Below are 225,277 nucleotides of genomic sequence, written 5' to 3'. Positions count from 1 at the left end.
GACCTGGCCGCTCTGGCAGTAGCCGCACTGCGCGACGGCAAGCTCCAGCCACGCCTGCTGCACCGGGTGCAGCACGTCGCCCCGCGCCAGGCCCTCGATGGTGGTGAGCTCGCGCCCCTCGGCCGCGCTGCACGGCGTGATGCACGAGCGCACGGCCTGGCCGTCGAGGTGCACGGTGCAGGCACCGCACACACCCTGGCCGCAGCCGTAGCGTGTGCCGGTCAGGCCGCGCGCGTCGCGCAGCCACCAGAGGAGCGGCGTCTGCGCCTGGTCTTCGTCCAGTGGCTGGGTCTGTCGGTTGAGTTTCACTTGCATGGGCTGACCTTAGGACCTGGCCTGGGGTTTGTCGTTATCCATGGTTAAGAGGGCGCTGCGCTACCGTGCGGGGCATGCACACTCTCGCAGCCCAGCCCTTGCTCGAACACCTGGCCGGTGGCCCCTTGCCCGAATGGGCGGCCTTTGCCGGTGAGGTGCAGCCGCGCACGCTCGACCCCGGCGAGGCCCTCTTCGAGAGCGACGTGCCCTGGCCCTGGCTGTGCATCGTGCGAAGCGGCCTTTTCAAACTCGCCTACCTGCGCGAAGACGGCGGCGAGCGCATCAAGTCCTTCATTCCCGAAGGCGGCTTCTTCGCGAGCCTCGCGGCGCTCGCGCCGGGTGGGCGCACGAGCTTCACCGCGGTGGCGCTGGAGACCAGCGTGGTGGAGCCGCTCAGCTACCCGCGCATCCTCGCGCTCGGCGAGCAGCACCTTGCGTGGCAGAAGGCGCTGCGCGCCGGCATCGAGCACTACGGCGTGCGCAAGGAGAAGCGCGAACGCGAGCTGCTGATGCTGAGCCCCGAGCAGCGCTACCGTCTGTTCCTGCAGGAGTCGCCCTCGCTCGTGAAGCGCATCGCGCAGCAGGACATCGCGCTCTATCTCGGCATCACGCCCGTGGCGCTGTCGCGCATCCGCGGCCGCATGTCGCGAGGCGCCTCGCGGCCCAGTGACCCGGGGCTGGGTCAGACCGGCGCGTAGAGCGCGGCGAGGTCGATGCTGGAGCGCTGGCCGACGTCGCCGCCATGCGCGGTGAGCCAGCGCTCGGCACGCGCGCGGCCGAGGTCGCGCAGATTCTCCAGGAAGGGCAGGTGCGCGATCAGGCGCGTTTCGCCAGCCAGTTCTCCCAGCTCCTCATGGGCGTCGATCAGATGCAGGTGCAGCCGGCGCAAGCGCCGCTCCAGTGCGCCGATGAAGGGCCATGTCGACTTGCGCGCTTCGGCGCAGGCCTCGGCCAGCGTGCGGGCCTCGCGCAGGAAGGTGGCGTTGAACGCGAACTCGAGCGCACGCGCCTGGATCTCGTCGGCGCTCACCGGCGTGCGCGTGTAGTGCAGCGGGGTGAGCGACACGATCACGAGCTCGTCGATGCGGCTGCGCACCAGCGGAAACAGGGCCGGGTTGGCGCTGTAGCCGCCGTCCCAGTAGGGCTCGCCGTCGATCACCACCGCGTGGTGCAGGGTGGGCAGGCAGGCCGAGGCGAGGGCGGCGTCGACACTCAACTCGCGCTCGTCGAAGAGCCGCAGCCGGCCGGTGTTGGCATGCGTGGCGGCGATGTGCAGCGCGATCGGGCTGCCGGCGCGCAGGCCCTCGAAATCGATCTGCTCCTGCAGCACCTCGCGCAAGGGGTTGGTGCCCAGCGGGTTGAGCTGATAGGGCGAGAGCAGGCGCGTCCAGTGCATCAGCGCGCGGCCGGCGGCGTTCAGGCCCGGGCGTGTGGCGTCGCCCGAGGTCAGCAGGTCGAAGGGCACCCGGGTGCCGATGGCGGTCCAGAAGCGGCTCAGCGCATCGCGCGCGCCATCGGCGCCGCCGCGCCGCCAGCCGTCGGCCAGGGCAATGGCATTCATCGCGCCGGCGCTGGTGCCGCTGATCGCGGTGATGTGGAACGCGCCGGCTTCGAGCAGGCGGTCGAGCACGCCCCAGGTGAAGGCACCATGCGCGCCGCCGCCTTGCAGGGCGAGGCCGAGGGAGGGGCGTCTGAAACGGGGCATCGAAGGCATGGCTCACCAGGGTGATGGCAGGAAGCATGCCGGGGGTGTTTTCCTAGAATGTGTCGATGACAGCCTCCCTGCCTCTTTTTTCGCCCGACGCCCCTGAAGAAGGCGCGACCGGCGCGCCCTCCGGCCATGAACATCAAGGCCTGCTGCGCGGCCTGAACCCGGAGCAGCTCGCGGCCGTCACCCTGCCGGCGAAGCCGGCGCTCATCCTTGCCGGTGCAGGCTCGGGCAAGACGCGCGTGCTCACCACCCGCATCGCCTGGCTGATCCAGACCGGCCAGCTCACGCCCGGTGGCGTGATGGCGGTGACCTTCACCAACAAGGCCGCGAAGGAAATGCTGACCCGACTGGGCGCGATGCTCCCGGTGCCGGTGCGCGGCATGTGGGTCGGCACCTTCCACGGGCTGTGCAATCGTTTCCTGCGCGCGCACTGGAAACTGGCAAACCTGCCGCAAGGTTTCCAGATCCTCGACTCGAGCGACCAGCTCTCGGCCGTGAAGCGCGTCATCAAGGCGATGAACCTGGATGAAGAGCGCTTCGTGCCCAAGCAGGTGACCTGGTTCATCGCCGGCAGCAAGGAAGAAGGCCTGCGCCCGAAAGACGTGGACGTGCGCGACGAGATGAGCCGCGTGCTGGTGCAGGTCTACGAGGCCTACGAGGCGCAGTGCCAGCGCGAGGGCGTGGTCGACTTCGCCGAGCTGCTCTTGCGCACCTACGAGCTGATGCGCGACAACGCGCCGATGCGCGAGCACTACCGCGCGCGCTTCCGCCACATCCTCGTCGACGAGTTCCAGGACACCAACCGCCTGCAGTACGCCTGGCTCAAGATGTTCGCCGGGCCGCAGACGGCGGTGTTCGCGGTGGGCGACGACGACCAGAGCATCTACGCCTTCCGCGGCGCGCAGGTGGGCAACATGCGCGCCTTCGAGCACGAGTTCGGCGTCGAGCAGGTCATCAAGCTCGAGCGCAACTACCGCTCCTACGGCAACATCCTCGACGCGGCCAACGAGCTGATCTCGCACAACACCGACCGCCTGGGCAAGAACCTGAGCACCGAAGCCGGCCCTGGCGAGCCGGTGCGGGTGTTCGAGGCGACGAGCGATTTCTCCGAGGCGCAGTGGATGGTGGACGAAGCGCGCCAGCTCCACCGCGACGGCACCGACCGCAGCAACATCGCCGTGCTCTACCGCAGCAACGCGCAGAGCCGGGTGATCGAAAGCGCGCTCTTCAACGCGGGCATGCCCTACAAGGTGTATGGCGGCCTGCGCTTCTTCGAGCGCGCCGAGGTGAAGCATGCGTTGAGCTACCTGCGCCTGATCGAGAACGCGAACGACGACACCAGCTTCCTGCGCGTCGTCAACTTCCCCACCCGCGGCATCGGCGCACGCACGCTGGAGCAACTGCAGGACGTGGCCCGGCAGAGCGGCCGCAGCCTTGCGCAGAGCGTGACGGCGGTGCCCGGCAAGGGCGGCCACAACCTGCAGGGCTTCGTCGCGCTGATCGACGCCATGCGCGAGGCCACGCGCGACAAGAACCTGCGCGAGATCATCGAGCACGTGCTGCACAGCTCGGGCCTGATCGATTTCTACAAGACCGACAAGGAAGGCCAGGACCGCATCGAGAACCTGGAGGAACTGGTCAACGCGGCGGAAGCGTTCGTCACGCAGGAAGGCTTCGGCAAGGACGCGGTCGCGCTGCCGGTCGACGAGCAGCGCGAAGCCGCCGCCGTCGACATGGCGCCCGATGCCGAGACGGGCGAGATCATGTCGCCGCTCGCCGCCTTCCTCACCCACGCCTCGCTCGAAGCCGGTGACAACCAGGCGCAGGCGGGTCAGGACGCGATCCAGCTCATGACGGTGCACTCGGCCAAGGGCCTGGAGTTCGACGCCGTCTTCATCACCGGGCTGGAAGAGAGCCTCTTCCCGCACGAGAACAGCCTGTCGGACGTGAAGAGCCTGGAGGAAGAGCGCCGCCTGATGTATGTCGCGATCACGCGGGCCCGCAAGCGCCTGTACCTGAGCTTCAGCCAGACGCGCATGCTGCACGGCCAGACCCGCTACAACATCAAGAGCCGCTTCTTCGACGAGCTGCCCGAGAGCGCCCTGCGCTGGATCACGCCGCGCAACCAGGGCTTCGGCTCGGGCTTCGCGCGCGAGTACCAGTCGGCCTGGTCCAAGGGCTCGGGCCTGGGCTCGATCGTCGGCGCGGGCCACGTGCCGGCCCGCAACGCGCCGAGCGCCGGCCCCGTCACCAGGAGCAGCCACGGCCTGCGCACGGGGCAGAGCGTCTTCCACACCAAGTTCGGCGAGGGCGTGCTGGTCACACTCGAAGGCACCGGCGACGACGCGCGCGCGCAGGTCAACTTCGGCCGCCACGGCATGAAGTGGCTGGCGCTGTCCGTGGCCAAGCTCACGCCGATCGAGTGAACTCCGAGTAAGCACATGCGCCAACATTCGTTGGCGCCATGGCGCGGCCTCCCTATCGTCCACCCTGTTGTGTTTTCAACAGGAGACTGAGATGGTGGTGTGGAAGAAGTGGCTGGCCGCCGTGTCGGCGGCCTTGATCGGCGCGGCGGCGTGGGCGCAGACCCCGGCCGACGGCAGCGGGCCGCTGGTGTCGACCGAGTGGCTGGAGAAGAACCTGCGCAACCCGAAGCTGCGCATCGTCGAGGTGAGCGTGAACCCCGGCGTCTACGAGAAGGGCCACATCCCCGGCGCCCACAATTTCTCGTGGCACACCGACCTCAACGACCGCGTGCGACGCGACATCGTGAGCAAGGCCGACTTCGAGAAGCTGCTCTCCAAGGCCGGCGTGGCCAACGACAGCACCGTGGTGCTCTACGGCGACACCAACAACTGGTTCGCCGCGTGGGGCGCCTGGGTGTTCGACATCTACAACGTGAGCAACGTGAAGCTGCTCGACGGCGGCCGCAAGAAGTGGGAAGCCGAGAACCGCGTGCTCGACACCCGCGCGCCGGAAGTCGCCGCCACCTCCTACAAGGTGAGCAAGGTGAACGACAACCTGCGAGCCCGCCTGGCCGATGCCGTGGCGGCGGCCGAAGGCAAGAGCAAGGCGAAGCTCGTCGACATCCGCTCGGCCGACGAGTACAGCGGCAAGGTCTTCGCGCCGCCGGGCGTGCCCGAGCTGGCCGTGCGCGCCGGCCACATTCCCGGTGCGGCCAACGTGCCCTGGGGCCGTGCGGTCAACGAGGACGGCACCTTCAAGAGCGCCGCCGAGCTGAAGGCGCTGTATGCCGGCGCCGGCCTCGACGGCACCACGCCGATCATCACGTACTGCCGCATCGGCGAGCGTTCCAGCCACACCTGGTTCGCGCTGAAGAAGATCCTCGGCTACGAGGTGCGCAACTACGACGGCTCGTGGACGGAGTACGGCAACGCGGTCGGCGTGCCGGTGAACAACCCGTCGGGCACGGTCTGGGCGGCGAAGTAATTCGACGCCGCACCGACAAGGCCCGCCCTGAGCGGGCCTTGTCGTTTCAGGAGGAGATGGATCTTGACGTCATCGATGTGGTGGACGCTTGCGCTGGGCGTCACCTTGGGCGTGGTGCTGCAGCGCACGCGCTTCTGCTTCTTTTGCCACACGCGCGACTTTCTGGAGCGGGGGGATGCGCGCGGGGTGCTGGCCATCCTGCTCGCCCTCGCGGTGGGCTCGGTGGGCATGCACCTCATGCTGGGCAGCTGGCTGCCCACGCCGGCGCCCGGCCGCCTGCCGCCCGATGCGCACATCGGGCCGGTGAGCTGGGCGCTGGTGCTGGCGGGCCTGGCCTTCGGCGTCGGCATGGTGATCTCGGGCTCGTGCATCAGTGCGCACTGGTACCGGCTGGGCGAGGGCTCGCCCACGGCGCCGTTTGCGCTGCTCGGCAGTGCCGCCGGCTTCGTGCTGGGCTTCATCACCTGGAACCCGCTCTACAGCGCGACGATCGCCGAAGCGCGGCCGTGGTGGTTGCCGCATTGGCTGGGCTATGGCGGCTCGCTCGCGTTGACGCTCGTGGTAATCGGCGTCCTCGCGTGGTGGAGCTGGCGGCGCAACACGGCCACGCGGCCGGCACCGGCGCCCGCGGTGGTCGACGTGAAAGACCTGCTCTCGCGCCTCTTCAGCCCCACGCGCTGGCCCTACTGGGTGGGTGGCGTGGCGGTGGGGTGGTTGTCGACGCTCATCCTCGTGCGCACCCGGCCGCTGGGCGTGACGGCGGCGCTCGGCGCGGCCTCGCGTCAGGCGGGCGATGCGGCGGGCCTGTTGCCCGAGCGGCTGAATGGTCTCGATGAACTGGGTGGCTGCGCGACCGCGGTCGCGGGCCCGTGGTGGCAGGCGCCGAATGCGCTGCTGATCGCAGGCCTGGTCGGCGGCTCGCTGGTGGTGGCGCTGCTGTCGCGTCAGTTCCAGCCGCGTGTGCCGAGCGCTGCGCAGGTGTTGCGGGGGCTGGGGGGCGGCGTGCTGCTCGGCTGGGGCGCGATGACCGGGCTCGGCTGCACGGTGGGCAACCTGCTCTCGGGCACGATGGCCGGCGCGCTGTCGGGCTGGGTGTTCGGCGCGGCGGCCTTCGTGGCGGTGTGGGCCGGGGTGAGGTTGCGCTGGGCGCCGTGAGCGGCGCCCGCGCTGCCGCGTTCAGCGCAGCAGGCGGCCGCCGCTGCCGATGACGGTGACTTCGACGAAGCGCGAGCCCACGCGGTTGTCGCCGCCGAAGTTGACCTTGAAGCCGCCGGCGTCGTAGTCGCGCATGTCGGCGAGCTGCTGCAGCACACGCTCGCGGCTCGGGTCGGCCCGCGCGCGCTTCACCGCTTCGACCAGCACCTTGGCGGCGATGAAGCCTTCCATGCTGGCGTAGGAGATGGTCTTGGTCGGCTGGTGCTGCTTCATCGCGGCGTGGAACTCGCGCACGACGGGCACCGGCGACGCCATGTTGTAGGGGAAGGGCATCACCTGCGAGATGCCCACGCCGCGCGCCAGCTCGTCGCCGGTGTTCTTCAGCAGCTCCTTGAAGTTGACCACCGAGATGCTGAAGAGGCGCGCGCGGCTGCCGCTGTCGCGCAGCTTCTTGATGAGGGCCGACGAGGCACGGTTCACCGCGACCATGATCACCGCGTCGGGCTTGGCATCGCCGATGGCCTTGGCGGCGGCCTCGATGTCGTCGGGCTTGGTGCGGTCGTAGAAGCCGGTGGCCACGGCCTTGAGGTTGAGCTTCTCGAGCGCCCGCTCGGCGCCGATCAGGCCACCCTTGCCGAAGCCGTCGTTCTGGTAGAAGACCGCGAACTTGCGCAGGCCCAGCGTGTGGAGATGCTCCACCATCTTGGCCGTCTCGTCGGGGTAGCTGGCGCGGATGTGGAAGAGGTAGGGGTTCACCGGCACGCGCAGCTCCTCGGCGCCGGTGTAGGGCGCGAGCAGGGCGATCTTGTTGTCGGTGAGGATGTTGTTCTTGTTCAGCGCAGCGATGTTGGCCGTGCCCACGTAGCCGAAGAGCGCGACGGGGTTGTCCTTCTCGAGGATCTCCTTCGTGTGCGCGACGGTCGCCTCGGGCTTGTATGCGTCGTCCTTCTGCACCACGCGGATCTTGCGGCCGTAGATGCCGCCCTTGGCGTTGACGGTGGCGAAGTAGGCGGCGGCGCCGGCGGAATATTCATCGCCGGTGCCGGCGATCACGCCGGTGAGCGGCACCACCTGGCCGATCACCACTTCGGGCGCGGCGTGGGCGGCGAGGCTGCCGAAGGCCAGGGCGGCCGCGGCCAGCAGCGGGGTCAGGGAAGAAGAGACCAGTCGTCGAACGTCAAGCATGTGTCGTACTCCATCTGCGGGCGGGCGAAGTGCCGCCTCTCTGGTGCGCCGCAGTCTAGGCGCGGCGGTGCGGACATCGCACGCGGGACGGCCCTGCCGGGCGTGACGCTGTGCACACGAAGCCGCGTTTTAAAAGTGATTCCGCACTGCAGATCGCAACGTGACTTGGGTGCGCACCTTAGCGCGCACGCGTCTCGTTCGTCTGACACGGCGCTGTCACGGGCCGTTCCTAGCATCCGCGGTTTTCAACCCCGAGGAACCCACTTCATGTCGTACATCACCGACCGTCTGCGTGCCGAGGCCGCTGCAGCCAAGGGCCGCCAGGACCCCCAACCCGTGCCCGGCCAGATGTTCGAGGACGTGCTGCAGCACGCCACCGTCAAGCGCCGCTCGCTGCTCAAGGGCGGCTTCGGCGCCACCATCGCCGCCGCCTTCGGCAGCGCTTCTCTCGTGGCCTGCGGTGGCGGCGACGATGACGAACCGGGCACCAGCTACAGCGTCGGCTTCAAGCGAGTGGGCGCGACCACCGGCGACAACGTCATCGTGCCCGAGGGCTACACGGCCAGCGTGATGTTCAGCGCCGGCGATGCCGTGGTCGCGGGCTCGGTGCCCTTCACCGGCGCCTTCCTCGGCTCGGCCGACACCGAGCGCTTCGCCGGCGGCCAGCACGACGGCATGCACTTCTACGAGCTGCCTGGCGTCGACCCCAACCGCGGCGGCCTGCTCGCCATCAACCATGAAGCGCCGGATGCGCGCATCCTCTTCGCCGGTGGTGCCATCCCCGCGGCGCCGACGGCCGAAGACCGCCGCATCGCGCTGTCGTCGGTGGGCGTGTCGGTGGTCGAGGTCGAGCTCTTCAACGGCAACTGGCGCGTGAAGCCCAACTCCACCTACAACCGCCGCTACACCGGCAACACCGTGTTCAACGTCAACGGCCCGGCCGCCTCGGTCGTGGGCGCGACCGTGGTGGGCACGCTCAACAACTGCGCAAGCGGCACCACGCCGTGGGGCACCTACCTCACCTGCGAAGAGACGACCGACAACTACCTCGACCCCTCGCAGCCCGACGAAGGCTACGGCTGGGTGGTCGAGATCGACCCACGCGGCGAGCTCACCGGCCTGCCGACCAAGCGCACCGCGCTCGGCCGCTTCGACCACGAGAACACCGCCTACATGCTGAGCGCGGCCAACGACCTCGCCATCTACATGGGCGACGACAGCACGCCGGGCTGCATCTACAAGTTCGTCTGCAGTGGCAAGTACAACCCGGCCAACCGCGCCGCCAACGTCAACCTGCTGGACAGCGGCACGCTCTACGCCGCGCGCTTCAACGCCGACGGCACCGGCCAGTGGATCGCCCTGGTGCAAGGCCAGAACGGCCTGGTCGCCGGCGCCACCGACCCGGGCAACGTGACGCAAGGCCCGCAGACCCCGGCCACCATCGACTTCAACACCCAGGCCGACGTGCTCATCAACACCAAGGCCGCCGCGCGTGTGGCCGGTGCCACGCTGATGGACCGCCCGGAGTGGATCACCGTCGGCCCCGACAACAAGATCTATGTCACGCTGACCAACAACGGCGGCCGCCAGGTGACCGACGCCGCCAACCCGCGTGCGACCAACCCGCACGGCCACATCGTCAAGTGGACGGAAGACGGCAACTCGCCGCTGGCCACCACCTTCCGCTGGGAAGTCTTCATGCTCGGCGGCGACCAGCGCCTGACCGCGAACAACCAGAAGGGCAACATCGTCGGCGACACCTTCTCCAGCCCCGATGGCATCTGCGTCGACCCACAGGGCCGCCTGTGGGTGCAGACCGACGCCGGCACCGGGAGCAGCATCACCAACACCTTCGGCAACAACGCGATGTACTACGTGGACCAGACCACGAAGCAGTCGACACGTTTCCTGGTGGGCCCGGATGGCTGCGAGATCACCGGCCTCACCTACACGCCCGACCTGAAGACCTTCTTCATCAACATCCAGCACCCGGGCGGCACCTGGCCGTCGAACGTGCAGGGCAACACGCTGCCGGCGCGTTCGTCCACCATCGTCGTGCGCCGCACGGATGGGCGGCCGGTGGGCGCCTGAGCATCATCGGTCCCTGAAAGCAAAAAGCCCTGGCCGTCCTGCCAGGGCTTTTTTGTCTGGAGCGCCGGCGGCGTCAGACCTCGATCTCGTCGAGCTCGCGGTAGATGTCGCGCATCCACATCTTCAGGCGCTGGCGCTCCATCAGGCCGAGGCCGTTGGGGCCTTCGCTCTCCTGCGGCGTCTTGGCCTTCCAGAAACTGCTGCTGGTGGCATCGATCTTGTTGATGACGGTGTCGTGCAGCTTGCGCATGGTGACCACCTGGGCGCCGAGCGACATCGCGCGCGACTGCTCGCCCGACTGTTCGAGCACGCTGAAGTCGCTGCCGCGCACGTGGTTGCGCACCAGCACGTACTTGAGCGCGGGGCCGAAGCGGTCGAGCAGGCGCTTCAGGAGGTCCACCGAGTCCTTGCCGGTGTCCATCACGTGCCAGTAGTGGATGGAAGAGCCCATCTCGTCGATCAGGTTGAGCACGCCCGAGTCGTCCATCCACTTGACCAAGGGCTCGTGCGTCTGCGCGGCCAGGTCAACGAGGATGCGGCGCTGCGGCTGGTCGACGGTGGCTTCGACGATCGAGTCGAGCGCTTCGTAGCGGTCCACCACGACCGGCGAGGCGTAGCCCGCGTAGAAGCGCATCAGCGCACCGTGCGAGCGGTCGGTGTCAAAGCCGAGGAAGGGCAACTGCTTGTCGATCATGTACTGCGCCAGCGTGCGGGCCAGCAGCGATTTGCCGACACCGCCTTTTTCACCACCGATGAAGTGGATATTGCTCATCGAGTCGATCTCCTGTCCGTGGGGCGTGCACCGGCGCGAGTATCACCGCAATTGCAGAAGGTTCCGTCCGCAGCGCGTCACATGCAGGTCACGTGCCGGGCCTAGTCTGCCGAGCAGGGGAACCGAGCCCAGCTAGACAGAACTAAACGCATGAGAGCGTTCGGCCGCGGGGTTCCGCGGCCTTTTTTTGCCTGGGCCTGGGCCGCGGTAGATTCCCGGGATGGCCGAGCGCACCCCCACTGACGAACGCATCATGACCTCGGAGGTCTTCGCGCGCAGCAGTGCGCGCGAGCCCCGTGCCGACCTGGGCACGGTGGCCGAGCCGGCACGTGCGTTGCCCGTCTACCGCCGTTGCCAGGTGCTGGTGGTGGGCGGGGGACCGTCGGGCACCGCCGCGGCGGCGTGTGCGGCGCGGCAGGGCGCCGACGTGGTGCTTCTGGAGCGCTACAACCACCTGGGCGGGCTGTCGACCGGCGGTCTCGTGATCTGGATCGACCGCATGACCGACTGGGCGGGCGTGCCGGTGATCCGCGGCTTTGCCGAAGAGGTGTTCGCACGTTTGCCGGCCGACGCCGTGGCGGGCCCGGCGCGAGAGGAATGGGGCTCGGCGGATGCAACGCGTGCGGCGCACTGGGCGCCGCGCACGGCGGCGTTTCACGGCATCGTCACCTGGTCACCCACGCTCGACCCGGAGCGGCTCAAGGGCCTGTCGCAGGAGATGCTGATCGAGCGCGGCGTGAAGCTCGTCTACCACGCGTGGGCGGCCGATCCGCTCGTCGAGGCGAACCGCGTGCGCGGTGTCACGTTCGAGAGCAAGGAAGGCCGCATGGCCCTGCTCGCCGACGTGGTGGTCGATGCGACCGGCGACGGCGACCTCTTCGCTCGCGCCGGTGCTGCCTTCGACAACGACATCGATGCCGCCGACATCCACCATTGCATGAACACGGCCTGGCTCTTCGGCGGTGTCGACATGAAGCGCTGGATCGCGTTTCGCACCGGCGAGCCTGAGCGTTATGCCGCCTTCATGCAGAGCGGGCGCGAGGCCTGTGGCTTGTTCGACAAGCCTTTCGTGTCATGGCGCGACGACATCGCCCTCTTCCTGGGGCCGCGGCAGTCGGGCTACTCGGCGCTCGATGTCGACGACCTCACGGCGGTGGAAGTGCGCTCGCGGCGCGCGATGGAGCAGCACCTGCGCCACTACCGCGCGCATGCGCCCGGTTTCGAGAACGCCTATGCGCTGCAGAGCGCGCCGCAGATCGGGGTGCGGCATGCGCGCCGCCTGAAAGGCGTGGGCAGCGTGCTGCGCTCGCAGTGGCCGCAAGGCACGCCGCTGGCCGATGAGATCGGGCTGTCGCCGTCGGTGTCGCCCAAGTTCCCGAGCATCTCGATCCCCTACGGTGCGCTGGTGCCGCAAGCGCTCGAGGGCCTGCTCGCCTGCGGGCGCCATGTGTCGTGCGACCCGGCCTCGCATGGTTTCATGCGCGAGATCCCGCAGTGCTGGGTCACCGGCCAGGCCGCCGGGGTGGCGGCGGCGCTGGCGGTGCAGCAGGGCGTGCCGCCGCGGCAGGTGAAGGTGCCCGCCTTGCAGCGGGCACTTCTGGAGCAGGGCGTGGTGCTGCGGGCTCAGTGAGTCGCGAGAAGCGACTTGAAGCTGTCTTTCGACGCCGGGGTGAGGTCGGAGGTCTGCTCCGGCCCGGGGAACTGGCGTGCGCCCACGTCGGCCACGTAGCGGCGTGCGGCCGCGGCGATGTCTTGCGCCACGTGGAGGTAGCGGCGGGTGTGGCGCGGCTGGAAGTCGGTGTAGAGGCCGAACACGTCGTGGAAGACCTGGATCTCGCCGTCGCAGTGCGGCCCCGAGCCGATGCCGATGGTGGGGATGGTGAGGCGCTTCGACACTTCTTCCGCCACGGTGGCCGGCACCAGCTCCAGCACCACGGCGAAGGCACCGGCCTCCTGCAGCGCGAGGGCGTCGTCGAGCAATGACACGGCGGCCGTCGGCTCCTTGGCCTGCACCCGCGCGCCACCGAGCGAGTGCACCGATTGCGGCGTGAAGCCGAGATGCCCGCACACCGGGATGCCGCTCTTGACCATGCGTCGCACCAGTGGTGCGATCTCGGCACCACCCTCGACCTTGACCGCACCCACGCGACCCTCGGCCATCAGGCGGCCGGCGTTGCGCACGGCGTCGTCGGCCGAGGCCTGGTAGCTCATGAAGGGCATGTCGCCGATCACGAGCGCGCGCTGCGTGCCGCGCACCACCAGCCGCGCGTGGTAGATGATCTGGTCGAGCGTGACCGGCAGCGTGGTGTCTTCGCCTTGCACCACCATGCCGAGCGTGTCGCCCACGAGCAGCAGCGGCACGCCGGCGGCGTCGAGCGTCTGGGCGCCGGTGTAGTCGTAGCAGGTGAGGGCGGCCACGCGCTCGCCACGCGTCTTCATGGCCACGATGTCGCGGGTGCTGAGTCGGATCGTCTTCATGTCGAGGGCCTCTGACCTGAGGCGGAAGTGGAGACGGGGCGCACATTGCCACCCGCAAAGATGGCAGTCAACGCTAAGATTTGCCGCATTGTTCTTAGCTCGAACTAATGGCTTGCCATGACCCTGGAAGACCTGCGCATCCTCGTCGCGGCCTGCGAAGCGGGCAGCCTGAGCGCCCTGGCGCGCGATCTCAAGCGCACGCAGTCCGCGGTGAGCCAGCACATCGCACGGCTCGAGGTCGAGCTCGGCGTGAAACTTTTCGACCGCCATGCGCGTGGCGTGTCGCCCACCGCCGCGGGCCGTGTGCTGAAGGACTTTGCACTCGAAGGACTGGATGCGATCGAAGTCGGCCTGCAGCGCATCCGCGCGTTGCAGCACGGCGAGTCGGCCACGCTCAGCATCACCACGGGCGGCACCACGGTGCGGCATTTCATGATGCAGACGATCGTGAAGTTCCGGAAGAAGCACCCGGGCGTGAACCTGCGTTTCCTGCCGGCGGGATCGACCCGGCGCTGCTTCGAGATCCTGCGGCTCGCGCAGGCCGACCTCGGCTTCATCACCATCGGCGAGCCGGCGCGCGGCATCCGGGTGCGCACGGTGGCGCAGCAGCAGCTCTTCCTGCTGGCGGCGACAGACGACGCGCTGGCGTCGAAGCGCAGGCTGCGGGTGGCCGATCTCGCCGGCATCCGCTACCTCGGGCTCTCGGGCGGCACCACGCACCAGAGTGCGATCGAGCACGCAGCGCAGGAGCGCGGGCTCGACCTCAAGGCCGAGATCGTGTTCGACGACTTCGACACCGCGAAGGTCTTCGTCGAGCTGGGCCTGGGCCACGCGATCGTGCCGGCGGTGCATGCGCACAACTTCGCGAAGACGGGCACGGTGAAGGCAATCCCCATCGTGGACCTGCCCGCGGTGTCGATCGGCTGGGCCTTCCGCCACTGGCAGCACCTCTCGCCCGCGGCACGCGATTTCGCGGCGCTGATGGACCAGGAACTCGCGCGGATGGCGAAGACGGTCGCCGGCTTTTCCCTTGCCGCCTGACTACGCCGGCAGCTTGAAGCCCACCGGCCGCGGCGGCAGCGGCACGGGCTGGCCGTGCTCGATCCAGCGCTCCAACTGTTGCGCGACCTCGTCGGTGCTGGGCATTTGCGCGATCTCGTGTGCCAGCCGGCCCGCGGTCTCGCGGAAGCCGGGCTCGCTCAGCAGGCGCTGCACCGCGTGGCGGATGGCATAGAGGTTCTGCTCGGCGCCGAGCAGCACCATGCCGGCGTTGCTGTGCTCGAGTGCCGCGGTGGTGACGAACTGGTCGGCCATCTGCGGCAGGGCGAGCTGCGGCAGCCCGTGGGCGGCAGCGGCGTAGACCGTGCCGGCGCCGCCGTGCGAGATGACGAGCTGGCAGTGCGGCAGCAGCTCGGCCTGCGGCACGTGGCGCTGCGCGTGCATGAGCGGCGGCAGCGGGTGCAGCTGCGAGGGCTCGACGTCGGGCCCGGTGGCGACGACCACGCGCAGGGGCAGGCCCGAGAGCGCCGCGAGCGCGGTGCGCAGCAGCTCGGGGCGGTTGAGCATCGTGCCCAGGCTCAGGTAGACGAGGGGCAGGTCACGCTGGGTGTCGAGCGGGCTGGGGACCAGCGCGGACAACGCCACCGGGGCGGCGGCGGGCACGTCCACCGGTTGCAGGCCATGGGCCGGCAACGCGGCCGGCAAGGGCTCGGGTTGCAGGCTGGACGGGCAGATGTCGAGGTACAGGTGCCGGTACAGGCCGGCGTCGGGTGGCGGCGGCGAGCCGGTGAGCCGTGTCCATTGTGGTGCGAGGTAGGCCACCGCCTCCTGCACGCGGTGCGCCGGCAGCGGCATGCCGAAGCCGTGGGTCACGTGCGGGCAGCCGGCCACTTCGGCCGCGAGCGGCACGGCCAGGGCGGCGTTTTCGCCGATCACGAGGTCGGGCTTGAAGTCGTGGAGGGCCGCCTGCAGCGGCGCCAGCATCTCGGTGGCAATCACCGCACCATACAGGCGCGGGAAGATGCGCGCGGCCGCATCGGTGCCGCGGGCGGCCGCGAGCTCGGGCCAGCGACCGAAGAGGCGAAAGCGTGCCGACTGCCAGCTCGGGCCGACGCTGAAGCAGGGCACCGGCATGTGAGGCGGCACCAGCGCATGGGTCTCGGCAGCGCCCGCCCAGGCCACGCCGTGGCCGCGTGCATGCAGGGCCTGCAGCAGGGGCAGCAGGGCCCGCACATGGCCTTCACCGGGCGTGGCGCAGAAGAGGACGCGCATACGCTCACTTTAGGCGTCAGCCCGGCGGGTGGGAATAGTCAGTTCTGAGCACGGCGGGGGGCATGCCGTGCCGCTTCTCACGGCGGCGGCGTTTTCAGCCGCGCCCGACGTAGGGCATCTTGGTGGCCATGATCGTCATGAACTGCACGTTGGCCTCCAGCGGCAACGAGGCCATGTGCACCACGGCGTCGGCCACGAGCTGCACGTCCATGCGGGGCTCGACCATCATCTGCCCGTTGGGCTGCAGGATGCCGCGTGCCATGCGCTCGGTCATCTCGGTGGCGGCGTTGCCGATGTCGATCTGGCCGCAGGCGATGTCGTAGGCACGGCCGTCGAGCGAGGTCGACTTGGTGAGGCCGGTGATCGCGTGCTTGGTGGCGGTGTAGGGCGCGGTGAAAGGGCGTGGAGCGTGCGCCGAGATGGAGCCGTTGTTGATGATGCGGCCACCGCGCGGGCTCTGCGCCTTCATGACCCTGAACGCCTCTTGCGTGCACAGGAAGGCGCCGGTGAGGTTCACGTCGACGGTGTTCTTCCACTGCTCGTAGCTCAGGTCCTCGAGCGGCACGGGCGGGGTGCCGCTGCCAGCGTTGTTGAAGAGCACATCGAGCCGTCCGAAGCGCGCGACGGTCGCGGCGAAGAGGGCCTTCACCGAGGCGGGATCGGCGACATTGGCGGGCACGGCGAGCGCATCGGCGCCCAGCTCGCCGGCGTCGGCCACCGCTTTTTCCAGCAGCTCGGCGCGGCGCCCGGCCAGCACCACGCCATAGCCCGCGCGCAGCAGCGCGAGCGCAGTGGCCTTGCCGATGCCTGTGCCGGCGCCGGTGACGAGGGCGATCTTCTTCATGGGGCGGTCTCCTGTGGCGTGGCGGGGTCTGGCGTGGGCGCCTGCTCGAAGCAGCCGGCGTAGGTGAAGTACAGCGAGGCGTAGAACACGACGGTGAAGAAGAGCACCGCCGGCATCATCACCACCGCTGCGAGGTTGGGCGCGCCCAGCAGCGCAAACAGCAGCGAGCTCACGAGCGCGAAGGCCGTCACCGCGCCCACGCCGGTGAGGGCGTACAGGACGAAGGCCCCCTTGTTGCGCCAGCACGCCACGGTGCTGGAAAAGAGCGCCTTGGCGACGGTGTGGCCGCCCCAGTGCACCAGCGCCGGCGCGTGCCAGAACGGCACGCTCAAGAGGCTGGCCGCTGCGGCGAACCACAGCAGGCCGCCTTGCAGGCGCGGGTCGGCGACCAGCTGGCCGATGGCCTCGGGCGAGCTCTTGCCGCTGGTGGCGGCGACCTGCAGCGCGGCCATGCGGCCGTCGTCGATCCAGCCGTGCACCACGATGACGAGCAGCATCGCCAGCGCATACAGCGCCCCGAGCTGCCACATCGCACGCGTGCGGCCCCGGTCCACACGCAAGGGCGCGGCGAACACCTGGAAGCTCGGCGTGCTGCCTTGCACCACCTGGCGCGTGGCGATCATGAAGCCCAGCGTGATGAGGGGCAGGCAGGCCCACAGCAGCAGCGAGCCGATCCAGCCGAGGATCTGCACGACCAGCATGCCCAGCAGCACCACCCCGAAAAGGCCCATGAAGCTCAGCGGCTTGGCCATCACCATCCGCAGGCCCATGCGCGCCCATTGCACGCCCTCACGGGCCGGAACTTGTCGCAGTTTCATGTGAGGCTCAGATCACGCCGGGGTGCCAGGGTTCGGCCACGCGATGCGCCAGCACGCGCTCGAAATGCGTGGGGTCGTGCGGCTTGAGCATCGAGGCGTCGCGCGGCAGGTGGAAGTCCCACAGGCGCGAGACCCAGAAGCGCAGCGCGGCGGCGCGCAGCAGCGCGGGCATCAGTCGGCGCTCGCCCGAGCTCAAGTGGCGCACCGCGTCGTAGGCGCCGACGAAGGCCAGCGCGCGCTCCTCGACGAGGCGGCCGCTTTCGAGGTCGGTGCACCAGTCGTTGAGGCACACCGCGACGTCGAAGAGGAAGGTGTCGACACCGGCGAAGTAGAAGTCGAAGAAGCCGGTGAGCTGGTGGCCGACGAACATCACGTTGTCGCGGAAGAGGTCGGCGTGGATCGGGCCCTTGGGCAAGGCGGCGTAGGCGGCGCTGGCCGCCACCTGCTGCTGGAAGGCGAGCTCGCCCTCGATGAGCGTGCGCTGCTCGGGCGTGAGGTGCGGCACGACCACGGGGATGGTCTCCGCCCACCAGGGCAGGCCGCGCAGGTTGGGCTGGTGGCGCGGGTAGTCCTGCCCGGCCAGGTGCATGCGGGCGAGCATGGCGCCCACGCTCTCGCAGTGGCTGATGTCGGGGGCGAGTTGGTGGCTGCCCTCGAGCCGGTTGACCACGGCGGCGGGCTTGCCGCACAGCGTGTGCAGGATCTCGCCGGTCTCGTCGGACTGCGGGTCGGGCACCGGCACGCCGTGTTGCGCGAGGTGCTTCATCAGGTGCAGGTAGAAGGGCAGCTGCTCGTGCGACAGGCGCTCGAAGAGCGTGAGCACGAAGCGGCCCTTCGAGGTGTCGGCGAAGTAGTTGGTGTTCTCGATGCCCGAGGTGATGCCCTTGAGGGCGGTGAGTTCGCCGATGCCGAGGCGGGCGATCAGCGCGGCGGCATCCTGGGGGGAGACTTCGGTGAAGACGGCCATCGCTCGATCAGCCAGGGGTGCGGGAGGTCATGGCCGGATTGTAGGCAGGGGGTGCGGCATGGCCTTACGCTGCGGCAACCGTGGCTGGACGGCCCCGACCCCTTGCCCACAGAATCGCCCGCCCCCACTCCTTCCGACCGCTGACTGACCCAGGATGAAGCTCGACGCCCTGACACTTTTCGCCTCGATGTTCATCAACCTCACGCTCATCGTCGGCGCGTTGCTGCTGGGCGTGGGCTGGAAAACGCGCTCGGGCATGCGCTTGTGGAACATGGCGCTCGTGCTGCAGGCCATCGCCTGGGCCTGCCTGGTGGCGGCCTACCGGGGCTGGCCACGCGAGCTGGCGACGCTCGGGTCGGCGGCCATGGTCGCAGGCTTCAGCTTCATGTACATGGCGGCCAAGACCTATCTGCGCGAGCCGATCTCCCTGGCCTGGGTGATCGGTGTGCCGGTGGTGACGGCGGTGCTGCACTGGCTGATGTTCCACGACTTCGTGGCCCGCATCCTCATCGTCAACGCGGCCATCGGGCTGCAGATGCTGTGGCTGGCCTGGCTGCTGCTGCGCCCCGGCTCGCAAGGCAGCTGGCGCTGGCGCTGGCTGGCGGGCCTGGCGCTGCTGGCGTCGGGCGCGATGGTGGCGTGCCGCGCCGTGCTGGTGGTCGTGGCGCCTGAGAGCTACCCACGCTTCGAGTCGCCGCACTGGGTCAACATCGTCGGGCTCATCGTCAGCAATGCCTGCGTGATGGCGGGCACGCTGGCCTTCCTGCTCGCCTACCGCGACGAGGCCGAGCAGGAGCTCAAGCGCCTGGCCACCACCGACGGGCTCACCGGCGTGCTGAACCGGCGCCACTGGATGGAAAGCGCGGTGACGCACTTCAACCTCGCGCGCCGGCATGGCCGCGGCCTGGTGGTGCTGATGCTTGACATCGACTTCTTCAAGCGCATCAACGACAGCCGCGGGCACCAGGCCGGTGACCGCGCGCTGGTGCTGTTTGCCGAGGCGCTGCGCCATGTCGTGCGCCAGCCTGACCTGGTGGGGCGCTACGGCGGAGAAGAGTTCTGCGTGCTGCTGCCGATGTCGGACGTGGCGGCGGCACAGGCGGTCGACCAGCGCCTGCGCGCGGCCCTCGTGCGCGACATGAACCCGAAGCTCGGCTTCGATGTCACCTTCAGCGCCGGCGTGGCCTCGCTCGACGACGACCACACCACGCTCGACGAACTCATCGCCCGCGCCGACCAGGCGCTCTATGCGGCCAAGCAGGCGGGGCGCAACCGCCTCGTCGCCGCCGATCTGCCCGACATCAAGGAACGCTGAACGATGTGGAACCGCATCCTCGACACCATCGCCGCCGAGTTCTCCGACGCCGTCGACGCGGAGCAGATCACGCGCATCCTCGTGCGGCTGCTGCTGGCCGCCGTGCTGGGCGGCATCCTCGGCTACGAGCGTGAGCAGCAGGGCAAGGCCGCCGGCATCCGCACCCACATGCTCGTGGCCATGGGGGCGGCGCTCTTCGTGCTGGTGCCGCAGCAGGGCGGCATGGAGGTGGACGACATGAGCCGCGTGATCCAGGGCGTGATCGCCGGCATCGGTTTCCTGGGGGCCGGGGCGATCATCAAGAACAAGAGCGAGGAGAACGTGCTCGGCCTCACCACCGCGGCCGGGGTGTGGATGACGGCCGCGATCGGCATCGCCTGCGGCCTGGGGCGCGAGATGACGGCCGTGCTGAGCACGGTGCTGGCGCTTGGGGTGTTGTCGCTGGTGCCCAAGGTGTTCGACCCCAAGGACGGCCAGGCGAACAACAAGCCCTAGCCCTAGAACAGCGCGCGCACGCCGAGCAACACCGCGCGGACGTCGCCCTTGTCGCCGTTGAGCTCGGCGCGGCTCATGTCGAGTCCGAGCTCGATGCGGATGTTCTGCCACGGGGCAACGTAGAGGCCGACCCCCACATAGGGCGCGGTGTTGGTGTCGCTCTGGTGGAGGCCGAACGAGGTGACCTCCGTCTTCAGGCGGGCCAAGCCGACGCGGCTCGTGAGGCCGGCCCATCGGCCGAACGGTGCATCGCCCGCCACGCCCAGCGTGAAGGCCGCCACCGTGATGTCGGCGGTGGCGCTGCCGAAGGCCTGCTTGGCGGTACCGAAATCGCTGACACCGAACTCCACGGCAATGCCGGGAGCGAAACGGTAGCCCAAGAGGAATCGGGTGGCGTCGCCCTTCTTGTCGCAGGAGGTGAGGCCTGCGCAGTCCACCGGGATCGTGCCGCGCCCTCCGGCAGCGCCGAGATACGCCTGCGCCATGGCGGTGGATGAGAGGGTCGCGGCCGCTGCTGCGACGGCCAGGCCGGTGATGAATCGGGTCATGTGATGGGTGTTCTCTGTGTACCCCGCCCTCCGCGGGGGCGCCATTATCACGGGCACCTCATCGATGGCCGTCTTCGCGTTGATGGCGGACGGCGGGCGCACCCGCATGGGGAATGTCAGCAGTCCGGCAGGGCGAAGCGCTTCCCCGACAATCCGCGCCATGAACGACGCCCCCCTCCTGAACGACGGCCCGCTGCTGCTGGTCGATGGCTCCAGCTACCTCTACCGTGCCTACCACGCGCTGCCCGACCTGCGCGGGCCGAACGGCGTGCCCACCGGGGCCATCCACGGCATGGTGGCGATGATGAAGAAGGCGGTGCAGGACGTGAAACCCTCGCACGCCGTGTGCGTGTTCGACGCGCCGGGCAAGACGTTCCGCGACGACTGGTATCCCGAGTACAAGGCCCAGCGTTCGCCCATGCCCGAGCCGCTGGTGCAACAGATCGAGCCCATCCACGAGGTGGTGAAGCTGCTCGGCTGGCCCGTGATGATGGTCGAGGGCGTGGAGGCCGACGACGTGATCGGCACGCTCTCGTGCATCGCGGCGAAGGCCGGGCAGAAGGTGATCATCTCCACCGGCGACAAGGACCTGGCCCAGCTCGTCAACGAGCACGTGACGCTCATCAACACCATGAGCAACGAGAAGCTCGACGTGGCCGGCGTGACCGAGAAGTTCGGCGTGCCGCCCGAGCGCATCGTCGACTACCTGACGCTGATGGGCGATGCGGTCGACAACGTGCCGGGTGTCGAGAAGGTTGGCCCCAAGACTGCTGCGAAATGGATCACCGAGCACGGCTCGCTCGACGGCGTGATCGCCGCGGCCGACAAGGTGAAGGGCGTGGCCGGCGAAAACCTGCGCAAGGCGCTGGACTGGCTGCCGATGGGCCGCAAGCTCGTGACGGTGAAGACCGATTGCGACTTCGCCGAGCACGTGCCCGGCTGGCCGGCGCTCGAATCGCTGGCGCTGAAGCCGGTCAACCGCGAGGCGCTGCTCGAGTTCTACACGCGCTACGGCTTCAAGACCTGGAAGCGCGAGCTCGAAGAGGCGCTCGGCGGCGGCGCGGCCCCGGCGGCAGCGCCCGCCGTGCTCGACAACCCGACGCCCATGCTCGCGCGCGAGGCCATCAACAGAAGCTACACGACGGTGCTCACACCCGAGGACCTGGAGCTCTGGGCCGACAAGGTCGAGTCGGCACCGCTCGCGGCCATCGACACCGAGACCGACTCGCTCGACCCGATGGTGGCGCAGATCGTCGGCATCTCCATGAGCGTGAGCCCGGGCGAGGCCTGCTACATCCCGCTGCGCCACAGCTACGCTGGCGCGCCCGACCAGCTGCCCATCGAGACGGTGCTGGCCCGCCTGAAGCCCTGGCTGGAAAACGCCGATGCCCCCAAGATCGGCCAGAACCTCAAGTACGACAGCCACGTGTTTGCCAACGCCGGCATCACCGTGCAGGGCTACGTGCACGACACGATGCTGCAGAGCTACGTGCTCGAAGCCCACAAGCCTCACAGCCTCGACAGCCAGGCCCAGCGCCACCTGGGCCGCGCCGGCCTCTCCTATGAAGACGTGTGCGGCAAGGGCGCGCACCAGATCCCGTTCGCCCAGGTCGACATCGAGCGCGCCGCCGAGTACTCGTGCGAAGACAGCGAGATGACGCTGCAGGTGCACCAGACGCTGTGGCCCCAGGTCGAGGCGGACAAGGGCCTGCGTTTCGTCTACGAGAAGATCGAGATGCCGGTCACGCACATCCTGCAGCGCATCGAGCGCAACGGCGTGCTGATCGACCCGGCACGCCTGGCGCAGCAGAGCCAGCAGCTCGGCGAGCGCATGCTGCAGCTCGAACGCGAGGCCCACGAGATCGCCGGCCAGCCCTTCAACATGGGCAGCCCCAAGCAGATCGGCGAGATCCTCTTCGGCAAGCTCGGCCTGCCGGTCATCAAGAAGACCGCCAGCGGCTCGCCCAGCACCGACGAAGAAGTGCTCGACAAGCTGGCCGAGGACTACCCCCTGCCCGCCAAGCTGCTGGAGCACCGCTCGCTGTCGAAGCTCAAGGGCACCTACACCGACAAGCTGCCGCTGATGGTCAACCCCAAGACCGGCCGTGTGCACACCAACTACGCCCAGGCGGTGGCGGTGACGGGGCGGCTCTCGAGCAACGAGCCGAACCTGCAGAACATCCCCATCCGCACCGCGGAAGGCCGGCGTGTGCGCGAGGCCTTCATCGCGCCGCCGGGCAGCGTGATTGTCAGCGCCGATTACTCGCAGATCGAGCTGCGCATCATGGCCGACATCTCCGGCGACGAGAACCTGCTCAAGGCCTTTGCCGAAGGCATGGACGTGCACCGCGCCACCGCAAGCGAAGTCTTCGGCATCCAGCCCGAGGCGGTGACGAGCGAGCAGCGCCGCTACGCGAAGACCATCAACTTCGGCCTCATCTACGGCATGGGCGCCTTCGGCCTCGCCTCCAGCCTGGGCATCGAGCGCAGCGCGGCCACGCAGTACATCGACCGCTACTTCACCCGCTACCCCGGCGTGAAGCGCTACATGGACGAGACCAAGGAATCCGCTAGGGAAAAAGGTTATGTCGAGACGCTCTTCGGCCGTCGCATCTACCTGCCCGAGATCAACGGCGGCAGCGGCCCGCGCAAGGCCGGCGCCGAGCGGCAGGCGATCAACGCGCCGATGCAGGGCACCGCGGCCGACCTCGTGAAGCTCGCGATGATCGCGGTGCAGGCCGCGCTCGACGAGCAGCAGAAGAAGACGCTGATGGTCATGCAGGTGCACGACGAACTGGTGTTCGAAGTGCCCGAGGCCGAGATCGACTGGGTGCGCGCCGAAGTGCCACGCCTCATGGCCGGCGTCGCTCAGCTCAAGGTGCCCTTGCTCGCCGAGGTGGGGGTCGGCCCGAACTGGGACGAAGCCCACTGAGCGCCGCGGCACACGCCCGCATGTAAGAACTTGCAGTATCCGGCCGCGCCCCGCGGCCCACAATCGCTCGCTCCAAGAGCTTTAACAAGACAAGGGAGCGGTGTGATGACACTCGTGAGATTCGAAGGACAGCCCGCCAGGCGCCTGGCGGGCCGGGGGCTGGGCGTGATGGTGGTGGCCGTCGCGATCGGGCAGGCCGGCTGCTCGCACCCACCGGCCGTACCGGCCGAGGCGGCGGCCGAGACGCCAAGGCTCGTCGCCATCCATGGCTTCAACTACACCGACGCCTACATCGACCAGTTCTGGGTCAGCGTCGACGGCGCCACGAAGGTGCGGGTCACGGCGCCGCGCGCGGCGAGCGGCCGCACCGTCTGCTGCCTGGCGTTGCGCCGCAATGGGCCGCTGCCCGAGCAGCTGCAGGTCGCCTGGGCGCGGGTGGTCGACGGGCGCGAGCACTGGTGCAGCCGCACCGTGCGGATCGAGCGCCATGCCGTGGAGCAGCCCGACGCGTTGGCCGTGCACTTCCTGCCCGACGACCGGGTGGAGGTCACGACGGCGCAGGGCTATCCGCGCCTGACGCGCTCGGTGGCGACTGTCTCTCCGGTCGAGGGCGACAAGGCCGAGTGCCGCACGGGCGGGACCGACAACTGAGCGCGGCTGCGCAACAACGGCGCACCTCGATGGTCATGCAGGTGCACGATGAACTCGTGTTCCGGGCACGCGTTTCGATTCCACGTCGCGGAACTACGGCCTAGGAAAACAACTCCCTGGGCCGCCCCTTACGGGAAACACCCCTCTGCCCCCGCCAAGAACTCCACACTAAATTGCGCACGCCTTCGCTCTGAAGGACGGAACGCGAAGAACGTTGTTTTGCTTTGCGGAACAGCGATTCATTGGGGAGAGTTCGAATCGACGCGAGCACCACACCACCGCTTCTGGACGTCAGCGACGTCACGGTTCGCTTCGGTGGCATCACGGCCTTGGACAAGGTCTCGTTCCGGGTCGAGGCCGGCAAGATCGTCGGCCTGATCGGCCCCAACGGCGCGGGCAAGACGACGCTGTTCAACTGCCTGTCGCGGCTCTACGAGTTCAGCGAAGGGCGCATCGCCTTCGAAGGGCGCTCGCTGACCGACGTGCCCTCGCACGGCATTGCCGCGATGGGCATCGGCCGCACCTTCCAGAACCTTGCGCTCTTCCGCACGATGACCGTGCACCAGAACGTGATGCTCGGCGGCCACAGCCGCACGAGCACCGGCTACCTCTCCAATGCCTTCCGCCTGCCCAGCGTGCGCCGCGAGGAGCAGCGCCTGCGCGAGCACGTGGAGCAGGTGATCGCACTGCTGGAGCTCGGCCCGTTCGCCCAGACCGTGGTGGCCGACCTGCCCTTCGGCACGCAGAAGCGCGTCGAGTTCGCTCGCGCGCTCGTCACCCAGCCCAAGCTGCTGCTGCTCGACGAGCCGGCCGGTGGCCTCAACCACGAGGAGGTGGGCGCGCTGATGGACCTGCTGCGCCGCATCCGCGACGAACTCAAGCTGACCATCCTGCTGGTGGAGCACCACATGAACCTGGTGATGCGTGTGTCCGACCAGGTCGTCGCGCTCAATTTCGGCCGCAAGATCGCCGACGGCACGCCGGCTGAAGTGCAGGCGAACGCCGAGGTCATCAAGGCCTACCTCGGGGCGGAGGCCGCATGAGCCCGAGCGCACGGCCGCCCGAAGCCGGGCTCATCCCCTCGGGGGATCGACTGGCGTACTCGACAGGCGAGGGGTCAACATGAGCGACATCCTGCTCCAAGTGCGCGGTCTGCGCGCGCAGTACGGCCAGACGAAAGTGCTGCACGGTCTCGACTTCGACGTGAAGGCCGGCGGCATCACCACCATCCTCGGTGCCAACGGCGCCGGCAAGACCACCACGCTGCGCGCGGTGTGCGGCATGGTGCAGACGCAGGGCGAGATCACCCTCGGAGGCGAGCGCATCGATGGCAAGGCCACCGAAAGCATCGTGCGCCTCGGCGTGGCCCACGTGCCCGATGGCCGCGGCACCTTCCTCAACTTCAGCGTGGAAGAGAACCTGCGCGTCGGTGCCTACACGCGGAAAGACAAGGCCGAAGTCGCGCTCGACTTCGAGCGCATGTACACCTACTTCCCGCGCCTGAAGGAGCGCCGCCGGCAGCAGGCCGGCACGCTCTCGGGCGGCGAGCAGCAGATGCTGGCGGTGTCGCGCGCGCTGATGCTGCGCCCGCGCCTCTTGCTGCTCGACGAACCCTCCTTCGGCCTCGCGCCGCTGGTGGTGCAGGAGCTCTTCGAGATCTTCAAGGCCATCAACCAGAGCGACAGGATCAGCATGCTGCTGGTCGAGCAGAACGCCGCGCTCGCGCTCAAGCTCGCCGACCACGCCTACCTGCTCGAGACCGGCAAGGTCGTGATCTCGGGCACCTCGGAATCCATCCGCAACGACGAGTCGGTGCGCCGCTCCTACCTCGGGTACTAGAACAACATGGACCTGCTGATCCATCAAGTGCTGTCGGGCCTGGCCACCGGGGGCATCTACGCCAGCATGGCGCTCGCGCTGGTCATGATCTACCAGGCCACCCACGAGATCAATTTCGCGCAGGGGGAGATGGCGATGTTCGCCACCTACCTCGCGTGGGCGCTCATGCAGGCCGGCCTGCCGTACTGGGTGACCTTCTTCCTCACCACGCTCATCGCCTTCGTCGCGGGCATCGCGATCGAGCGCATCATCATCCGCCCGGTGGAAAACGCGCCGGTGCTGTCGGTGGTCACGGTCTTCATCGGCCTGCTCGTCATCTTCAACAGCGTGGCCGGCTGGACCTTCGGCCACACGATCAAGCCGTTCGCGAGCCCTTTCCCGGAGCAGCCGTTCTTCGGCAACCGCTACATGTCGTCGCACGAGATCGGCTCGATGGGCATCACGCTCGTGCTGCTGGCGCTGCTCTTCGTCTTCTTCCGCTTCACGCCGCTGGGCCTGGCCATGCGCTCGGCGGCGCAGAACCCGGTGTCGGCCCGGCTCGTCGGCGTGCGCGTGGGCTGGATGCTGGCGCTGGGCTGGGGCCTGGCGGCCGCCATCGGTGCCATCGCCGGGATGATGGTGGCGCCGGTCGTCTTCCTCGAGCCCAACATGATGGGCGGCGTACTGCTCTACGCCTTTGCTGGCGCGCTGCTCGGCGGCATCGAGAACCCGTGGGGCGCGGTGATCGGCGGCTTCATCGTGGGCGTGCTGGAAAACGTGGTCGGCCTGTACCTGGGCACCGAGCTCAAGCACACCGTCGCCCTGGTGCTGATCGTGGCGGTGCTGGTGCTCAAGCCTTCGGGCCTGTTCGGCAAGGTCCACGTTTCGCGCGTCTGAGGGGATAAGAAGATGACCACCACCCAGAAGCCTGCGCTCAGCCGCAACCAGTGGATCGGCCTCGGCGTGCTGCTCGCCATCGCGATCGTCGTGCCGCTCTTCATCCCCAACTACCGCGTGTTCCAGCTCGCGCTCGCGCTCTGCTACGCCATCGCGATCCTCGGGCTCAACATGCTGATGGGTTTCAACGGGCAGATCTCGCTCGGCCACGGCGCCTTCTATGCGATCGGCGCCTACGTGGCGGCGGTGCTGATGGACAAGGCCGGCATGCCCTACTGGGCCACCATCCCGATCGCCGGGCTGGTGTGCCTGATCGCGGGCTTCCTGTTCGGCCTGCCGGCGCTGCGGCTCGAAGGTTTGTACCTCGCCATCGCCACGCTGGCGCTCGGCATCGCGATGCCGCAGCTCTTGAAACACAAGGCCTTCGAGCAGTGGACGGGCGGCTCGCAAGGCCTCGTCATCATGAAGCCCGATGCGCCGGAATGGACCGGCCTCTCGCAGGACCGCTGGCTGTACTTCTTCATCCTCGCCTGGACGGTGCTGCTCTTCTTCGTCGCGTGGAACCTGCTGCGAGGCCGCATCGGCCGCGCGATGGTGGCCCTGCGCGACCAGCCGATCGCCGCGCGGGCGATGGGGGTGAACGCTGCGATGTACAAGTCGCTCACCTTCGGCGTGTCGGCCATGTACACCGGCATCGCGGGCGCCTTGGGCGCGATCGCGGTGCAGTTCGTCGCGCCTGATTCCTTCGGCCCCTTCCTGTCATTCAGCCTCTTCATCGGCGTGGTGATCGGCGGACTGGCGTCGATCCCCGGCGCGATCTTCGGCGCGCTCTTCATCCAGTTCATCCCGAACGTGGCCGACGAGATCAGCAAGTCTGCGCCCTGGGCCATCTACGGCGTGTTCCTCATCGTCTTCATGTACGTGATGCCCACAGGCGTGGCCGGCCTGATCCGGATCCTGAGGGCTCGGTTTCTACGAGGGCGGGTTACTCAGTAGACCCTCTTCCAGGCCCGCGCGTTGATGGGAAGCGCCCCGGGTCGCGCCATGTGTGTTCGTTGAACGTTCGAAAGGAAGCGACATGACATCGAGAACCTTGAACCTTGCGCAGTGGGTGGCGGCGTCCGCGTCGCTGGTTTTCAGCGTGGGCGTGATGGCCGCGGGCAAGTACGGCCCCGGCGCCAGCGACACCGAGATCAAGATCGGCCAGTCGCAGCCCTACAGCGGGCCCGCATCGGCCTACGGCACGATCGGCAAGCTGCACCAGGCCTACTTCAGGATGATCAACGAGCAGGGTGGCATCAACGGCCGCAAGATCAACCTGATCAGCCTGGACGACGGCTACAGCCCGCCCAAGACCGTGGAGCAGATCCGAAAGCTGGTCGAGCAGGACGAGGTGCTCGCCACCTTCAACACGCTCGGCACGGCGCCGAACAGCGCCATCCACAAGTACATGAACGCGAAGAAGGTGCCGCACCTCTTCCTCGCCACGGGCGCCACCAAATGGGCCGACCCGAAGAACCACCCCTGGACCATCGGCTGGAACATCAGCTACCAGTCGGAGGGCATGATCTACGCGAAGTGGCTGCTGAAGAACAAGCCCAACGCCAAGATCGCGATCCTCTACCAGAACGACGACTTCGGCAAAGACGTGCTGAAGGGTGTGAAGGACGGCCTGGGTGCCAAGGCCGCGACCATGGTGGTGAAGGAGGCCACCTACGAGGTCTCCGACCCGACGGTCGATTCGCAGATCCTCACGTTGCAGGCCTCGGGCGCCGACACCTTCATCAACATCACCACGCCGAAGTTCGCGGCCCAGGCCATCCGCAAGGCCTTCGATTCGGGCTGGAAGCCGCTGCACATCCTCAACAACGTGGGTGCCTCGATCGGCTCGGTGCTCACACCGGCGGGGCTCGACAAGTCGAAGGACCTCATCACGCTGCAGTACTACAAGGACCAGAACGACCCGCAGTGGAAGGACGACCCGGCCATGCTGGAGTGGCGCGCCTTCATGGGCCGCTACTACAAGGAGGGCGACCCCAAGGACGCCAGCAACCTCTATGCGTACCTGACTGCGCAGACCCTGGTTCAGGTGCTCAAGCAGTGCGGCAACGACCTCACCCGCGAGAACGTGATGAAGCAGGCCGCCAACCTGAAGAACTTTCGGCTGCCGCTGCTGCTGCCGGGCATGACGATCAACACCTCGCCGACCGACTACAACCTGATGGAACAGGGCCAGCTGGCCAAGTTCAACGGCACCCAGTGGGAGCTGTTCGGCGAACTGATCGGCGCGAACGACTGATCGTTGGGTCGTCGACGTGAAACAGCCGCCCGTGGGCGGCTCTTGTCATCTGGAGGCGGTCGATGGCGCCTGGGGCTCCTGCCGCATGAACGCGCTCACGTCGTCGAGCACGCTCGACATCCAGCGCAGCGACCACGCCATCGACGCGACCAGCGTCACGTGGTCCACGCCGTCGTAGAGCTTGAGCTGCACCGGGATGCCGGCGGCCTTCATGCGCTCGGCCATCTGCTCGGTGTTGCGCACCGGGTTGACCAGGTGGTCGTTGTGTGCCGCGCCGAGGAAGGCGCGTGGCGTGCCACGCCGCACGTAGTCGATGGGCTGCGTGCCGGGCGGGTAGTCAGGGTGATGGAACACGACCTGCGCCTGCGGGTTGGAGATCGGCAGGAACTCGTACGGCCCGGCCAGGCCGATCCAGCCGGCGAGCGAGGCGGGTGACTGGCCCTGGGCCTTGAGCCAGCGTTCGTCGAGAGCCACCATCGCGGCGTTGTAGGCGCCGGCGCTGTGGCCCATCACGTACACCCGCTTCGGGTCGCCGCCGAGCCGCGCGGCTTCGCGCAGTGCATAAGCGGTGGCCATGGCGCTGTCGTCCAGGAAATCGGGGAAGCGCACCTCCGGGTACAGCCGGTAGTCGGCGATCAGCGTCAGCACGCCGCGCGAGGCCAGCGCTTCGCCGGCAAAGGTGTATTCGGCCCGGTTGCCCCAGTGCCAGGAGCCGCCGTAGAAGAAGACCACCACCGGCCAGCCACCGGCCGGGGCCGGGGTGGCGGGGCGGTAGATGTCGACCTTCTGGCGCGGGTTGGGGCCGTAGCTCACGCCTTCGGTGAAGGCGAAGGTGGACGAGGGCTTGAGCTTGTTGAGGCCCGAGGCGCAGCCGGCCAGCGCGAGGCTCATCACGAAGAGGCTGGCCCGTCGGCCGGTGCTTGCGAGTGTGTGCATGGTCGGAGGTCTACGCAGCAAACGCCGCGCCGGATGCGGTGGCCCTCAGCCCAGGCGCTGGCGATGCCGCGCGATCTGGGCGCGCACCTGGGCCGGCGCCGTGCCGCCCAGCACCTGGCGGGCGTTGAGCGAGCCGGCAAGGCTCAGCACGCCGAACACGTCGTCGGTGATGCTGGCGTTGAAGCCTTGCAGCGTGGCGAGGGGCAGTTCGGAGAGGTCCTTGCCTTGCGCAATCGCCGTCTTCACCGCATGCGCCACCACTTCGTGCGCGTCGCGGAAGGGCAGGCCCTTCTTCACCAGGTAGTCGGCGAGGTCGGTGGCGGTGGCGTAGCCGCGCAGGGCGGCACGTTCCATCGCCTCCTTCTTCACCGTGATGCCGCCCACCATCTCGGCCATGATGCGCAGCGTGTCGCGCAGCGTGTCGACGGTGTCGAACAAGGGCTCCTTGTCTTCCTGGTTGTCCTTGTTGTAGGTGAGCGGCTGGCCTTTCATCAGCGTGATGAGGCCCATCAGGTGGCCGACCACGCGGCCACTCTTGCCGCGCGCCAGCTCGGCCACGTCGGGGTTGCGCTTCTGCGGCATGATCGACGAGCCGGTGCAGTAGCGGTCGGCGAGGTCGATGAAGCCGAAGTTCTGGCTCATCCAGAGCACGATCTCTTCGGCCAGGCGCGAGATGTGCACCATCGTGATCGAGGCAAACGAGGTGAACTCGAGCGCGAAGTCTCGGTCGCTCACCGCATCCAGGCTGTTCTGGCACACGCCCTCGAAGCCCAGCGTCTTCGCCACACGCTCGCGGTCGAGCGGGTAGCTGGTGCCGGCCAGGGCGGCGGCACCGAGGGGCAGCTGGTTCACACGCTTGCGCACGTCGACCAGGCGCTCGGCGTCGCGCTTGAACATCTCCACATAGGCCAGCAGGTGGTGCGCAAAGCTCACCGGCTGGGCGACCTGCATGTGCGTGAAGCCCGGCAGGATGGTGTCGACGTTCTTCTCGGCCACGTCGACCAGCGACTTCTGCATGTCGGCCAGCAGCGGCGCGAGCGCATCGATCTCGCCTCGCAGCCACAGGCGCACGTCGGTCGCCACCTGGTCGTTGCGCGAGCGGCCGGTGTGCAGGCGCTTGCCGGCGTCGCCCACGAGCGTGGTGAGGCGGGCCTCGATGTTGAGGTGCACGTCTTCGAGGTCGAGCTTCCACTCGAAGCTGCCGGCTTCGATCTCGCCCTTGATCTGCGCCATGCCACGCTGGATGTCGGCGAGGTCTTTCGCGCCGATCACGCCTTGTGCCGCCAGCATGTCCGCATGGGCGAGGCTGCCTTCGATGTCGGCCTTCCACAGGCGCTTGTCGAAGTCGACGCTGGCGGTGTAGCGCTTGACCAGCTCGCTCATGGGCTCGGAGAAGAGCGCAGACCAGGCTTGGGATTTCTTGTCGAGTTGGTTCGATGACATGGGGGGAGACGGGGCGTGTAACGCTTGGTGTGTGCGGTTGCCGTGGGGGCTGTCTTGGCGACAATCGCCGGATGGCGCGGCCTCCGCGCAGCGACGAGATTCGAGAGCGCCTGATTCTATTCGGCCACCCCGCCCGACATGCCCGAGCACGACCCTCACGACACCCTGCATGCACCGAGCCGCCCGGCCCGCAGCGGGGCCGAGGGTTCGGCGTCGCCAGACCCGGCGAGCACCAGCAGCAGCAGCCTCTTCGGCCCCACCGGCTTCGGGCCGTACGACACCGCCGCGACGGCACCGCGCGGTGCCGGCTCGGCGTTCGACGTGTGCCACGTGGGCGTGGTGCTGCGGGCGTTGCTCTTCGTGCACGTCACGCTCGCGGTGGCGGTGAGCTTCGGCGCCACCGATTTCGCATCCTGGCTCACGCTCCTCGCGGCGGTGGCGGGCGTGGCACTGCCGGCCTTGCTGCTGTGGCTGGTGCTGGCCTGTCTGCTCAAGCGCATGCTGGTCCGGCTGCCGGCGGTCGGGCAGTGGGCCGCGGCCCTGCTGCTCGGGGCGGCCAGCGGGGTCTTCGGATGGGGCTTGCAGGGGGCGGTCGGTTTCGGCCCGGCTGGCAGCCGCCTTCCGTGGGTGCCTCCGGCGCTGGCCGGGGCGCTGCTGGCGGCGGCGATGTTCTATTGGCTCACCCTGCGCGCCCGTGCCCGCCTGCCGGCGGATGCCGCGGCACGCCTGATCGAGCTGCAGTCGCGCATCCGCCCGCACTTCCTCTTCAACACGCTCAACACCGCCATCACGCTCGCCCGGCTCGACCCGGCGCGCACCGAAGGCCTGCTCGAAGACCTGGCCGAGCTCTTCCGCGTGGCGCTGAACGACACCGGCGCGTCGGTCACCCTGGCCGAGGAGGTATCGCTCGCGCAGCGCTACCTCGCGATCGAGCAGGTGCGCTTCGGTGAGCGCCTGCAGGTGAGCTGGGAGCTCGACGACGACGCCGGCAGCGCACGCGTGCCGCCCCTGCTGCTGCAGCCGCTGGTCGAAAACGCGGTGCGCCACGGCGTGGAGCCGGCGCCCGACGGCGGCGTGGTGCGCATCCGCACGCGGGTGAAGCGCGCGCACGCGGTGGTCACCATCGTCAACACGCTGCCCCAGCAGCCTTCGCGGCCGGGCAATGGCATCGCGCTGCGCAATGTGCGCGAGCGCCTGCGCCTCATGCACGACGTGGCGGCGCAGTTCGAGACGCGGCTCGACAAGGACTTCTTCCGCGTGCAGATCGTGGTGCCGCTATGAGTGACCCCCTCCAGGTTCTGATCGTCGACGATGAAGAGCTGGCCCGCCTGCGCCTGCGCGGCCTGGTGCAGGACTGCCCGTCGCCCAAGGCGCAGGTGGCGGGCGAGGCGGCCAATGCAAGCCAGGCACTGGTCTGGCTGGCCGAACACCGCTGCGACCTGGTGCTGCTCGACATCCACATGCCCGGCCTCGACGGCACGCAGTTGGCCGCGCGCGTGAAGCAGCTGCCGCAGGCGCCGGCGATCGTCTTCGTTACGGCGCACGCCGAGCATGCGCTGCAGGCCTTCGACCTCGAGGCGGTCGACTACCTCACCAAGCCCGTGCGCCGCGAGCGCCTGCATGCGGCCCTGCAGCGCGTGGTGCAGCGTGCGGGTGCCGCACGGCCCGCGGCCGATGCAGGCGAAGAGCCGGTGATCGTGGTCAGCGAACTCGGCCGCAAGGTGCGGGTGCCGGTCTCGGAAGTGCTCTACCTCAAGGCCGAGCTGAAGTACGTGACGCTGCGCACCGCCACGCACACCCATGTGCTCGACGACGCCCTCACCGACCTGGAGCAGCGCCTGGGCGACCGCTTCCTGCGCATCCACCGCAACGCCCTGGTGGCGCGCAAGGCGCTGCGGGCCCTGGAACGGCGAGTGCTTCCCGCCGAGGGTGAAGAAGAGGCCGCCGAAGGCTGGGTGGTGCGGGTCGCGCCGGTCGACGAGTGGTTGGTGGTGTCGCGCCGGCAGGTGGCGGCAGTCAAGGAAGCCATTGCGGAGGGGGGCTTGTGAACAACAACGACGACGCACAAGACGACGACAGCACGGCAGGCAGGCGCTTGCGCTGGGTCGGTGCAGGGCTGGTGCTGGTGGCGCTCGGCGTCCTGGTCTGGCAGGCGGTGGAGGCCGGCCGCGTCGCCGATGCGCCCGAGCCGCACGCCATGGTCGAAGCCCTGGCGCCCGTGGCCAAGGTCGAGAGGCTTGCGCGGGCGGACGAGGCGCAGCTGTTGCATCAGGGTGTGTCGTCGGGCGCAGCCGCCCTGCTGGCACCCGCCGGTCCGGGAGTGACCGCGGCCGACGAAACCGAGGTCTGCGGCCTCGGGCGCGTCAAGGCCGACGAGCACGGCCGCCCGCGCGACATGGCGCCGATCCAGAGCGCGGCACAGCGCCTGCGCGAGCAGGTGTTGCCGTCGCTGCTCGCCAGCCAGGACGACAACCTGCGGGCGGCCGGCCTGGTGATGGTGGCGCTCGACAAGCGCGGCGCAGCGGTTGACGGCGTGGAAGGCGGCGCCGCGCGGGCGCGCGATGAGCTGGCCTCGATGGCCGCCTTCAAGGGCACGCCCCAGGTCTATGCCTGGGCGATGCGGGTGTGCCAGCCGCAGCGTGGCGAAGGGGTGTGCCGCATGCTGTCGGCCGACCAATGGGCGCGGCTGGAGCCCGGCAATGCCATGGCGTGGCTGCAGGTCGCCGCCGACGCCAAGGTGCGGCGCGACGAGCCTGCCGTGGCCGAGGCGATGTACCGCGTGTCGCACGCCGCCAGGTCAGACGCCCGCCAGGGCGCGCTGGCAGGCACGGTGCTCGCCAAGCTCCCGCCCGAAGCCGACATGCTGTCGCGCATCGGCCTGGCCCATGAGCTTGACGGGCTGGACAGGCGGGCCGAGCTGCCGCTGGTCGCGGCCAGCCAGTACTGCGGCGTGAACGAGGTGCGCGATGCGAACCGCCAGCAGGTGTGTGCCGCGGTGGCCGAGGTGCTCACCAGGCGTGGCAGCACGCACGCCGAAGCCTCCCTCGGCATCAGCATCGGTGAACGTGCAGGCTGGCCGGCCGAGCGTGTGGCGGCCGCCGGCGAAGAGCGTGATGCGCTCGCGCAGCTGGCCGTCGCAGGCCAGGCCGATGCCTGGAGCTGCAACGCGCTGGCCCAGACCCTGTCGCGCGTCTTGCAGACCGCGCGCCAGGGCGAGCTGGCCACGATGCGCAGCGCGCTCAGGCAGTCGCAGGAGAGCGTAGCCGTGCTGGCCCAGCGCTACCGCGAAGCCAAGGCCACGCGGGTGGCCTCTGCGGCGAGTGCCGCCTCAGCCTCCGCGCAGTAGCGGGCACTCAAGGAACGTGCCTCAGGGCACGAGCACAGCCGCCAGCTCGGTCACATAGCGCTGGCGGTAAGTCGCCGGTGCCGGGCCTTCGAAGGTGTTGGCGATGTCGCATTTGACGATGCGCTGGCCGTCCACATCCCACCAGCAGGTGCCGTCGTTGCGGTAGGTCGCCTGGCCGGCCGGGCCGTTCTGCAGCTGGAAGTCGTTGCTGTTGGTCAGCACGGTCTGGAAGCTCACGCGCAGTGCGTTGAAGGTGCCGGCGGCCGTCGTCACCGGCTCCAGCGCTTCGACGCGGGCGGTGTGGGCCGCGTCTTCGCGGTAGCCGAGCGCGCAGCTGTAGTTCCAGCCCGACGTCCAGGTCTTGCCCACGTAGAGCGGGAAGCTCAGGTAGTCGCGGCGTGGGGCCCAGGTGCAGGGGTTGTTGGTCTGCACGATGAAGCGGTTGAGGCGGTTGCCTCCGCGGTCGTTGAGGATGCGCTCGCTGATGAAGCCGTTGGCCTCGGCGCGGTCGACGTTGTAGCTGCCATCGGGGTTCACGGCGGTGATCGTCTGCGTGTAGTGGCGGTTGATCACGTTGCCGCCGAGCTGGGTGTCGGTCTCGGTCCAACGGCTGCTCTGGCCGACCTGGCGCGAGGCATCGGGAAAGTACACCTTGCCGATGTAGCTCGCTTCAAGTGCGTAGTCCGCGAGGTAGCCTGCGGGCGGCGTGGTGCCGAAGTAGGTGTTCTTGTAGGTGCACTTGACGATGCGCTTGACCGAGGTGGCCCACCAGCAGGTGCTTTCCACGAGGTAGGCGGCTTCGCCGTTGGCGCCGTTCTGCAGGTTCACGTCGTTGCTCTTGGTGTAGAGCGTGACGTAGCCGATGCGCAGCGCATCGAAGGTGCCCGCCTGGATGGTGATGCTTTCGCGGCCGGTCACGGCGGAGAGCTGCGTGGCGCGTTCCTTGTAGCCGAGCGAGCAGTTGTAGTTCCACTGCGACGCCCAGACCTTGCCGACGTACAGCGGGTAGCTGACGAAGTTGCGGTTCGGATCGTAGGTGCAGTGGTTGCCGTTGTTGACGTACTCGCGGCTCAGGCGGTTGCCGTCGGCATTGGCGCGATAACGCTCGAAGGTCACGCCCCCGGGGGTGCCGCGGTTGAAGCTGAAGCTGCCATCGGCCTCGACGGCGGTGATGCGGTCGCCGTAGCTGCGCTGCTGCGTGGTGCCGCCAACCGTGGTCTCCTGCTGCTGCCAGACGATCGTGTCGTTGACCTCACGCGGGCCGGCCGTGAACTGCTCGGGGCGCGGCCGTGCCTGGGCTTGCGCCTCGCGACGCAGATCGGCCTGGGCCGAATCGGAACGGGTGTCGGCCGCTTGCGCCACCGAGGTGTCGGTGTCGCTGCCGCCACCACACGCGGCGAGCAGGCACGACAAGGTGAAACCGGCCGCAGCCAGCGAGATGCGTTTCATGAATTTCCTCCCTCAACCCTGGACGCCCGCTGTGTGTGCGGGGCCGGCCTTTTCTGAGGACCGGCGCGCAATTTTAGTGCGGGCGTGCAATTCAGGAGGGTGTCAGCGCACCACCCAAGAGAGGGGCCTCGGGGCCGAAGGCATAGGCGTCCATGCCGAGGCAACCATAGGTCACCGCATCGTGCAGGCGCAGCGGCGCGGCCGCCCGCCCGCCGGCACCGGCCGCCACGAACCAGGGCAGCAGGTGCTCGTCGGTCGGGTGCATGTCGGCGGCATGCGGTGCCTGGCGCCGGTAGTCGGTGAGCGCTCCCCAGTCGCGCGCCTCGCTGCGCGCGCGCATCCACTCGCGGAAGTCGCGGCTTTCGGGGATCTCGGCGGCGTCGACCGGCGGCCGGCCGCCGGCGAACACCCGCCGCAGGTTGTGCGTGATGCTGCCGGTGCCCATCACCAGCACGCCGGTCGGGCGCAAGGAGGCCAGCGCCTCGCCGAGCGCCAACTGCTGCGCCGGCGGCAAGGTCGGCACCCACGCCAGCGGCAGCACCGGGATGTCGGCCGCCGGGAACATGAAGCGCAGCATGGCCCAGATGCCATGGTCGAGCCCGCCTTCGTCGACGCGGTGCGCGGGCAGCCCGGCCGCGTCGAGCAACTGCTCCACTTCGGTGGCCAGCGCCGGGGCGCCCGCCACGTCGTAGCGCAACTGGTAGAGCGCGTCGGGGAAACCGCCGAAGTCGTGCACCGCGTGCTGCCGTGCACCGGCGAGCAGCACCGGCTCGCGCGCGACGCTGTGCGCCGAGACGGCGAGGATGGCCCGCGGCGTGCCGAAGGTCGACGTGATCGCCGGCCCGAGCCGCTCCAGGAACGGACCGGTCTCACCCGGCTCGAGCGCCATCATGGGCGAGCCGTGCGAGAGGAAGAGGGCGGGGAGGGGGCGTGTGTCCATGCGGTCATTGAAGCACCCGGCCGCGCGCCATCGGTTCTGCGGATTTGCATGCATCGTTCAGCCCTGCAAGCGGCCCCGGTTCCCGGCCGGGCGCCCCGGGTGACGCAACGCATCAGGTAAGGTGCGGGCCTCGACGGAGAAGACCATGTCCTTGCAGTCCCAGGCTTTGAGGCCCCAGGCCTCTCTTTGGCAACTCGCCTGGCGCCAGCTGGCGCGCGATTTCCGCGCTGGCGAGCTGCGCCTGCTGCTGGTGGCGGTGACGCTGGCGGTCGCCGCACTCACTGCGGTGGGTTTCTTCGCCGACCGCCTCAACCAGGGCCTCGCGCGAGATGCGCGCCAGCTGATGGGTGGCGACGCCATCATCGCGAGCGACCAGCCGCTGCCGCCAGTGTTCACCCAGAAGGCGCAGGCGCTCGGGCTCAAGGTGGCGGCCACCGCGGCCTTCCCGAGCATGGGCCGTGCGCCCGACGACAAGGGCGGCAACTCGCGCCTGGTCTCGGTCAAGAGCGTGAGCGATGCCTACCCGCTGCGCGGCCAGCTGCGCGTGGTGCAGAGCCAGGGCGGCGCCGAGCAGGCGGTGACGAACGGCCCGGCGCGCGGCACGGTGTGGGTCGACGCGCCCCTGCTCGACAGCCTGCAGCTCCAGCTCGGCGACGACCTGCTGCTGGGCGACGCCACGCTGAAGATCGCCGCCATCATCGTGATCGAGCCCGACCGCGGCGCCGGTTTCATGGCCTTTGCGCCGCGGGTGATGCTGCACGAGGCCGACCTAGGGGCCACGGCGCTGGTGCAGCCGGCGAGCCGCGTCACCTACCGCATGGCAGTCGCCGTGCCCGGTGCCAACGAAGCGCCGCTGCGCGAATTCGTGCGCTGGGCCGACGAGCAGGTGAAGGGCCGCACCGTGCGCGGCGTGCGCGTCGAGTCGCTCGAGACCGGCCGCCCCGAAATGCGCCAGACGCTCGACCGCGCCGAGAAATTCCTCAACCTCGTGGCGCTGCTCGCGGCGCTGCTGGCGGCGGTGGCCGTGGGCATCGCCGCGCGCGACTTCGCCGAGCGCCACCTCGACGACTGCGCCATGCTGCGCGTGCTCGGCCAGGCGCAGCGCACGATCGCGCTGCAGTACCTGATCGAGTTCACGCTCGTCGGGCTGGCGGCAAGTGTTGCCGGCGTGGCGATCGGCTTCGCGGTGCACTACGTCTTCGTGTGGTTGCTGTCGGGGCTGGTGTCGGCGACCTTGCCACTGCCCACCGTCTGGCCGGCGCTCTTCGGCGTGGGCGTGGGCTTCACGCTCTTGATGGGCTTCGGCCTGCCGCCGGTGCTGCAGCTCTCGCAGGTGCCTCCGCTGCGGGTGATCCGCCGCGACGTCGGCGCGCTCAAGCCGGCATCACTCGCGGTGCTGGGCGCGGGTGCGGCGGGCTTCGTCGCCTTGCTGCTCGCGGTGTCGTCCGACCTGCAGCTGGGGCTGATCGCGGTGGGCGGCTTCGCCGGCGCCGTGGCGGTGTTCGCGCTGCTGTCGTGGCTCGCCGTGCAGGTGCTGCGCCGCGCGGTGCCCGAGGCGCGCGCGCCGCGCTGGCTGGTGCTGGCCACGCGCCAGATCGCCGCGCGGCCGGCGTTTGCGGTGCTGCAGGTGTCGGCGCTCAGCGTGGGGCTGCTGGCGCTCGTGCTGCTGGTGCTCCTGCGCACAGACCTCATCTCCAGCTGGCGCCAGGCCACGCCGCCCGATGCGCCCAACCGTTTCGTGATCAACATCCAGCCCGACCAGGCCGACGCCTTCCAGGCCCGGCTGCGCGAGGGCGGGGTGGGCAGGTTCGACTGGTTCCCGATGATCCGAGGCCGGCTGGTCGCGATCAACGGCAAGCCTGCCAACCTCGACGACTACACCGAAGAGCGCGCCAAGCGCCTGCTCGACCGCGAGTTCAACCTGAGCCACAGCGCCACGCTGCCGATGCACAACAGCGTGACCGCCGGCCGCTGGGTGAGCGAAGAGAAGGGCGGCCTGAGCGTCGAGCAGGGCCTGGCCGAGACCTTGCGGCTCAAGCTCGGCGACTCGCTGCGCTTCGACATGGGCGGGCTCATCCTCGAAGGCCGCATCACCAGCCTGCGCAAGGTCGACTGGGGCTCGATGCGGGCCAACTTCTTCGTGATGTTCCCGAGCGCGCAGATGATCGACGTGCCGGCGACCTACATCGCCGCGTTCCGGGCGCCGGCCAAGGCCGGCTTCGACAACGCGCTGAGCCGCGAATTCCCCAACATCACCAACGTCGACGTGTCGGCCTCGATCGGCCAGATCCAGGCGGTGCTCGACCAGGTGGTGCGCGCGGTCGAGTTCCTCTTCACCTTCACGCTGGCGGCGGGGCTCGTGGTGCTGTTCGCGGCTGTCACCGCCACGCGAGAGGCGCGGGCACGCGAGTTCGCGGTGATGCGCGCGCTGGGCGCAAGCGGCAAGCTGCTCGCGCAGGTGCAGCGCGCCGAGCTGCTCGGCGTGGGTGCGCTCGCGGGCGTGCTGGCCTCGATTGCCGCCATGGTGGTCGGCTGGGCGCTTGCGAAATATGCCTTCCAGTTCACCTGGAGCGGCTCGCCCTGGGTGCCGCTCGCGGGCGGCGTGGCGGGGGCGGTGCTCGCGCTCGGTGCCGGCTGGTGGGGCCTGCGCGAGGTGCTGCGCCGGCCGGTGGTCGAGACCTTGCGCCGCGCTGCGGCCGAGTAGCTTTCCCTCACCCAAGCAAAAGCGGCCCGTGGGCCGCTTTTGTCGTTCAGGGCATGCGTGTGTCGATCAGACGCGCGCCACCTTGAACACCGCCACCACTTCGGCCAGGCGGTGCGCCTGCTCGCGCAGCGACTCGGCCGCGGCGGCCGACTCTTCCACCAGCGCGGCGTTCTGCTGCGTCATCTGGTCGAGCTGCGTCACGGCGCTGTTGATCTGGCCGATGCCATCGCTCTGCTCGGTCGATGCGGCGGTGATCTCGCCGATGATGTCGGTCACGCGCTGCACCGAGCCCACGATCTCGTTCATCGTGGCGCCCGCGTCGGCGACGAGGCGCGAACCGGCCTCCACCTTGTCGACCGAGCTGCCGATCAGGCCCTTGATCTCGCGGGCCGCTTCGGCGCTGCGTTGGGCCAGCGAGCGCACTTCACCGGCCACCACCGCGAAGCCACGGCCCTGCTCGCCGGCACGCGCGGCTTCCACCGCGGCGTTTAGCGCGAGGATGTTGGTCTGGAAGGCGATGCCATCGATCACGCCGATGATGTCGCTGATCTTCTTCGACGACGCATTGATCTCGTCCATGGTCGACACGACCTGGGCGACGACGCTGCCGCCGCGCTGCGCCACTTCGGCTGCCGACGAGGCGAGCTGGTTGGCCTGGCGGGCCGAATCGGCGCTCTGGCGCACGGTGCCGGTCAGCTGCTCCATCGAGCTGGCGGCCTGCTGCAGGTTGCTGGCGGTCTGCTCGGTGCGCGACGAGAGGTCGGTGTTGCCTGTTGCGATCTCGGCCGAGGCGGTGCTGATGCTGTCGGTCGACGAGCGCACATTGCCGACCACGCGGCCCAGCGATTCGTTCATGTGCTGCAGGGCGCGCATCAGCGAGCCGAACTCGTCCTTGCGCGTCGTGGAGATGGTCTGCGTCAGGTCGCCTTCGGCGATGGCGCCGGCGACGCGGATCGACTCTTCCAGCGGCTGGCGGATGCTGCGCACGAGCGTCGCGGCGACGAGCATGCCGAGTGCGATCACGAGCACTGCGCCGCCGAAGCCGGCCAGCAGGATGCGTTGGCGCGCCTGCGCGCCGGCAGCCAAGGCCTGCTCGCCCTTCTGGCGCTGAAGGGCCACGAAGGCGTCGATTGCGCCGAGGTAGGCGGCGGCCGTCTGCGCGTACTCGCCCTTCACGTGCGCCGTCACCGCGGCGCGGTCGCCAGCGGCCACGAGCTCGGTGGCCTTCTTGCTGGCGGCCACCAGCACGGCACCTTTCTCGGCCACGTTCTTCATGGCCGCCTTGTCTTCGTCCGAGGTCGCGACCTTGGAGATCTCGACGCGGATGGCGGTGATCTTCTTGGTGTCGTTTTCCAGGTTTTCCTTGAAGAGTTCGCCAACAGCCGGGTCGCTGCTGATGACGTTGGCCATGCCGCGCGTGACGGCGGTGTCGGTCAAGCCCTTCCACACGGCCGAGCGTTCGACGAGGTCGTGCACCTGGGCGATCTGACGGGCCGATTCGGCCTGCACCGAAGCGGCCTGGGAGGCTGCCAGCATGGCGATGGTCAGCATGGCGGCGAGCAGCAGCAGGATGGCACCCCACAGCTTGCGTGTGACGGAAATGTTGTTCAGGCTCATGGTCTGGGAATGAGAGAGCGGGTCGTGAAATGAAATCGGGCGGTGAGGTCGTCACCGCCCGTGGCACAGCTGGGGCGGGTGCGCCTCAGTGCGATTCGTCCATCAGGCCCATGTCGGGGCTGGCCATCAGGGATTCGATGTCCATCATGATCAGCATGCGGTCGTTGACGCTGCTGATGCCGGTGATGAAGCTGGTGTCGACGGCCGAGGCCATCTCGGGGGCCGGTTTGATCGACTCGGCGGAGAGTTCGAGCACGTCGGAGACCGAGTCGACGACGGCGCCGACCACGCGGCCCTTGACGTTCAGCACGATCACGACGGTGAAGCTGTTGTACTCGGCGGTGTCGCAACCGAGCTTCAGGCGCAGGTCGACGATCGGCACGATCACGCCGCGCAGGTTGACCACGCCTTTCACGAACTGCGGAGCGTTCGCGATGCGAGTGGGCACTTCATAGGAGCGGATCTCCTGCACCTTCAGGATGTCGATGCCGTATTCCTCGGCGCCGAGGCGGAAGGTCAGGTACTCGCTGCCCGACTGTGCCGCCAGGGCGGCGCGTGCCGCTTCGTGGCGGGCGACGTGGGCTGCTTCGTGAATCATGTCCATGGTGTGTCCTCTCGAGATGGAAGCCGGGTTCAGGCTGTTCTGCTGTAACTATCGGCTTGCCGGGCTGAAACTGAAGGTTCGATGTGTGTGGAATGCGCCCGCCTTTTCGGGGCGCGTCCGCGGATCAGAAGGTTTCCCAGTCGTCGTGGCTGGCGGCGCTGGCCGCGGCGGCCGCCATCGGGGCCGGGGCCGGCGTCGCCACGGGCGCCGAAGCCGCCACGGGCGCGGGCGCCGGGCGGGGCGTCGCCACCGGCTTGGGCGGGCTGGCCTTGGCGACCGGCGCGGGCGCGGCGATCGGCGCAGAGGGGGCCGGCGCCGGCTTCGCGGCCGGTGCAGGCTTGGCCGATGCAACCGGCTTCACCACGGCCGGCGTGGCGGCGGCGACCGCAGGGCCGTCGAGCTTGAAGTTGCTCACCACTTGCGCCAGGCGTTGCGCCTGTTCCTTCAGGGCCTCGGCGGCGGCGGCGCTTTCTTCCACCAGCGCGGCGTTCTGCTGCGTCATCTGGTCGAGCTGCGTCACGGCGACGTTGACCTGGCCGATGCCATCGCTCTGCTCGCTGGAGGCGGCGCTGATCTCGCCGATGATGTCGCTCACCCGCTGCACCGAGCCCACGATCTCGCCCATGGTCGTGCCGGCATCGGCCACCAGGCGCGTGCCGGTCTCGACCTTCTCGACGCTCGCGCCGATGAGGCTCTTGATTTCCTTGGCCGCCTCGGCGGAGCGGCCGGCGAGGCTGCGCACCTCGCTCGCGACCACCGCGAAGCCGCGGCCCTGTTCGCCGGCACGGGCGGCTTCCACCGCGGCGTTCAGCGCGAGGATGTTGGTCTGGAAGGCGATGCCGTCGATCACGCCGATGATGTCGCTGATCTTCTTCGAGCTCGCATTGATCTCTTCCATCGTGGTCACGACCTGCGCGACCACGCTGCCGCCGCGGCGCGCCACCTCGGCGGCCGAGGCTGCCAGCTGGTTGGCCTGCTGCGCCGAATCGGCGCTCTGCTTGACGGTGCCGTTGAGCTGCTCCATGGAGCTCGCGGCCTGCTGCAGGTTGCTCGCCGTCTGCTCGGTGCGGGCGCTCAGGTCCTGGTTGCCGGAGGCGATCTCGGTGCTGGCGGTGGAGATGCTGTCGGTCGACTGGCGGACCTGCGTCACCGTCTGGCGCAGCGACTGCACCATGCGTTGCAGGCCGTCCATCACGCTGCCCGGCACGGCCGCCTTGACCTGCACCTGGAGGTTGCCCTGGGCCACCTCGGCCATCGCGGCCAGCGCCTCTTCAGGCTCGCCGCCGATGGTGCGCAGCACGCTGCGTGCCACGGCGTAGCCCACGCCGCCGATGATCAGCAGCAGCACGAGGCTGAAGGCCACGTTGGCCAGCAGCACCGAGCGCACCACCACGTTGGCATCTTCCATGTAGAGGCCGGAGCCGACGAGCCAGTTCCAGCCGTCGATCTTGATCACGTATTGGAGCTTCTCGACCGGCTCGGTCTGGCCCGGGCGCGGGAACATCGTGGGCACGAAGGCGATGCCGGTCTTGCTGGCGTTCACGCCATCGATCAGCGCCTTGACGACGTCGTTGCCGGCGCCGTCTTTCACCTTGCCGAGCATCGGCTGGCCGGCCCACTCGGGCTTGATGGGGTGCATGACGCCGGTGCCGTCGAGCGCCCAGAGGTAGAAGTAGTCGGCCTTGCCGTCAGCACCGCCATAGCGGGCGAGGCGCAGCGCCTCCTTGGCGGCCTTCTGCGCCTCTTCGACCGGCATCTTGCCGCTCGCGGCCAGCGCCTGGTACGACGCCGCGATCTGGTAGGCGGTCTGCACCGCCGAGACGAGCTGCGCGCGCCGGCCCTCCTGGACGTGGTGGCGCAGCATGGTCATCGACAGGGCGGCGAGCGCCGCGATGCCGAGCACGGCCACGCCAACGAGAAGGCCGATCTTGCGTTTGAAACTGAAATGTGCGAGCACGGTGAGGCTCCGGGTTAGCGATGAAGTTGAAACGTCGAGACCACCGACGCGAGCTGTTGCGCCTGCTGCTTGAGGCTCTCGGCCGCAGCGGCCGATTGCTCCACCAGCGAGGCGTTCGCTTGCGTCATCTGGTCCAGTTGGGTGACGGCACGGGTGACCTGGCCGATGCCGTCGCTTTGTTCACTGGTGGCGGTGGTGATCTCGCCGATGATGTCGCTCACCCGCTGCACCGAGCTGACGATCTCGGTCATGGTGGCGCCAGCGTCGGCCACCAGGCGGGAACCGGCTTCGACCTTCTCGACGCTCGCGCCGATCAGGCTCTTGATTTCCTTGGCCGCTTCGGCGGAGCGCTGCGCAAGGCTGCGCACTTCGCTGGCGACGACCGCGAAGCCGCGGCCTTGTTCGCCGGCGCGCGCCGCTTCCACCGCGGCGTTCAGCGCGAGGATGTTGGTCTGGAAGGCGATGCCATCGATCACGCCGATGATGTCGCTGATCTTCTTCGACGACGCATTGATCTCGTCCATGGTCGAGACGACCTGCGAGACCACGCTGCCGCCGCGCGACGCCACCTCGGCGGCAGACGCTGCCAGCTGGTTCGCCTGGCGCGCGGAGTCGGCGCTTTGCTTCACGGTGCCGCTGAGCTGCTCCATCGAGCTGGCCGCCTGCTGCAGGTTGCCGGCGGTCTGCTCGGTGCGGTGCGAGAGGTCGAGGTTGCCCGAGGCGATCTCGGCACTGGCCGACTGGATGGCGCCTGAGGACTGCATCACGGTGTGCAGCGAGCGGCTGAGCTGGGCCGTCATCGCGCCCAGCGAGCGCATGAGGTCGCCCACTTCGTCGCGGCGGGTGCTGGCGGCTTCGGCCTGCAGGTTGCCGTTGGCGACTTCGGCGGCCACGCCGACGGCGCGGCGCAGGTCGCGCACCACGCGGCGCTGCATCCACCACGCGGCGCCCACGGTGCCCAGGCACGCCAGCGACGCCAGCAGTCCGAGCAGCACGCTGATGCGCGTGGCACGGGCGGCGGCGGCGTCCATGTGGGCGCTGCTGGCGGCTTCCATCTTCGCCACCAGCGCGCCCACGGCCTTGGCCATCGCGGCGAAGGCCATGTCGGCGTTCTGCATCGCGGCGATGCCGGTGTTGGGGTCGACGGTCGCGAGGTCGATGGCCGAGTCGGCGAGCTTGCCGTACTTGTCGATCTGCGCCGAGAGGGCGGCCACGTCGTCCTTCAGCGTGGCTCCGCCGTCGGCATCGGTCATGGCCGACAGCGTGCGCTTCATGCCGCCGAGCTGGTTGGCAAGCCCCGAGCGGAAGGCCTTGACCTTCGCGTCGTCGAGGGAGCTCATCAGCGCCACGGTCTTGTAGACGCTCGCGTGCGACTGGGCCAGCTGGTCCTGCACGCTCGTCACGGTGCGGAAGCTTTCCATGTCGCCCTTGAACGACGCCTGGCTGTCGGCCGCCGCGCGGCTTTGCAGGACGGTGCTCAGTGCTCCGACCGACAACACCACGGCGACGGTCAACAACGGCGCTGCGAGCAGCTTCTTACCGAGATTCATGGGCCCACCAAGGGAGAAAGGGAGCCGGGTGAAAGGCCCGGCCCGGTTGTCGATTTACTTGTAGATGCCGCCGCAGACCACGGCGTCATTCAGCTTCTCGCAGTACATGCTCTTGGGCTCGATCTTCTTGGTGACCGGGTTGGTGAACTTGTAGTCCTGCCAGAAGGTGCCCTTGCTCTGGGCCAGCTCCACGCGCTCCTTGACGAAGGCCTTGCCGTCCACGTCCTTCAGCTCGATCAGGTTCTTGCCGACCATCTTCTCGTTGGCGCCGTGCGCATGCACCACGCCGTCGAGGCCGTAGACCACGAGGTAGAGGTCGCGGTCGTTGAACTGGCCGGCCTTGTTGGTGATTTCGGCAAAGCCCTTGTCCTTGCCGTTGGCCTTGATGAAGGCGACGCCCTTCTTGACCATCGCGGTCGCTTCGGCGGCGGTGGCATTGCCTTCCTTGGCGATGGCGAGGGGGGCCAAGGCCAGGCTGGACACGGCGAGGAGGGCGGTGAGGTGTGCGCGCATGAGGGTGCTCCTAGAGACGCATGAAGGGGCGGGAATGCCGAGGTTCACGGGAGATATCGGCAGGCACGCAGCGGCTTGTAGGCATTCTGTGGGTCGCCCCAGGCGTTCAATTCGTGCAAAAGCTGGCCCCTGACGGCGCTTTTCAACCGCCCTGGAAGCACCACGGCCCGTGAGGTCGTCACGGGCCGTGGTGTGGGGGAGGGCGCAGGAGCCTCAGAAGGTTTCCCAGTCGTCGTCGGCCGCGGCCTTGGCGGTGGCGGCCACCGGCGCCGGGGCGGCCGGTGCGAGCGCCACGGGCGCCGGTGCCGGGCGCGGGCTCGGTGTAGCGGCCATTGGGGCGGCCACCGGGGCGGCAGGCTTCGCGTCGATCGACTTGGCGTCGACCTTCGGCGCGGCCTTGGCGTCGGCCGGCTTGGGCATCGCCATCGCGGTGCTCGCCACCGGCTTGTGCACCACCGGCACCAGCGCTGCGGGCGCTGCGCTGCGGGCCGCGGGGGCGTCTGCGTCGAGCTTGAAGACCGCCACTTCGTCGACGAGCTTCTTGGCCCGGCCCTTGAGGCTCTCGGCGGCGGCGGCGCTCTGCTCCACCAGGGCGGCGTTCTGCTGCGTCGCCTGGTCCATCTGCGTGATCGCTTCGCCGACCTGCGCGACGCCGGCCGACTGTTCGGTGCTGGCCGCGCTGATCTCGCCCATGATGTCGGTCACGCGCTTGATCGAGGCCACCACCTCCTGCATCGTGGTGCCGGCCTGGTCGACGAGGCTCGAGCCCTGCTCCACGCGCTCGACGCTGGTGGAGATGAGGCTCTTGATTTCCTTGGCCGCTTCGGCCGATCGCTGCGCGAGGCTGCGCACTTCGCTGGCGACGACCGCGAAGCCGCGGCCCTGTTCGCCCGCGCGCGCCGCTTCCACCGCGGCGTTCAGCGCGAGGATGTTGGTCTGGAAGGCGATGCCGTCGATGGTGCCGATGATGTCGGCGATGCGGCGCGAGGACTCGTTGATGCCCTTCATCGTCTCGACCACGCGGTCGACCACTTCGCCGCCGGAGACGGCGACCGTCGAGGCGCTCATCGCGAGCTGGTTGGCCTGGCGCGCGTTGTCGGCGTTCTGCCTGACCGTGCTGCCCAGCTCCTCCATCGAGGCGGCGGTCTCTTCGAGCGCGCTGGCCTGTTGCTCGGTGCGGCCCGAGAGGTCGTGGTTGCCCGCCGAGATCTCGGCGCTGGCCGCGGCCACGCCTTCGGCGTTCTGGCGCACGCCCGTCACGATCTGGCGCAGGTTGGCCTGCATCTTCGACAGCGCCTTGAACAGCTGGCCGATCTCGTCGCCGCGTTCGGTGGCGATGGTGCGGCTCAGGTCTCCTGCGGCGATGCGGTCGGCGCCGGTCACGGCTTGCGAGGTGGCGGTGACGATGTCGCGCGAGACCAGCCAGCCGACGCCAAGCCCCAGCACGACCATGGCGCACAGGGCTGCGAGCACGATGATGCGGGCCCGGGCATAGGCCGCCTCTGCGGCCTTCGCGGCGGCGTCGCTGCCCTGGGCGTTCAGCTCGACCAGCTTGGTGAGCGTGGCGTTGGCCGCGCCGAAGCTTCTCGCGCCCTCGCCATTCAGGATCACCTTGGCCTCCACCGCCCGCAGGTCACGCATGCGGGTGACCATGGCCGCGTTCATGCCGACGTAGATCTTGAGCTCGGCTTCAGCCGCGTCGAAGAGCGCCTTCTCCTCCGGAGAGCCGATGAGCTTGCTGTACTCGGCCAGGTGCGTCGCCAGCTGCTTCTCGAGCTCGGCGAGCTTGGCCTCGACGGCGGCCACCCGGCTCGATTCCTCGAGCATGGTGAGCTGCATGCGCTGCACCCGCATCTGGGCCAGGTCGTCCTTGAGGGCGTCTGCCCCCTTCACGCCCGGCAGCCAGTGGCGGGCCAGTTCGTTGGCGGTCGTGTCGACCTGGCGCAGCTGCTCCATCGAGAGCAGGCTCTGCACGAGGGCGATGACGAGGACAAGCGCGAAGCCGCCCATCAGTTTGGTACGGATGCCGAGGTTCTTGAAATTCATGGCGGCCGTGCTCCTTCCAGCGGGCGGGGCGGGTTGGCGAATCAGCCGGTGGCGCCGAGCCTGAAGGTGGCCACCACCTGGCTCAGGCTGCCGGCCTGCTGCCTGAGGCTTTCGGCCGCGGCAGCGCTTTCTTCCACCAGCGCCGCGTTCTGCTGCGTCATCTGGTCGAGTTGGGTGACGGCATCGCTCACCTGGCCGATGCCGCTGGTCTGTTCGGTCGTCGCCGAGCTGATCTCGCCGATCAGGTCGGACACGCGCTTCACCTGGCTCACGATGTCGTTCATCGTCGAGCCGGCCTCGCCCACCAGGCGGGAACCGGCTTCCACGCGCTCCACGCTGGCGCCGATCAGCGACTTGATCTCGCGCGCCGCTTCGGCGCTGCGCTGGGCCAGTGAGCGCACCTCACCGGCCACCACCGCGAAGCCGCGGCCCTGTTCGCCGGCTCGCGCGGCTTCCACCGCGGCATTGAGCGCCAGGATGTTGGTCTGGAAGGCGATGCCGTCGATCACGCCGATGATGTCGGCGATCTTCTTGGAGCTGTTGGAGATCTCGTGCATGGTCGAGACCACCTGGCCCACCACCTCGCCGCCGCGCTCGGCGGCCGTGCTGGCGGAGCTGGCCAGCTGGTTGGCCTGGCGTGCGGTGTCGGCGTTGTTCTTGACCGTGGCGTTCATCTCTTCCATCGAGGCCGCGGTCTGCTGCAGGTTGGACGCCTGCGCTTCCGTGCGCTGCGACAGGTCGGCGTTGCCTGTTGCGATCTGCGCCGAGCCGGTGGCGATGGAGTCGGAGGCGTTGCGCACCTGGCTCACCACCTTGGCGAGGTTGGCCTGCATCTCGCCGAGCGAGGCCATCACGCTGCCCACCGGTGCGGCGTGCGCGGTGTGGGCCAGGTCGCCCACGGCCACGCGGCGGGCCACTTCGCCCAGCTCCGAGGGCTCGGCTCCCAGCGCACGGCGCAGGTTGCGGGTGATCATGAGCGCCATCGCCACGGCCAGGGCCACGGCGATGCCGCAGGCCACCAGCAGCAGGTTGCGGTTGGAGGCGTAGTTGCTCTTCATGACCTCGACTTCGCCTTCGCCGAGCTTGCGCAGGTGGTCGCTGTAGGCGCCGATGGTCTTCGACAGCTCGGCCAGCAGCGGGCGGCAGTCGTTGTTCATCATCGCGATGGATTCTTCGCGCTTGTTGTCGAGCGCGAGCTGCACGATCTGCTCGGAGACCTTGGCGTAGCGCGCCTCGATGGCCTCGATCTGCGCGACCTGCTTGCGCTCGTCTTCATGGACATCCGGGTCGGCCACCATCGCCTTGAGCTTGGCGATGCGCTTGCCCACGTTCTCGTGCGCGGCGGCCACGGCCTTCTTCTCGGCCTCGTGGATGGCGGGGCTGGACGACAGCACCAGGTTGCGCGAGGCGATGGTGCGCTCGAACATCGCGCGGCGCACCGACGCGGCCACCGAGATGCGGGCACCGGTGTCGCCCACATAGGCACCGAAGTTGTCGTTTGCGCGGCTCAGGGCGTGCAGCGCGATGCCCGAGACCAGCAACATGATCGCCACGAGGATCCCGAATGCGGCCATCAATCTGGCTGTGATCGTCATCTTGCTCAAGTTCATGTTGCCTTCCTGTTGTCGATTGATGTTTTGATGGGGTCAGTGAGCGGCCAGGCGGAAGGCGCTCACCATCCCGGCCAGGCGCTTCGCCTGGTCCTTGAGGCTTTCTGCGGCGGCGGCGCTCTCTTCGACGAGTGCCGCGTTCTGCTGGGTCATCTGGTCCAGCTGCATCACCGCGGTGTTGACCTGACCGATGCCATCGCTCTGCTCGGAGGTGGCGGTGGTGATCTCGCCGATGATGTCGCTCACACGCTGCACCGAGCTCACGATCTCGGTCATGGTGGTGCCGGCATCGGCCACCAGGCGCGAGCCGGTCTCGACCTTCTCGACGCTCGCGCCGATCAGGCCCTTGATCTCCTTGGCGGCCTCGGCCGAGCGGCCGGCCAGCGAGCGCACTTCGCTCGCCACGACCGCGAAGCCGCGGCCCTGCTCGCCGGCACGCGCGGCTTCCACCGCGGCGTTGAGCGCGAGGATGTTGGTCTGGAAGGCGATGCCGTCGATCACGCCGATGATGTCGGCGATCTTCTTGGAGCTCGCGTTGATCTCGTCCATGGTCGCGACCACCTGCGAGACCACGCTGCCGCCACGCTGCGCCACCTCGGTGGCCGAGGCGGCGAGCTGGTTGGCCTGCGCGGCCGAGTCGGCGCTGTGCTTGACGGTGGCGGTGAGCTCCTCCATCGAGGAGGCGGTCTGCTGCAGGTTGCTCGCGGTCTGCTCGGTGCGGGCCGAGAGGTCCTGGTTGCCGTGGGCGATCTCGGTCGACGCGGTGCTGATGCTGTCGGTCGAGCTGCGCACCTGGCCGATCACCTGGCGCAGCGAGGCCTGCATGTCGCCGAGCGCACGCAGCAGCTCGCCGAGTTCGTCGCGGCGGTTGGATTCGAGGGTCTGCGACAGGTCGTTGGCGGCGATCACGCGGGCCGTCTGCACGGCCTCCTGGAGCGGCGTCACCACCGACCGGGTGATCACCCAGGCCATGGCACCGCCGACGCACAGGCTGGCCAGCGCCAGCCCGAGCAGCACCACGCGCGCCATCGACAGCGTGCGCTGGAGCGAGGCATCCTGCGCCTCGGCATTGGCGCGGCCCCACTTCTGCAGCGCGCCGATGGCGGCGAGGTAGGCATCCGAGGCCGGCAGCAGCTTTTCCTTCATCAGCGCTTCGGCGGCGAACGGGTCGGCGTTCTTCAGGTGCTCGTAGAGCTGGGTGCGCAGGGCGACGTAGGCCTCGCGCCCTTGCGAGATCTTGGCCATCAGCGCGCGGCTCTCGGCATCCTGCAGGCTGGCGTCGAGCTCCTTCTGGATCTTGGAGATCTCCTGCGAGGTCTCCTTCATCAGGGGTTCGAAATATGCCGCCACGTCGGTCTGGCCCGCGGCCTTGGCGATGGCGATGGTGCGCGTGAGGTTGAGCTGCGTCTTGCGATGCCATTCGTCGACGACGTCGGCCCGCTGCTGTTCCTGCGAGGTGGCCTTCATGGCGGCCTCGGTGCGCTGCATCTGCAGGTAGGCGACGCCCACCGACAACAGAAGCAGCGCGAGCACTGCGCCGAAACCGAGGCCGAGGCGTGTGCCGATCTTGAAATTGTTGAGTTGCTGCATGAGAGGAGAGGGGCCGTGTTCAGGCTGCTTCGAGGCGGAAGGTGCCGACGACCTGGCTCAGGTTGCCGGCCTGCTGCAGCAGGCTGTCGGCCGCGGCAGCGCTCTGCTCCACCAGCGCGGCGTTCTGCTGCGTCATCTGGTCGAGCTGGGTGACGGAGATGTTGACCTGGCCGATGCCATCGCTCTGCTCGCTGGAGGCGGCGGTGATCTCGCCGATGATGTCGCTCACGCGCTGCACCGAGCCCACGATCTCGTTCATGGTCGACCCCGCGTCTGCCACCAGGCGCGAGCCGGCCTCCACCTTGTCGACCGAGTTGCCGATCAGGCCCTTGATCTCACGGGCGGCTTCGGCGCTGCGCTGGGCGAGGCTGCGCACTTCGCTGGCCACCACCGCGAAGCCGCGGCCCTGTTCGCCGGCGCGCGCCGCTTCCACCGCGGCGTTCAGCGCGAGGATGTTGGTCTGGAAGGCGATGCCATCGATCACGCCGATGATGTCGCTGATCTTCTTGGAGCTCGCATTGATCTCGTTCATGGTCGAGACGACCTGGGCGACCACGTTGCCGCCGCGCTGCGCCACTTCGGCGGCCGAGGCGGCGAGCTGGTTGGCTTGCGCGGCCGAGTCGGCGCTCTGGCGCACGGTGCCGGTGAGCTGCTCCATGGAGCTCGCGGTCTGCTGCAGGTTGCTTGCGGCCTGCTCGGTGCGCGACGAAAGGTCGCTGTTGCCCGAGGCGATCTCGCTCGACGCGGTGCGGATGCTGTCGCTCGAGTTGCGCACCTTGCGGATGATGTCGCGCAGCGATTGCTGCATGCCGACCAGCGCCTGCAGCAGGCGGGCGGCTTCATCCTTGCCATGCGTGTCGACATGGCGCTCGGCCAGGTCGCCCTGGGCGATGGCCTTGGCCAGGGCTTCGGCCTCGTCGAGCGGCTTGCAGATCGAGCGCATGTTGACCAGCGTGAGCGGCAGGATCACGACCAGCAGCACGCCGATCGAACCCAGCAGCAGGAAGGTGACCATGCGGCCCGACTTCTGCAGGCGCTCCTGGCCGGCGGCGGCCGAGGCGTTGATCTCCTGCGCCAGGTTTTCCACCGTGGCCAGCGCCGCGGCGTAGTCGGCCTGCGTGCGGCTCACCACCACCAGGGCCGCGCGCCCGGTGTCGAACGACTGGGCTTCGAGCTGCTTGAGGGTGGGCATGAAGCGGGTCTTGAAGGCCGCGAGCTGCGCCATGGCCTTCTTCGCCTGCTCGGCCTGGGCCGGCTCGGGCAGGGCTTCGACCAGCGTCTCGCCCAGCGCGTTGACCTCTTCGAAGGCCTTCATCCAGGCATCGCGCGCCTTGGCGAACTTGTCGGGCGACTCGTACTGGATCAGCATGTCTTTCTCGTGCAGGCGCAGCTCGTGCATCGAGGTGCGCAGGGCCGCGATGCGCTGCATCGCCGAGAACTCGACGCTGAAGAACGACATGCTGACCGAGTTGCTGTAGCTCTGGCCGGCGAAGCCGACGGCGCCGACCACCAGCAAGGAGGCGGCGACCACGAAGACGGCGCCGAGCATCCGCGTGCGGATGGTGAAGCTTCGGATGAGGGTGTTGAGGTTCATCGAAGTCTCCTTCTCGATGGCAATGAGGGGCGGCTGGGCGTGAGCCCGGTCGGTCTTGTCTTGTCTTGTCAGTGACGGCTGCGGCGCACCAGACTGCCGGTGTCCAGGATCAGCGCCACGCGGCCGTCACCCATGATGGTGGCGCCCGACACGTCGTTGACCTTGCGGTAGTTGGCTTCGAGGTTCTTCACCACGACCTGCTGCTGGCCGAGCAACTCGTCCACCAGCAGGGCGATGCGGCCGCCTTCGGCCTCCACCACCACCATGATTCCGCTCACGTGCTCGAAGTCGAAACGCGGCACGCTGAACACGTGCTCGAGTTCCAGCACCGGCATGTATTCGTCGCGCACGCTCACCACGCGGCCGCTGCCGCCGATGGTCTTGACCATGTCGGGCTGCACCTGGAACGACTCGACGACCGAGCTGAGCGGGAGGATGTAGACCTCTTCGCCCACGCCGACCGACATGCCGTCCATGATGGCCAGCGTGAGGGGCAGGCGCACCGAGACGCGCATGCCGTAGCCTTCGGCCGAGTCGATCTCGACCGAGCCGCCGAGGGCGGTGATGTTCTTCTTGACCACGTCCATGCCCACGCCGCGGCCCGACACGTCGGTCACCACTTCGGCGGTGGAGAAGCCCGGCGCGAAGATCAGGCCCCACACTTCCTGGTCGGTCATGCTGTCGGGCGCGTGGATGCCGCGCTCGCGGGCCTTCTTGAGCAGCTTCTCGCGCGACAGGCCGCGGCCGTCGTCACGCACTTCGATGACGATCGAGCCACCCTGATGCGACGCGGACAGCGTGATGGTGCCGGTCTCGGGCTTGCCCTTGGCCAGGCGGTCGGCGGGCGACTCGATGCCGTGGTCGCAGGAGTTGCGCACCAGATGGGTCAGCGGGTCGGTGATCTTTTCCACCAGGCCCTTGTCGAGCTCGGTGGCTTCGCCGAGCGTCACGAAGTCGACCTTCTTGCCGAGCTTGGCGGCCAGGTCGCGCAGCATGCGCGGGAAGCGGCTGAACACCACCGACATCGGAATCATGCGGATCGACATCACCGACTCTTGCAGGTCGCGGGTGTTGCGATCGAGGTCGGCAAGGCCGGCGGCCAGCTGCTGGTAGACGGCGGGGTCGAGGCCCTGCGTGTTCTGCGCCAGCATGGCCTGGGTGATGACGAGTTCGCCGACCAGGTTGATCAGCTGGTCGACCTTTTCCACCGACACGCGCAGCGTCGACGCTTCGACGGCGGCGGCCGGCTTGTCGGACCTGGTCGGCGCCTTGGCGGGTGCCTTCGCGGCCGGGGCCGAGTCGGTGCCCGCCGCGGTCGCCGCGGCGTTGGAGGAGGACGCGGCCTGCGTCGGCGCGCCGGGCGCGTCGTCGAAGAAGCCATAACCCTCTTCGGCCTTCTCTTCGGGCGGGGCCCCCGGTGCGCCGGCATGGAAGCCGAAGCCCGGGCCGAGCGGCAGGATCTGCACCTGCTCGCGCGCCACATGGAAGGTGAAGAGGTCCAGCAGGTCGGAGTCGCTGCTGGTGGTGCAGACCTTGAAACGGCGCACGCCGTCGGCGGCCATGCCGTTGTCGAGCGGCTCGATGGTGCCGAGGTCGGTGATTTCCTTGAACAGGTCGAGGATGTTGTTGGCCTGGTCAGGGTTGTCCATCGGGCCGACGCGCAGCTCGAGCACGCGGGCGGTGTTCTTGCCGGCGGCGGCCGGTGCGGCGCCTTCGGACACCGGGGCCGGCGCGGGCGCAGGGGCTGGTGCGGCAGCGGGGGCGGCGACCATGGGCGCTTCGCCGGACGACATCGCGCGGATGTTGAACAGCAGCTCGGTGGTGTCGAGTTCGGCGCCTTCGCCGCCGTTCTGGTGGCGGGCGAGCTGGGCGCGCAGTGCGTCGCCCGACTGCAGCAGCACGTCGACCATCGCGGCGGTGGGCGCGAGCTCCTGGCGGCGCAGCTTGTCGAGCAGCGTCTCCATCTGGTGGGTCAGCTCGGCGACGTCCTTGAAGCCGAAGGTGGCGGCGCCACCCTTGATCGAGTGCGCGCAACGGAAGATGGCGTTCATCTCCTCGTCGTCGGCGGCTTCGACGTCGAAGTCGAGCAGCAGCTTCTCCATGCGGTCGAGGTTCTCGCCCGCTTCTTCGAAGAAGACTTGATAGAACTGGCTCAGGTCGATGCCGGCGCTGAGGTTTGCGCCTTCTTGAGACATCTCGCCCATGTCGTGCTCCTGGTGTCGTGTCGTGTTGTGCTGGGGCCGAGGTCGTTTACTTCACGACCTTCTTGATCACTTCGATCAGCTTGGCCGGATCGAAGGGCTTGACCAGCCAGCCGGTGGCACCGGCAGCGCGGCCCGCCTGCTTCATCTGGTCGCTCGACTCGGTGGTGAGGATCAGGATCGGCGTGGCCTTGAACTTCGGGTTGTCGCGAAGCTTCTTGGTCAGGCTGATGCCATCCATGCGGGGCATGTTCTGGTCGGTCAGCACGAGGTCGAAGTCACGGGCGTTGGACTTCTCGAAAGCGTCCTGGCCATCCACCGCCTCGACGACGTTGTAGCCGGCGCTCTTGAGCGTGAACGAGACCATCTGGCGCATGGACGCGGAATCGTCGACGGCGAGGATTGATTGCATGGCTTTCTCCGGGGGAACTCGTGGGATTTCGGTTGAACGGGGGATGTCTTTAGAACAGCTCTATGGACCCGACGTCCATCTCGGCCTGTGTCACGGGGTTGGGGCGCAGCGGCACTTCCTCGGCTGCGGCCACGCCGTCTTCATCGTCGGCAAAGGCCTCGCGGGCCAGGCGGTCCACGCAGCTGCGCAGGCGCTTGTGCGTGTGGTTGATCAGCTGCGAGGCCATGTCCTGGAACTGCAGGGCCGTGACGGCGCCGCCCAGGTTCTGCATCACGTCGTCGAAGACGGCTTCGCTCTCTTCCATGCCGTGCGGGTGCGAGCGCAGCGTGCGGATGTGCTCCGACGCACCGTGGAAGCGTTGCATCAGCGTGTCGCAGGCATCCGCCAGCAGCGTCTGCAGCCGGTCGAGGTCATTGCTCGCGGTCATCAAGTGGTCCTGCAGGTCAGCGGCTGCCTCCAAGGGCATGCCGCCTCCGCCTTCGGGCAGGGCTTGAGCGTCGTTCGCGTCTTCCATCAGGTCTCCGCTCGTAATTCGTAAAGGTGCGCGGCCGGAGGCTGGCGCACGGGCGAGGGTCATCTGGAAGCATTCTTCGGCAGCTACGGGGCAGACATAAGGGTGATCACGGCCAGGAAGTGCCGCCAATTCAGGACTTCGGGCACGCTTTGCAGCCTTGTTGAGACCTTGTTGGCATACTGGCTGCATGCCTTCGTTCGCCCCGTCACAGAAGCGGCTGCGGCTGCTGCACCTGGAAGACTCCGAACTGGATCACCAGCTCATGGTGGCCCACCTGCGCCGCGATGGCCTGCTGGCCGACACGATGCGGGTGGACTCCGAAGCCGCCTTCCTGCAGGCGCTGGAGGCCGATCCGCCATGGGACGTGGTGGTCTCCGACTACAACCTGCCGGGCTTCTCGGGCCTGGTGGCGCTCGACCTGGTCAAGGCGAGCGGGAAGATGATCCCGTTCATCCTCGTCTCCGGCGAGATCGGCGAAGACACGGCGGTCGAGGCCATGCGCAACGGCGCCTCCGACTACCTGCTCAAGAACAACCTGACCCGCCTCGCGCCGGCACTTTTGCACGCGGTGGAGACCCACGAGCTGCTGCTGGCCCGCCAGCGCGCCGACCGGGAGCTGGGCGAGTCGAAGCAGCGCGTGCACGAGCTCGCGCAGCACCTGCAGGTGAGCGTGGAGCAGGAGCGCGCCGCGATCGCCCGTGAAATCCATGACGACGTGGGGGGCTCCCTCACCGCGCTCAAGTTCGACCTCGCCTGGATCGCCCGCCACAGCGACTCGCCCGAGGTGCTGGCGCGCGTGAACTCGGCGCTCGAGACGGTGAGCCACGCCATCGAGGCCAGCCAGCGGGTGATGCACAACCTGCGCCCCGCCATCCTGGAGCAGGGCCTGATCGCCGCGTTGCAATGGATGGCCAGCCGCTTCGAGAAGCGCACCGGCATCACCTGCGAGTTCCGCAGCCGGCATGAGCACTTGAGCCTGCCGCCGGGCGTGCCGCTGGTGGCCTACCGCACCGCACAGGAGGCATTGACCAACGTGTCGAAGCATGCCCAGGCGAGCCAGGTGCACATCGACCTCTCGCTCGCCGGCGGCGTGCTGTCGCTGGAGGTCAGCGACAACGGCCGCGGCTTGAACCAGGAAGACCTGGCCAAGGCGCGCTCGTTCGGCATCCGCGGGCTGCACGAGCGGGCGGGCACGGTGGGTGGCTGGGTCGACCTCTCCAGCGGGCCGGGTGGCACCACGCTGATCCTGTCGGTGCCATTGGAGCCCGACACCGACAACATGGACCTCGAGATCACCGAGCCCGGCGAGCTGAAAGACCCTTCCGGCCCCTACGACCCCACGGTGTGGGGCGCTCTATGATCGTCTGACCCATCGATTGTTGTTGTCTGACACGGCAGCCACCCCATGATCAAAGTCCTGCTCTGCGACGACCATGCGCTGATCCGGCGCGGCATCCGCGACACGCTCTCCGACGCCCCGGACATCCAGGTGATCGGCGAGGCCGGCGACTACGGCGAGCTGCGCAGCCTGATGCGCACCGTGGGCGAGGCCGACGTGCTGGTGCTCGACATCAACCTGCCGGGGCGCAGCGGGCTCGACGTGCTGCATGTCCTCAAGGATGAAGGGACGACGATGCGGGTGCTGGTGGTGTCGATGTACCCGGAGGACCAGTACGCGATCCGTGCGCTGCGGGCCGGGGCGTACGGGTACGTGAACAAGGGCGGTGACCCGGCCATCATCGTGCAGGCGGTGCGCACGGTGGGGCAGGGGCGCAAGTACGTGACGCCCGAGATTGCGCAGATGCTGGTGGAGTCGTTGACCACGCCTGGGGCCGAGGCGGCGCATGAGAAGCTGTCGGATCGGGAGTTGCAGACGCTGGTGATGATCGCGTCCGGGAAGCGCTTGTCCGACATTGCCGAAGAGCTGACCTTGTCGCCCAAGACGGTGTCGGTGTACCGGGCTCGGGTGCTGGAGAAGCTCGGGCTTTCCAACAACTCGGAGATGACGGTCTACGCGATCCGCAACGGGCTGGTGGGCGGCGAGTAGCACTGCCTGGCGCTGAAGCGAAAAAAGCGGCCCTCGGGCCGCTTTTGCTTTTCGTGGAGTCGTTCAGAACCCGAGGCTTGCCAGCAGGTCGTCCACTTCGCCCTGGTTCGTGACCACGTCGGTCCGGCCTTCGGGGTTGACCACCGGGCCGTTGAGCTTTTCCGTCGTGTGCTCGATGACCTTCTGGGCTTCCGGCGGTGCAGCTTGCACCAGCAGCTTCACCAGGCTGTCTTCCAGGTCGGCCGCAAGCGACACCACCTTGGCGACGACCTGGCCGGTCAGGTCATGAAAGTCCTGCGCCATCATGATGTCGGTCAGGTGCTGGTCGATGCGCGCGGTGGCAGCCTCGACGTCGCCCACGAAATTCATCACCGAGCCGGAGGCCACGGCCTTGACCGGGTCGGCCACGATGGCGGCGGCGATGCGGCGGGTTTCGGCCGCGATCGAGTTGTGCTCCACCTTCGCCTGGTCGACCGAGTTCAGCACCTTGTTGGCGGCGTTGCCGGTCTTCTCGGCGATGTAGTTCAGGCGGCTGCGCGCGTCGGGCAGGTTGTTGGCCGCGTCCTGCAGCTTGGGCATCACGCCCAGCTGGTGCAGGGTGTCGTGCAGCTGGCGCGTGATCATGCCCAGCTGTTGAAACACTTCAGGCGAAGCACCGCCTGCCGTGGGGGCGTGGGCCGGCTCGAGCACGGCCATGTCGTCCATCTTCATGGGTTCCCCCCTCCTCAGGCCGCTGTGGCCAGTTTTTGCATGATCTTTTGAACCTTTTCCTCCAAGGTGGCCTTGGTGAAAGGTTTGACGATGTAGCCGGCGGCGCCGTCTTGGGCGGCGCGCACGATGTCTTCCTTGCGGGCTTCGGCGGTGACCATCAGCACGGGAATGTGCTTCAGGCTGGCTTCGGCCTTGATGGCGGCGAGCAGCTCGAAGCCGTTCATGTTGGGCATGTTGATGTCGCTGACGACGAAGTCGAACTTCGCGTTCTTCAGCAGGTTCAGGGCCGCCACGCCGTCTTCGGCTTCTTCGGCGTTGTTGTAGCCGAGCTCCTTCAGCAACCCGCGCACGATGCGGCGCATGGTCGAGAAGTCGTCGACGATCAGGAACTTCATGTCAGGGTTGCTCATGGCGGGACCTCTCAAGTGCTACTGCCGCAGTTATCGGGCGTTCGGATTGGTTATTGAGGGGGCGACGGCAGCTTCAGTTGCGACTTTGGGCACAGCTGGAGCACTCGTCGGTGTTTCTTCGGCCGGGGGCACCTTGTTGAAGAAGCGGTCCTCGGCGTCGCGGTTCATCACGATGATGCTGATGCGGCGGTTGCTCGGCGCGAGGGGGTCTTCCTTGTCGAAGGGCACGCTGGAGGCGAGGCCCTGCACGCGCAGCATGCGGTCGGTCGGCAGGCCACCAGCGGTGAGCTCGCGGCGCGAGGCGTTGGCGCGGTCGGCCGAGAGCTCCCAGTTGCCGTAGCCCAGGCCGTTGCGGTCGGCGGCGAAGGGCTGGGCGTCGGTATGGCCCTCGAGCGTGAGCCGGTTGGGCACCTCGGCGAGCACGGAGCCGATGTCGCGCAGCAGCTCGCGCATGTAGGGCTTCACGACGGCGCTGCCGCTGTCGAACATCGGCCGGTTGCCCTCGTCGATGATCTGGATGCGCAGGCCGTCGGCGGTCATGTCGAGCTTGACCTGGTTTTTCATGTTGCCGAAGCGCTCGGCCTCGGCGGTGAGCATCTTCTCGATGTGCGCCTTGACCTGCTCGAGCTTGCCCGTCTCGCCGGCACGCTGCTCGGCGCGCATGGCGGCGAGGTTGATGGTGGCGCGGGTGGTGTCGATGTCGCCGCGCTTGACCTGGCCCCCCGAGCGGGTGAGGTCGGTGCCGCCGCCCTTGACCACGTGCGACGAGTCGCCCGAGCCGCTGCCACCGGAGAGCAGCGCCACCCGGAGCGGCGAGTTGAAATAGTCGGCGATGCCCTTCTTGTCGCCCTCGGTGGTGGAGCCGAGCAGCCACATGAGCAGGAAGAACGCCATCATCGCGGTCACGAAGTCGGCATACGCGATCTTCCACGCGCCGCCATGGGCCGCATGGCCGCCCTTCTTGACGCGCTTGATGATGATCGGTTGGAGCTTCTTGCTATCGCCGGCCATGATTACTTCTTGCCTTTGACGTGGCCTTCGAGCTCAGCAAAGGTCGGGCGCTCGGTGGAGTAGAGAACCTTGCGGCCGAATTCGACGGCGACCTGCGGGGCGTAGCCCTGCATGCTGGCCAGGAGCGTCGTCTTGATGCACTGGAGCTCCTTCGTGCCTTCGTCGTTCTTCTGCTCCATCAGGCCGGCGAGCGGCTCGGCGACGGCGTAGGCGAGAAGAATGCCGAGGAAGGTGCCGACGAGTGCGGAGCCGATCATGCCGCCGAGGATGGCGGGCGGCTGGCCCACCGAGCCCATGGTGTTCACCACGCCCAGCACCGCGGCCACGATGCCGAAGGCGGGCAGGGCGCCGGCAAGGCGCGCGATCGCCGCCGCGGGCGCGTGCGCCTCGTGGTGGTGGGTGTCGATCTCGCTGTCCATCAGGCTCTCGATCTCGTGGGCGTTCAGGTTGCCCGAGACCATCATGCGCAGGTAGTCGGTGACGAACTCGACCACGTGGTGGTCGCTGCCCACCGTCGCGTATTTCTTGAAGAGGGCCGAGTTCTGCGGCTCCTCCACGTCCTTTTCAATCGACATCAGGCCTTCCTTGCGGGCCTTCTGCAGGATGTCGTAGAGCAGCGCGAGCAGCTCCATGTACCGCGCCTTGGTGTACTTGCTGCCCTTGAGCAGCGTGGGCAGCGCGGACATCGTGGCCTTCAGCACCTTGGGCTGGTTGTTCACCACGAAGGCGCCCAGGGCTCCGCCCAGGATGGCCATCAATTCCGTCGGCAACGCCTTCAGGATCACGGACATGTTGCCGCCGTGAATGATGTAGGCCCCGAAGATGCACCCCAGGGCGACGCCGTAGCCGATGAGAACAATCATGGTCGGTTGAGTGGTTCGCCGTGTCCGCTGGCTCATCGTTGGCTGGCGGACTCAGGCCTTTATCGGCCTGCACAGAGCGGGTCTTGAGTGAGTGTGCGCAACACAAGTGGCGTTTGATCGCGGCAACAGGCCGGCATTTGGGGGTCAAACGGTGCGCGAGTCGTCCACCCAAAAAAAACGGACCTCGAGAGGTCCGTCGGAAAGCACTTTCTAGGTGCCAGGAGGAGACAAAGCAAAAACTGGTTGCTGAAGTACGCCTGGTTTATCGGTCGGTGCCAGGGAAACTTGAGCGGGGAAGGAATTCAGTGCATCTGGATGCCGCCCGATGCCTTGCCCTTGCCGGCACGCGCCGGAGGGTTGCACAGGCCGCACACGTAATGCTTGGGGATCTCGTGCGGGTGGGTCACGAAGTGGCCGCCGCACTTGGAGCACTTGGTCAGGGTCAGCATGCCGTTGTCGACGAACTTCACCAGGCGCCAGGCGCGGGTGACGGACAACAGGGCTTCGAGGTTTTGCGCCTGGGTCTGCTCCAGATAGAGCTGGTAGGCCTTGATCACGGTGTCGATCTCGTCCATCTCGGCGACCTTGTTCAGGTACTCGTGGATGTTGAGGAACAGCGACGCGTGGATGTTGGGCTGCCAGGTCATGAACCAGTCGGTGGAGAAGGGCAGCTGGCCCTTGCTCGGCGACTTGCCGGAGACTTCCTTGTAGAGGCGCAGCAGGCGCTCGTAGGACAGGTCGGTTTCAGATTCCAGCACTTGCAAGCGGGCGCCGAGGTTGATGAGCGTGACGGCACGCTCGATCTGCTTGGCTTCGGTGAGGATGCTCTTGCTGCGCATGGGAATCTGCTCCTGGTCTGTCTATATAGGTATGTCGGTGGCTGTCGATCCGGCTCAGGCGGCTTCTTGGTGGCGGCCGGCCATGAGGATCGAAGCGTGCAGGCGGCTGGTCGTGTCGTTCGAGGCAGCCTTGCCATGGTTGGTCAAGAGACCCCACACCATGTCGTCGTCCATGCGGAAGCGGCACAGCAGCGTGTTGCCGGAGGCGACCTTCATCATCTGAGCCGGGGTGAGCAGCGCAATCATCGAAGCGCTCTCTTCGCTGATGCCCAGGCGGAACAGGGCTTGTTCGCGGTCGGAGCGGATGAGGCTCTGGGCGAGCATCAGGTACGACAGGTTGGCTTCGCGGATTTCGGTCAGGATTTGGTCGGCGTTCATGCTGTTGTTCCTTGGGTTGTCTGGAGCGGTTGTCTGTTGGCGTTGATATGTGTTCAACGTGGGATGAACTGTAGAACTCAGAAATGGGGCCAAACATCAGGCCGGTTCTGTGGCTTGAGTCCAGCTTCTTCTGTGGCCCTTGTCAGGCAACTTCCTACAAACGTAACCACATGCACGCCCTCTGTGACGCAGTGCACGGCCCCGGCTCGGTGTTACCACTGATGCCGGGTGTAGGCGCCAGACAAGACGGCCTCTTTCGTGTTGCCGTGTCATCCAACCGTTGCACAGCGCACGCGCTTGTGAGACTCGGGTTGTCCTGCCCTCAAGACCGGCCACGGCGTGCCGAAAACATTCAGTGGCCTTCGGTGCCGTGAACAACGTCTGAAACGCCACCTTCATCTCGCTTGACAAATTTCTAAAGTTCCGAAATTGCCAAGCCGATAAGCAAACCAACGGGGACGGGAAACCAGAACCGGGGTCCGGAGTAAGCGGCCAAGGTGTTTCGAGAAGAGCGAAGGAAACAAGCTCTTCCTGGGATCTGAGGATGACGCACGCCGGGCGCAGCAGGCAGAGGCCAGAAGCCCCTGCCAGTTCGAAGCAGAAGCAAGGCCGAACAGATTCAAGGCCGAGCAACTGCGGAGGCAATGCCGGCGCTTGCCGGAAGTCACTTCAACCGTTATTGGAGATTTTCAAATGGCAATGACCATCAACACCAACATCTTCTCGCTGAACGCTCAGCGCAACACCTCGTCCACGCAGAACACCATGGCGACGGCCATGCAGCGCCTGTCTTCTGGCCTGCGTGTGAACAGCGCGAAGGACGACGCCGCCGGCCTCGCCATCGCCGAGCGCATGAACTCGCAAGTGCGCGGCATGAACGTCGCCATGCGCAACGCCAACGACGGCATCTCGCTGGCGCAGACCGCTGAAGGCGCACTCGCCAAGGTCGGCGACGCCCTGCAGCGCATGCGTGAACTGGCCGTGCAATCGGCCAACGGCACCAACAACACGCAAGACCGTGACAACCTCGACGCCGAATACCAGGAACTGAGCGCCGAAGTCGAGCGCATCATCACGGGCGCGGAGTTCAACGACACCGCCCTGCTGAGCGCCGCCTCGACCTTCACCTTCCAGGTGGGTGCTGGCACCGATGCCACCGACACCATCGACGTGGACTCGGTCGACCTGAGCGCGCTGGCTGCCACGCTGGGCGACATCACCGGTGCGGATGCCACCAACGCCAACACCGCGATCGGCGCACTCGACACCGCGATCATCGACGTGACCACCGGCCGCGCTTCGATGGGTGCCGTGCAGAACCGCTTCGACTCCGTGATTGCCAACCTGGCGACCTCGGCCGAGAACCTCTCTGCCGCCCGTGGCCGCATCATGGACGCCGACTTCGCGGCCGAAACGATGAACCTGTCGCGTGCCCAGATCCTGCAGCAGGCCGGCACCGCGATGATCTCGCAAGCCAACCAGCTGCCGCAGCAAGTTCTCTCGCTGCTGCGTTAACCCCTCGTCCGGCGGGTACGCCGGCCGGTCCCCCGAGGGGACGCGGGCCGGCTTGGGGCGGCCCGGCGCTCGGCCCGCCCGCCGCCTCGAAGGCTTCGACCACGCCTCATCGCTTGCGATGGGGCGTTTCTTTTGATGGTGTTCGAGAAACGGCCGGTTTTCGGCCTTCATTTCGGCCTTATGGCCCGAACGGGCTCGTCAAACAATGCACTCCACAGGTCCTCGAAGGTGGCCTGGTACCACCGATAGGAGTGCAACATGCCCCAGACCATCAACACGAATCTGAACTCGCTGAATGCGCAGAGAAACCTGAGCTCGTCTCAAGGCTCCTTGTCGATCGCCATGCAGCGCCTTTCCTCCGGCTTGCGCGTCAACAGCGCGAAGGACGATGCCGCCGGCCTGGCCATCGCCGAACGCATGAACGCCCAGGTGCGCGGCATGAACGTCGCCGCACGCAATGCCAACGACGGCATCTCGCTGGCGCAGACCGCTGAAGGCGCGCTCGGCAAGATCGGCGACGCCATGCAGCGCATGCGTGAACTGGCCGTGCAGTCGGCCAACGGCACCAACAACTCGCAAGACCGCGACAACCTGCAGGCCGAGTTCCAGCAGCTGAACGACGAAGTCGCGCGCATCGTCTCGGGCACCCGCTTCAACGGCACCGTGCTCTTTGACGGCACCAGCACCACCTTCAACTTCCAGGTGGGCGCCGGCACCGACGCGACCGACACGCTGACGATCAATACCGTGGACCTGACGGCCACCGTCGCTTCGCTCGGCGCGCTGAACATCTCGGGCACCGACAACACCGGCGCCTTGGCCGCGATGACCGCGCTCGACACCGGCATCATGGACGTGACCACCGCCCGCGCCACCTTCGGTGCCGCCCAGAACCGCTTCGACTCGGTGATCGGCAGCCTGACCGTGTTCGCCGAAAACCTCGCCGCCGCCCGCGGCCGGATCATGGACGCCGACTTCGCCGCTGAAACCGCGGCGCTGTCCCGTGCGCAGATCCTCCAGCAGGCCGGCAACGCGATGGTTGCCCAGGCCAACCAGCTGCCCCAGCAGGTTCTCACGCTGCTGCAACGGTAAAAAAATGCACTTCCGGGCTCAAGTTCCGGAAGTTCACGCCGATGACGGGATATCCGAGGAAGCTTGGATATTCCGTATTTGCGTTTGTGGGTCCTGACTTTGTTGGCAAACGTGCCCAGTCCACGGACCGGTTTGTAGGAGGTGTGAAATGGCCAGCGTCAGTTCAGCCGGCATCGGCAGCGGATTGGACGTCGAGTCGATCGTCACCAAGTTGATGTCGATCGAGGAGCGTCCCGTCACGCAACTCAAAACTCAGGCTTCAACCATCCAGACGAAGATCTCGGCCTTCGGCCAGCTTCAGTCTGCACTTTCCACTTTCCGTGACGCGGCCAACAGCCTCACCCGCGCCAACACCTGGGGCGCCACCACGGCCGTTTCGTCGGATGCCGGCGTGCGCGTCGGCACCTCGGACGGTGCTCCCGTCGGCAACTACGCCATCGAAGTGAGGTCGCTCGCAGCCGCGCAATCGGCGGCCACCGCGGGCTATGAATCCGCCGACGCCCTGGTGGGCGCAGGCACGCTGCGCGTGGAGATCGGCAGCTTCGGCCAGGCCGGCTTTGCACCGCAGCCCAACCTCGACGCCATCAACATCGACATCAGCGCCACCGACACCCTGACCACGGTGCGCAACAAGATCAACGCTGCCGGTGCGGGCGTCTCCGCCATCATCGTCAACGACGCGACCGGCGCGCGCATCATCATCAGCTCCACCAACCCGGGCAGCAACAGCGTGTTCCGCACGAGTGGCGATGGCGGTGCGGCCGCATTTGCCTTCGAGCCCGGCCTCGACCCGTCGCTCAACGCGATGAGCCAGACGCAGGCCGCGGCCGATGCCCAGCTCAGGATCAACGGCCTCGACGTCATCTCGCCCACCAACACCCTGACCGACGTGGTGCAGGGCCTGACCATCAACCTGCTGCAGCCCACCACCGGCACGGCGCAGGTGACGGTCTCCCAGGACAACGATGCGCTGAAGAAGTCGGTCGACACCTTCGTCGAGTCGTACAACGCGCTGGCCAAGATGCTGCGTACGCAGACCAAGTACGACGAGTCCACCAAGACTGCCGGCTCGCTGCAGGGTGACAGCACCGCCGTCGGCCTGCAGCGCCAGTTGCGCAACCTGCTCACCAGCGAAACACCGGCCAGCTCGGTCTACCCGACGATCAATGCGCTCGGCATGACGCTGCAAACCGACGGCTCGCTCAAGGTCGACGCGACCCGCCTGACCGCCGCCCTGAACACCAACCCGGCCGAGGTGCGGCGGCTCTTCAGCGCCTACACCCCGCGGGTCAACGAGAACGATCCCGACGTGAACGGCATCGCGAAGCGGCTCAGCCTCTTCGCCGACAAGGTGCTCGGCGTCGACGGCTCGCTCACGAGCAAGACCGAAGGCCTGAACACCAGCCTCAAGCTCAACCAGAAGCGGCAGGACGAGCTGACCGACCGCCTGGCCCTGACCGAGGCCCGCCTGCGCGCGCAGTACACCTCGCTCGACACCAACATGGCCAAGATGTCGGCGTTGAACAGCTACATCACCAACCAGGTCGCGGCCTGGAACAAGAGTTCGTGATCCCGGCGAACTGAAGGGGGCCGGTGCCGCCGTCAAGCGCCGAAAACCCGGCCAGTTCTGAAGCGGGGTAGGGCTCAAGCAAGGCAGAAGTCGAACCGATAACCAAGCATCAGTTGTTCAACGCAAGTTCAACGCCAACGACGCACCGACAACCATGTTTGCTTCAGCCTTCTCCTCCCCCGGAAAGCGCCAGCTCGGCGCCTACCAGCAAGTCCACGTGACCACCGGTGTCGACGGCGCTTCGCCGCACCGCCTGGTGCAGATGCTGTTCGAAGGCCTGCTCGACTCGCTGGCCCGTGCCCGCGGCGCCATCGCCCACGGCAACGTGGCGGTCAAGTGTGAAGAGATCGGCCGCGCGGTGCGCATCGTCGAAGAAGGCCTGAAGGCCGGCCTGAACGTGCAGGAAGGCGGCCAGCTCGCGAAGGACCTGCACGACCTCTACGCCTACGTGACCGTGCGCCTGACCTACGCCAACCTGCACAGCGACGAGGCAGCGATTGTCGAGTGCGTGAAGCTCATCGAACCCATCGCCACGGCATGGGACGAGATTGCCCAGAAGGACGCTGCATGAAACGCGGTCTCCGCCACGCTGCCCTCGCCAGTCACCACCACGCCGACGCCATGAACTCCGCCCTGCTCCAGTACTACGAAGCGATCGAACAGGCCAGCTCCGACATGCTGCTGGCCGCCCGCGCCGGCAACTGGGACGCGGTGGTCAAGCTCGAAGGCGCCTGCGCCCTGCTCATCTCGCAGCTCAAGCATGCCGCCACCAAGCAGCAGCTCGACACCGAGGAGGCGCAGCTCAAGTCGCGCATCATGCAGCGCATCCTGATCAACGATGCCGAGATCCGCCAGCTGGCCGAGCCCTGGCTGGAAGACCTCGACGGCATCCTCGCCGGCAAGCCCAAGTCGGTTCACTGACCGGGAGGCAACGAGCCCATGGACTCCCTGCCCATGCAGCTCGATGCACTGGCCGCCGCGCATGGCGGCCTTGCTGATTTCCGCATCGATGCGCCGGCCGAGATCCTCGCGGTGCTCAAGAGCCTGGTCGACGGCAACGTGCTCGTCAACCTCAACGGCAGCGACGGCGCGGCCTACACCACCACGCTCTGGTCCGTCGACGCCGACCGCGGCATCCTGAGCTTCAGTGCCGACCAGCACAGCAACCAGGTGCAGCAGCTGGTCGAAGCCGAAGAGGCCGTGGCGGTGGCCTACCTCGACAGCATCAAGCTCCAGTTCGACGTGAGCGGGCTCCTGCTCGTGCACGGCGGCAAGACCTGCGCCCTCAGCTGCTCGCTGCCGCGCCTGATCTACCGCTTCCAGCGGCGTTCGGGCTTCCGTGTGCGCCCGATCCTGCGCAACACGCCGGTGGCCAGGGTGCGCCACCCGATGATCCCCGACATGAGCCTCGCCTTGCGCGTGCTCGACCTGAGCATCGGCGGCTGTGCGCTCTTTCTCCCCGACGACGTGCCGCCGCTGCAACCCGGCGTGGTGCTCAACGGCGTGCAGATCGAGCTGGGCCTGGACACGCGGCTCACCACCTCGCTGCGCCTGCAGCACGTGACCTCGCTCAACCAGGACGCCAAGGGCGTGCGCCTGGGCTGCGAGATCGTCGACCCGACGGCCGACACGCTGCGCTCGCTCCAGCGCTACATCAACCAGACCCAGCGGCGCGCACGCGCGCTCGGCGGCTGACGCTTCCTACTTCTTGTCGGACGAGGCGGCCGGCTTGGCCGCAGAGGGGGCCGCAGCCGATGACGGCTTGCCGCTCGCCATGTTGACCGGCCGGTCGGCGCGCTGCAGCTCGCTCCAGGTGGCGCTGCACTGCTTGTTCAGCTTGTCCTCGAGCGCGGGGCTCGGCTTGGCCATCGCCTTCTGCGCCTTGCTGCGCTCCTCGCGGTAGCGCGGGGTGCTGCGCTGCTTGGCCAGCTCGGCACGCTGCTGGTCGTCGGCCTTGATCTTCCACAGCGCGAGGTAGGCGTCGTCGGCACGGCCCTTCATGTGCTCGAAGCGGGCTTCGCACTTGGCGTAGCCGAGGTCGAACTGCGCCAGTGTTTTCACGCTGGGCCCGGCATGCACGGCAGTGGCCGCGAGCGTGAGGACGGTGCAGGCGAGGAGGGTTCTCATGGGGCGCGATTGTGGTGGCGATCGGCCCGCCCGGCTGAAACCGAGTGTGAAGGTGTCACTTGTTGGGCTTCGACTCGCTCGCGGCGCCCGAGGCCGGCAAGCCAATGCGTGCTGCGGTGCGCTCCACCGCGCTCCCGGCCTTGCGTGCGCCGCGCTCGGCGGCACTGGCACCCCGTTTCACCCCGCTGGCCGCGGCGCCCACGCCTTTCTCGATGCCACGCTCGGCAGCGCTCGCGCCGCGCTTGACGGCACTTTCCACGCGCTGGATCACGGTGGGCTCTGAGGCCTGTGCGGCGGCGCCACACGCAAAGAAAGCCGTGGTGACGGCCGTGAGGAGGGCGCGCATCGGGACTTGCATGGTGAGCTCCAGGGTCGTTGGAGCTTTCGATGATAGCGAGCGCTCATGCGAGCGCCGATGCAAGCTTGTCGGACAACGCAGCAATGCGTCGTCAGACTTGCATGTTCATGATTTCGGAATACGCCTGAACGAGCTTGTTGCGCACCTGCAAGGTCGCCTGGAAGCCGATCTGCGCTTTCTGCATCGCCACCATCGTCTCTTCGAGGCTCACGGTGGGGTTGCCCAGTTGCACCTGGCGCTGCATTTCAGACGCCTGGTTCTGGCTGTCGCTCACCGAGCGCAGCGCATTCGTGAGCTGCTGCTGGAAGCCGGTGCCCCCGACGGACTTGGCGCCGCGGGTGCCCAGCGGCTGGCCGTCCACGCCCAGGCCCGCGCGGGCCACGGCCTGCTCGAAGTTGAAGGGCTTGAGGGTCACGTTCATGAGGATGAACTTTATGTTTCTTCCTCCAACAGGATGTTCGGAAGTGGGGCACCTTTAGCGGGCTGTTCAAGCCATGCCCCTCCCTCAAGTTCTCGAACAATCGATGTCAGACGGGTGCATTTGCGCCCAGCGAGCACACCCAGAGCAACATGGACAACGCGGTCGCCATCGCCAACCCGAACGTTCTTCCCGCCAACGCCGGCTTCGGCGCCCGGCTGGCAGCCCTTCCCGTCAAGAGCCGCATTGGCCTCGGGCTGGGTGTTGCCGCGCTCATCGCCGTACTGGCCGCGCTCACGCTATGGAGCAGCCAGGGTGACTACAAGGTGCTGTACGCCAACCTGTCCGACAAGGACGGCGGCGCCATCATTGCCCAGCTCTCGCAGATGAACGTGCCCTATCGCTACACCGAAGGCGGCGGCGCGATCCTCGTGCCGGCGGCACAAGTTCACGATCTGCGCCTGAAGCTCGCCTCGGCCGGCCTGCCCAAGGGCTCGGTCGTCGGCTTCGAGCTGATGGATGGTGCGAAATTCGGCCAGACCCAATTCCAGGAGCGCCTCACCTTCCAGCGCGGCCTGGAAGGTGAGCTGACCCGCTCCATCACCGCCATGCCTTCCGTGCAAAACGCACGCGTGCATCTGGCGCTGCCCAATCAAAATGGGTTCTTCCGGGAACAGCAGAAACCCAGCGCCTCCGTGATGCTCACGCTCTACCCCGGCCGCACGCTGGACCGCGCCCAGGTGGCCGGCATCGTGCACCTGGTCTCGAGCTCCGTGCCCGAGATGAACCCCAAGGCCGTGAGCGTGCTCGACCAGACCGGCACGCTGCTCTCCGGTGCGCAGGAAAACGCCTCCGGCGCCGGCCTCGACGCGCAGCAGCTGCAATACGTCAACCAGATCGAGGCCAGCTACACCAAGCGCATCCTCGACATCCTCGAGCCCGTGGTCGGCCGCGACAACCTGCGCGCGCAGGTCACCGCCGACCTCGACTTCTCGCAGACCGAGTCGACCTCCGAAGAGTTCAAGCCCAACCAGGGCGCCGATGCCCAGGCCACCGTGCGCAGCATGCAGACCAGCGAGCAGAGCGGCAGCCAGGGCGGCGGCGCGACCGGCATCCCCGGCGCGGCCTCCAACCAGCCGCCGGTGGCCGCCACCGCACCGGTGACGGGCGCCTCGTCGGCGCTGCAGGCCGCACAGGCTGGCGGCGGCCAGAACAGCAGCAGCCGCAGCGCCGTCACCAACTACGAAGTCGACAAGACCGTGAAGGTCACGCGCAATGCCACCGGCACGGTGAAGCGCCTGAATGCGGCCGTCGTCGTCAACCACATCACCAAGACCGACGCCAAGGGCAAGACCACGACGGTCCCCCTCACCACCGCCGAGTTGGAGAACCTGAACACGCTGGTGCGCGAGAGCATCGGCTTCAAGCAGGAGCGCGGCGACTCGGTGAAGGTCATCAACGCGCCCTTCAAGATCGAAGCCGCGCCGAAGGACGACACCCCGATCTGGAAGCAACCCGCGACCGTCGACCTGCTGCGTGCCGGCGTGGTGCCTGCCGCGCTCGCCCTGGTGGCGCTCGTGATCATCTTCACGCTGATCCGCCCGGCCCTGAAGGCCGCGTTGCAGCCGCTGCCGGCCGCCGAGCCGCGCGAGGCGCTCGCCGTCGTCGACGACAAGGAAAGCCTGCCTGAAGAGCAGCCCGAACTGCTGCGCATCGAGTCGCCCAAGGTCAGCGCCCACCTGGCCAGCGCGCGCACCTTCGCCAAGGAAAACCCGTCCGCCGTCGCCAACATCGTGCGCGGCTGGGTCAACGGCGACACGCTCAAGGCATAACGAAATCGAATCATGGACGCACAGGGTCTGGAAGACGCCGCGATATTGCTGATGTCCCTCGGAGAGGAAGAAGCCTCCGAGGTCTTCAAGCACCTCACGCCGAAGGAAGTGCAAGGCCTGGGCGAGACCATCGCCAAGATGAAGAGCATTCCGCGCGACAAGCTCGACGACGTGCTGACCAAGTTCGCCTCGGTGGCCTCGGAGCAGAGCATGCTCGTGACCGACACCGACGAGTACGTGAAGTCGGTGCTGCGCAAGGCGCTCGGCGAAGACAAGGCCAACCTGCTGATCGACCGCATCCTGCAGGGCGGCGACGTCTCGGGCATCGAGAGCCTGAAGTGGATGGACGCCAACTCGGTGGCCGAGCTGCTGCGCAACGAACACCCGCAGATCGTGGCCGCCATCCTGGTGCACCTCGACTTCGACCAGGCCTCGGGCGTGCTCAAGTGCTTCACCGAGCGCCAGCGCAACGAAGTGCTGGTGCGCGTGGCCACGCTCGACGGCATCCAGCCCTCGGCGCTCAAGGACCTGAACGAAGTGATGAGCAAGGTGCTGGCCGGCGGCGACAAGCTGCGCAAGGCCACGCTGGGCGGCGTGAAGACGGCCGCCGAGATGATCAACCTCCTGGGCGGCAGCGTCGAGACCGCGGTGCTCGACTACATCCGCGAAGCCGACAACGAGCTGGCCCAGAAGATCATGGACAACATGTTCACCTTCGACGATCTGGAGAAGATCGACGACAAGGGCATCCAGCTGCTGCTGAAGGAAGTGCAGAGCGAGTCGCTCGTCATCGCGCTCAAGGGCGCCACGCCCGAGATGCGCGAGAAGGTGTTCAAGAACATGTCGACCCGCGCGGCCGAGACGCTGCGCGAAGACCTCGAATCGCGTGGCCCCGTGCGCGTGAGCGAAGTCGAAGCCGAGCAGAAGGAAATGCTCAAGATCGTGAGACGCCTGGCCGACGAAGGCCAGATCGTGCTGGGCGGTGGCGGCGACGATGAGTTCCTCTAAAAACGGAGGGGCGCCCAAGCCCGCCTCCCCCTACGCCCGCTTCATTCCGCGCGAGGAGCTCAACTCCTTCGCCGCGTGGAAGCCCGGTGCGCTCTCCGGCAACGAAGGCGCACCGCAGGCGCCGGTGCAGCGCGCCGAGCCACCGGCCCCGCCCGCGCCGCCGGCGCCGTCTCCCGAAGAACAGCTCGCGGCGCACGTCAAGGCGGCCCGCAGCTCCGGCTACCAGGATGGCTACCGCGACGGCCTGGTCGCGCTCGACGGCTTCAAGCAGAGCTATGCCGCGCAGATCACCGCGCAGCTCGGCGCGATCGCCGATTCCTACAGCCGCCAGCTCGATGCCCTGCAGCAGGAGATGGCCCGTGCCCTGGCCGTCTCGGCCACGCACCTCGCGCGCCAGATCGTGCGCAGCGAGCTGACCCAGCGCCCCGAACTCGTGGCCGCCGTGGCGCAGGAAGCCATCGACACCCTGCTGCGCAGCGCCCAGCACATCACCCTGCGCGTGCACCCCGACGACCATGCCCTGGTGGCACAAGGTGCCGCCGACGTGCTCGAAGCGCGGGGAGGGCGTGTGATCTCCGATGCCGACGTCACCCGCGGCGGCTGCGTGGTCGAGTCCGACATCGGCGTGATCGACGCGAGCGTTGAGACCCGCTGGCGCCGTGTGGCGGCCTCGCTGGGCTGCGACGAGCGCTGGAACGGCACGCCGCCGCGCGACGAGGAAGACGATGCCGATGACGAGCGAGGTGCCGCGTGATCACCTCACCCGTCGAAGCCCATGCCGTGGAGCAAAGCGAAAAGTGGCACCGCTACCTCGCCGACCTGCAGAGTTTTGCCGCCGACCCGGTGCCGCTGGAAACCCAGGGCACGCTGGTGCGCGTGGCCGGCCTCGTGCTCGAAGCCGCGGGCATCCGCGTGCCGGTGGGCTCGGTGTGCCAGATCCACATGGATGACCACCACAACGCGCCGCCCGTGCTGGCCGAAGTGGTGGGCTTCTCGGGCGACCGCGCCTACCTCATGCCCACCAGCAGCGACGTGCAGGGCCTGGCGAGCGGGGCCCGCGTGGTGCCGCGTCCGTCGCCCATCGTGCCGCTGCAGCTCAACACCCCCAACCATCCGTGGCGCCGCGGCGAAGACCGCACGCAGCACCTGCCGGTGGGTGACGGCCTGCTCGGCCGCGTGATCGACTCGCACGGCCACCCCATCGACCGCAAGGGCCCGCTGCAGCACGTGCAGAAGGAGCCGCTGGTGCGCCGCCCCATCAACGCGATGGACCGCGACCCCATCCGCCAGCCGCTGGACACCGGCGTGCGTGCCATCAACAGCATGCTCACCGTGGGCCGCGGCCAGCGCATCGGCCTCTTCGCCGGCACCGGCGTCGGCAAGTCGGTGCTGCTGGGCATGATGGCCCGCTACACCGCCGCCGACGTGATCGTCGTCGGCCTGATCGGCGAGCGTGGCCGTGAAGTGAAAGAGTTCATCGAGGACATCCTGGGCGAAGACGGCATCCGCCGCTCCGTCGTGGTGGCCGCACCGGCCGATGCGCCGCCGCTCACCCGCATGCAGGGCGCCAACTACGCCACCGCCATTGCCGAGCACTTCCGCGACCGCGGCCAGCATGTGCTGCTGCTGATGGATTCGCTCACCCGCTACGCGATGGCGCAGCGCGAGATCGCACTGGCCATCGGCGAGCCGCCGGCCACCAAGGGCTACCCGCCCAGCTGCTTCGCCAAGCTGCCGCAGCTGGTGGAGCGCAGCGGCAACGGCATCCACGGCGTGGGCTCGATCACCGCCTTCTACACCGTGCTCAGCGAAGGCGACGACCAGCAGGATCCGATCGCCGACGCAGCGCGAGGCATCCTCGACGGCCACATCGTGCTGAGCCGCGAGCTCGCCGAAGCCGGCCACTACCCGGCCATCGACATCGAGCGCTCGATCTCGCGCGTGATGAACAACGTGAGCGAAGGCACGCACATCGAGGCGGCCCGCCGCTTCCGCCAGCTGCATGCGAAATACAACAAGGCGCGCGACCTGATCCAGCTCGGCGCCTACACCCCCGGGCATGACCACGAGCTCGACACCGCGGTGCGCCTGCACCCGCAGATGGTGTCGCTGCTGCAGCAGGACATGCACCGCCCGGCGTCCCTCACCCAGAGCCTGCGCGAGCTGCGCGAGCTCACCACCCAATGAATGACTGAGGCTGCACCATGAGCAACCCTTCGATCGATCCCTTGATGGCCCTCTTGTCGCAAGCCGAGCGCGAGCGCGACGCTGCCATCTCGCTGGTGCAGCAGGCGAGCGATGCCCTCGCCGTCGCGCAGAACCAGGCCGAGCAGCTGGTGCAGTACCGCAAGGAATACGAAGGGCGCTTCCGCGAGCAGTTCAGCAAGAACAGCTCGGTGAGCATCCTGCAGTGCTACCAGGGCTTCAGCAGCCGGCTCTCGCAGGCCATCGACCAGCAGCAGCAGATCGCCGCGCATGCCGAGCGCAAGGTCGAGCTGGCGCGCGACGAGCTGCGCGAGCAGGAGATGCGCGTCGCCTCGGTGCGCAAGCTGCTGGAGCGCCGCTTGACCGAGCAGCGCCTCGCCGCCGACCGCCGCGACCAGAAGCAGACCGATGAATTCGCCGCCCGCGCCGCCTGGGCGCAAGCGCAGCAGCGCCCGATGGTGGCCTGAGACCCACAGAACCCATGAACCCCGCCATCTCGTCTTTCGTTCCGCCGGTGGCCCCGCAGATGCCCGCGCCGCAGGCGCCGTCGTCGTCGGCTGGCTCGCCGCAAGGTTTTGCCAAGGCGCTGAGCCAGGCCCAGTCGCGCGAGACCGAAGCGCCTGCGGCCGAGGCCACGCCCGAAGCGGCGCCCGCCAAGCCCGGCGCGTCGGCCGAGCGCACCGACCGCAGCAAGGCCGGCAAGGCCGACAAGGCCACACACGCCGACAACGCCAAGCGCACCGACAAGCCCGAGGGCGAGAAGACGGACGCCGTCGACCCCGCCGAAGCCCACACCGACACCCAGCCGCCCTGCGCCGACCCGGCACTGGCCGACTGGGCCGCGGCCCTGCAGCGCCCCGCGGCGCCGCCGGAGGCCGAGCTCGCGAAGGGCCAGGCCCTGGCCGGTGAAGAGGCCCCGGCCGATGGCACCCAGCCCCAGAAGGGCGGCCCGCGTGGCGCCGCGGCGGGCGCCCTGGGTGCCGCCAAGGACACCCGGCCCGATGCCGCGGAGCTGGCGCGCGACGTCAAGACCCGCGCCGGCAAGCCCGACGCCGTGCAGGCCGACGCGACGGCGCCCTCGACGTTCCAGGCCGCGCTGGCCCAGGCCGAAGAGGGCCGCCGTGATGCGAAGCCGGTGCAGGACAGCCAGCCTGCGTTCAACGCAGCGGCTGCCGGCCTGCAGCCTGCAGGCGCCACCACGCGCGGCAGCGAGGCCGCCGCGCCGGCGAGCGTGCAGGTGCCCACCCCGGCCACCTCGCCCGAGTTTCCGAAAGAGCTGGGCGTGCAGGTCAGCGTGCTCGCCAAGGACGGCATCCAGCAGGCCGAGCTGCACCTCAACCCGGCCGAGATGGGCCCGATCTCCGTGCAGATCGCGATCGACGGCACCCAGGCGCAGGTCAACTTCGGCGCCGATTCGGCCACCACGCGGCAGATCATCGAAAGCGGCTTGCCGGAGCTTGCCGCCTCGCTGCGCGAGGCAGGGTTCACGCTTTCAGGGGGCGGCGTGCACAGCCAGGCCCGTGGACGCGAGCAGGGTGGTGACGGTGAACGTGGCGGTGACCGCTCGGGCACCCGCGCCATCGGCGGCTCGAATGAGACGGATGTCACACCCCGCCGCACGGTGGGCCGCGTGTCGGCCGGCGGCGTCGACCTCTACGCCTGACGGCGCCGTGGCGCCCGGGTCAGGACGCCGCTCCGCGGAAGCCGGGCTTTCTGCCCGCTTATCGAGCCTTCGAAAACCGCCCCGGTTTTCATAATTTCCTTCAAGCAGAGCCCCGTGCGGGCTCTCCATTGAAGGAGCGTTCATGTCCAAAGCCGCTGCCGCCACGGCCGATGCCGTCGCCGGCGATGCCCCTGCCCCGAAGGGCAAGAAGAAGCTGATCATCATCCTCGCCGCCGTGCTCGTGCTCGCGCTGGGTGGCGGTGGTGCGGCCATGGTCATGATGAAGAAGAAGGCCGCCGCCGAAGCCGAAGAGGGCGAGGGCGACGGCCAGGCCGCCGCCGAGGCCAAGCGCAAGGACGCCGCGAAGAACCCGCCGGTGTTCGTGCCGCTCGAGCCCTTCGTCGTCAACCTCGCCGACAAGGAAAGCGACCGCTACGCCCAAATCGGCGTGACGCTGGAAGTCGAAGACGCCAAGTTCGCCGAAGAGATGAAGGCCTACATGCCGGCCATCCGCAACGGCATCCTGATGGTGCTGTCGCACAAGACCTCCGGCCAGCTGCTGTCTCGCGAGGGCAAGCTCGCCCTGGCGAAAGACATCATGCGCGAGGCGGCCCTGCCGCTCGGCATCGAGGTGAAGGACGAGCCCGTCGCCAAGGCCGAGGCCAGCGACGAAGAGGAAGAAGACGAAGAGAAGCCGAAGAAAAAGAAGAAGGCTGGGCCGGTGTCCTCCGGCAACCCCATCAAGCGCGTCCATTTCTCGAACTTCATCGTTCAGTAAGAACATGAACCAACAGATCCTGTCGCAAGACGAAGTCGATGCGCTGCTGCAGGGCATCACCGGCGAGAGCCAGAAGCTCGAGCAGGAAGATGCCCCCACCGGCGGCATACGCGACTACGACATCGCCAGCCAGGAACGCATCGTTCGTGGGCGCATGCCCACGATGGAAATCATCAACGAGCGCTTCGCGCGGAACATCCGCATCGGGCTGTTCAACTTCATCCGCCGCAGCCCGGAGATCTCGATCGGCGGCATCAAGGTGCAGAAGTACAGCGCCTTCCTGCGCGAGATCGTGGTGCCGACCAACTTCAACATCATGAGCGTGCGGCCGCTGCGCGGCTCGGGCCTGATCGTGTGCGACCCGACGCTCGTGTTCGCCGTGATCGATGCGCTCTTCGGCGGCGCCGGCAAGTTCCACACCCGCATCGAAGGCCGCGACTTCTCGCCCACCGAGCAGCGCATCATCACGCGCCTGGTCGAGGTGATCACCGCCGAATACAAGAAGGCCTGGCACGGCATCTACCCGCTGGAGCTCGACTACCAGCGCTCGGAAATGCAGCCCCAGTTCGCCAACATCGCCACGCCGAGCGAGATCGTCGTCGCCACGAGCTTCACGCTTGAGATCGGCGACACGACGGGCACCATCCACTTCTGCATTCCCTACGCCACGCTGGAGCCCATCCGCGACGTGCTGTATTCGACCATCCAGGGCGACAGCAACGAGCCGGACCGCCGCTGGGTCAACCTGATGAAGCAGCAGATCCAGGCCGCCGAGGTCGAGGTCGTGGCGGAACTCGCCAAGGCCGATGCCACGGTCGAGCAGCTGCTCGCCTTCAAGCCGGGCGACTTCATCGAGCTCGACCTCGAAGCCGGCATCCAGGGCAAGGTGGTGGGGGTGCCCATCTTCGACTGCCACTACGGCACGTCCAACGGCAAGTACGCCCTCAAGATCGATCGCATGTTGTCCAGTTCAAACATGACCTGGCTTGGAGAGAACAATGTCAGCTGAAGAGAACACCCCCCAGTCTGCCGAAGACGCGATGGCCGCCGAGTGGGCCGCCGCACTCGCCGAAGCCAAGCCCGAGGTCGCCAACGAAGTGCAGGCCGAGCAGGCCGCACCCGTGGCCTTCCAGAACTTCAACCAGGCCAACCCGGCGGCGGCGGGCAACGACATCAACATGATCCTGGACATCCCGGTGCAGCTCACCGTGGAACTGGGTCGCACGCGCATCCCCATCAAGCACATCCTGCAGCTCGCACAGGGCTCGGTGGTCGAGCTCGACGCGCTGGCCGGCGAACCGATGGACGTGCTGGTCAACGGCTACCTCATTGCCCAGGGCGAGGTGGTGGTGGTGAACGACAAGTTCGGTATCCGCCTGACCGACATCGTGACGCCGAGCGAGCGCATGCGCCGTCTTTCGAAGGGCGGCTGATGTCGACTGGACTGACTTCCGTGCTCTGGTTCATCGCGATCATCGCGATGATCCCGGCCGCGCTGTGGCTGCTCAAGCGCACCCCGATGGGCGGCGCCGGCGGCCAGGGCGTGATGCGCAGCGTCGCGATGCTGCCGCTGTCGCCCAGCCAGCGCATCGTCACCGTCGAAGTGGGGCAGGGCGCCGATCGCCAGTGGCTCGTGCTCGGCGTGACCGCACAGACCATCACCACGCTGCACACCATGGCGCCGCAGGCCGACGCGCTGCCGTCCACCGGTGCTGCGCCCGTTCCGCCTTTTGCCCAGCTGCTCGCCAAGCTGCGCCGCGACCCTCAAGGACCCAGTGGTGAACACTGAACTCGCTTTTTTTTCGCCCCGCGTGAAACGCGTGGCCCGCATCGCAGGCTTGTCGTTGTTATCGGCAATCCCCTGCATGGCTTTAGCCCAGCAAGCCGGCGGCCCGAGCCTGCCGCTGGTGGTGGGCCAGGGCGCGGGCGGCACCAGCTACTCGGTGCCGATCCAGACGCTGCTGTTCTTCACCGCCCTCAGCTTCCTGCCGGCCGTGCTGCTGCTGATGACCGGTTTCACCCGCATCGTGATCGTGCTGAGCCTCCTGCGCCAGGCGCTCGGCACGCAGTCGGCGCCGCCCAACCAGGTGATCGTGGGCCTCAGCCTCTTCCTCACCTTCTTCGTGATGAGCCCGACGCTCGACAAGGTCTACGCGCAGGCCTACCAGCCCTACAGCGAAAACAAGATCGCCTTCGACGAAGCGCTCAAGCGCGGCGAGGTGCCGATGCGCGAGTTCATGCTCAAGCAGACGCGCCAGTCCGACGTGGCCCTTTTCGCCAAGCTCGCCAAGCTCGACCCGAGCGTGAAGGCGGCCGACGTGCCCTTCAAGGTGCTGGTGCCGGCCTTCGTGACCAGCGAGCTGAAAAGCGCCTTCCAGATCGGCTTTCTCATCTTCATCCCGTTCCTGGTGATCGACATGATCGTGGCCAGCGTGCTGATGAGCCTGGGCATGATGATGCTGAGCCCGGTGCTGGTGGCGCTGCCCTTCAAGCTGATGCTCTTCGTGCTGGCCGATGGCTGGAACCTGCTCTTGGGTTCGCTCGCGGCGAGCTTCGCCCAATAGAGACGCGACCATGGATTCCCAACAAGTCTTCACCGTCGGCCAGCAAGGCCTGTATCTCCTGCTGATGGTGGCCGCGCCCGTGCTGCTGGTCATCCTCGGCGTGGGCCTGCTCGTGAGCATCTTCCAGGCGGCCACGCAGATCCATGAGTCGACGCTGTCGTTCGTGCCCAAGCTCGTCGCCGCGGTGGCGGTGATGGCGATTGCCGGGCCGTGGATGCTGACGACGCTCGTCGAATACCTCCAGCGCACGCTGACGTCCATCCCTGGCGCGGTTGGATGAGCCCCCACGTCGCTTCGCTCCTGCCCCCCGAGGGGGCGCAGCCGGCCTCCGGGCGGCCGAGCGGCCGGCTGGGCTGACCGTGCTCACCTTCAGCGACGCCCAGGTCATGGAGTGGCTCACGCCGCTCCTGTGGCCGTTCATCCGCACGCTGGCGCTTTTCACCACCATCCCGGTGCTGTCGCAGCGCCAGGTGCCGATGCGCATCCGCGTGGCGCTGGCGTTTCTCATCACCGTCTGCGCGCAGGCCTCGCTGCCGCCGATGCCGGTGATCCAGCTGAACTCAGCGGCCGCGGTGCTGGTCGTCGTCCAGCAGGTGCTGGTGGGCCTGACGCTTGGGTTCGCGGCGCGGATCGTGTTCGCCGCGATCGAGTTCGCGGGCGAACTGGTGGGCCTGCAGATGGGCTTGAACTACGCCGGCTTCTTCGACCCCGCGACCGGCGGGCAGGGCACGGCGGTGGGTCGCTTCTTCGGCACGGTGGTGGCCTGGCTCTTCATCGTGATCAATGGCCACCTGCTGATCATCATGGCGCTGGTGGGCAGCTTCCAGGTCTTCCCGGTGTCGCCCGAGCCGTTTTCGGTGCTGCGTGCGCTGCAGCCGCAGACCTGGGGGGCCGAAGTCTTCCAGCTCGGCCTGTGGATCGCGCTGCCCATGCTGACGATGCTGCTCTTCGTCAACCTCGTGCTGGGCGTGATCTCGCGCGTGTCGCAGCAGATGAACATCTTTGCCATCGGCTTCCCCATCACGCTGGCCGTCGGCCTGCTCGGGGTGCTGCTCACGCTGCCGATGATGCAGGCGCCGTTCACCATGGTGCTGGAGCAGATGCTGTCGCGCTTCCAGTGAGGGCCTCGGCGCCAAGGTGCCGACGTGGGCCGCCGGCACCTCGCAGGCTTTAGAACTTCACCCGCAGGCCGAAGGTGAGCGCGCGAACGTCCGCCTTCTCGGTGTCGTATTCACCGCGGCTGAAGTCGACGCCTGCCTCGAATCGGACGTTCTGCGCCACCGCGAAGTTGAGCCCGAGACCGAAATACGGAACCGAATTGGTTTCGGAGTCGGACGCGCTGCCGAAGCCGGAAGCCGTGGCGCTGATCTTGGTCTTGAGGTTGGCAATCCCCAGGCGCATGTTCAGGCCGACATCCTTGGACAGCGGCGCGTTGTAGGCAAAGCCGAAGGTCGGGCCAGACACCTTGAAGTCCGCGGTGAAGCCGGGAACGGAAAAGCGGGCCTTGCCGAAATCGATGTAGCCGAGCTCTGCGGCCAAGCCGGCGCCGAAGTCGTAGCCGCCGACGAACTTGAAGGCGGTCGAGCTGTCGTCGCAATTGGGGGTGTCGTCGCAGGCGTCCACGTAGCCCAGGCCGACATTGCCGGTGACATAGGCCGACTGCGCCATGGCGGCAGAAGAAAGGGTGAGCGCAGCAGCAGCCACGGCCAACTGAATCGTTTTCATCGTAGTCCTGAATGTTGATGGTTACCGCCTCCCTGGCGGCGGCGGGATTGTTCCCGCCGCGGCAGCGTTGCCCTGTCGCGCGCGAGTCGGTTGTTGTTCGCTCGAGACACCCGAACGGGGGCAGGTGCTTGAAGGCCGAGCAGTTGTTCACACGCGCAACACGGAAACTGACGGGTGACAACCGGCTTTATTCGCCTCAAGTTCGCGGCGCATCTCGAAACAATGGAGGGCACTGACGCTGACTCTCCATGGCCGCCTCCGACCAAGACCGCAACCTGCCAGCTTCGCAACGGAAGCTGGACAAAGCCCGCAAAGAGGGCCAGGTCGTCCGTTCGCGCGACCTGGGGCACTTTGCCGCCATCGCGGTGGGTGGCGCGGCCGTCGTGGCCGCGGCGCCGCAGATCACGCACTGGTCGGGCAAGCTGCTGCAGAACGGCCTGCGCTTCAACGCCGCGTCGGTGCAGTCGCCGCAGTTCATGACCGAGCGCCTGGCCGAGCTCGCGCTGCAGATGCTGCTGATCGTGCTGCCGCTGGGCGTGCTGATGATGATCGTGGCGCTGGCCGCCAGCCTCTTCGCCGGCGGCTGGGTGTGGACCTTCAAGCCGCTCGTGCCCAACTTCGGCAAGCTCAACCCGATCACCGGCATCCCGCGCATCTTCTCCAAGCAGCAGCTGATCGACGCGCTCAAGGCCTCGGTGCTGGCGCTCATCCTCGGCGCCATCGGCGCCTTCTACCTGCACGCCAACATCGAGACCTTCGGCGGCGTGCTGGCCATGTCGCTGCCGGCCGCGCTGTCGCATGCCGGCACCGCCATCATCGGCGGCATGTTGCTGCTGCTGCTGGCCCTGGCCGGCTTTGCGGCGATCGACGTACCGCTGCAGAAGTTCCTGCACGCCCAGCGGCTCAAGATGAGCCACCAGGAAATGAAGCAGGAGCACAAGGAGGCCGAGGGCAACGTCGAGGTCAAGGCCAAGGCGCGTGCGCGCATGCGCGAACTGGCCAACAAGCGCATGCTCGCCGCCGTTCCCAATGCCGACCTGGTGGTGATGAACCCGACCCACTATGCGGTCGCGCTCAAGTACGACGACGCCAAGATGGGCGCACCCAAGGTGGTGGCCAAGGGCGCCGACCTGATGGCCTTCAAGATCCGTGACACCGCCAAGGATTCGCGCGTGCCGGTGCTGCAGGCCGCCGTGCTGGCCCGTGCCCTGTATGCGCATGCCGAAGTCGACCGCGAGATCCCGGCGGCGCTCTTCTCGGCCGTGGCGCAGGTGCTGGCCTACGTCTACCAGCTGCGCGCCGCGATGGCCGGCCGCGTGGCGATGCCGGGGGAGCTGCCCGACCTGCACGTGCCGCCGGAGCTGGACCCGCACAACAAGCCGGGCTGGGTGCCTGACGAGGTGATCGAATGAATGGGGTGATGAAGCAGTTGCAGTCGTGGCTCGGGCCACAGCACGCCGGTGCGATGAAGGCGCTGATGGCGCCGGTGTTCATCATCCTCGTGCTCGCGATGATGGTGCTGCCGCTGCCGGCGTTTGCGCTCGACATGCTGTTCACGCTCAACATCGCGCTTGCGCTGATGGTGATGGTGGTGGCCGCCTACATGGTGCGCCCGCTCGATTTCTCGGCCTTCCCGACGGTGATCCTGTTGACGACGCTGATGCGCCTGTCGCTCAACATCGCGTCCACGCGCGTGGTGCTGATGGAAGGCCACACCGGCCCGGGCGCCGCCGGCAAGGTGATCGAATCCTTCGGCCACTTCCTGATCGGCGGCAACTTCGCGGTCGGCCTGATCGTGTTTGCCATCCTCGTGGTCATCAACTTCGTGGTGGTGACCAAGGGTGCGGAGCGCATCGCCGAAGTGGCGGCGCGCTTCACCTTGGACGCGATGCCCGGCAAGCAGATGGCGATCGACGCCGACCTGAACGCCGGCCTCATCGACGACAAGGAAGCCAAGCGGCGCCGCGCCGAAGTGGGCGCGGAGGCCGAGTTCTTCGGCTCCATGGACGGTGCCTCCAAGTTCGTGCGCGGCGACGCGATGGCGGGCCTGCTCATCCTCTTCATCAACATCATCGGTGGCTTCATCATCGGCGTGGTGCAGCACAACCTGTCGGCCGGGCAGGCGGCCAACAGCTACATCCTGCTGGCGATCGGCGATGCGCTGGTCGCGCAAGTGCCCGCACTGCTGATCTCGGTGGCCGCTGCCATGGTGGTCTCGCGCGTCGGCAAGGAGCAGGACGTCGGCACGCAGATCGGCCACCAGGTCTTCAACTCGCCGCGCACGCTGGCCATCACCGCCGGTGTCATCGGCCTCCTGGGCCTGATCCCGGGCATGCCGCACTTCGTCTTCCTGATGATCGCCTCGGGCCTGGGCTATGGCGCCTGGTGGATGCACAGGCGAAACCAGCGCGCCAAGCTCGCACCGCCGCCCCAGGCCGTGGCCGCCGAGCCGAACGCCGAAGCCACCTGGGACGACCTGCAACCCGTCGACACCCTGGGCCTGGAAGTGGGCTACCGCCTGATCGCGCTGGTCGACAAGGCCAAGAACGGCGACCTGCTCCAGCGCATCAAGGGCGTGCGCCGCAAGTTCGCGCAGGACGTGGGTTTCCTGCCGCCGCCGGTGCACATCCGCGACAACCTGGAGCTCAAGCCCAGCATGTACCGCCTCACGCTGCGTGGCGCGGTGGTGGGCGAGGGCGAAGCCTTCCCGGGCATGCTGCTCGCCATCAACCCGGGCGGCGCGACGACGAACCTCATCGGCACCAAGACCACCGATCCCGCCTTCGGCCTGCCCGCCGTGTGGATCGAGGAGCGCCAGCGCGAAGCCGCGCAGATGAACGGCTTCACGGTCGTCGACTGCTCGACCGTGATCGCCACGCACCTGTCGCACCTGATGCAGATGCATGCCGCCCGCCTGCTCGGCCGTGTGGAAGTGCAGCAGCTGGTGGAGCACGTGACCAAGCTCGCGCCGCGCATGATCGAGGACGTGGTGCCGAAGATGGTGAGCATTCCGTCGTTGCAGAAGGTGCTGCAGTTGCTGCTGGAGGAGGGCGTGCACATCCGCGACATGCGCTCCATCGTGGAGTGCCTGGCGGAGCATTCGTCGACGGTGAGCGATCCGTCGGAGCTGTCGCGGCGCATCCGCATCCACATTGCGCCGGCGATCGTGCAGCAGATCTATGGGCCGGTGCAGGAGCTGGAGGTCATCGCGCTGGAGCCTGAGCTCGAGCGGCTGGTGACACAGGCGTTGAACTCACCACACGGTGCGGCGCTGGACCCCGGCGTGGCTGACACGCTGGCGCGCAGTGCGGCGCAGTCGGCGAAGCGGCAGGAAGATCTGGGGCATCCGGCTTGCCTGTTGGTGCCTGACATGATTCGCGCGCCGATGGCGCGGTTGTTGAAGCGGGCGGCGCCTCGGCTCAAGGTGCTGGGGCATTCCGAGATTCCGGAGACGCACTCGATTCGCATCGGTTCTGTGATTGGTGCACAGGGCTGACGTGATTCACTGCGTGAGGCTGCGCCGGGATGTGCGCCCGGCGGCGCAGTCCCTTTTCTTTGCTTGCCCAAAGAAAAGGAACCAAAAGAAAGGGCACCCCGTTCGCCGGTCGGCCTAGGGCCGACTGCTCTGCGCTGCTCGGACTTGGGGTGTCGCGCAGAACTCGCTACACGCCTGCGGCGCTGCGCTCAAACAGCTGCGCGAAATCAGTTCACGAAGCGCGCTGCGCGCGCCACCCCAAGCCCTGCGCTGCTCGACGGCTCTCAAGGGCCCCGGGATACCGCCGCCCGCTTCGCGGGCATCACACTCTCGACTCGCTTCGCCTCGTGCTTGATGGGCGGGCGCGCAGCGCTCCGCCCGTGTTGCGATGCGAAGCGAGCTGTATCGCTCCCGTGGGTGGCGTCGAGGAGCGCAGGGCTTGAGGGGCGCGCGCGTGAGCGCGCTTCGTGAACTGACTTCGCGCCGCCTGTCTGAACGTAGCGAGCGCAGCTCGCGAAGTGAGTTCGGCGCGGCCCCTCAAGACCGAGCACCGCAGAGCAGTCCGGCCTTCGGCCGGACCGCCACCGTCGGGTCGCCTTTTCTTGGTTACTTCTTTTGGCGAAGCAAAAGAATTAACTCGGCGGCCGGGCCGAGACCCGGCGCAGCCTCACGCAGTGAACCAGACCTCAGCGCGCAGCCAGCGAAGCGCTCGCAAGCCGCTGACGCAGCGCGTCAAACGACAGCGCCGCATCCAACGAAGCCGCGTACTTGTCCGGCAAGCTCAGCACCAGCTCAAACGGCCGGTGGCCCCGCACTTCGTCGCCGGTGAAGCGGATCTCGATGCTGCCGCCTTCCTTCTCCAGGAAGCCCTTGACCGCATCCATGCCCACCCCGCGGCCCGACACCTCGGTGACACGCTCGGCAGTCGAGAAGCCCGAGTGGAAGATGACCTGCGCGATCTCCTCCGGCGTGTGCTGATCACCAGCCGCGATGAGTCCCCACTCCAACGCACGCTCGCGGATCCTCGCGATGGCCATGCCGCGGCCGTCGTCGCGCAGGTGGATGTGCAGCTTGCCGTCGTCCACCGACAGGGCGATGTCGATGCGGCCGGCCGCTGGCTTGCCCCAGGACAGGCGCTCTGCCGTGGGCTCCAGGCCATGGTCGACGGCGTTGCGCAGCAGGTGGGAGAACACGTTCTTCAGCAGGCCGCCCACTTGGGTGCGCAGGACGATGCCGTGGTCCTCGATGTGCACGACCGGTACTTCCTTGCCCAGCTCGCGGGCCAGCGACGGCAACGACTCGATCGGGCCGGCGAGGGTCTCACCGATGCGTTCGGTGCCGATCAGGTTCAGCGTGCGGCCGAGTTGCGCGAGCACGGCGCGCATCGCGGCCGGGTCGTTCTGGTCCACGTTGACCAGGAGGCCGAGCGACTGCTGGACCTGAGCCTTGTCGACCATCACGAATTTCTCCACGCTGCCGCGGCGGCCCGGGCCCTGGCGGCCCAGCACGTGGTCGTTGATGCGGGCGTATTCCTCGAGCATCGCCTGCACCTCGGCGAGCTGCGCCAGCAACGCCTCGCCGTTCCACTCGGCCTTGCCCTTGCGCAGGTCGTCATAGGCCTGCTCGGTCTCGTGCACGAGGTTGGTCAGGTACAGCAGTCCGTAGGTGCGGGCGTTGCCCTTCACCGTGTGCATGTTGCGGAAGAGCAGGTTCACCGTCTCCGCGCTGCGGGGCGCGGCCTGCTCGATCAGGCGCTTGTTGTCGGCGCAGAACTTCAGCGCACCGCCCACGAACTCGTGGAACTTCTCCTGGCTCACCGCCAGGATCTCGCCAATGATCTCCAGCTCGCGCTTCTGCGCACTGGCCTCGTGCTCCAGGCGCTTGAGCTCGGTGACGTCGCGCACGCAGAGCATGAGCTTCTCGACCGTGTCGTGCTCGTCGCAGATCGGCGACCAGCTGAGCGCCAGCGACTTCAGGCGGCCATCCGGCAGCGTCTTCTCGAACTCCGGCACCAGCAGGTGCGAATTGAAATCGAAGTTCATGCGGTCTTCGCCGATGCACGAGGCCGCGGCGGCTTCCACCTGCGACAGGCGGTCCGCGCCGAGGTTGCTGCCGGCGAACACCAGGGCCATCACGTTCCGGCCGGCGATGTCTTTCGTCTCGAAGATGGTTTCGAGGTAGGCGGAGTACTCGGGGTGGATGGCGTTGTCGCCGGTGATGGTCAGCACGCCCTGCGGCATGTTCTGCAGCATGGCGTGGATGTCGTGCGTCTTCTCGTGCAGCTGCTGCGTGCGCTCGGCGACCAGGGCTTCGAGGTTGTCGTTCAGCGCCTGCACGTCGGTCAGGAGCTTCTTGTTCTCGAGGAAGGTGTTGGCGAAGCGCATGCAGGCCACGTACAGCATGGCCGCCACGAAAGTGGCCACGCCGGTGAAGATCACCGCCATGGAGCTGATGACGCCCAGGGCCAGCAGCACGTCGTTGGTGCCGGTGACGAGGAAGACGAGCAGGCCGAAGGCCAGCGGGCGGGCGCCCGGCCGCTGCTTCATGGCGCCGCGCACCGTCATGTAGAGCGACAGCACGCCGATGACCAGGCTCTCGATGAAGAGGGCGCTGCGCATGCCCTGGAAGAGCGTGAGGTCGGGGAAGAACATCTGCGCTCCGCAGCCCAGCGCGAGCAGCGTCTGCGTGATGCCGAAGAACCAGTTCAGCTTGGGCGTGAAGACGTGGACGTACTGCGTGAACAGGTAGAAGACGAAGATCGCCGACAGGCCGGTGTAGTGCCAGTACAGCATCGTCTCGGGCTGGAAGATCTGCAGGAAGTAGTCGCCCGGCGCCGCGAAGAACGGGAAGATCAGGATGCTGGCCATCGCCGCCACCAGGTACATCGAGTGGCGTGTCTTGGCATAGACCAGCAGGAAGAAGAGCCCGAAGGTCAGCACCACGTACGAGATGATGGTGCGCATCTCGCCGCCCCACACCTGGTGGGCCACGAGGCTGGCGTCGTGCTGGTCGTAGGCATGGATCTCCAGCGGCAGCTGGTAGATGCCGGTCATGAGCGGCGTGTCGACGCGGATCGCCACCACCTGCTCAGGCTGGGTGATCTTGAAGCGGACGGGGATCGGCTGGATCGAGTGGTAGCGCTCGACGTTGATGTCGTGCGGCCGCGCGTAGATCAGCTGGCCGTTGACGAACACCTGCGTGCGCGCCATGTAGGTGTTGACCAGCAGCACCACTTCCCGGCCCACCAGCTCGGGCGCGAAGTGCAGGCTGCCGCGGTACCAGCCGACGGAGAAGTTCTGCTTGTCGCCGTAGATGTGCTTCCACGGGCCCGGGGCCTTGGCGAGCTTCCAGTCGGAGGTGTCGAGGCCGACGTCCTTGTTCTGCGGCTTGTCGTCGCGGGTGAAGAGCCAGGTGCCGGCCAGCTTGAGAGGCTGGGCCAGCGTCGTCACCTGCACGCCGCAGGCCTGGCAGGCGGACTCGGCGGCGAAAGCAGAGGGAAGCAGGCCGAGCAAGGCGGCCGTGAGGAGGATCAGGCGGAACAGCATGGTGTGCAGCGCGTGATGCGCATGAATTCTTTTCCAGCCCCGCCGCAGCCGGGCCCCGCGATGCAGCCGGTCAGGCGCCAGCGAGCTTCTTGAAGGTGGCGAGCACGGCGTCGCCCTTGAAGGGCTTCACGATCCAGCCCTTGATGCCGGCGGCCTTGCCGCGCTCTTTCATGATGGGTGAGTTCTCGGTGGTCAGCATCACGATGTTGACGGCCGCGTTGTTGAGCTCGCCACGGATCTTCTCGGCCATGGTCAGGCCATCCATGTTGGGCATGTTCACGTCGCTCACGACCAGCTTGATGCCGGGGTCGCTCTTGAGCTTGGAGAGGCCGTCGCGGCCGTCGACCGCGGTTTCCACCGCGAGACCCGCCTTCTTCAGGAAGTCGCTCACTTCGACGCGCACGGTGCTCGAATCGTCCACCACCAGGATCTGGGCCATTTGGATTACCTCTTGAAAGTCAGTGAGAGAGAAACAGGAAAGGTCAGAACATTTCCAGTTCGCCGGCGGTGTCGGTTTCCTCTTCCGCACGCGGTTCGAAGGCGAAGTCGAAATCGGCATCGGCGCAGAGCGCCAGCGTGAAATACATCGCCACGCCCGGCGCCAGCTCGCAGCGGAAGCGCCGGTGGTAGCTCGGCTTCACCGCCGTGATGTGCTCCACCGAGTTGCGCTTGAGCACGCAAGGGGTGGACATGCCGATGTGGGGAAAGAACGGCACCAGGTCGCGGTTGAACGCACCGCAGAAGAGGTTGCCGCGCTCGTTCATCGTGTCGAAGAAGCGCTCGCCGTTCATCTCGTCGACCGGCGTGGAGGCGAGACCAGCCATGTAGGCGCGGGTGGCCGGGTCGCGGTCGAACTGGATCAGGAGCACGACGCGGAAGAGGTACGAGGTGACGGTGAACATCACCACGTCGGGCGCCTTGGGCACCAGCGTGTCGTCGTCGGGCACGACCTCGCAGGGCTCGCCGTGGCGCACGAGCGAGTTCCTGGCGGCTTGCGCGACGAAGTGGTCGAGCCCCTGGCGCGCCCGGTCGCTCACCTGGAAGATCCTCACGCCGCCTCCGCCATGACGGCCTGGCGCGTCTTGCCGTTGAGCAGGCGCAGCTCGTTCAGGGCGCCGACGATCATCTTGCCGCCGGCCTGCAGGTCCTGAAAGGTGCTGCCGGTGATGAGGTCGTTCTTGTAGAGGTTGGAGCGGTAGTCTTTCGAGAGCTTGTCGGCGCGTGTGGCGAGGTCGCGCACTTCGGCGGCGACGACGGCGAAGCCGCGGCCCTGGTCGCCCGCGCGGGCGGCCTCGATCGAGGCGTTGAGCGCGACGATGATCACCTGGTTCACGATCTGCGCGAACTCGTCGTTCTTCGAGTGCATCTCGCGGTTGTGCTGCAGCAGCTGGTTGAGCTCGCCGTTCCAGCGCTCGAAGGTCTCGATGAGGCCGAGCAGCTTGTCGATGGTGCTGCCCAGGCGGTCGGCGCCTTCGAGGGCGTGGTTCTTCAATGATTCGGCGCCGCTGCTCACCGTCTTCAGCAGCATCTGGTGGGTGCGGTGCTGTTCCTGGTGCGTGGCTTCGAGGGCCGCGCGGTCGGCGGCGGCGGTGCGGGAGAGTTCCTCGAGCTGGCGTTGCAGCTCGGCGACGGTGGCGGCGCTGGCCTGTTCGACAGCCTGCACGGCGGTGTGGCGGGCCAGCTCCACGGCGGCGGCGCTGCGTTGGCGGCTCCACCAGAAAGTGACGCCGGCGCCGACGAAGAGGCCGAGCGCGAGACATGCGAACGATATGAGGGTCATAGGGTGCTCTATCGGCGGTTCTTGATCGATCTTGAAGCGCTGGCGCAGCCAGGTGTGTGCTGTTCTTGGCAGCCTGCGGGCGCGAGCGCAGGGCGTCGAACTGCGCAGGCGTTCAAGCCTCAGCAGCTATCGACGTTGGCGACGGATTGTTGAATGAGGGATGAACCCGAGGGCACACCGGGCAGGCCCCGATGTGCGCAGTAGTCGGCAAGGACGTGGTACGCCCAGCCGCGGGTTCACGCGCCGGGTGGCCGGCGGTCGGCGTTCAGCGCTGGTACACGCGGACGTAGTCGACTTCCATGCGCACCGGGAAGGCCGCATCGTCGGGCGTGCCGCCCAGGATGCCCCCGACGGCCACGTTGAGCAGCAGGTGTTGCGGGTGGTCGAACGGCCAGTTGCCGTAGCTGGCGCCGGCGGGCTTGGCGTAGGTGAAGTAGGTGACGTCGTCGACGCCCCAGGTGATGGCCTCGGGTGTCCAGCGCACCTGGTAGCGGTGGAAGGTGTTGCAGGTGTCGGCCACGTTGGTGTGCGAGCCGCGGCCGTTGGCCCCGTTGAAGTCGCGCATGTGGGCAGTGCCGAGGATGCGGCCGGGCTGCCAGCCGGTCTGCTCCATGATGTCGATCTCGCCGTCGTCGGGCCAGGTGCCGCGATCGCCGAGCATCCAGATCGCGGGCCACGCGCCCATCGCGCAGGGCAGCTTGGCGCGCACCTCGAAGAAGCCGTAGGTCCACGAGGCGAGGCCCCGCGTGAGCAGCCGCGCGGAGGTGTAGTTCTGGCCGCCGAAGTCAGGCGCCGAGGCCAGGCGCTCGCGCCGCGCGGTGATGATGAGTGAGCCGTTTTCCACGCGGGCGTTTTCCGCGCGCGCGGCCGAGTAGTACTGCAGCTCGTTGTTGTACCAGCCGTCGCGGTTGCGGTAGGTGTCGTAGCCCCACTTCGCCGGGTCGGGGAGGCCGGTGGTGTCGAACTCGTCGCTCCAGACGAGGCGGTAGCCCTCGGGCAGGCCACCCGCCGCCGGCGCGGCGGAGACCGAGCCGGACCCACCGCCACAACCCGCCGCCGCGAGGGCCGCCAACCAGATGCCCGAGGCGAGCGCTGCTTTCATCTTGATCCTTTGCACGGTGGAGAGTGGGGCTAGGGGGTCTCAGTCGCTGACGCGCACCCAGTCGTAGTAGGCGGGGCCGCCGCCGCCGTTGTAGGTGCCGACGAAGTTGACCGCACCGGCCGAGTTGTTGCCCACCCAGTGGTTCATCATGAGGCGCATTGGCGTGCTGATGCTGGTGTTGACACGGCGGAACTCGCGCTCGGTGCCGTTGGCCTCGACATGGAACCAGCGCACGTAGCTCGGGCGCCACTCGAAGCCGATGGTGCGCCAGCCGGTGGCCACCGAGAACTGCTGGTAGTTCTGGCGCCCGTTCGTCCACACATTGGTGTGCAGCGTTCGCCCGCCGTGGATGAACTCGATGTCGATTTCGAAGTGGCTCGAGGTGCCGGCCGTGCCGGTGTAGAGGAAGAACGAGGTGTTCGACCCGGCGATGGTGCTCGGCTGCAGGCGCGTCACGAACTTGCCGTAGGTGAACGACTGCCAGGTGCGCACCTCGGCGCATTTCACGTTGGAGCGGTTGCTGCTGTTGACGTTGGCCGCGAGCGAGCCCCAGCCGGTGCGCCACACCTCGCTGTAGGCGAAGGTGCAGCCGAAGATGTCGCCGTTGTGCCAGCTCGCGGTTTCCCAGGCGGAGCCGGCGCCGCCGGTGCCGTCGAAGCCCTCGAAGAAGTTGGCGGCAAAGGCCGGGGCGGTGGCGCCGGCCGCGAACGCGAGCGCGAGGGCGCGCAAAAGCTTGTTCATGGGTGTTGTCTCCTGTCTTGGTTGGAAGCCGGGGCTGTGTCGCCCCGTGCTGCTGCTGCGCTGGGGCCTCAGGGCTCCAGCGAGATCGAGCCGACGGCGAGGTCGTGGGCGCCGGCGGTGGAGGCCGGGTTGACCACGTCGACTGCCAGCAGGCCGGCGCGCACCGTGTTGAGCGTGGTGCCGCTGCCGCAGTGGGCGGGCAGCGGGAAGCGGGTGCTGTTCAGGTCGATCACGAGCTCGCTCAGCGTCGAGCTGACCACCGCCTCGGCGGTGGCGGTGCAGCCGTCGGCCGAGACGGGCGTGGGCTGCAGCTTGATGAGCAGCAGCGCATCGGTGCTGCTTCGCAGCTGGATGCGCATGCGCGAATAGCTGCTGGCGTTGAACGCGGTGTTGTTGGGTGCGTAGAGGCGCAGTGCCGCGCCGGCATAGCCTTGTGCGGAGGCTAGCGTGGCGCCGAAGCTCACCGCACTGGCGGCGAAGGCGGGCGTGCCGGCGGTCTGCGCGGCGCCGTTCTCGGCGTACTGGTAGGTTTCGACGCCGCCGGCCTGCGCGGTGGTGGTGGTGCTGGTCGGCGTGGCGAAGGCGGTGGCCGGCGTGGGCGCCGGTGCGGGGCCGGGTGCAGGCGCGGGGGCCGAGGCGGGTGCCGGTGCGTCGTCACCGCCACCGCAGGCGGCCAGCAGCGCAGCGCTGAAAAGCACTGCCAACGTTCGCGAAGCGCGGCGTTTCGAGATCATGTCCATGGTCGTCTCCTGTGTTGTCGTGACGGGTCCATGGTGGGCTTCGCCTGGGCATCGCGCCGGTGGCGGCTTGCGGCGGTGCTGACCGATCTTGCGATCCTGGCGACGGCACCGGTCTCAGTGGCACATCATCAAGCCGTAGCGTGGGTTGCGCTCGCAGACGACCTGCACCGCACGGCTGGCGGGCGCCGGCGGGGAGGGCTTGCGGGCTGCGGCGGGTGGCGTGGCGCGCGGCGTGGGCGGCGTCGATGCCGCGGCCGCCACGACGGGCGCGGGTGCAGGCGCGGCGGCGGGTGCGGGTTCGGCTGCGGGCGCCGCCATGAACTCCATGCGCCCTACCTGGAAGCGCACGGGCTCGACCGAGGGCTCGTTGGCCGTGACCTCCACCCGCGCGACGGCCGGCAAGGTCTGCGCGATGGTGGCGCCCCGTTCGCCGCAGAAGGACTCGGGGCCGAAGGCCGAGAGCGGGATGAGGTAGTCGCTGAGCTGCGTGCCCACGCGCATCATCATCACCGGGTAGCAGCCCGCGTTCTGGATCCTGGGGTCGGTGCCCTTGAGGCGGATGCGCAGCACGCGCGGCGTGGTCGAGGCGAGGCGGATGCGCAGGTGCTCGTAGGCCGACAGGTCGACCGGCACGCCGCGCGCATCGCCGCCCACCTCGATGCCGAGCGTGGCCCACTGGCTGGCGTTGGCGGTGGAGAGCCGGCCTTCGACCTGCACCACCGCATCGGCCACGCGCACCGATGCGATCGACGCATCACCGCTGCGCTCGGACATCGCGAGTTGCTGGACCGGCGCGCCGAGGTGACTCTGCATCGGCTCCTTGAAGTCGGCCCACAGCAGCGGCTTGTCGGGCGCAGCGTGGACGGCGTGCACATAGGCAAGCGCACACGCCGACAGCGTGGCGGCGGCAAGGCGTCTCATGTCAGAGCGGGCGCGGTTGCACCGGCATGCATAGCTCGCAGCGCACGAACGGGATCCCCGGCACGCTCGCCCGTGGTTCGTAGCGCTCGAAGAAGTGGCCTTCGCCCATGCTGAAGGGCGAGTGCGGCAGCCATTCGTCGAGCAGCGTGCGCCAGCCGAGTGCGATGTCGCTGGAGGGCCCGTCGAAGGGCAGGGTCGCGATCCAGCGTTCGCCGACACGGTGGCGTGCCAGGCGAACGCCCGGGTCGCGCCAGCCCGGCGGAAGCTCCACGCAGGCGTCCATACGGCAGTTCTGCGGGCCGGCGATGGCCGGGTCGTCGAGGCCGACGAAGGCCAGGGGCTGGTCGCCGAGCCCCAGGCTGTGCACCACCGGAAGAAAGCGCTCCCACAGTTCGTAGGCGGCGTATCGGTAGTCGCCGCGGGCGCGCATGAAAAGGTACTCGGCGGGCTCCTGCCGGCGCACTTCCACCGCCGGCGGCGGCGCGGTGCCGCGGTCGTGGGCCGGGGTGTGCCAGTTGAGCCAGCCGCCGCTGCGCCAGACGCTGGGCGTCATGCCGAAGTGTTCGCGGAAGGCGCGTGCGAAGGCTTCGGGTGAGGCGAAGCCGCAGTTGAGCGCGATGAAGGTGATCTTCTCGTCGGGGCAGTGGCGCAGGCGGCCGGCGGCGCTCTCGAGGCGGCGGCGGCGCACGAAGGCCTTGAGCGTCTCGCCGGTCCACGAGAGGAAGAGGCGGTGGAAGTGGAAGGGCGAGATGGCCGCCAGCCGCGCCAGCGTCTCGAGCCGCAGGTCGTCGGCCAGGTGGGCGTCGACGTAGTCGAGCACGGCCTCGATGCGGTGCACGTGGTGGCCGGGCACCGGCAGCAGAGGCGGCGTGCCGCCGTGCGGCGGGCGTGGCGCGGGCGGGAGGGGCGCAGATGAAAGAGGCGCGGATGAAAGAGGGGCTGATGCAAGGGTGGACATCGACATTCCTCCTGTGGCGGAAACGGTTCGGCAGGCCGGTCAGCGTGCGTTGACCACCCGCCCTTGTGCGTCGAACACATGGCACTGGTCGGTGTCGGCCTGCAGCCAGACGGCATCGCCTGCCGACAGCGCCGCATGCGCGGCGGGCAGCTTGACGGTGGCGATGTCTTCGCGGCCGGCCAGCCGCGCGTAGGCGATGTCGCAGTCGCCCAGGTGCTCGACCTGGTCGACCGTGGCGCGCAGGCCGGCGTCGGGCGGGGCGAGGCGGAAGTGCTCGGGCCGCACGCCCAGCGTCACCTCGCGCGGGTTGCCGGTGAGCGAGGTGCCGGGCAGGTGCAGCGAGCCGGCGTCGCCGAGCGACAGGTGCACGCCGTCGTTCATCGCCGTGGCGGTGGCGGCGATGAGGCTCATGCGCGGCGAGCCGAGGAAGCCGGCGACGAACTGCGTGGCCGGGTCGCGGTAGAGGTCCATCGGTCGGCCGACCTGCTCGATGCGCCCGCCGTTGAAGACGGCGATGCGCGTGCCCAGCGTCATCGCCTCGACCTGGTCGTGCGTCACGTAGACCATGGTCGTGCCGAGCTCGCGGTGCAGGCGCGCCAGCTCCATGCGCATCTGCACGCGCAGCGCGGCGTCGAGGTTCGACAGCGGCTCGTCGAAGAGGAACACCTTCGGGTGGCGCACGATGGCCCGGCCGATCGCCACGCGCTGGCGCTGGCCGCCCGAGAGTTCTTTCGGCTTGCGCTGCAGCAGCGGCACGATCTGCAGGATCTCGGCCGCGCGCTGCACCGCCTGCGCGCGCTCGACCTTGCCGAGCTGGGTGAACTTGAGCGCGAAGCCGATGTTCTCGGCCACCGTCATGTGCGGGTAGAGCGCGTAGTTCTGGAACACCATCGCCACGCCGCGGTGCACGGGCGAGAGGTCCTGCGCTTCCTGGTCGCCCACGAGGATGCGGCCGGCGTCGATCTCTTCCAGCCCGGCGATGCAGCGCAGGAGGGTGGTCTTGCCGCAGCCCGAGGGGCCGACGAAGACCATGAATTCGCCGGAGGCGATCTCGAGGTCGATGCCGTGGAGGACGCGGGGGCCCGAGGCGTACTGCTTCTCGATGCCGATGAGGCTCATGGAGGTCATGGTGACGACTTCTTCTTTGTGGAGGTCAGCCCTTGACCGCGCCTGCGGTCAGGCCCTCGATCAAACGGCGGGAGTAGAGGACGAAGAGCACCAGCAGCGGCAGCACGGTCACCGCCGAGCCGGCGCTGATGGCGCCCCAGGGTGTCTGCCCGGTGCCCTGCAGCGAGCGCAGCACGAGCGGCGCGGTGAACATCTCCATGTCGCTCATCACCAGCAGCGCGCCCACGAAGTTGTTGTACGAGCCGATGAAGGTCACGAGGCCCAGCGTGCCCATGGCCGGGCCGATGAGCGGCAGCACCACGCGCCAGTAGATGCCGAACTCACCGCAGCCGTCCATGCGCGCGGCTTCCACCAGCTCGCGCGGCACGGCCGAGCCGATGTACTGGCGCATGAGGAAGATGCCGAAGGCCGAGCAGGCGCCGGGGATGATGAGCGCGCGCGTGCTGTTGAGCCAGCCCAGCTCCTTCATCATCAGCACGTAGGGGATCATGCCGACGAAGGCCGGCAGCAGCATGGTGGCCATCAGCGCGGCGAAGAGCTTGTCGCGCCCGCGGAACTCGTACATCGAGAAGCCGTAGCCGCCCAGCGAGCACAGGAAGAGGTTGAGCACGGTGGAGGCGGTGGCGATCCACAGCGACAGCCCCACGCTGCGCCAGAACATCGGGCGCTGCGCGACGAGCTCGTTCAGGTTGTCGAGGAGCGCATCGCCGAACCAGAGCGGGGGTGGCACCGAGAGGATGTCGGTGTTGGTGTGCGTCGCGAAGACGAACATGAAGTAGAACGGCGCCAGCATGATCAGCGCGCCGACCAACACGAGCGCATGCGGCAGCCACTGCGAGGGATTGAGGCGCCCCGGCTTGCGGCGCTGCCGCGGCGCCGGTGCGGCGCTCACGGTGGGGAGGGAAGAGGCGAGGGTGGACATGCGCGTTCAGTCCTTGCGGCCGAGGTAGCGGTTGTTGAGCCAGGTGAGCGCGGCGATCACCATGAACATGAGCCAGGCCACGGCCGAGGCGGTGCCGAAGTCACCGTCGGTGAGGCCGACCTTGTACATCTGCATTGCGACCGTCTCGGCCACCTGGCCGACGCCGCCGCTGCCGCCGGTGAGCACGAAGGGCTCTTCGAAGAGCTGCAGGTTGCCGATGATGGTGAGCGTGATGGCGAAGAGCATCATGGGCCGCAGGAGCGGCAGCGTGATGTAGCGGAACTGCTGCCAGGTGCCGGCGCCGTCGACGGTCGCGGCTTCGTACAGGTCTTTCGGGATGGTCTGCAGCGCCGAGAGGTACAGCACCGTGTTCCAGCCGACGAAGCGCCACCACACGATGAAGGCGACGATGGGGCGGGTGTACTCGGGCCGGCCCCAGTCGATGTTCTCGGTGGGGAAGAGCCAGGCGAGCGGGTGCACGCCCATCACCTGCCACTGGCCGAGGCCGGTGAGCACCTGGTTGATCACGCCGAAGTCGCGCGAGAAGAGCGACGAGAAGACGAGCGTGATCGCCACCGTGTTGGTGATGTACGGCAGGAAGTACATCGAGATCACCGGGTTGCGCACCCGGCGGAACTGCGTGTGGATGAAGTACGCGAGCGGGATCGCCACCAGGTGCTGCGGCAGGCCGGAGGCGATGCCGAGCCAGAAGGTGTTGGCCATGGCGCGCCAGAAGTCGCGCGCGTAGAGCTCGGACCAGAAATTCGTGCTGAAGACGCTGCCCCAGGGCAGGCCGTCGAGCTGCAGCACGAAGAGGTAGTTGCCCCATCCTTCCCACTTCATGCCCGACAGGCCCGCCGCGATCTCCCAGCGGAAGAACGAGGCGTAGGCCGAGAACAGCAGCGGAAAGAGCCCGAAGCCCAGGAAGAGGATGAAGAACGGCGCGACGAAGACGTACGGCATCCAGTGCCACGGCTTCAGGCGCCGCCTGCGGCGAGGCGCCGGCGGCGGCGCGACGACGGGGAGAACGGCGGACATGGGAACGATGCGTGGCCTGCTGAGTGGATGGAGCCTTGCCACCTCAGCGGCGGATGCGGCGCTCGATGGCCTTGCGGGCGTCGGCCAGCGCGAGCTTCACGTCCTTGCCCTGCTCGAGCACCTTGTCGAACTCGGCGGTGATCACCTCGGCGGCCACCGGGTCCAGGCGGTCCACGTCGACGGCCGGGATCTTCTGGGCGGTCGCCTTCCACTGCTGGCGGGCGCGGGTGTTGCCGAGGAACTCGACCGGCTGGTCGACGAAGGGGTCGTTGGTGGCTTCGATGAGGGCTGGGAAGGCGTCGAGCTCACGGAAGGCGGCGATCTGCACCTCGCGGCTGGTCGTCATGAACTTCACGAACTCCCAGGCGAGCGCCTTGTTCTTCGCGCCCTTCGGGATGGCGTAGTACGAGCCGCCCCACGAGGCGTTCACGCCGCCGGGGAGGCTGGCCGAGCGCCAGTTGCCGCGTGTGTCGGGCGCGATCCAGTTCTTCAGGTGGCCCGCGAGCCAGGCGCCCATCATCTCGGTGGCCACGGTGCCGCGGCGGAAGCCTTCGCTCCACTCGTTGCTCCAGGCGCCGATCTTGGCGTCGATGCCGGCGGCGCGGGCGCGCTTGGCGGTCTCGAAGGCCGTCACGAAGCGCGGCGACTCGACCAGCACCGCGCCCTTCTCGTCGAAGTAGATGCCTTCGCCGTCCTTCAGGCCCGAGCGCAGGATGATGTCCTTGATGGCCGCGGCGTGCGGGATCAGGTAGGTGCCGCTCTTGGCCTTGAGCTTCTGGCCGGCGTCGATGAAGGAGTCCCACGACTTGGTGAGGTCGGCCTCGGTGATGCCGGCCTTGTCCATGAGGTCCTTGCGATAGAAGAGTGCGCCCGGGCCGATGTCGGCCGGCAAGGCCGCGCGCACGCCGCCGCGGCTCGTGCCCTGCGCGGCGGCGAACTTGAAGAAGCGGTCGGTGAGGGCGTTGGCGTTGTAGGGCGGCTTGGCGAGGTCTTCGAGGCCACCGCCCTCGGCGAACTTGGCCACGAAGCCGATCTCCAGGCCCATCACGTCGGGCAGGTTGGCGCCGGTGGCGAGCGCCGTCGTCATCGCGTTGTGGTGGTCGCCGTAGCCGAGCGAGATGAGCTTCACCTCCACGTCGGGCCGCGCCTTCTTGAAGAGCGGGATGGCGGCCTGCACGGAACGGTCGAGGTCCTTGAACGCCGAGACGGTGAGCACCGTCTGGGCATGCAGGGCCAGCGAGGCGAGGCCGAGGGTGGCCGCGAGGCCGAGTCGTGTGGCGAGTTTCATGTCTTCTCCGTGTCGTTGGCGAGGCGCGCGGTTGCACCAGTTCATGCAAGCGCTTGCACGGCAGTGTAGAAGTCGCCCTCGCGACGTGTCACTGCGGACGAACCCCGTGCGAAACCGCAAGATTTGGCAGGCGGCGGCCCCGTGAGGCGGGTAGGGCCGCGCCGGCGCCGTCTCAGCGCCGCCGGCTTGTGCGGTGCATCACGACGGCCGCCGGGCCGCGGGCTTCTTGCGTGGCACCGCCGGCGAGGCCTTGCCCTGCTGCGCGGGCAGCGCGCGTGTGGACTCACGCACCACCAGCTCGAGCCGGGCCATCGGGCCGCGCGGCGGCTTGCGCCCGTCGATGAGGGCGACCACCGCGTTGGCCGCTTCGCGCCCCAGCTCGCGCAGCGGTTGCCTCACCGAGGTGAGTGGCGGCACGCAATAGGCCGAGTGGGCCACGTCGTCGAAGCCGACCACCGACACGTCGTCGGGTACGCGCAACTGGCGGCGGTGCAGCGCGAGCATCGCGCCGTAGGCCGAGTCGTCGTTGGCGCAGAAGACGGCCGAGAAGGGCAGGCCGCGGTCGAGCAGCAGCGTCATCGCGCTCAGCCCGCCCGCCTCGACGTAGTTGCCCGGCGCCACCAGCCGCGGGTCGAAGCTGATGCCGGCCGACTGCAGGGCGGCGCGGTAGGCGGTGAAACGCTGGTCGGCATCGGCGCGCCCCGTGGGGCCGCCGATGTAGGCGATGCGCCGGTGACCGAGCTCCAGCAGGTGCTCCATGGCGAGCTGCGCGCCCACGCCGTGGTCGAAGGCGAGCGAGTGCACGAAGCGCGAGTTGACCTTGCGGCCCACCACCACCATGGGCACGGTCTGGGCGTGGCGGTCGAGCGTGGCGTCGTCGATGCCGGGGTGGATGAGGATCAGCCCGTCGACGCGGCGCCCCTCCATCGAGGCCAGGCGCTTGGCCTCGTCGTCGCTTTCCCAGTGGGTGCTGGCGAAGATGGCGTCGTACTCGTGGCCGATGAGGCCGTCTTCCACGCCGCGCATGGCCTCGTTGAAGAACGAGCTCACGATCTCCTGCGTGAGCACGCCCACGGTGAGCGTGCGGCCGCGTGCCAGGCCACGTGCCACGAGGTTGGGCCGGTAGTTCAGGCGCTGGATGCTCTGCTCGATGGCCGCGGCCTTCTCGTCGGCCACGAAGTGGGTGCCGTTCAGGTGGCGCGAGACGGTGCTCGTTGAGACGCCGGCCAGGCGAGCGACTTCTTCGAGCGTGATCTTGGAGGCCATGGTTGCGCGGGTGGAGGTCGCTTTCATGATAGCGCTTGCTTGAGTGGCTGCAGAACGGGTGTTCCACCTGGTCCACATCGCTTCCCCTGATGAGCTTCGCAAGAACCGCACGGTGATCACGTTGCAAGCGCTTTCACGGCTGGGTATCGTCTGGGCATGCAACCCGACCATTTCAGTTTTCCGCCAGGCTTCCTGTGGGGCGCTGCCACCTCGGCCTACCAGATCGAAGGCAGCACCGATGCCGACGGCCGCACCCCCAGCATCTGGGACACCTTCGCCCGCACGGCGGGCCGCGTCGCCAACGGCGACACCGGCGACCGCGCCTGCGATTCCTACCGCCGCGTCGAGGAAGACGTGGCCTTGCTGCGCCAGCTCGGCGTGCAGGCGTACCGCTTCTCCATCTCGTGGTCGCGGGTCATGCCCGCGGGCCGCGGCCCGCTCAACCCCGCCGGCGTCGACTACTACCGCCGCCTGGTGCGCGGGCTGCGCGAGGCCGGCATCCAGCCGATGGTCACGCTCTACCACTGGGACCTGCCGCAGGCCCTGCAGGACGAAGGCGGCTGGGCGTCGCGCCGCTGCGCGCACGACTTCGCAAACTACGCCCGCGCGATGTTCGAGGCGCTGGGTGACGAGGTGCCGGTCTGGTTCACCATCAACGAGCCGTGGTGCGCGTCCTTCCTGTCGTACGCGTATGGCCTCCATGCGCCGGGCGAGCGCGACCTCGCACGCGCCGTGACCGTGGCCCATCACCTGCTGCTCGCGCACGGCCTCGCGGTGAAGGAGTTCCGGCGCGGCGAGTTCGCCGGCCGCATCGGCATCGCGCCCAACGTGGAATGGCACGAGCCCTACACCAGCCACCCGGCCGACGTGGCCGCGTGCGAGCGGGGCCTGGCCTGGTTCAACCGCTGGTTCCTCGACCCGCTGTACCGCGGGCGCTATCCGTCGGACATGCTCGCCCGCTACGCCGCGCTCGGCATCCACCCGCCGGTGGAAGACGGCGACATGGCCACCATCGCGCAGCCGACCGACCTGCTCGGCATCAACTATTACTCCGGCTGCTATTCGCGCGAGGCCTTGCCCGCCGAGCCCCCGGCCGACGAGGTGGCGCGCCAGATCCACGAACTGCGCCGCCTGGAGTCGGTCGACGTGCCCGGCTTCAAGAAGACCGACATCGACTGGAACATCTACGCCGACGGCCTGTACAAGGTGCTCTCGTGGATCCGCGAGGAGTACGGCAACCCGCCGATCGTGATCACCGAGAACGGCGCCTGCGACAACACCGGCCCCGATGCCAACGGCGTGATCGACGACGCCGCGCGCATCGAGTACTTCCGCCGCCACGTCATCGCGCTCGACCGCGCGGTGCGCGCCGGCAGCGACCTGCGGGGCTACATGGCCTGGTCGCTGATGGACAACTTCGAGTGGGCCTACGGCTACGACATGCGCTTCGGCCTCGTGCACGTCGACTTCGACACGCTGGCGCGCACGCCGAAGGAGAGTTTCCATTGGTACCGCCGGCTGATCCAGGAAGGCGGGTGTGTCGCATGAAGGCCAACAACATGATGAGACGAGTGGTGGTGGGGGCCGCGGTGGCGGCGCTGCTGGGTGGGTGCGGGGCACCCGTGCCGCAGGCAGGGAAAGTGGACTCGCCGCAGGCCTCGAAGGTCGACGCGCGCGTGACCGTCAACGCCGACCAGGCGGGCCTTGCCGTCAACCCGGCCGTGACCCGCGGCTACAACTTCGGCAACTGGATGGCGATGGTGGACCACGGCGAGGCGCTCGCGCTCACGCCGGCCGCGTCGCTGCGCTTCCCCGGCGGCAACATCGGCGACGAGCAGGACATGGACGCCGCCACGCTGGACGCGTTCCGCTCGCTGCTGACGCTGGTGAAGGGCTCGCCGGAGCTCGTGATCCAGACCCGCGTGTTCGCCGGGCGCGTGGACCGTGTGCCGGCCAACCGCCCCGAAGACGCGGCCTCGGCCGTGCGCATGGCGCGCGAGCGCGGGCTGAAGGTGCGGCACTGGGAGATCGGCAATGAGCCCGATCTCTATGCCGTGACGCGCGGCGACAAGAGCTGGACACCCGAGCGCTACTGCGAGGTCTTCCGCGCGCAGGCCAAGGCGGTGAAGGCGGTGGACCCGCAGATCAAGGTGGTGGGGCCCGCCGTCTCGGGCATCCACGCGGCGCCGATGCGCTTCCTCGAACGTTTCGTCGAGCTGTGCGGCGACGTGGTCGACGTGGTGTCGTATCACATCTACCCGACCGAAGGCGACGGCAGCGAAGACGCCGCGCTCGGGAGCGTGGCGCAGGTCGATGCGACCCTGCGCTCGGTGCGCGACACGCTGCGCGACCCGCGCCGCAACCCGCTGGGCCACACCCGCGAGTTGCCCATCGCCGTGACCGAATACGGGCTGTCGTGGAAGACCGACCGGCCGCGATTCCTGTCCGACATGCCCGCGGGGCTGTGGACCGCCGAGACGGCGCTGCGCCTGGCCCGCCAGGGCGTGGACATGGCGCACTACTTCGCCTACCAGGGCACCGGTTTCCACGGCCTGCTCGACAACGCCGGCGTGCCGCGCCCCACGTACTACGCCTTCCGCCTGCTCAACGGGCTGGAGGGGCGGTTCGTGCAGGCCGAGTCGAGCAACGCGCGGCTCTGGTCGCACGCCGTGCGCGACGGCAACACGCTGCAGGTGCTGCTGCTCAACACCCAGACCGCGCCGCTGCGCGTGGCGCTCGACGTGGCCGGCTGGCAGCCGCAGCAGGTGAAGTACTTCGATGCCGCCATCGTGGAGGGCGAGGCCGATTTCGGCACCTTGCCGGCCAACCGCGAGCTCACGCTGCCGGCGCGTTCGATGGCGGTGGTGAAGCTGCAGCGCGCGCCTTGATACCCCACTAGATAAATACAGACAGAAGGAGACACACGACATGAACACCTCCAGCACGCGCCTTGGCGCGCGTGGCGGCATCGCCCTGGCCGCGGTGGCCCTCTTCACCGGCTGCGCCACGGCAGACGCCCCTGGCCCGGGCACCGGCGCCCCTGCAGCCAAGCCCACATCGGCCAGCGCGGCACCCGCGCCGCTGGTGTTCGCGGTGCCCGCGCCCGCCGGCGCCACGGCGCAGGGCGGCACGCACGAGGCCTTTGCCTATTCCGAAAAGGAAGGCGATGCCCGCATCGACGACGTGAAAGTCGTCGATGGCGTGGCCCGCGTCACCGGCACGGTGTGGCCGCAGAAGGGCAGCAGCTGGGCCGGCATCGGTTTCCTCGCCACGCCCGGGCCGGCCGGCAAGACCAGCGACCTCTCGGCCCACCGCCACGTGCGGCTCCAGCTCGCCTCGCCCGCGGCGGCGCAACTGCGCGTGCGCGTGCTGGGCGACGACCCGGCCACGCGCCAGTCGGGCTGTTACCCCATCGCCACGGTGGCCGTCGGGGCCGGCCTGCGCGAGGTGGCGGTGCCGCTGTCGGCCTTCCGCCCCGAAGGCTATTGCGATGCGCGTGGCAAGCCGATCGCGGCCGTGCTGCCCGCCGTCGCCGCCATCGAGGTGAGCGACCCCACGCTGAGCGGCACCTCGCGCCGCGCGGTCGACTTCAGCGTCGGCCGCATCACGGTCGGGCCCTGAGCCGCCCGTTCCGGCCGCTCTGGCCGGAAAAGTGTGCCGTAGTGCGCATCGCGTGATGTGCACCCGGCCGGTCGCCCGACCGGCCGCAGGCGAAGGGGGTGTTCACCCCCGTGTCGATGGACCCTCGGTCCGCTGGGAATTGGGCGGCTTCCGCCCCTTTCATCCCGCTCAAGTCGGCGGGCATTCCCAGAACAATGGCTGTGCGAAAACTCAGGCGCACGTGCCACATGACTGTCTTTCAACGCCCCGTTCAGCTGCCCACCGGATCAACCCAAATGACCGGGTTTCGGTGCGCTGATCGCCAGACCGTCGACGCACACCCTCTTACACACTTGATGCAATGCCAGGCCCTCTCTTCGGGCCCGGCGACGCGGAGCAACCCATGAACGTCAAACGCTTTACGGCGCGTACATCGCGCGACGCCCTGACCCTGGTGCGCCAGGCTTTCGGCGAAGACGCCGTGGTGTTGTCGACCAAGCCCTGCCCCGAAGGCGTGGAAGTGCTGGCCATGGCGCCCGAGTCGGTGCAGCAGATCGAGCGCCTGTCGGCCAGTTCCGTGGCAGCTCGCACCGCGCCGCAGCAGCCGGCGGCCCGCCCCGCCGCCAAGGCCACGCCGAAGGCGGCGCCCGCCCAGGCCGCCGCCCCCAAGCAACAAGCCCCCGTCATGCACGACGACGTGCAGGACGACGTGGCCCGCCTGTCGATGAGCACGCTCTCGTTCCAGGACTACGTGCGCGAGCGCATGCTCAAGCGCCGCCAGGCCGCGATGAACGCCCAGGGCCGTGGCCACGAGCCGGGCTTTGAAGACTCGCGCCAGGATTTCGCCGACTCCCGCCAGGGTTTCATGGACTCCCGGCAAGACATCGAGCCCGACCTGCCGAGCGCGCTCGAGCAGCGCCTGGCCGCCCGCAGCGCCGTGCCGCAGCCGCCCAAGGCCACGCCTAACCTCGCCATCGTCACCCCGCCCGCCCAGCCGCGCACGCAGATGCGCGAGCCGCCCGTGCTGCGTGAAGAAGTGCGTGCCGCTCAGGCGCAGCAAGCCATGCCCCAGCCGGTGATGCAGCAACCCATCGCCATGCAGACGCCCGTGATGCCCGTGCCGTCGCTGGCCGACACGCAGAGCGCCGTCAACCTGGCCGCCGCCCGCCGCGAGCAGCAGGACATGATGAACGAGCTGCGCTCGATGAAGGGCCTGATCGAAGACCGCTTCGGCGCGCTCGCCTTCATGGAGAAGATGCAGCGCCACCCGCAGCAGGCCCAGCTGATCCAGAAGCTGCTCGACTGCGGCTTCTCGCCCGCGCTCACCCGCAAGCTCGTCGAGAGCCTGCCCACCGACGTGGCCGACGAGACCGCCTGGGCCGCCAACGTGCTGGAGCGCAACCTCATCACCGGCGAAGCCGAGCATGCGCTCGAAGACCAGGGCGGCGTGTTCGCCCTGATCGGCTCCACCGGCGTCGGCAAGACGACCAGCGCCGCCAAGATCGCCGCCGCCTTTGCCGCCAAGCACGGCGCCAACAACCTGGGCCTGATCACGCTCGACGCCTACCGCGTCGGCGCCCACGAGCAGCTGCGCGCCTACGGCCGCATCCTCGGCGTGCCGGTGCACACCGCCCACGACCGCGCCTCGCTGGAAGACCTGCTGGAGCTGCTGGCCTCCAAGAAGATGGTGCTGATCGACACCGCCGGCATGGCCCAGCGCGACACCCGCACGCGCGAGCTGCTGGAGATGCTGGCGCACCGCTCCATTCAGAAGCTGCTCGTCATCAACGCCGCCGCACAAGGCGAGACGATCGAAGACGTGATGATTTCGTACCACGCGGCGGCCTGCCGCGGCATCGTGCTGTCGAAGATGGACGAAGCCGTGAAGCTCGCCCCCGCGCTCGACGCGCTGATCCGCCACAAGCTCAAGGTGGTGGGCGTGGCCAACGGCCAGCGTGTGCCCGAAGACTGGCACCGCCTGTCGGCCCATGCGCTGGTGCACCGCGCCTTGCGCGCCAACGTGAACCCGGCCTACCGCGTGGAAGCGTCCGACGTGAACCTGATCTTCACGGCGCGCCAGCAGGCCCAGCGCCCCCGTTCCTCTTCTCTCCACGCTTGATTTTTCTGCGCCGCCTCATGTACGACGCCTACGATTCTTCGTTCCCCACCGACCAGGCCGCCGGCCTGCGGCAGATGTTCGCCCACGCCCGGGTGCGCTTCGTGCCGGTGGTGGCCAACCCGCACGTCGCCTTCGGCGGCGTGATGCTCGAGCGGCTGTGCACCGCCTTCGCCGAGCACGGGGCGCACGTGCTGGTGATCGATGCGTCCGACCGTGCCCCGTCGCCCAAGGAGATGGCTGTGCTCGACCTGTCCGAATGCGTGGAGACGCTGTCTTCGCAGGTCTCCTACCTCGCGGCCCGTGGCCTGCCGGTGCGCTATGTCGACGCGACCGGCTCCACCGCCAGCTTCCTGCACGCCGTCGCCGACGCCGCGCCTCAGGCCGACGTGGTGCTGGTGCACGCGACCGAGACCGACCTGTTCCGCATGTTCGCCCGCAGCGAAGCGCGCCCGCTGCTGCTGGCCGACGACCGGCCCTCGGCCGTGACCCACGCTTACGCCGCGATGAAGCTGCTCAACCAGCGCGCCAATCTCGTGGTGTTCGACCTGCTGCTGAGCGCATCGCCCAACTCGCCGCGTGCCGAGCGCATCGCGATCCAGCTGGCGACCTGTGCCGATGACTTCCTGGGGGCCGTGCTGCGCGACTGGCTGCAGATCGACCCCGCCTCAGATGCCCGCGAAGCGCCCACCAGCGCGCTGCGCCGCTGGGCCCGCGACGTGCTGATGCAGGCGCCCGGCGCCCACGTTGGTGCACGCGGTTTGCACTCTGCGCAACAAGCGCAACCTGTCCTGAATTGACTGCTCGGAGCCGAGAAACATGTACACCGCCAAAGGCCAACTCGACGTCAACTCGATGCTCAAGCAGTACAGCCCGCTGGTGCGCCGCCTGGCCCACCAGATGATCGCCAAGCTGCCGGCCAACGTGGAGCTCGACGACCTGATCCAGGTCGGCATGATCGGGCTCACCGACGCACTCAGCCGCTTCGACGCGGCCCAGGGCGTGCAGTTCGAAACCTTCGCCACGCAGCGCATCCGCGGCGCCATGCTCGACGAGCTGCGCGGCAACGACTACCTTTCGCGCGGCGTGCGCAAGCAGCAGCGCAGCATCGAGAGCGCCGTGCACAAGCTCGAGCAGAAGCTCGGCCGTGCGCCCGCCGAGAGCGAGATCGCCCGCGAGATGGGCGTCACGCTCACCGAATACCAGGAGCTCCTGGGCAAGGTGCGCGGCACCCAGCTCGTCTACCTGGAAGACATGTCGGGCGACGACGGCGACAACGACTACCTCGACCGCCATGTGGCCGACGAGAGCTTCAACCCGCTCGCGCAGCTCCAGGACCAGCGCATGCGCGAAGCCCTGATCGAGGGCATCAAGAACCTGCCCGAGCGCGAGCAGTACGTCATGAGCATGTACTACGAGCACGACATGAACCTGAAGGAAATCGCGGCGGTGCTCAAGGTCACCGAATCGCGCGTTTGCCAGCTCCACAGCCAATCGATTGCCCGGTTGCGCGTGAAGCTGCGTGAGTGGTAAATACGGCCCATCATGTTCGAAGTATTCAGAACGTCCCGCGCTGACAAGACCCCGCCCGCGCCCGTTGCCGCCGACACCAGCGGTGTCGACCTGCGGTCGGCCGTGCAGTCGATCAGCAAGCAGGCGTCCAACATGGGCCGCGAGGCGGCCGAAGTGCGAGGCCAGCTCGACGACACCACCAAGGGTGCCGAACGCCAGGCCAAGGCCTTGGCGGCCCTGGCCGAGCAGGTGAGGAGCGTCACGCAGGCACAGGAAGAGATCGGCGGCGTGGTCGCCGGCAGCCGCGATGCGGTGGCGCGTGCGCGCCAGGCCGTCGAAGGCGTGGGCGAAGAGGTGGGCGGCATCGTCGACACCCTGCGCAACGTGGCCAGCGCCGCCAGCGAGATCACCCAGATCGCCCTGCAAACGCGGCTCGTCGCGTTCAACGCCTCGGTGGAGGCCAAGCGGGCCGGCGATGCCGGCCGGGGCTTCGGCGTCGTGGCCGATGCGGTGCGCGAGCTCGCCGGCAAGGTCGAAAGCTCTTCCAAGGCCATCATGAGCACGGTGGGCGAGCTCGACTCGCGCATCGATGCGCTGTCGCGCGAGATTCGTTCGCAGTCGCCGGCAAAGGCGGCCGAGCAGGGCGCCTTCCAGCGTGCGCTGGCCGACCTGGAGACGGGCGTCGGCAGCATCACCAGCGCAGCCGAGCACAGCCGCGAGGTCTGCACCGGACTCAACGCGCAGATGTCGGAGATCGAAGGCGAGATGCGCAAGGCCGGCAGCGCGCTGCAGGCCACCTTCGTGCGCAGCGAGTCCTTTCTCAAGGTGTCGGAGCACCTGATCGAGGTCGTGGCCGAGTGCGGCATCGAGACCGAAGACACCCCCTTCATCGCGCTCGCCAAGGAAGCCGCGGGCGAGATCTCGGCGCTGCTCGAAGACGCGGTGCGCACCGGCAGCATCGGCGAGGCCGAGCTCTTCGACGAGCAGTACCAGCCCATCCCCAACACCAACCCGCCGCAGCACACCACCCGCTTCATCGCGCTGGCCGACCGCCTCTTCCCGCAGGTGCAGGAGCGTGTGCTGCAGGCCGACAAGAAGATCGTCTTCTGCATCTCGGTCGACCGCAACGGCTACGTGGCCACGCACAACAAGGTCTACTGCAACCCGCAGCGCGGCGACGTGGTGTGGGACACCGCCAACAGCCGCTACCGCCGCATCTTCAACGACCGCACCGGCCTGGCGTCGGCGCGCAACCAGCGCCCGTTCCTGCTGCAGACCTACCGCCGCGACATGGGCGGCGGCAAGTTCGTGCTGCTGAAGGAATGCGCTGCACCGATCACGGTGAACGGCAAGCACTGGGGCGGTTTGCGCCTCGCGTTCAACTTCTGAATGTGGCCGCTGCCGGCCCTGCTGGTCTGGGGGCTCTGCTGGGGCCTCTTCCTCGGACTGCGCGCGCTCGAAGCGCGTGACTGGGCATCGCTCCTCCTTGCCACCGCAGCGGGTGCGGTGCTCAGCCTGCTGAGCGCACGCCGCTGGCGGCGCGTGTTCATCGCGCTTGGCTTCCCGCTTTCCGTGCTCGCTTCCGGCGTGGCCGGTGGCATCCCCGCCTGGGGCTGGCTGCTGCCGCTGCTGGCGCTCTTCGCCCTCTACCCCTTGCACACCTGGCGTGATGCGCCGATGTTCCCCACGCCGAGCGGCGCGCTGCAAGGGCTCTCGCGCATCGTGTGGCTCGACGGCGAGAACCCGCGGGTGGTCGATGCCGGCTGCGGCATGGGCGACGCGCTGCGCGAGCTGCACCACCAGTTTCCGCACGCCCGGCTCGACGGCCTGGAGTGGAGCTGGGCGCTGCGCTTTGCCTGCGCCCTGCGCTGCAAGTGGCTGCGCGTGCCGGCCCGCGTGAAGCGCGCCGACATCTGGAAGGCCGACTGGACGCCCTACGCGATGGTCTACCTCTTCCAGCGCCCCGAGAGCATGCCCCGCGCCGTGCGCAAGGCCGGGCGCGAGCTGCGCTGCGGCGCCTGGATGGCGAGCCTGGAGTTCGAGGCCACCGAGCTGCAGCCGACCGCCGTGCACGAGTGCGCCGACGGCCGCAAGCTGTGGCTCTACCAGGCGCCGTTCAAGGAACGCGCCGCCGCGGCTGGCTGACGCAGGGAAGGGGCACGCGGTTTGCCAGTGAGGCCGCATGACCGACGCCATCATCGAGTTCATCTCCAGCCAGGGCTACTGGGCCATTGCGCTCCTGATGTTTGCCGAGAACGTGTTCCCTCCGCTCCCGTCCGAAATGATCATGCCGTTCGCCGGCTTCGTGGCCGCGCGTGGGGAGCTGAGCGCGGCCGGCGTGGTCGCCGCCGGTGTGGCGGGCTCGGTGGCGGGTGGGCTGCCCTGGTTCTTCCTCGCTCGCCGATGGGGGGCCGAAAAGCTCAAGTGCCTGGCCGATCGGCACGGCCGCTGGCTGACGGTGAGCCGCCAGGAACTCGAGCGGACGGAACGCTGGTTCCAGCGCCACGGCGTCGGTGTGCTGGTGCTGGGGCGTCTCGTGCCCGGTGTGCGAACGCTGGTGGCCGTGCCGGCCGGGCTGACCGGCATGTCGCTGCGCAGTTTCCTCGTGTGGTCGTCCCTGGGCTCGCTCTTGTGGACGGGCTTGCTGACGGCGGCGGGCTACCTGCTGGAAAATCGCTACGAACAAGTCGTCGCCGTTCTCGACCCGGCCGCGAAACTCGTGCTGGCCTCGATCGTGGTGGCGTATGGTGTGCGCGTGGTGCGGGGGCGCCGGCCTGTGCGGTGATGCCGCTGCGGCGCATGCCGGAAGGAAGCCGCATGTTCCGCCAGACCGTGAAACCGAGACCCCGCCGTGCCGAGGGCGCCGTGCCCCTGCTCATCGTGCTGCCCTTCATCGGTGTCGGGCTGCTGACGGGTGCGCTGACCGCCTACACGCTCATCGACAGCATCCGCTTCCAGCGGCGCGCGGTGGCGGTGCCCGGCCAGGTGAAGGAGCTCATCGGCCACGAGACCATGACCGCCGTCGTCGAGTACGTCGACGCGACCGGCGAGCCGCGCGAGGTGCGCTCGGGCTGGGCCTCCAACCCGCCGGCCTTCGACGTGGGCGAACGCGTGACCGTGCTGCACGATCGAGACGACCCGAAAAACGCGCGCATCCAGAGCTTCGGCGAGCTGTGGGGCGTGTCGCTCTTCTCGTCGGTGTTTGCGCTGATCTTCGGCGGGGTGGGCGTCGGCACCTGGTGGTTCGGCCGCAGGAGGGGCTAGCCGCTCGCGCGCGGCGCTACGCCGGCGAGCCCAGGTTCCAGAGCCGCAGCGCGATGTGCAGCTCCAGCGCGCGCGTGGCGCTGCCCCAGTGGCCGATCAGGTCTTCGAGGGTTGCCAGGCGCTGGCGCACCGTGTTGACGTGGATGCCCAGGCGCTGCGCCGTCGTCTTGGCGTTCTGGTTGCAGTCGAAGTAGCACAGCAGCGTGGCCGCGAGCTCGGTGCCGCGCTTGCGGTCGTGCGAGGTCACGGCGCCGATCGTCGCGTCGAGGAAGGTCGTGAGGCTCGCGCGGTCGTGGGTTTCGAAGAGGGTCGAGTACAGCGCCAGCTCGTTCTGGCCGATCACGTGCCCTTGCACCCCCATGCGCCCGAGCACGCCCAAGGCGCGGCGCAGGGTGGCGTAGACCGCGGGGATCTCCGCCACCGCCGTGATCGGCCGTGAGGCCACGCCGCGGTGCACGGCCGCCATCTCGCTGCGGGCCCACTGGGTGGCGAGCAGCCGCAGCTCCGGCGCGCGGCTCGCGGCGCACAGCATCACGAGCACGCCGTCGATGTCATCGACCAGCACATCGTCCTGCGGCGGGAAGGCGCGGAAACGGCGCGCCGCGTATCCCGCGCTCGGGCTGTCCATCTCGATCAGCAGCAAGGCCAGCGGCTGCGCGAGGTCGACGCCTAGGCGCCCGGCGCGGTCGGCCATCAGCGCAGCCTCGTCCTGGCGAGGCGACACCAGCGCGCGCAGCAGCGCCGCGACGGCGCGGCTCTTGTTCGCCTCCATGCGCTCCTGCGACAGCAGCACGATGCCGATGACGCTCGAGCTGCGCTCGAGCGTGCGCACGGCCACCTCTTCCAGTTCGCCGCGGTGGAAGAGGGCGACCGAGCCGAGGATGTCGTCGCCGCCGATCACCGGCATCACGCGGCAGCGTTCGTCGCCGACCTCGTAGGCCTGCACAGAGCGCCCGGTCTGGCGGCTCAGGCGCAACGCACGGGCAACGTCGGTGCTGTGCTCGCCGTGCGGCGCGTAGCGCTGGGCCGCGTCGCCCGCATACGACTCGGCACTGCCGCGGGCGATGACCTGGGCGGCTTCGTCCAGCACCAGGAGGCTGCCGCCGAGCAGCTGCGCCACCGCGCCGCACAGCGCGGCCAGCGAGGCCCCGCGCGACAGCAGCGAGGTCATCTGCTCGTGCGCATCGGCGGCGGCCTGGATGCTGCGCAGGTGCCGCTCGAGCTCGGCGCGTGCGGCATCGGCCTTCGCCAGCGCATCGCTCGCGCGCTCGAAGTCGCGTGCATTGCGCAGCGCGACGGCGGCATGCGTGGCCAGCGTGCACAGGATCGAGATGCTCTGCGCGGTGTGCACACGGTGGTAGCGGTCGGCCACGAAGAGCAGGCCGATCACCTCGCCGTCCCACACCAGCGGCACGCCCACCAGCGCGGTGATGCCTTCGTCGCGGAAGGTGTCGTCGAGCCGCGCGTCGTGGGGGAAGCGACGGTCGTGCAGGTAATCGGGGGTGGTGAAGGGCAGGCGTGTGCTCATCACGATGCTCACCACGCCGCGGTCGCTGCGCGCGGCCATGTCGGTCACGCTGCGCGAGAGCGCGCCCTCGGCCACCACCACATGGAACTCGCCGCGTTCGGCGTCGTGGGTCGTGAGCCACGCGAGGTCGGAGCCGAGCAGGTTGCGCGCCTTCGCGACGATCGCCCGCAACAGGCTCGTGCGGTTGAGGCGGCTGGACAGGTCCTGCGCCGACTCGATCACCGCCAGCATGCCCTGCTCACGCTGCTGCAGCAGCTCGAGGCGGTTGCGCACCGCCATTGCCATGCGCACGAGCTCCGTCTGGGCCGACTTGCCGGGCGTGCCATCGGGCAGCGCCTCCAGCTGCGCCAGGTGCTGCGCGAAGACCTCGGCCGATGCGTCCTGATGCAGCAGCTGGACCAGGCGGCCATCGAGGGGCTCGACACATTCGGGAGTGAGGGCTGCGGTGTCCATCGGTTCGATCTCGGCCGCACAGGCTAGCAGAGGCATGGTGCTGCGGCGCGCCCGAAGGGCGAGACCGCCCTCCGGGTTTTCGCGATGGTCCGCGCGCACATCGCGCACCGGCTGCGTATGTGTGGGCCACACATTGAGCCAGTCGTCGGCCGCGCCGAGACTGCGTCGCGTGCCGACAGCCCGTGGACCGTGTGTGTCTGCGCAAGAGAGCACCGCTGGGGTCGCCCCAGCCACACAAGACCAGGAGACACCATGAGACCCCAACATCACGCGCTTCGCCTTGCGTTCGCCACGATTGCCATCGCAGGCCTCGGTGCCTGCGGCGGTGGAGGCGGCGACACCTCGGCCCCGCCGCCACCCGCGCCGCTGGCGTGCACTGCGCTGGCCGGCATGACGATCCCCGCGACCGCCATCGGCCTGCCCACCACGGGCGGCACGGTGACCACCGCCACCGTGGTGGCGGCCTCGGGCAGCGGTGCGACTGCGGTTCCCGAGCACTGCCTTGTGAACGGCCAGATCGCGCCGGTCGACTCGGCGGCCCAGGCCATCCAGTTCCGCGTCGCACTGCCGACCGTCTGGAACGGCAAGGCCATGATGTTCGGTGGCGGGGGCTTCAACGGCAGCATTCCCAACGTGGTAGGCAACGTGCCCGCCGGCGCGCCCAACCAGCCCTTTCCGATCGGCCGCGGCTATGCCGTGTTTGCCAGCAATGGCGGCCACCAGGCCGGCGCCCTCGGCTCGCTCGACGGCACCTTCCTGCTCAACGAGGAGATGCTGCGCAACTGGGCCGGCGAGGCGCTGAAGAAGACGCGCGATGCGTCGGCCTTCCTGATCAGGGCGCGCTACGGGGTGTCATCCATCCAGCAGTCGTACTTCGCCGGCGGCTCCACCGGCGGTCGCGAGGCGCTCGAAGTCGCCACGCGCTGGCCTGACGACTGGACCGGCATCATCGCGTGGTACCCGGCGTGGAAGCAGATGTCGGCCATGCTCGCCGGCCATCGCGCCAGCCGGGCGCTCGCCCAACCCGGCGCCTACCCGAACACGCCCAAGCGCAAGCTCGTCTACGACGCTGCGATCGAGGCCTGCGACGGCCTCGACGGCCTGGCCGACGGCCTCATCAGCAACCAGAACCGCTGCAACGCCGTCTTCGACCCGGCGACCGCCTCGCTCAACGGCACGCCGCTGCGCTGCCCCGACGGCGCGGACACCGGCGACACCTGCCTGTCGGACGTGCAGATCGCCGCGCTGAAGGCGATGAACGCCTCGACGCGCTTCAACTTCACACTCGCCAGCGGCGAGACCGGCTACCCGGGCTACAACGTGTGGGGCGCCGACCTCGGCATCACCAGCAACCCGAGCCCGCTGCAGCCGACGATCACCTTCCTCAACCTCAACACCTCGCAGCCGGCCCACCCGATGCCGAGCACCGCGCCCTACATCAGCCGGCAGCTCGACGCGATGATCCGCTACGGCGTCACCCGCGATCTCGGCTACGACTCGCTGTCGCTCGACCCCGAGAACCCCGGCCCCTGGGGCCCACGACTGAGCGAGCTGTCGACCCTGCTCGACGTGCCGGTCGACCTCGACGCCTTCGCGGCCAAGGGCGGCAAGCTGCTGCTCGCGCATGGCCTGTCGGACGTGCTCGTCAGCTCGCGCGGCACCGAGGAGTACTACCAGCGCCTGCAGGCCCGCATGGGCCCGGCCGAGGTCGACAAGTTCGTGCGCTACTACGAGGCACCGGGCTACGGCCACGCCTTGAGCACCTCGTTCAACGTCGCGTGGGACTCGCTCACCGCGCTCGAGAACTGGGTGGAGCAGGGCACCGTGCCGCCGCTGCAGGTGATGGGCGACACCGCCTCGGGCAGCATCGCCCGCACCCGGCCGCTGTGCGAGTACCCCAAGTGGGCGCGCTACAACGGCAGTGGCGACGTGAATGCCGCGGCCTCGTTCACCTGCGTGCCCTATGAAGACGTGCCGCCCACCCAGCGCAGCACGCACCTCGGCACGGTGATCGGCAGCGACCTGTCGGCCACCAGCGGCACCTACGCCTGGAAGGGCATCCCCTACGCCCGCGCCCCGGTCGGCGACCTGCGCTGGCGCGCACCGGCCGAGGCCGAGGCCTGGACCACCCCGCGCTACACCCAGACCTTCGGCAACGCCTGCAGCTCCGCCGGGCGGCTCTACGGGCCGGGCCTGAACAACCGCTACGACGCAACCATCGGCACGTCGCTCGGCCAGACCGTGGGCTCGGAAGACTGCCTGTACCTGAACGTCTGGCGCCCGGCGAGTGCTGCGACCAACCTGCCGGTGATCGTGTGGGTGCACGGCGGCAGCAACATCACCGGCTACACCGCCGACCCGATGTACGACGGCGCCAACCTCGCGCGCACGGCCAATGCCGTGGTGGTGTCGGTGAACTACCGGCTCGGGCTGCTCGGCTTCTTCAACCTCGGGCAGCTCAAGAGCGGCACCGACCCGCTCGACGACTCGGGCAACTTCGCCATCCTCGACATCATCAAGGCGCTGCAGTTCGTCAACCGCAACGTCGCCAACTTCGGTGGCAACGCCGGCAACGTCACGCTGATGGGCCAGTCGGCCGGCGCGGTGAACGTGTTCGCAGTGATGACCTCGCCGCTCGTCGTCGCCGCCAACCCGGCGCTCGTGCACAAGCTGCTGCCGATCAGCGGCGGGCTGTCGCCGGCGAGCGAGCTGCCGGCGGGCAGCATCGCGACCATGGCCGCGCCGTCCGACTTCCGCGGCCAGGCCGACTACTTCCTCGCCCGGCTCGTGATCGCCGATGGCCTCGCGACCGACATCCCGTCGGCCTCGGCCTACATCGCGGGCCAGACCGCCGCGCAGATCGCCACCTATGTGCGCGCCAAGAGCGCCGACACCATCTGGCAGACCGTCGTGACCCAGCTCGCGCCCATCGGCGCCGGCGGCTCCGGCCCCATCGGCGACGGCAACGTCGTGCCGCTGAACCCGATCGCTGCCATCCGTGCCGGCCAGTACGTGAGAGGCCCCATCCTGATGGGCAACACGCGCGACGAGGGCAAGCTCTTTCCGACCCTGCTGCCGCTCGTGGGCGGTGCGGTGGGCCGCCTGATCAACGACGCGATGGTGTTCTCGATCGCCTACGGCTACCAGCCCAACGCCGCACCGCAGACGACGCTCGAGCAGTGGATCCCGGCGTCGTACCTGCCGGTCACCACGCCGACGACGGGCTGGAACGCGCGCACCGAGCAGCTCAACCGCATCTTCTTCCTGAACAGCCGCGACAGCATGATCGCCGCGTTGCAGACGCAGCAGAGCAACATCTGGCACTACCGCTTCGACTGGGACGAACTGCCCACGCCGTTCAACGACATCTTCGGCGCGGCGCACGCGTTCGACCTGCCGTTCGTGTTCGGCAACTTCGGGCCATCGCTCTACGCGGGCATCTCGTACACCACCGCCAACCGGGCGGGCCGGCTCGCGCTGTCGGACGCCATGATGCGCAGCATCGGCGCCTTCGCCCGCAACGGCGACCCGAACAACGCCGCACTCGGCGTCACCTGGCCAGTCTGGCCGGCCTCGTTGCGCTTCGACGCGACGCCCACCGCGCGGGCCATCTCCGTGCAGCCCTGAGCCCCAAGGAAACTGGTCCATGTCGATCGTTGATTCATTGCGGCCGTGTGCCGGCCTGCGCGTCCTCGTCACGGCGGGGGCGAGCGGGATCGGCGCGTCGATCGCACGCGCCTTCCACGATGCCGGGTCGCAGGTGCATGTGTGCGACATCGACCGGGCGGCGCTCGACCGCCTCGTGGCCACGGCCCCGGGCATCACCGGCAGCATGGCCGATGCCTCCGTCGCCACCGATGTCGACCTCGTCTTCGACGACGTGCAGGGCACGCTCGGCGGGCTGGACGTGCTCGTCAACAACGCCGGCATCGCCGGCCCCACGGGCCCGATCGAGGGCATCGACGCGGGCGAGTGGGAACGCACGATCGCGGTCAACCTGAACAGCCAGTACTACTTCGCCCGCCGCGCCGTGCCGATGCTCAAGCGCTCGGAAGTGCCGAGCCTGATCGCGATGGGCTCGGTGGCGGGGCGCCTGGGCTACGCCTTCCGCACGCCCTATGCGTCGAGCAAGTGGGCGATCGTCGGCATGACCAAGTCGCTCGCCATCGAGCTCGGGCCTCAGGGCATCCGTGTCAACGCGATCCTGCCCGGCACGGTGGAAGGCGAGCGCATGCGCGCGGTGATCGCGGCGCGTGCCGCCGCCACCGGCGTGGGCGTCGACGCGATGCGCGAGCAGTACCTCAACAAGATCTCGTTGCGCCGCATGGTGACGGCCGACGACGTGGCGGCCCTGGCGCTGTTCCTCTGCTCACCCGCCGCCCGCAACCTGACCGGCCAGGCGATCAGCGTGGACGGCAACCTCGAGTACCTCTGACGACGCCACAAGCCGCGGCGTCGATTCCACAACCCAAGGAGACAAACATGCGTGATTCCCTGCCCCCGTCGGCGCTGCGCGCGCTGCCCGCCATGGTCACCCTGGCCTGCCTCACCGGCCTGGCCCAGGCGGCGCCGGTGAAGATCGGCCTGCTCGAAACGCTCTCGGGCCCACAGGCCTCGACGGGCCAGTCGTTCCGCTCCGGTGTGAAGTACGCCATCGACAAGATGAACGCGAGCGGCGGCTGGAACGGGCAGCCGGTGCAACTGATCGAGTACGACAACCAGGGTGGCCCGGCGGGCGCGTCCGACAAGCTCAAGGCGGCCATCGCCGACGGCGTGCAGATCGTCGTGCAAGGTGCCTCGTCGGCCATCGGCGGCCAGATCACCGAAGACGTGCGCAAGCACAACCTGCGCAACCCCGGCAAGGAGATCGTCTACGTCAACGTCGGCGCCGAGGCGATGGAGCTCACCGGCGAGAAGTGCAACTTCCACCACTTCCGCTTCACCGGCAACGCGCAGGTGCGCACCAAGGCGCTCGTCGCCGGCATGAAGCAGGCCGGCACGCTCGGCAGCAAGGTCTACGCGATCAACCAGAACTACTCCTGGGGCCAGGACATGGAGCGCGCCATCGGCGACAACGCCGCCGCCGGCGGCTACCAGGTGGTCGAGAAGACGCTGCACGACACCAACAAGATCCAGGACTTCGCGCCCTACGTCTCGAAGATCGTGTCGAGCGGCGCCGAGACCGTGATCACGGGCAACTGGTCCAACGACCTCTTGCTGCTGATGAAGGCCTCCAAGGCCGCCGGCCTGAAGGCACGCTTCGGCACGGTCTTCCTCGACCAGCCGGGCAACGTCGCCAACGCCGGCGACACCGCGCTCGGCCACTTCATCGCCCATGCCTTCAACCCCGAGGCGGGCGGCGCCGACAGCACGCGCTTCGTCGACGACTTCAAGGCCAAGACCGGGCATGTGCCGACCTTCGTCGAGCCGCAGGCCGCGTTCGGCCTCGAAATGGTGGCCGCGGCGCTCAAGGCGACCAAGCCACAGGGCGGCGCGCTCAACGTCAACGCCTTCGCCAAGACGCTGGAGACCACCCGCATCCGCACGCCCATGGGCGAGGTGAGCATGCGCGCCGCCGACCATCAGGTGCTGATGCCGTTCGTCGTCTCGGTGGTCGCGAAAGACGCGAAGTACAAGGCCGACGGCACCGACATGGGCTTCAAGCCGGTCAAGGTGTTCACGGCCGAAGAGGCGGCGGCGCCGGTGCAAGCCAGCTGCAAGATGCAGCGACCCGACTGATGAGCACGATCGAGTGATGGACACGATCTTTTTCGCGCTGCTCAACGGCGTCATCCACGGCCTGCTGCTGTTCATGGTGTCGGCCGGGCTGACGCTGGTGTTCGGCATGATGGGCGTGCTGAACTTCGCGCACGCGTCGTTCTACATGCTCGGGGCGTATTTCGCGTACACGCTGCAGGGCATCGTCGGCTTTGGCCCCGCGGTCGTGCTCGCGGCGCTGCTCGCCGGCGCGGTGGGCGTGGGCGTCGAGCGCTGGTTCCTGCGGCGCGTGCACCACCACGGCCATGCGCACGAACTGCTGCTCACCTTCGGGCTGTCGTTCATCATCGCCGAGACGATCAAGCTGCTGTTCGGCAACCACCCGGTCGACTACCGGGTGCCCGCCTCGCTCGACTTCGCGGCCTTCTCGCTCGGCAGCCAGCAGTACCCCGTGTACCGGCTGCTGATGGGCGGGGTGGCAATCGCCATGTTCGCCGCGCTCTGGGCGCTGCTCACGCGCACGCGGGTCGGCATCGTCGTGCGTGCCGCCATCTACCGCCCGCGCATGGCCGAGGCGCTCGGCCACAACGTGCAGCTCGTCTTCATGGGGGTGTTCGGCGTGGGGGCGGCGCTCGCGGGGCTCGCAGGCGCCGTCGCGGGCGCCTTCTACACGACCAACCCCAACATGGCGCTCGAAGTCGGCGTGATGGTGTTCGTGATCGTGGTCGTCGGCGGGCTGGGCTCGCTGGGCGGCGCGATGCTGGCGTCGGTGCTGATCGGCGTCATCACCTCGCTGGCCGTGGGCGTGGACCGCAGCATCGCGGACCTGCTCGCGTTCCTGGGCGCGCGTTCATGGGCCGAGGGCATCGGCGGGCTGCTGACGCTGAAGGTCTCGAGCCTGGCGGCGACGATCCCGTTCGTGCTGATGCTGCTCGTGCTGCTGGTGCGGCCTCGCGGCCTGATGGGGGAGGAGGCATGAGCCGTTCTTGGACGCTTCTGCTCCTGGGCAGTGGCGTGGCGCTGCTCGCCGCGCTGCCCGCGCTCCTGAGCGCGGGGCTGCTCAACGCCTCGATCCAGATGCTGATCGCCGCGCTGTTCGCTTGCGCCTACAGCCTGCTGGCGGGCCGCGCGGGACTGCTGTCGTTCGGGCATGCCGCCTACTTCGGCGTGGGCGCGTTCGCCACCTTGCATGCGATGAATGCCTTTGCCGGCAAGGGGCTGCTGCCCACGCCGCTGCTGCCGCTCGTCGGTGCCTTCGCGGGCCTGCTGGTGGGCCTGGTCGCCGGCTGGTTTGCGACGAAGCGCAGCGGCACCACCTTCGCGATGATCACGCTGGCCGTGGCCGAGCTGCTGCACTCGCTCGCGCCGCAGCTCAAGGGCTGGTTCGGTGGCGAGTCGGGCATCTCGGCGATGCGCATGCCGGCCTGGGGGCTGACCTTCGGCTCGACGGTCGAGGTCTACTACCTCACGCTCGCCTGGGTGCTGCTGTCGCTCGCGCTGCTGCATTTCCATGGCCGCACGCCGCTCGGGCGCCTGACGCTCGCGCTGCGCGAAAACGGCCACCGCCTGAAGTTCCTCGGCTACGACGCCCACGGCGTGGGCTTGTCGGCCTTCGTGGTGTCGTCGATGTTTGCCGGCATCGCGGGTGGCCTGCAGGCGATCAACAACGAGGCCGCCAACTACGTCGTCTTCGATGCCAGCGTCTCGGCTGCGGTGGTGCTCAACAGCTACATCGGCGGCGTCGGCAGCTTCCTCGGCCCGGCGCTGGGCGCGGCGCTGATGACCTTCTTCGGCTACGCGGTCTCAGACGCGACGCGCTCGTGGCTGCTCTACCAGGGCATGCTCTTCGTGCTGGTGATGATGTTCGTGCCGGTGGGCCTGACCGGCCTGTTCGGTGCCGCGGCACGCCTCAAGGCACGGCGTGGCTGGCGTCTCGCCGTGTCGGTGTCGGCGCTCGCCGTGGTGGCGACGCTGTGCGCCGCGGCAGGCGTGGTCTTCGTCGTCGAGATGCTGCAGCGCCTGTGCTCGCACGACTACCGCGCGCTCGCTGCGATGGGCGGAAGCTGGCCGCCGATCGCGCTCTTCGGTCGAAGCTGGCCGCCCGGGTCGGTCGCGACCTGGCTCGTGCCCGCCGCGCTGCTGGCGGTGGCCGGCCTGCTGGGCTGGACGGCGCGCCGTGCCCTGGTCTCGCCTGCGGTGCCGCAGCCCGAGGCGGCCGCTATCGACGGCCAGGAGGCGCTGACATGAGCGAGATCGTCCTGAGCCTGCGCGGCGTGCGCAAGTCGTATGGCGCGAGCGAGATCATCCGCGGCGTCGACCTCGACCTGCGTGCCGGCGAACGCCACGCGCTGATCGGCCCGAACGGGGCCGGCAAGTCGACGCTCTTCCACCTGATCTCGGGCAACACCGCACCGAGCGCCGGCGAGATCGTCTTCGGCGGCCAGCGCATCGACGGCTGGTCGCCGCAGCGCATCGCCCGGGCGGGGCTCGCGCGCTCGTTCCAGATCACCAACATCTTTCCGAAGCTCACCGTGTTCGAGAACATCCGCCTCGCGGTGCTGCGCCGCCATCACCTGCAGTACGCCTTCTGGCGCGTGCTCGACCGCGCGACGGCGGTGCGCGAAGACACCGAGCGCCTGCTCGAACGCGTGCGCCTGCAGGCGCATGCCACGTCGCTGGCCGGCGAGATGACCTACTCGGCGCAACGCTCGCTGGAGCTCGCGATGACGCTCGCCTGCGACCCGCAGGTGGTGCTGCTCGACGAGCCCATGGCCGGCATGTCGAGCGAGGAGACGGCCTACACCGCGCAGCTCATCCGCGAGACCACGGCAGGGCGGGCGCTGCTGATCGTCGAGCACGACATGAGCGTCGTCTTCGACCTCGGCGAACGCGTGAGCGTGCTGGTGTACGGGGAGCTGATCGCCACCGGCACGCCCGACGAGATTCGCGCCCATGCCGGCGTGCGCGAGGCCTACCTTGGCGAGGAGTTGGCAGCATGAGCGCACGCGACGATGTGCTGCTCCAGGTCGACGACCTGCACGCCCACTACGGCAAGAGCCATGTGCTGCGCGGCGTGACGCTCGCCGTGCGGCGCGGCGAGGTGGTGAGCCTGCTCGGCCGCAACGGCTCGGGTCGCTCCACCACGCTCAAGGCCATGATGGGCCTCGTGCCGCCGAGCGCGGGCCGGGTGCAGCTCGGCACGCGCGCGCTGGCCGGCGCCAAGCCGAACACCATCTGCCGCGCAGGCCTCGCCTACGTGCCCGAGGAGCGCGAGGTCTTCGCCAACCTCACGGTCGACGAGAACCTGCGCATGGGCGAGCAGCCGCCGGTCGAAGGCGCGCAGCGCTGGAGCATCGAGCAGATGTTCGACTACTTCCCGCGCCTGAAGGAGCGCCGCCGCACCAAGGCCGGCAGCCTCTCGGGCGGCGAGCAGCAGATGCTGACCATCTGCCGCTCGCTGCTGGGCAACCCGCTGGCCATCCTCATCGACGAGCCCACCGAGGGGCTCGCGCCCAAGATCGTGGCGCAGGTCGGCGAGTGCATCCGCGACATGCAGCGCCGCGGCGTCTCGGTGCTGCTGGTGGAGCAGAAGCTCGCCATCGCGCTCAAGGTCTCGTCGCGCGTGTGCGTGATGGGGCACGGCCGCATCGTCTTCGAAGGCAGCCCGCAGCAACTGGAGGCCGATGACGCGCTGCTGCAGCAGTGGCTCGCGGTCTGATCCATTCACTCACAGGAGCCCCGAATGCGGACCCACTCCGACAAGGTCATCATCAGCTGCGCCGTCACCGGCTCGGTGCACACGCCGACGATGTCGCCCTACCTGGCGCTGACGCCCGACCAGATCGCCGAGCAGGCGATCGAGGCGGCGCAGGCCGGCGCCGCCATCCTTCACCTGCACGCCCGCGACCCGCGCGACGGCCGGCCCACGCCCGACCCGGCGGTGTTCGACCAGTTCGTGCCGCGCATCAAGGCCGCCACCGATGCGGTGATCAACATCACCACCGGCGGCAGCACGCGCATGACGCTCGACGAGCGGCTCGCCTACCCGCTGCGCGCGCAGCCCGAGATGTGCTCGCTCAACATGGGCTCGATGAACTTCTCCATCCACCCGATGGCGCGCAAGATCGCCGAGTGGCAGCACGCCTGGGAGCAGCCCTACGTCGAGGGCATGGAAGACCTGATCTTCCGCAACACCTTCCGCGACATCAAGCACATCCTGCGCGTGCTCGGCGACGAGTGCGGCACGCGCTTCGAGTTCGAGTGCTACGACGTGGGCCACCTCTACAACCTCGCGCACTTCGTCGACGAAGGCCTGGTGCGCGGGCCGCTCTTCATCCAGAGCATCTTCGGGATCCTCGGCGGCCTCGGGCCCGACCCGGAGAACCTGGTCACGATGCGCAGCACCGCCGACCGCCTGTTCGGCCGCGACGGCTACCGCTTCTCGGTGCTCGGCGCCGGGCGCCACCAGATGCCGCTGCTCACGATGGCGGCGGTGATGGGCGGCAACGTGCGCGTCGGCCTCGAAGACAGCCTCTACCTCGGCCGCGGGCAGCTCGCGCGTTCGTGCGCCGAGCAGGTGCGCAAGATCCGCCGCATCCTGGACGAGCTGTCGCTGGAGGTCGCGACGCCGGATGAAGCGCGCGAGATGCTCGGCCTGAAGGGCCGCGAGGCGGTGGCGTTCTGACAACGACGAAGGAAGGAAACGATGACGAAGCGATTGAAGGGCCGTGTGGCCATCGTGACGGGTGCCGGTGGCGGGCTGGGCCGCACGCACGCGCTGGAGCTGGCGCGCCACGGCGCGCGCGTGGTGGTGAACGACCTGGCCGGGGCCGACGCGGGCGCCGCGGCGCACCGCGTGGCCGATGAGATCCGCAGACACGGCGGCGAGGCGCTGGTGTGCCTGGGCGACGTGACACACGACGACGAGATGGAGGCGATGGCCGCGCAGGCGGTTGCGGCCTGGGGCCGCATCGACATCCTGGTCAACAACGCCGGCATCCTGCGCGACAGGAGCTTTGCCAAGATGTCGCTCGACGACTTCCGCCGTGTGCTCGACGTGCACGTGATGGGCGCGGTGCACTGCACCCGTGCCGTGTGGGCGCGGATGCAGGCGCAAGCCTACGGCCGCATCGTGATGACGACCTCGTCGAGCGGCCTGTACGGCAACTTCGGCCAGGCCAACTACGGGGCCGCCAAGATGGCGCTCGTCGGGCTGATGCAGACGCTGGCGCTCGAAGGCGCGAAGTACAACGTGCGCGTCAACTGCCTGGCGCCGAGTGCCGCCACGGCGATGACGGCCGGCGTGCTGCCCCCGGAGGCGCTCGCGCGCCTCACGCCGGAGAGCGTGAGCCCCGCGTTGATCCCGCTGGTCTGCGAAGACGCGCCCACGCGCATGATCCTGCTCGCCGGGGCCGGCAGCTTCGAGTCCGCGCACATCACGATGACGCACGGCGTGTACCTGGGCGACGACGCCCACGCCGGTGATCGTTTGTGCACGCAGCTGGCGCTGCTGCAGGACCGCACCGGCGAGACCGTACCCGCCTCGGGCTGGGAGCAGTACAAGCTGGAGCTGGCCAAGGCCGACGTCGTGGAGGACGAGACCGCATGACCACGTTCTCCGGCAAGGTCGCGCTGGTGACGGGCGCCAGCTCGGGCCTCGGAGAGGCCACGGCGCTGCACTTCGCGCAGGAAGGCGCCAAGGTCGTCGTGGTGGCACGGCGCGCCGACCAGGGCACGCGCGTCGTGCAGCGCATCGAGGCCGCGGGCGGCGAGGCGCTCTTCGTCCAGGCCGACGTGAGCCGCGCCGGCGATGCCGAACGCATGGTCGCCGCCACGCTCGACCGCTTCGCCCGCCTCGACTGCGCCGTCAACAACGCCGGCATCGCCGGCCCGCGCTTAACGCCCATCGCCGACGTCACCGAGGCGCAGTGGGACGAGGTCATGGGCGTGAACCTGAAGGGCGTGTGGCTGTGCATGAAGCACGAGATCCCGGCTCTGCTCGCCAGCGGCGGCGGCGCGATCGTCAACGTGGCCTCCATCTACGGCCTCAAGCCGAGCGACATCGGCCACGCGTCGTACGCGACCAGCAAGTTCGGCGTCGTCGGCCTCACGCAGTCGGCCGCGTCCGACTACGGCCAGATGGGCCTGCGCATCAACGCGATCGCACCGGGGTTCACGCGCTCCGAGATGGTCGACCCCGAGCGCCCGGGCGCGGCCGAGCGCTACCGGGCACTGACGGCCCGCCACAGCGGCATGAACCGGCTCGGGCGGGCAGAGGAGCCTGCCGGCGCCATCGTCTGGCTGTGCTCGCAGGCCGCGAGCTATGTGAACGGCGCCGTGCTCGCCGTCGACGGCGGCGGCGCCACGCGCATGTACTGACGCGCTGCGATCAGCCGAACGCGACGAGCAGGAGTGCCGCCAGGGCGTAGGGCATCAAGGCGCTGCAGACACCAAAGGCAAGGTTGGACAGCCGGGTGTGCTCGGTGGCCGGGATGGTCTGGTCGAGGGAGTTGAGAAGGTGCTTCATGGGTTTTCCGGTAGATCGTGGGAAATGAGGTCGAGCGAATGCAGCGGCCATCAGCACAGCGGCTGATGGACGACGGCATGGCGGCAGGCGAACGCGACAGCGTCGCGAGTCGGAGCGACCCTAACGATCCGGGACGTGGAAGCACAGGCGCCGGGACAGAACGCGGCGCGGCGCGTCGATGCGACCGAGCGGCAGCTCGGCCTCGACAGGAAGACAGCGGGGAACGGAAGGCTGGAGTTGCCTTGCGTCTCGCCCGCTGTGGAAAGCGGGTGTCAACATGGGGTTTCTCCGTTCAAGAGAGGGCCCGCATCGCGCGGGTGCAGGCACTCTAGCAAGCCTTCCGTGACGGCGCTGGCGTGGGGGCTTTCAGGCGATCACTTCGACCTTGGCGCGGCGGGCGACCTTGGTCCAGGTGTCGATCTGCGAGCGGATGAGCGCCGTGAAATCCTCGCCGAGGACCGGCGCCTTGCGCGGGAGCGTCTGCAGCTCTTCGAGGCGCGCCATCACGTCGGGCTTGGCCAGGATCTCGGGCACGAGTGTCTTCAGGCGCGCGGCGATGGGTGCGGGCAGGCTCTTCGGCGCCGACAGGCCGAGCCACTGGGCGCCCGTCAGCGATGGGTAGCCCAGCTCGGCGAAGGTGGGGATGCTCGGCAGCGCCGGCAGGCGAGCGGGGGTGGAGACGGCCAATGCCCGCAAGGACCCGGCTTTCAGCTGCGCGACGTTGGTGGTAATGGGGTCGAAGAGGCCATCGATCTGGCCGCTCAGCAGGTCTTGCATCGCCGGTGCGCTGCCCTGGTAGGGCACGTGGTCGTGCTCGGGCGCCTGCCCGTCGATCTTGAGCAGCTCGCCGTACAGGTGGTTGGCGGAGCCCACGCCCGAGGTGCCGTAGCGCACGGGCTTGGTCTTGGCCATCGTCACGTACTGCGAGAGGCTGGTGATGGGCGACTGGCCACGCACCAGCAGCACCATCGGCGCCTCGACCAGCATGCCGAGGTGGGAGAAGTCGGCCACCGGGTCGAAGGGCATCACGTTGCGCGTGGCCGCGGCGTAGATGTGCACCGAGGCGTGGCTCACCAGCAGGGTGTAGCCATCGGCGGGTTGCTTGGCGACGTAGTCCGTGCCGATCAGGCCACCAGCACCGGGCCGGTTCTCGACCACCACGGTCTGCCCGAGGGCTTGCGCCAGGTGGGGCGCCATCAGCCGCGCGACCGTGTCGACCAGGCCACCGGGCGGGAACTGCGCGATCAGACGGATGGGGCCGCGGGCGGGCCAGGCGCTCTGGGCACCAACCCAGGCAGGCGTGGACAGGGCCGCGGCACCGGCGGCAAGTACGAGGCGACGCTTCATCGAGAGACTCCTGGTTGAGAAGAGCAGAGGCGCAGCGCTCTCGCAGGTACCGTGCCAGTCGCGCTCGGCACCATCGCGATGCAGCGAGGAATGCGACTTGCTAAATCCCGGCGATGCGCCAGCTGCTTCTCATCAATCCGAACACCAGCGTTGCGACCACGGAGCGTCTCGCGCACACCTTGCGACCACTGCTGCCCGATGGGGTGCATCTCGCGTTGCGAACGGCCAGCTTTGGTGCGCGTTACATCGCCTGCGAAGCGAGCCACGCCGTCGCCGGTGCGGCGGTGCTGGAGACCTGGGCCGAGCACCTGGCCAGCCCCGAGAGCGAGGCGTCGCCACCGCAGGGGGTGCTCATCGGCTGCTTCGGTGACCCGGGGCTCTTTGCGCTGCGCGAGTCCAGCGCATGCCCGGTGACCGGCCTGGCCGAGGCGTCGTTCATCGAAGCGGCGCGGCATGGCGGCTTTGCCATCGTCACCGGCGGCGAGCGGTGGAAGCCCATGCTGCGCCGGCTGGCGCTGAGCCTGGGCTACGGCGAGCAGCTGCTTCACATCGAGACGGTGGCGCCCACCGGGGCCGAGCTGCAGGCCGACCCGCAGGCGGCGCTGCGCCACCTGCACCAGGCCTGCCGTGCGGCGGCGCGGCCCGGGGTGGCTTCGATCATCGTGGGTGGCGCGGGCCTCGCGGGTTATGCGCAGCGCCTGCAGCCCGAGGTCGCGCTGCCGCTCATCGACAGCGCGCAGGCCGGGCTCAAGGTGCTGCTGGAGCGCAGCGCCCCGCCACCGCAGCGGGCGACCGATGGCTTCTTCGCCGAATGGAGTGCGGTCTCGCCGTCGATGGCGCGCCTGGGGTCAGGTCCCGGCTGACGCGGCCCACCGCTTCAGGATGTCGACCGCTTCACGGTCCAGCGCCTGCTGCGAAGGCATGCGCCGCTCGGCGATCGGCGCGCCGGCCTCGCGGCGGAGTTCATCGGTGTCGATCGGCGGCCGCGCGCTCGCGGGCAGGGCGCCGATCGCGGCGTGCGACTGCTCGAGCGACGCGGCGTAGTACAGCGCCGAGATGCCGACGATGCCCATGGCGCTCACGCACAGCGCGCAGGGCTCGCACGAGGTGTAGAGCTCGCAGCCGGACAGGTTGAGGCTCTCCAGGCGCTGGCAGGCGTCGCGGATGGCCTCGACTTCGCCGTGCGCGGTCGGGTCCCACTTGGCGCGGGCGTGGTTGAAGCCTTCGCCGACGATCTGGCCGTTTTTCACGATCACCGCGCCGAAGGGCTCGGTGCCGGGCTGGTCGAGGGCTTGCGCCGACACCGCCAGGGCGCGTTGCATGAAGGCTTCGGTGTACATCGCGGGGTGCTCCGAGGTCAGGCCGCCTGGGGCAGCAGCCAGGTCTGGCGAGGGTCCCAGCTGAGCGTCACGCGCTGGCCGGGGGCGAGGTTCAGCGACTCGATCTCGTGCTGCTGCTTCTGCACGCGGAACTCCTTGCCGTCGCCCATCTCGATGAAGACCGTCTGCGTGGAGCCGACGAACTCCAGGCCGAGCACCGTGCCCGGGACGCCGGATGCTCCGGGCATGTCACCGGGTTGCAGCGCCACACGGTCCGCCGCGATGACGAAGCTCGCCGGCGTGCCGAGGGTCCAGCCCTGCGGTGCGCTCACCGGGAAGCTGCCGAGCGGCCCCTCCACGGTGATGAACTCGCCGTCGTGCGCCTTGGCCTGTCCCGTGACCAGGTTGTTGGTGCCGATGAAGTTGGCGACGAAGGCGTTGGCAGGCGCGCGGTACACATCCTGCGGCTTGCCCGCCTGCTGGATGAGCCCGTCGGCCATCACGACGATGCGGTCGGCCAGCGCGAACGCTTCCGACTGCGCGTGCGTCACGTAGACGAAGGTGATGCGCAGCTCGCGGTGCAGCCGCGCGAGCTCGGTCTGCATGCGCACGCGCAGGTGGGCGTCGAGCGCGCTCAGCGGCTCGTCGAGCAGCAGGATCGACGGCTCGGTGACGAGCGCGCGTGCGATCGCCACTCGCTGGCGCTGGCCGCCGGAGAGCTGCGACACCTGGCGGTCGGCCATGCCGGCCAGGCCCAGGCGGTCCAGCCAGTCGAGCGCGCGCTTGCGGCGCACGTCGGCCCCCATCTTCTTCATGCGCAGCGGGAAGGCCACGTTCTCGGCCACGGTGAGGAAGGGGAAGAGCGCGAGGCTCTGCCACACCATCGGCGTGTCGCGCTGGAACGCGGGGATGCCGCGCATGCTCTTGCCGCCGATGAAGATCTCGCCGGCGCTCGGCTCGTCGAGCCCCGCGATCATGCGCAGCGTGGTCGACTTGCCGCAGCCCGACGGGCCCATGATGGCGATGAACTCGCCGGCGGCGATGTCGAGGTCGATGCCACGCACCGCGTGGTGGCCGGGGAACTTCTTCTCGATGGCCTGGAGGGACACAAAGGCAGAGGTCATGCGGCTTCCTGTTGCTTCGCCACCTTCACACCCACGAAGCGCTGCGCCAGCAGCACCAGCGTGATGCTGATGACGAGTACCACCGTGCCGATGGCGTTGATCTTGGGGTTCACCTGGCCTTGCAGCAGGTTGAGGATGCGCACCGGCAGCGTCTCGTGCACGCCGCCCACGAACCAGGCGATCAGGAACTCGTCGAACGACACCGCCGCCGACAGGAAGAAGGAGGCGATGAGCGCCGGCTTGCAGAAGGGCACCACCACGCGCAGCAGGGCGGTGGCCGGCGAGGCGCCAAGGTTCCACGCGGCCTGCTCCAGGTCTTTGCCCATCTCGCCGAGCCGCAGGCCGATGATGGCCATCGAGAACGAGGTGGCCAGCGCCACGTGGCAGGCGGTGATCGACTCGATGCGGCCGAAGAGCCCGATGCGCGACAGGAAGGCCAGCATCGCCATGCCGAGGATGGTGGCCGGCACGGCCGGCGGCAGGGCCACCAGCAGGGCGAAGCCGGTCTTGCCGCGGAAGCGGTAGCGGTGGTCGATGTAGGCCGCGGCGAAGCCGAGGAGGGTCGACAGCACTGCAGTGCCGAGGCCGACCCACAGGCTGTTGAGGAAGGCGTCGCGCACCATCTCGTCTTGCAGGATGGCGCGGTGCCATTCGAGGCTGAAGCCGCCCCAGGGAATGGCCGGAAAGCGGTTGGCGTCGAAGGAGAAGATGACGATGACGAGCATCGGCGCCGCGATGAAGCCAAAGAGCGCGGCGACGAAGGCGTACTGCAGCGTGCGTGAGAGCCTGGTCAGGTTCATCCGTGGCCCCTTCCCGTTCCACGCGAGCCCAGCCAGCGGCCGAGCCCGAACACTGCGGACAGCACCAGCAGCATCGCCACGCCCACCACCGACGCACGCGGCCACTGCGAGCCCGACTTCACCGTGTCCACCACCAGGATCGACAGCGTGGGCGGCTTGCTGCCCGTCATGAAGAGCGGGCTGATGTAGTCGCCGAAGGCCAGCAGGAAGGTGGTGGTGGCGGCCAGCAGCAGGGCAGGGCGGATGGCCGGCAGCAGCACGTGCGCGATGACGCGGCTGCGGCGGCAGCCGAGGTTTTCGGCCGCCTCGATCAGCGTGCGGTCGACGCCCGAGAGCGCGAAGACGAGGATCAGCACGGCGATCGGCAGCGTGAGCGTCAGCAGGCCGATCTGCAGCGAGAACGCGCCGCCCAGCATCGGCAGCGCCTCGATGCCGATGCGCCCGAGCAGGTTGTTGATGAGCCCCTCGGGGCTGAGCACGATCTGCCACGCGTAGATGCGCAGCATGTAGCTCGAGAAGATGGGCACGATCAGCGCGGCCACCGCCAGGTCGCGCAGCCGCGTGGGCAGGCGGAAGGCGATGGTGTAGGCCGCCGGGAAGGCGATCACGAGCGCGAGCACGGTGGTCACGGCCGAGAGCGTCAGCGTGTGCACCAGCGCGCGCTGGAAGGGGCTCGACAGCAGCACCCGCTCCCAGTTGTCGAGCACGAAGGCCGGCTCCAGCCGGAACGACTTCACCTGCCAGAAGGTGATGACGATCAGGAAGACCAGCGGCGCCGCGAAGAACACCGCCTGCCACAGGAAGACGGGCACGCCCAGCACCGCGGGCAGCACGCGGCGCGAGCCGGCGGTGCGCGCGCGATGCGGCGCCGGCTCGGCCACGGGTTGGGTCATCACGGCGCTCATGCGCCATTCCCGCGGAAGCGGGAATCACCGGTGTGTGCCATCACAGGGCCTTGAACTGGCTCCACAGGTCGTTCCATTCTTCGATCGACTGCTGCTTGGGCAGCTGGCGCAGCTGGATCTTCTTGGCCTTGTACTCGTCCATCACGTTGGGGCCCTTGAGCTCCATGCGCAGCAGCTTGGCTTCTTGCGGCTTGGTGTCGTTGAGCAGCTTCCAGGCCGGCATCGAGGGGATGCTCTTCTTGTTGTCGACCTTCGTCGCCATGGCCACCTGCGCACGCGGCGTGAGCGAGTACTGGATGAACTTGCGCGCGAGGTCGCGCTTGCTCGTGCCCTTCACGATGGAGAGCGACTCGGTGTACTGCAGGCCGCCTTCTTCCGGGATGATAGTGTCGACCGGCACGCCGCTCGTGCGCAGGCCGAGGGTGATCCACTCGCCGATGCCCGGGATGAGCTGCGCGCGGCCGTTGGTCATCGACGAGAAGATGTCGGCGATGGTGTAGAAGCCCGAGGCTTGCGGCTTGAGCGAGAACATCTTCTTCTTCAGCGCCTCGAACTTGGCCTTGTCGAGGTCGTACGGCGGGCGGTTGCCGTTGGAGAGGCTGATGCAGCCCATGGAGGGCAGGTACCAGTCGAAGAAGCCGACCTTGCCCTTGGCCTTCTCGCTCCACAGCACCGAGTACGACGAGACTTCCTTCGGCGTGAAGGCCTTGGTGTTGTACGAGATGCCGAGGTAGCCGAAGTCGAGCATCACGCCGTAGAGCTTGCCGTCGAACCAGTGCAGCGGGAACTTCTGGAACTCCGGGAAGAGGTCCTTCAGCGGGTAGTCCGCCGGGTCCAGCGGCTCGATGAAGTCGGCTGCCTTCAGCAGGTGCATGTACTCGGCATCGGCCAGCACCACGTCGAAGGTGCCGGGGGGCGACTGGTTGACCACCGCCATCATCTGGTCGCCGCCCACGTATTCCTTGATGCGGATCTTCACGCCGTACTGCTTCTCGAACTCGCCGACGATGGACGGGTCGGCATTGCCCGGCCACGAGAGGTAGTTGAGCACCTTCGGGTCGTTGGCCTCGGCGCTGTTCCAGAGAGAGGCGGCGCCGAGTGTGCTGGCGGCCAGGCCGGCCTTCAGGACGCCACGGCGGCTGAAGTCGGTGGCGGGAGGCATCACGATCGCGTCCGGGGTTTTCGGTGCAGTGGGCTTCGACATGGGCGGTCCTTGCAGTGGTGCATGCAAAGGCATGCGGGTTTGAAAACGCATCAACCGTGCCAAGGCACGAGGTCGGTCACAGGCCCAAGGGGCCTCCATAGCGGTGCAGGTGGAATGGCTCGCGGCACAGGCCGATGCAGAAGCTGCCCACAGCGCGCTCGATGGCCTGCGCGAGGTGCTTGCCGTCGGTGTTGGCGGTGGCCACTTCGTCGCGCGCCGCCTGCGCGTCCTGGGCCAGCCTGGCCATGTCGCTGCCGACGTGCCGGCCGGCCCGCACCACGAGCTTGCCGCCGACCATCACGTCGCGCACGCCGGTGGCGTCTTCGGTCAGCACGACCTGGTTCACCGGGTCGTTCATCGGGATCCAGTTGATCGACTGCAGGTCGAGGAACACGATGTCGGCCACGCAGCCTGCGGCGATGCGGCCGGCCTTGTCGAACCCGGTGGCGCGTGCGCCGCCTTGCGTGGCCGCGGTGAAGACCTCGGGCGCGCTCAGCCACTGCTCGTAGTCGGGCGTGCGCACGTTCGAGACCATCGAGGCGTAGCGCATCGCCTCGTACATGTTCTGGTTGTCGGCGCACATGGCGCCGTCGGTGCCGAGCGCGAGGTTGACGCCGAGTTCGAGCATGCGGCGCGAGTCGGCGATGCCGGCGCCCAGGCGCATGTTGCTGCCGGCGTTGTGCGAGACGGATGCGCCTTTGGCGGCCAGGCGGCGCATGTCGTCGTCATCGAGCCACACGCCGTGCGCGACCGTGAAGTTCGGGCCCAGCATGCCCAGGTCGTCGAAGTGCGCGGTGAGCGACTTGCCCCAGCGCTTGAGCGCCGCCACCGCCTGCACCTTCGACTCGGCGACGTGCGACTGTGTCTGCGCGCCGTACTCGGCAGCCAGCTTCACGCAGCCGAGCGTGAGCTCGTCGGAGCAGTGCAGGGGAATCGTCGGCGCGATGCCCAGCTTCACCTGTGCCGGGTCGTGCGGCCAGTGCTTGAGCGCCTCTTCCATGCTGCGCAGGATGAAGCCGGTGTCGCCGCCGCTCGCATCGACCTGCGCCTTGTGCGACGCGGGCAGTGCGTCGTAGAGGCCGGGGATGGCCTTGTAGAACGACACGTCCTGCAGCATCGGCGCCACCACCGCGCGCATGCCGGCGTCGACATAGGCTTGGCCGATGGCATAGAGCTCGTCGACGGTCGCGAGCGGGAAGCCGAAGGTGAGGTCGTAGGCGGTGGTGCAGCCCTTCTGCAGCATCTCGACCGCACCGATGTAGGTGTTGAGGTACTTGTGGCTGCGCGTCTGGTTGGCGGCCCACTCGCCCGAGCCGCTGAGCAGCAGCTCCAGCGTCCAGCGGTCGTGCGTGGCCTTGCTGAGGTTGGTGCTGCCGTGCGTGTGGCCGTTGACGAGGCCGGCGTGCATCAGCGTGCCCGTCGCATCGAACACCTCGGCGTCGGCCGGAGCCGCCAGGCCGGGGGCACCGAGGGCGGTGATCACACCGTCGGTGACCAGCAGGTCCACCGGCGGCGCGCTGCGCGACGCGGCATCGAGCAGGCGCCCGCCGCGGATGAGGGTCGTCGCCACGTCGTCCCCGAGCCGTCAGGTGAGCGAGCCCACGACGCCTTCGACCAGGAAGTCCATGCGGTCGAGGAAGGGGTCGTAGAGCCCGTAGGGCTTGTCGATCACGAGCTTGCCGGTGTTGCTCTTGATCGGCCCGGCGAAGACCGGCTTGCCGGCCTTCATCTCGGCGATGGCGGCGGTGGCCGCATTGCGTGCCTTCTCGGTCGCGCCGGCGCCGAAGGGCGTGCTCGTGACCATGTCCTTGTCGTAGCCGCCGAAGAAGGTGTTGGGCAGCTTCTCGCCCTTGGCGATGGAGGCGGCGAAGGCCTTGTAGACCGTCTCCCACTTGTTCTCGGCGCCGGTGATGAAGCCCTTGGGCGCGAGGTTGGCCTGCGAGGCGTTGTGGCCGAGCGTCTTCGCGCCCAGCTTCTCGGCGGCCTCGACAATGATCTTCGGGCTGTCGACGTGGCAGGCGATCACGTCGCAGCCGCTGCCCACCAGCGAGTTGGTGGCCTCGGCTTCGCGCACGGGCATCGACCAGTCGCCGGTCATCACGAGCTGCACCGTCGCATTGGGGTTGACCTTGCGCACGCCGGTCGTGAAGGCGTTGATGTTGCGCAGCACGATGGGGATCGGCTTCGCGGCCACGTAGCCGATCTTGTTCGACTTGGTGGAGAGGCCCGCGGCGACGCCGTTGACGTAGTGCGCCTGGTCGAGGAAGCAGAAGTAGCCGCCCAGGTTCATCGGGTGCTTGTCGGCCGACCACAGCGAGGTGGGGTGGCGGAACTCGACCTTCGGGTTGCGCTTGGCCATGTCGATCATGAACGGATCGAAGTAGCCGAAGGAGGTGCCGAAGACGAGCGACGCGCCATCGGACTTGACCATGGCCTCGAGCGTCTTGCGCACAGCCACCGTCTCGGGCACGTTCTCTTCCTCGACCACCTTCACGCCGGGCACGGCGCGCAAGGCCTTGGCCGCCACGGCGTGCGCCTGGTTCCAGCCGTAGTCGTCGCGCGGGCCGACGTAGATCAGGCCGACGGTGACGGGCTTCTGCGCGAGGGTCTGCGGTGCCAGCGCGGCCAGCGTTGCGCCTGCGGTGGTGGTAGACAGGAACCGGCGGCGGTTCCAGGAAGTCGAGAACTCGGACATGGACGGCTCCTTCGCCAAATGCGGGCTGCGCCGGTTGCGCGAGCCGCATGAATGCAAAGGCCATGCCGCGTTCGCGGCGGCGCGGAAGGCCGTCGTCAGGCCTTGCGGCGCGAGGGCCGCACCGCCGGCTTCGCACCCGGTGCGTAGCGGCCGAGGATCTGGCCGAGGTCGGCGTCGTCGGCCACCGGCGTGGTGTTGAGCACACGCGCTTCGAGCTCGCCCAGGTGGGAGGCCATCAGCCGGCGCGCGGCGCGCAGGTCGCCCTTGCGGAACGAGTCGATCAGCGCGCGGTGCTCGGTGATGCCGCACTCGGGCGAATGCGGCCGGCCATGCACGGCGAGGATCAGCGAGCAGCGCGACACCACCTCGTCGACGTAGCGCGCGAGCACCGGGTTGCCCACGAGCTGCGCCAGGCGCACGTGGAACTCGCCCGCCAGCCGCGCGCAGGCTGGCGCCTGCTGCTCGCGCGCGGCCTGCTCCTCGAGCCGCACGTGCTCTTCGAGCGCCTGCGCGACGAAGGGTGACCAGCGCTCGATGACGAGCCGCACCACCTCCTGCTCCAGGCAGCGCCGCACCTCGAAGACGCTGCGCGCTTCGTCCAGCGTGGGCCGCGCCACCGTGGCCGTGCGGTTGTGCTGGGCGTCGACCAGCCCCTCGGCCGCCAGCCGCGCCAGTGCCTCGCGGACCAGCGTGCGGCTCACCTGGAAGTGGGTGCCCAGCGCGTCTTCCGGCAGTTTGGTGCCGGGCTGGAGCGCCTGCTCGATGATGGCCTGCTTCAGCGCGGTGTAGGCGACGTCGGCCTTGTTGAGGGTGGTCATGGCGGCTCTCAGTGTGTATACGAACAGTCTGGCGAAAGTATACGGAGATGGCGCCGGGTTGGGTCTCACCAAACAGGAGCACGGCACCCCAGATTGGCTCACCGATGCACCTGTTCGCGGCGGATCGGTGGCGCGGGCAAGAAAGCCTTGCGTATACGGAACGGCGTCCTTATCGTATACAGAATGGTGGGCCAAACGGACCCGGCCAGCACTTTTGGAGAACGCATGACGGCCCGCACGGTCACGATGACCCTGAACCAGCAACAGCTCGAACTGCTGCTGCGCACGATCGACCAGGGCGCCGCGCCCGACCTCACCGCCCTGGCCAAGCGGGCCCTGCGCGAGCACGGCCTGCCAACCGCACCCAAGACCGCCACGGCCCCGTGGGTCCCGCTGAACGAGTCGCGCGAGCTGCTCCACGAGCTCGTGCTGGAGCCCGGCACCGGCAAGGCGCTGGAAGTGCTGAAGGACCAGGTGATCCGCATCGAGCAGGTCGAGGGCAACCAGTGCGCCGACTTCAACTGCTTCAACCTGCACGACTACCGCGAGTTCATGCACACCGGCCGCACGCGCACCGTCCACGGCTTGAACCCCGGGCCCGGCGACCTGCTGTGGTCGGCCCCGCCGCGCGAGCGCGCGATGATGCTGATCCTGGAAGACACGGTGCGCTGCAACGACGTGATGTTCCCGCGCTGCAGCGCCTACCTCTACGAGTCCGCCTACGGCTTTGCGACCCACACCAACTGCCACGACATCCAGGCCGAGGCGCAGCGCGAATACGGCCTCACGCCGGACGACGTGCACGACTCGTTCAACCTCTTCATGCGCACCGAAGTCCACAGCGGCCGGGGCCACATCCACCGGCAGGACTCGAAGCCCGGCGACCATGTGGACCTGCTCGCGCTGATGGACGTGCTGGCCGTGCCCAACGTGTGTGGCGCCGACATCATGCGCACCAGCAACTTCGCGCTGAAGCCGCTGAAGGTGTCGATCTTCCAGGCCACGCCGGCCGACCTCGCGCGCGTACCGAGCATCCCGAAGCTCAAGACGCAGCGCACGCCAGCCGACTTCCGCCAGCCCATCATCAAGGCCGACCGCGAGCTCAGGCGCGACCCGCGCTATCGCCCGATGTTCACCAACGTGCCGTTGCGATCGCAGGATTGGGCCATCGCACTCGATGCCGACGACTGCGACCGCCTGCACGCCACTGGCCTGCACGCGCTCTATGGCGAAGGCAAGGACGGCGACGTGCTGCGCGACGTGATCTTCAGCTGGTGGGAGTCGCGCTTCCTCGGCGCGGCCGGGGCGGGCGCGCCCTCCATCTGAGGTCGCAGTTCAGAGCGCGTCGATCGGCCCGCCGTGGGCGTCGCTCCCCGCTTCGGGTGCGGGCTGGTTGAGCGCGAAGCGCTCGCGCGTGCCGGTGTAGAAGCTCGCGCCGAAGCGGCCCACCGGGAAGTAGCTGGACAACTGCACGCGCCAACGTTCGGTGTCGATCAGCCCTTCGCGGGCGTGCAGCCACAACACGCGGCCGATGAAGATCTGCCGGCTCTCGGTTTCCAGCGTCTCCCACAGCTTGCACTCGAAGGCCACCGGCGCCTCGGCGATGCGGGGCGGCGCCACGCTGCGCGAGGGCAGCGTGGTGAGGCCCACCTTCTCGAGCTCGCTCACGTTGCGCGGATGGCGCTCGCCGCAGTGATGCATCTGCGTGGCGATGGCCTCGTCGGCGATGTGCACGACGAACTCGCCGCTGCGCGCGATGTGCGCGGCGGTGTCCTTCAGCTCGCCGTCGGACAGGCGGTTGATGCTCACCATCACGATCGGCGGGTCCTCGCCCAGCATGTTGAACATGCTGAAGGGGGCCGCGTTCACCACGCCGTCTTCGCTGAGCGTGGTGATGAGCGCGATGGGCCGCGGCACGATGAGGCTCGCCATCAGCTTGTAACGCTCGTAGGCGCCGATGGCGGAGAAGTCGACTTCGGTGGTCATGGGGGGGCCTTCGGAAACAGGTCGCTCATCGCATCGGCTGCGTCGCAGATGGCGCCCGGCGTGGTGAACCAGACGTCGTCGTCGTCGCGCGAGGCCACCAGGTGCTGCAAGGCGCGGCGCAGGTGCCGCAGCCGGTAGGGCTGGCCGACGAGGTAGGGGTGCAGGGCGATGCCCATCACCAGTGGCTGCGTCGCCGCCTGCTCGCGCATCTCGTCGAAGTTGTCGACGATCATCTGCGCGAAGTCCTTCCCGTCGAGGTGGCGGCCCACGATCATGGGGATGTCGTTCAGCTCCTGCGGGTACGGAATGGACCACAGCGGCCCGTGCGCCGTGCGCATGCGGGTCGGCTGGTCGTCGTGGCACCAGTTGAGCGTGTAGCGGTAGCCGTGCTCGGCCAGCAGGTCCGGCGTGTGCAGGCTTTCCGAGATCCACGGCGAGAGCCAGCCCGCGGGGGCGCTGCCCGACTTCTGCTGCATCTCGTCCCGGCAATGCGCGATGAGCGCGGACTCTTCTTCACGCGCCATGCCGCCTTGGCGCTCGCTGTTGGTGTGCCCGTGGGCGACGAGCTCGTCGCCGCGCGCCACGCACGCGGCCACCAGCTCCGGCGCATGCTGGTACAGCGAGGTGTTGATCAGCGCGGCCGAGGGCAGGGAGAGGCTGTCGAACAGGTCGAGGCAGCGCCAGGCGCCCACCCGGTTGCCATAGTCGCGCCAGCTGTGGTTCAGCACGTCGGGGTGCGGCAGCGGCAGGCCGATGCAGGCCCCGGGCCCGTCGGCGAAGGCGAAGTGCTCGATGTTCAGCGCGAGATACACCGCCAGGCGGCTGCCGTTGGGCCAGCGGCCGGCGGGGCGGTGGCGGATGCCGCTGTAGTCGAAGCGCTGGTGGCTGGGCACCGCGGCGCGCCCGAAGGTGGAGGCTCGGTGGATGGCATCTGTCATGAAGGACTTTCGCTTGTGTCGGGGCGGTGTGCGCCCCCTTTTGACATGCCCCGTTTGCAAGCCATGTGCCATGCCAGTGGGGCCTGTGCCCCGTGCTCAGTCGAGCTCGATCTCGGCCAGCCGCACCTCGCACAACTCGGCCAGCGCCATCACCACGATGTGGTGGTCTTCCCGCTGGGGTGCGCCCGACACGGTCACCACCCCGACCACGCCGACGTCGCGCACCCGGAGCGGAAAACTGCCGCCGTGGCTCGAGTAGTCGCGGTGGGCCAGGCCCATCGTGTCTTGGAGCGTGCGGCCGTCGCGTTCCAGGGAACGACCCACGCCGTAGGAGCTGCGATGCATCAGCTCCACCGTGTTGCGCTTGCGGCGGGCCCAGTCGGTGTTGGCGGGGGCGGTGCCGGGCATGGACGAGAAGAACACCGTCTCGCCCGCCAGCCGGATCTCGATGGTGAGCGGCGTGCTGCGCGACGCGGCGATCTCACGCAGGCGCACCCCGAGCTGCCAGGCGACGTCCAGGTTCATGCGGGAGAGCTGCAGGCGTTGCTCCTGCTCGGCGATGCGTTGGATGTCGGTGGCGAGGTCCACGGGGGCTCCTGGGATGAGGGGAGCAGATGGTAGACAGATTGATTGACGATCACCCAGCTCGAAGGGAATCCCTAGGGCCCGCCTTCACCCGTCATCCGGCTGTGCATGGCCTCGCGCAGCGCGTCCATGAACACCCGCACCTTGAGCGGCACGTAGTCGCGCGAGGGGTAGACGAAGGAGGCGGCGCCGTCGAAGTTGGTGGCCGTCACTTCATGGTCGGGGAACAGGTCGACGAGCCGGCCGTCGCGCAGCGCGTCGGCCACCATCACCTCGGCGAGCAGGGTGACGCCTGCGCCGGCGAGGGCGCAGTCGAGCAGGCCGAGCGCGTTCGAGATGACGATGCGGCCGCCCACCGCCACTTCCTCTTCGACACCGGTCGCATCGCGGAAGCGCCAGCGGCTGCGAAACCCCGGCAGCGGGAAGCGCAGGCAGGCGTGGCCGGCCAGGTCGCCGGGCGACTGCGGGCGCCCGTGCTCGCGCAGGTAGGCCGGGCTCGCGCACACGCGGTAGCGCATGCGCAAGAGCGGCACGGCGATGAGAGACGAGTCGCTGAGCGGGCCGAGGCGCACGGCGAGGTCGATGCGCTCGGCGATGAGGTCGACCACCGTGTCGGTGAGCAGGAGGTCGACCTCGACGTCGGGATAGCGACGCGTGAACGACGGGAGCATCGGCACCACCTGCGTGAGGCCGAACGCATTGGAGGTCGTGACGCGCAGCGGCCCGCGCGGCTCGCGCGAGATGTCGGCAGCCTCGGCGCTGGCCCGCGCCAGCGCCTGCAGCAGCGGCGCCACCTGGTCGAGGTAGACGCTGCCGGCCTCGGTGAGCACCAGGCGGCGGGTGCCGCGCTGGAAGAGCCGCGCCCCCAGCTCCTCTTCGAGCAGTGCGACCGCACGCGACACCGACGATGGCGCCAGGTCGTGCTCGCGTGCTGCCGCCGCGAAGCTGCCGGTGCGCGCCGCGTCCGCAAAGAGCTGGATGGCCTGGATGTCCATGGCCGCGATCTTTCCACGATCGCGGCGTGGGCGCTTCCGAAGGGCTGTGTCGCTCAGGCGGCGATGGGCTGCGCGGTGGCGAAGGTGGCCGCGATCTCGTCGATGCGCCGCTGTGCCGCGGCGCCCTGGGCGGCGACCGTGCCGGCATCGGCCGTCGTGGCTTCCACCGACACCACGTCGACCTGCGTGATGCCGAGGAAGCCGAGCAGCGATGCGAGGTAGGGCTGAAGGTGGTCCATCGCCGCGAACGGCCCGCCGATGTAGCCGGGCGCGCCGTACGCCAGCGCCAAGACGGCACGCGGCGTCGTCACGAGGCCGCGGAATGCGCCGCCGTCGTAGGCGAAGGTGTGGCCGATGCGCACGACCTGGTCGACCCAGGCCTTGAGCGCCGACGGCACCGAGAAGTTGTACATCGGGCTCGTGATGAGCAGCGTGTGTGCCGACTGCAGCTCGGCGATGAGCCGGTCCGACAGGGCGGTGGCCTCGCGCAGGCTGGGCGTGAGCTGCTCGGGCGGCGTGTAGTAGCCGGCGATCGTGGCGGCGCTGATGTGCGGCAGCGGCTCGGCCGCCAGGTCGCGCCGCAGCACGCGGCCACCGGCATGGCGGGCCCGCCATGCCGACTCGAACCGGTCGCCAAGCTGGCGGCTGTGCGAGCCCTCGTGCCGGGCGCTGGCGTCGATGCGAAGCAGGGTGGGGAAGGGTGTCGAGGTCATGGGGTTCTCCGGTTGGAAAACCGCAGTCTCGGCAGCCGCCGTCTTGCGCGACAGGGGCTGTTGCGCACGGGTGCCGTGCGCGGCGCGCACGACGCCGGCTAACGCTTCTTGCGGCAGGCTTCCCGCGTCTCGGCAAAGGCGCTGCGACCGAGCCAGCGCCACAGGTCGCGGGTGTCGCGCGCACCACCGCGCACGCGGACTGCGCGGCTGTCCACGGCTTCGAGCGCATCGCGGTCGCCGGTCCAGATCTCGGTGAGCGCCAGCAGCGTCGACTCGACCACCAGGTCGGGCTCCGGCCCCGGGTCGTCGCGGCAGAGGTCGGCGTTGCCGCCCTCGACGATCAGCCACCAGCGGCGCTCGCCGGTGGGTGCATCGGTGAAGCGGAACTGGATGAGCACGGAGCGGTCACGTGGGAACTCGTCGAGCCTCACGAAGCGGCGGATGTCCCACATCAGGAAGCCGGCGTCGAGCTGGCCTTTCTGGAGCCGGCTGCCGATCCAGCGCGCGCCCCATTCGCCGAGCGCCATGACGATGGGGCGCAGCTCCTCGCCGGCCTCGGTCAGGCGGTATTCGGCTGCGCCGCCCGCCTCGCCGGCCACGCGCCGGAGCACGCCGATCTCCTCGAGCTTGCGCAAGCGCTGCGCCAGCAACGAGGCCGACATGCGCGGCACGCCGCGGCGGATGTCGTTGAAGCGGGTGCTGCCGCAGAGCAGCTCGCGCACGACCAGGGGCGTCCAGCGTTCGCCGAACACCTCGGCGCCGCGGGCGACCGTGCAGAACTGGCCATAGTCGATCATGGCTGGCGAGCGTACAGGACACGATGTGCCGAGGCCAGTCCAGAAACTGGACTGGCGCCACCGGCCGCGTGCAACGAAAGTCTCTTCAACCGTCGATTCCCGGCGGGCCTTTGAGGAGAGACACGATGAGCACCGTATTGCAAGCCCCGGCGCCGGCTACGTTCGACGCCGAGAAGTTCAAGTCCACCACCCGTGCCCAGTGGCAGAGCGCGGCCGAGGCCTGGCACCGCTGGGGCCCGTTCATCGGCAGCTGGCTGGGCGATGCGACCGAGGCGATGTTCGAGATGGCGCGCGTCGGCCAGGGGTGCCGCGTGCTCGACGTGGCGGCGGGGGCGGGCGAGCAGTCGCTGGCGGCGGCGCGCCGCGTGGGGACGGGCGGCCACGTGCTCGCCACCGACATCGCGCCAGCACTGCTGGAACGCGCCGAACGCGATGCGCAAGCGGCGGGCCTCGGCGGCATCGTCGCGGTGCGCGAACTGGATGGCGAGGCGCTCACGAGCCTGCCGGCGGCGTCGTTCGACGCGGCGATCAGCCGGGTCGGGCTCATCTACTTTCCCGACCAGCAGCGCGCACTGGCGGGCATGAAGCACGCACTCAAGCCCGGCGGGCGCGTCGCGGCGATCGTCTATTCGACGCCCGATCGCAACGAGTTCTTCTCGATCCCGGTGAAGATCATCCGCGAGCGCGCCAAGCTCGCGCCGCCGCTTCCCGGGCAGCCCGGGCCGTTCTCGCTCGGTGGCGACGGCGTGCTCGAAGCTGCGTTCGCCAAGGCCGGCTTCAAGGACATCGCGGTCCGCCGCGTGCCCTCGCCGGTGAAGCTGCCGAGCGCGAAGGAATGTGTGCGCTTCGAGCGCGAGTCCTTCGGCGCGCTGCACCAGATGATGTCGGCACTCGACGAGCCGCAGCGTGCGCAGGTGTGGCACGACATCGAGGTCGCGCTGTCCGCGTTCGAGACGAAGGGAGGCTTCGTCGGCCCGTGCGAGATGCTGGTCGGGGTCGGGACGGTGTGATCGAGTCGGGGGGAAGGCGACTGCCCTTCGCGAGCCAGTCACAACCGCCGGTTGTGACTGATATCACCCATGCCTTTCTACTGCGGCAGGCCGGCAGTTCCTAGAGTTCGTTCCGTCGTCGACACCGAACCTCAACCGAACCCGCAGGAGAAATCGCATGACTACCTCTCACACCCTCACCCAGGATCTGGCCGGCCGCGTGGCCGTCGTCACCGGCGCTTCCAGCGGCATGGGCCGCGCCACCGCGCTCTTGCTGGCATTGCGCGGCGCACGGGTCGCGCTGCTGGCGCGCCGCAAGGGCCAGCTCGACGAGCTCGCCGCCGAGATCACCCGGCAGGGTGGCAGCGCGCTCGCCATTGCCACCGACGTGACCGACGCCGCCTCGGTCGAGGCTGCCGCGGCCACGGTCCTGCGCGAGTTCGGCAACGCCGACCTCGTCTTCAACAACGCCGGCCTCATGCTGCCCGGCGCCATCGGCCAGCAGCCGCAGCGCGAATGGGAGGCGCAGATCGACCTCAACGTGACCGGCGCCATGCGCGTGGTGCAGGCCTTCGTGCCGCAGCTCGAAGCGGCCGCGGCGCAGGGCAAGGTGGTCGACCTCGTCAACACCTCGTCGATCGCCAGCCAGTACGTCTACGGCTACTTCGCGGTGTACTCGGCCACCAAGGCCTTCGTCAGCCACCTCGTGCGCCACCTGCGCATGGAGCTCGGCCCGAAGAACATCCGCGTGTCGGTCGTCGAGCCCGGCATCACCGAGACCGAGCTGCAGGGCCACTTCACCTTCCAGGGCGCGATCGACTGGCTGAAGAACGCCGCGCAGTCGATCGACTTCCTGAAGGCCGAAGACATCGCTGCCACCGTGGGCTTCATCGTCTCGCAGCCGCGGCACGTGAACCTGCAGCAGGTGGTGGTCATGCCGACGAAGGAAGGGATCTGAACGCTGCGCCGTGGCGGCGCAACTCGGGCACCGGCAGGTGGAACGATGCGCCGCCCTTCAGGTCCTCGACGGCGAAGTCGATGAAGCGCCTCACGCGCGCCGGCATGTCCTTGCGTTGCGCGTAGTAGAGGTGCAGCCCCATGCGCTCGCTGGTGTGTCGCACGAGCAGCGGCACCAGCGCGCCGGTGCGGATGAACTCGGCAGCGTTGATGCTGTCGATCTGCCCGATGCCCATGCCGTGCAGCGTGGCGTGCATCTCCGCCTCCGGGTCGCTGCAGGTCACCGCGTGGTCCATCCGGCGCTGCACCGTCTCTGCCTTGACCTGGAACTCCCACGGCACCGGGCGCGCCGTGCCGGGCTGCCGGTAGCCGATGCAGTCGTGCCGCTCCAGCTCGGCGAGCGTCGACGGCGTGCCGCGCCGGGCCAGGTAGGCCGGCGATGCGCACAGGATGAGCTGGATCGAGAAAAGCCGGCGCGACACCACCTGCGCCTCGGGTGCGTTGCCGGCCTTGAAGCCGAGGTCGATGCGCTCGCGCACCGTGTCGGTCGCGCCGTCGTCAAGCAGCAGGTCGAAGCGGATCTTCGGGTGCTGCGCGCGATAGCGGGCGACGAGCGGCAGGATCACCTTGCGCCCGGTCGCGCCGCCGGCGCTGATGCGGATGAGGCCTTCGTCTTCCTTGGCGGCGTCGCGCACGCCGGCCAGCGCTGCGGTGAGGCCATCCAGGCTGTCGCGCACCGACTCGAAGAGGCGCTGGCCTTCTTCTGTCAGCGAGCTCTGGCGCGTGGTGCGGTGGAAGAGCCGCACGCCCAGGTGCTGCTCCAGTTGCCGCACGCTCTTGCTGACGGCCTGCGCGGTGGTGCCTTGCAGCTGGGCCGCGCGGTTGAAGCTTCCGAGCTCAGCGGCACGAATGAAGGTCGAGATGGCGCGAAGCTCGTCCACGGCCGAGGCGGGCGGTTGAGGAGGCGCCAAGCATAGGGCATGCGCTCAGCCGAGCACGACCACGTGCCCGTCCTTCGGGTCGATGCGGCCGGCCACCAGCGCGCTGACCAGGTCCTGCCCCGCCGCGAAGCCGTGGTGTTCCTTCACGCCCATCCACGGCTTCTGCGCATCGCTCACGCGGCGGATGAACGCGAGCTGCGCTTCGTTGAACTTGCGCGTGACCTCGGCGGCGCCCCAGTCGGCGTTGCGCTTCTTGATCTGGTAGGGCGCGAAGTAGGGCTGCGGCTGCGGGCCCGGCACCTCGGGCGCGTTGCCGAGGTGGTCGTGCGACTGGGCCGAGCCGGCGTAGCAGCTGTAGACGAGCGAGGCGCCGAAGTGCTCGTGCACGCGGCGGCGCAGCTCGTTGTCGCCGGCGAAGTCGACGTAGAGCGTGGGCATCGTCTTGTCGAGCGATTCCAGGGCCTTGTAGTCGACGGTGCGGTGGTAGCAGCCCAGGCCTTCGACGAAGCCCACGTTGCCGCCGGAGGTCAGTCCCACGAGGCTCACGTTCTTCAGGTCCTGGAAGCAGAAGACAGTGCCATAGGCGGTCTTGCTCGAGGCGCTGGAGACGACGATCTGCTTCGCGCCGAAGAAGCCGTTGTCTTCCAGGAAGTCGGCCAGCATGAAGGAGGTGATGAAGAGCGGGCGCGTCAGCATCTGGTAGTTCTCATCCGCCTGGCGGTAGGCGGCATCGGTGGTCACGCGCTGGTACTGGTTGTAGGCCGAGGTGAGCTCCAGGCGGTGCGGCGTGCCGTCGTAGAAGCCGCGCTCGCTCACGCGCACCGGCTGCATCACCACGTGGCTGGCCACGGGCCAGAAGCCGTAGAAGCGCTCCCCGACCGCGAGGCCGTCGACCGTGGTCTCCACGATCTCGGCAAAGCCCCAAGCCGGCATGTGGAACCACGCGTCGTCACCGGTGGGGTAGAAGCTCCAGTAGCGCAGGTGCGGCACCTCGCCGAAGGCGGCGTAGGTGATGTTGTTGGACGTGACGGCCACGCGGTCGATCTTCAGCAGCGCCTCGCCGGCCTTGAGGGCGGGAACCGGCTTTTCGACGACGCGGGTGCGGCCGAGGTTCTTCTTGTCGCTTTGCAGCTGGGTGAGGGTACGGCTCATGGGCGTGGGTCTCCTGAGGTGAGGTGAGCGAATGCGCCACACTCTAGGGCGGTGCCCGCTGCTGCGGGTTCGGAAATACTTGTCATGCCCATCCTCCGCGCCAGTGCCTCCCAGAGCCCCAAGGAAAAGCCCCTCAAGCGCCCGACCCAGGCCCGCGCCAAGGTCACGGTGCAGGCCATCTTCGATGCCTTTGTTCGGATTTGGCAGCGTGATGGCTGGGCGCGGCTCACCACCCGCGCGGTGGCGCTGGAGGCCGGCATCGCCGTGGGCACGCTGTACGACTACTTCCCGAGCAAGATGGCGCTGCACTCGGGCTACGTGCGGCATTGCATCGAGGCGCTGATCCACGCCGTGGATGCGCAGGCGGTGCAACCCGAGGGCCTGGCCTGGCGCGAGCGGCTGCATCGGCTGGTGCAACTTGCCTGCGGCACCAGTGTGGATCAGCCCTCGTGGTTCCATCCCGACATGCTGGCCATCGAGCCGCAGGTGGCCGAGCCCAAGCACCAGCGGCGCGCGCACGAGGAGCTGTGCGCGATGTGGCAGCGCGTATTCGATGCCTGTGGCGATCTGCCGCAGCGCCCGACCCCCGAGACCGTGCAGGCGCTGCACCTCGCGGTGTGGGGCGGCCGCCGCTATGCGATGCTCGTGCAGCTCGACGCGGCTCAGATGCAGGCGTGGGCGGCGGAGATGGAGCGTCTGTGCTGTCTCGCCGTCGCCGCCAAAACGCCCTGATCCCAACCTGCTGCGTCCGGGGAAAGACTGGCTCGCAGCTCCATCGCCTCCCGTGACCAAGAACTGAAGACTGATGCTCGCGCATGAAAACAATACGAATCTCACTCGTCGGCACGCCGAGTGACTATCCGGGGAGTCTGGTGCCGTTGATGATTCGTCATCTTGGCTACCAGATCGCGTGGACCCGGCAGGCCTCGAGCGACCTCCAGATTTATGGGCCGTTCTACAAACCTCAGGAAAAGCGGTATCGATGGCTCCCCCGGCCGATCCGGCCAGGCGCGGCACGACTGGTAGACGCTTTCAGGAAGGCCTCAGGGCTCAGAAGACACAAGCCGCTGAGCTTGTTCCACACCGCTGAAAACATCCGGCATGACGCGATTGCGGCCGATTATTCGATCTCGTTCGATCTGGCCGTGGACCACCCTCGGCACATTCGCTTTCCCTACTGGATGGAGATGGTCGACTGGTCGCACGAGGGCCTCACCGGCAACCGCAACTCGAGGTTTGGTCAGCTGTTGTGCATTCCCCGACTCATGCAGCCGCTGGGCCGGGCATTCCTCTCGCGCCCCTTCAAGGCCGCGATTTTCAGCTCGCATTTGCGCGAGCCTCGGGCAACGCTGAGAAGGGCCGTTGGTCGGTACATTCCGGTCGATGGCTTTGGGCCTTACTTCGACAGCACGATCGCTGACCATCACAACAGCGGCGTCAGCAAACTCGACACTCTGCAGAATTACGCGTTCAACCTTTGCCCCGAGAACGGTTTGTACCCCGGGTACTACACAGAGAAGATCCCGGAGGCATTCGCCTCAGGGTGTGTGCCATTGACCTGGACCGATGCCAACGTCTGCGCAGATTTCAATCCGCAGGCCCTGGTCAACCTGGAACCCTTGGCATGGCAGCAGTTTGAGGGGCTCGGGGACCTTTTGAATTCCCCATCACAACTGGAAGCGCTTTCGGAGCAAGCACTGCTTTTGAAGGCGCCGACGATTGAACCTTTGCGCGTCTTCATGCGAACGGTGCTCAAGGACGCCACGACCTAACTCGCCCAAGCAAGTCTTTACAAGATCACATGCTCAACCTGCAGACGATTGTCATTTCCCTGGTGCGCTCACCCGAGCGGCGCGAAAAGGCCCGGGCGGAACTGTCCAAAACCAGCCTGAAGTGGGCATTTCTGGATGCCGTCGACGGCTCGCGATTGCCGTCTCCCCCACCGGAATACAACGCTCCCAAGGTGAGGCGTTTGCTGGGGTTTGACATGACCGCCAACGAAATCGGTTGCTTCTTGTCCCACAAGAAGGCGTGGCAGGCCTGTGTGGAGAACCGGATGCCGACCCTGATATTTGAAGACGATTTCGTGCTGCAGCCGCATTTCGAGGAGGCCTTGCACGTACTGGTCCATGAGTTTCATGACTGGCAGATGGTCCGTCTGCAGGCCTTGGCGCCCTCAGCGCACCGGCTTGTCAGGCAGGTGAATGCCCTCTCCATTGTCGAGAACAATGACGATCCGCTCGGTGCGACTGCGTATGTGGTCAAGCCTCAGGCAGCCGAGACGCTGATCCATCATGCGAAGGACATTTACGAACCGCTCGATCACTTCATCGAGCACAAGAAAAAGCATGGGATCAGCATGCTGGCGGTGAAACCGTACCCGGTCGATATTTCCCGGGTGCAGTCCACCATCTCTGACCGACCTGACGTGCGAAAGCCGATAAAAAGCCTCAGGAAGAACGTGAGATCGGCCTCACGCTTCCTCGATCGGATTTTTTCGAAGGATCCCTGGTTTCCGAGATGAAGGCGGTGATCGGCTTCTACGGCGGTGGTATGACGCTGCGCGGCACGCATGTCGCGTTACATGACTACGCGCTTTACAACCAGGAGATCCTCGGCAACCAGTCGGTCGTCTTCTATGACGCGGAGGCTGACCAGAAACAACCCGATGTGGTCGAGAAGTTCAGGAGGCAATTCAAGCTGGTTGCCTATCAGAATCCCGACGCGTTGAGCGATTTGTGCAGTGGGCACGCCGTGGATTCGCTCTACATCATCAAGTCGGGCGAGCGCGACGCGCAGTGTGTGCGGGATGTGCCCAATCTGATCCACGCTGTGTTTCCGCAGAAGCCAAGCGAGCAGCACGGCGAAGTCTATGCGTTCGTCTCCGAGTGGCTGAGCAAGGAATGCTCGAACGGAAAGATTCCGTTCGTGCCCCACATGATTTCACTGCCCGACCTAAACGAAGATTTGCGCGAGACACTGAACATTTCCCGAGACGCCGTGGTGTTCGGGTGCTACGGTGGCAGCGACAGCTTTAACCTCGGGTTCGTGCAGGAGGCTGTGAGGAGGGTCGTCGAGAGATCGCGGCACATCCACTTCGTGTTCATGAACATCAGCCCTTTCGCCAAGCACGAGCGGATCCTCTTTCTGCCGGGCAGTTCGGATGTGCGCTACAAGACGCGATTCATCAACACATGCGACGCGATGGTTCATGCGCGCGGGATTGGCGAGTCGTTCGGGCTCGCATGCGGTGAATTTTCGATTCGCAACAAGCCTGTGATGACGTATGCCCTCTCTCCTCAACGATGTCATCTCGACATTCTTGGAGACAAAGCGATCCGCTACAAGGGACCGTCGGACGTCGAGAAATTGCTCCTGGGGTTTGATCGGAAGTGGGCGAGCGCCCAGGATTGGGACTGTTATTCAGCCAACTTCGCCCCCGCGCCGGTCATGGCCAAATTCAGCGAGGTTTTTCTAGACAGGCACGGCAGCCGGGCAGGGCCGGTTGACATCACGCCAGCCGACGCGTGCGTCATCCAATACAAGCGGCTCAGGAAGAAGCTGCGTAGCCTCTCGAGAAAGCTTTACAGGTAGCCGGCGGCGCAGTGGCGCCGGGCTATCGCCTCGCTTCCCCCAGATGTGTTGGATGCATGCTTTCCGGTGAGGGCAGCACCAGGGGCTCACGCGCCAGCAACTTTTCCAGAGCGCCATAAAACGAAAAGTGCTCGTGAATGTATCGAGCGATCGAGGCGCGATTCTCTGCTACGACCTTGTAGGCGTCTGTCGCAACAAAGGCATTCAAGCGATCGATTTCTGACGCTTCCAGTGTGGGCAGGTAATAGAACCACTCCTTCGGAAGAATTTCAAAGATCTTGTCCGATCCATGATAGATCGGCATGCAGCCGCAAATCAGCGCATCAAATATCTTCTCGGAAATGTAGAAGTCGTCGCGGGAGTTTTCTATCACGAGGTTGTATTTATATTCGGAGATCGTCTTCCATTTGATTTTGCTGGGGCCTCGATACGCGCGGATTCCTGCGGCTTGTTTGCTGAATCGCCCGAACAGGTCGAAGCCCTTGTTGGCTTCTGAAAACAGCTTGATGAAATGTGCGCGCTTCTGATAGCCAGGGATGCCGTTTAGCCCGGACGTCATGGAGCAGATTTGTCGGGTGCGTGGTCCACCGTCAATGGATTTCAACTGCTCCGGCGTGGCCATGTGATGGAAGTGGACGTATGGAATCGAGCGGTGAAAAGCAATCCCCTCTGGATTCTTGATGAAAAGCGAAGGCGAAGGGAGATGGCTCACTACTTCCAGGTTGGACTTTTCACAACGAGCTTCGTTTATTTTTGACTGATATAGGTGCGCATAATCCAGCGGTTCATGGAAGAACAGGATGGCCCGCTGGTCTGGGCGCAGTACGGAGTCGTCGATGGTATTGATGAAGACCACGACACTGGCTTCCGCAGGGTCTTCAACGAGAAAAAACGAATGTTCCTGCGCGTCGCTTGAGGTGAAGAATCGCGTGTAGTGCCTCGAGAATCCGGTCTGATAGGTGCACACCTTTGTCTTCCCGGCCGGCGAAAACATCGCGAAATACTGTTGTCGAAACTGCTCCTCTTCAACCTGCCTGACCTGAGCCTGGCGCTTGTCTTGATGGCGGTAGTAGTGCTTCTTCAGGAGGTAGCTCAGTGGAGACATGGGGCGCCTACAGATCCTTTATGTTTTCTCGGTAAAAGGTCTCGTACGGGTACTGCACCTGATCCTCCAATTGCTGGGACACCCGATGATCAAACATGCTCTTGTGGCCCAACAGGCTTTTCTTGTACTTCTTGTTTTGTATGAAGTCGCGATTGAATCTTGAATAATTTCCTATTCCCTTGGTGAACCCTGGGTCGGCAATGTCTGACTGAATGTTTTCGACCTCTGGAAGGTCGACGGACTCAATCTCCTTGCGGTATTTCTTGGAGTAGCGCCAAGCAAAATCGCCATCTTCCTCCCCAATGCCAAGAAGCCTCTCGTCAAAGAAGCCGACTTCGATGAGTTCGGGCTTGTAGGCGACGAAATGGGAGAAGCTGCCGTTGATCTTGAACGTCCTCGAGCGGGAGTTCAGTTCCTTGTCGAGCAGCTCAAAGAATCTGGGCCCGAGGCGCAAATCGTCGTTGAGCACCAGCACTGAGTCATGTTGAGCAGTGACGATTCCCCTGTTCCACATTTTTGCCAGCGCCTGGAAGTTGGGAAACATGGTCGGATAGACGTGGTCGTGTCCGGCAATGAACGAGAGGATCTGCTTTCGATAGTGTTGGTCAAATGGCGACCTGTGCGGCCCATTGATTGTCACGATCACTTCATAGTCCAAAGGTCCGGCGTGCTGGACGATGTCGTTCAACAGCGGAACAAAATGGCTTTCAAACCGGCGGTCGAATGTGGTGATGACAATGGAGCATTTTGTTCGATGCATGAATATGTGCTCGTGAGCTGATGGGCAACCGACGCCGGCGGTCAGGTGTGCATGTTCATTGGGGAGGGTGTTCTGGCGATGAACATGTCATGTTCGATATGCCATTCGAGGCCGTTCTTGCGGGCCCAGTCCACGAGCACATCGAGTTTGGGATACCCACTGAATTGATGGGATGCAGGGTTGATGCAATACCGGATGTCATCGATCAGGACCGCCACCCTGGAGAAGTTTCGCAAGTTCGCTTCGATACAGGCCAGCTCTTCTACCAAAGGGCAGTCGGTGGGGCCTTGGAAGGTGACACCGGTTGAGTAGTGGCCGTCCAGCCAGAAGTTGACTTCGCCTGAAAGTCGGGGGATCAGCTGCGGGAATATCTCTTCCGAGATCCCTTGAATCACCTCGACGTTGGGCGTGGAGGCAAAGCGCTTTTTCGCGTCTTCGAAGAGCTGTTGGGCAGGCTCGATCGTGTAGACCTTCGAAGAGTTCTGCGCGAGGAGGGCGGCGGTGTCTCCCTTGTATGTGCCGGTTTCCACCCAAATGCCGTGGGGTATGCCGTTGCGCAGGATCACCGCTCGCTTGATGGCGGCAGGGCTGGGTGCGGCGTATCCACGTGCAGCCCATCGCTGGGGCTCATTGCGGATGAATCTTCTTTCCTTGCGCTCGCGATTCAATTCTCTGAGCGATGACCTGATCTTCTTCAGCATGTTGTGTGGCAGTCGGGTTGCGGGCACGTGGGCAGGGCAGTTGAACTTCCGGCGTCAATTCACGACGAGGACCGGATCCATCGATAGGCTTCATCCCACTCAACGAGCGGCAACTGACCGATGTGGTGATAGAGGTACTCGAAGCGCTTGTCGTGCAGCAGGTCCGACATGTCCTTGAGGGCGGCTTCTGGATTGACGACTCTGAGAAGTCCGATGCCAGCGTCGATCTTCACGACCTTGAACTCAATGCCGGGGGAGGCGGCCAGTTCGAAGGCGACCTTCCACACATCGCCGAACCACGCGCCCTTCGAAATGTTCGGGACATGTTCGCTGATGGCATCGTCGGGCAGCATGTCATGGATGGCCACCCAGCCGCCTGGCTTCAGGCATTTGATGGCATTGGCAACGTCCCGATGAACTTGCTCGTACACGTGCAGACCATCTATGAAGATGACATCGAATTGCGTCGTGTTCTTTGCGAAGAAATCGTCGCTGTATTCCTTGTGCGTTCCGCCTGATTCCGGGTCGACGCCGATCTTGTTGATCATGGGGACGGCATCAAAACAGAGATTGCCTTGGCAGCCGATTTCCAGATAGTTTCCATCGAGCTTCGTGGCGCACAGCAGGTTGACGAGTGCAACCCTGTTGAACCGAATGCTGGTCCATTTCCAGTCAAACGACTTCTTGAACGGCAGCGTTGGAGACTCTTTTCTGGAGAATATTTTCATCATGGCAGTGGGTCGGGTGGTGCCGGAGTTAACGAAATTGCGCGGACCGGTGAAGGAGTCGGTCAATCCGATCCGACCTCTTCTGCGACGGCAAATTGCTTGCGGTACAGCGCCGCGTAGGCGCCATCCTTTGACAATAGTTCTTGGTGGGTGCCGGATTCAACGATCTCCCCTTTTTGAAGCACAACGATTCGGTCGGCCTTTTCAATCGTCGACAAGCGGTGCGCAATGACCAACGAGGTCCGGCCCTGCATCAGCGTCTCGAGTGCTGCCTGAACATGGTGCTCCGATTCACTGTCCAGAGCCGATGTCGCTTCATCCAGGATGAGTATCGGGGCGTTCTTCAGAATGGCTCGCGCAATGGCAATGCGTTGCCGCTGCCCGCCCGATAGCTTGACCCCTCGCTCGCCCGCGGGAGTATCCAGGCCTTCCGGCAACTCGCGAATGAACTCCATCGCGTGCGCAGCGGTGGCGGCCGCGATGATTTCCGCTTCGGAGACCTCGCGCATCTGACCATAGGCGATGTTGGCGGCAATGGTGTCGTTGAACAAGACCACATCCTGGCTCACCAAGGCGATGTTGGATCGAAGACTGACCAATGTGAGGTCTGCCACATCGTGGCCGTCCAGGGTGATACGTCCGCTCGAGGGTTGGTAGAAGCGCGACACCATGTTGGCCAGCGTGCTTTTCCCGCTGCCTGATGCGCCGACAAGCGCGATGGTCTGGCCAGCTGGCACCGTCAGATTGATGTTGTTCAGCGCAAGCTTGTCGTCTTCCCGGTAGGACAGGCTGACATTTTCAAAGCGCAGATCGCCCTTGGCACGACCGAGGGCGAGTCTTCCTTCATCGACTTCACCGGGCGTGTCCAGAAACTCGAAGATGCTTTCCGATGCGGCCAGTCCTCGCTGCAGGAATTCGCTCACCCCCGTCATGCGTTTGATCGGGGCGGTCAGCATCAGCATGGCAGCGATAAAGGAGAGGAATCCACCAACCGAGGTCTCGTCGTTTTTCGACTGCACGATCGCAAGATGGACGATGATGGCCAGCGCGATTGCCGCAATCATCTGCACGATCGGCACGTTCGCCGCCGCTGCGATGGCCTGCTTCATGTTCGACTGGCGCACCTTGTTGGTCTTTTCGTGAAAGCGCGCACTTTCGTATTGCTGGCCGCCGAACAGTTTGACGACCTTGTGGCCGGTGATGCTTTCCTCGATGACCTGGGTGATGGACCCCATCGCGCGCTGTGAATCCCGGTTGGCGGTCCGCAGGCGCTTGTTCAGCTTCCCGATGATCACGGCAATGATGGGAAACATGATCAGGCTGAGCAGTGTGAGCTTCCAGTTCAGGTAGAACAACCACGCCAGCAGGGCGACGATGACGATGGTGTCGCGGACGAGCACGGTCACGACGTTGGTGGCTGCCGCAGTGACGTGCATCACATCGTAGGAGATCCTCGAGATGAGATGGCCGGTGGAGTGGTCGTCGTAGAAGCGTGCGGGGAACGTGAGCAGCTTGCTGAACATTTCCTTGCGCAGGTCCATCACCAAGCGGTCTCCCAGCCAGCTGATGGCATAGGTGCCGAGAAATGAGGAGATCCCGCGAACCAGGAAGATCAGCAGGATGATGAGAGGGGTGTAGCGGATGATGACATCGTTCTTGTGGACGAATGTGCCATCCAGCATGGGCTTCAAAAGTGCCGGGAGCATGGCTTCCGTGGATGCGGTGACGGCCATGCAGACCACGGACACGGAGAACACGCGCCAATACGGCTTTACATAGGAGAGCAGGCGCAGATAGAGCTGAGAGCTTGTCATTTTCATGTCGAGGGAATCCTGATCGCTTCGCGTTTTCTGTCGGTCTCAGCTTGAATGGTCAGGTACAACGTCAACGTCTCCGTCCAGACACCGGGCCGAGATCGTAAACCCGCGCGTGGCTCGCGCGACTGGAGACTCCATGATCACCTGCTACCTGCGCTACACCCTCGACCCGTACAAGCTCAAGGAATTCGAGCACTACTCGAAGCTCTGGATCCCGCTGATCGAGAAGTTCGGCGGCACGTACCACGGCTGCTTCCTGCCCTCGGAGGGGCCCAACAACATCGCGGTGACGCTGTTCTCCTTCCCCTCGCTGGCCGAATACGAGCAATACCGCAAGAAGTCGTTCAAGGACGCCGACTGCCAAGCCGCCTTCCAGTACGCCAATGACACGCGCTGCTTCCTGAGCTACGAGCGCAGCTTCATGCGCCCGGTTTTCAAGGCCTGAGCAAGCGCCCGCCCGGCATCCGCTTGCGGTGCAGGCCTACACGGACAGTTGGTCGGTTCTGATCGAATGCCCGCACGGTGGTGCCCAGAATGCGATCACCCTAGCTCGTAAGGAGACTCGCATGAACGCAAACACCTTGTTGGCCGGTCTTGTGGCCGCTGCCTCTGTCGGCCTCGCCGGCTGCGATGTGCAGAAGACCCAGGAAGGCGACGTGACCCTGCCGAAATACGAAGTGGCGAAGAAGGAAGACGGCAATGTGACCGTTCCGAAGTACGACGTGACGGCGCCCGACGTGAAGGTCACCCAGAAGGAGACCGAGGTCACCGTGCCCAAGATCACCACCGAAAAGGAAACGATCAAGGTACCGTCTGTCGACGTGAAGACCGGCCAGGAAAAGGCCCGCGAAGAGGGCAAGTAAGCTCATCCCGGCCGACGGCCGAGGCGCTCAGACTTGGCCGGTCGGCTGAGCCAGCGGCACGGGCATGTCGGCCGCCACTACGTCGATGTGCGTGGCGGCCCGGCCCGTTGCCGTGGCGAAGGTCAGCGTGATGCCGAACCCTCGTCCCTCCAGCCCGGACCCCACGTCCAGCGACGCCTGGTGCAGGTTGGCGATGCGTGCCACCAGCGACAGGCCGATGCCGCTCCCCCGGCCCGGTGTGCCGGGCACCCGGTAGAAGCGATCGAAGATGCGCCCGTGTTCGGTCTTGGGCACGCCCGGGCCGTCATCCCGCACGCTGAGCGCGACGCTGCGCTGGCCGTCCTGCAGCTCCTGCTCGCGGCAGACCACTTCCACCCGTGCCCCAGGGCCGGCGTAGCGCAGTGCGTTGTCGATCAGGTTGCGCAGCAGCACGCCGATGGAGTCGACGTGGATGCGCGCGTGGCAAGGCTCGGCGCGCAGCTGCAGGCGCTGGTTGGCGGTTTGCGCGGTGGCGTCGTAGTCGCGCACCACCAGCGAGACGATCTCGTGCAGCGGCACCGGCGGGCGGCCGCCCGGGTGCTCGATCGCATCGAGCCGGGCCAGGTCGAGCAGCTGCTCGGTGAGGCGCGCGGTGCGCTCGATGCCGCTGATGAGCGGGGCGAGCGAGGCATGGCTCTCTTCCAGCGTGGTGGCCGACTTCACCAGCTGGGCCTGCGCCATCAGCGCGGCCAGCGGCGTGCGCAGCTCGTGCGCCGCATCGGCGAGGAAGCGCCGCTCGCCCTGGAGCGCCGATTCGAGCCGCAGCAGCTGGGCGTTGAAGGCTTCCACCAGCGGCTTCACCTCGGTGGGGAGGTCGTGCACTTCGAGCGGCGTGAGGTCGAGCGGGTCGCGCTCCTCGATGGCCTGGCGTGCGGCCTGCACCGGGGCGACCGACCAGCAGATGATGGCCCACGTCACCCCCGCAAGCAGCGCCATCAGCAGCAGGATGGTGCCGATGCTGTAGCCCAGCCACAGCTTGATGAGGCTCAGGAGCTGCGGCTGCGACTTGCCCACCTGCACCTGCAGGCGGCCGCTGGCGTCGTTGATGGTGTACACGCGCCACTCGACGCCTTTCACCTCCACGCCATGGAAGGCCTCGGGCTGGTCGAAGCTCAGCGGGGCCCAGGGCTCGACCGGTGAATTCGACGAACGCAGCACCGATCGGCCGTCGCGTGCCCACACCTGGAAGCTCAGGAGCTGCGGCTGCACATGCACCTGCGAGGGCAGCTTGAACGCGGGCTCGCTCGAGCCGCCCGGGTGCAGCGCCGGCATCGACATCAGGATCTGCTGGCCCACGGCCTGCATCGACGCATCCCAGCGGTTGTTCTGCTGGCTCGACATCAACATCGCCTGCACCGCGAACCAGGCACCCCAGAAGCCGAGGCTTGCGACCATCAGGCCGATGAGCAGGCGCACGCGCATGGAGCTGGCTTTGAGGATCTTCATGAGTTGAGCTTGTAGCCGTGGCCATGCACGGTGACGATGAGGTCGTCGCCGAGCTTCTTGCGCAGCTGGTGCACGTAGACCGCGACGGTGTTGCTTTCGATCGAGCTTTCGCCGCCGTAGACCGCTTCCTCGAGCTGCTGGCGGGTGACCACGCGGCCCTGGCGCTCCATCATGGCCAGGAGCGTGCGGTATTCATGCAGGCTCAGGCTCACCGGCTCGTCGTCGCGCGTCACGCTGCGGGTGGCCGGGTCGAGGCGGATGTGGCGGGCTGTCAGCACCGGGGCCACGCGGCCCTGGGCGCGGCGCAGCACGGCGCGCAGGCGGGCGGCGAGCTCGTCGGGCTGGAAGGGCTTGACGAGGTAGTCGTCGGCGCCGGCGTCGAGGCCGGCGATGCGGTCGGAGAGCTGGTCGCGGGCGGTGAGGATGATCACCGGCGTGGTGTCGTAGCGCTCGCGCACGCCGCGCAGCACGGTGAGGCCGGAGCCGCCGGGCAGGTTCAGGTCGAGCAGCACCGCCGAGTAGGCGTGGTCAGACAGGGCCAGGCGTGCGGCCGGGGTGTCGGGCGCGTGGTCCACGCGGTATCCGGCGCGGGTGAGCCCGGTGACCAGGGCCTCGGCCAGCATGGCGTCGTCTTCGACCAGCAGCAGTTGCATGACGCGGAGATATGAATACTTGTTGAAGCGAGACCGCAGTGTGCCTGGGGTGGCATTAACAACTTTTTAAACCGCGCCGTCCAGCATGAGGGCCATCGACACGGGAGATCCACATGATGAACGCCACGAGCACCACCCGCGAGCTTGCCCCACAAGGGACGTACGCCGCGGTCTATTTCCGCGAATGTTTCATCGATGAACTGGCCCGCGCCGCCTGGCGCGACCCGGTGCAGTACCGGCGCGAGATGCTGCCGGCCGGCTCGAAGCTGCGGACCGTGCTCGACGAGGCGGCCAAGGTCTCGGGCTGGAGCCGCCCGCAGGCGCCCGACCGGGCGCACGGCGTGGCGCTCTCGGCCGTGCGCGGTGCGGTGGCGGCCCATGTGGCCGACGTGCGGGTCGACGAGGCCGGCGAATGCCACCTCGAGCGCGTGGTGATCGTGCTCGACGGTGCGCCGGAGGCGGCGGCCGAGCTGGCGCGCGAAGGCGTGGCGCCGGCGGTGGCCAATGCGCTGGCGCAGCTCAGGGCCCGCCACGATGACGAGGTGTCGACATGACCACGACCGCACGCAAGGTGGTTTCGTTCGCGACCATGATGGTGCTGTCTCAGAGGCGGCACGAGGCGCGCATGGCGGGCAACACGCCGCAGTCCTCAGACACCGCCCAGCGCGAGAGCGCCATGCGGCACACGCTTCAGAAGATGAACGGCACGAAGCGCTTGCTTGTCCGCATGTACCCCGCGTAAGCCTCGCCGAAGTGCGCGAGGCACTCGGCCTCGTCGCGCAGCGCGGTGATGACGAGCGCGATGCTCGCCACCGCGGTGAGCAGGGCGGTCGCCGCGTTGATGTCTTTCAGGAAGGCCCCCCAGGCCAGGTAGAGCAGGGCGGCGTACATCGGGTGGCGGATGTAGCGGAAGGCGCCGCTCGTGACGAGCGAGGAGGTCTTCTCGAAGGCAAAGAGCTCGGCATCGGCGCGCTGCTCGCTCGGCCGGCCGATGCGTTTCAGCATCTGCACCGCATGGATGGCGAGCGAGAGCGAGGCGATGAGCAGCACCCACGAGACGACCTGCCGGGGCGAGAACGGGTCGACCGTCCACATCGGGAAGTTGAGGATCACCAGCGCCAGCATGCATTCCCAGGCGATGAAGCGCCAGAAGCCGTGGGAGCGCGGGTTGCGCAGCGCGTGGCGGGAGACGTAGGTGAAAAAGGCCGTGCCGGCCAGGAAGATCAACAGTTCGGTCATGCCCACAATGCAAAGCGGCCCTCGAAGGGCCGCAGTGTCGCACCGAGTTCAGCGCGAGATCAGGCTTGGATCGCGCCGCCGCGCAGGGTGCTGCCTGCGCCGCTTGCAGAGTAGACGCCCGCCGAGCGGTCGCGCGGCATCAGCACGTCCATCGCGCGGTCGAGCGCGGCGGTGGCGCGGGCCAGCGATTCGCGCTGCGAGGCCACCAGGCCGCTGGCGAGCTTCAGCCGCTCGCGCAGTGGCGTGGGCACCGGGCCGCTGCGCGCGGCACGGGCGAAATGGTCGACCGCGCGGGCGAGCGCACGTTGCAGCTCGGTGGCGTGGTGTTCGATGGCCACGCTGTCGTTCTTGCGCAGCGATTCACCGAGCGAGGCGAGGTGGGTTTCCACCGCGGCCAGGGTGGTTTCGAGTTCGTCGGGGCCCGACATCTGGGCCGGCGTGTTCATGGTCTTGTTCACCGAAAGTCGTGTGGACCGTAAGCGAGCGTGCCCTTGTGGGGCACGCGGGTGGGTCAGTGTTGGGCCTTGCCCAGCACTTCGTGTGCGTTGGCGATCAGCCGGTCGGCGATCTTCTCGGCGTTGATCTCGAACTTGCCGTCGCTGATGGCCTGCGCGATGCGGGCGACCTTGTCGGCGTCGAAATCGGCGCTGGCACCGCCTTCGAGCAGCGACGACGCGGCGTTCGACAGCTCGACCTTGGCGCTCGGGTCGGCGGCGTTGTGCGCGCCGGCCTCCTGGGCCTTGGTCTCGGCCGGCTGGTTGCGCACCGGTGCGACCGGGGCGGCTGAGCCGGGTTTGTCTGCGGGATTGCCGATCTTCATCTTGGACTCCTTGGGCCTCTCAGAGACCCAAACCTTTCAACATGGACGGTGTATCGGCCCGCCCGCCGCTGACTTTAGGTTTTTCTTGCAGATTCTGAGTGCCCACTCGATTTTTCACAATGTGATCTCCAGCAGGCGGTCTGCCACGGGCAGACCCGACACGATGCGGCCGTTTTCGGTGCGCACGCGGGCCGGTTGGCCCTCCATCCCCGCGGTGATCGCCTCGCCGGAGCCGGCCACGGCGAAGTCGCCACCCACCACGCGGATGCGCACCTTGTCGCCGGCCGTGAACCACTGCCGCGGCTTGAGGCTGGTCTGCCGCAGGCTCTGGCCGGGGGTGACCGGCCTGGCGAGCGTGCGGCCGAGCAGCACATGCGCCTCGGTGATCGCAGGTTGAAACAGGTCTTCGGCCAGATTGACCTCGGCTTGACGGAAATCTTCTGCCGCGAGCACATGCCCGGCCGGCAGGACTGAGGTTGAGACCAGCCCCGGGCCGTAGACGTTCACCGTCAGCGGCAGGTAGACGTTCCAGTTCGTGACGCCTTTCACGCAGCGCAGGCCCACGCGGGTCTTGCCCCAGAGGCGGGCGCCTTGCGGCAGGTAGGGCTGCACCTCGTCGCAGGCGGCCAGGCGCAGCCGGCTGTCGAGCTGGCCGGCCACCACGTCATGGCGGCCGACACCGGCCTTCTTCAATTCGGCAAGGGCAAAACGCTGTGCTGCGGCCACCCAGGCTTCAGTTGCGACCTGGGCGTGCGCCGCCACCCCGCCGGCGATCAGCCAGGCGAAGAAGAAAAGGCGCAGCAGAGGCAAGAGGGTCTTGTCCACGCTGCCAATGTAGGGCGCGATATGCCCACGTGAGAGTCGGAATAGCGCGGCAATCGGGCGTCTATTCCCGCTTATGTTTTGAAACACGCTGCCCACAATCCCTTCACATCGCCCACCTGGGTTTGCGGGACAGCACCATGCTGAACAAACTGACGAGCACGCTCGATTTCCACGGCCAGGCGCTGAGCCTGCGCTCGGAGCGCCAGCGCCTGATCGCCAGCAACATCGCGAATGCCGACACGCCCAACTATGTGGCGCGTGACCTGGACTTCGCCTCGGCGCTGAAGCAGGCCACCGGCGCGCAACAGGGCGGGGCGGCCCTCAAGGCGACGCAGCAGGGCCACATCGCCCTCGGCAGCACCGAGTCGGCCGTGCAGAGCAACTTGCTGTACGCCACCCCCAGCCAGACCAACCTCGACCGCAACACGGTCGACATGGACCGCGAGCGCGCCAACTTCGCCGACAACTCGGTGCGCTACGAAGCCACGCTGCGTTTCATCAACGGCAACGTGCGCACGATGCTCGACGCGATCCGCGGCGGGCAGTGAGCCAGTTAAGGAGCTGAAATGAGCATGTTCCAGATCTTCAACGTGAGCGGCAGCGCGGTGAGCGCCCAGTCGCAGCGCCTGAACGTTGTGGCCTCCAACCTCGCCAACGCCGACACCGTCGCCGGCCCCGATGGCCAGGCCTACAAGGCACGCCAGGTCACCTTCCAGACCGAGCTGATGGGCCAGCCCGGCATGCAGCCCGCCGGTGCTGCGGCCGGCGTGAAGGTCAGCACCATCAGCGAAGACCAGACCCCCGGCCGCCGGGTGCACGACCCCAAGCACCCGAGTGCCGATGCCGAGGGCTACGTCACCTACAGCAACGTGAACGCGGTGGAGGAGATGGTCAACATGATCTCGGCCTCGCGTTCGTACCAGAACAACGTCGAAGTCATGAACACGGCCAAGACGCTGCTGCTCAAGACGCTGCAGATGGGCCAGTAAGGCTCGCTGAAGAAGGAACCCCACCATGGCCGTCTCCAACGTCCAATCCGCCTACGACAAGCTCAACGCCAAGAGCGGCGTGCAGACCGCCAACGAAGCCGGCGCTGCCGACCGCTTCCTCAAGCTCTTGGTGGCGCAGATGCAGAACCAGGACCCGCTGTCCCCCATGGACAACGCGCAGGTCACGAGCCAGATGGCGCAGATCCAGTCGGTCACCGGCATCGAGAACCTCAACAAGACCGTCCAGGGCCTGTCGGGCCAGTTCATGCAGATGCAGGCGCTGCAGGGCGCGCAGCTCATCGGCCGCGAGGTCATCGTGCCGGGCAACAAGCTGACCATCGAGAACGGCCGGGCCGAAGCCGGCTTCGAGCTCAACACCGCCGCCGACAACGTGAAGATCGAAGTGCTGGGCCCGAGCGGCCACGTGCTGGACACCTTGAACCTCGGCGCGCAGTCGGCGGGCGCGCACGACTTCACCTGGAACGCGGGCACCAACGCCACCGCCACCGGCGTCACCTTCCGCGTGACGGCAATGAGCGGCAGCACGAAGCTCGACTCGACCCCGCTGATGCACGACACCGTGACCGCGATCAACACCTCCGGCGACAGCCTCACCCTCGAACTGAAGAACTCCGGCAACGTGGCCTACAGCCAGGTCAAGGCCTTCAACTAACTCATCAGGAATTCACCATGAGCTTCCAACAAGGACTTTCCGGCCTGAACGCTGCGAGCAAGAACCTCGAGGTCATTGGCAACAACGTCGCCAACGCCAACACCTTCGGTGCCAAGGCCTCGCGCGCCGAGTTCGGCGACATGTACGCCTCGGCGCTGGCCGGCAGCGGCAACGCCATCGGCATCGGCGTGAACCTGCAGGCGGTCACGCAGCAGTTCAGCCAGGGCAACATCACCACCACCGCCAACGCGATGGACCTTGCCATCAACGGCAGCGGCTTCTTCGAAGTGCGCGTGAACGGCCAGACCCAGTACACCCGCAACGGCCAGTTCCAGATCAACAAGGACGGCTACATCGTCACCAACCAGGGCGGCCAGCTCCTCGGCTACCCGGCCGACGGCAACGGCGTGATCCAGCCCGGGGTGGCTTCTCCGCTGCAGCTGCCCACCGCCGGCATCGAGCCCGCGGCGACGACCGAGATCGCAATGGAAATGAACCTCGACTCGCGCGCCGCCACCACGCTGCCGGCCACGACGCCGATGGTCAACTTCAGCGATGCGCAGACCTACAACAACGCCACCTCGCTGACCGTCTACGACCAGCGCGGCCAGGACGTGGCGCTGACCTACTACTTCCAGAAGGCCGGCACCGACACCTGGAACGTCTTCGTCACCGCCAACGGCACCTCGGTGTCGGTCGACGGCGCCGGCGACCCGGCCCCGGTGACGACCATGACCTTCCCGACCAGCGGTGGTGCCCCCACCGCGCCCACGGGCCCGATCACGCTCGACATCCCGGCCTCGACCAACGCCGCCGGCGCGCAGACGCTCGCCATCCCCGGCATCCAGCTCGACCTGACGGCGGCCACCCAGTACGGCGCCGGCTTCGGCGTCACCAACCTCACGCAGGACGGCTATGCCCCGGGCCAGCTGTCGGGCCTGTCGATCGAATCCGACGGCATCGTGATGGCCACCTATTCCAACGGCCAGTCCAAGCCGGCCGGCCAGATCGAGATCTCGACCTTCCGCAACACGCAAGGCCTGCGCCCCCTGGGCGGCAACCTCTGGGCGCGCACCTACGAGTCGGGCGACCCGGTCGTGGGCACGCCGGGCCAGGGCAACCTCGGCGTGCTGCAGGCCGGCGCGCTGGAAGACTCCAACGTCGACCTGACCGCCGAGCTCGTGAACATGATCACCGCGCAGCGCGTGTACCAGGCGAATGCCCAGTCCATCAAGACGACGGACCAGGTGCTGCAGACGCTGGTGAACCTGCGCTGATCGAACTGAACGCTAACGGGAGCTCGCCATGGATCGGATGATCTATCTCTCCATGTCTGGTGCGAAGGCCATGATGCAGCGCCAGGACACGCTGGCCAACAACCTGGCCAACGTCTCCACGCCGGGCTTCCGCGCCGAACTGCAGGCCTTCCGCGCCGTGCCGGTGCAAGGCAGCGGGGCGAGCACCCGGGTCTACACGCTGGAGACGACGCCCGGCTTCGACGCCACCCCCGGTGTCATCACCAACACCGGCCGCAACCTCGACGTCGCGGTCAAGGGCAACAGCTGGTTGAGCGTGCAGTCGCTCGACGGCACCGAGGCCTACACCCGCGGCGGTGCGCTGGACCTCACCGCCGAAGGCACGCTGGTCACGCGCAGTGGCCTGCCGGTGATGGGCGATGGCGGCCCGATCCAGGTGCCGCCCAACAGCGAGGTCAGCATCGCGCCCGACGGCACGATCTCCGCGAAGAACGGCGCCACCGGCAAGACCACCGCGGTGGGCAAGTTGAAGCTCGTGACGCCGACCGACGACACGCCGCTCGCGCGCGGTGCCGATGGCCTCTTCCGTGCGCCCGATGGCGACCTGGAAGCCGACGCCACCGCCCGCGTGCAGGACGGTGCGCTCGAAGGCTCGAACGTGAGCGCCGTCGAGACGATGGTCTCGATGATCACCGCGGCCCGCCAGTTCGAGGCCCAGATGAAGATGTTGCAGACCGCCGAAGGCGACGAAAAAGCTGCAGCTCAGTTGCTCTCCATGAGCTGATAGGAGTACCCGCCATGATGCGTTCCCTGTGGATTTCGAAGACCGGCATGGAGGCCCAGCAGACCCAGCTGGACCACATCTCGCACAACCTCGCCAACAGCGCGACCAACGGCTACAAGAAGTCGCATGCGGTCTTCGAAGACCTCATGTACCAGAACCTGCGCCAGGCCGGCGCCAACAGCAGCGAGCAGACCACGCTTCCCACCGGCCTGCAGGTCGGCCTCGGCACGCGCGCCGTCGCCACCAGCCGCAGCTTCAGCCAGGGCAACCTGCAGCAGAGCAGCAACCCGCTCGACGTGGCGGTGCGCGGCAGCGGCTTCTTCGAAGTGCAGATGCCCGACGGCACCACCGGCTACACGCGCGACGGCTCGTTCCAGGTCAATGCGCAGGGCCAGCTCGTCACCAACAACGGCTATCTCGTGCAGCCGGGCATCACGGTGCCGCAGAACGCCCTGAGCGTGTCGATCGCGGCCGACGGCACCGTCACCGCCAGCATCCCCAACCAGACCACGCCGCAGGCGCTGGGCACGCTGCAGCTCGTGAACTTCGTCAACCCGGCCGGCCTCGAGCCCAAGGGGCAGAACCTCTACACCGAGACCGCCGCCTCGGGCACGCCCACCGCCGGCACGCCGGGCCAGAACGGCCTGGGCGCCTTGCAGCAGGGCTTCGTCGAGACCTCGAACGTGAACGTCGTGGAAGAGCTGATCGGCATGATCCAGACGCAGCGCGCCTACGAGCTCAACTCCAAGGCCATCCAGACCTCCGACCAGATGCTGCAGAAGCTCGGTCAGCTTTGATGTTCTTTCGTGCATCGCCCATGAGACTCGCCCTGATCGCCGCTGCCGCTGGCCTCTTGCTCGCCGGCTGCGAGACCCCGTACCTGCTGCCCAAGGTCGATGTGGCCGGCTCGGCCAACCGCCTGCGCCCGCAGCCGGTGCCCACGCCGCCGGCCAACAACGGCTCGATCTACCAGGCCGCGCAATACCGGCCGCTCTTCGAAGACCACCGCGCACGCCTGGTGGGCGACACGCTCACCGTGCAGATCGTGGAAAAGGTCGCAGCCAGCCAGAAGAGCACGAGCTCCATCGACAAGACCGGCTCCATCGGCGGTGGTGTCTCCGCACTGCCCGGCGTGCATGCCAAGGCCTTCGCCCGCGCGGCGGTCGAGGGCAGCTCGACCAACACCTTCGAAGGCAAGGGCAGCACCGAGAACACCAACGATTTCTCGGGCGTGATCACGAGCGTCGTGATCGATGTCATGCCGAACGGCCACCTCGTCATCGCCGGCGAGAAGCAGATCGGCGTGAACCAGAACGTCGACGTGCTGCGTTTCTCGGGCCAGGTCGACCCGCGTTCCATCCAGCCGGGCAACACCGTGCAGTCGGTACAGATCGCCAACGTGCGCATCGAGCACCGCGGCCGCGGCGCCCAGGCCGACGTCAACGGAATAGGGTGGCTGGGCCGCTTCTTTTTGAACGTTATGCCGTTCTAAAGAATTCCAGAATGGTGACAGGAGCCCCCTGCCACCATGCAAACCACCCGCGAACAACTTCTTGAAGCCCTGATCAAGGCCTTGATCGCCCTCACGGTGGTCATGGCCAGCGCAGCGCTCTGGTGGCCGGCCACGGCACACGCCACCCGCATCAAGGAAGTCGCGTCCATCCAGGGCGTGCGCAGCAACCAGCTGGTGGGTTACGGCCTCGTCGTCGGCCTCGACGGCACCGGCGACCAGACCACCTCCGCCCCCTTCACCGCGCAGAGCCTCTCGGCGATGCTGCAGCAGATGGGCGTGACCATCCCGGCCGGCACCAACCTGCAGGTCAAGAACGTGGCGGCCGTGATGGTCACCGCGCAACTGCCCCCCTTCGCCCAGCCGGGCCAGACGCTCGACGTGGCCGTCTCCTCGCTCGGCAACGCCAAGTCGCTGCGCGGCGGCACGCTGATCATCACGCCGCTCAAAGGTGCCGACGGCCAGATCTACGCGCTCGCGCAAGGCAACCTGATCGTCGGCGGCGCCGGGGCCTCGGCCGCCGGCTCCAAGGTGCAGATCAACCACCTGAGCGCCGGCCGCATCCCCGAAGGCGCGACCGTGGAGCGTGCCGTGCCGACGCCGCTCAACCAGGGCCGCACGCTGCAGCTCGACCTCAACGCGAGCGACTTCACCACCGCACGCGAAGTGGCCCGCGCCATCAACGCCAAGATGGGCGACGGCACCGCCCAGGCGGTGAACGGCCGCGTGGTGCGCGTCAACATGCCCGAGTCGCAGGACATGCGGGTGGGCTTCCTCGCCGACATCGAAAACCTGCCGCTGGAGCTGGCCACGCCCTCGGCCAAGATCGTGATCAACGCACGCACCGGCTCGGTGGTGATGAACCAGGCGGTGACGCTCGGGGCGTGCGCGGTGGCGCACGGCAACCTGTCGGTGACGATCAACACCACGCCGGTGGTGAGCCAGCCGGCACCGTTTTCCAAGGGCGAGACGGTGAAGGCCGAGAAGGCCGACATCACCATCAAGCAGGAGCCCGGTGCGCTGATCCAGATGCCCGCAAGCGCCAAGCTCGCCGACGTGGTGAAGGCGCTGAGCGCGCTGGGTGCCACGCCGCAAGATCTGCTGGCGATCCTTCAGGCGATGAAGACGGCCGGTGCCTTGCAGGCCGAGATCGAGGTCATCTGAAGATGGGCGTCAACAGCAACCTCCCCATCGGCGACCCGCGCGGCGTCGCCAACCTGCGCCACACCGCCAACAGCGACCCGAAGGCGGCGATCCGGGAAGCGGCCAAGCAGTTCGAAGGCATCTTCATGCAGCAGCTCATGAAGAGCATGCGCGATGCCCAGGTGAGCTCCGGCATGCTCGACAACTCGGGCACCAAGCTCGGCACCGAGATGCTCGACCAGCAGTTCGCCACCCAGATGACGGGTTTGCGCGGCGGCCTGTCGGACGTGATCGCCAAGCAGCTGGAGCGCCAGCTGGGCGACCCGCTCGCCAACATCGCCGCTGACGCGGCCAAGGCCTCGGTCGAGCGCAGCAACCTCGCAAGAGAGGGTGCCAAGTCCGACGCCAGAGACATCGGCAAGGAAACCCCCGCCACCTCCGCGTCGCTTTCCGGCCTGCAGGGCAAGGACCGCCAGATGGGTTTCCTGAGGCTGCACGGCGACGCCGCCAAGGCCGCTGAGGCCGCCACCGGCATTCCGGCCAACTTCATGGTGGCGCAGGCCGCGCACGAGTCGGGCTGGGGCCGCCACGAGATCAAGCACCGCGATGGCTCGACCTCCTTCAACGTGTTCGGCATCAAGGCCGGCGCCAACTGGAAGGGCCCGGTCGCCGAGGTCACGACCACCGAATACATCAACGGCCAGCCGCACAAGGTGCGCGCGAAGTTCCGCGCCTACAGCAGCTACGAAGAGGCCTTCACCGACTACGCCCGGCTGATGAAGAACAACCCGCGCTACTCGAAGGTGGTGGAGAACAGCGCGTCTGCGCAGGGCTTCGCCCAGGGTTTGCAGAAGGCCGGCTACGCCACCGACCCGGCCTACGCGGACAAGCTGACCCGCATGATCAACACCACGCTGCGCCTGCAGCGTGCGATGGCCTGAAAGAGGAGAAGGCGACATGGGCGCATCCACCCTGATGGGCATCGGCACCCGCGCGATGGCGGCGAACTTCGCCTCGCTGCAGACCGTCGGCAACAACATCGCGAACGCCAACACGCAGGGCTACTCGCGCCAGGACGTGCAGCTGGAAACGGCCAAGGGCCAGTACACCGGCGCGGGCTTCTTCGGCCAGGGCGTGAACGTGACGACGGTGGTGCGCTCGTACGACCGCTTCCTCACCACGCAGGCTGCCAACACCAACTCGCTTGCAGAAGCCGACAAGGCCCGGCTCGACCAGCTCACCCAGCTCGAGAACGTGCTGCCGCTCGGCGAGGCCGGCATCGGCCATGCCGCGCGGCAGGTGCTCGATGCCTTCGTCGACGTGGCCAACAACCCGCAGGACGCGTCGGCCCGCCAGGTGGTCGTCACACGCGCCCGCGAGCTCGCGGCCCGTTTCCAGTCGGCCGGCGAGCAGCTCAACACGCTGCAGGGCGGTGTGTCGCAGGACCTCAAGTCCAACATCGACTCGGTCAATGCGCTCGCCCGGCAGGTGGCCGACCTCAACCGCCAGATCTCCGCGCTCAAGGGCGCCGGCCACTCGCCCAACGACCTGCTCGACCAGCGCGACCAGCTGGTGAGCGAGATCAGCGGCTACATCAACGTGAGCACCATCGAGGCCAACGACGGCTCGATGGGCCTGTTCATCGGCGGCGGCCAGTCGCTGGTGCTCGGCAGCGCGACCAATGCCCTCGTCGCCGCACCCGACCAGTTCGACCCGGCCAAGACGCAGCTTGCGCTGCAGGAAGGCGGCGTCGCCCGCCTGGTGCCCAACAACTCGATCGCCGGTGGCCGCATCGCCGGCCTGATCCGCTTCCAGAACGAAGACCTCACCGCGGCGCGCAACCTGCTCGGCCAGCTCGCCGTGGCGGTGAGCGGGGCCATCAACCAGCAGCAGTCGCTGGGCCTCGACGGCGGCCAGCCGGCGCGTGCCGGCGACCCGCTGTTCTCCATCGGCGCGCCGCGCACCCTGGCCTCGACCGAAAACGCCGGCGACGCGACCTTCAGCCTGGCGGTGAGCGACTTCACCCACGTGCAGGCGAGCGACTACGAGCTGCGCTTCGACGGCTCCAACTATTCGCTGACGCGCCTGTCCGACGGCTCCGCCGTGCAGGGCAGCCCGTTCGACCCGACGGCGCTCGCCGCCGGCGTGCAGGTCGAAGGCATGACGCTGCAGATGACCGCCGGCACGGCCTCGGCCGGCGACCGTTTCCTGCTGCAGGCCGTGGCGCAGGCCGCGCCCGACATGCGCTCGGTGATGACCGACCCGCGCGGCATCGCCGCCGCCTCGGCCGTGACCGGCACCTTCTCGGTCAACAACACCGGCACGGCACGCGCCGCCTCGCTCGGCGTGGTGGATGCCGCGGCCTACGACGCGACGCAGTCGGTGCGCATCACCTTCAACAACGACACCGGCGACTACAGCTACGACATGCTCGACGCGAGCAACACCGTCGTGTCGAGCGGCACGGGCACCTGGACGGCCGGCAGCCCGATCAACCTCAACGGCTTCTCGCTCTCGCTGAGCGGCGTGCCGCGCAGCGGCGACGTGATCAACGTCGGCCCGACCACCGCGCCCGCCGCCAACAACGGCAATGCGAACGCGTTCGTCGCGCTCGGCAACGCGCTCTTCATCGGCGCCTCGACGCTCTCTGGCGGCACGCTGGTGCCGGGCCGCAACATCACCGATGCGTACGCGAGCGCCTTGTCCGACATCGGCGTGCGGGTGCAGAGCGCACGCTCGTCGTCCGACATCTCCAACACCATGGCGCAGACCGCCGAGGCGGCGCGTGCCAACAAGGCCGGCGTCAACCTCGACGAAGAGGCGGCGCGCCTGATCCAGTTCCAGCAGAGCTACCAGGCAGCGGCCAAGATGCTGCAGGTGGCCACCTCCGTCTTCGACACCCTGCTCGAGATGACGGGCGGCTGATCGCTGGCACTTCGATGACCTGACCTGAGGCCTCACACCATGCGTGTCAGCACCGCCAACTCCTTCGACGCCAGCGTCGACTCGCTGATCAAGCGCCAGACGCAGCTTGCGACCGCGCAGGAGCAGCTCACCACCGGCAAGCGCGTCAACCGCGCGAGCGACGACCCGGCCGCCGCGGCGCGCGCCGAGCGAGCGCTGGCCGCGGAGAAACACACCGATGCGATGCAGCGCGCGGTGAACGCGAGCCAGAACGCGATGACGCTCTCGGAAAGTGCGCTCGGCGATGCGAGCGACCTGCTGCAGCAGATCCGCGAGGCGATGGTGGCCTCCGGCAACGGCAGCTACAGCGACCAGGAGCGCCGCGCGCAGGCCGACAAGATCGCGGGCCTGCGCACCCAGCTCCTCGCCGTGGCCAACCGCCAGGACGGCGCCGGCGCCTACCTCTTCGGCGGCCAGTCGCCCGACCATGCGCCGTTCCTCGACGCCGCCGGCGGCGTGACCTACCAGGGCACTGCCGGCCAGATCGATGCTGCCTCGGGCGACCCGCTCCCGCTCACCGTCGACGGCCGTGCCGCGTGGATGAGCGGGCGCACGGGCAACGGCGTCTTCACCACCGCGCCGAACGCGGCCAACACCGGCCAGTCGTGGGTCGACACCGGCCGTGTCACCAACCCGAGCCTCGTCACCGGCGACAGCTACAGCATCGTCTTCGCGGTGGCGGGCGGCGTGACCACCTATTCGGTGATGCAGAACGGCGCGCCCACGGCGATTGCCGGTGTGCCCTACGTGTCGGGCCGGGCCATCGAGATCGACGGCCTCTCGGCCACCGTGACCGGCGTGCCGGCCGACACCGACAGCTTCGAGCTGGCCCCGGCCACGTCCGACCTCAACATCTTCAACCAGATCGATGCCGCGGTGGCCGCGCTGAACACGCCGCTGCGCACGCCGTCGCAGATCGCCCAGACCAACTCGACCTACCTCGCCGCCGTGGATTCGGCGATGGCGCAGATGCAATCGGTGCGTGCGCAGGTGGGCGAGACGCTCGGCCGCATCGACAACGCCACCGGCCGGCTCGACGATCTGCGACTTGCTGCACAGACCGACCGTTCCAATGCCGAAGGCCTCGACATGGTGAAGGCGATTTCCGACTTCCAGAACAAGCAAACGGGCTACGATGCAGCGCTCAAGAGCTATTCGCTGGTCCAGAAGATGTCGCTCTTCAACTACATCACCTGATTCCACCCAAGCCAAGGGACGCGGCGCGTGAACGACACCACCATCCTGGGCCAAGTGGCCCTCGGTTATTCCCCCTTCATCGACCGCAGCCGTGCCGTCTCGGCCACGCGCCTGACCGTCGTGCCGCTGAAGCCCGATTCGACGCCCGACGTGGCCCAGCTGCTGCACGCCGTGGGCGGCGTGTGGCCCGCCGATGGCGGCAAGGCAGCGCTCAACGTGGTGAGCGAAAGCCTGCTGCAGGACCTGCTGCGCGCCTCGCCTTCGGCCAACCTGATGGTCGAAGTGCCGGCCTTCATGGCGGTCGACCCGTCCAACATCGTCGCCCTGCAGAACCTGCACGCCGCCGGTACCACCCTGCTGATCAAGGGCCGTCCCCTGACCGAGCTGCCGCGCGAGGTGCTGCCGTGCTTCACCTATTCGATCATCGACCTGGCCGACGACCGCCGCGTCAACGAAGCCAGCGCCACGCCGCCGGCCGGTGTCATCCGCAACATTCCCCATGTGCAGGCGGGCGTGCGCACGCTCGCCGAGATGGAAGCGAGCTTCACGCGCGGCGCCGCCGCGGTGCTGGGCTGGCCGATCGACGACGCGATCGAGCAGGCCGCGGCCAAGAGTGGCGGCAAGCAGCCGCAGACGGAAATGCAGGTGATCGTCGAGCTGATCCAGCGCGTCGACAAGCAGGAGCCGATCGAGAAGCTCGAAGGCACGCTGAAGCGTGATCCGTCGCTCGCGTTCAAGCTGATGCGCTACATCAACTCGCCTGCGTTCGGGCTGCGCGTGGAGATCAGCTCGTTCCGGCACGCAATCATGATGCTCGGGTACCAGCGCTTGAAGCGCTGGCTGGCGCTGCTGCTCGCGACGGCGGGCAAGGACTCGAACATGAAGCCCGTCATGTTCGCGGCGGTTCGCCGTGGGCTGTTGATGGAAGAACTGGTGCGCTCTTCGGGCGATGAAGAGATGCGCAATGAGATGTTCATCTGCGGCGTGTTCTCGCTGCTGGACCGGATGTTCAAGCAGCCGTTCTCGGAGCTGCTGAAGACGATTCCGGTGCCGGAGCGCGTGTACCAGGCGCTGGTCGATGGCTCCGGGCCGTATCAACCTTACTTTGCGTTGGTGCAGGCGGTGGAGAACGAATCGCTGTACGACTTCCGGTCGGCGGCCGAGACGCTGATGCTCAGCGTGTCTGAGATCAATCGGTGTGTGTTGTCGGCGTTGACGGCGGCTTCGCAGGTCGAGTAGTCGACCGCTGCGTGAGGCGGCGCCTGCGAAGCTACCTGCTTCGCCTCGTGCTGGATGCGAGCTAGGGGGCTGCGTACACTCGGTTCATGTTCGATCCCAAGGCGCTGCGTCACTTCCTCGACACCCTGTCCGACGCAGTCCTGGTTCTCGATCGCAGCGCCCGTGTCTACCACGCCAACGCTGCTGCCCAGCGCTGGCTCGGTGTTGCAGCCGGAGCCTCGCTGCAAAGCCTTCAGGCCCGGCTCGGCGAGTCGCTGGTCCAGGCCACTCAGCAGGTCCTGAGCAAAGGCGTTCCCCGCTTGCACGCCGCCGCGCCTGCGTTGCCCGAGCACGTCGTGCTGGCCGATGGCACCTCGTGCACGGTGTCGCTGACCCCCCTCGAAGGCGAGCGCTGGGCCTTGCGCCTGGAGCCTCGGTCGACAGCCGTGGCCCGGCCTCCTGCACAAACGTCGTCGTTGTCGCAGGAGCTGCTGCGCCTGTTCTGGGAGTCGCCGTTCCCCGCCTGCCTGCAGGATGCCGACTTCCGCTTCATCCAGGTCAACCCCGCCTTCGCCGAGTTCACCGGCTTCTCCGCCGACTGGCTGATCGGCCGCGACCCGGTCGAGCTGCAGCCGATCGAAGACCGCGAGCTGAGCCTCGCGTACCGGGTGCAGACGGGCGCGATGTCCGAGCCCGGCCAGCCGTCGCGGCTGATGGAGCGCCGCCTGCTCCACGCCGATGGCCGCGAGCGCTGGTGCCGTGCCACTTGGCGCAAGTGGGTCGACGAAGCCGGGCAGACGCGCTACCTCTCCATCCTCCAGGACAGCACCGCCGAGCATGTGGCGCGCGAGCGGGCCGACCGCTCGGCGCGTGAGCTCGACGACTGGTTCGACCTCAGTCCGGTGGGCATGGTGCTGTTCGACGAACAAGGCCTGCTGGTGCGCACCAACCCCGCGTTCGAAGCGCTGGCGGGGCAGGTGCCGGTGCTGATGTCGGAGGCAGAGCCGGGGGTGCAGGCCTTGCTGTGCTGGCAGGACGGCCGGCCGCTCGCATCGCTGCAGCCGGGCGCGAGCCCGGTGGAGGCGCAGGCGTGGGTGACGCAGCCCGACGGCCCGGCGCGCCGCCTGCGCTCGGCCTTGCGCTGCTACCGCACCGCCAGCGGACAGCTGCGCTACATGGCCGTGGTGGAAGACCGCAGCGCCGAAGAGGAGCGCGACCTCGCGCAGATGCAGATCGGCGCGCTGATGGACACGGCAGGCGTCGGCCTCGCCACCTTCCAGGAATCGGGCGGCTGGGTGCAGCACGGCAGCGCCTTGCCACCGTCGTCGGGCGGTGAGCCGGCGGCCGCGTCGGCCTTGCAGTCGATCCGCCGCGAGGTGGTGCTGCCCGATTCGCTGCCCGAATACGAGCGTCTGCAGCAGGCGCTGCGACACGGCCAGCGCACCGAGGTGCGCTACGCCATCCGCCACCCTGAGCTCGGGCAGCGCTGGCTGCAGACGCGGGTCGAGCCGGCCACGCTGGCGTCGGGCAAGCGCACCACCTCGGTGGTGACGCTCGACGTGACGGAGCAGTACCAGTCGCAGCAGCGCAGCGACACGCTGCTGCGCGAGATGACCACCATCCTCGAGAGCACGACTGCCGGCATGGCCTACCTGCGCAGCGGCGTGCTGGTGCGTTGCAACAGCCGCTTCGAGGCGCTGCTCGGCGTGCGTGCCGGGCAGGTGGTCGGCTGCGGCCTGGCCGAGCTGTTCGCGAGCCAGCCCGAGGCGCCGAGCCTCGTCAGCGCGATCGAAGCCGCGCTCGCGGCCGACACGGTGTTCGAAGCCGAGCTGAGCTTTCACGTGCCGGGGGCGACCACGCAGTGGTGTGCGTTGACGGTGCGGCGCGCCGGGCCGGGCGGCGATGCGCTGGAGGCGATTGCGGTGCTGTCCGACATCACCCGGCTCAAGGCGCAGCAGATGGAGCTGGAAGCGCTGGTGCGCGACCGCGAGCTGATGTTCAGCCTGTCGGAAGTGGGCATCGCGTTCATCCGTGACGACCGCGTGCAGCGCGCCAACCAGGCCATGTGCCGGCTCGTGGGGCTCGATGCGAACGCGATGACCGGGCTGCCGACCTCGGCGCTGTATGCCAGCGAGGAGGAGTTCCTGCGCCTGCGGGCGATCACCCGCGCGTCGATGGACAAGACCGGGCGCTGGACGGGCGAGCGGCAGCTGCGCCGCCATGACGGCAGCCTGGTGTGGGTGCAGGTCAGCACGCGGCAGATCGACGACAACAATGCCGCCGAAGGGCTGATTGCGTCGTACGTCAACGTCGACGACCGCCACCGCGCGCAGCAGGCGGTGGCGCTGCAGGCCGAGCGCACGCGCGCGATCCTCGACTCGGTGCTGGTGGGCATCGTCACCGTGGGGCCGGGCGGCATCGAGTGGATGAACCGCTCGGCACGCCGCATGTTCGGTGGCGACCTGGCCGACTTCATCGGGCAGCCGATGAGCACGGTGGCGATGCCGGGCGACGAGCATCCCTTCCGGCAGACGCAGTACCTGCACGAGCTGGTCGAAGGCCAGGCCGAGACCTTCGAGTGCAAGGTCAAGGCGCGCGACGGCCGCGAGTTCTGGGTGGTGGGCAATGCGGTGGTCACCGGCCGCGAGTCGACCGGCCGCCAGCTCACCTATGCGCTGCTCGACATCGAGCGCCGCCGCCAGGCCGAGGCGCGCACGATCGAAGTGCAGGCCTCGCTGCAGCGGGTGATCGAGGCGGCACCGCTCGCGATCTCGCTCTTCGATGCGCAGACGCTGCGCGTCGTGCAGGCCAACCAGGCCGCGGCCCACAGCATCGGCCTTGCGCCCGACCAGCTGGTGGGGCGCACGCCGGAAGAGCTGTTCGAGCCGGCCGTGGCCGAGCGCTATCGCGCCGACATGATGCAGGCCTTGACCGCGGGCGCGGTGACGCAGCGCGAGTACCGCGTCGAGACCGACGGCGAGGCCCGTCTGTGGGACGCGCGTTACCTGCCGATGGCGGCCACGGGTGCGCCGCCCGACCAGCTGCTGATGGTGGCGACCGACGTGACCGAGCAGCGCGCTGCGCAGGAAGCGCGCTTCGAAGCCGCCATCGCGCAGCGCGAGATGCTGGTGAAGGAGGTGCACCACCGCATCAAGAACAACCTGCAGGGCGTGGCCGGGCTCCTGCAGCAGATCGGCGCGCGCAAGCCGGAGATGGCGTCGGCGATCAGCGAGGTGGTGGGCCAGGTGCAGGCGATCGCGCAGGTCTACGGCCTGCAGGTCGGCGCCACCGGGCCGCTGCGCGTGAAGAGCGTGCTGGAGGCCATCACCGGCTCGGTGCAGCGGACCTTCGGCCGCACCATCCGCCTCACGGTGGAAGGGCCGGCGCACCTGTGGGCCTTGCCCGAGGCCGAGAGCATCCCGATTGCGCTCACGATCAACGAGCTCTTGACCAACGCGGTCAAGCACAGCATGGCGATCGACGATCCGTCGGCCGTGCATTGCAGCCTGGCCTGCAGCGAGGGCCGGGTGCAGGTCGGCATTGCCAACCGCGGTCAGCTGCCGCCGGGCTTCAACCTCGCGCGCTACCCGGGCGGCGTGTCGGGGCTCGGCCTCGTGCGGGCCTTGCTGCCGCGGCGCAGCGCCACGCTCACGGTGGAGCAGCTGGGCGACGACGTGCTCGCCACGATCGTGCTGGTGCCACCCGGGGTCACGCGCATCGAGCCGGTCTGAGCACCTGCTCACGTTGACGCGGCGCGCGTCGCTTCAGCTGCTTACACCGTGCGCCCCGCGGCGCAAGGCTTTCAGCCACAATCGGCGCGAGTCGCTTGGGGTCTGGCGTGGCAGAACGAAAAGGAAAAATTCTCGTGGTCGACGACGACCGGCTGGTGCTGGCGACGCTGACCCACGGCCTCGCAGCGGCCGGCTACGAGATCATCGACGCCGACAACGGCGACGATGCGATCCTCCTCGCGCGCGAGCACCGGCCCGACCTCGCGCTGCTCGACATCCGCATGGAAGGCAAGAGCGGCTTCGACGTGGCCGCCTACCTGCGCGAGTACTGCCAGGTGCCGTTCATGTTTCTCTCGGCCTTCTCCGACGAGCAGACGGTCGCCCAGGTGAAGACACTCGGTGCCGTGGCCTACCTCGTGAAGCCGCTCGACATCCACCAGATCGTGCCGGCCGTCGAAGCAGCGTTCAGCCAGCTGACCAAGCGGCCGCTCGACGGGCACGCGGGCCAAAAGCAGCAGGCCGAAGAGGCGCTGTCGCAGCCCGTGGCCATCGCCGTGGGCGTGCTGATGCACCGCTATTCGCTGTCGCGCACGGCGGCGCTGGAGCGGCTGCAGAAGCTCGCCACCAGCGAGTCGCGGCCGCTGCACATACAGGCAGAGCGCCTGCTCGACGCGGTGGAGCTGCTGTCGAAGCCCGCCGAGGGCTGAACCTAGTTCCCGAGCCAGAACACGAACCGCGCCCCGCGGTCGACTTCACCTTCGGCCCAGATGTCGCCGCCGTGGCGGCGCATGATGCGGCGCACCGACGCGAGCCCGACACCGGTTCCCTGGAAGTCCGTCGCGCTGTGCAGGCGCTGGAACACGCCGAACAGGCGATCGGCAAAGCGCATGTCGAAGCCGGCGCCGTTGTCGCGTATCGCAAACGCAGGGTGTCCTTCGTGCTCGGTGCGCTCGACCCAAATGCGGGGCTCGCGGCAGCGGGCGGTGTACTTCCAGGCGTTGCCCAGCAGGTTCTCGAGTGCCACGCGCAGCAGCGTGGCATCGCCTTGCGCCTGCAGGCCCGGCTCGACCGTCACCGTCACCTGGCGCTCGGGTGACTGCCGGCGCAGGTCGTCGACGATGTAGCCGACGAGCTGCGACAGGTTCACCGGCTGACGCGTGAGCGGCCGCGTCGACAGCTGCGACAGCGCCAGCAGCGCGTCGATCATGCTGTTCATGCGGGCCGAGGCGCCGAGCACGCGGTCGAGGTGGTCGTTGCCGATGCGGTCGAGCAGACGGCCGTAGTCTTCCTTCAGGATCTTGGTGAAGCCTTCGACCACGCGGATGGGCGCGCGCAGGTCATGCGAGACGGTGTAGCCGAAGGACTCCTGGTCCTGCAGGTCTTGTGCGCTGGGTGCGGCGGGGGCTGCCGCCGGCGCGGGCTCGCTGGCGGTGCCCACATGGCCGGCGTACTGGCCGTCGGCATCGAGGATCGGCGCCCCACGAAGCACGAGGCCAGGGTGGCCGGCCAGCGTGGCGGCCACGCCATCGAAGGCGGCGTGCGCGAGCAGCCGTGGCCTGAGGCTCCCCTCGTTCGACTGGAACAACTCCCACAGCAGAGGGCGGTTGTCGACCGGGGGCCATTCGGCGGAAGTGACCGCAGCGGGCGGGCGCAGCAGCGTCACGCGGTGCTGCGCGTCGGTGCGCCACTGCCACAGGTCGATCGACTGCAGCAGCGCATGCTCACGGGCGCGGGCGGCCTGGAGTTCACGCTCCAGCGCTCGCTGGCGCTGCTGGCCCCGGAGGGCCCAGACCATGGCGGCGGCTGCGGCCACCAGGGCCAGGAGTGCCAACACGGCGAGCAGCACGGACGTCATCGCAAAGATTGTAAGGACTGACCTAGCCGCGGGGCTCCGTGTGAACACGAGTTGGCCGTGCGTTCAAGTCGCCTCACGGGATGCCGAAAACACGTCAATCCCTGAAAAGGCCTCGACGTCTCCCCGCTCTCACCATGCCTCCGCTGAATGCTCGTTGGTTGCTGCTGGGCCTGGCAGCATTTGCCGCCGCGGTCTCGCTCGCCGGCACGGCTGAGCTCGCGCGCTGGTTCGCGCTGTTTTCGGTGGCGTTGCTGGGCGCGGCCATGCTGCTGCCGCGTGTCCAGCACCTGGGCTCTGCCGACGGCGGGGTGGATGGGCCGGTCGGGGACAGCACCTTTGCGCCCACCACCAGCTTCCCGGACATCGAGCACGGCCGTGAATACTTTCACACCCTGGTCGAGAACCTGCCGGCCAGCCTGTACGTCTTCAGCGTCGATGCCGACCGCCGCGTGCTGAACATCAACGCCCACGCCGAGCGTGAATTCGGCGTGCGACGCGGCGACGTGGTCGGCAAGACCCTGAAGCAGGCGCTCGGCCGCCGCGTGGCCGCGCTGGCCGAGCCGGCGATGGCCGAGGCGCTCGGCCGCCAGGGCGCGGTCGAGCATTCCTTCGTGCTGCACGGCAAGGGCCGGGAAGGCGAGGGCCGCCGGGTGGTCGGGGCGCGCTACTTCGCGCTGCGCGATGCCTCGGGGCAACCCACGCTCCTGATCGCCCTGGCGCGCGACGTCACGAGCCAGCGCGAGGCCGAGGCCGAGCTGCAGCGCGCGCGCGAGGCGGCCGAGCATGCGAGCCAGGCCAAGAGCCAGTTCCTGGCCAGCATGAGCCACGAGATCCGCACGCCGATGAACGGCATCCTCGGCATGACCGAGCTGCTGCTGGGCACGAACCTGTCGGACAAGCAGCGCCGCTTCGTGCAGTCGGTCTACCGCTCGGGCGAGTCGCTCCTGGAGATCATCAACGACATCCTCGACTTCTCGAAGATCGAGGCGGGCAAGCTGGAGCTCGCGGAAATCGACTTCTCGCTGCGCGGCGTGATCGAGGACACCCTGGAGCTGCTGGCGCCGCGTGCGCACGAAAAGGGCCTGGAGCTCAGCTTCCGCGAGGAGCCCGGCCTGCCGCAGGTGGTGAAGGGCGACCCGCTGCGCCTGCGCCAGATCCTCACCAACCTGGTGGCCAACGCCATCAAGTTCACCGAGCACGGCGAAGTGGTGGTCACGCTGGGCATCGCGCCCGGACAGCCGCCGGGCCGGCTTTTCTTCGGCGTGCACGACACCGGCATCGGCATCGAGGCCGAGGCCATCCCCAAGCTCTTCAGCTCGTTCACGCAGGGCAGCGTGGGCATGGCGCGCCGCTATGGCGGCACGGGGCTGGGGCTGTCGATCTCGCGCCAGCTCGTCGAGCTGATGGGCGGCGAGATCGAGGTGCGCAGCCAGCCGGGCGTGGGCTCGCACTTCACCTTCGTGCTGCCGCTGCCGCTGGTGGAAGCGGAGGCTGCGGCGCTCGGCCACGACCTGATGACCATGCCGCGCATGCGCATCCTCGTCGTCGAGGACAACGAGACCAACCGCATCGTGCTCGACAACATGCTCACCGCCTGGGGCATGGAGGTGGTGCTGGCCCAAGACGGCCGCCACGGCCTCGACATCCTGCAGGGCAAGACGGGGGTCGACCCGCATTTCGACCTGGCCCTGGTCGACATGCAGATGCCGCGCCTCGACGGCATGGGCATGGCGCTGGCGCTGCAGGCCTCGGGCCTTCACCCCGGCATGAAGATGGTCATGCTGTCGTCGGTGTCTACCCCCGACGATGTGCGGGCTGCCCACCAGGCGGGTTTTCACCGATTCGTGCCGAAGCCCGTGCGCAAAGCCGAGCTTCGGCAGGCCATTCTGGGGATTTCTGCCTCGATTTCAGAGACGGAACGATTGACGCCGCGTCTTTCCGCACACATCCTTGTCGTGGAAGACAATGTGGTGAACCAGGAAGTGATCGGGCAGATGCTGCGGTCGCTCGGGTGTCGGGTGCAACTCAGCTCCGGCGCGTTGGCCGGGCTGCGCGCCATGTGCGAAAAGCAGTTCGACCTGGTGCTGATGGACATCCAGATGCCGGGCATGGACGGCGTGGAGGCGCTCAACTGGTTCCGGCGCGGGACGGCCGGGCGATTCAATTTCCTCACATCAGCGGATACTCCGATCATTGCGGTCACGGCCAATGCCTTGGGCGGCGACGAAGAGCGCTTCCTGGGCCTTGGCTTCGATGACTACCTGTCCAAACCCTTTCGCCAGAGCCAACTGCTTGCCATGCTGACTCGACACCTGCGCCCCGCGGCACCTGCTGGATCCAGCGACGGTGGCATGCCGGCCCCGGCAGCCCCTTCCAGCACAGCGGCCAACGACGGCGGCGTGCTCGATGCCCAGGCCCTGGAGCGCCTGCGAGAGCTCGACCCGAACGGCGAAAACCACCTGATGGAGCGTGTGGTCAGCGCCTTCGACAGCTCGGTCGGCCGACTGATGCCGCAGCTCGAAGACGCGCTCAACAGTCTCGAACTCGGGGGTATCCGGCACGTGGCCCACACCCTGAAGTCGTCGTCCGCTAGCATCGGCGCGATGAAGCTTTCCAGAATGTGCGCGGACCTCGAAGCGCGGGCCCGCAACGAACAATCCGACGGCATGGCCGAGCGCATCGCGCAGCTGCAGTCCGAGGTCGAGATCGTGCGTGTCGCGCTCAAACGTGTGCTGGGTGCCTGACCCCCATGACCACCCTTCCCAGCTCTGCCCTGGCTGACGACGACATGCTCGTGCAGCCCAAGGTGCTGCTGGTTGACGACGACGAAGTCAATCTCCTGCTCACCGCCATCGCCCTGCGCGAGCGGGGCTTTTCCATCACCGAGGCCACGAGCGGCGAGCGCGCCATCCAGCTGCTGGCCGACTGGCTGCCCGACGTCGTGGTGCTCGATGCCCTGATGCCCGGGCTCGACGGCTTCCAGACCTGTGCCGAGTTGCGCCACCTGCCGGGCTTCGAGTCGCTGCCGGTGCTGATGCTCACCGGCCTGGACGACGACGCTTCCATCACCCGCGCGTATGAAGCCGGCGCCACCGACTTCTTCGTCAAGTCCACCCAGTGGAGCCTGCTCGCCGGCCGGCTGCGTTACCTGCTGCGCTCCTCGCGCACGCGCCTGGAGCTCGAGCGCAGCAAGGCCAAGCTGGCCCGCGCGCAAGACCTGGCCCGCATGGGCAGTTTCGACTGGCGCGTGGGCACCGGCAGCCCGGTGTTCTCGGTCGAGGGCCTGCGCGTCTTCGGCATGGGGCCGGGGGACCACGTGTCGATGCGCAGCCTGCTGCGCATGATCCCGCAGGAAAACCGCGAAGGCTTCATGCTCGTGCTGCACGACGTCTTCCGCCACAGCTCGGTGCTGGCCACCGACCTGCCGGTGGTGCTGCCCGACGGGCGGCAGCAGCGCATCATCCACGTCGAGGCCGAGCCCGAATTCAACGAGCACGGCAACCTGTCGGGCTACACCGGCATCGTGCAGGACGTGACCGACCGGCGCATGGCCGAAGACAAGATCCGCCACCTGGCGAACTTCGATGCGCTCACCGGCCTGCCCAACCGCCGCCAGCTGATCTGGCGCGCCGAACGTGCGCTGGAGCACGCCCGCCGCCTCAACCACCCGGTGGCCTTGCTGCTGATCGACCTCGACCGCTTCAAGGTCATCAACGACACGCTGGGCCACGGCGCCGGCGACGAGCTGCTGATGGAGGTGTCGCGCCGGCTGCGCTCGTGCGTGCGCCACTCCGACCAGGTGATGGAAACCTCGGTCGAGTCGATGGGCTCGCGCTCGCACCGCTCGCTCGAAGCCGTGGGCCGCCTGGGCGGCGACGAGTTCGTGGCGCTGTTGCCCGAGGTGTCGGACGAGGGCGACGCCGAGCGCGTGGCCGACCGCATCCTCGATGTGATGCGCGAGCCGATCTTCGTGGGCGGGCAGGAATGTTTCGTCACCGCCTCGGTGGGCATTGCCATGTTCCCGCGCGATGGCGCGACGGTCGCCGACCTGATGCGCAACTCCGACGTGGCCATGTACTCGGTCAAGGCGCAGGGCCGCAATGCCGCGCTCTTGTACCGGCCGGCGCTGGCCGGCAAGGGCCGCGAGAAGCTGGAGCTCGAATCCGCCTTGCACAAGGCCATCGAGCGCAACGAGCTCGTGCTGCACTACCAGCCCAAGGTCGACGTGCGTGGCGCCAAGATGGTGGGCGTGGAAGCGCTGATGCGCTGGCAGCGCGGCAGCATGCTGGTGCCCCCGGGCGACTTCATCCCGCTGGCCGAAGAGACCGGCCTGATCATTCCGCTCAGCGAATGGGCGATCCGCGAAGCAGCACGCCAGGCGCGGCTGTGGCAAGACAGCTTCGGGTTTGCCGACTCGATCGCGGTCAACCTGCCCAACCGCCTGTTCGAGCGCACCGACCTGGTCGAGCACATCCACCAGGCCGTCACCAGCTACGGCGTGCCACACCACGCGATCGAACTCGAGATCACCGAAACGGGCCTGATGAAGGACCTGCAGAACGTGATCCCCTCGCTGCACCGGCTCAACGAGATCGGCGTCGAGATCTCGATCGACGACTTCGGCACCGGCTATTCCTCGCTCGCTTATCTCACCTCGCTGCCGATCAGCGAGCTGAAGATCGACCGTTCCTTCGTGCGCGACCTCGGCATGACACCCCAGAGCTCGGCCGTCGTCACCGCCATCATTGCGCTCGCCCGCTCGCTCGGCCTGCGGGTGATCGCCGAGGGCGTGGAAAACATGCGCCAGATGGAAGTGCTGCACCGCCTCGGCTGCGTGGTGATGCAGGGCTTCCTCTTCAGCAAGGCGCAGCCGCCCGACGTGCTAGAGCAGTGGCTCGAGCAGACCGTGCTGCCGCGCAAGGCGCCGTGGATCGTCAACGCCGACGAGTCCACCGCGGCCGAGTCGCTGCGGGCCGCGATCGAGGCGCGGTCGCGCTTCGGCACCCCGCAGGGCGGCGTCTGATCGTCTTTTCTTCCGTTTCATGGACATGACCAATCCGCCGCGCGCCGAGGCTGTGCCGGCTGCACTCGCCAAAGCCGCCTTGCGCCGGCTGGTGATGGACAAGCAGGAGCCCACGCCCGAAAACTACGCACGGGCCTACCACCAGGAAGCCGGGACCGCACCGCCCGTCACCCAGGCGGCTGCTGGCGCCGTAGGCGAGAAGGAAGAGTCGGCTGCGCAGGCCGAGGCGCTCGCCAAGCTGATCGAGCGCGTGGTCCGCGGTGTGCAGCGCGGCGGCCGCCAATGGACGACCGCCCGCAAGAAAGACAGCCTGCAGCGTGTGCTCTCCAGCTCGCGCAGCGACGTGAACCGCCTGCAGCAGCGCCTGAACCAGCTGCTCAACGGCTGGGAGAGCGACACCATCGACGGCGCCGTCGACCCCGAGGCTGCCGCCATGGAAGTCGAGCAACCGTGGGCCGACCCCACGCAGCCCGCGCCGCTGATGGATCTGCCGGGCGGCGCCCCGCCCACGGCGGCCGACAGCACGCCGGTCTGGCACGAGGTGATGCAGTCGCTGAGCGGCACGCTGCGGCAGGCTTTGCCGACCCCTCCGGCGCCGAGCGCCGAGCTTTCGGCAGAACTCGCCGGCCTCGTGCAACGCATCCGCGAGCGCGGCCCGACCGTCGGGCAGAGCGACGAGCTCGACCAGCTCTGCAAGCGCGCCACCCGCGCGCTCGCCCACCGGCAGCACCTCATCGAACAGCTCGGCACGCTGTGCGGCGAGCTGACGGCAAGCCTCGTCGAGCTGGCCGAAGACCAGAGCTGGGCCAAGGGCCAGAGCGAGGCCATGCGCGACGAGATCGGCCAGGGCCTGACCTCGCGCAGCGTGAAGTCGGTGAGCGAGCTACTGCACCACACGCGCGAGCACCAGCGCCAGCTGCGTGTGGAGCGCGAGAAGGCGCAAGACCAGCTCAAGCAGCTCATCACCCGCATGCTGGCCGAGCTGGGCGAGCTGGGCTCGCAGACCGGCCGCTTCCACGAGAACATCGGCCGTTATGCCGACGTGATCGAGAAGGCCGATTCGCTGGAGAGCCTGGCGGGCGTGGTGCGCGAGATGGTGGAAGAGAGCCGCACCGTGCAGTCGCTCGTGAAGGTGGCGCAGGGCAAGCTGCAATACGAGCACGAACGCGCGACCGATCTGTCGGAGCGTGTGGTCGAGCTCGAGACCGAGCTGCGCCGCCTGTCGGAAGAGGTGTCCACCGACCAGCTCACCAAGATCGCCAACCGCCGCGGGCTGCTGCAGGCCTTCGAGGCCGAGCGGGCGCGCCAGGCGCGCGATGGCTCCACGCTCTCGATCGGCCTGCTCGACATCGACAACTTCAAGAAGCTCAACGACGAGCTCGGCCACAACGCCGGCGACGTGGCGCTCAAGTCGCTGGCCGACGTGGTGAGCAAGACCCTGCGGCCCACCGACATGGTGGCGCGCTACGGCGGCGAGGAATTCGTCGTGCTGCTGCCCAACACGCCGGTCGCCGAAGGCGAACAGATCCTGACGCGCCTGCAGCGCTCGCTCTCGGGCGGGCTCTTCATGCACGAAGACAAGCGCATCTTCGTCACCTTCTCCGCGGGCGTGACCGCCTACCGGCAGGGGGAGCGGATCGAGGTGGCGCTGGAGCGCGCCGACGAAGCGCTGTACGAAGCCAAGCGCACGGGAAAGAACCGCACCTGCGTCAACTGAAGGCGCCTGCGGCACGATCTTTGCCCGTTTCGGCCAAGGAGAACCCATGCCCCTGCACCGCCCCCTGATCTGCCTGGCCAGCCTGGCCGTGCTCGCCGGCTGCGCGAGCAACCCGATCGAAGCCCAGTGGTCGGACCCGCAGCTGACCGCCAATGCGCCCTTGAAAGGCGCCCGTGTGCTCGTGGTCTGCGAAGCGCAGGACGAAGTGCTGCGCCGGATCTGCCAGGACAGCGTGGGCGCCGAACTCGCCAAGGTCGGTGTCTCGCCAGTGGCCGCACCCGACGTCGGCACCACCACCTCGGCCCCCGGCGGGCCCGCGCCCTACGTGAGCGCGGCCAAGGCGGCCAATGCCAAGGCGGTGCTCGTCACCTCGATCGCGCCGGGGCAGACCGTCGCGCGGCCCGGGTTCACCGTGGGCCTGGGCGTCGGTGGGTTCGGTGGCGGTTTGGGTGGGGGCGTTGGCGTGTCGGCGCCCGTGGGCGGCACGCGGGTCGCGACCAGCTATGCCGCCAATGCCTCGTTGACCGACACCAGCACCGGCCGCCTGATGTGGACGGCGCGCACCAGCGAGCCGCCGACCGAGCTGGTGAGCGCCCAAGTGGCGACGCTCGCGAAAAAGGTCGTGGCGGGCGCCGGGCAGGCCGGCCTGTACTGAACGGCGACGCGAAGGGCTGGCTCAGCGCCAGTGCTGGAAGTCGAAGTACGCCGCGAAGCGGTCGTGCAGGCCCTGGGCCTGCTCGTGGAACCACTGGGGTGCCTCTGGCCGCTGAGACCGTGCCGTGCCGACCGGGCCTTCTTCCGGGCGGCCCTGGGCGAGCACCGACGACACGTAGTCGCCGATCTGCGGGCCGAAGAGGAAGTAGAACTTCGGCAGTGCGTTCTCCAGCCCGATGCCCGCCAGCCGGGCCTCGTCGGCGCTGCGCGAGCGGGCAGAGACGTAGGCCCACAGCAGCTCGAAGAGCGCATACCGCTGCTCGAAGAGATCGAGGTTGAGCTTGGCGCGCCCCACCTTGAGCTGCTGCCACGCCACCCAGGCCGCGATGGTGCCGATGACCAGCGCGACCAGCGCCGCGGGCAGTCCTTTGAGCAGCTCGAACCCGATGGTCCCGGGGTCGAGCCAGTGAGAAGCCGAAGCCATGCGTTTCTCCACAAAGGCAAACGGGCCGCGAGGGCCCGTGTGGTTGGCTGTCTGGCGGAAGCGGTGAGATTCGAACTCACGGATGGGTTCCCCCATCGCTGGTTTTCAAGACCAGTGCCTTAAACCGCTCGGCCACGCTTCCTGAAGAAGACGGCGATTGTAGTCAGCCGGGCTTCTGCGCCTGCTCGCACTGGACCTGAATCACCTCTCGCGTGTCGCCGTGCAGCCGCACCGCGGTCAGCTGGCCGCCCCAGATGCAGCCGGTGTCGAGCGCGAGCAGGTCGGGGCGGTTCACGAGGCCCAGGGTCGACCAGTGCCCGAAGGCGATGGGCACGCCGGTGGTCTGGCGGCCCGGCGCGTCGAACCACGGGTGGTGCCCTGGCGGGGCGGCATTCGCGGCCTCCTTGGTGGCGAAATCGAGCGAGCCATCGGCCGTGACGAAGCGGATGCGCGTGAGCGTGTTGATGGCAAAGCGCAGACGGTCGTGGCCGCTAAGGGCCGGGTCCCAACGCAGCGGCGTGTTGCCGTACATCACCTGAAGGAAATCGTGCAGGTCGGATGCCCTCAGCCGGGCCTCCACTTCGCCGGCCAGTTGCAGGGTGGTGGCCAGGTCCCACTGCGGCACCACGCCCGCATGCACCATCAGCCACCCGTGCTCGTGCACCGCCATGCGCTGCTGGCGCAGCCAGTCGACGAGGGCAGGGCGGTCGGGGGCGGCCAGCAGGTCGGCCAGGGTGTCGCCCCGGCCGGCCTGGCGCACGCCGTGGGCCACGGCCAGGAAATGCAGGTCGTGGTTGCCGAGCAGGCAGGTGGCCGATGGGCCCAGCTCTTGCAGGCGGCGCAGGGTCTGCAGTGAGGCCGGGCCGCGGTTGATGAGGTCGCCCAGCACATAGGCGTGGTCGCGCGAAGGGGAAAAGCCCACTTCTGCGAGCAGCCGGTCGAGCGCGTCGCAGCAGCCCTGCAGGTCGCCAATCAGGTAGTTCATGCTGGCATTTTCACCGGGGAGAAGAATGACTCTGCTACGCTTTGCCGCTTGTTCAACAGCCACGTTCCGGGTGAGGCCCGGTGCATGGACATCGCGCTACTCGTCTTCCTGATCCTTCTCAACGGACTGTTCGCCATGTCGGAGATGGCACTCACCGCCAGCCGCCGGGCTCGCCTGCAGGTGATGGTGGAGACCGGCGACAAGGGGGCCCAGGTCGCGATGGACCTGCACGAGAACCCGACCAAGTTCCTCTCGACCGTGCAGATCGGCATCACCTCGATCGGGGTGCTGAACGGCATCGTCGGCGAGGCGGCGTTTTCCGAGCCGCTTGGGCGCTGGCTGACCGAGACCTTCAGCGTGAGCCCGCGCGCGGCGGGGCTTTCCGCCACCGGCCTCGTGGTGGTCATCATCACCTTCCTCACCATCATCTTCGGCGAGCTCGTGCCCAAGCGCCTGGGCCAGATGTACCCCGAGACGGTGGCGCGGCTGGTGGCCTTCCCGATGGAGTGGCTGTCGCTGATCGCGCGGCCGTTCGTCAAGGTCCTGTCGTGGTGCACCGAAGCGACGCTGCGCCTGCTCGGCATCCGCGGTGGCCCCACCCGCTCGGTGACGGAAGAAGAGATCGCCGCCCAGCTCGAGGAAGGCCTGGACGCCGGCGTGATCGAGGCGCAGGAGCACCAGATGGTGCGCAACGTGTTCCGCCTCGACGACCGCACGGTGGGCTCGATGATGATCCCGCGCACCGACATCGTCTGGCTCGACGCCAACGCCACCGCCGATGAAGTGCGCGTGGCCATCGAAACGCAGGAGCATTCGCGCTACCCCGTGTGCCGCGGCGGGCTGACCGACGTGCTGGGCATCGTGTCGGCGCAGACCTTGCTGCAACAGCTGTTGCACGGCGCGCCGCTCACGCTGACCGAGAAGCTGCAGCCGCCGGTCTTCGTGCCGGAGACGCTCACCGGCATGGAGCTGCTGGAGCAGTTCCGCGTGTCAAGTGCGCAGCTGGTGTTCGTGGTCGACGAATACGGCGAGGTGCAGGGTGTGATCACCGTGCGCGACGTGCTGGAAGCCATCACCGGTGAATTCACCACGCCGGCGGCCGACGATGCCTGGGCCGTGAAGCGAAACGACGGCAGCTGGCTCTTCGACGGCCTCATCCCCGTGCCGGAGCTGAAGGACCGGCTCGACCTGAAGGAGCTGCCGGAAGAAGACCGCGGCCGCTACAACACGCTTGCCGGCATGGTGATGCTGCTGCTCGGCCGCCTGCCGCAGACGGCCGATGCGGTCGAATGGGAAGGCTGGCGCTTCGAGGTGGTCGACCTCGACGGCAAGCGGGTCGACAAGGTGCTGGCTACCGCGCTGCAGGCCAGCGACGTCTCGGCCTGAGGATTGCGCCCGTTCGCGGTTTCCGGCATGAAGAACCCCCAGGCGCCGTTCGCGACGACATCGCTCGATGAGCTGCTGCGCGAGGCGCAGGCCGCGGCGGCGCGCGACGAGCATGGGCGCGGCATCGAGCTCGCGCTGCGGGCCGAAGCGCTGGCCCGCGAGGCGCACGACAAGGCCAGCCTCACCCGCGCGCTGCGCCTGCTGGTCATGTTCAACAGCCGCGAAGGGCTGGCCGAGCAGGCCATCGCCGCCGGCCAGGCCGTGCTGCCCATGCTGCGTGAAGCGGCAGACGACGCCGCGCGGGCCGACGTGCTGTGCGACATGGCGATGGCCTTCCTCGACCTCGGGCTCAACCAGGAGGCGCTCGACCACGTGAGCGAAAGCGTGGAGGCCGCGCGTGCCTGCGGCGATGCGCGACTGCTGTGCCTGGCCTACAACCGCATCGGGCTCGCCAAGGCGCACCTGGGCCGCTTCGAGGAGGCCGAGCGCTTTCTCGCCGAGTCGCTCAGCATGGCGCGCGAGCTCGGCAGCGCGGAAGAAACGTACCGTGCGCTCACCAACCTGGGCGTCGTGGCGTCGGATGCGTTCGACGCCTGCGAGTCGCGCTCCGATGCCGCCGGTGCGCGCGAGGCGATCGACCGGGCCAAGCGCCATGGCGAAGAGGCGCTGATCCTCGCGCGTGGGTCGGGCAATGCGTACCGCGAGGCGCTGACGCTGTCGAACCTCGGCCGCTACCTCGGCGTGAGCGGGCAGGACAAGGCCGCTTTCGTGCTGCTCGACAAGGCCCGCGCGCTGGCGCAGGCGCATGGCCACCGCTCGCTGGGCCTCGCCTGCGAGGGCAATCGCGCCGAGCTGATGGTGCGCCTGGGGCGCCATGACGACGCCATCGCCATCCTGAAGGAGGCGCTCGGTGGCGCACAGGAGCTCTATGCCAACTCGATGGTGCAGGACATGCACCGCCAGCTCTACCTCGCGCACAAGGCCCGTGGCGATTTCGCCGAGGCGCTGGCGCACCATGAGCGCTACCACGCGCTCACGCGCGAGCAACTGGAGCAGCGCAACGACGCGCAGTCCCGCCTGATGATGAACCGGCTCGAGCTCGACCAGGCGCGATTCGGCGCCGAACGCTCGCGCATGGAAGCCGAACTCCAGCGCGTGCGCGCCGAGCAGATGGCCGCCGAAGCCGAGCGGCTGCAGGACCAGGCACGCGAGCTGCGCCGCTACGTGCTGGCCGACCCGCTCACCGGCCTCGGCAACCGGCGTCAGGTCGAGCGTGAGCTGCCCCGCCTGTTGCAGCACAGCGCCCGCTCAGGCGAGCCGATCGCTGCGGCGGTGCTCGACCTCGACCACTTCAAGCGCGTGAACGACCAGCACGGCCACGCCGTCGGTGATGCGGTGCTGACGGCCACGGCCGATCTCTTCCGCGCCCGCGTGCGGGGCGGCGACCTCATCGCGCGCATGGGCGGCGAGGAGTTCCTGATCGTCTTCGCGCATGCGTCGCCCTCCTGGGCACGCGAGGCCTGCGAGCGGCTGCGCCAGGCGGTGCAGGATCACGACTGGGCCGCGGTCTCGCCGGGCCTCGCGGTCACGGTCAGCATCGGCCTGTGCGTGCGTGCCGCGCCGGTGGAGGCCGCCCAGCTCATCGAGCAGGCCGACGCGGCGCTCTACGAAGCCAAGAAGGCCGGCCGCAACCGGGTCGTGGTGGCCGACTCCTACGACCCCGCCGCACCGCAGCAACGGCTGCTCTGACCGACGCGCCCGCGGTGGGCGTGAATTGGGCCGCAACTGCGCCCTTACTCGGGGTCAAGCATCGGCCGGTTCCGACGAAAAATCAGGTTCAGCCTGTATGGAGCCTCGCATGTCTGCACACACCGCCACCGAAATGGACGCCATCGCCTTCCGCGAAGGCCTGCTGGCTCCCGAGCCCATGCCGCGTTTCGTGGCGTTGCATGCGCTGGAAGAGGAAATCGAGCATTCGCAAGGCAGCGACGCCGCCCTGGCGAGCGCCGCCGCCCGCTTCGTGGAGCGCGGCATCCCGTACTACAACGTGCAGGACCCGCACTACCAGGCATGGGTCAGCAAGGCCGTGTCGTACTGGGAAAAGCTGCACGGCCGCGCGGTGCGCGCCAGCTGAGCGTGTGTCTCAGCGCCGCGGGTACGCGGCGCTCATCAGCGGCCAGGTGACGATCGTGCCGGCGACGATGCCAAGCGCGTCGGCCAGCAGGTCGGCCCACTCGCTGCTGCGGTTCGGCACCAAACCCTGCACGACCTCGATCAACCCGCCGAACGCGAGCAAGCCCAGCAACACCACCCACAGGGCCCGATGGGGCCTCGGAAACGCCAGCAGCGCCGTCATCGTCAGCGCCGCGAAGGCGGCGCCATGGTTGAGCTTGTCCCAACCGGTGCTCAGCGGGTCGGGCGGCCGAGGCGAGAAGGCAAGGAAGCACACCATGCCGACCAGCAGCGCGAGCAGCAGTTGCCAGCCGCGGCGCGCCCGCAGGAATCGAAGGGCGAGCGGCGTGCGTTCCGGAGAGGCGATCGAGCTCATGAGGGCCTGAAACCAAAAAGCCAACGGCCGTTTGCACGGACGCTGGCTTCTGGCAAGAGATTGGTGCCGGTGAAGAGAGTCGAACTCCCGACCTTCGCATTACGAATGCGCTGCTCTACCAACTGAGCTACACCGGCGTGAAGCGCGCGATTATAGCGGGCGAATCAGCGCCTCCTGTGTGACGGGATGCGCGAGCGTGGGCCTCATGCCATCATCCGCGCCATGGAGCCGGGCGAACAGCAACGAACCTATTGGCGGGCCAACCTCAGGGTGACCGGGCTGCTGGTGGCCGTGTGGTTCTTCGTGACCTTCGTGATCGGCTGGTTTGCGCGCGACCTCGACTTCAGCTTCTTCGGCTGGCCGTTCAGCTTCTGGGTGGCGGCTCAGGGCGCGCTCATCGTCTACGTGCTGATCATCGGCTTCTACGCCTGGTACATGGGCCGGCTGGATCGCCGGCACGGCGTGGATGATGACGAGTGAGCCTGCCGCTCAGGCGTAGGTGATCCAGGACTGGTGCTCGGCGCTGTCGAGGTGTGGCAGCGTGTTGTAGGTCACCAGTGAGTGCCGCTTGGGCGTGAAGGTGAGCTCGCTGACCGAGCTGTTGCGGATGCGCAGGTTGATCTCGATCATCGCGTTGTGCGGCGCGCCCAGCGTGTGGGCGACGATGGTCGAGATCGGGCCGCCGCTTGAGACGACCAGCACGTTCTTCTTGTAGTGCGTGGCCCGCACATGGTCGAGCGCACTCGTGATGCCGGCGACGAAATCGGCGTGGCTGATCATGCCCTCGGGCTTCGTCCGGCCTTCGATCCAGGCGGCGAGTCCTTCGCGCAGCAGGCGAAAGTGCTCGCGCACGAGTTCGGGTGTGGTGGGCCGCTCCAGTGGCTCGGGGTGGATGGCCTGCACCACCGCCTTGCTGTCGTACTCGTTGAGGCCGGGCCACGAAAGCGGCTCGATCGGGGTCTGCAGTCCCTCGGCGATGCAGGCCAGCGACTGCTTCTGGCGCTCCAGTGTCCCGACCAGTGCCGCGTCGAAGCGGATGCCCTTGTGGCGGAAGTACTCGCCGAGACGCCGGCACTGGCGCATGCCGAGGTCGCTCAGCTGGTCGTAGTTGTCAGCGCCAAACGAGGCCTGGCCGTGGCGCACGAGGTAGACGGTTCCCATGCGCGGATTGTCCTGGCTCCGCGGCCGCGGGCCATGTCGCGGTTGCGACGGCCCGCGGGGTTCGCCTCAGGCCTTGGCCTCGTTGTGATACGCCGTGATGCGCTCGACCTCGTTCTTCGAGCCCAGCACCACGCTCACGCGCTCGTGCAGCTTGGCCGGCTCCAGGTCGAGGATGCGCTGCTTGCAGTTCGTCGCTGCACCCCCGGCCTGCTCGACGAGGAAGCCCATCGGGTTGGCCTCGTACATCAGGCGCAGCTTGCCCGGCTTCTCGGGCTCGCGCTGGTCCCACGGGTACATGAACACGCCGCCGCGGGTGAGGATGCGGTGCACGTCGGCCACCATGCTGGCGATCCAGCGCATGTTGAAGTCTTTCCCGCGTGGGCCGGTCTTGCCGGCCAGGCATTCGTCGATGTAGCGCTTCATGGGCGGTGCCCAGTGGCGCATGTTGCTCATGTTGATCGCGAATTCCTTGGTGTCTTCCGGGATCTTCACGTCTTCGGCGGTCACGACCCACGAGCCCTGCTCGCGATCGAGCGTGAACATGGTGACGCCGTCGCCCACCGTCAGCACCAGCGTGGTCTGCGGGCCGTAGACGCAGTAGCCGGCCGCCACCTGCTGCTTGCCGGGCTGGAGGAAATCCTTCTCGCTCACGCCCTCGTGGTCGCCGGGCTTCTTGAGCACCGAGAAGATGGTGCCGATGCTCACGTTGACGTCGATGTTCGACGAGCCGTCGAGCGGGTCGAACAGCAGCAGGTATTCGCCTTGCGGGTAGCGGTTGGGCACCACGTAGATGCCTTCCATCTCTTCGCTGGCCATCGCGGCGAGCGCGCCGCCCCATTCGTTGGCCTCGATCAGCACCTCGTTGGCGATGATGTCGAGCTTCTTCTGCACCTCGCCCTGCACGTTCTCGCTCGTCGCGGAGCCGAGCACGTCGCCGAGCGCACCCTTGTTGACGCTGATGCTGATGCGCTTGCAGGCGCGGGCCACCACTTCGATCAGGAGGCGCAGCTGGGCCGGGATGTGCCCGTGCTGGCGCTGCTGCTCGACGAGGTACTGGGTCAGGCTGACTCGTTTGGTGCTCATGCTGTGGTCGTCTCTTGTTGAAGGGCGCGGTTGACGATCTCGGCGACGTCGCTCGACAGATCCGGTTTGGCGGCCACGCGGCGCAGCGCTTCGCCTGCCGCTGACCGGTAGGGCTCGGCCAGCTGCGTCCAGCGGTCCATGACGCGCGCCAGGCGGGCGGCGAGTTGCGGGTTGATGCTGTCGAGCTCGAGGATGCGCTCGGCCCAGAACACATAGCCCGCCGCATCGGCGCGATGGAAGGCGGCCGGGTTGTTCATGCACAGCGCGGCGATCAGGCTGCGGGCGCGGTTGGGGTTCTTGAGCGAGAAGTCCGGGTGCTTGAGCAGGATCTTGGCGCGCTCGAACACACGGCCATCCTTCTCGGGCGCGGTGGCTTGCAGGGCGAACCACTTGTCGATGACGAGGGCCTCGTCCTTGAACAGGGTGTGGAAGCGCTGCAGTGCCAGCTCGGCCAGCTCGGAGTGCGCATGCACCAGGGCCACGAGGGCGCCCTGGCGGTCGGTCATGTTGCCGGCGTCCTTGAAGCGCTCGTAGGCGCGGCCGGGCCACACGGCGTCGTGGCGGGCCACGGCGTCGCGGCACAGCATCGCCAGTGCCAGGTTCGCCAGTGCGCGGCGGCCCGAAGAGATCGGGTCAGGCGAGTAACCGCCCTTGACCTGGTGCGCTTCGTACGCCCACTCCCAGTCGGCACGCAGGGCCTGCGCCAGTTGCAGCAGCATGCCTTCGCGCACCGCGTGGATGCGCTGCGGGTCGACGGTGGTCAGCTGTTCGGCCACGTAGCCTTCGCTCGGCAGCGTGAGGGCGAGGTCCTTGAAGGCAGCATCGAGCTCGGGATGGCGCAGCACCGAGCGCATGGCGTCGATGAACGCGTCGTCGAGCTGGGCGGGGCCGGTGCCGTTCACCGCGGCGAGCAGGCGGTTCAGCGCGAGGCGCTGGCCGGCTTCCCAGCGGTTGAAGGCGTCGGAGTCGTGCTGCAGCAGCACCAGCAGGTCGGCGTCGCTCAGGTGGTCGTTGAGCACCACCGGCGCCGAGAAGCCGCGCAGCAGCGAGGGCACCGGCTCCTGGTCGACGTTGACGAAGGTGAAGAAGCTGCGCGCTTCGTTGAGCACCAGCACACGCTCGGTGCCGACCGGCGCCGATTCGCCTTCCAGTTGCAGCGGCAGTGCGGTGCCGTCGCGGCCGACGAGCCCCATCGCGAGCGGGATCACATACGCCTGCTTCACCGGCTGGCCGGGCGAGGGCAGGGCGTTTTGCTCGATGCCCAGCGTGTAGGTGCGGGTGTGCGCGTCGTAGCGGCCGCGCGCGGTGACGCGCGGCGTGCCGGCCTGGCTGTACCAGCGCTTGAACTGCGTCAGAAGGGCAGCGAGCGGGCTCTCGGGGTTGGCATCCGCGATGGCCTGCGCGAAGTCGTCGCAGGTCACGGCCTGGCCGTCGTGGCGCTCGAAGTATTTGGTGATGCCCTTGGCGAAGCCGTCCCGGCCGACCAGGGTCTGCATCATGCGCACCACCTCCGATCCCTTCTCGTAGACGGTGGCGGTGTAGAAGTTGTTGATCTCGACGTAGCTGTCGGGCCGCACCGGGTGGGCCATGGAGCCGGCGTCTTCGGGGAACTGCACTTGGCGCAGCGTGCGCACGTCTTCGATGCGCTTCACGGCGCGGGCGGTAGGCGTGCCGGCCATGTCCATGCTGAACTCCTGGTCGCGGAAGACCGTGAGGCCCTCCTTCAGGCTCAGCTGGAACCAGTCCCGGCATGTGATGCGGTTGCCCGTCCAGTTGTGGAAGTACTCGTGGCCGACCACGCTCTCGATGCCGGCGTAGTCGGCGTCGGTGGCGGTCGCCGGGTTGGCCAGAACGTACTTCGTGTTGAAGATGTTCAAGCCCTTGTTCTCCATCGCGCCCATGTTGAAGTCGCCCACGGCGACGATCATGAAACGCTCCAGATCGAGCGGCAGGCCGAAGCGGGCTTCGTCCCACACGACTGACGCGATCAGCGAGTTCATCGCGTGCTCGGTCTTCTCGAGGTCACCCCGGCGCACGTGCACCTGCAGCAGGTGCTCCTTGCCCGAGCGCGTGCGGATCAGCTGCTCGCGCGTGACGAGGTCGGCCGCGACCAGCGCGAAGAGATAGCTCGGCTTCGGGAACGGGTCGTGCCACTTCGCGTAATGCCGCGGGCCGTACACGCCGGCCATCATCTCGCCCTGCTCGACGAGGTTGCCGTTCGAGAGCAGCACCGGGTACTGCTTCTTCGCGGCGCGCAGCGTCACCGTGTAGACCGCCATCACGTCGGGCCGGTCGAGGAAGTAGGTGATGCGGCGGAAGCCTTCGGCCTCGCACTGCGTGAAGAAGCCGCCGCCCGAGGTGTAAAGGCCCGACAGCTGCGTGTTCTTCTCCGGGCAGCAGGTGTTGCGGATCTCCAGCGTGAACGGTGTGTCGGGCAGCGAGTCGATCACCAGCATGCCGTCTTCATGGCGGAACGACACCGACTCGTTGTTCACGAGCACGCGCGTGAGCGTGATGTCTTCGCCATGCAGACGCAGCGGCTGCGCCGGCAGCGCGGTGTTGCGCTCGACCTGCATGCGGTTGATGACCAGCGTCTTCACCGGGTCGAGGTCGAAGGTCAGGTCGACCGTGCGGATCCAGTACGCCGGCGGCGCGTAGTCTTCGCGGCGGATCAGGGGAGCGGTGCCTTCACGCATTCGTGTGTCTCCGTTCTTGTCTTAAACGCCCTGCTTGAGGCTGGCTTCGATGAAGGCGTCCAGGTCGCCGTCCAGCACCTTCTGGGTGTTGGAGATCTCGACGTTGGTGCGCAGGTCCTTGATGCGGCTCTGGTCGAGCACGTAAGAGCGGATCTGGTGGCCCCAGCCTACGTCGGTCTTGCCGTCTTCGAGCTTCTGCTGCTCTTCCATGCGCTTGCGCATCTCGTGGTCGTACAGGCGCGAGCGCAGGCGCTTCCACGCCACGTCTCGGTTGCTGTGCTGGCTGCGGCCGTCCTGGCACTGCACCACGATGCCGGTCGGGATGTGCGTGAGGCGCACCGCCGAGTCGGTCTTGTTGATGTGCTGGCCGCCGGCGCCGCTGGCGCGGAAGGTGTCGGTGCGCACGTCGGACGGGTTGATCTCGATCTCGATCGAGTCGTCGACCTCGGGGTAGACGAAGAGCGAGGCGAAGCTCGTGTGGCGGCCGCCGGCCGAGTCGAACGGGCTCTTGCGCACCAGGCGGTGCACGCCGGTCTCGGTGCGCAGCAGGCCGAAGGCGTAGTCGCCTTCCACCTTGATGGTGGCGCTCTTGATGCCGGCCACGTCGCCCGGCGTCTCGTCTTCCATCGTCGTCTTGAAGCCCTTGCGCTCGCAGTACTTGAGGTACTGGCGCAGCAGCATGCCGGCCCAGTCGCAGGCCTCGGTGCCGCCGGCGCCGGCCTGGATGTCGATGAAGCAGTTGCTCGGGTCGGCCGGGTTGTTGAACATCCGGCGGAATTCGAGCTGCTTGACGGTCTCTTCGAGCTTGGCCGTCTCGGCCTCGATGGCCAGCAGCGAGCCTTCGTCGCCCTCGGCCTTGGCCATGTCGTACAGCTCGGAGTTGTCGGCCAGGTTGGTGGTCAGGTGGTTGATGGTCTCGACCACCTGCTCCAGCGTGCGCTTCTCGCGCCCCAGTTCCTGCGCGCGCTTGGGGTCGTCCCAGACCTTGGGGTTCTCCAGCGCGGCGTTGACTTCGTTCAGCCGCAGTGCTTTGCGGTCGTAGTCAAAGATACCCCCGAAGGTCGACCGTGCGTTTGCTCAGGTCGGCCAGGGAGTTGCCAATGGCATTGATGTGTTCGACGTCCATGATTCGGGCCTTGTTTTCTGAAGCCCGCAATTGTGTCACGCCGAGGAGAACTCACGCCCCGAGGAAGGCCTCCAGGTGCCGGGCCAATGCCTCGGGCTGATCGTGGTGAAGCATGTGGCCGGCCGGGGCCAGCACGGCCTTGGTGACCGGCGAGGCCACAACCTTCAGCCGCTCGTGGAACTCTTCCTTGCTGTAGCGGCCGCTCCACCACTTGCCAGCGTCGGTCTGGTCGCCTTCCACCCACAGCAGCGGGGCCGTGATCTGGGCCCAGCAGGCCATCACCTCGTCACGCTGGTAGAGCAGCGGGTTGCTGCGCTTGTGGGCCGGGTCGCCGAGGATCTGCCACAGGCCGTTTTCGTCCTGCTTCGACCAGTGGCCGGCCAGCCAGTGGGCGCGGTCGCTGCGTAGCAGGGGATTGGTCTTTTGCAAGCGCGCGGCCACGGCCGCCTGGCTGGCATAGGGCCGGATCTCGACCGGCTGCTTCAGCTCGTCGAGCCACGCCGTGTAGCGCTTGGGCGCCATCTTGGGCACCGTGGCCGGCATGCCGAAGCCTTCGAGGTTGACCAGGCGGCGGATGCGCGCCGGTCGAACGCCGCCGTAGAGCATGACCACGTTGCCGCCCATGCTGTGGCCCACGAGGTCGATCTGTTCCAGCCCGGGGAAGGGCTTGAGCACCGCATCGACGATCCCGTCCAGGTCGCCCAGGTAGTCGGCGAACCAGTAGCTGTCTTCATTGGGCGTCTCGGTGAGACCGAAGCCGCGCCAGTCGGCGGCGACCACATAGCGATCGTCGGAGAGGGCGTCGACGACGAACTGGAACGACGCGCCTACGTCCATCCAGCCATGCATCATCAAGAGCGGCGGGCGCTCCGGGCTCACGGTGCCGGGGTCGCCCCAGTGGCGCAGGTGGTACTTCAGGCCCCGGATGGGGAGGAATTCGCTGCGGCTTGCTCGCCGCGCCACATAGGCGGTGTCGGTCATGCGAACGATCTTAGGCGGCACCCCGGGTCGTCGCTGTCGAAGCCGTGACAGACACGGCCGCCGCCGGTTTCAGGACTTTTCAGGTGCGGTTCAAGACGCCCGCGGGCGACCGGAAGACAGTGCCGGCATCCCTTATCACGCCTGCGGAGACGCCATGTTCAAGACCCAGTTCGAGCGCCCGGCCACGGTGCTGCTGTCGGCCATGTGGAGCCTGGCCGTGGTGCTGGCGATTGCCGCCTTCGCGGCGTCCGCATTCGCTGCTTCGTCGGCGGCCGGGCCTGCGGCGGCTGTGGTGCCAGCGTCGCACGCCGCGAGGCCGGCGACGGCACAAAGTGTGGAAAGCGTCACAAGGTCATCTATGCTCCGGGAGCCGCGGCTCGCCATCAGCAAGGACAAGCTCGACTGACTGCGGCAGGGAGGCCAGCTTGGTGCCGCAAGACGCGACCCGGGGTCTGAACATCGGTGTGACGGGGCATCGCTTGAACCGAATCTCACAACGCCAGCTCGACCGCCTCACCCCGCAGGTGCAGCCGCTGCTTGCGCAGGGCGCCGAGCGTGCGCGTGCGCTCGGCGTGGTGTCGCTGATGCTGGTGTGCGGCCTGGCCGAAGGGGCCGATCGCCATGTGGCGCGCCTCGCGCTCGACGAAGGCTATGGCCTGCACGCGGTGCTGCCCTTCGACCGCGACCTGTACGCGCGCGACTTCCCGAGCGCGGCGTCGCGCCGCGAGTTCGATGCCTTGCTGCGCCGAGCCGAGCGTGTGACGGAGCTCCCGGGGCGCCACGGTTTCAATTCCCAGGCCTACCACCGTGCCGGCCAGGCGCTGCTCGATCGCTCCGACCTCTTGCTCGCCCTCTGGGACGGCCGCCCGGCGCAAGGGCCTGGCGGCACGGCCGAGGTGGTGGACGCCGCGTGCCTCAGGCGCATGCCAGTGGTGCACGTGTCGACGGCGCTGCATGCGGCGCCGGTGTTGATCTGGCAACGGCAGGGTCAGCCTGTGCGGGGCCTGAGTGCGTACGAAGGGGCGCCTGCCCGGCGGTGCCGGCCGGCGCAACTGGCGGCGGTGGTGTCTCACGTGGTGAGGGCGGGGTGAACCTGCGGCTGGTCTCGCCCCAGGAGCCGTCGCGGCCTGACGCGGGCGAGGCGTTTCGGTACTGGGCCTTCCTGAGCTACAGCCACCACGACAAGGCCATCGCGAAGCGCCTGCAGAAGCAGCTCGAAACCTACCGCGTGCCGAAGCGCCTGGTAGGGCGCGAGACCTCGCATGGCGCGGTGCCGGCGCGCGTGTCGCCGGTCTTCCGCGACCGCGACGAGCTGCACGCCGGGAGCGACCTGAAAGCCAGCGTGCAGGAAGCCTTGACACGCAGCCGGTGGCTCATCGTGGTGTGCACGCCCGACTCGGCCCGCTCGCCCTGGGTCAACCGCGAAATCATCGAGTTCAAGAAGCTGCACGGCGAGCGGCGTGTGCTGGCGCTGATCGCGCGTGGAGAGCCGTTCGCGAGCGACGTGCCCGGGCGCGAGGCCGAGGAGTGCTTCCCGCCGGCGCTGCGCCGGGCGCTGACGCCCGAGGGCAAGGCCGAAGGCGAGACGCTGGAGCCGATTGCCGCCGACATGCGCAAGCAGGGCGATGGGGCGCATCGCGCGGCGCTCAAGCTGCTGGCCGGGATGCTCGGGGTGCCGTTCGATGAGCTGGTGCGGCGTGATGTGCAGCGGCGCGTGCGGTGGCTCACCGCGTTGGCTGCTTCGTCCGCGGTCGGCGTGGTCGTCTTTGCGTTTCTCGCGGTGATGGCGGTTCAAGCGCGCAACGAGGCGCAGTATCAGCGGCAGCAGGCGGAAGGGCTGATCGAGTTCATGCTGGGAGATCTGCGCAAGAAGCTCGAGCCGGTGGGACGGCTGGAGGTGCTGGACTCGGTGGGTGAGAAGGCGCTGGGGTACTACAGCGGGCAGGACGCCAGCACGCTTGACGCAAACGCACTGGGCCATCGGTCACGAGCGATGCACCTGATCGGCGAGATCCGCGATTTGAGAGGGCAGCCGGTCGAGGCGCAGAAGGCGTTCGAGCAGGCTGCGGAGACGACGGCAAGGTTGCTTGTGAAGGATCGGGGCGACCCTCAGCGAATCTTCGACCACGCGCAGAGCGTCTTCTGGGTTGGCTACGCGGCTTGGAAGAGGTCAGATGCAAAGACAGCAGAGGCAAAGTTTGAAGATTACCTTCGGTTGGCGCAGCAGTTGAGTTCAATCGACAAGGGCAATCTCGATTGGCTAGCAGAAGTAGCCTTTGCACGTGTCAACCTCGGGATGGTGCAACTCGGTACCGAAAGGCCGACGACAGCACTTCAATCCTTTGGATCCGCTGAAGGCCTCTTGGTGGAACTGGTCGAAAAGAAGCCCGACCTGCGTTTCGACCTTGCGCAGGTTCATGGTTGGCAGGCCGATGCCTTTGAGTTATTGGGCAACTATCAAAAAGCCAGTGCGGAGCAACGCAACAAGCTTGAGGTACTACGGCAGGCCCCGGGCGCGCGCGAAAACAGTCAGGTTCAACGTGGGATCCTGCTTAGTTGGAGCATGCTGAGCCACTATGAGTTGGCCATGGGGCGGCTCGCCAGCGCGCAAGACCATGTGTCGCAAAGTCTGCAAGCGGTGAGAGTGCTGACTGCGATCGATCCGCACAACTTGTTTTGGCGCGGCGATGAGTGCTTCGTGCGATTGCGGCAGACCGAAATACTGCTGGCTCTTGGGCAACGACAAGCAGCCAAAGTGGAGCTTGGGCGCGGCAAGGCTTGCGTCGAAGGGTTCAATGGTGCGGGTAGTTGGAGCGTCCAGTACGCTGTCCGGCTCAACGCACGTTTGCTCACTTTGTCTGCCGCACTGGCGGCCGGCGATGAGCGTGCCGATTTGGCAGTTCGCATGAACCGCTTTCTTGCGGAGGTGAGTGGAAAGCTAACGGCCGACACTCCTGACCGTTCTCGCTTGGCGATAGACATCGCGAACGTTGCCGTCTCCCTTGGATCTTTGTGGAAGGGTTTCCGGCCCGCGGAAGCTCGCGCCGCATGGCAGCGAGCCGAATTGGAGCTGATGCGCTATGCCGATCTTTCTGATGGGGCGATCTTGACTCCTTTGGCGCGCGCGACGCTTGAGCTGGGCGATGTCCAGAAAGCACGGGCCATGGCGGCACGAATCGAAGGTTCTTTCTATCGGCACCCTGCATACGCCGATCTTGCTAAGCAGTTGGCCGCCGTGCGGGGCGGGGGCGAATATCAACATGAAACATCAGGAGCTAAGAAATGACCTCGAAGGAACAGACCATCACGGTGCATGTTGTCGCCTACCGCAAGGCCCCTGGCCTCCACATTCAGCTTGCCGTCACGCCTGAGGTTCTGGATCTGACGCAGTACGACAACGCGCCGTTGACGATTCAGTGGAAGCTCGACACCAGGGGCTACAGCTTTGTGACTGACGGGTCGGCGATCGTCTTCACTTCCCCCGGCGCAAAAAAGTCGTTCGGTGAGGTGAAGGTTGATCGCGAAGGAAGGTTGGCAACCGTGAAGAACAAGAACGCGGACGGTCTGGCCTATGCGTACAACGTTAGCGTCAAGGAAGTGGCGACCGGTTTGACTGCAGTACTGGACCCCATCGTTCAGAACCAGCACCGCTAAATTGTGAGTAGTCAAAGTTAGATCAGAGGGGCAAATCGGCAGATGTACCTTGAAGGCCGTCTGTTCCGTCCTCTGACCAAACAAGAGCTCGCCAAGGTGGCCAGTGGCCCGATCATCCAGAACCGCGCCAGATGGCCACCTCAGCGCGTCGGAACAAGCCTCGCCGCGTCCGCGAGACAGTTCTCGGCTTCGTGCATCCGCCCCGCTCCTGTCAAGGCCTTTGCCAGCCCTCGCAGCGCCGATGCCAGCGCTGCAGCTGATCGTCGGCTGCGCAGCTCGCCAATCAGTGCTTGCCAGCGGCCGATGGCTTCGTCGAAGCATTTTTCGGCGTCGGCCAGCTCAGCAAGAAGGGCCAGGGCGCGCAGGCGGCCGCGCTCGTCACCTGCCTGCGTGCGCAGCGAGAGCTCAGCTTCGCGAGCGATGCGGCTTTCGGCCATCCGTCCGTTGGCTCGTGCAACGTCGGCCCGCGCACGCTGGCCCCACGCGCGTTCGCGCGCAGGCCAGTCCGGTCTTTCCAGCGCCAAGGCTTCGCTGAGGGCCGCATCGGCCATTGGGTTCGGCTCTCGCCACATGCCGGCGAGGCCGGTGAGCTCGGCATAGAGCCCGTGTACGTCGCCGAGCTGCCGGTACAGTGCCTGCGCCTTGGCCGCCGCAGCCCGCGCGCGCTCGGGGTCGGTTGCTGTCCACGCCCACTGTGCAGCCCGCCACCAACGCGCAGCCAGGGGCCCTGGGGTGTTGTCGGTCACGAGCGCTTCGCTGCGCTCGTGCCAGCGGCGGGCCTCGTCGTAGAGTGACAGGTGGTGCCACAGCGGCGCCGCTGAGCCGACGAGCGAGACCACAGCAAGGGCGTCGTCGCGCCGCGAATAGGCGAACGCGAGCGCGGCACGCAGGTTGTCGAGTTCAGGCTCGTAGCGTGCCAGCCAAAGGGCGTCTGGCATGCGCAGCCAATCGGCTGGTGCCGAGTCGAAGAAGCGCTGCATCGTTTGTGCATGCCGCTCGCGCGGTGGCGGCGCTTCGCTGGATGACGACAGAGCGTAAGCCCGCGCCGTTTCGCTCAAGCCATATCGCGGCACCTCTGCCCCGCTCACACTGAGCAGTGAATGTTCGGCCAGCCTCGCCAGTGCATCGATCAACGCCCAGTCGTCAACCCCATCGCTCGCCAGCACGTCACTCGCCAGTGCCAGCGTGAACCCCCCCGCGAACACGCCAAGCTTCAGGAACAGTTGCCGCTCGGCCTCAGGCAGCAGCCCCAGGCTCCACTCCAACGCCGCCTGCAGCGTCTGCTGCCGCGTGGGCGCCGAGCGGCTGCCGCCGGACAGCAGCTTGAAGCGATCGTCCAGCCGCTCGGCCACGCCGCGCACGCCGAGCAGGGGCACGCGGGCGGCTGCAAGCTCCAGGGCGAGTGGCAGGCCGTCGAGGCGGCGGCAGATCTCCAGGACGTGAGGCAGGTTCTCGTCGCTCAGTGCGAAGCGACGGTCGGCGGCACGTGCGCGCTCTGCGAACAACGCGACGGCGCCGTACCGGGAAGCCTCGGCGAGCGTGCAGCCCACCTTCGGCGTGGCGAGGGCTTCCAGCCGCAGCAGCTGCTCGCCCTGCACGCGCAGGGGGCTCTGGCTCGTGACGAGCAGGCGTACCCCAGGCGCATCGCGCATCACCGCGACGGCGATGCGGGCGACGGCATCGGCCAGGTGCTCCGCGTTGTCGAGCACCAGCAGCAGTTGCATCGGCTTGAGCGCCGCCACGAGTGCGGCGATGGCGTCGTGCCCGGGGCTCAGCTGCAGCTCCAGCGCCTGGGCGATCGTGCCGGCGACGAGCTGGCCATCCGTGAGTGCTGCGAGTTCGACCCAGGTGCAGCCATCCGCCCAGGCGGTGGCCCGTGCCTGCGCCGCGCCGTGGGCCAGCGTCGTCTTGCCGATGCCGCCCGGCCCGACGAGCGTGACGAGCGGGTGTGCGTCCAGCAGCGACAGCAGGGCGACGAGGTCTTCATCCCGCCCGACGATCGGCTGTGGCCGTTGCGGCAGCACTGGGGTGCGAGGTGCGGTCGGTGCTTGCGGCGTGGCCGTTGGTGGCACCGCGGCCTCTCCCTCCAGCGTGAAGCGATAGCCCCGCCCCGGCACCGTCGCGATCGCCTTCGGCCCCAGCAACTTGCGCAGCGTCGACACCTGCACCTGCAGGTTGTTCTCTTCGACCACGAGCCCCGGCCACACCAGATCGAGCAGCTCGTTCTTCGACACCACCCGGTCGCGATGCTCGATCAGCGCCAGCAGCAGATCGAACGCGCGTGCGCCCAGCGCGGCCGGCCGCCCGTCGACGAGCAGCTGGCGCTGGGCCGGCCGGACCTCGATGCGGTCGAAACGGTGGGGTTGATCTGCCTGGCTTGGCACGGGGGCGCCTCCTGCTCCCGAATTTAAGCCATCGCCCCCCTAATTCAGAACGCTTCAGATCCTTCAAGGACAGGAGGCGAGGGCGGGGCGAACACTGGAAACTCATCCCACACAGTTGTCCACGGGGCCGCACATGAACCACGCCTTGCAGCTTGCACCGATCGCCGCCGCCATGGCCGGCGGGCTCTCCAGCCTGGCCAGCTGGTGGAAACGCCTGCAGTGGGAATCGGTGGCCGCGCCGTCGCTGGTCGGCGCGCTCGAGTGCCGAGAGGTCGACTTCCCCTCGCGCGACGGCCGGGCCCGCATCTCGGCGACGCTCCTGCACGCGGGCGCGGCGTCTTGCTCTGCGGTGGTGCTGGTGGTCGGGCAGGTCGGCTGCTGGGGCAGCGATGCGCGCGTGGAGGGCCGCAGCCTGCACGTGCGCACCTTGGCCCAGGCCCTGCGCTCGCGCGGCATCACGGTGCTCGTCACGCGGCTGCGCGGCCACGGCGAGTCGGAGCGGCACGACGTTCTGGGTGCCGTCGACTACCTGCTGGCCCAGGGGTTTGCGCCAGGGCACATCGGCGTGATCGGCGCATCGCTCGGCGCGTGCTCGGCCCTGATGGCAGCCGCCGAAGAGCCCGCCATCGCCGCAGTGGTGGCCGACAGTCCGCGTCACGACATCCCCGTCGAAGCGCGCTCGCCGGCCGAGGTGCTGATGCCGCTGGCGCGCTGGCTCGGCCGGTTGCTCTCGGGCGTCGACCTGGGTCGGCGCCCCTGGTTGGGCGACCTGGCCTCGCTGCGCTCACGCGCGGTGATGGTCGTGCACGGACGGGGCGACCGCGTGGTGCCTCCGGCCGTGGCACAGGCGGTGGCCGAGGCCTGCGCCGCCCGGTTGTGGCTCACCGCCAGCCAGTCGCACGCCGGCACGCTGCACGAGGCGCTGCCGCTGTACATCACCCACGTCGTCGATTTCTTCTGCCAGCACCTGCCGGTGCAGCCGCGTGAGCCTTTGCTGGTGCCGGCGCAACCCCTCGAAGCAACGGCCTGATCAGGCCCATATGTGATGTGGGGGCGTGCGCGGGCTGACAGAATCGGCGCCATGCCTGCCCAACCCGCCCCTGACACCACCGGTTCCCTCAACCTCACGCTGCGCGCCGCCGAGTTGCGCGACGTGCAGGCCATCGTCGGCCTGATCCGCGAGCTGGCCGAATTCGAGAAGCTCACCCACCTGCTGCAGGTCACGCCGGAGAAGCTGCGCCCGCATCTCTTCGGCGAGAAGCCGGTGGCCGAGGCCATGGTGGCCGAGCTCGACGGCGAGGTGGTGGCCTTCGCGCTCTACTTCACCAACTTCTCGACCTTCCTCGCGCAGCCCGGCCTCTACCTCGAAGACCTCTACGTGCAGCCGGCCCACCGCGGCAACGGCATTGGGGAGGCGATGCTCGTCCGCCTGGCCAAGCTGGCGGTCGACCGCGGCTACGGCCGGTTCGAGTGGTGCGTGCTCGACTGGAACGAGAACGCGATCCGCTTCTACCAGCGCATGGGCGCCACCGTGATGCCCGACTGGCGCCTGTCGCGCGTGACGGGCGATGCGTTGCTGGCACTCGCCGGCAAGTGAGCCTCAGCGCAGCCGGACGCGCTCTTCTTCACGCTCGCGCAGCACCTTGCGCTGCACCTTGCCGGTGGTCGTCATCGGCAGGGCGTCGATGAACTCGATCTCCTTCGGGTACTCGTAAGGCGCGAGCTTGCCGCGCACGTGCAGTTGCAGCTCTTCAACGAGCGAGTGCGTGCCCGAATGGCCCGCCGCAAGCACCACATACGCCTTGACCACCGCCCCGCGCTCGGCGTCGGGCTTGGGCACCACCGCCGCATTGGCCACCGCCGGGTGCTTGACCAGGCAGTTCTCGATCTCGCTCGGCCCGATGCGGTAGCCCGCGGCTTTGAAGACATCGTCGCTGCGCCCCTGGTACCAGAGGTAGCCGTCTTCATCCATCACCGCCGTGTCGCCGGTGCGGCACCATGAGTCCGAGGGGTCGCCGGTGAACTTGGCACGCGTGGCCTCGTCGTTGCGCCAGTAGCCCAGGAAGAAGATCGGGTCGGGCTGGCCGTGCACGTCGCGCCGGTGGATGGCCACGTCGCCCGGCGTGCCGCGCGCGCACTCGCGGCCTTCGTCGTCGATGACCGCGATGCGGTGGCCAGGGTAGGGCCGCCCCATGCTGCCGGGCTTGGCCGACCAGGCGCTGTGCGGCGCACCGGTGGTGTCGACGAACCAGCCGCAGTTGCCGACCACATAGTTCATCTCGGTCTGGCCGAACATCTCGTTGACGGTGATGCCGAGCTGCTTCTCGCAGTAGCCGAACACCGCGTCGCCTACCGCTTCACCCGCGCTCATGATCGCGCGCAGCTTGAGCGAGTAGCGCTCCCGGGGCGCGGGCACGGCCTTCATCATCGCCTTCAGCGCGGTGGGGAAGAGGAAGGTGTTCGTCACGCCATGGCGCGCCATCAGCTCGAAGGCCTTCTCGGGCGAGAAGCGGCCCTGGTAGGCCACGATGGGGTGGCCGAAGTAGAGCGTGGGCAAGAGTGCATCCATCAGCCCGCCGGTCCAGGCCCAGTCGGCGGGCGACCAGAAGACGTCGCCTCGCTGCGGAAACCAGTTCTGGCTGCAGACGAAGCCCGACAGGTTGCCGATCAGCGCACGGTGCGGGATCAGCGCACCCTTGGGTGGCCCGGTGGTGCCGCTGGTGTAGATGAGCACGGCCGCGTCGTCGGCCTTGGTCACCACCGGCTGGAACTGGGCCGGCTCGCGGGCGAGCAGCGCGGTCCAGTCGGTGTCGCCCTGGCCCTGGGCACCGCCCACTGCGACCACGGTCTCGAGCTGCGGGCATTCGGTGCGCGCGGCGAGCAGGTTGGCGACTGCGCTCTCGTCCACGATCGCGAGCCTCGCCTCGCTGTGCTGCAGCCGGTAGGCCAGCGCCTCGGGCCCGAAGAGCATCGACAAGGGCATGGCGACCGCGCCCAGCTGGTAGATCGCGATGTGCGCCACGGCGGTCTCGATGCGCTGCGGCATCACGATGGCCACCCGATCGCCCGGTTCAACGCCCAGGCGCTGCAAGGCATGGCTGAGCCGGTGGGCCTGTGCCTGCAGGCTGCCGTAGTTGCATGACAGCGCCTGGCCGTTCTCGTGCTCGTAGAGGATGGCGGTGGCGTCGGGCGTCTCGCGGGCCCAGCGGCCGCAGCACACGTCGGCGATGTTGAAGTGCGGCGGCACCTTCCAGCGAAAGCCGGCGTGCAGGCGTTCATAGGCCGAGGCCAGGGTCATGCGGTTTCCTTCGGTGGGCGACGGGCCAGCATAGAGCGTGCGCTTCGGCACGAAACCGTGGCCCCGCTCAGGGATTTCCCCCGGTGGGTGCTGCAGGCCGGCGGTCGAAAACAGGAAATCGAGAACTGGGCGACAGCCACGGAAACGAAGCCATGCCGTACTCGCCGTTGTCTGCCGTGAAGCACCGCATCCGCCTGGGTGGGCCGGTGCCGTTCAACATCCGCGGGCAGGACAACCGCCTGCTGCTCGCACGTGGCCAGGTCATCCGCGACGAGGCCCAGCTCGAAGCACTCTTCGAACGTGACGCACTGGTCGACATGGACGAGCTCAAGGGCCCCCGTTCCGAAGTGCTCGAAGCCCCGGTCGAGACGCTGCCCGGCCTGTGGAGCGGCTGCATCGACCGCGTGGGCCGCACGCTGCGCACGCCCACGCTGCCGGAGTTTGCGAAGGCGCTCGAAGAAGCCGCCGAACCGGTGCTTGCGCTGGTGGAGCGCGACCCCGACCTCGCCATCTTCCAGGTGGTGCGGCAGGAGGCCGCCGGCAAGAACCCGTATGGCGTGGCGCACTCGGTGCACACCGCCATCGCGAGCTACCTGGTGGCGCAGCGCCTGGGATGGGACAAGCCCGCCGTCGAGCGTGTCTTCAAGGCGGCCCTCACGATGAACATCGCGATGCTCGAGCTGCAATGCCGTCTCGCCACGCAGGTGACGCCGCTCACCGCCGCGCAGCGCGAAGTGATCCACGAGCACCCGACCCGCAGCGCCGAGATGCTCGAAGCCTCGGGCGTGACCGATGCCGACTGGCTGGCCGCCGTGCGCAACCACCACGAGGTCCCCGGCGGCAGTGGCTACCCGCGCGCCTGCCAGGACGTCGACGAGATGGCGTCGCTGCTGCGGCGCGTCGACATGTACACCGCCAAGCTGAGCCCGCGCATCACGCGCAAGGCCATGCCCGCCAACCAGGCCGGGCGCGACCTCTTCATCCAGGACGCGAAGCACCCGATGGCCGCCGCGGTGGTGAAGGAGTTCGGGGTCTACCCGCCGGGCTGCTTCGTGCAGCTGGAGTGTGGCGAGCTGGGCGTCGTCATCAAGCGCGGCCCCAACGCCAACACGCCGGTGGTGGCCTCGCTCACCGCGCGCAATGGCGATGCGTTGATGGAGCCCACGCGGCGGCAGACCGATTCGCGCGGTTTCGCCGTCGTCGGCGTGGTGCCCGAGAGCGCGCTGCGCGTGCGGGTGTCGCCCGAGAAGCTGGTGGTGCTGGCCACGCGTTGAACGCAGCCGCTGCCCTGCACGGGCGGCGCGATTGCGGCACACTGCCGGGCTTCACCGGCAGCCCACCTCTCCCATGCAGCGCATTCCTCTTGGTCGCAGCGACCTGCTCGTCACCCCCATCTGCCTCGGCACCATGACCTTCGGCCAGCAGGTCGATGAAGCACTTGCCCATTCCCTGCTCGACCAGGCCATCGGCCTCGGCATCAACTTCATCGACACCGCCGAGATGTATGCCGTGCCCGCGCGCCGGGAAACCTACGGGGCGACCGAGCGCATCATCGGCAGCTGGCTCGCGTCGCGGCCCGGCATGCGCGAGAAGATCGTGCTCGCCACCAAGGTGGCCGGCCCGGCGCGTGGCATGGATTGGATCCGCAATGGTTCGCCCGACCTGCGCCCCGCCGACATCGCCCAGGCCTGCGACGACAGCCTGAAGCGCCTGCAGACCGAGGTGATCGACCTCTACCAGATCCACTGGCCGAACCGCAATGCACCGATGTTCGGCGGCGTCTACTTCGACCCGAAGAACGACAAGCCGCAGACCTCCATCCACGACCAGCTCGAAGCGCTGGGCAAGCTGGTGAAGGCCGGCAAGGTGCGGCACATCGGCCTGTCGAACGAGACACCCTGGGGCGTGAGCGAGTTCGTGCACCTGGCCGAGCAACACGGCCTGCCGCGCGTGGTGTCGGTGCAGAACCCGTATGCGCTCACCAGCCGCGCCGTCGACAACGGCCTCGACGAGACGCTGTACCGCACCGGCGTGGCGCTGCTCGCGTATTCGCCGTTGGCCTTCGGCGCGCTCACCGGCAAGTACGACGAGACCGGTTTCCTGACGGCGCCGGAAACGGGGCGCCTGGCCGAGTTTGAGTCGATGCGCAAGCAGCGCTGGGGGCGCCGCGAGGCGCTGGAGGTTGCCCGTCTCTACAACGCGCTGGCCCGTGAGCACGGCCTGACCCCCACCCAGCTCGCGCTGGCGTTCTGCTACCGCTCGTGGCGGGTGGCGAGCACCATCATCGGCGTGACGAGCTCGAAGCAGCTCGTCGAGAACGTCGATGCGTGGAGCGTGCAACTGTCGCCTGAGCTGTTGGCCGAGGTTGACAACATCCGCCGCCAGCACCGCGACCCTGCGCAATAAGAGACAAGACCGGTCCGGCGGCGGCCCGGACAATCGCGCCCACCATGGCCAAGAAAGACCACGTCTCCGAAACCCCCGCCACCCAGCTGCTCAAGCAGCAGAAGGTGGCCTACACCGAGCACGTCTACGACTACGTGGACCATGGCGGCACGACCGAATCCGCCAGGCAGCTCGGCGTCGACGAGCACCACGTCGTGAAGACGCTGGTGATGGAAGACGAGAACGCCAAGCCACTGATCGTGCTGATGCACGGCGACCGCCAGGTGAGCACCAAGAACCTCGCGCGCCAGATCGGCACCAAGAAGGTCAGCCCCTGCAAGCCCGAGGTGGCGCAGCGCCACAGCGGCTACCTGGTGGGCGGCACCTCGCCCTTCGGCACCAAGAAGGCGATGCCGATCTACGTCGAGCGCACGGTGCTCGAGCTGCCGCGCATCTACATCAACGGCGGGCGGCGTGGCTACCTTGTCGGCGTTTCGCCACAGGTGTTGACCGAGGTGCTGGGGGCGAAGCCGGTGCAGTGCGCGGGTGCAGAATAGCTGCCGCAATCCTGCACAACCAGCACCACAACCCCTCGCTCGCTCGATGGAGACCCTGTATTCCGCTGCCGCGGTGGTCGCGGCCTATCTGATCGGCTCGCTCTCGTTTGCCGTGATCTTCAGCAAGCTGATGGGCCTGTCGGACCCTCGCAGCTACGGTTCTGGCAACCCCGGCGCCACCAACGTGCTGCGCTCGGGCAACAAGGCGGCGGCCATCCTCACGCTGGTGTTCGACGTGCTCAAGGGCTACGTGCCGGTGCTGCTGGTGCTGGTCTACGGCCCGCGTGTCGGGCTTGGCGTGGGCACGGTGGCGATGGTGGGCTTGGCGGCCTTCCTCGGGCACCTGTGGCCGGTGTTCTTCAAGTTCAAGGGCGGCAAGGGCGTGGCCACGGCAGCTGGCGTGCTGCTGGCCTTCAACCCCTGGCTGGGCGCGGCCACGCTGCTGACCTTCGTGATCATCGTGGCCTTCTTCCGCTACGTGTCGCTCGCATCCATCGTGGCAGCAGTGTTCGCGCCCTTCTATCAACTGCTGATCTGGGATGCCAACGCGATCGCCGGTGCGATCGTCGTGATGAGCCTGCTGCTCGTGTGGCGCCACAGCGCCAACATCCAGAAGCTCCTGGCCGGCACCGAGAGCAAGCTCGGGCAGAGGGCCGCGGGCGCACATCCCCCCGCCAAGCCGCACGCCAAGGGAAGCAAACCATGACCCACGCCGTCCGCCGTTTCCACGTGGGCGACCGTCTCTCCGAGATGGCCATCCACCATGGCACCGTCTACCTCGCCGGCCAGGTGCCCGACGACGCCACGCAAGACATCAAGGGCCAGACGCGCCAGGTGCTCGCCATGGTGGACAAGCTGCTCGCCGAGGCCCACACCGACAGCGCGCACATCCTGATGGCGCAGATCTTCCTCGCCGACATGGCCGACTTCGCCGGCATGAACGAGGTGTGGGACGACTGGGTCGCCCCCGGCGACGCGCCGCCGCGCGCCACCGTGCAGGCGAAGCTTGCGAAGCCCGAGTGGAAGATCGAGATCGTGGTGACGGCGGCGCTGAAGGTTTGACCTGAGCGTCTAGGCCGAGAGGCCCAGCTTCGCCGGGTCGCCGCGGCCCAGGCGCACCAGCACCGGCTCGTCGCCGGTGAGGTCGACCACCGTGGTCGGCTCCATCGGGCAGGCGCCCGCATCCACCACCACTTCCACCTGCCCGCGAAAGCGCTCGCGGATCTCGTCGGGGTCGTTCAGCGGCTCGGTCTCGCCCGGCGGGATCAGTGTGGTCGACAGCAGCGGCTGGCCGAAGACGTCGAGCAGGTCCTGCAGCATCCGGTGCTCGGGCACGCGCAGGCCGATGGTGCGGCGCGAGGGGTGCGACACGCGGCGCGGCACTTCCTTCGTCGCTTCCAGCAGGAAGGTGTAGGGGCCCGGCGTGGCGTGCTTGAGCAGGCGGTACTGCTTGTTGTCGACGCGTGCGTAGCTCGCGAGCTCTGACAGGTCGCGGCACAGCAGCGTGAGGTGGTGCTTGTCGTCGACCTCGCGGATGCGGCGCAGCTTCTCGGCCGCCGCCTTGTCGTCGAGGTGGCAGACGAAGGCGTAGCTCGAATCGGTGGGCACCGCCGCGATGCCGCCGCCGTGCAGCACGTCGGCGGCCTGCTTCAGCAGCCGCGCCTGCGGGTTCTCGGGGTGGACCTCGATGACGCGGGCCATGGTGTCCGTGGCCTTAGTCTGGCGTGAGCGCCGAGTCGGCCGGCGCGATGCGCTGGGCCGCTGCACTCTCGCGCAGGTTGAGCCACACGGAGGTGGCGCCGCACACGCCCACCACCGCGATGCCCACGAAGGCCCAGCCATCCGGCACGTGGCCGAACACGAGGTAGCCCGCCACGCTCGCAAAGCCGAGCTGCAGGAAGGTGAAGGGCATGAGCGTGGCCATCGGCGCCATGCCCACTGCGAGGATCAGGCAAAGGTGGCCCACCGTGCCGGCCACGCCGACCAGCAGCAGGAGGCCCCAGATCGCTGGCGGTGCGGCGCGCAGCGCGTCCCACGACGACGCCGGCTCGAACAACAGGATCGCCAGCACCACGAGCGCACCCACGAGGCCGGTGTAGAAGTGCGTGGTCAACGGGTGCTCGAGGTTCGACAGCCGGCGCGTGAGCAGTTGGAAGCCGGCGTACACCAGCGCCATGGTGAGCGGGATGAGCGCCACCCAGCCGAAGATGCCGGCCCCCGGGCGCACCACGATCAAGGCGCCGGCGAAACCGCCCGCCACCAGCGCCATGCGCAGCGGCGAGACCTTCTCGTGCAGGAAGAGCGCCGCCAGCACCGTCACCAGAACCGGCGAGAGCATGCCCACCGCGGTGAACTCGGCCACCGGCATCTGGCGGATGCCGATGAAGAGCAACGCGCTCGTCGTGAGCAGCAAGGTGCCGCGCAGCAGCTGGAAGCGCGGGTGCGCCGTGCGAAAGAGATTGCCGCCGCCGCGCAGCAGGCGCAGCGCGAGCCAGCCGCCCATCAGCAGCGCCTGCACGGCGTAGCGTGCGAAGAGGCCGATGATGATCGGCAGCACCTGGCCCAGGTACTTGGCGGTGGTGTCGAGCGTGACGAACCACAGGCCCATCACGAGGATCAGGCCGATGCCGGCGAAAGGACGGTGCCGCGCCAGGGGCAGGGCGGCGGCGATCACGGGTGCTGGATCCGGTCGGCCAGTGCGTCCCACACGGGGGTGAGCGTCTTCGGGAGCGGCGGCAGCGTGCCGAGGTCGACATTGCTCTCGTCAGGGCTGTGGAAGTCCGAGCCGCGGGAGGCATGCAGGTCGAAGTCGAGCGCCATCTGCGCGTACTTCTCGAAATCGGCCGGCGTGTGGCTGCCGGTCACCACTTCCACGCCGCGTCCGCCGTGCGACTTGAACTCGCTGAAGAGCGCGTATTCCTCGGTCGGCGTGAACTTGTAGCGGCCCGGGTGGGCGATCACCGCCAGGCCGCCGGCCTGCGTGATCCAGCGCACCGAGTTCTCGAGCGTGGCCCAGCGGTGCGGCACGAAGCCGGGCTTGCCTTCGACGAGGTAGTTGCGGAAGACCTCGGAGGTGTCGGCGCACACGCCGGTCTCGACGAGGAAACGCGCGAAGTGGGTGCGCGAGATGAGCTCGGGGTTGCCCACGTACTTGAGCGCGCCTTCGTAGCTGCCGTGGATGCCGACCTGGGCCAGGCCGTCGGCCATCTCTCTCGCGCGCGCTTCGCGGCCGCCGCGAGTGGCCCGCAGACCGGCGACGATGGCCGGATCGTCGGCGTCGAAGCCGAGGCCGACGATGTGGACGGTGGTGTTGGCAAACGTGATCGAGATCTCGGTGCCGGTGAGGTAGGCCATGCCGTTTGCATGTGCAGCAGCGCGGGCGCGGTGCTGGCCGCCGATCTCGTCGTGATCGGTCAGTGCCCACAGGTCGACGCCATTGGCGCGCGCACGTGCGGCGAGTGCCTCGGGCTCGAGCGTGCCGTCGGAGACGACGGAATGACAGTGCAGATCAGCGTTCTGGATGCTCACCGCCGGATTGTAGGCAGCGGGCCCCCGCCGCGCAGCGGGAGGGGCGATCCGCAGCCGGCGTCAGCGGTACACGCGGATCAGCTTGCCGCTGTCGGTCAGCAGATAGAGCCAGCCATCGGGTCCTTCGCGCACGCAGCGGATGCGCTCGTTGAGCGAGCTCAGCAGCTGCTCGCGCCCGACCTCGGTGTTGCCGTTCAGCGTGATGCGCCACAGGGCACGGCCGGCCAGCGCGCCGACGAACACGTTGCCCTGCCATTCCGGGAAGCCGGTGCCGGTGTAGAAGGTGATGCCGGCCGGCGCGATCGACTGGTACGGGCGCGGCGTGCCCGGCGCGGGCCACCGGCTCACCGGCTCGGTGTAGGTCGGCGCGTGGGTGCCGCCCCCGATTTCGCAGGCCGGGCCGTCGACGTTGCAGCCGTAGCTCACGTTGGGCCACCCGTGGTTCTGGCCGGCCCGGGAAATGTTGAGCTCGTCTCCGCCGAGCGGGCCATGCTCCGATTGCCACAGGTCGCCGGTCCCCGGGCGAACCGCGGCACCTTGCGGATTGCGGTGGCCATAGCTCCAGATCTCGGGCTGCCAGGCCGTGCCGACGTAGGGGTTGTCGGGCGGGATGCTGCCGTTGCGGTTGATGCGGACCACCTTGCCGAGGTGGTTGCTGCGGTCCTGCGCCGGCGAGCCTTGCTGGCGTTCGCCGAGGGTGATGAAGAGCGTGCCGTCGGGCCGGAACGCGAGGCGCGAGCCGTAGTGGCCTTCGGCACTGATCTTCGGCAGCTGGCGGAAGAGCGGCGTGGCCGGCACGTCGACGAGGCGCATGTTGGCCAGGTCGAGCCGCCCGCGGGTCACCGCGGTGCCGCTGCCGCCTGCGCCGGCCTCGGCATACGACAGGTAGACCCAGTCATTGCTGCCGTTGCCGAAATCAGGATCGAGCACCACGTCGAGCAGGCCGCCCTGGCCGCTGGACACCACCGCCGGCGTGCCGGAGATGGTGCCGGCGAGCGCGCCGCTGGCGTTGAGCAGCACCAGGCTGCCACTGCGTTGCGTGACCAGCATGCGCCCGTCGGGCAGGAAGGCGAGCCCCCAGGGCGACGCCAGCGTCTCGTTGAGCGCGGTCGTCAGCAACGGCCCCGAAGGCGGGCCCGGTGGGGGCGGGGGCGGCGGGGGCGGCGGGGGCGGCGGGGGGCCGGACGACGGCGGCGCGGAGCTCCCCGAGTCGCCGCCACCGCCGCAGGCCACGAGCGTCAGGCCCGCGGCGCTGGCCCACAGGGCGCCCAGGCGGGCGAGCGCGTGTCGGCGCGCGGAATCGGGTGTGTTCTTGGAATGAGTGCCCATGGCGAGCCCCGAAGATGATCCGCAGGGCCTGCGGCAATCGGCGTGCCACAGGCCCGCAGCGTTCACCGGTCGACCCGGTACAGCCTGCCGCTGTCGGTGATGAAGTAGATCCAGCCGTCCGGCCCCTGGCGCACGCAGCGGATGCGTTCGCCCAGCGAGGCGAACAGCCGCTCGCGTGCGGTGACCGTGTTGCCGCTCAGCGTGAGCCGCCACAACGCCAACCCTTGGGGGCCGGCCATCGAGCCGAGGAAGGCGTTGCCCTGCCATTCCGGGAAACCGTTGCCGTCGTAGAACATCAGGCCGCTCGGGGCGATCGACGGGTCGGGCGGCGAGTTGCCCGGCCCGGGCCACCAGGTCACCGGCTCCGTGTAGGCCGGTGCATGGGTGCCACCGCCGATCTGGCATGGCGCGGTCGTGGCCTGGTAAGAACAGCCATAGCTGCGCTCGGGCCAGCCGTAGTTCTGGCCGGCGCGTGCGATGTTGAGCTCGTCGCCGCCCTGCGGCCCGTGCTCGGTGACCCACAGCTCGCCGCTCGGGTGGATGGCGGCCCCTTGCGGGTTGCGGTGGCCCAGGCTCCAGATGCCAGGGGCGGCACCACCGGCAAAGGTCGGGTTGTCGGGCGGGATGCTGCCGTCGCGGTTGATGCGGACCACCTTGCCTAGGTGGCTGCCGAGGTCTTGCGCCGGCGTTTCCAGCTGGCGCTCGCCGAGGGTGATGAAGAGCGTCTTGTCGCCGCGGAACGCGAGGCGCGAGCCGAAGTGGCCCGTGCTGGTGCTGACCGCCACCTTGGGCAACTGCCGGAAGATCGGCGTCATCGACATGTCGAGCAGCTGCAGGTTGGTGAGGTCGAGCCGCCCGCGGTTGACCGCAGTGCCGCTCGTGCCGCCCACCTGTTCGGCATAGCTGAAGTAGATCCAGTTGGAGCCGGCGGTGCCGTAGTCGGGGTCGACCGCCACGTCGAGCAGGCCGCCCTGGCCAGCCGTGGCCACGGCCGGCACGCCCGAGAGCGGGTTGGACTTGGTGGCGCCGTCGGCGCTGAGCACCACGATCTGGCCACCCTTCTGCGTCACCACGATGCGGCCGTCGGGCAGGAAGGCGAAGCCCCACGGGCTGGACAGCGTGCCGTTGATCACCGTGGCGCGCGGCGGGCCCGGCGGAGGGGGAGGCGGCGGGGGTGGCGGGTTTCCGCCACCGCCTCCACCGCCACCGCCGCCACCTCCTCCGCCGCCGCCACTGGGCGGGGCGTTCGGTGGCGGGTTGTCGTCGCTTCCGCCGCAGCTGAGCATGGGCAGCGAGAGGGCCGCGCAGATCGCGCTCAGCCTCACGAGGCTGGATCGGCGTTTCAGGTCGGCTGTGTCATCAGCCGGGTCGGGGTAGCTCATGTCTCTTGTCCTTCTTCGTCGGCGAAGGACGAGCGTAGTTCACGCCGCGGCCACCTGCAGGCAACCGAATGCAACCCTGTCGTGCAAGTGGTATCGGCGGCGCCGCGTTCAGCGGGCCGCTTCCACGATCATCTGCAGGCGCTGCTGGCCGTTGTATTCGTCCACCCGGAGCTGGTAGGCGAGCGTCACCCGGTCGGGCAGGGGCTCGCTGCGGCCGAACCAGATCGCGTCGCGCAGCGCGCCGGCGTGGCGCACGGCCAGTTTCAAATGCTTCTCGCCGACCAGGCGCTGCGACACCACCTCGACCTCGTCGCTGAAGAGTGGCGCCTCGAAGGCCTGGCCCCACACCTGCGCATCGAGCGAGCGCACGGTGTCGAGGTTGAAGTACTCGGCGGGCAGCGGGCCGTCGGTCATCAGCGTGCGCGACAGCGTGGCGGCATCGAGCCACTCGGTGGCCACGCGCTGGAAGGCGTCGACGAAGGTCGTGAAGTCTTCTTCGGCGAGCGTGCAGCCCGCCGCCATCGCGTGCCCACCGAACTTGCGCAGCACGCCCGGGTGGCGCTTGCTCACCAGGTCGAGCGCGTCGCGCAGGTGGAAGCCGTTGATCGAGCGGCCCGAGCCCTTGAGCAGGCCGTCCTGCCCCATCGCGAAGACGAAGGTCGGCCGGTGCACACGGTCTTTCAGGCGCGAGGCCACGATGCCGACCACGCCTTCGTGGAAGTCCGGGTCGAAGAGCGCGAGCGCGGCGGGCGCATCGCCCTCGGGCATGAGCCGGGCGAGCATGGCTTCGGCCTGCTCGCGCATGCCGGCTTCCACGTCGCGCCGCTCGCGGTTGATGGTGTCGAGCAGCTGCGCGAGTTCGGTGGCACGTGCGGGGTCGTCGGTGAGCAGGCACTCGATGCCGAGCGACATGTCGGAGAGGCGCCCCGCCGCGTTGATGCGCGGGCCGAGCGCGAAGCCGAAGTCGAAACCGGTGGCGCGCGCCGCATCGCGGCCGGCGGCCTTGAAGAGCGCGGCCACGCCGGGCTGCATGCGGCCGGCGCGGATGCGCTTGAGTCCCTGCGCGACGAGCCGGCGGTTGTTGGCATCGAGCTTCACCACGTCGGCCACCGTGCCCAGGGCCACCAGGTCGAGCAGCACGTCGAGCCGCGGCTGCGTCTCGGCACTGAACACGCCGCGGGCGCGCAACTCGCTGCGCAGCGCCAGCAGCACGTAGAACATCACGCCCACGCCCGCGAGGTTCTTGCTCGGGAAACCGCAGTCGGGCTGGTTGGGGTTGACGATCACGGTGGCGGCGGGCAGCTGCACCGTGCCATCGTGGTCCTTCGCGGGCAGGTGGTGGTCGGTCACCACCACGTCGAGCCCGAGGCTTCGGGCATGGTCGACCCCGGCAAGGCTCGCGATGCCGTTGTCGACGGTGAGCAGCACCTGCGGCTGCTTCTGCATCGCGAGGTCGACGATCGCCGGCGTGAGGCCGTAGCCGTGCACCGCGCGGTCGGGCACCACGTGCACCAGCGTGCCGGGCTCGGCGCCGAGCATGCGCAGGCCGCGCAGGGCCACGGCACAGGCGGTGGCGCCGTCGCAGTCGTAGTCGGCCACGATGCAGATGCGTTTGCGCGCGGCGATGGCATCGGCGAGGAAGCTGGCCGCCGCCTGCGTGCCCATCAGCTGCGCGGGCGCGACGAGGCCAGCGAGCGCGTCGTCGATCTCGTCGGCGCTGCGCACGCCGCGGGCGGCATAGAGGCGGGCGAGCAGCGGGTGGATGCCGGCCTGCTCGAGCGCCCACACGGTGCGGGGCGGCACCTCGCGCAGGCGGATGGTGGGCGTGTTCACAGCGCTTCCAGCAACGGGGCCACGGCGACGGTGGGCGGCTTCAGCCGCGACCACAGGTTCAGGGCCTGCGGCTCGAAGCGCTGCGCGTGGCGTTCGCCGCAGAGTGTGAGGGTGACCTCCTGGCCGTCGCGTACGGCGGCCAGTGCTTCCTGGACGGCGCCTTCGTCGAGCGCACGCCAGGCCTCGGCCCAGGCAGCCCAGTCGGAGCCGAGGGCGGGGCCCCGCAGGCTGTCGGCCACCTGCAGCGGCGTTGCCGCTTCCGCCTGGGAGCGGCCGCAGCCGCTGAGCCAGAACGAATTGACCGGCAGCGCGCCCAGGCCCACGCGGTGATCGTTCAGCGGCTGCTGGTAGAGCAGCATCTGCACCTCGTTCTGCAGGCGGCGGATCAGCCTCGCCTGCGGAGACGAGGGTAGCCAGAGGTCGATGTTGCGGCCGATCACGCGGTCGAGGCTGGCGCTCGGCAGCTCGGCCAGCGAATCGTGCGCGGCGTACCAGCGCATCGGCGCGCCCCAGGCCAGTTCCCAGCCTTCGGTCTCGAAGAGCGGCTTCACCGCTTCGAAGAGCGTGTGCGACTCCTGCGCGCTCAGGTGCAGGTTGGCCGGGTCGGGCAGGGTCACGTGGTCGGCGCCCACGTGCCAGTGCACGGGGGTGAGCTGGCCCCAGGCCTTCTCGCCGACGGCAACGCCGTCGCGTGCCGCTTGCCGCGCGGCCCAGGGGAAGCAGCCATCGCTGGCCTTCCAGCCCAGCGCCAGGGCGTGGGCCAGCTCGTGTGGCGGGGTGAGGCTGTATTCGTCGCTGCCGAGGCATTCGGTGGGGCGCAGACGGCCGAGCAGCCGGCTCAGGTGGGGCAGCTTCAGGCTGCGCAGCGCCGCGAGGCCACGCTCGGAATGCGGCGCGGCGTAGGGGATCAACAGATGCATCCGCGGATTATCCGGGCGCGGGCGTCACCCATTCTTCACGGCCCCGCCACGGCACGGTCATTCATCACGCGGACCATGCAGGTCCATGCAACGTGACGCAGCATTCCTTCAGGCATGGGCCGCCCCGGGCACCGATCTCGCAGCGGATGACGCCTCGCGCGAGCACGAGGACGCGCCACGCGAGCACAGGCGCCATTACCGCAGCGTGTGGATCTCCGACCTGCACCTGGGCACGCCCGGCTGCCAGGCGAAGTCGCTGCTCGACTTCCTGAAGCACGTGGAGTGCGAGACGCTCTTCCTGGTGGGCGACATCGTCGACGGCTGGCAGCTGCGCCGCAGCTGGTACTGGCCGCAGGCCCACAACGACGTGGTGCAGAAGATCCTGCGCAAGGCGCGCAAGGGCACGCGGGTGATCTTCATCCCAGGCAACCACGACGAGTTTGCGCGCAAGTACGTCGGCCACAACTTCGGCGGCATCGACGTGGCCGAGGAATGGGTGCACGAGACGGCCGACGGCCGAAAGCTGTGGGTGATGCACGGCGACTATTTCGACGGCGTGATCCAGTGCGCCAAGTGGCTGGCGCACGTGGGCGACTCGCTGTACGAGTTCACGCTCAAGCTCAACCGCTACCTGAATTCGCTGCGCGCGCGCATGGGGCTGCCGTACTGGAGCCTGTCGAAGTACCTCAAGCTGAAGGTCAAGCGCGCGGTGAACTTCATCGGCGACTTCGAGAACGCGGTGGCGCGCGAAGCCCGGCGCCGCGGCATGCAGGGCGTGGTGTGCGGGCACATCCACCACGCCGAGCTGCGCGAGATCGACGGCATCACCTACGCCAACGACGGCGACTGGGTCGAGAGCCTCACGGCACTGGCCGAGCAGGCCGATGGCCGGCTGGAGATCGTCGACTGGGCCGAGCAGATGCGGGCCCGCCACCTGGCACCGGTGCTGGCCGCCGAGGTGGCAGCATGAAGATCGCGCTCGTCACCGACGCCTGGCGGCCGCAGGTCAACGGCGTGGTGACCACGCTGGTCGAGCTGGAAGAAGGCCTCGCGGCGATGGGCCACGAGGTGGTGCTGATCGAACCGTCGGGCTTCAGGCGCTTCCCGTGCCCAGGCTACCGCGAGATCGAGCTGGCCTGGCGGCCGGGCCGCAGGGTGGCGCAGATGCTTGATGACGCGCAGGCCGACGCCATCCACATCGCCACCGAAGGGCCGCTCGGCTCGGCGGCCCGCAAGCATTGCCTGAAGTGGGGTTGGGCGTTCACGACGGCGTTTCACACGCGCTTCCCGGACATCCTGGCCCGTGCGCTGCACATCCCCGAGCGCTGGGGCTACGCCTGGTTCCGGCGTTTCCATGCACCGTCGAGCGGGGTCATGGTGCCGACCACCGGCATGCTCGACATCCTGCGCGGGCACGGGTTCTCGAAGCTCCTGCCCTGGTCGCACGGGGTGGACCTGAGCCTCTTCAAGCCGGTCGACGGCGCCGACCTCGGCCTGCCTCGGCCGGTGTTCCTGTATGTCGGCCGCGTCAGCTACGAGAAGAACCTCGAGGCCTTCCTGGGCCTCGACCTGCCGGGGTCGAAAGTGGTCTACGGCGTCGGCCCGCTGGAAGACACGCTCAAGCGCAAGTACCCGCATGTCCACTGGCGCGGCGTGGTTCCTCGCGCAGAACTGGTCCGCATCTACAGCGCGGCCGATGCCTTCGTGTTCCCGAGCTGCTCCGAGACCTTCGGCCTCGTGATGCTGGAGGCGATGGCGTGCGGCACGCCGGTTGCGGCCTTCCCGGTGCCCGGCCCGCTCGACGTGGTGGCGCCGCAGCATGACGGGCACGATGGCGGCGTGTTGCACGACGATCTGCGCGTGGCGGCGCTCGCCGCGCTCGAGATCCCCCGCGAGGCGGCGCGGCAGCGCGCCCTGCAGTTCGACTGGACCGAGGTGTGCCATCAGTTCGTGGGCCACCTCGTGCCGAGCTGTCACACAAGCATTGAGGCTGTCACGAAACAGTCGCAAAACCTTCATAGACTGGTCTCATGACCCCGGTGCCGACAACAAGAACGCTTGCACTGCTCAACCGTGAAAGCTCCATCCTCGCCTTCAACCGCCGGGTGCTCGCCCAGGCGCGGCGCGAGGATGTGCCGCTGCTGGAGCGTCTGCGCTACATCTGCATCGTCTCGTCGAACATGGACGAGTTCTTCGAGGTGCGTTTCGCCGACTACATCGAGGCGGCGCGCCAGCCGGGAGCAGGCGTGTCGAACCGCGACCTCGAGGCCGTGGCCGTCGACGCGCACCGCCTGATCGACGACCAGTACCGCTGCTTCAACGACGAGGTGATGCCCGCGCTGGCCCGCGAAGGCATCCACATCCTCAACCACTCCGACCGCAACGAGGCCCAGCGCCGCTGGGTCGACAACTTCTTCCAGCGCCAGGTGCGGCCGCTGCTCGTGCCGGTCGGGCTCGACCCGTCGCACCCGTTCCCGCAAGTCGCCAACAAGTCGCTCAACTTCATCGTGCGCCTGGGCGGGCAGGATGCCTTCGGCCGCGAAAACAGCATCGCCATCGTCAAGGTGCCACGCGTGCTGCCGCGGGTGATCCGCCTGCCGGATGACATTGCCGGTGGCGGCCAGGCCTTCGTGCTGCTCACGAGCGTGATCCGCGCGCACCTTGCCGAGCTGTTCCCGGGCCGCGAGGTCGAGGCGTTCTCGCAGTTCCGCCTCACGCGCGACTCCGACCTCGCGGTCGACGAGGAAGACGTGGTCAACCTGCGCCAGGCGCTGCGCTCCGGCCTCACCACGCGCCACTTCGGCCAGGCGATCCGGCTGGAGGTGGTGAACACCTGCCCGCCGGAGCTGTCGGCCTTCCTGCTGGCGCAGTTCGCGTTGCCCGAGGCGGCGTTGTACCAGGTCAACGGGCCCGTCAACCTGGTGCGGCTCAACGCGCTGATCGATTCCGCCGATGCGCCGCAGCTGCGCTTCGCGCCGCACGAGGCCTCGTGGCCTCGGCGCCTGTCGCGCGACGAATCGATCTTCAAGCACCTGAGCGACGTGGGCGACGTGCTGATGCACCACCCCTACCAGTCGTTCGAGCCGGTGGTGCAGTTCCTGCGCGAAGCGGTCGAAGACCCCGACGTGCTCGCGATCAAGCAGACGATCTACCGCACCGGCAGCGAGTCGCCGTTGATGGACCTGCTGATCGAGGCCGCCCGCCGCGGCAAGGAAGTGATGGCGGTGGTGGAGTTGAAGGCCCGCTTCGACGAAGAGGCCAACATCAACTGGGCGGAGCGGCTGGAGGCCGTGGGCGCGCAGGTGGTGTACGGCATCGTCGGCCTCAAGACGCATGCCAAGCTGCTGCTGGTCACGCGCCGCGAGGGCGGCCGGCTGCGCCGCTACACGCACCTCTCGACTGGCAACTACAACCCCAAGACCGCGCGGCTCTACACCGACGTGGGCTACCTCACCGCCGACCCCGAGATGACCTCGGATGCCGACGCCGTGTTCCAGCAGCTCGCGAGCCTGGGCAAGACGCGCCCGATGAAGCAGTTGCTGCAGGCGCCGTTCACGCTGCACAAGCAGATGCTCAAGCTGGTGGACCAGGTGGCCCAGGCGGCACGCGACGGCAAGCCGGCGCGCATCGTCGCCAAGGTCAACGCGCTCACCGACGTGCCGCTGATCGACGCCCTGGTTGCCGCCAGCCAGGCCGGCGCCAGCATCGACCTCATCGTGCGCGGTGCCTGCATGCTGCCGCCCGGCATTCCCGGCGTGACCGACCGCATCCGCGTGCGCTCGGTGGTGGGGCGGCTGCTCGAGCATTCGCGCGTGCTGTATTTCCGCTGGGGCGCCAGCGACGACGATGAGGCGCTGTTCCTCTCGAGTGCCGACTGGATGAGCCGCAACATGTTCCGCCGCATCGAGGTGGCCTGGCCGGTGCGCGACGCCAAGATGCGCCAGCGCGTGATCGACGAATGCCTGGTGCCGTATCTGCATGACCGGCAGGACGCCTGGGAACTCCGCGCCGACGGAGAGTACGAACGGGTGGGCCTCGAGGGCCCGAGCGCCCAGCGCGCCCTGATGGAACGTTACGCCGTGGGAGGCTGAGAGCGATGGACCTGATCCTGTGGCGGCATGCCGAAGCCGTGCCCGAACGAGAAGACCTTGACGATCTCGACCGACCGCTCACGCCCAAGGGCGAACGTCAGGCGCAGCGCATGGCCGAGTGGCTGAACCACCGGCTCGCGCATTCCACGCGCATACTCGTGAGCCCGGCGGTGCGCACGCAGCAGACGGCCAAGGCGCTGGACCGCAGCTTCAAGACGGTGAAGGCGATCGCGCCGGATGCGTCGGCGACCGCCGTGCTCTCGGCGGCACGCTGGCCCGAGTCGAGCGAGCCGGTGCTGGTGGTCGGCCACCAGCCGACCCTCGGCCACGTCGCCGCGCTGCTGCTGGGCGAAGTGGCCCAGAGCTGGGTCATCAAGAAGGGCGCGGTGTGGTGGATCCGCAGCCGCGAGCGCGAGAGCGGCAGCCAGGTGGTGCTGCAGGCCGTGCAGTCGCCCGACTGCCTCTGACCCTCAGGTCTGGACCTGCAGGCGCAAGGCGCCGCTGCGGTCCCACACCGACACTTCCTCGTTGAGCAGGAACAGCGTGCGCGGATGCGCTTCGGCCCATGCCGACGGCACCACGAGCACGGCCTGTGTGCCTTGGCGTTGCAGGCTCAGGGTGTCGGTGTCCACGCCGGTCCGCGCATGGCACACGATGATCGCGAGCCGCAGGCACAGCGCCTGCCAGGCGAAGCTGTCCTGCGCCAGCTGAGCCTCCACCTTGCGCAAGCCTCCGCGCTGCGCGAGCACCAGGTCGGCCAGACGCCGCTGCTGCGACTGGGAGAACCCGGCCGCGTCCACATGGCCGAGCAGGTAGGCGCTGTGGCGATGGTGGTCGTGGTGAGACACCATCATGCCCATCTCGTGCAACGCGGCGGCCCAGCGCAGCTCGCGAGCCAGGGCGGGGTCGGCGCTGGGCGCCACGCCGGCGTGCAGTGCGAGCGCCAGGTCGGCCACGCGCCGGGCCTGCGGCACGTCGACCTCGAAGCGCTGCTGCAGCTCGTCCACCGAGGCGTCGCGCGCGTCGTGGCCTTGGGGCGCGGTGGCGGCGCTCAGGCGCTCGTCGAGGTCGAAGATCACGCCCTGGCGCAAGGCGCCCTTGGCGGGCTGCAGCTCGGCGATGTCGAAATGCGTGGCCAGCGTGTAGAGGATCGAGAGCCCCCCGGCGATGACGGCACGGCGGTCGTCCTTCAGGCCGGGCATGTTGAGCTTGTCGATGCGGCCGGCGCGCAGGCACTGCTCCATGCACCAGCGCAGGCCGTCGGGCGTGATGACGCCGTCGGTGATGCCGCTGGCCTGCAGCAGCTGCGACACCGCGCCTGCGGTGCCCGAAGAGCCGAGCGCTTCCTTCCAGTGCCTTGAAGCAAAGGGCGCGAGTGCCTCTTCCAGTTCGGCGCCCGCGGCCACCTGCGCGGCGCGGAAGGCCGCTTCGGTGAAGCGGCCATCGCCGAAGTAGCGCATCGACAGGCTCACGCTGCCGACCTGGAACGATTCGGCGCGCAGCGGTGTGCGGCCCTGGCCCAGGATCATCTCGGTGGAGCGGCCGCCGATGTCGATGACCAGCCGCCAGTCGTCGGACGGCTGCAGCCGGGCCACGCCGGCGTAGATGAGGCGCGCTTCCTCCCGGCCCGAGATCACCTCGATCGGCAGGCCCAGCGCCGCGCGGGCCCGGGCGAGGAAGGCATCGCGGTTGCGGGCCTCGCGCAAGGTCTGCGTGGCCACCGCGCGGATGCGCTCGGGCTCGATGCCGCGCAGGCGCTGGGCAAACCGCTGCAGGCAGGCCAGGCCGCGCTGCATCGCGTCTTCGGTCAGCAGGCCTTCTTCGTCGAGGCCGGCGCCGAGGCGCACGGTCTCCTTCAGGTAGTCGATGCGTTTGTAGCGGCCGGGGCTCAGCTGGGCGATTTCCAGCCGGAAGCTGTTGGAGCCCATGTCGATGGCCGCGAGCACGCCGGGTTGCGGCGGGAGCGAGTCAGTCATGCCCTCGATTGTGAGGGCAGGTGCATGACATTCAGGCTACGTGGCGATCGCTGCCTGGGGCCGCCTTGGGCTCCGGCGCCTCGGCGCGCGCGCGCAGGAAGTCGAGTACGTCGTCGTTGCGGATCGGCGGCGAGATCAGGAAGCCCTGCACCGAGCCGCAGTGGTGCTCGCGCAGCACGTCGACGGCGCGCTCGTCCTCCACCCCTTCGGCCAGGGTCTCCATACGCAGGGCGTTGGCCATCTCGATGGTGGCGCGCACGATGGCGCGTGCGTCGGGGCGGGTCACGATCTCGCGCACGAAGCTGCGGTCGATCTTGAGCTGGTCGAACGGGAAGCGGCGCAGGTAGGCCAAAGACGAGTAGCCGGTGCCGAAGTCGTCGAGCGCGATGCGCACGCCGAGCTCTCGCAGTGAATGCAGCTTGGCGAGCGTGGTGTGGCTGTCGCCCAGCAGCACCGACTCGGTGATCTCGATCTCCAGCCGGTCGGGCGGCAGGCCGCTGGTGGCCAGCGCATGGGCCACGTCGGCGCGCAGGTCGCGCGCCATCACCTGCAGCGGCGAGAGGTTGACCGCCACACGCACCGCCTCGGGCCAGGCCCGGGCCTCCTTGCAGGCCTGGTGCAGCACCCACTTGCCGATGTCGTGGATCATCCCGGCTTCTTCTGCCACGGGGATGAACTCCTGCGGCGGCACGTCGCCGAGCTCGGGGTGCGTCCAGCGCACGAGCGCTTCGAAGGCGCTCACGCGGTTGTCGGCCAGGCGGATCTGCGGCTGGAACACAAGCCGCAGCTGCTGGCCGGGGATGGCTTCGCGCAGCGCGCGCTCCATGCCCAGGCGCTTCACCACCCGCGCTTCCATGCTGTGCGTGTAGAAGCTGAACTGGCCGCGGCCGGCGGCCTTGGCGGCGTAGAGCGCGAGGTCGGCGTGCTTGAGCAGCACGTCGGCTTCCAGCCCGTCGCGCGGGGCGATGGCGATGCCCAGGCTCGCGCCGAGCGGCACGGTCACGCCGCCGATCTCGCAGGGCTTGCTCAGGGCGTACAGCACGCGGCCGGCGACGAGCGCCACTTCGTCGGGCGTGTTGATCTCGCGCACGATGAGGCCGAACTCGTCACCGCCGAGGCGCGCCACGATGTCGCCTTCGCGGCGCGAG

General features: G+C 68.1%; 211 protein-coding genes and 2 tRNA genes (2 of these 213 cut by a window edge). 111 read left to right on the top strand and 102 right to left on the bottom strand.

The genetic code is table 11. The features are described from left to right. Positions 1-315 carry the 5' portion of a (2Fe-2S)-binding protein gene (locus tag JI745_RS08495; RefSeq protein WP_201805420.1) on the bottom strand. It extends 159 nt beyond the left edge of the window, so the window shows 315 of its 474 coding nt (coding positions 1-315); the start codon lies at positions 313-315; the stop codon falls past the left edge of the window. A gap of 74 nt (positions 316-389) precedes the next feature. Here JI745_RS08495 and JI745_RS08490 point away from each other — a divergent pair, with 74 nt between their 5' ends. Further along, on the top strand, positions 390-1,013 hold the full coding sequence (locus tag JI745_RS08490) for a Crp/Fnr family transcriptional regulator (RefSeq protein WP_201805419.1): 624 nt from the start codon (positions 390-392) through the stop codon (positions 1,011-1,013). On the opposite strand, the gene JI745_RS08485 is transcribed toward JI745_RS08490, so the two are convergent. Continuing rightward, positions 998-2,029, bottom strand: a complete 1,032-nt coding sequence (locus JI745_RS08485; RefSeq protein ID WP_236674946.1) for a patatin-like phospholipase family protein — start codon at positions 2,027-2,029, stop codon at positions 998-1,000. The genes JI745_RS08490 and JI745_RS08485 overlap by 16 nt on opposite strands. Positions 2,030-2,085: 56 nt before the next feature. Here JI745_RS08485 and JI745_RS08480 point away from each other — a divergent pair, with 56 nt between their 5' ends. The 3 genes from JI745_RS08480 to JI745_RS08470 all read left to right on the top strand — a co-directional run bounded on the left by JI745_RS08480 (position 2,086) and on the right by JI745_RS08470 (position 6,631). Continuing rightward, positions 2,086-4,452, top strand: a complete 2,367-nt coding sequence (locus tag JI745_RS08480; RefSeq protein WP_201805417.1) for a UvrD-helicase domain-containing protein — start codon at positions 2,086-2,088, stop codon at positions 4,450-4,452. A 91-nt stretch (positions 4,453-4,543) separates the two neighbouring features. Next, positions 4,544-5,476 carry a sulfurtransferase gene (locus JI745_RS08475; RefSeq protein WP_201805415.1) on the top strand — a complete coding sequence of 311 codons (933 nt, stop codon included), beginning with the start codon at positions 4,544-4,546 and terminating at the stop codon, positions 5,474-5,476. Between the two features lie 63 nt (positions 5,477-5,539). Beyond that, positions 5,540-6,631 carry a YeeE/YedE family protein gene (locus JI745_RS08470; RefSeq protein ID WP_236674945.1) on the top strand — a complete coding sequence of 364 codons (1,092 nt, stop codon included), beginning with the start codon at positions 5,540-5,542 and terminating at the stop codon, positions 6,629-6,631. A 21-nt stretch (positions 6,632-6,652) separates the two neighbouring features. Here the strand turns inward: JI745_RS08470 and JI745_RS08465 are convergent, their stop codons facing one another. Next, positions 6,653-7,816, bottom strand: a complete 1,164-nt coding sequence (locus tag JI745_RS08465; protein ID WP_201805413.1) for an ABC transporter substrate-binding protein — start codon at positions 7,814-7,816, stop codon at positions 6,653-6,655. A gap of 267 nt (positions 7,817-8,083) precedes the next feature. Here JI745_RS08465 and JI745_RS08460 point away from each other — a divergent pair, with 267 nt between their 5' ends. Beyond that, positions 8,084-9,907 carry a PhoX family phosphatase gene (locus tag JI745_RS08460; protein WP_201805411.1) on the top strand — a complete coding sequence of 608 codons (1,824 nt, stop codon included), beginning with the start codon at positions 8,084-8,086 and terminating at the stop codon, positions 9,905-9,907. 73 nt (positions 9,908-9,980) lie between these two features. Here JI745_RS08460 and JI745_RS08455 read toward each other — a convergent pair whose 3' ends face one another. Then, positions 9,981-10,679, bottom strand: a complete 699-nt coding sequence (locus JI745_RS08455) for a mobilization protein (RefSeq protein WP_201805409.1) — start codon at positions 10,677-10,679, stop codon at positions 9,981-9,983. Between the two features lie 220 nt (positions 10,680-10,899). Here JI745_RS08455 and JI745_RS08450 point away from each other — a divergent pair, with 220 nt between their 5' ends. Continuing rightward, complete coding sequence (locus tag JI745_RS08450) at positions 10,900-12,309, top strand: FAD-dependent oxidoreductase (protein WP_201805407.1); 1,410 nt, start codon at positions 10,900-10,902, stop codon at positions 12,307-12,309. Here JI745_RS08450 and panB read toward each other — a convergent pair. Next, positions 12,303-13,157 carry a 3-methyl-2-oxobutanoate hydroxymethyltransferase gene (gene panB / locus JI745_RS08445; RefSeq protein WP_201805406.1) on the bottom strand — a complete coding sequence of 285 codons (855 nt, stop codon included), beginning with the start codon at positions 13,155-13,157 and terminating at the stop codon, positions 12,303-12,305. The genes JI745_RS08450 and panB overlap by 7 nt on opposite strands. 117 nt (positions 13,158-13,274) lie before the next feature. Between panB and JI745_RS08440 the strand changes: the two genes are divergently transcribed. Beyond that, a complete protein-coding gene (locus JI745_RS08440) occupies positions 13,275-14,198 on the top strand; it encodes a LysR family transcriptional regulator (RefSeq protein ID WP_201805405.1) in 924 nt (307 codons plus the stop codon). Here JI745_RS08440 and JI745_RS08435 read toward each other — a convergent pair whose 3' ends face one another. The 4 genes from JI745_RS08435 to JI745_RS08420 all read right to left on the bottom strand — a co-directional run bounded on the left by JI745_RS08435 (position 14,199) and on the right by JI745_RS08420 (position 18,057). Then, positions 14,199-15,428 (bottom strand): glycosyltransferase, encoded by a 1,230-nt coding sequence (locus JI745_RS08435; RefSeq protein WP_201805404.1) that lies wholly within the window; start codon positions 15,426-15,428, stop codon positions 14,199-14,201. 94 nt (positions 15,429-15,522) lie between these two features. Beyond that, positions 15,523-16,272 (bottom strand): SDR family oxidoreductase, encoded by a 750-nt coding sequence (locus JI745_RS08430; RefSeq protein WP_201805403.1) that lies wholly within the window; start codon positions 16,270-16,272, stop codon positions 15,523-15,525. Continuing rightward, the gene (locus JI745_RS08425; RefSeq protein WP_201805402.1) at positions 16,269-17,090 is read right to left on the bottom strand and encodes a BPSS1780 family membrane protein; all 822 of its coding nucleotides are present in this window, start codon (positions 17,088-17,090) and stop codon (positions 16,269-16,271) included. The genes JI745_RS08430 and JI745_RS08425 overlap by 4 nt, the downstream gene beginning before the upstream one ends. Before the next feature lie 7 nt (positions 17,091-17,097). Beyond that, positions 17,098-18,057: a homoserine kinase gene (locus JI745_RS08420; protein WP_201805401.1), complete on the bottom strand. Its 960-nt coding sequence runs from the start codon at positions 18,055-18,057 to the stop codon at positions 17,098-17,100. Positions 18,058-18,211: 154 nt separating this feature from the next. On the opposite strand from JI745_RS08420, the gene JI745_RS08415 reads away from it, so the two are divergent. Next, positions 18,212-19,372: a GGDEF domain-containing protein gene (locus JI745_RS08415; protein WP_201805400.1), complete on the top strand. Its 1,161-nt coding sequence runs from the start codon at positions 18,212-18,214 to the stop codon at positions 19,370-19,372. 3 nt (positions 19,373-19,375) lie between these two features. Continuing rightward, entirely contained in the window at positions 19,376-19,867 is a 492-nt protein-coding gene (locus tag JI745_RS08410; protein ID WP_201805398.1) for an MgtC/SapB family protein, read from the top strand. Between the two features lie 2 nt (positions 19,868-19,869). Here JI745_RS08410 and JI745_RS08405 read toward each other — a convergent pair whose 3' ends face one another. Next, positions 19,870-20,415 (bottom strand): outer membrane beta-barrel protein, encoded by a 546-nt coding sequence (locus tag JI745_RS08405; RefSeq protein ID WP_201805397.1) that lies wholly within the window; start codon positions 20,413-20,415, stop codon positions 19,870-19,872. A 160-nt stretch (positions 20,416-20,575) separates the two neighbouring features. Here JI745_RS08405 and polA point away from each other — a divergent pair, with 160 nt between their 5' ends. The 7 genes from polA to JI745_RS08370 all read left to right on the top strand — a co-directional run bounded on the left by polA (position 20,576) and on the right by JI745_RS08370 (position 29,012). Beyond that, a complete protein-coding gene (gene polA / locus JI745_RS08400; protein WP_201805396.1) occupies positions 20,576-23,347 on the top strand; it encodes a DNA polymerase I in 2,772 nt (923 codons plus the stop codon). Positions 23,348-23,452: 105 nt separating this feature from the next. After that, the gene (locus tag JI745_RS08395; protein ID WP_201805395.1) at positions 23,453-23,998 is read left to right on the top strand and encodes a DUF3304 domain-containing protein; all 546 of its coding nucleotides are present in this window, start codon (positions 23,453-23,455) and stop codon (positions 23,996-23,998) included. 320 nt (positions 23,999-24,318) lie between these two features. After that, positions 24,319-25,041 carry an ABC transporter ATP-binding protein gene (locus tag JI745_RS08390; protein WP_310738747.1) on the top strand — a complete coding sequence of 241 codons (723 nt, stop codon included), beginning with the start codon at positions 24,319-24,321 and terminating at the stop codon, positions 25,039-25,041. A gap of 79 nt (positions 25,042-25,120) precedes the next feature. Continuing rightward, a complete protein-coding gene (locus tag JI745_RS08385; protein WP_201805394.1) occupies positions 25,121-25,837 on the top strand; it encodes an ABC transporter ATP-binding protein in 717 nt (238 codons plus the stop codon). 6 nt (positions 25,838-25,843) lie between these two features. Beyond that, a complete protein-coding gene (locus JI745_RS08380) occupies positions 25,844-26,713 on the top strand; it encodes a branched-chain amino acid ABC transporter permease (RefSeq protein ID WP_201805393.1) in 870 nt (289 codons plus the stop codon). 12 nt (positions 26,714-26,725) lie between these two features. Next, the gene (locus JI745_RS08375; RefSeq protein WP_201805392.1) at positions 26,726-27,709 is read left to right on the top strand and encodes a branched-chain amino acid ABC transporter permease; all 984 of its coding nucleotides are present in this window, start codon (positions 26,726-26,728) and stop codon (positions 27,707-27,709) included. 82 nt (positions 27,710-27,791) lie between these two features. Beyond that, a complete protein-coding gene (locus tag JI745_RS08370; RefSeq protein WP_201805391.1) occupies positions 27,792-29,012 on the top strand; it encodes an ABC transporter substrate-binding protein in 1,221 nt (406 codons plus the stop codon). A gap of 45 nt (positions 29,013-29,057) precedes the next feature. On the opposite strand, the gene JI745_RS08365 is transcribed toward JI745_RS08370, so the two are convergent. Both JI745_RS08365 and argH read right to left on the bottom strand, forming a co-directional pair. Beyond that, entirely contained in the window at positions 29,058-29,948 is an 891-nt protein-coding gene (locus JI745_RS08365; protein WP_201805389.1) for an alpha/beta hydrolase, read from the bottom strand. Between the two features lie 45 nt (positions 29,949-29,993). Next, complete coding sequence (gene argH, locus JI745_RS08360; protein WP_201805387.1) at positions 29,994-31,391, bottom strand: argininosuccinate lyase; 1,398 nt, start codon at positions 31,389-31,391, stop codon at positions 29,994-29,996. Between the two features lie 138 nt (positions 31,392-31,529). Between argH and JI745_RS08355 the strand changes: the two genes are divergently transcribed. From JI745_RS08355 to JI745_RS08345, 3 genes are read left to right on the top strand one after another with little or no spacing between them, the layout of a single operon-like run. Continuing rightward, positions 31,530-32,672 (top strand): sensor histidine kinase, encoded by a 1,143-nt coding sequence (locus tag JI745_RS08355; RefSeq protein WP_201805385.1) that lies wholly within the window; start codon positions 31,530-31,532, stop codon positions 32,670-32,672. After that, positions 32,669-33,439 carry a LytTR family DNA-binding domain-containing protein gene (locus tag JI745_RS08350; protein ID WP_201805383.1) on the top strand — a complete coding sequence of 257 codons (771 nt, stop codon included), beginning with the start codon at positions 32,669-32,671 and terminating at the stop codon, positions 33,437-33,439. The genes JI745_RS08355 and JI745_RS08350 overlap by 4 nt, the downstream gene beginning before the upstream one ends. After that, positions 33,436-34,737: a hypothetical protein gene (locus tag JI745_RS08345; RefSeq protein WP_201805381.1), complete on the top strand. Its 1,302-nt coding sequence runs from the start codon at positions 33,436-33,438 to the stop codon at positions 34,735-34,737. The genes JI745_RS08350 and JI745_RS08345 overlap by 4 nt, the downstream gene beginning before the upstream one ends. A 21-nt stretch (positions 34,738-34,758) precedes the next feature. On the opposite strand, the gene JI745_RS08340 is transcribed toward JI745_RS08345, so the two are convergent. Both JI745_RS08340 and JI745_RS08335 read right to left on the bottom strand, forming a co-directional pair. Next, a complete protein-coding gene (locus JI745_RS08340) occupies positions 34,759-36,186 on the bottom strand; it encodes a hypothetical protein (RefSeq protein WP_201805379.1) in 1,428 nt (475 codons plus the stop codon). A 91-nt stretch (positions 36,187-36,277) separates the two neighbouring features. Beyond that, positions 36,278-37,126 carry a dioxygenase gene (locus JI745_RS08335; RefSeq protein WP_201805377.1) on the bottom strand — a complete coding sequence of 283 codons (849 nt, stop codon included), beginning with the start codon at positions 37,124-37,126 and terminating at the stop codon, positions 36,278-36,280. 145 nt (positions 37,127-37,271) lie between these two features. On the opposite strand from JI745_RS08335, the gene JI745_RS08330 reads away from it, so the two are divergent. Then, a complete protein-coding gene (locus JI745_RS08330; RefSeq protein WP_201805375.1) occupies positions 37,272-39,830 on the top strand; it encodes an ABC transporter permease in 2,559 nt (852 codons plus the stop codon). A 66-nt stretch (positions 39,831-39,896) separates the two neighbouring features. Here JI745_RS08330 and JI745_RS26755 read toward each other — a convergent pair whose 3' ends face one another. The 12 genes from JI745_RS26755 to JI745_RS08270 form a co-directional block, all read right to left on the bottom strand. Continuing rightward, positions 39,897-41,447, bottom strand: coding sequence for a methyl-accepting chemotaxis protein (locus tag JI745_RS26755; protein WP_201805373.1), 1,551 nt, complete (start codon positions 41,445-41,447; stop codon positions 39,897-39,899). A gap of 85 nt (positions 41,448-41,532) precedes the next feature. Continuing rightward, positions 41,533-42,051: a chemotaxis protein CheW gene (locus tag JI745_RS08320; RefSeq protein WP_201805371.1), complete on the bottom strand. Its 519-nt coding sequence runs from the start codon at positions 42,049-42,051 to the stop codon at positions 41,533-41,535. A gap of 124 nt (positions 42,052-42,175) precedes the next feature. Next, positions 42,176-44,008, bottom strand: a complete 1,833-nt coding sequence (locus JI745_RS08315) for a methyl-accepting chemotaxis protein (RefSeq protein WP_310738534.1) — start codon at positions 44,006-44,008, stop codon at positions 42,176-42,178. A gap of 14 nt (positions 44,009-44,022) precedes the next feature. After that, positions 44,023-45,558, bottom strand: a complete 1,536-nt coding sequence (locus tag JI745_RS08310; RefSeq protein WP_201805369.1) for a methyl-accepting chemotaxis protein — start codon at positions 45,556-45,558, stop codon at positions 44,023-44,025. 54 nt (positions 45,559-45,612) lie between these two features. Beyond that, positions 45,613-46,071: a cache domain-containing protein gene (locus JI745_RS08305; protein WP_201805367.1), complete on the bottom strand. Its 459-nt coding sequence runs from the start codon at positions 46,069-46,071 to the stop codon at positions 45,613-45,615. Between the two features lie 213 nt (positions 46,072-46,284). Beyond that, positions 46,285-48,117, bottom strand: a complete 1,833-nt coding sequence (locus tag JI745_RS08300) for a methyl-accepting chemotaxis protein (protein ID WP_201805365.1) — start codon at positions 48,115-48,117, stop codon at positions 46,285-46,287. 41 nt (positions 48,118-48,158) lie between these two features. Further along, on the bottom strand, positions 48,159-49,727 hold the full coding sequence (locus JI745_RS26750; protein WP_201805364.1) for a methyl-accepting chemotaxis protein: 1,569 nt from the start codon (positions 49,725-49,727) through the stop codon (positions 48,159-48,161). A gap of 36 nt (positions 49,728-49,763) precedes the next feature. Further along, positions 49,764-51,317 carry a methyl-accepting chemotaxis protein gene (locus tag JI745_RS08290; RefSeq protein ID WP_201805363.1) on the bottom strand — a complete coding sequence of 518 codons (1,554 nt, stop codon included), beginning with the start codon at positions 51,315-51,317 and terminating at the stop codon, positions 49,764-49,766. A 19-nt stretch (positions 51,318-51,336) separates the two neighbouring features. Beyond that, positions 51,337-52,911, bottom strand: coding sequence for a methyl-accepting chemotaxis protein (locus JI745_RS08285; RefSeq protein WP_310738533.1), 1,575 nt, complete (start codon positions 52,909-52,911; stop codon positions 51,337-51,339). A gap of 68 nt (positions 52,912-52,979) precedes the next feature. Continuing rightward, positions 52,980-55,115, bottom strand: a complete 2,136-nt coding sequence (locus JI745_RS08280) for a chemotaxis protein CheA (protein ID WP_201805362.1) — start codon at positions 55,113-55,115, stop codon at positions 52,980-52,982. Between the two features lie 46 nt (positions 55,116-55,161). Further along, complete coding sequence (locus JI745_RS08275) at positions 55,162-55,524, bottom strand: response regulator (RefSeq protein WP_201805361.1); 363 nt, start codon at positions 55,522-55,524, stop codon at positions 55,162-55,164. A 49-nt stretch (positions 55,525-55,573) separates the two neighbouring features. Next, positions 55,574-56,038, bottom strand: a complete 465-nt coding sequence (locus tag JI745_RS08270; RefSeq protein ID WP_201805360.1) for a hypothetical protein — start codon at positions 56,036-56,038, stop codon at positions 55,574-55,576. A 187-nt stretch (positions 56,039-56,225) separates the two neighbouring features. Between JI745_RS08270 and JI745_RS08265 the strand changes: the two genes are divergently transcribed. Together JI745_RS08265 and JI745_RS08260 are read left to right on the top strand one after the other, a co-directional pair. Continuing rightward, positions 56,226-57,398 carry a response regulator gene (locus tag JI745_RS08265; RefSeq protein ID WP_201805359.1) on the top strand — a complete coding sequence of 391 codons (1,173 nt, stop codon included), beginning with the start codon at positions 56,226-56,228 and terminating at the stop codon, positions 57,396-57,398. 45 nt (positions 57,399-57,443) lie between these two features. Then, positions 57,444-58,085, top strand: coding sequence for a response regulator transcription factor (locus JI745_RS08260; protein ID WP_201805358.1), 642 nt, complete (start codon positions 57,444-57,446; stop codon positions 58,083-58,085). 63 nt (positions 58,086-58,148) lie between these two features. Here JI745_RS08260 and JI745_RS08255 read toward each other — a convergent pair whose 3' ends face one another. The 6 genes from JI745_RS08255 to flhD all read right to left on the bottom strand — a co-directional run bounded on the left by JI745_RS08255 (position 58,149) and on the right by flhD (position 62,297). Then, complete coding sequence (locus tag JI745_RS08255; RefSeq protein ID WP_201805356.1) at positions 58,149-58,796, bottom strand: protein phosphatase CheZ; 648 nt, start codon at positions 58,794-58,796, stop codon at positions 58,149-58,151. Between the two features lie 14 nt (positions 58,797-58,810). Continuing rightward, on the bottom strand, positions 58,811-59,206 hold the full coding sequence (cheY, locus tag JI745_RS08250; protein WP_201805355.1) for a chemotaxis response regulator CheY: 396 nt from the start codon (positions 59,204-59,206) through the stop codon (positions 58,811-58,813). Between the two features lie 30 nt (positions 59,207-59,236). Continuing rightward, the gene (motB, locus tag JI745_RS08245) at positions 59,237-60,217 is read right to left on the bottom strand and encodes a flagellar motor protein MotB (RefSeq protein ID WP_201805353.1); all 981 of its coding nucleotides are present in this window, start codon (positions 60,215-60,217) and stop codon (positions 59,237-59,239) included. 2 nt (positions 60,218-60,219) lie between these two features. Then, positions 60,220-61,080, bottom strand: a complete 861-nt coding sequence (gene motA, locus JI745_RS08240) for a flagellar motor stator protein MotA (RefSeq protein ID WP_201805351.1) — start codon at positions 61,078-61,080, stop codon at positions 60,220-60,222. Positions 61,081-61,382: 302 nt separating this feature from the next. Next, entirely contained in the window at positions 61,383-61,919 is a 537-nt protein-coding gene (gene flhC, locus JI745_RS08235; protein WP_201805350.1) for a flagellar transcriptional regulator FlhC, read from the bottom strand. A 54-nt stretch (positions 61,920-61,973) separates the two neighbouring features. Continuing rightward, positions 61,974-62,297, bottom strand: coding sequence for a flagellar transcriptional regulator FlhD (flhD, locus tag JI745_RS08230; RefSeq protein WP_201805349.1), 324 nt, complete (start codon positions 62,295-62,297; stop codon positions 61,974-61,976). A gap of 693 nt (positions 62,298-62,990) precedes the next feature. Here flhD and JI745_RS08225 point away from each other — a divergent pair. The 6 genes from JI745_RS08225 (at position 62,991) to JI745_RS08200 (ending at position 68,169) form a co-directional block, all read left to right on the top strand. Further along, positions 62,991-63,812 carry a flagellin gene (locus JI745_RS08225; protein WP_201805348.1) on the top strand — a complete coding sequence of 274 codons (822 nt, stop codon included), beginning with the start codon at positions 62,991-62,993 and terminating at the stop codon, positions 63,810-63,812. A 258-nt stretch (positions 63,813-64,070) separates the two neighbouring features. Further along, the gene (locus JI745_RS08220; protein ID WP_201805347.1) at positions 64,071-64,904 is read left to right on the top strand and encodes a flagellin; all 834 of its coding nucleotides are present in this window, start codon (positions 64,071-64,073) and stop codon (positions 64,902-64,904) included. 148 nt (positions 64,905-65,052) lie between these two features. Then, positions 65,053-66,474 carry a flagellar filament capping protein FliD gene (gene fliD, locus JI745_RS08215; protein WP_201805346.1) on the top strand — a complete coding sequence of 474 codons (1,422 nt, stop codon included), beginning with the start codon at positions 65,053-65,055 and terminating at the stop codon, positions 66,472-66,474. Between the two features lie 154 nt (positions 66,475-66,628). Then, positions 66,629-67,045, top strand: a complete 417-nt coding sequence (fliS, locus tag JI745_RS08210) for a flagellar export chaperone FliS (protein WP_201805345.1) — start codon at positions 66,629-66,631, stop codon at positions 67,043-67,045. A 50-nt stretch (positions 67,046-67,095) separates the two neighbouring features. Next, positions 67,096-67,395, top strand: a complete 300-nt coding sequence (locus JI745_RS08205) for a flagellar protein FliT (RefSeq protein WP_201812427.1) — start codon at positions 67,096-67,098, stop codon at positions 67,393-67,395. A gap of 18 nt (positions 67,396-67,413) precedes the next feature. Continuing rightward, a complete protein-coding gene (locus JI745_RS08200) occupies positions 67,414-68,169 on the top strand; it encodes a flagellar brake protein (protein ID WP_236674943.1) in 756 nt (251 codons plus the stop codon). A gap of 6 nt (positions 68,170-68,175) precedes the next feature. Here the strand turns inward: JI745_RS08200 and JI745_RS08195 are convergent, their stop codons facing one another. From JI745_RS08195 to fliE, 3 genes are all read right to left on the bottom strand, one after another. Further along, a complete protein-coding gene (locus tag JI745_RS08195; RefSeq protein ID WP_201805344.1) occupies positions 68,176-68,601 on the bottom strand; it encodes a hypothetical protein in 426 nt (141 codons plus the stop codon). 55 nt (positions 68,602-68,656) lie between these two features. Beyond that, positions 68,657-68,959 (bottom strand): hypothetical protein, encoded by a 303-nt coding sequence (locus JI745_RS08190; protein WP_201805342.1) that lies wholly within the window; start codon positions 68,957-68,959, stop codon positions 68,657-68,659. 91 nt (positions 68,960-69,050) lie between these two features. Next, the gene (gene fliE / locus JI745_RS08185; protein ID WP_201805341.1) at positions 69,051-69,380 is read right to left on the bottom strand and encodes a flagellar hook-basal body complex protein FliE; all 330 of its coding nucleotides are present in this window, start codon (positions 69,378-69,380) and stop codon (positions 69,051-69,053) included. A 149-nt stretch (positions 69,381-69,529) separates the two neighbouring features. On the opposite strand from fliE, the gene fliF reads away from it, so the two are divergent. The 13 genes from fliF (at position 69,530) to fliR (ending at position 80,548) form a co-directional block, all read left to right on the top strand. Next, a complete protein-coding gene (gene fliF, locus JI745_RS08180) occupies positions 69,530-71,209 on the top strand; it encodes a flagellar basal-body MS-ring/collar protein FliF (RefSeq protein ID WP_201805340.1) in 1,680 nt (559 codons plus the stop codon). A 12-nt stretch (positions 71,210-71,221) separates the two neighbouring features. Next, positions 71,222-72,217 carry a flagellar motor switch protein FliG gene (gene fliG, locus JI745_RS08175; protein ID WP_201805339.1) on the top strand — a complete coding sequence of 332 codons (996 nt, stop codon included), beginning with the start codon at positions 71,222-71,224 and terminating at the stop codon, positions 72,215-72,217. After that, positions 72,204-72,971 carry a FliH/SctL family protein gene (locus JI745_RS08170; RefSeq protein ID WP_201805338.1) on the top strand — a complete coding sequence of 256 codons (768 nt, stop codon included), beginning with the start codon at positions 72,204-72,206 and terminating at the stop codon, positions 72,969-72,971. The genes fliG and JI745_RS08170 overlap by 14 nt, the downstream gene beginning before the upstream one ends. Then, complete coding sequence (gene fliI, locus JI745_RS08165; RefSeq protein ID WP_201805337.1) at positions 72,968-74,404, top strand: flagellar protein export ATPase FliI; 1,437 nt, start codon at positions 72,968-72,970, stop codon at positions 74,402-74,404. The genes JI745_RS08170 and fliI overlap by 4 nt, the downstream gene beginning before the upstream one ends. A gap of 17 nt (positions 74,405-74,421) precedes the next feature. Next, positions 74,422-74,889, top strand: a complete 468-nt coding sequence (gene fliJ, locus JI745_RS08160; RefSeq protein WP_201805336.1) for a flagellar export protein FliJ — start codon at positions 74,422-74,424, stop codon at positions 74,887-74,889. A 14-nt stretch (positions 74,890-74,903) separates the two neighbouring features. Beyond that, positions 74,904-76,085, top strand: a complete 1,182-nt coding sequence (locus JI745_RS08155) for a flagellar hook-length control protein FliK (RefSeq protein ID WP_201805334.1) — start codon at positions 74,904-74,906, stop codon at positions 76,083-76,085. Positions 76,086-76,227: 142 nt separating this feature from the next. Further along, a complete protein-coding gene (gene fliL, locus JI745_RS08150; protein ID WP_201805333.1) occupies positions 76,228-76,863 on the top strand; it encodes a flagellar basal body-associated protein FliL in 636 nt (211 codons plus the stop codon). Positions 76,864-76,867: 4 nt separating this feature from the next. Further along, positions 76,868-77,872, top strand: a complete 1,005-nt coding sequence (gene fliM / locus JI745_RS08145; RefSeq protein WP_201805331.1) for a flagellar motor switch protein FliM — start codon at positions 76,868-76,870, stop codon at positions 77,870-77,872. Next, a complete protein-coding gene (gene fliN / locus JI745_RS08140) occupies positions 77,862-78,296 on the top strand; it encodes a flagellar motor switch protein FliN (protein WP_201805329.1) in 435 nt (144 codons plus the stop codon). The genes fliM and fliN overlap by 11 nt, the downstream gene beginning before the upstream one ends. Next, on the top strand, positions 78,296-78,652 hold the full coding sequence (locus tag JI745_RS08135; protein ID WP_201805327.1) for a flagellar biosynthetic protein FliO: 357 nt from the start codon (positions 78,296-78,298) through the stop codon (positions 78,650-78,652). The genes fliN and JI745_RS08135 overlap by 1 nt, the downstream gene beginning before the upstream one ends. Before the next feature lie 76 nt (positions 78,653-78,728). Then, positions 78,729-79,427, top strand: a complete 699-nt coding sequence (gene fliP, locus JI745_RS08130; protein ID WP_236674942.1) for a flagellar type III secretion system pore protein FliP — start codon at positions 78,729-78,731, stop codon at positions 79,425-79,427. A 10-nt stretch (positions 79,428-79,437) separates the two neighbouring features. After that, positions 79,438-79,707, top strand: a complete 270-nt coding sequence (fliQ, locus tag JI745_RS08125; protein WP_201805325.1) for a flagellar biosynthesis protein FliQ — start codon at positions 79,438-79,440, stop codon at positions 79,705-79,707. Between the two features lie 79 nt (positions 79,708-79,786). Continuing rightward, entirely contained in the window at positions 79,787-80,548 is a 762-nt protein-coding gene (gene fliR, locus JI745_RS08120; RefSeq protein ID WP_201805324.1) for a flagellar biosynthetic protein FliR, read from the top strand. A gap of 49 nt (positions 80,549-80,597) precedes the next feature. Here fliR and JI745_RS08115 read toward each other — a convergent pair whose 3' ends face one another. Then, the gene (locus JI745_RS08115) at positions 80,598-81,152 is read right to left on the bottom strand and encodes an outer membrane beta-barrel protein (RefSeq protein ID WP_201805323.1); all 555 of its coding nucleotides are present in this window, start codon (positions 81,150-81,152) and stop codon (positions 80,598-80,600) included. Between the two features lie 248 nt (positions 81,153-81,400). Between JI745_RS08115 and JI745_RS08110 the strand changes: the two genes are divergently transcribed. Together JI745_RS08110 and flhA are read left to right on the top strand one after the other, a co-directional pair. After that, positions 81,401-82,564, top strand: coding sequence for a flagellar biosynthesis protein FlhB (locus tag JI745_RS08110; RefSeq protein WP_201805322.1), 1,164 nt, complete (start codon positions 81,401-81,403; stop codon positions 82,562-82,564). 8 nt (positions 82,565-82,572) lie between these two features. Next, a complete protein-coding gene (gene flhA, locus JI745_RS08105; RefSeq protein WP_404932805.1) occupies positions 82,573-84,648 on the top strand; it encodes a flagellar biosynthesis protein FlhA in 2,076 nt (691 codons plus the stop codon). A gap of 665 nt (positions 84,649-85,313) precedes the next feature. Here flhA and JI745_RS08100 read toward each other — a convergent pair. The 14 genes from JI745_RS08100 to JI745_RS08035 form a co-directional block, all read right to left on the bottom strand. Then, positions 85,314-88,172 carry an ATP-binding protein gene (locus JI745_RS08100; protein WP_201805320.1) on the bottom strand — a complete coding sequence of 953 codons (2,859 nt, stop codon included), beginning with the start codon at positions 88,170-88,172 and terminating at the stop codon, positions 85,314-85,316. A 70-nt stretch (positions 88,173-88,242) separates the two neighbouring features. Then, positions 88,243-88,611, bottom strand: a complete 369-nt coding sequence (locus JI745_RS08095) for a response regulator (protein WP_201805319.1) — start codon at positions 88,609-88,611, stop codon at positions 88,243-88,245. Positions 88,612-88,654: 43 nt separating this feature from the next. Beyond that, positions 88,655-89,224 carry a hypothetical protein gene (locus JI745_RS08090; protein WP_201805318.1) on the bottom strand — a complete coding sequence of 190 codons (570 nt, stop codon included), beginning with the start codon at positions 89,222-89,224 and terminating at the stop codon, positions 88,655-88,657. Then, on the bottom strand, positions 89,221-89,952 hold the full coding sequence (locus JI745_RS08085) for a methyl-accepting chemotaxis protein (protein ID WP_201805317.1): 732 nt from the start codon (positions 89,950-89,952) through the stop codon (positions 89,221-89,223). The genes JI745_RS08090 and JI745_RS08085 overlap by 4 nt, the downstream gene beginning before the upstream one ends. Positions 89,953-90,217: 265 nt before the next feature. Further along, positions 90,218-91,054: a family 16 glycosylhydrolase gene (locus JI745_RS08080; RefSeq protein WP_201805305.1), complete on the bottom strand. Its 837-nt coding sequence runs from the start codon at positions 91,052-91,054 to the stop codon at positions 90,218-90,220. Positions 91,055-91,093: 39 nt separating this feature from the next. Then, positions 91,094-91,795, bottom strand: coding sequence for a family 16 glycosylhydrolase (locus tag JI745_RS08075; protein ID WP_201805303.1), 702 nt, complete (start codon positions 91,793-91,795; stop codon positions 91,094-91,096). 68 nt (positions 91,796-91,863) lie between these two features. After that, positions 91,864-92,535, bottom strand: a complete 672-nt coding sequence (locus tag JI745_RS08070; protein ID WP_201805293.1) for a hypothetical protein — start codon at positions 92,533-92,535, stop codon at positions 91,864-91,866. A gap of 114 nt (positions 92,536-92,649) precedes the next feature. After that, positions 92,650-93,456, bottom strand: coding sequence for a hypothetical protein (locus JI745_RS08065; protein WP_201805292.1), 807 nt, complete (start codon positions 93,454-93,456; stop codon positions 92,650-92,652). Between the two features lies 1 nt (position 93,457). Next, positions 93,458-94,414, bottom strand: coding sequence for a GyrI-like domain-containing protein (locus tag JI745_RS08060; RefSeq protein ID WP_201805290.1), 957 nt, complete (start codon positions 94,412-94,414; stop codon positions 93,458-93,460). 39 nt (positions 94,415-94,453) lie between these two features. Then, positions 94,454-95,542, bottom strand: coding sequence for an ABC transporter ATP-binding protein (locus JI745_RS08055; protein ID WP_201805289.1), 1,089 nt, complete (start codon positions 95,540-95,542; stop codon positions 94,454-94,456). Positions 95,543-95,567: 25 nt separating this feature from the next. After that, positions 95,568-96,464, bottom strand: a complete 897-nt coding sequence (locus tag JI745_RS08050; RefSeq protein WP_201805288.1) for a carbohydrate ABC transporter permease — start codon at positions 96,462-96,464, stop codon at positions 95,568-95,570. Between the two features lie 6 nt (positions 96,465-96,470). Next, positions 96,471-97,502 (bottom strand): carbohydrate ABC transporter permease, encoded by a 1,032-nt coding sequence (locus JI745_RS08045; RefSeq protein WP_201805287.1) that lies wholly within the window; start codon positions 97,500-97,502, stop codon positions 96,471-96,473. A gap of 43 nt (positions 97,503-97,545) precedes the next feature. Continuing rightward, positions 97,546-98,790: an ABC transporter substrate-binding protein gene (locus JI745_RS08040; protein WP_201805286.1), complete on the bottom strand. Its 1,245-nt coding sequence runs from the start codon at positions 98,788-98,790 to the stop codon at positions 97,546-97,548. Between the two features lie 198 nt (positions 98,791-98,988). Then, positions 98,989-100,056, bottom strand: a complete 1,068-nt coding sequence (locus JI745_RS08035) for a LacI family DNA-binding transcriptional regulator (RefSeq protein ID WP_236674941.1) — start codon at positions 100,054-100,056, stop codon at positions 98,989-98,991. 156 nt (positions 100,057-100,212) lie between these two features. On the opposite strand from JI745_RS08035, the gene JI745_RS08030 reads away from it, so the two are divergent. The 10 genes from JI745_RS08030 to JI745_RS07985 all read left to right on the top strand — a co-directional run bounded on the left by JI745_RS08030 (position 100,213) and on the right by JI745_RS07985 (position 110,548). Further along, positions 100,213-101,604, top strand: a complete 1,392-nt coding sequence (locus JI745_RS08030; RefSeq protein WP_201805278.1) for a GH1 family beta-glucosidase — start codon at positions 100,213-100,215, stop codon at positions 101,602-101,604. A gap of 11 nt (positions 101,605-101,615) precedes the next feature. Further along, a complete protein-coding gene (locus tag JI745_RS08025) occupies positions 101,616-102,944 on the top strand; it encodes a GH39 family glycosyl hydrolase (protein ID WP_201805275.1) in 1,329 nt (442 codons plus the stop codon). A 40-nt stretch (positions 102,945-102,984) separates the two neighbouring features. Next, a complete protein-coding gene (locus tag JI745_RS08020) occupies positions 102,985-103,677 on the top strand; it encodes a hypothetical protein (RefSeq protein ID WP_201805273.1) in 693 nt (230 codons plus the stop codon). 382 nt (positions 103,678-104,059) lie between these two features. Continuing rightward, complete coding sequence (gene flhF / locus JI745_RS08015; RefSeq protein ID WP_201805272.1) at positions 104,060-105,775, top strand: flagellar biosynthesis protein FlhF; 1,716 nt, start codon at positions 104,060-104,062, stop codon at positions 105,773-105,775. Between the two features lie 17 nt (positions 105,776-105,792). Continuing rightward, a complete protein-coding gene (locus JI745_RS08010) occupies positions 105,793-106,572 on the top strand; it encodes a flagellar biosynthesis protein (protein ID WP_201805269.1) in 780 nt (259 codons plus the stop codon). A gap of 19 nt (positions 106,573-106,591) precedes the next feature. Beyond that, positions 106,592-107,305, top strand: coding sequence for an RNA polymerase sigma factor FliA (locus JI745_RS08005; RefSeq protein WP_201805267.1), 714 nt, complete (start codon positions 106,592-106,594; stop codon positions 107,303-107,305). Positions 107,306-107,317: 12 nt separating this feature from the next. After that, a complete protein-coding gene (locus tag JI745_RS08000) occupies positions 107,318-108,673 on the top strand; it encodes a methyl-accepting chemotaxis protein (protein WP_201805265.1) in 1,356 nt (451 codons plus the stop codon). Beyond that, a complete protein-coding gene (locus JI745_RS07995; protein WP_201805263.1) occupies positions 108,674-109,429 on the top strand; it encodes a class I SAM-dependent methyltransferase in 756 nt (251 codons plus the stop codon). It abuts the gene before it with no gap. A 37-nt stretch (positions 109,430-109,466) separates the two neighbouring features. Next, positions 109,467-110,069, top strand: coding sequence for a DedA family protein (locus JI745_RS07990; protein ID WP_201805260.1), 603 nt, complete (start codon positions 109,467-109,469; stop codon positions 110,067-110,069). 32 nt (positions 110,070-110,101) lie between these two features. Next, positions 110,102-110,548 (top strand): DUF3592 domain-containing protein, encoded by a 447-nt coding sequence (locus JI745_RS07985; RefSeq protein WP_201805257.1) that lies wholly within the window; start codon positions 110,102-110,104, stop codon positions 110,546-110,548. 16 nt (positions 110,549-110,564) lie between these two features. On the opposite strand, the gene JI745_RS07980 is transcribed toward JI745_RS07985, so the two are convergent. Next, the gene (locus JI745_RS07980) at positions 110,565-112,529 is read right to left on the bottom strand and encodes a GAF domain-containing protein (protein ID WP_201805255.1); all 1,965 of its coding nucleotides are present in this window, start codon (positions 112,527-112,529) and stop codon (positions 110,565-110,567) included. Positions 112,530-112,781: 252 nt separating this feature from the next. On the opposite strand from JI745_RS07980, the gene JI745_RS26745 reads away from it, so the two are divergent. Genes JI745_RS26745 through JI745_RS07930 form a run of 10 tightly spaced genes read left to right on the top strand, consistent with a single transcriptional unit; the run spans position 112,782 to position 124,625 of the window. Beyond that, a complete protein-coding gene (locus JI745_RS26745; RefSeq protein WP_310738526.1) occupies positions 112,782-116,156 on the top strand; it encodes a tannase/feruloyl esterase family alpha/beta hydrolase in 3,375 nt (1,124 codons plus the stop codon). 19 nt (positions 116,157-116,175) lie between these two features. Further along, the gene (locus JI745_RS07970) at positions 116,176-116,964 is read left to right on the top strand and encodes an SDR family oxidoreductase (protein WP_201805254.1); all 789 of its coding nucleotides are present in this window, start codon (positions 116,176-116,178) and stop codon (positions 116,962-116,964) included. Positions 116,965-117,011: 47 nt separating this feature from the next. Next, positions 117,012-118,268: a branched-chain amino acid ABC transporter substrate-binding protein gene (locus JI745_RS07965; RefSeq protein WP_404932804.1), complete on the top strand. Its 1,257-nt coding sequence runs from the start codon at positions 117,012-117,014 to the stop codon at positions 118,266-118,268. A 16-nt stretch (positions 118,269-118,284) separates the two neighbouring features. Then, positions 118,285-119,226, top strand: coding sequence for a branched-chain amino acid ABC transporter permease (locus JI745_RS07960; protein WP_201805252.1), 942 nt, complete (start codon positions 118,285-118,287; stop codon positions 119,224-119,226). Next, positions 119,223-120,494, top strand: coding sequence for a branched-chain amino acid ABC transporter permease (locus JI745_RS07955; RefSeq protein WP_201805250.1), 1,272 nt, complete (start codon positions 119,223-119,225; stop codon positions 120,492-120,494). Before JI745_RS07960 ends, JI745_RS07955 begins: the two co-directional genes overlap by 4 nt. Further along, entirely contained in the window at positions 120,491-121,246 is a 756-nt protein-coding gene (locus JI745_RS07950) for an ABC transporter ATP-binding protein (RefSeq protein WP_201805247.1), read from the top strand. The genes JI745_RS07955 and JI745_RS07950 overlap by 4 nt, the downstream gene beginning before the upstream one ends. Next, positions 121,243-121,965: an ABC transporter ATP-binding protein gene (locus tag JI745_RS07945; protein ID WP_201805243.1), complete on the top strand. Its 723-nt coding sequence runs from the start codon at positions 121,243-121,245 to the stop codon at positions 121,963-121,965. Before JI745_RS07950 ends, JI745_RS07945 begins: the two co-directional genes overlap by 4 nt. A 24-nt stretch (positions 121,966-121,989) precedes the next feature. Beyond that, a complete protein-coding gene (locus JI745_RS07940) occupies positions 121,990-122,931 on the top strand; it encodes a 3-keto-5-aminohexanoate cleavage protein (protein ID WP_201805241.1) in 942 nt (313 codons plus the stop codon). A 21-nt stretch (positions 122,932-122,952) separates the two neighbouring features. Continuing rightward, the gene (locus JI745_RS07935) at positions 122,953-123,855 is read left to right on the top strand and encodes an SDR family NAD(P)-dependent oxidoreductase (RefSeq protein WP_201805240.1); all 903 of its coding nucleotides are present in this window, start codon (positions 122,953-122,955) and stop codon (positions 123,853-123,855) included. Then, positions 123,852-124,625: an SDR family NAD(P)-dependent oxidoreductase gene (locus tag JI745_RS07930; protein ID WP_201805235.1), complete on the top strand. Its 774-nt coding sequence runs from the start codon at positions 123,852-123,854 to the stop codon at positions 124,623-124,625. Before JI745_RS07935 ends, JI745_RS07930 begins: the two co-directional genes overlap by 4 nt. 10 nt (positions 124,626-124,635) lie before the next feature. On the opposite strand, the gene JI745_RS07925 is transcribed toward JI745_RS07930, so the two are convergent. Together JI745_RS07925 and JI745_RS07920 are read right to left on the bottom strand one after the other, a co-directional pair. Further along, the gene (locus JI745_RS07925) at positions 124,636-124,773 is read right to left on the bottom strand and encodes a hypothetical protein (protein WP_201805234.1); all 138 of its coding nucleotides are present in this window, start codon (positions 124,771-124,773) and stop codon (positions 124,636-124,638) included. A 366-nt stretch (positions 124,774-125,139) separates the two neighbouring features. Beyond that, positions 125,140-126,120, bottom strand: a complete 981-nt coding sequence (locus JI745_RS07920) for a tripartite tricarboxylate transporter substrate binding protein (RefSeq protein ID WP_201805233.1) — start codon at positions 126,118-126,120, stop codon at positions 125,140-125,142. A 113-nt stretch (positions 126,121-126,233) separates the two neighbouring features. On the opposite strand from JI745_RS07920, the gene JI745_RS07915 reads away from it, so the two are divergent. Next, positions 126,234-126,983 (top strand): aspartate/glutamate racemase family protein, encoded by a 750-nt coding sequence (locus JI745_RS07915; protein ID WP_201805231.1) that lies wholly within the window; start codon positions 126,234-126,236, stop codon positions 126,981-126,983. Here the strand turns inward: JI745_RS07915 and JI745_RS07910 are convergent. The 8 genes from JI745_RS07910 to JI745_RS07875 all read right to left on the bottom strand — a co-directional run bounded on the left by JI745_RS07910 (position 126,969) and on the right by JI745_RS07875 (position 134,985). Next, on the bottom strand, positions 126,969-127,460 hold the full coding sequence (locus JI745_RS07910; RefSeq protein ID WP_201805229.1) for a nucleoside deaminase: 492 nt from the start codon (positions 127,458-127,460) through the stop codon (positions 126,969-126,971). The two genes, JI745_RS07915 and JI745_RS07910, sit on opposite strands and share 15 nt — an antisense overlap. 17 nt (positions 127,461-127,477) lie before the next feature. Then, on the bottom strand, positions 127,478-128,563 hold the full coding sequence (locus tag JI745_RS07905; protein ID WP_201805224.1) for an ABC transporter ATP-binding protein: 1,086 nt from the start codon (positions 128,561-128,563) through the stop codon (positions 127,478-127,480). Continuing rightward, positions 128,560-129,363, bottom strand: coding sequence for an ABC transporter permease (locus JI745_RS07900; protein WP_201805223.1), 804 nt, complete (start codon positions 129,361-129,363; stop codon positions 128,560-128,562). The genes JI745_RS07905 and JI745_RS07900 overlap by 4 nt, the downstream gene beginning before the upstream one ends. Beyond that, the gene (locus tag JI745_RS07895) at positions 129,360-130,256 is read right to left on the bottom strand and encodes an ABC transporter permease (RefSeq protein ID WP_201805222.1); all 897 of its coding nucleotides are present in this window, start codon (positions 130,254-130,256) and stop codon (positions 129,360-129,362) included. The genes JI745_RS07900 and JI745_RS07895 overlap by 4 nt, the downstream gene beginning before the upstream one ends. 52 nt (positions 130,257-130,308) lie before the next feature. Further along, a complete protein-coding gene (locus tag JI745_RS07890) occupies positions 130,309-131,472 on the bottom strand; it encodes a PotD/PotF family extracellular solute-binding protein (RefSeq protein ID WP_201805220.1) in 1,164 nt (387 codons plus the stop codon). A 76-nt stretch (positions 131,473-131,548) separates the two neighbouring features. Then, a complete protein-coding gene (locus JI745_RS07885; RefSeq protein WP_201805218.1) occupies positions 131,549-133,042 on the bottom strand; it encodes an amidohydrolase family protein in 1,494 nt (497 codons plus the stop codon). A gap of 15 nt (positions 133,043-133,057) precedes the next feature. Next, positions 133,058-134,167, bottom strand: coding sequence for a BMP family ABC transporter substrate-binding protein (locus tag JI745_RS07880; protein ID WP_201805215.1), 1,110 nt, complete (start codon positions 134,165-134,167; stop codon positions 133,058-133,060). A gap of 95 nt (positions 134,168-134,262) precedes the next feature. Further along, the gene (locus JI745_RS07875; RefSeq protein WP_201805213.1) at positions 134,263-134,985 is read right to left on the bottom strand and encodes a GntR family transcriptional regulator; all 723 of its coding nucleotides are present in this window, start codon (positions 134,983-134,985) and stop codon (positions 134,263-134,265) included. Between the two features lie 225 nt (positions 134,986-135,210). Here JI745_RS07875 and JI745_RS07870 point away from each other — a divergent pair, with 225 nt between their 5' ends. Continuing rightward, the gene (locus JI745_RS07870; RefSeq protein WP_201805211.1) at positions 135,211-136,311 is read left to right on the top strand and encodes a DUF1989 domain-containing protein; all 1,101 of its coding nucleotides are present in this window, start codon (positions 135,211-135,213) and stop codon (positions 136,309-136,311) included. A gap of 9 nt (positions 136,312-136,320) precedes the next feature. On the opposite strand, the gene JI745_RS07865 is transcribed toward JI745_RS07870, so the two are convergent. The 6 genes from JI745_RS07865 to JI745_RS07840 form a co-directional block, all read right to left on the bottom strand. Beyond that, complete coding sequence (locus JI745_RS07865; RefSeq protein WP_201805210.1) at positions 136,321-136,971, bottom strand: flavin reductase family protein; 651 nt, start codon at positions 136,969-136,971, stop codon at positions 136,321-136,323. Continuing rightward, positions 136,968-137,909, bottom strand: coding sequence for a polysaccharide deacetylase family protein (locus JI745_RS07860; RefSeq protein ID WP_201805209.1), 942 nt, complete (start codon positions 137,907-137,909; stop codon positions 136,968-136,970). The genes JI745_RS07865 and JI745_RS07860 overlap by 4 nt, the downstream gene beginning before the upstream one ends. 96 nt (positions 137,910-138,005) lie before the next feature. Continuing rightward, positions 138,006-138,497 carry a heme-degrading domain-containing protein gene (locus JI745_RS07855; RefSeq protein ID WP_201805208.1) on the bottom strand — a complete coding sequence of 164 codons (492 nt, stop codon included), beginning with the start codon at positions 138,495-138,497 and terminating at the stop codon, positions 138,006-138,008. 71 nt (positions 138,498-138,568) lie between these two features. Next, positions 138,569-139,489, bottom strand: coding sequence for a LysR family transcriptional regulator (locus JI745_RS07850; protein WP_201805207.1), 921 nt, complete (start codon positions 139,487-139,489; stop codon positions 138,569-138,571). Between the two features lie 53 nt (positions 139,490-139,542). Continuing rightward, positions 139,543-140,202, bottom strand: a complete 660-nt coding sequence (locus tag JI745_RS07845; RefSeq protein ID WP_201805206.1) for an FMN-dependent NADH-azoreductase — start codon at positions 140,200-140,202, stop codon at positions 139,543-139,545. Positions 140,203-140,300: 98 nt separating this feature from the next. Next, a complete protein-coding gene (locus tag JI745_RS07840; protein WP_201805200.1) occupies positions 140,301-140,999 on the bottom strand; it encodes a helix-turn-helix domain-containing protein in 699 nt (232 codons plus the stop codon). 125 nt (positions 141,000-141,124) lie between these two features. Between JI745_RS07840 and JI745_RS07835 the strand changes: the two genes are divergently transcribed. Together JI745_RS07835 and JI745_RS07830 are read left to right on the top strand one after the other, a co-directional pair. Further along, a complete protein-coding gene (locus JI745_RS07835) occupies positions 141,125-142,009 on the top strand; it encodes a class I SAM-dependent methyltransferase (protein ID WP_201805198.1) in 885 nt (294 codons plus the stop codon). A gap of 157 nt (positions 142,010-142,166) precedes the next feature. Continuing rightward, a complete protein-coding gene (locus tag JI745_RS07830) occupies positions 142,167-142,946 on the top strand; it encodes an SDR family oxidoreductase (RefSeq protein ID WP_201805197.1) in 780 nt (259 codons plus the stop codon). Here JI745_RS07830 and JI745_RS07825 read toward each other — a convergent pair. Together JI745_RS07825 and JI745_RS07820 are read right to left on the bottom strand one after the other, a co-directional pair. Then, the gene (locus JI745_RS07825; protein ID WP_201805196.1) at positions 142,921-143,886 is read right to left on the bottom strand and encodes a LysR family transcriptional regulator; all 966 of its coding nucleotides are present in this window, start codon (positions 143,884-143,886) and stop codon (positions 142,921-142,923) included. The two genes, JI745_RS07830 and JI745_RS07825, sit on opposite strands and share 26 nt — an antisense overlap. Before the next feature lie 45 nt (positions 143,887-143,931). Beyond that, entirely contained in the window at positions 143,932-145,038 is a 1,107-nt protein-coding gene (locus tag JI745_RS07820) for a DUF2855 family protein (RefSeq protein ID WP_201805195.1), read from the bottom strand. Positions 145,039-145,122: 84 nt separating this feature from the next. Between JI745_RS07820 and JI745_RS07815 the strand changes: the two genes are divergently transcribed. The 4 genes from JI745_RS07815 (at position 145,123) to JI745_RS07800 (ending at position 148,632) form a co-directional block, all read left to right on the top strand. Beyond that, the gene (locus JI745_RS07815; protein WP_201805194.1) at positions 145,123-145,770 is read left to right on the top strand and encodes a TetR/AcrR family transcriptional regulator; all 648 of its coding nucleotides are present in this window, start codon (positions 145,123-145,125) and stop codon (positions 145,768-145,770) included. An 83-nt stretch (positions 145,771-145,853) separates the two neighbouring features. After that, positions 145,854-146,810 carry a glycosyltransferase family 10 domain-containing protein gene (locus JI745_RS07810; protein WP_201805193.1) on the top strand — a complete coding sequence of 319 codons (957 nt, stop codon included), beginning with the start codon at positions 145,854-145,856 and terminating at the stop codon, positions 146,808-146,810. A gap of 29 nt (positions 146,811-146,839) precedes the next feature. After that, positions 146,840-147,562: a glycosyltransferase family 25 protein gene (locus JI745_RS07805; RefSeq protein WP_201805192.1), complete on the top strand. Its 723-nt coding sequence runs from the start codon at positions 146,840-146,842 to the stop codon at positions 147,560-147,562. Then, complete coding sequence (locus JI745_RS07800) at positions 147,559-148,632, top strand: hypothetical protein (protein ID WP_201805191.1); 1,074 nt, start codon at positions 147,559-147,561, stop codon at positions 148,630-148,632. The genes JI745_RS07805 and JI745_RS07800 overlap by 4 nt, the downstream gene beginning before the upstream one ends. Positions 148,633-148,654: 22 nt before the next feature. Here the strand turns inward: JI745_RS07800 and JI745_RS07795 are convergent, their stop codons facing one another. From JI745_RS07795 to msbA, 5 genes are read right to left on the bottom strand one after another with little or no spacing between them, the layout of a single operon-like run. Beyond that, on the bottom strand, positions 148,655-149,737 hold the full coding sequence (locus JI745_RS07795) for a glycosyltransferase family 10 domain-containing protein (protein WP_201805190.1): 1,083 nt from the start codon (positions 149,735-149,737) through the stop codon (positions 148,655-148,657). Positions 149,738-149,744: 7 nt separating this feature from the next. Next, on the bottom strand, positions 149,745-150,497 hold the full coding sequence (locus JI745_RS07790; RefSeq protein ID WP_201805184.1) for a glycosyltransferase family 2 protein: 753 nt from the start codon (positions 150,495-150,497) through the stop codon (positions 149,745-149,747). A 41-nt stretch (positions 150,498-150,538) separates the two neighbouring features. Then, a complete protein-coding gene (locus JI745_RS07785; RefSeq protein ID WP_201805182.1) occupies positions 150,539-151,198 on the bottom strand; it encodes a hypothetical protein in 660 nt (219 codons plus the stop codon). Between the two features lie 59 nt (positions 151,199-151,257). Further along, entirely contained in the window at positions 151,258-151,992 is a 735-nt protein-coding gene (locus JI745_RS07780) for a class I SAM-dependent methyltransferase (RefSeq protein WP_236674939.1), read from the bottom strand. After that, positions 151,989-153,746 carry a lipid A export permease/ATP-binding protein MsbA gene (msbA, locus tag JI745_RS07775; RefSeq protein ID WP_201805180.1) on the bottom strand — a complete coding sequence of 586 codons (1,758 nt, stop codon included), beginning with the start codon at positions 153,744-153,746 and terminating at the stop codon, positions 151,989-151,991. Before msbA ends, JI745_RS07780 begins: the two co-directional genes overlap by 4 nt. Positions 153,747-153,879: 133 nt before the next feature. Here msbA and JI745_RS07770 point away from each other — a divergent pair, with 133 nt between their 5' ends. Together JI745_RS07770 and JI745_RS07765 are read left to right on the top strand one after the other, a co-directional pair. After that, entirely contained in the window at positions 153,880-154,188 is a 309-nt protein-coding gene (locus JI745_RS07770; RefSeq protein WP_201805179.1) for an NIPSNAP family protein, read from the top strand. Positions 154,189-154,309: 121 nt separating this feature from the next. After that, positions 154,310-154,606, top strand: coding sequence for a hypothetical protein (locus JI745_RS07765; protein ID WP_201805178.1), 297 nt, complete (start codon positions 154,310-154,312; stop codon positions 154,604-154,606). A 27-nt stretch (positions 154,607-154,633) separates the two neighbouring features. Here the strand turns inward: JI745_RS07765 and JI745_RS07760 are convergent, their stop codons facing one another. After that, positions 154,634-156,091, bottom strand: coding sequence for an ATP-binding protein (locus JI745_RS07760; protein WP_201805177.1), 1,458 nt, complete (start codon positions 156,089-156,091; stop codon positions 154,634-154,636). Next, positions 156,088-156,744, bottom strand: coding sequence for a response regulator transcription factor (locus JI745_RS07755; RefSeq protein WP_201805176.1), 657 nt, complete (start codon positions 156,742-156,744; stop codon positions 156,088-156,090). The genes JI745_RS07760 and JI745_RS07755 overlap by 4 nt, the downstream gene beginning before the upstream one ends. Positions 156,745-156,857: 113 nt before the next feature. Between JI745_RS07755 and JI745_RS07750 the strand changes: the two genes are divergently transcribed. Further along, positions 156,858-157,298, top strand: a complete 441-nt coding sequence (locus JI745_RS07750; protein WP_201805174.1) for a hypothetical protein — start codon at positions 156,858-156,860, stop codon at positions 157,296-157,298. A gap of 136 nt (positions 157,299-157,434) precedes the next feature. Here the strand turns inward: JI745_RS07750 and JI745_RS07745 are convergent, their stop codons facing one another. From JI745_RS07745 to flgA, 4 genes are all read right to left on the bottom strand, one after another. Further along, positions 157,435-157,983, bottom strand: a complete 549-nt coding sequence (locus tag JI745_RS07745; protein ID WP_236674938.1) for an isoprenylcysteine carboxylmethyltransferase family protein — start codon at positions 157,981-157,983, stop codon at positions 157,435-157,437. 59 nt (positions 157,984-158,042) lie between these two features. Continuing rightward, the gene (locus JI745_RS07740; protein ID WP_236674937.1) at positions 158,043-158,429 is read right to left on the bottom strand and encodes a hypothetical protein; all 387 of its coding nucleotides are present in this window, start codon (positions 158,427-158,429) and stop codon (positions 158,043-158,045) included. Between the two features lie 65 nt (positions 158,430-158,494). Further along, positions 158,495-158,803, bottom strand: a complete 309-nt coding sequence (flgM, locus tag JI745_RS07735; RefSeq protein ID WP_201805172.1) for a flagellar biosynthesis anti-sigma factor FlgM — start codon at positions 158,801-158,803, stop codon at positions 158,495-158,497. A gap of 114 nt (positions 158,804-158,917) precedes the next feature. Further along, positions 158,918-159,628, bottom strand: coding sequence for a flagellar basal body P-ring formation chaperone FlgA (gene flgA / locus JI745_RS07730; protein ID WP_310738517.1), 711 nt, complete (start codon positions 159,626-159,628; stop codon positions 158,918-158,920). A 137-nt stretch (positions 159,629-159,765) separates the two neighbouring features. On the opposite strand from flgA, the gene flgB reads away from it, so the two are divergent. The 14 genes from flgB (at position 159,766) to JI745_RS07660 (ending at position 175,800) form a co-directional block, all read left to right on the top strand. Continuing rightward, positions 159,766-160,176, top strand: a complete 411-nt coding sequence (gene flgB / locus JI745_RS07725) for a flagellar basal body rod protein FlgB (RefSeq protein WP_201805164.1) — start codon at positions 159,766-159,768, stop codon at positions 160,174-160,176. Positions 160,177-160,194: 18 nt separating this feature from the next. Next, positions 160,195-160,617, top strand: coding sequence for a flagellar basal body rod protein FlgC (gene flgC, locus JI745_RS07720; protein WP_201805163.1), 423 nt, complete (start codon positions 160,195-160,197; stop codon positions 160,615-160,617). Between the two features lie 25 nt (positions 160,618-160,642). After that, positions 160,643-161,290: a flagellar hook assembly protein FlgD gene (locus JI745_RS07715; RefSeq protein ID WP_201805162.1), complete on the top strand. Its 648-nt coding sequence runs from the start codon at positions 160,643-160,645 to the stop codon at positions 161,288-161,290. Between the two features lie 17 nt (positions 161,291-161,307). Further along, entirely contained in the window at positions 161,308-162,567 is a 1,260-nt protein-coding gene (gene flgE / locus JI745_RS07710) for a flagellar hook protein FlgE (protein WP_201805161.1), read from the top strand. A gap of 28 nt (positions 162,568-162,595) precedes the next feature. Next, positions 162,596-163,330: a flagellar basal-body rod protein FlgF gene (flgF, locus tag JI745_RS07705; protein ID WP_201805160.1), complete on the top strand. Its 735-nt coding sequence runs from the start codon at positions 162,596-162,598 to the stop codon at positions 163,328-163,330. Positions 163,331-163,344: 14 nt separating this feature from the next. Beyond that, positions 163,345-164,127: a flagellar basal-body rod protein FlgG gene (flgG, locus tag JI745_RS07700; protein WP_201805159.1), complete on the top strand. Its 783-nt coding sequence runs from the start codon at positions 163,345-163,347 to the stop codon at positions 164,125-164,127. A 20-nt stretch (positions 164,128-164,147) separates the two neighbouring features. After that, a complete protein-coding gene (locus JI745_RS07695; RefSeq protein ID WP_201805158.1) occupies positions 164,148-164,822 on the top strand; it encodes a flagellar basal body L-ring protein FlgH in 675 nt (224 codons plus the stop codon). 102 nt (positions 164,823-164,924) lie between these two features. Beyond that, positions 164,925-166,004, top strand: a complete 1,080-nt coding sequence (locus JI745_RS07690) for a flagellar basal body P-ring protein FlgI (RefSeq protein ID WP_310738746.1) — start codon at positions 164,925-164,927, stop codon at positions 166,002-166,004. 2 nt (positions 166,005-166,006) lie between these two features. Continuing rightward, positions 166,007-166,924 (top strand): flagellar assembly peptidoglycan hydrolase FlgJ, encoded by a 918-nt coding sequence (gene flgJ / locus JI745_RS07685; RefSeq protein WP_201805157.1) that lies wholly within the window; start codon positions 166,007-166,009, stop codon positions 166,922-166,924. 16 nt (positions 166,925-166,940) lie between these two features. Then, positions 166,941-168,908: a flagellar hook-associated protein FlgK gene (gene flgK / locus JI745_RS07680; RefSeq protein ID WP_201805153.1), complete on the top strand. Its 1,968-nt coding sequence runs from the start codon at positions 166,941-166,943 to the stop codon at positions 168,906-168,908. 39 nt (positions 168,909-168,947) lie between these two features. Further along, positions 168,948-170,144 carry a flagellar hook-associated protein FlgL gene (gene flgL / locus JI745_RS07675; RefSeq protein ID WP_201805152.1) on the top strand — a complete coding sequence of 399 codons (1,197 nt, stop codon included), beginning with the start codon at positions 168,948-168,950 and terminating at the stop codon, positions 170,142-170,144. Between the two features lie 27 nt (positions 170,145-170,171). After that, a complete protein-coding gene (locus JI745_RS07670; RefSeq protein WP_201805151.1) occupies positions 170,172-171,383 on the top strand; it encodes an EAL and HDOD domain-containing protein in 1,212 nt (403 codons plus the stop codon). Positions 171,384-171,469: 86 nt separating this feature from the next. After that, positions 171,470-175,093: a PAS domain S-box protein gene (locus JI745_RS07665; RefSeq protein WP_201805150.1), complete on the top strand. Its 3,624-nt coding sequence runs from the start codon at positions 171,470-171,472 to the stop codon at positions 175,091-175,093. 134 nt (positions 175,094-175,227) lie between these two features. Next, on the top strand, positions 175,228-175,800 hold the full coding sequence (locus tag JI745_RS07660; protein ID WP_310738514.1) for a response regulator: 573 nt from the start codon (positions 175,228-175,230) through the stop codon (positions 175,798-175,800). Between the two features lie 2 nt (positions 175,801-175,802). On the opposite strand, the gene JI745_RS07655 is transcribed toward JI745_RS07660, so the two are convergent. Next, positions 175,803-176,948: an ATP-binding protein gene (locus JI745_RS07655; RefSeq protein ID WP_201805146.1), complete on the bottom strand. Its 1,146-nt coding sequence runs from the start codon at positions 176,946-176,948 to the stop codon at positions 175,803-175,805. Between the two features lie 134 nt (positions 176,949-177,082). Here JI745_RS07655 and JI745_RS07650 point away from each other — a divergent pair, with 134 nt between their 5' ends. From JI745_RS07650 to JI745_RS07635, 4 genes are read left to right on the top strand one after another with little or no spacing between them, the layout of a single operon-like run. Next, positions 177,083-179,692 carry a PAS domain-containing hybrid sensor histidine kinase/response regulator gene (locus tag JI745_RS07650; RefSeq protein WP_201805144.1) on the top strand — a complete coding sequence of 870 codons (2,610 nt, stop codon included), beginning with the start codon at positions 177,083-177,085 and terminating at the stop codon, positions 179,690-179,692. Positions 179,693-179,697: 5 nt separating this feature from the next. Next, positions 179,698-181,971, top strand: coding sequence for a bifunctional diguanylate cyclase/phosphodiesterase (locus JI745_RS07645; RefSeq protein ID WP_236674935.1), 2,274 nt, complete (start codon positions 179,698-179,700; stop codon positions 181,969-181,971). Positions 181,972-181,990: 19 nt separating this feature from the next. Next, positions 181,991-183,688 carry a diguanylate cyclase gene (locus JI745_RS07640; RefSeq protein ID WP_236674934.1) on the top strand — a complete coding sequence of 566 codons (1,698 nt, stop codon included), beginning with the start codon at positions 181,991-181,993 and terminating at the stop codon, positions 183,686-183,688. Positions 183,689-183,734: 46 nt separating this feature from the next. Next, positions 183,735-184,343, top strand: coding sequence for a hypothetical protein (locus JI745_RS07635; RefSeq protein ID WP_201805142.1), 609 nt, complete (start codon positions 183,735-183,737; stop codon positions 184,341-184,343). A gap of 21 nt (positions 184,344-184,364) precedes the next feature. Here JI745_RS07635 and JI745_RS07630 read toward each other — a convergent pair whose 3' ends face one another. The 3 genes from JI745_RS07630 to JI745_RS07620 all read right to left on the bottom strand — a co-directional run bounded on the left by JI745_RS07630 (position 184,365) and on the right by JI745_RS07620 (position 185,811). Then, on the bottom strand, positions 184,365-184,826 hold the full coding sequence (locus tag JI745_RS07630) for a hypothetical protein (RefSeq protein WP_201805141.1): 462 nt from the start codon (positions 184,824-184,826) through the stop codon (positions 184,365-184,367). 52 nt (positions 184,827-184,878) lie between these two features. Further along, positions 184,879-184,968 (bottom strand) — tRNA-Ser (locus JI745_RS07625). A gap of 21 nt (positions 184,969-184,989) precedes the next feature. Further along, positions 184,990-185,811, bottom strand: a complete 822-nt coding sequence (locus tag JI745_RS07620; RefSeq protein WP_201805138.1) for a symmetrical bis(5'-nucleosyl)-tetraphosphatase — start codon at positions 185,809-185,811, stop codon at positions 184,990-184,992. An 84-nt stretch (positions 185,812-185,895) separates the two neighbouring features. On the opposite strand from JI745_RS07620, the gene JI745_RS07615 reads away from it, so the two are divergent. The 3 genes from JI745_RS07615 to JI745_RS07605 all read left to right on the top strand — a co-directional run bounded on the left by JI745_RS07615 (position 185,896) and on the right by JI745_RS07605 (position 189,331). Continuing rightward, on the top strand, positions 185,896-187,197 hold the full coding sequence (locus JI745_RS07615) for a hemolysin family protein (protein WP_201805137.1): 1,302 nt from the start codon (positions 185,896-185,898) through the stop codon (positions 187,195-187,197). Positions 187,198-187,224: 27 nt separating this feature from the next. Then, positions 187,225-188,946 carry a diguanylate cyclase gene (locus JI745_RS07610; protein ID WP_201805136.1) on the top strand — a complete coding sequence of 574 codons (1,722 nt, stop codon included), beginning with the start codon at positions 187,225-187,227 and terminating at the stop codon, positions 188,944-188,946. 109 nt (positions 188,947-189,055) lie between these two features. Beyond that, entirely contained in the window at positions 189,056-189,331 is a 276-nt protein-coding gene (locus JI745_RS07605; RefSeq protein WP_201805135.1) for a hypothetical protein, read from the top strand. A gap of 9 nt (positions 189,332-189,340) precedes the next feature. Here the strand turns inward: JI745_RS07605 and JI745_RS07600 are convergent, their stop codons facing one another. Further along, a complete protein-coding gene (locus JI745_RS07600) occupies positions 189,341-189,745 on the bottom strand; it encodes a VanZ family protein (RefSeq protein ID WP_236674933.1) in 405 nt (134 codons plus the stop codon). Between the two features lie 61 nt (positions 189,746-189,806). After that, positions 189,807-189,882 (bottom strand) — tRNA-Thr (locus tag JI745_RS07595). An 85-nt stretch (positions 189,883-189,967) separates the two neighbouring features. Between JI745_RS07595 and JI745_RS07590 the strand changes: the two genes are divergently transcribed. Continuing rightward, the gene (locus JI745_RS07590; protein ID WP_201805134.1) at positions 189,968-190,225 is read left to right on the top strand and encodes a DUF4212 domain-containing protein; all 258 of its coding nucleotides are present in this window, start codon (positions 189,968-189,970) and stop codon (positions 190,223-190,225) included. Positions 190,226-190,234: 9 nt separating this feature from the next. On the opposite strand, the gene JI745_RS07585 is transcribed toward JI745_RS07590, so the two are convergent. The 5 genes from JI745_RS07585 to JI745_RS07565 form a co-directional block, all read right to left on the bottom strand. Beyond that, entirely contained in the window at positions 190,235-190,906 is a 672-nt protein-coding gene (locus JI745_RS07585) for a histidine phosphatase family protein (RefSeq protein WP_201805133.1), read from the bottom strand. 66 nt (positions 190,907-190,972) lie between these two features. Next, a complete protein-coding gene (locus JI745_RS07580; protein WP_201805129.1) occupies positions 190,973-191,989 on the bottom strand; it encodes a class 1 fructose-bisphosphatase in 1,017 nt (338 codons plus the stop codon). Next, the gene (gene pepN, locus JI745_RS07575; RefSeq protein WP_201805127.1) at positions 191,986-194,685 is read right to left on the bottom strand and encodes an aminopeptidase N; all 2,700 of its coding nucleotides are present in this window, start codon (positions 194,683-194,685) and stop codon (positions 191,986-191,988) included. The genes JI745_RS07580 and pepN overlap by 4 nt, the downstream gene beginning before the upstream one ends. A 21-nt stretch (positions 194,686-194,706) precedes the next feature. Then, positions 194,707-195,811 (bottom strand): peptide chain release factor 2 gene (gene prfB, locus JI745_RS07570; RefSeq protein ID WP_201805126.1). Its coding sequence is split into 2 segments (ribosomal slippage): positions 194,707-195,729 and positions 195,731-195,811, totalling 1,104 coding nucleotides; the frame shifts between segments, so codons are not numbered across the junction. A gap of 51 nt (positions 195,812-195,862) precedes the next feature. Beyond that, the gene (locus JI745_RS07565; RefSeq protein WP_201805124.1) at positions 195,863-196,792 is read right to left on the bottom strand and encodes an alpha/beta fold hydrolase; all 930 of its coding nucleotides are present in this window, start codon (positions 196,790-196,792) and stop codon (positions 195,863-195,865) included. Positions 196,793-196,946: 154 nt separating this feature from the next. Between JI745_RS07565 and JI745_RS07560 the strand changes: the two genes are divergently transcribed. From JI745_RS07560 to JI745_RS07545, 4 genes are all read left to right on the top strand, one after another. Further along, positions 196,947-197,198: a hypothetical protein gene (locus JI745_RS07560; RefSeq protein ID WP_201805122.1), complete on the top strand. Its 252-nt coding sequence runs from the start codon at positions 196,947-196,949 to the stop codon at positions 197,196-197,198. Between the two features lie 73 nt (positions 197,199-197,271). Further along, positions 197,272-197,883 (top strand): hypothetical protein, encoded by a 612-nt coding sequence (locus JI745_RS07555; protein ID WP_201805120.1) that lies wholly within the window; start codon positions 197,272-197,274, stop codon positions 197,881-197,883. Next, a complete protein-coding gene (locus JI745_RS07550; RefSeq protein ID WP_201805118.1) occupies positions 197,880-200,078 on the top strand; it encodes a toll/interleukin-1 receptor domain-containing protein in 2,199 nt (732 codons plus the stop codon). The genes JI745_RS07555 and JI745_RS07550 overlap by 4 nt, the downstream gene beginning before the upstream one ends. Beyond that, a complete protein-coding gene (locus tag JI745_RS07545) occupies positions 200,075-200,446 on the top strand; it encodes a hypothetical protein (RefSeq protein WP_201805116.1) in 372 nt (123 codons plus the stop codon). Before JI745_RS07550 ends, JI745_RS07545 begins: the two co-directional genes overlap by 4 nt. 140 nt (positions 200,447-200,586) lie before the next feature. Here the strand turns inward: JI745_RS07545 and JI745_RS07540 are convergent, their stop codons facing one another. Further along, positions 200,587-202,830, bottom strand: coding sequence for a winged helix-turn-helix domain-containing protein (locus JI745_RS07540; protein ID WP_201805114.1), 2,244 nt, complete (start codon positions 202,828-202,830; stop codon positions 200,587-200,589). A gap of 133 nt (positions 202,831-202,963) precedes the next feature. Between JI745_RS07540 and JI745_RS07535 the strand changes: the two genes are divergently transcribed. Continuing rightward, positions 202,964-203,860: an alpha/beta hydrolase gene (locus JI745_RS07535; RefSeq protein WP_201805112.1), complete on the top strand. Its 897-nt coding sequence runs from the start codon at positions 202,964-202,966 to the stop codon at positions 203,858-203,860. Positions 203,861-203,911: 51 nt separating this feature from the next. Further along, the gene (locus JI745_RS07530) at positions 203,912-204,427 is read left to right on the top strand and encodes a GNAT family N-acetyltransferase (RefSeq protein ID WP_201805110.1); all 516 of its coding nucleotides are present in this window, start codon (positions 203,912-203,914) and stop codon (positions 204,425-204,427) included. Positions 204,428-204,430: 3 nt separating this feature from the next. Here JI745_RS07530 and JI745_RS07525 read toward each other — a convergent pair whose 3' ends face one another. Beyond that, positions 204,431-206,128: an acyl-CoA synthetase gene (locus JI745_RS07525; RefSeq protein WP_201805109.1), complete on the bottom strand. Its 1,698-nt coding sequence runs from the start codon at positions 206,126-206,128 to the stop codon at positions 204,431-204,433. A gap of 152 nt (positions 206,129-206,280) precedes the next feature. On the opposite strand from JI745_RS07525, the gene JI745_RS07520 reads away from it, so the two are divergent. The 5 genes from JI745_RS07520 (at position 206,281) to JI745_RS07500 (ending at position 210,132) form a co-directional block, all read left to right on the top strand. Beyond that, entirely contained in the window at positions 206,281-207,402 is a 1,122-nt protein-coding gene (locus JI745_RS07520; RefSeq protein ID WP_201805108.1) for an HD-GYP domain-containing protein, read from the top strand. A 73-nt stretch (positions 207,403-207,475) separates the two neighbouring features. Continuing rightward, complete coding sequence (locus JI745_RS07515; protein WP_201805107.1) at positions 207,476-208,534, top strand: aldo/keto reductase; 1,059 nt, start codon at positions 207,476-207,478, stop codon at positions 208,532-208,534. Between the two features lie 44 nt (positions 208,535-208,578). Further along, positions 208,579-209,070 carry a Cys-tRNA(Pro) deacylase gene (ybaK, locus tag JI745_RS07510; RefSeq protein ID WP_201805106.1) on the top strand — a complete coding sequence of 164 codons (492 nt, stop codon included), beginning with the start codon at positions 208,579-208,581 and terminating at the stop codon, positions 209,068-209,070. 46 nt (positions 209,071-209,116) lie between these two features. Next, positions 209,117-209,776, top strand: coding sequence for a glycerol-3-phosphate 1-O-acyltransferase PlsY (gene plsY / locus JI745_RS07505; protein ID WP_201805102.1), 660 nt, complete (start codon positions 209,117-209,119; stop codon positions 209,774-209,776). Continuing rightward, positions 209,773-210,132, top strand: coding sequence for a RidA family protein (locus JI745_RS07500; protein ID WP_201805101.1), 360 nt, complete (start codon positions 209,773-209,775; stop codon positions 210,130-210,132). The genes plsY and JI745_RS07500 overlap by 4 nt, the downstream gene beginning before the upstream one ends. Positions 210,133-210,141: 9 nt before the next feature. Here JI745_RS07500 and JI745_RS07495 read toward each other — a convergent pair whose 3' ends face one another. The 7 genes from JI745_RS07495 to JI745_RS07465 form a co-directional block, all read right to left on the bottom strand. Next, entirely contained in the window at positions 210,142-210,771 is a 630-nt protein-coding gene (locus JI745_RS07495) for an L-threonylcarbamoyladenylate synthase (protein WP_201805100.1), read from the bottom strand. A 13-nt stretch (positions 210,772-210,784) separates the two neighbouring features. Continuing rightward, positions 210,785-211,744 carry a DMT family transporter gene (locus JI745_RS07490; protein WP_310738512.1) on the bottom strand — a complete coding sequence of 320 codons (960 nt, stop codon included), beginning with the start codon at positions 211,742-211,744 and terminating at the stop codon, positions 210,785-210,787. Beyond that, complete coding sequence (locus tag JI745_RS07485; RefSeq protein WP_201805096.1) at positions 211,741-212,598, bottom strand: 3',5'-nucleoside bisphosphate phosphatase; 858 nt, start codon at positions 212,596-212,598, stop codon at positions 211,741-211,743. Before JI745_RS07485 ends, JI745_RS07490 begins: the two co-directional genes overlap by 4 nt. A gap of 60 nt (positions 212,599-212,658) precedes the next feature. After that, positions 212,659-213,927: a PQQ-dependent sugar dehydrogenase gene (locus JI745_RS07480; RefSeq protein ID WP_201805094.1), complete on the bottom strand. Its 1,269-nt coding sequence runs from the start codon at positions 213,925-213,927 to the stop codon at positions 212,659-212,661. 62 nt (positions 213,928-213,989) lie between these two features. Then, the gene (locus JI745_RS07475) at positions 213,990-215,309 is read right to left on the bottom strand and encodes a PQQ-dependent sugar dehydrogenase (RefSeq protein ID WP_236674932.1); all 1,320 of its coding nucleotides are present in this window, start codon (positions 215,307-215,309) and stop codon (positions 213,990-213,992) included. Between the two features lie 108 nt (positions 215,310-215,417). Further along, complete coding sequence (gene recJ / locus JI745_RS07470; RefSeq protein WP_201805092.1) at positions 215,418-217,142, bottom strand: single-stranded-DNA-specific exonuclease RecJ; 1,725 nt, start codon at positions 217,140-217,142, stop codon at positions 215,418-215,420. Continuing rightward, positions 217,139-218,062: a hypothetical protein gene (locus tag JI745_RS07465; RefSeq protein ID WP_201805090.1), complete on the bottom strand. Its 924-nt coding sequence runs from the start codon at positions 218,060-218,062 to the stop codon at positions 217,139-217,141. Before JI745_RS07465 ends, recJ begins: the two co-directional genes overlap by 4 nt. An 85-nt stretch (positions 218,063-218,147) precedes the next feature. Here JI745_RS07465 and JI745_RS07460 point away from each other — a divergent pair, with 85 nt between their 5' ends. From JI745_RS07460 to sixA, 4 genes are read left to right on the top strand one after another with little or no spacing between them, the layout of a single operon-like run. After that, a complete protein-coding gene (locus JI745_RS07460) occupies positions 218,148-219,032 on the top strand; it encodes a UDP-2,3-diacylglucosamine diphosphatase (protein ID WP_201805089.1) in 885 nt (294 codons plus the stop codon). Continuing rightward, positions 219,029-220,096, top strand: coding sequence for a glycosyltransferase family 1 protein (locus tag JI745_RS07455; protein WP_201805088.1), 1,068 nt, complete (start codon positions 219,029-219,031; stop codon positions 220,094-220,096). The genes JI745_RS07460 and JI745_RS07455 overlap by 4 nt, the downstream gene beginning before the upstream one ends. Then, complete coding sequence (gene ppk1, locus JI745_RS07450; RefSeq protein ID WP_201805087.1) at positions 220,093-222,153, top strand: polyphosphate kinase 1; 2,061 nt, start codon at positions 220,093-220,095, stop codon at positions 222,151-222,153. Before JI745_RS07455 ends, ppk1 begins: the two co-directional genes overlap by 4 nt. 5 nt (positions 222,154-222,158) lie before the next feature. Next, positions 222,159-222,620 carry a phosphohistidine phosphatase SixA gene (gene sixA / locus JI745_RS07445; RefSeq protein ID WP_201805081.1) on the top strand — a complete coding sequence of 154 codons (462 nt, stop codon included), beginning with the start codon at positions 222,159-222,161 and terminating at the stop codon, positions 222,618-222,620. A 3-nt stretch (positions 222,621-222,623) separates the two neighbouring features. Here the strand turns inward: sixA and ppx are convergent, their stop codons facing one another. Together ppx and JI745_RS07435 are read right to left on the bottom strand one after the other, a co-directional pair. Then, the gene (ppx, locus tag JI745_RS07440) at positions 222,624-224,129 is read right to left on the bottom strand and encodes an exopolyphosphatase (RefSeq protein WP_201805079.1); all 1,506 of its coding nucleotides are present in this window, start codon (positions 224,127-224,129) and stop codon (positions 222,624-222,626) included. 31 nt (positions 224,130-224,160) lie between these two features. Beyond that, on the bottom strand, positions 224,161-225,277 hold the end of the coding sequence (locus JI745_RS07435; protein ID WP_201805077.1) for a bifunctional diguanylate cyclase/phosphodiesterase. The gene runs 1,280 nt beyond the window's last position; 1,117 of the gene's 2,397 nt are visible here — the last part of the coding sequence; its start codon lies off the right edge, out of view; it ends in the stop codon at positions 224,161-224,163.

It is taken from the genome of Piscinibacter sp. HJYY11 (assembly GCF_016735515.1).
Lineage (GTDB): Bacteria > Pseudomonadota > Gammaproteobacteria > Burkholderiales > Burkholderiaceae_C > Rhizobacter.
Note: the sequence above shows the minus strand (reverse complement) of the source record. Positions and strands in the feature narration are given on the sequence as shown.

Excerpts from the sequence above, each read along its gene's own strand:
- JI745_RS07805 (WP_201805192.1), top strand. The coding sequence starts at position 146,840 with ATGCTCAACCTGCAGACGATTGTCATTTCCCTGGTGCGCTCACCCGAG.
- JI745_RS07605 (WP_201805135.1), top strand. The coding sequence starts at position 189,056 with ATGTCTGCACACACCGCCACCGAAATGGACGCCATCGCCTTCCGCGAA.
- JI745_RS07810 (WP_201805193.1), top strand. The coding sequence starts at position 145,854 with ATGAAAACAATACGAATCTCACTCGTCGGCACGCCGAGTGACTATCCG.
- JI745_RS07920 (WP_201805233.1), bottom strand. The coding sequence starts at position 126,120 with ATGAAGCGTCGCCTCGTACTTGCCGCCGGTGCCGCGGCCCTGTCCACG.
- JI745_RS08255 (WP_201805356.1), bottom strand. The coding sequence starts at position 58,796 with ATGAAGATGGACGACATGGCCGTGCTCGAGCCGGCCCACGCCCCCACG.
- JI745_RS07530 (WP_201805110.1), top strand. The coding sequence starts at position 203,912 with ATGCCTGCCCAACCCGCCCCTGACACCACCGGTTCCCTCAACCTCACG.
- JI745_RS08110 (WP_201805322.1), top strand. The coding sequence starts at position 81,401 with ATGGCCGCCTCCGACCAAGACCGCAACCTGCCAGCTTCGCAACGGAAG.
- polA (WP_201805396.1), top strand. The coding sequence starts at position 20,576 with ATGAACGACGCCCCCCTCCTGAACGACGGCCCGCTGCTGCTGGTCGAT.
- JI745_RS07640 (WP_236674934.1), top strand. The coding sequence starts at position 181,991 with ATGGACATGACCAATCCGCCGCGCGCCGAGGCTGTGCCGGCTGCACTC.
- JI745_RS08450 (WP_201805407.1), top strand. The coding sequence starts at position 10,900 with ATGGCCGAGCGCACCCCCACTGACGAACGCATCATGACCTCGGAGGTC.
- JI745_RS08020 (WP_201805273.1), top strand. The coding sequence starts at position 102,985 with ATGAACACCTCCAGCACGCGCCTTGGCGCGCGTGGCGGCATCGCCCTG.
- JI745_RS08095 (WP_201805319.1), bottom strand. The coding sequence starts at position 88,611 with ATGGCCCAGATCCTGGTGGTGGACGATTCGAGCACCGTGCGCGTCGAA.
- JI745_RS07970 (WP_201805254.1), top strand. The coding sequence starts at position 116,176 with ATGTCGATCGTTGATTCATTGCGGCCGTGTGCCGGCCTGCGCGTCCTC.
- JI745_RS08080 (WP_201805305.1), bottom strand. The coding sequence starts at position 91,054 with ATGAAAGCAGCGCTCGCCTCGGGCATCTGGTTGGCGGCCCTCGCGGCG.
- JI745_RS08405 (WP_201805397.1), bottom strand. The coding sequence starts at position 20,415 with ATGACCCGATTCATCACCGGCCTGGCCGTCGCAGCAGCGGCCGCGACC.
- JI745_RS08220 (WP_201805347.1), top strand. The coding sequence starts at position 64,071 with ATGCCCCAGACCATCAACACGAATCTGAACTCGCTGAATGCGCAGAGA.
- JI745_RS07795 (WP_201805190.1), bottom strand. The coding sequence starts at position 149,737 with ATGTCTCCACTGAGCTACCTCCTGAAGAAGCACTACTACCGCCATCAA.
- JI745_RS07635 (WP_201805142.1), top strand. The coding sequence starts at position 183,735 with ATGCCCCTGCACCGCCCCCTGATCTGCCTGGCCAGCCTGGCCGTGCTC.
- JI745_RS07525 (WP_201805109.1), bottom strand. The coding sequence starts at position 206,128 with ATGACCCTGGCCTCGGCCTATGAACGCCTGCACGCCGGCTTTCGCTGG.
- JI745_RS08335 (WP_201805377.1), bottom strand. The coding sequence starts at position 37,126 with ATGGACACACGCCCCCTCCCCGCCCTCTTCCTCTCGCACGGCTCGCCC.
- JI745_RS07995 (WP_201805263.1), top strand. The coding sequence starts at position 108,674 with ATGTGGCCGCTGCCGGCCCTGCTGGTCTGGGGGCTCTGCTGGGGCCTC.
- JI745_RS07630 (WP_201805141.1), bottom strand. The coding sequence starts at position 184,826 with ATGGCTTCGGCTTCTCACTGGCTCGACCCCGGGACCATCGGGTTCGAG.
- fliF (WP_201805340.1), top strand. The coding sequence starts at position 69,530 with ATGGACAACGCGGTCGCCATCGCCAACCCGAACGTTCTTCCCGCCAAC.
- JI745_RS08170 (WP_201805338.1), top strand. The coding sequence starts at position 72,204 with ATGAGTTCCTCTAAAAACGGAGGGGCGCCCAAGCCCGCCTCCCCCTAC.
- JI745_RS08260 (WP_201805358.1), top strand. The coding sequence starts at position 57,444 with ATGATCAAAGTCCTGCTCTGCGACGACCATGCGCTGATCCGGCGCGGC.
- JI745_RS08460 (WP_201805411.1), top strand. The coding sequence starts at position 8,084 with ATGTCGTACATCACCGACCGTCTGCGTGCCGAGGCCGCTGCAGCCAAG.
- JI745_RS08065 (WP_201805292.1), bottom strand. The coding sequence starts at position 93,456 with ATGAGACGCCTTGCCGCCGCCACGCTGTCGGCGTGTGCGCTTGCCTAT.
- JI745_RS07960 (WP_201805252.1), top strand. The coding sequence starts at position 118,285 with ATGGACACGATCTTTTTCGCGCTGCTCAACGGCGTCATCCACGGCCTG.
- JI745_RS07965 (WP_404932804.1), top strand. The coding sequence starts at position 117,012 with ATGCGTGATTCCCTGCCCCCGTCGGCGCTGCGCGCGCTGCCCGCCATG.
- JI745_RS07785 (WP_201805182.1), bottom strand. The coding sequence starts at position 151,198 with ATGCTGAAGAAGATCAGGTCATCGCTCAGAGAATTGAATCGCGAGCGC.
- flgB (WP_201805164.1), top strand. The coding sequence starts at position 159,766 with ATGCTGAACAAACTGACGAGCACGCTCGATTTCCACGGCCAGGCGCTG.
- JI745_RS08035 (WP_236674941.1), bottom strand. The coding sequence starts at position 100,056 with ATGGCCTCCAAGATCACGCTCGAAGAAGTCGCTCGCCTGGCCGGCGTC.
- fliQ (WP_201805325.1), top strand. The coding sequence starts at position 79,438 with ATGGATTCCCAACAAGTCTTCACCGTCGGCCAGCAAGGCCTGTATCTC.
- cheY (WP_201805355.1), bottom strand. The coding sequence starts at position 59,206 with ATGAGCAACCCTGACATGAAGTTCCTGATCGTCGACGACTTCTCGACC.
- JI745_RS08040 (WP_201805286.1), bottom strand. The coding sequence starts at position 98,790 with ATGAAACTCGCCACACGACTCGGCCTCGCGGCCACCCTCGGCCTCGCC.
- JI745_RS07610 (WP_201805136.1), top strand. The coding sequence starts at position 187,225 with ATGAAGAACCCCCAGGCGCCGTTCGCGACGACATCGCTCGATGAGCTG.
- JI745_RS07890 (WP_201805220.1), bottom strand. The coding sequence starts at position 131,472 with ATGTCGAAGCCCACTGCACCGAAAACCCCGGACGCGATCGTGATGCCT.
- JI745_RS08225 (WP_201805348.1), top strand. The coding sequence starts at position 62,991 with ATGGCAATGACCATCAACACCAACATCTTCTCGCTGAACGCTCAGCGC.
- JI745_RS07655 (WP_201805146.1), bottom strand. The coding sequence starts at position 176,948 with ATGACGTCCGTGCTGCTCGCCGTGTTGGCACTCCTGGCCCTGGTGGCC.
- JI745_RS07590 (WP_201805134.1), top strand. The coding sequence starts at position 189,968 with ATGGAGCCGGGCGAACAGCAACGAACCTATTGGCGGGCCAACCTCAGG.
- JI745_RS08330 (WP_201805375.1), top strand. The coding sequence starts at position 37,272 with ATGTCCTTGCAGTCCCAGGCTTTGAGGCCCCAGGCCTCTCTTTGGCAA.
- JI745_RS08435 (WP_201805404.1), bottom strand. The coding sequence starts at position 15,428 with ATGCGCGTCCTCTTCTGCGCCACGCCCGGTGAAGGCCATGTGCGGGCC.
- JI745_RS07820 (WP_201805195.1), bottom strand. The coding sequence starts at position 145,038 with ATGAGCCGTACCCTCACCCAGCTGCAAAGCGACAAGAAGAACCTCGGC.
- JI745_RS07545 (WP_201805116.1), top strand. The coding sequence starts at position 200,075 with ATGACCTCGAAGGAACAGACCATCACGGTGCATGTTGTCGCCTACCGC.
- JI745_RS07765 (WP_201805178.1), top strand. The coding sequence starts at position 154,310 with ATGAACGCAAACACCTTGTTGGCCGGTCTTGTGGCCGCTGCCTCTGTC.
- JI745_RS08425 (WP_201805402.1), bottom strand. The coding sequence starts at position 17,090 with ATGAAACTGCGACAAGTTCCGGCCCGTGAGGGCGTGCAATGGGCGCGC.
- JI745_RS26755 (WP_201805373.1), bottom strand. The coding sequence starts at position 41,447 with ATGAGCCTGAACAACATTTCCGTCACACGCAAGCTGTGGGGTGCCATC.
- JI745_RS07945 (WP_201805243.1), top strand. The coding sequence starts at position 121,243 with ATGAGCGCACGCGACGATGTGCTGCTCCAGGTCGACGACCTGCACGCC.
- JI745_RS07935 (WP_201805240.1), top strand. The coding sequence starts at position 122,953 with ATGACGAAGCGATTGAAGGGCCGTGTGGCCATCGTGACGGGTGCCGGT.
- JI745_RS08380 (WP_201805393.1), top strand. The coding sequence starts at position 25,844 with ATGGACCTGCTGATCCATCAAGTGCTGTCGGGCCTGGCCACCGGGGGC.
- argH (WP_201805387.1), bottom strand. The coding sequence starts at position 31,391 with ATGTCATCGAACCAACTCGACAAGAAATCCCAAGCCTGGTCTGCGCTC.
- JI745_RS07875 (WP_201805213.1), bottom strand. The coding sequence starts at position 134,985 with ATGACCACCCTCAACAAGGCCGACGTCGCCTACACCGCGCTGAAGCAG.
- JI745_RS08305 (WP_201805367.1), bottom strand. The coding sequence starts at position 46,071 with ATGCGCGCACACCTCACCGCCCTCCTCGCCGTGTCCAGCCTGGCCTTG.
- JI745_RS08055 (WP_201805289.1), bottom strand. The coding sequence starts at position 95,542 with ATGACCTCCATGAGCCTCATCGGCATCGAGAAGCAGTACGCCTCGGGC.
- JI745_RS08200 (WP_236674943.1), top strand. The coding sequence starts at position 67,414 with ATGGACTCCCTGCCCATGCAGCTCGATGCACTGGCCGCCGCGCATGGC.
- JI745_RS07600 (WP_236674933.1), bottom strand. The coding sequence starts at position 189,745 with ATGAGCTCGATCGCCTCTCCGGAACGCACGCCGCTCGCCCTTCGATTC.
- JI745_RS08010 (WP_201805269.1), top strand. The coding sequence starts at position 105,793 with ATGTACGACGCCTACGATTCTTCGTTCCCCACCGACCAGGCCGCCGGC.
- JI745_RS07585 (WP_201805133.1), bottom strand. The coding sequence starts at position 190,906 with ATGGGAACCGTCTACCTCGTGCGCCACGGCCAGGCCTCGTTTGGCGCT.
- JI745_RS08195 (WP_201805344.1), bottom strand. The coding sequence starts at position 68,601 with ATGAGAACCCTCCTCGCCTGCACCGTCCTCACGCTCGCGGCCACTGCC.
- JI745_RS07950 (WP_201805247.1), top strand. The coding sequence starts at position 120,491 with ATGAGCGAGATCGTCCTGAGCCTGCGCGGCGTGCGCAAGTCGTATGGC.
- JI745_RS07645 (WP_236674935.1), top strand. The coding sequence starts at position 179,698 with ATGACCACCCTTCCCAGCTCTGCCCTGGCTGACGACGACATGCTCGTG.
- JI745_RS08085 (WP_201805317.1), bottom strand. The coding sequence starts at position 89,952 with ATGACCCTCATATCGTTCGCATGTCTCGCGCTCGGCCTCTTCGTCGGC.
- JI745_RS08135 (WP_201805327.1), top strand. The coding sequence starts at position 78,296 with ATGTCGACTGGACTGACTTCCGTGCTCTGGTTCATCGCGATCATCGCG.
- JI745_RS07465 (WP_201805090.1), bottom strand. The coding sequence starts at position 218,062 with ATGCATCTGTTGATCCCCTACGCCGCGCCGCATTCCGAGCGTGGCCTC.
- fliG (WP_201805339.1), top strand. The coding sequence starts at position 71,222 with ATGGACGCACAGGGTCTGGAAGACGCCGCGATATTGCTGATGTCCCTC.
- JI745_RS07985 (WP_201805257.1), top strand. The coding sequence starts at position 110,102 with ATGTTCCGCCAGACCGTGAAACCGAGACCCCGCCGTGCCGAGGGCGCC.
- JI745_RS07475 (WP_236674932.1), bottom strand. The coding sequence starts at position 215,309 with ATGAGCTACCCCGACCCGGCTGATGACACAGCCGACCTGAAACGCCGA.
- JI745_RS07900 (WP_201805223.1), bottom strand. The coding sequence starts at position 129,363 with ATGAACCTGACCAGGCTCTCACGCACGCTGCAGTACGCCTTCGTCGCC.
- JI745_RS08350 (WP_201805383.1), top strand. The coding sequence starts at position 32,669 with ATGAGTGACCCCCTCCAGGTTCTGATCGTCGACGATGAAGAGCTGGCC.
- JI745_RS08100 (WP_201805320.1), bottom strand. The coding sequence starts at position 88,172 with ATGCTGTTCCGCCTGATCCTCCTCACGGCCGCCTTGCTCGGCCTGCTT.
- JI745_RS07615 (WP_201805137.1), top strand. The coding sequence starts at position 185,896 with ATGGACATCGCGCTACTCGTCTTCCTGATCCTTCTCAACGGACTGTTC.
- JI745_RS08275 (WP_201805361.1), bottom strand. The coding sequence starts at position 55,524 with ATGCAATCAATCCTCGCCGTCGACGATTCCGCGTCCATGCGCCAGATG.
- JI745_RS07650 (WP_201805144.1), top strand. The coding sequence starts at position 177,083 with ATGCCTCCGCTGAATGCTCGTTGGTTGCTGCTGGGCCTGGCAGCATTT.
- JI745_RS07930 (WP_201805235.1), top strand. The coding sequence starts at position 123,852 with ATGACCACGTTCTCCGGCAAGGTCGCGCTGGTGACGGGCGCCAGCTCG.
- JI745_RS08000 (WP_201805265.1), top strand. The coding sequence starts at position 107,318 with ATGTTCGAAGTATTCAGAACGTCCCGCGCTGACAAGACCCCGCCCGCG.
- JI745_RS08395 (WP_201805395.1), top strand. The coding sequence starts at position 23,453 with ATGACACTCGTGAGATTCGAAGGACAGCCCGCCAGGCGCCTGGCGGGC.
- JI745_RS08070 (WP_201805293.1), bottom strand. The coding sequence starts at position 92,535 with ATGGACATGATCTCGAAACGCCGCGCTTCGCGAACGTTGGCAGTGCTT.
- JI745_RS08005 (WP_201805267.1), top strand. The coding sequence starts at position 106,592 with ATGTACACCGCCAAAGGCCAACTCGACGTCAACTCGATGCTCAAGCAG.
- flgC (WP_201805163.1), top strand. The coding sequence starts at position 160,195 with ATGAGCATGTTCCAGATCTTCAACGTGAGCGGCAGCGCGGTGAGCGCC.
- JI745_RS07910 (WP_201805229.1), bottom strand. The coding sequence starts at position 127,460 with ATGTACACCGAAGCCTTCATGCAACGCGCCCTGGCGGTGTCGGCGCAA.
- JI745_RS07695 (WP_201805158.1), top strand. The coding sequence starts at position 164,148 with ATGAGACTCGCCCTGATCGCCGCTGCCGCTGGCCTCTTGCTCGCCGGC.
- JI745_RS07620 (WP_201805138.1), bottom strand. The coding sequence starts at position 185,811 with ATGAACTACCTGATTGGCGACCTGCAGGGCTGCTGCGACGCGCTCGAC.
- JI745_RS08490 (WP_201805419.1), top strand. The coding sequence starts at position 390 with ATGCACACTCTCGCAGCCCAGCCCTTGCTCGAACACCTGGCCGGTGGC.
- JI745_RS08205 (WP_201812427.1), top strand. The coding sequence starts at position 67,096 with ATGAACTCCGCCCTGCTCCAGTACTACGAAGCGATCGAACAGGCCAGC.
- JI745_RS07830 (WP_201805197.1), top strand. The coding sequence starts at position 142,167 with ATGACTACCTCTCACACCCTCACCCAGGATCTGGCCGGCCGCGTGGCC.
- JI745_RS08310 (WP_201805369.1), bottom strand. The coding sequence starts at position 45,558 with ATGAATCTCGGTAAGAAGCTGCTCGCAGCGCCGTTGTTGACCGTCGCC.
- JI745_RS07915 (WP_201805231.1), top strand. The coding sequence starts at position 126,234 with ATGCGCCAGCTGCTTCTCATCAATCCGAACACCAGCGTTGCGACCACG.
- sixA (WP_201805081.1), top strand. The coding sequence starts at position 222,159 with ATGGACCTGATCCTGTGGCGGCATGCCGAAGCCGTGCCCGAACGAGAA.
- JI745_RS08050 (WP_201805288.1), bottom strand. The coding sequence starts at position 96,464 with ATGTCCACCCTCGCCTCTTCCCTCCCCACCGTGAGCGCCGCACCGGCG.
- plsY (WP_201805102.1), top strand. The coding sequence starts at position 209,117 with ATGGAGACCCTGTATTCCGCTGCCGCGGTGGTCGCGGCCTATCTGATC.
- flgJ (WP_201805157.1), top strand. The coding sequence starts at position 166,007 with ATGGGCGTCAACAGCAACCTCCCCATCGGCGACCCGCGCGGCGTCGCC.
- JI745_RS08300 (WP_201805365.1), bottom strand. The coding sequence starts at position 48,117 with ATGAATTTCAAGAACCTCGGCATCCGTACCAAACTGATGGGCGGCTTC.
- ppx (WP_201805079.1), bottom strand. The coding sequence starts at position 224,129 with ATGACTGACTCGCTCCCGCCGCAACCCGGCGTGCTCGCGGCCATCGAC.
- JI745_RS08465 (WP_201805413.1), bottom strand. The coding sequence starts at position 7,816 with ATGCTTGACGTTCGACGACTGGTCTCTTCTTCCCTGACCCCGCTGCTG.
- flgG (WP_201805159.1), top strand. The coding sequence starts at position 163,345 with ATGATGCGTTCCCTGTGGATTTCGAAGACCGGCATGGAGGCCCAGCAG.
- fliN (WP_201805329.1), top strand. The coding sequence starts at position 77,862 with ATGTCAGCTGAAGAGAACACCCCCCAGTCTGCCGAAGACGCGATGGCC.
- JI745_RS08420 (WP_201805401.1), bottom strand. The coding sequence starts at position 18,057 with ATGGCCGTCTTCACCGAAGTCTCCCCCCAGGATGCCGCCGCGCTGATC.
- fliD (WP_201805346.1), top strand. The coding sequence starts at position 65,053 with ATGGCCAGCGTCAGTTCAGCCGGCATCGGCAGCGGATTGGACGTCGAG.
- JI745_RS07880 (WP_201805215.1), bottom strand. The coding sequence starts at position 134,167 with ATGTCCGAGTTCTCGACTTCCTGGAACCGCCGCCGGTTCCTGTCTACC.
- JI745_RS07665 (WP_201805150.1), top strand. The coding sequence starts at position 171,470 with ATGTTCGATCCCAAGGCGCTGCGTCACTTCCTCGACACCCTGTCCGAC.
- JI745_RS07815 (WP_201805194.1), top strand. The coding sequence starts at position 145,123 with ATGCCCATCCTCCGCGCCAGTGCCTCCCAGAGCCCCAAGGAAAAGCCC.
- JI745_RS07760 (WP_201805177.1), bottom strand. The coding sequence starts at position 156,091 with ATGAAGATCCTCAAAGCCAGCTCCATGCGCGTGCGCCTGCTCATCGGC.
- JI745_RS08320 (WP_201805371.1), bottom strand. The coding sequence starts at position 42,051 with ATGGACATGATTCACGAAGCAGCCCACGTCGCCCGCCACGAAGCGGCA.
- JI745_RS07740 (WP_236674937.1), bottom strand. The coding sequence starts at position 158,429 with ATGAACACGCCGGCCCAGATGTCGGGCCCCGACGAACTCGAAACCACC.
- JI745_RS08155 (WP_201805334.1), top strand. The coding sequence starts at position 74,904 with ATGAACCCCGCCATCTCGTCTTTCGTTCCGCCGGTGGCCCCGCAGATG.
- JI745_RS07940 (WP_201805241.1), top strand. The coding sequence starts at position 121,990 with ATGCGGACCCACTCCGACAAGGTCATCATCAGCTGCGCCGTCACCGGC.
- flhD (WP_201805349.1), bottom strand. The coding sequence starts at position 62,297 with ATGAACGCCGACCAAATCCTGACCGAAATCCGCGAAGCCAACCTGTCG.
- JI745_RS07905 (WP_201805224.1), bottom strand. The coding sequence starts at position 128,563 with ATGACCTCTGCCTTTGTGTCCCTCCAGGCCATCGAGAAGAAGTTCCCC.
- JI745_RS08430 (WP_201805403.1), bottom strand. The coding sequence starts at position 16,272 with ATGAAGAAGATCGCCCTCGTCACCGGCGCCGGCACAGGCATCGGCAAG.
- JI745_RS08340 (WP_201805379.1), bottom strand. The coding sequence starts at position 36,186 with ATGAAACGCATCTCGCTGGCTGCGGCCGGTTTCACCTTGTCGTGCCTG.
- JI745_RS08115 (WP_201805323.1), bottom strand. The coding sequence starts at position 81,152 with ATGAAAACGATTCAGTTGGCCGTGGCTGCTGCTGCGCTCACCCTTTCT.
- msbA (WP_201805180.1), bottom strand. The coding sequence starts at position 153,746 with ATGAAAATGACAAGCTCTCAGCTCTATCTGCGCCTGCTCTCCTATGTA.
- JI745_RS08385 (WP_201805394.1), top strand. The coding sequence starts at position 25,121 with ATGAGCGACATCCTGCTCCAAGTGCGCGGTCTGCGCGCGCAGTACGGC.
- flgF (WP_201805160.1), top strand. The coding sequence starts at position 162,596 with ATGGATCGGATGATCTATCTCTCCATGTCTGGTGCGAAGGCCATGATG.
- flgE (WP_201805161.1), top strand. The coding sequence starts at position 161,308 with ATGAGCTTCCAACAAGGACTTTCCGGCCTGAACGCTGCGAGCAAGAAC.
- JI745_RS08485 (WP_236674946.1), bottom strand. The coding sequence starts at position 2,029 with ATGCCTTCGATGCCCCGTTTCAGACGCCCCTCCCTCGGCCTCGCCCTG.
- JI745_RS07845 (WP_201805206.1), bottom strand. The coding sequence starts at position 140,202 with ATGACCTCGACACCCTTCCCCACCCTGCTTCGCATCGACGCCAGCGCC.
- JI745_RS26745 (WP_310738526.1), top strand. The coding sequence starts at position 112,782 with ATGAGACCCCAACATCACGCGCTTCGCCTTGCGTTCGCCACGATTGCC.
- panB (WP_201805406.1), bottom strand. The coding sequence starts at position 13,157 with ATGAAGACGATCCGACTCAGCACCCGCGACATCGTGGCCATGAAGACG.
- fliJ (WP_201805336.1), top strand. The coding sequence starts at position 74,422 with ATGAGCAACCCTTCGATCGATCCCTTGATGGCCCTCTTGTCGCAAGCC.
- JI745_RS07455 (WP_201805088.1), top strand. The coding sequence starts at position 219,029 with ATGAAGATCGCGCTCGTCACCGACGCCTGGCGGCCGCAGGTCAACGGC.
- JI745_RS26750 (WP_201805364.1), bottom strand. The coding sequence starts at position 49,727 with ATGAACTTGAGCAAGATGACGATCACAGCCAGATTGATGGCCGCATTC.
- JI745_RS08290 (WP_201805363.1), bottom strand. The coding sequence starts at position 51,317 with ATGCAGCAACTCAACAATTTCAAGATCGGCACACGCCTCGGCCTCGGT.
- JI745_RS07980 (WP_201805255.1), bottom strand. The coding sequence starts at position 112,529 with ATGGACACCGCAGCCCTCACTCCCGAATGTGTCGAGCCCCTCGATGGC.
- JI745_RS07990 (WP_201805260.1), top strand. The coding sequence starts at position 109,467 with ATGACCGACGCCATCATCGAGTTCATCTCCAGCCAGGGCTACTGGGCC.
- JI745_RS07580 (WP_201805129.1), bottom strand. The coding sequence starts at position 191,989 with ATGAGCACCAAACGAGTCAGCCTGACCCAGTACCTCGTCGAGCAGCAG.
- JI745_RS08410 (WP_201805398.1), top strand. The coding sequence starts at position 19,376 with ATGTGGAACCGCATCCTCGACACCATCGCCGCCGAGTTCTCCGACGCC.
- flgM (WP_201805172.1), bottom strand. The coding sequence starts at position 158,803 with ATGAAGATCGGCAATCCCGCAGACAAACCCGGCTCAGCCGCCCCGGTC.
- JI745_RS08025 (WP_201805275.1), top strand. The coding sequence starts at position 101,616 with ATGATGAGACGAGTGGTGGTGGGGGCCGCGGTGGCGGCGCTGCTGGGT.
- JI745_RS07565 (WP_201805124.1), bottom strand. The coding sequence starts at position 196,792 with ATGACCGACACCGCCTATGTGGCGCGGCGAGCAAGCCGCAGCGAATTC.
- JI745_RS07460 (WP_201805089.1), top strand. The coding sequence starts at position 218,148 with ATGCAACGTGACGCAGCATTCCTTCAGGCATGGGCCGCCCCGGGCACC.
- JI745_RS07755 (WP_201805176.1), bottom strand. The coding sequence starts at position 156,744 with ATGCAACTGCTGCTGGTCGAAGACGACGCCATGCTGGCCGAGGCCCTG.
- JI745_RS08190 (WP_201805342.1), bottom strand. The coding sequence starts at position 68,959 with ATGCAAGTCCCGATGCGCGCCCTCCTCACGGCCGTCACCACGGCTTTC.
- JI745_RS07515 (WP_201805107.1), top strand. The coding sequence starts at position 207,476 with ATGCAGCGCATTCCTCTTGGTCGCAGCGACCTGCTCGTCACCCCCATC.
- JI745_RS08060 (WP_201805290.1), bottom strand. The coding sequence starts at position 94,414 with ATGTCCACCCTTGCATCAGCCCCTCTTTCATCCGCGCCTCTTTCATCT.
- JI745_RS08480 (WP_201805417.1), top strand. The coding sequence starts at position 2,086 with ATGACAGCCTCCCTGCCTCTTTTTTCGCCCGACGCCCCTGAAGAAGGC.
- JI745_RS08270 (WP_201805360.1), bottom strand. The coding sequence starts at position 56,038 with ATGGAAGACGCGAACGACGCTCAAGCCCTGCCCGAAGGCGGAGGCGGC.
- JI745_RS08375 (WP_201805392.1), top strand. The coding sequence starts at position 26,726 with ATGACCACCACCCAGAAGCCTGCGCTCAGCCGCAACCAGTGGATCGGC.
- flhA (WP_404932805.1), top strand. The coding sequence starts at position 82,573 with ATGAAGCAGTTGCAGTCGTGGCTCGGGCCACAGCACGCCGGTGCGATG.
- JI745_RS08265 (WP_201805359.1), top strand. The coding sequence starts at position 56,226 with ATGCCTTCGTTCGCCCCGTCACAGAAGCGGCTGCGGCTGCTGCACCTG.
- JI745_RS08285 (WP_310738533.1), bottom strand. The coding sequence starts at position 52,911 with ATGAACCTCAACACCCTCATCCGAAGCTTCACCATCCGCACGCGGATG.
- JI745_RS08365 (WP_201805389.1), bottom strand. The coding sequence starts at position 29,948 with ATGCACACACTCGCAAGCACCGGCCGACGGGCCAGCCTCTTCGTGATG.
- JI745_RS07520 (WP_201805108.1), top strand. The coding sequence starts at position 206,281 with ATGCCGTACTCGCCGTTGTCTGCCGTGAAGCACCGCATCCGCCTGGGT.
- JI745_RS07535 (WP_201805112.1), top strand. The coding sequence starts at position 202,964 with ATGAACCACGCCTTGCAGCTTGCACCGATCGCCGCCGCCATGGCCGGC.
- fliE (WP_201805341.1), bottom strand. The coding sequence starts at position 69,380 with ATGAACGTGACCCTCAAGCCCTTCAACTTCGAGCAGGCCGTGGCCCGC.
- JI745_RS07865 (WP_201805210.1), bottom strand. The coding sequence starts at position 136,971 with ATGACCACCGAAGTCGACTTCTCCGCCATCGGCGCCTACGAGCGTTAC.
- JI745_RS08475 (WP_201805415.1), top strand. The coding sequence starts at position 4,544 with ATGGTGGTGTGGAAGAAGTGGCTGGCCGCCGTGTCGGCGGCCTTGATC.
- JI745_RS08355 (WP_201805385.1), top strand. The coding sequence starts at position 31,530 with ATGCCCGAGCACGACCCTCACGACACCCTGCATGCACCGAGCCGCCCG.
- JI745_RS07500 (WP_201805101.1), top strand. The coding sequence starts at position 209,773 with ATGACCCACGCCGTCCGCCGTTTCCACGTGGGCGACCGTCTCTCCGAG.
- JI745_RS08415 (WP_201805400.1), top strand. The coding sequence starts at position 18,212 with ATGAAGCTCGACGCCCTGACACTTTTCGCCTCGATGTTCATCAACCTC.
- JI745_RS07560 (WP_201805122.1), top strand. The coding sequence starts at position 196,947 with ATGTTCAAGACCCAGTTCGAGCGCCCGGCCACGGTGCTGCTGTCGGCC.
- JI745_RS08280 (WP_201805362.1), bottom strand. The coding sequence starts at position 55,115 with ATGGGCGAGATGTCTCAAGAAGGCGCAAACCTCAGCGCCGGCATCGAC.
- fliP (WP_236674942.1), top strand. The coding sequence starts at position 78,729 with ATGGCTTTAGCCCAGCAAGCCGGCGGCCCGAGCCTGCCGCTGGTGGTG.
- JI745_RS07790 (WP_201805184.1), bottom strand. The coding sequence starts at position 150,497 with ATGCATCGAACAAAATGCTCCATTGTCATCACCACATTCGACCGCCGG.
- JI745_RS08075 (WP_201805303.1), bottom strand. The coding sequence starts at position 91,795 with ATGAACAAGCTTTTGCGCGCCCTCGCGCTCGCGTTCGCGGCCGGCGCC.
- flhF (WP_201805272.1), top strand. The coding sequence starts at position 104,060 with ATGAACGTCAAACGCTTTACGGCGCGTACATCGCGCGACGCCCTGACC.
- JI745_RS08455 (WP_201805409.1), bottom strand. The coding sequence starts at position 10,679 with ATGAGCAATATCCACTTCATCGGTGGTGAAAAAGGCGGTGTCGGCAAA.
- ybaK (WP_201805106.1), top strand. The coding sequence starts at position 208,579 with ATGGCCAAGAAAGACCACGTCTCCGAAACCCCCGCCACCCAGCTGCTC.
- JI745_RS07745 (WP_236674938.1), bottom strand. The coding sequence starts at position 157,983 with ATGACCGAACTGTTGATCTTCCTGGCCGGCACGGCCTTTTTCACCTAC.
- JI745_RS07770 (WP_201805179.1), top strand. The coding sequence starts at position 153,880 with ATGATCACCTGCTACCTGCGCTACACCCTCGACCCGTACAAGCTCAAG.
- JI745_RS07480 (WP_201805094.1), bottom strand. The coding sequence starts at position 213,927 with ATGGGCACTCATTCCAAGAACACACCCGATTCCGCGCGCCGACACGCG.
- fliS (WP_201805345.1), top strand. The coding sequence starts at position 66,629 with ATGTTTGCTTCAGCCTTCTCCTCCCCCGGAAAGCGCCAGCTCGGCGCC.
- JI745_RS07895 (WP_201805222.1), bottom strand. The coding sequence starts at position 130,256 with ATGACCCAACCCGTGGCCGAGCCGGCGCCGCATCGCGCGCGCACCGCC.
- JI745_RS07870 (WP_201805211.1), top strand. The coding sequence starts at position 135,211 with ATGACGGCCCGCACGGTCACGATGACCCTGAACCAGCAACAGCTCGAA.
- JI745_RS07955 (WP_201805250.1), top strand. The coding sequence starts at position 119,223 with ATGAGCCGTTCTTGGACGCTTCTGCTCCTGGGCAGTGGCGTGGCGCTG.
- JI745_RS07800 (WP_201805191.1), top strand. The coding sequence starts at position 147,559 with ATGAAGGCGGTGATCGGCTTCTACGGCGGTGGTATGACGCTGCGCGGC.
- JI745_RS07925 (WP_201805234.1), bottom strand. The coding sequence starts at position 124,773 with ATGAAGCACCTTCTCAACTCCCTCGACCAGACCATCCCGGCCACCGAG.
- flgL (WP_201805152.1), top strand. The coding sequence starts at position 168,948 with ATGCGTGTCAGCACCGCCAACTCCTTCGACGCCAGCGTCGACTCGCTG.
- pepN (WP_201805127.1), bottom strand. The coding sequence starts at position 194,685 with ATGCGTGAAGGCACCGCTCCCCTGATCCGCCGCGAAGACTACGCGCCG.
- JI745_RS07840 (WP_201805200.1), bottom strand. The coding sequence starts at position 140,999 with ATGATCGACTATGGCCAGTTCTGCACGGTCGCCCGCGGCGCCGAGGTG.
- JI745_RS08030 (WP_201805278.1), top strand. The coding sequence starts at position 100,213 with ATGCAACCCGACCATTTCAGTTTTCCGCCAGGCTTCCTGTGGGGCGCT.
- ppk1 (WP_201805087.1), top strand. The coding sequence starts at position 220,093 with ATGACCCCGGTGCCGACAACAAGAACGCTTGCACTGCTCAACCGTGAA.
- JI745_RS08045 (WP_201805287.1), bottom strand. The coding sequence starts at position 97,502 with ATGTCCGCCGTTCTCCCCGTCGTCGCGCCGCCGCCGGCGCCTCGCCGC.
- fliM (WP_201805331.1), top strand. The coding sequence starts at position 76,868 with ATGAACCAACAGATCCTGTCGCAAGACGAAGTCGATGCGCTGCTGCAG.
- JI745_RS08370 (WP_201805391.1), top strand. The coding sequence starts at position 27,792 with ATGACATCGAGAACCTTGAACCTTGCGCAGTGGGTGGCGGCGTCCGCG.
- JI745_RS07850 (WP_201805207.1), bottom strand. The coding sequence starts at position 139,489 with ATGGACATCCAGGCCATCCAGCTCTTTGCGGACGCGGCGCGCACCGGC.
- JI745_RS07750 (WP_201805174.1), top strand. The coding sequence starts at position 156,858 with ATGATGAACGCCACGAGCACCACCCGCGAGCTTGCCCCACAAGGGACG.
- flgK (WP_201805153.1), top strand. The coding sequence starts at position 166,941 with ATGGGCGCATCCACCCTGATGGGCATCGGCACCCGCGCGATGGCGGCG.
- JI745_RS07860 (WP_201805209.1), bottom strand. The coding sequence starts at position 137,909 with ATGACAGATGCCATCCACCGAGCCTCCACCTTCGGGCGCGCCGCGGTG.
- JI745_RS08440 (WP_201805405.1), top strand. The coding sequence starts at position 13,275 with ATGACCCTGGAAGACCTGCGCATCCTCGTCGCGGCCTGCGAAGCGGGC.
- fliL (WP_201805333.1), top strand. The coding sequence starts at position 76,228 with ATGTCCAAAGCCGCTGCCGCCACGGCCGATGCCGTCGCCGGCGATGCC.
- JI745_RS07835 (WP_201805198.1), top strand. The coding sequence starts at position 141,125 with ATGAGCACCGTATTGCAAGCCCCGGCGCCGGCTACGTTCGACGCCGAG.
- JI745_RS07495 (WP_201805100.1), bottom strand. The coding sequence starts at position 210,771 with ATGGCCCGCGTCATCGAGGTCCACCCCGAGAACCCGCAGGCGCGGCTG.
- JI745_RS07690 (WP_310738746.1), top strand. The coding sequence starts at position 164,925 with ATGGCCAGCGCAGCGCTCTGGTGGCCGGCCACGGCACACGCCACCCGC.
- JI745_RS07715 (WP_201805162.1), top strand. The coding sequence starts at position 160,643 with ATGGCCGTCTCCAACGTCCAATCCGCCTACGACAAGCTCAACGCCAAG.
- motA (WP_201805351.1), bottom strand. The coding sequence starts at position 61,080 with ATGATTGTTCTCATCGGCTACGGCGTCGCCCTGGGGTGCATCTTCGGG.
- flhC (WP_201805350.1), bottom strand. The coding sequence starts at position 61,919 with ATGCGCAGCAAGAGCATCCTCACCGAAGCCAAGCAGATCGAGCGTGCC.
- motB (WP_201805353.1), bottom strand. The coding sequence starts at position 60,217 with ATGGCCGGCGATAGCAAGAAGCTCCAACCGATCATCATCAAGCGCGTC.